The organism is Paucibacter sediminis (assembly GCF_030254645.1).
Lineage (GTDB): Bacteria > Pseudomonadota > Gammaproteobacteria > Burkholderiales > Burkholderiaceae_C > Paucibacter_B > Paucibacter_B sediminis.
The window spans coordinates 391862-616172 of sequence record NZ_CP116346.1; the positions used below are offsets into that span (position 1 = coordinate 391862).

The following is a 224311-nucleotide window of genomic DNA, read 5'->3' on the forward strand; positions in this document are numbered from 1 at the left end:
CTGCCGATGGCCTTCTTCGACCGCGCCATCACCGGCCAGCTGGTGAGCCGCGTCACCAACGACACCGAGGCCGTCAACACGCTCTACCGCCAGGTGCTCTATGTGATGCTCGATTCGAGCATCGTGGTGCTGGGCTCGATGGCGGCGATGGCCTGGCTGGACCTGCGCCTGATGCTGATCGTGGCGGCCCTGGTGCCGGCCAGCGTGGCCATTATCTGGCTCTACCAACGCTGGAGCGCGCCGGCGGTGCAGCGCACGCGCCAGCTGCGCAGCGACATCAATGCCCAGATGGCCGAGAGCATTGCCGGCATGGCGGTGCTGCAGGCGGCCGGCGCGGGCACGCGCTTCGCGCAACGCTTCGGCCGCATCAACGCGCAGCACCTGGGCTCGCGCGTGGCCGAGCTGCGCGCCAATGCCTGGCTGCTGCGCCCGGCGCTCGACCTGCTCAACGTGATGCTGCTGGTGACGGTGATCTACGGCTTCGGCCTGCGCGAGATGTCGGGCGTCGAGGTGGGCCTGCTGTACGCCTTCCTCAGCTATATCTCGCGCGTGGTGGAGCCGCTGATCCAGATCACCATGCAGTTCGGCCAGCTGCAGCAGTCCATGGTGGCGGCCTCGCGGGTGCGCAGCCTGCTGCAGGAGGGCGTGGCCGACGACGCCAGCCAGGCCGGCCTGCGCGTCACGCGCGGCGCCATCAGCGTGCAGGCCTTGAGCTTCGCCTATGCGCCCGGCCGCCCGGTGCTGCAGGACATCAGCCTGGAGATCCGGGCCGGCGAATTCATCGGCATCGTGGGCCACACCGGTTCGGGCAAGTCGACCCTGCTGTCGCTGCTGCTGCGCTTCTACGCCAGCGCGCCGGGCTGCATACGCATCGACGGCCTGGCGCTGCAGAGCCTGCCCGATGCGGCCTTCCGTGCCGCCGTGGGCCTGGTGCCGCAGGAGCCCTATCTGATGGCGGCCAGCGCGCGCGAGAACATCGCCATGGGGCGCGACATCAGCGAGGCCGCCATCGTCGAGGCCGCCAAGGCCGCACGCATCCACGACTTTCTGTGCACGCTGCCGCAGGGCTATGACACCCTGCTGGGCGAGGGTGGCGCACGCGTCTCCACCGGCCAGAAGCAGCTGATCGCGATGGCGCGCGCGCTGGCGGCGGCGCCGCGCATCCTGTTCCTGGACGAGGCCACCTCCAACATCGACAGCGCCACCGAGGCGCTCATCAGCGAGGCGCTGCTGGCGCTGCGCGGCCGCGTCACCATCGTGGCGATCGCGCACCGCCTTTCCACCATCCGCGAGGCCGACCAGATCGTGGTGCTGAACCATGGCCGCTTGCAGGAACGCGGCCGGCACGAGGACTTGATGGCGATCGAGGGCGGGCTCTACCAGCGCCTGGTGCAGCTGCAATCGCTGGAAGAGCTGGGCTAGAGGAGCAGAGCCAGACGCTCCAGCACCAGCACGGCGAAGAAGCCGAGGCCGGCGATCACCGTCCATTTGATGATGAGCACGCCGCGGCGGCGCCAGATGTCCTGGCGCGTGCCGATGTACATCGCGAAGCAGAGAATGCTGGCGGCCATCAGCAGGCCGATGAGGAGGCGGAAGATCATTGTTTACCAGGCCGGCGCCAGCTCGGCGAAGCCGCGCGGGGCCGCGGCCTCGTCCTCGAAGGTGACGATGTCGTAGGCGCTCTCGTCCGCCAGCAGGGCGCGCAGCAGCTTGTTGTTGAGCGCATGCCCGCCCTTGAAGGAGGTGTAGGCCGCCAGCAGCGGATAACCGGCCACCTGCATGTCGCCGATGGCGTCGAGGATCTTGTGCTTGACGAACTCGTCGTCGTAGCGCAGGCCGTCGGCATTCAGCACGCGGTAGTCGTCCACCACGATGGCGTTGTCCATCGCACCGCCCAGGGTGAGGCCGCGCGAGCGCATCAGCTCGATGTCCTTGGTCATGCCGAAGGTGCGGGCGCGCGCGATCTCCTTCTTGTACTGGCCGCTGCCCATGTCGAACACATAGTGCTGGCCGGTGGCGGAGACCGCCGGGTTGTCGAACTCGATCTGGAAGGAGAGCGTGTAGCCATGGTGTGGCTCCAGCCTGGCCCACATCAGGCGCTTGCCCTCGCCCTGGCGCACTTCCACGGCCTTCTTCACACGCAGAAAGCGCTTGGGCACGTTCTGCAGCTCGATGCCCGCGCTCTGCAGCAGGAACACGAAGCTGGCAGCCGAGCCGTCCAGCACCGGCACCTCGTCGGCATTGATGTCGACGTAGAGATTGTCCAGACCCAGGCCGGCGCAGGCCGACAGCAGGTGCTCGATGGTCTGCACCTTGGGCGCGCCGGGGTCGCCGCCGGGGCTGATGGTGGTGGCCATGCGGGTGTCGCAGACGGTGTCGGCGCGCACCGGGATGTCCACCGGCGTGGCCAGATCGACGCGGCGGAACACGATGCCGGTATTGGGCGCGGCGGGCCGCAGCGTGATCTCGACCTTCTGGCCGCTGTGGATGCCCACGCCGACGGCACGGGTCAGCGACTTGAGGGTTCTTTGCTTCAGCATGATGGCCGGGATTCTCCCCGATTCGGGTTTTTCATGCGGATGGCGGGTCATCGAGCGGCTCGCGGGAATCGCGGTTCACCGGCAGGCGCAGCGTCATCACCGTGCCATGGCCGGGGCTGCTTTCCACCCGCAGGCTGCCGCCCAGATGCTTGGCGCGCTTCTGCAGGCCGCGCAGGCCGCGGCCGCGCTGCACCGTCTCGATGTCGAAGCCCTCGCCATCGTCCTCCACGCGGATCTCGATCTTGCTGCCCAGATCGCGCGTGACGATGCGCACGCGCGTGGCGCGCGCATGCTTGAGCGCATTGTTGAGCGCCTCCTGCATCAGGCGCAGCACATGCAGGGCGTCGGGCGGCTCCAGCCAGTCGAGCTGGGGCAGGTCGTGCACATCCCATTCGAGCTTGAGGCCGCCGGCCTGCAGGCGCTTGCCGAGGCGGTAGCGCATGGTGGCCAGCAGCGATACCAGGTCGTGGCCCACCGGCTCCAGCGAATCGATCACCAGGCGCAGATCGTCCACGCATTCGCGCAGCACCTCCACCACCTGGTCCTGCTCCATCGTGCCCTGCCCCACCGCCACCATGGCCGAGAGCAGGGACGAGCCCAGGCCGTCGTGCATATCCTGCATGAGGCGCTGGCGCTCCACCAGCAGGGCCTGCTGGCGCTCGGATTCGCGCAGCCGGTCGTGCTGGCTCTGCAGCGCCGTGCCCTGCGCCACCAGGCGCTGCGCGAGCTGCTCGTTGGCAAACTCGTTCTGGCGCAACGCGCCGACGTAGCGGCACTGCACCGCATAGAGAAAGCTGGCCAGCACGATCAGCGTGGAGAAGGGCATCAGATAGATATGCTCTGCGCCCCACCAACCCGCCAGCATGCCCAGGTCGTGCAGGCCCAGCACCAGGCCGGCCATCAGGCTCAACGAGATCCAGCGCAGCTCCGCGCTGCCCTCGCGCCAGGCCACCCGCACCACGAAGGCCGTGCCCAGCACGCCCACCACCGCGTTCGCCAGGTGCAGCACCACCACGCTGTCATAGAGCCGCCCCATCACCGGCACCGAGAGCAGGCTGCTGGCCAGCACAAAAGCACCCAGGCCCAGCTCGAAGCGCGCAAAGCGTCGATGCGCAAAACGCAGCGCGAACATGAAGATCAGCAGCATCACCCAGGCCATCGAGGCATGGGTGGCCCACCAGAACCAGTCCAGCGCCAGCTTGGTGCTGGGCATGTCCAGCGAGTAGTGCAGATTGCGGAACAGCCAGGCCAGGCAGGCCAGCGCGAACAGCAGGTAGGCGGGCTCGTCGCGGCGCTTGAGCCAGAGGCTGAGGGCAAAAGCGCCCAGCACGACCAGCGTCATGCCGGTGGCCAGCGGCACGCCGATCTGCAGGCCCCAGCGCCAGTTGTAGGCGGGCTCGAGCTCGTCGCGCGGGCCCAGCCTGACGCTGGAGACGGCGAACAGGCTGCCGGTATAGACCGGCGCCGCCACCACCAGCTCAATCGCCTTGCCCTTGTGCAGATCGCTCAGCGCCGCGGGCAGCACCACCCACAGCGGCCGCACCCATTGCTCGCGCGCGCCGTTCTGGTTGTCGAACACCGGGCGCCAGCCCTGGTCGGTGCGCACCAGCACCGCCGCCGCCAGCGTGACCAGGCGCGGCATATAGAGCGCCAGGCTGGTGGGCCAGCGCTCGTGCTCGGGTTCGTAACGCAGCCGGTACCAGCGCATCTGGTAGGCGGGCTGCTCCTCGGTGCCGGCGCGCGGCGTCTCCTGCACATCGGGCAGGCGCACCGGCTTCCAGGCCTTGGGATCGCTGGGCGGTTGCAGATGGGCGGGCAGATCGCCCTGCGCGCCGTCGATGGCGCGCAGGCCGGCCCACCAGGCCTTGAGGTCCTGGCGGGACCAGTCGGAGACGGCCAGTTCGGCTTGACCGGCCTGAGCGGCCTGCTGCGCCTGCGCGGGTGCGGCCAAGCCCAGCAGGCAGAAAGCCAGCAGGCCAATGCAGGCGAGAAAGGACCTCACTGGGCCCTCACCCGGTCATCCATCAATCCGCTTGTTTACGCAGGAAGGCCGGGATCTCGATTTCGTCCATGCCATTGGACGACAGCGCTTCGACCTTGGCCGCGGCGGTGCGGCCATGGCGCCAGACGCTGGGCACGCTCATGCCGCCGAAGTCGTTGCCGTTGCCGCTCATGGCATTGCCCGCGGGCGTCGCCATGCCACCGGGGGCACCATGGCCCATCATCACCGGCTGGGTCAGCACCGGCATATTGTCGGTGCCGGTGCGCAGCGTGGCCTGCTGCTGCACCACTTGCAGCGGCGCCTGCTGGCGGGCGCGTTGCGAGCTCAGGCCAGTGGCGATGACGGTGACGCGCAGTGCGTCGCCCAGGCTTTCGTCGTAGGCGGTGCCGTAGATCACATGGGCATCATCGGCCGCATAGCGGCGGATCGTGTTCATCGCATTGCGCGACTCGCTCAGCTTGAAGTTGGCACGGCTGGCGGCGATCAGCACCAGCACGCCGCGCGCGCCGGAGAGGTCAATGCCTTCCAGCAGCGGGCAGGCCACGGCGGCGTCGGCCGCCTTGTTGGCGCGGTCCGGGCCGGTGGCTTGCGCCGTGCCCATCATGGCCTTGCCGGGCTCGCTCATCACCGTCTTGACGTCTTCGAAGTCGACGTTCACCAGGCCGGGGATGTGGATGATGTCGGAGATGCCGCCGACGGCGTTCTTCAGCACGTCGTTGGCATGCGCGAAGGCCTGGTCCTGCGTGACGTCTTCGCCCAGCACGTCCAGCAGCTTGTCGTTCAGCACCACGATCAGCGAGTCGACATTGGCTTCCAGCTCGGCCAGGCCGTTGTCGGCCGCCTTGGTGCGGCGCGTGCCCTCGAATTCGAAGGGCTTGGTCACCACACCGACGGTGAGGATGCCCATTTCCTTGGCCACGCGGGCGATCACCGGCGCGGCACCGGTGCCGGTGCCACCGCCCATGCCGGCGGTGATGAAGAGCATGTTGGCGCCCTGGATGGCCTCGCGGATGCGGGCCTCGGCCTCCTCGGCCGCCGCCTTGCCCATCTCGGGCTTGGCACCCGCGCCCAGGCCGGTGGAGCCGAGCTGGAGGAGCTGGTCGGCCTTGGAACGATTGAGAGCCTGGGCATCGGTGTTGGCGCAGATGAATTCCACGCCCTGAACGCCTTGGCTGATCATGTGCTCGACGGCATTGCCACCGCCGCCGCCGACACCAATCACCTTGATTTGCGTGCCCTGGTCAAACTCTTCAATCATTTCGATCGCCATAACATACCTCCTTCAGCAATTGTGCATTTGACAACAGTGAAAAACTACAGGGATGACCCTTTTTTTACACTCTTTGCCCCAGAAACTTGGGCATTTGAACCCTCGGCGCCACGGTCACCCGGGCCCGCCACCTGAAACTCTAGAAATTCCCCAGAAACCAATCCCTCGCGCGCCCGAACAGCGTCTTCACCGAGCCCGCCTGCTGCGCCGCTTTCAAACCCCGGGTGCGCGACAAACGCGCCTCTTCCAGCAGCCCCATCACGGTCGCCGAGCGTGGATTCGAAACCATGTCGAAGAGCGCGCCGTTATAGGTCGGGTTGCCGCGGCGCACGGGTTTGAGGAATATGTCCTCGGCCAGTTCCACCATACCCGGCATGACCGAGGCGCCGCCCGTCAGCACAATCCCCGAGGACAGCAGCTCCTCATACCCGGATTCACGTATGACCTGGTGCACCAGCGAGAATATTTCCTCGACTCGGGGTTCAATAACGCCGGCAAGTGCTTGTTTTGAAAGCATGCGCGGGGCGCGGTCGCCCAAACCCGGCACTTCCACCTGATCGGCGGGGTCGGCCAGCAGCTGCTTGGCCACGCCATGCTCGACCTTGATTTCCTCGGCATCCTTGGTGGGCGTGCGCAGCGCCATCGCGATATCGCTGGTGATCAGGTCGCCGGCGATCGGGATCACCGCGGTATGGCGGATCGAGCCGCCGGTGAAGATCGCCACGTCGGTGGTGCCGGCGCCGATATCGACCAGGGCCACGCCCAGATCGCGCTCGTCCGAGGTCAGGCCGGCCAGGCTGGAGGCGCTCGGGTTGAGCACCAGCTGGTCCACTTCCAGGCCGCAGCGGCGCACGCATTTGACGATGTTTTCGGCCGCGCTCTGCGCGCCGGTGACGATATGCACCTTCACTTCCAGGCGCCCGCCCGACATACCGATGGGCTCCTTCACCTCATGGCCGTCGATCACGAATTCCTGCGGTTCCACCAGCAGCAGGCGCTGGTCGTTGGGGATATTGATGGCCTTGGCGGTTTCCACCACGCGCGCCACGTCCACCGGCGTGACCTCCTTGTCGCGCACGATCACCATGCCGGTCGAGTTCTGGCCGCGGATATGGCTGCCGGTAATCCCCGTGAAAACCCTAGATATCTTGCAGTCGGCCATCATTTCGGCCTCTTTCAGGGCCTGCTGGATGGACTGCACGGTGGCGTCGATATTCACCACCACGCCGCGTTTCAAACCATGCGAGGGCGCCACGCCCAGGCCCGCGATGCGCAATTCGCCATTGCCCATGACCTCGGCCACCACCGCCATGATCTTGGCGGTGCCGATATCCAGTCCAACGACCAAATCCTTGTATTCCTTGGCCATGCTCGGTCCTTAGCTTTTCTTATTTCCGCCCTTGGGCGCGGGTGGGTTGGTTGATACTCCGCGCAGCCGCACCGCATAACCGTCGCCATGGCGCAGGTCGGCCGAGAGCAAGGGAGTTTGGTAGCGCGAGGTGATTTGGTTGATGCTGGCGACGAACTGGGCGTAGCGGGCCAGCACCTCGGCATCGCTGCCGCGGCCCAGCTCGATCACCGCACCCTTGTCCAGATGCACGCGCCAGGAGCCGCGGCCCGACAGGTCGAGGCGCTCGACGCCATCGTCCAGCCGCTTGCTGAGCTGCTGCAGCTGCCGCCACAGCGCCAGCATATGGGCCGAGCTGTTGGCCGGGCCGGACAGCACCGGCAGCTCCTCGTCCTCGACATCGCCCAGATTGGCCTGAAACAGCTCGCCGAAGCTGTTCACCAGCAGGCGCTCCACGGTCGCCTCGCTGTCGGCATCGGCACCCTCGGCCTTGGCTTCCCAGTAGGCCGCGGGCTGGTGCTCCTCCAGCTGCACGCGCAGCCGGCTGGGCCAGATGCGCTGCACGGTGGCGCTGCGCACCCAGGGCACCGCCTCGAAGGCATGGCGGGCGGTCTGCAGACTCATGCTCAGAAAGCTGCCGCTCATGCGCGGCAGGGCGTTGGCACGCAGCGAGGCGGCGCTGTTGCGCGCCACATCGCCCTCCACGGTGATGGCACGGATCGCGAACACCGGCTGGCGCACCAGCCATTGCAGCGCCAGCGCCAGCAGGGCCGCGGCCAGGCCCAGCAGCAACAGCGCCGCCACGCCGTTCATCAGACGGACGTCTGGCGGCGTGGTGACGATGTTGGGGCTCTGGGCGCGCATGGTGAGCGATGAGGGTCAGGTCTTGCTGCCGTGAATGTCGGGCACCCGGCCGTCCAGGCGCGCCTGGGCCAGCAGCCACAGGCACAGCTGCTCGTAGCTGATGCCGGCGGCCTTGGCCGACATCGGCACCAGCGAGTGCGAGGTCATGCCGGGCGAGGTGTTCATCTCCAGCAGAAACACCTGGCCATCGCTCTTGCGCAGCATCAGATCGGCACGGCCCCAGCCGCGGCAGCCCAGCGAGCGGTACGCCGCCAGCACGGTGGCGCGGATGGCGGCCTCCTGCTCGGCCGGCAGGGTGCCGATGTGGTACTGGGTGGTGTCGGTGAAGTACTTGTTCTGGTAGTCGTAGTTGCCGGCCACCGCCTCGATGCGTATCACCGGCAGCGCCACGGCCGTATCGCCCTCGCCCAGCACCGGGCAGGTCAGCTCCCAGCCCACGATGCATTCCTCGCAGAGGATCTCGTCGTCGTACTGGGCGGCGAGCTGCACCGCATCCATCATGTCCGAGTAGCCCACCGCCTTGGAGATGCCGATCGACGAACCCTCGTGCGGCGGCTTCACGAACACCGGCAGGCCCAGCTCGTCGGGCACGCTGCGCACGCGCTCGCGGCTCAGCTCATCGCGGCGCAGCTTCAGGTAGCGCGGCGTCGGCAGGCCGTCGGCGATCCACAGGCGCTTGGTGGTGATCTTGTCCACCGCGATGCTGGAGGCCATCACGCCCGAGCCAGTGTAGGGAATGCCCAGCAACTCCAAGGCGCCCTGCACCGTGCCGTCCTCGCCATGGCGGCCATGCAGGGCGATGAAGACGCGCGCAAAGCCTTCGCTCTTAAGTTCGTGCAGGCCGCGCTCGGCGGGGTCGAAGGCGTGGGCATCCACGCCCTGCGAGCGCAGCGCCTGCAGCACGCCCGCGCCCGACATCAGCGAGACCTCGCGCTCCGCGGATTCGCCGCCCGTCAGCACGGCCACCTTGCCGAGCGCCTTGGGGTCGATATTCAGATCCAAGCTCATGGCCGGACCTCCTTCGTGGTCAACAGTTCAACCGTGCGTGCCGGCACGGACCCGATCGTGCCCGCCCCCATCACGATCACCACATCGCCGTCGCGGGTAGCGTCGGCAATTGCTTGCGGCAGCGCCGCGATGTCTGGAACCAAGGTCGCCAGCGGCAGCGCAGCCTGCAATGCCGCTGCGTCTGCGCCTTGAATCGGCGCCTCGCCGGCCGCATACACCTCGGTCAGCAGCACCGCATCAAAACCGCCCATCACGCGCACGAAGTCCGCAAAGCAGTCGCGCGTGCGGGTGTAGCGGTGCGGCTGGAAGGCCAGCAGCAGGCGCTGACCGGGGAAGGCACCGCGCGCGGCCGAGAGCACCGCCGCCATCTCCACCGGGTGGTGGCCGTAGTCGTCGATCAGGCTGAAACGGCCGCCATCGGCGGCGGGCAGCTCTCCATAACGCTGGAAGCGCCGGCCCACGCCGCCGAACTTGGCCAGCGCCGTCAGCATCGCCGCATCCGGCAGCTCCAGCTCGGTGGCCACCGCGATCGCGGCCAGCGCGTTCAGCACATTGTGCTGGCCGGCCAGGTTCAGGGTGACGTCCAGCGCCGGCATCTCCCCCTTCTCATCCCGGCGCAGCACCGTGAAGCGCATCTGCCCACCGGCCAGGGCCTGCACATTCACCGCGCGCACCTGGTTGTGCTCGCCCAGGCCGTAGCTGACGATAGGCCGCGAGACCATCGGCATGATGGAGCGCACGCCCTCGTCGTCGCCGCACAGCACCGCCGCGCCATAGAAGGGCATGCGGTGCAGGAAGTCGACAAAGGCCTGCTTGAGGCGGCCGAGGTCATGGCCATAGGTGTCCATGTGGTCGGCGTCGATATTGGTGACGACGGCCAGCACCGGCAGCAGGTTCAGGAAGGAGGCGTCGGACTCGTCCGCCTCCACCACGATGTAGTCGCCCTGGCCCAGCGCCGAGTTGGCGCCGGCGCTGTTGAGCTTGCCGCCGATCACGAAGGTGGGGTCCACGCCGGCCTCGGCCAGCACCGTGGTGACCAGCGAGGTGGTGGTCGTCTTGCCATGCGTGCCGGCGATCGCGATGCCCTGCTTCAGCCGCATCAGTTCGGCCAGCATGACGGCGCGCTGTACCACCGGGATGCGCGCGGCGCGCGCGGCGATCACCTCGGGGTTGTCGGCCTTCACCGCGGTGGAGGTCACCACCGCCTGTGCGCCGGCGATATGCGCGGCGGCATGGCCGATATGGATCTGCAGGCCCAGCTGTGCCAGGCGCTGCGTGGTGGCGCTCGCGCTCTGGTCCGAGCCCGACACGGTGTAGCCGAGGTTGTGCAGGATCTCGGCAATGCCGCTCATACCGGCGCCACCGATGCCCACGAAGTGAATGTGCTTGACGGCGTGCTTCATGAGGGCTTCACCAGGGATTCGAGTTCGTCGGCCACACGCGAGGCCGCACGCGGGCGGGCCAGCGCGCGCGCGCGCTGCGCCATCGCCAGCAAGCCCTCGCGGCTCAGGCCGCTCAGCAATTCATGCAGCTTGGCCGGCGTCAGCTCCTGCTGCGGCAGATGCAGGGCCGCCTCGTGCTGGGCCATGAAGCGGGCGTTGTCGCGCTGGTGCGAGGTGGTCGACACCACCAGCGGCACCAGCAGCGCCGGCACGCCGGCGGCGCAGAGTTCGCTCACCGTGACCGCGCCGGCGCGGCCGATGATGAGGTCGCAGTCCGCCAGCCGCGTGGCCATGTCGTCGATGAAGGGCAGCAGCTCCGCCCTTTCATCCAAGGCAATGCCAGCGGCCTGGTAGGCCGCCTGCACGCTGGAGAAATTGGCGGCGCCGGTCTGGTGCGTGACGCTGGGGCGTTGCTCGGCGGGCCACAGTGCCAGCGCCTTGGGCAGCACCTCGTTGATGGCGCGCGCGCCCAGCGAGCCGCCCACCACCAGCACGCGCAAGGGGCCGGTGCGGCCGGCAAAGCGCTGGGCCGGATCGGCGATCGCCTCGATCTCGGCGCGCACCGGATTGCCGGTGACCACCGCCTTGGGCGTGGAGGCCGCGGCGGCGCCGTCAAAACCGAAGGCGATGCGGCGCGCAAAGGCCTTGAGCCCGCGGTTGGAGAGCAGCATGGCCGCGTCGGCATTCACCAGCATCAGCGGCTTGCGCATCAGCCAGGCCATCAGGCCGCCGGGCAGGCAGACATAGCCGCCCATGCCCAGCACCGCGTCGGCGCTGCGCGTGCCGAACACGGTGCGCGCCTGCACAAAGGCGCGCGCGAACTTGAACAGGCCCGTGAGGGCATGCGCGAAGCCCTTGCCGCGCATGCCGGCGAAGGCCAGGCGGTCCAGCGGCAGGCCGGCGGCCGGCACCAGCTTGTTCTCCATGCCGGTCTCGGTGCCCATCCAGCTCACGCTCCAGCCGCGGCGCTTCATCTCCTCGGCCACCGCCAGGCCCGGGATGATGTGGCCGCCGGTGCCGGCCGCCATGATGACGAGGTGGCGCGTGCTCATGCCCGGCCTCCGCGCATCAGCTGTCTGTTCTCGATGTCGATGCGCAGCACGATGGCGATCGACACACAGTTCATCAGGATCGCCGAGCCGCCAAAGCTCAAGAGCGGCAGCGTCAGGCCCTTGGTGGGCAGCGCGCCCAGGTTCACGCCCATATTGATGAAGCCCTGGGCCGCCATCCAGATGCCGATGCCCTGGGCATAGAGGCCGGCGAACACGCGGTCCAGCGCGATCGCCTGGCGGCCGATGTGAAAGAGCCGGCGCGAGAGCCAGAAGAAACCGATGATGACCAGGGCCACGCCCACGAAGCCCAGCTCCTCGCCGATCACCGCCAGCAGGAAGTCGGTATGCGCCTCGGGCAGGTAATGCAGCTTCTCCAGGCTGGAGCCCAGGCCCTGGCCGAAGAACTCGCCGCGGCCGAAGGCGATCAGCGAATGCGTCAGCTGGTAGGCCTTGCCCTGCGCGTACTTCTCGTCCCAGGGGTTGAGGTAGGCAAAGATGCGTTCGCGGCGGAATTCGCTGAAGGTGATCATCAGCACGAAGGCCCCCACCAGCACCGCCACGATGAGGAAGAACATGCGGCCGTTCACGCCGCCCAGGAACAGGATGCCCATCGCGATCGCCGCGATCACCATGAAGGCGCCCATGTCCGGCTCGGCCAGCAAGAGCACCCCCACCACGCCCAGCGCCACCACCATGGGCCAGACGGCCTGGAAGAAGTTCTCCTTCACATCCATCTTGCGCACCATATAGCTGGCCGCGTACATCGCGATCGCCAGCTTGGTGAGCTCGGAGGGCTGGAAGTTCATCACGCCCAGCGGGATCCAGCGCCGCGCGCCATAGACCACCTTGCCCAGGCCGGGGATCAGCACCGCGATCAGCATCACCAGCGAGATCACGAAGATCCAGGGCGCCCAGCGCTCCCAGCTCGCCACCGGCACCTGCACGGTGATCAGCGCGGCCACCAGGCCGAAGCCGATCGCCACCATATGGCGGGTGAGGAAATGCGTCGGCAGGTATTTGGCGAAGCGCGGGTTGTCCGGCATCGCGATCGAGGCCGAATAGACCATCAGCAGGCCCAGGGCCATCAGCGCCAGCACCACCCACACCAGGGTGACGTCAAAGCCCTGGATGCGGGTGGGCTGGCCGGCCGAGGTCGACACCCAGTCGCGCACCGGCACATCGGCGGCACTCGCCTCGCTCTTGGCGAACAGGCCGCGCAGGCGCTCCGCCAGGTTCTTCAGGCCCAGGGTCTCGCTCATCAGCTGAGCCCCCCGTCGTTGGCCAGCTCATGCACCTGGGCCACGAACACCTCGGCACGGTGGCCGTAGTTGCGGAACATGTCCAGGCTGGCGCAGGCCGGGCTCAGCAGCACGCTGTCGCCGCTGTGCGCCTGCTGCAGGCACCAGCTGGTGGCGGCCTCCAGCGTGGCGTGGCGCTGCATCGGTAGCTGGCTGTCTTGCAAGGCAGCCTCGATCTGCGCCGCGTCGCGGCCGATCAGGGCCACCGCGCGTCCATGGCGCGCCACGCCCTCGCGCAGCGGGGAAAAATCCTGGCCCTTGCCGTCGCCGCCCAGGATCAGCACCAGCTTGGCGGGTGCGCGGTCGGCGCCCAGGCCGTTGATGGCCGCCACCGTGGCGCCGACATTGGTGCCCTTGGAATCGTCATAGAAATCCACGCCGCGGATGCTGGCCACGTACTCGACGCGGTGCGGCTCGCCGCGGTAGTCGCGCAAGCCATGCAGCATCGGCGCCAGCTCGCAGCCGGCCGCGCTGGCCAGGGCCAGGGCCGCCAGCGCATTGGCGGCGTTGTGGCGGCCGCGCACGCGCAGCGCGTCGGCGGGCATCAGGCGCTGCAGGATGATCTCCTCCGCGTCCTCATCCTTGCGGCGCTTGAGGGTCTCGTCGACCTCGCGCGCGCGCACCAGCCAGGCCATGCCGCCCTCGCTGACCAGGCCATAGTCGCCCGGATGATCGGGCGCGTTCAGGCCGAAGCGCAGCACGGTGCGCGACTGCAGCTTGGCGGCGCGGCCGCGCCCTTGCTTGACCAGCACCGGCGCCGGCACCATCGCCTCCACCAGGGCGTCATCGCGGTTGATCACCATCAGCGTGTGCTCGCCAAAGACACGCGCCTTGGCGCGCGCATAGGCGGCCATGTCGCCATGCCAGTCGAGATGGTCCTGGGTGATGTTGAGCACCGCCGCGGCGGTGGGCTCGAAGCCCTGCACGCTGTCGAGCTGGAAGCTGGAGAGCTCCAGCACCCAGACCTCGGGCAGGTGCTCGAACACCGGACCCTTGGGCGGCGGCTTGATCGGCAGGGGCTGCTCGTCCAGCAGCGCATCCACCTCGTCCAGGGTGGACAACTCCACTATGGGCTCGGGCTGAGCCTCCGGGGTTTCATCGGCCACCGGGGTCAGGTCTTGCGCCTCTACGGGCGCCTCCACCAGCTCTGCAGGCAACTCGGCCGGTTCCAGGTCCAGCGCCTGCGCCAGCGTGGTCAGCATGCTGGGGCCGATATTGCCGGCCACCGCCACGCGCTTGCCGGCGCGCTCGGCCAGCAAGGCCGTCATGCAGGTGGTGGTGGTCTTGCCATTGGTGCCGGTGATGGCCAGCACCGCGGGCGCGTAACGGCGCTCGGCCTTGAGATCGGCGAGGGCGCGGGCAAACAGGTCCAGCTCGCCCTGCACCGGGATGCCGGTGGCGCGTGCCAGGTTCAAGAGCGGCTGCAGGCGCGCATCCAGCGGCGACAGGCCCGGGCTCTTCAGCACCAGTTGCACACCCGCCAGCGCCGACTCCGGCAGCTCGCCGTGGAAGAACTCGACGGCCGGCAGCTGCTCGCGCAGCGTCGCCAGTTGCGGCGGCTGCGCGCGCGAGTCCCACACCGCGGCCGTGGCGCCGTAGCGCAGGGCCCAGGCGGCCATGGCCAGGCCGGAGTCGCCCAGCCCCAGCACCAGCACCTTGAGTCCCATCAGCTGCTTCATCGTGCCATCCTCAGCGCAGCTTCAGGCTGGCCAGGCCGATCAGGCACAGCAGCATGGTGATGATCCAGAAGCGCACCACCACCTGGGTCTCTTTCCAGCCCGACTTTTCGAAATGGTGGTGCAGCGGCGCCATCTTGAAGATGCGCCGACCGGTGCCGGTCTTCTTCTTGGTGTATTTGAACCAGCTCACCTGGATCATCACCGACAGCACCTCGGCGACGAACACGCCGCCCATGATGCCCAGCACGATTTCCTGGCGCGTGATGACCGCCAGCGTGCCCAGCGCGCCGCCCAGCGAGAGCGCGCCCACATCGCCCATGAAGACCTGGGCCGGATGGGTGTTGAACCAGAGGAAGGCAAGACCTGCCCCCGCCATCGCCGCGCAGAAGATCATCAGCTCGCCGGCGCCGGGGATGTAGGGAAAGATCAGGTACTTGCTGTAGACCGAGGAGCCGGTGACGTAGGCGAACACGCCCAGCGCCGAGCCCACCATCACCACCGGCATGATGGCCAGGCCGTCCAGGCCGTCGGTGAAGTTCACCGCATTGCTGGTGCCGACGATGACGAAGAAGGACAGCGCGATGAAGCCGAACACGCCCAGCGGGTAGCTGACCGTCTTGAAGAAGGGCAGCATCAGGTCGGCCTTGGGCGGCAGCTCGGTGGAGAAGCCGCTCGTGACCCAGCGGAAGAACAGCTCCACCACGCCCAGGAAGGAGGTCTCGGACACGCTGAAGGCCAGGTAGAGCGCCGCCACCAGGCCGATCAGCGATTGCCAGAAGAACTTCTCGCGGCTGCTCATGCCCTCGGGGTTCTTGTCGACGACCTTGCGCCAGTCATCCACCCAGCCGATCGCGCCAAAGCCCATCGTCACCAGCATCACCACCCAGACGAAGCGGTTGCTCCAGTCGAACCACAGGAGCGTGGACACGCCGATGCCGATCAGGATCAGCACCCCGCCCATGGTGGGCGTGCCGCTCTTGGCCAGATGTTGTTGCACGCCGTATTCGCGGATCGGCTGGCCGATCTTCATTTCGGTCAGGCGGCGTATCACCCAGGGGCCGAAGGCCAGGCCGATCAGCAGCGAGGTCATCGCCGCCATCACCGCACGGAAGGTGATGTACTGGAACACGCGCAGAAAGCCGAGGTCCGGATACAGGCCTTGCAACCATTGGGCCAGACTAAGCAGCATGGGCGCCCCCATCCTTTTGCAGCGCCGCGACCACGCGTTCCATCTTCATGAATCTCGATCCTTTGACGAGCACGTTCTGAACCTGGGGCGCCTGCTCAAGGGCCGCCACCAACTCGTCCACTGACTTGAAATGTCTGGCGGCGACGCCATAGGCGCGCGCCGTGTCGGCCGCCGCCTCGCCCACGGTCCACAGCGCCGCGATGCCGCGCTCGGCCGCGTAGGCGCCCACCTCGCCGTGGAAGGCCGGGCCCTCGTTGCCCACCTCGCCCATATCGCCCAGCACCAGCCAGGACAGGCCCGGCAGATCGGCCAGCACGTCGATGGCGGCGCGCACGCTGTCGGGGTTGGCGTTGTAGCTGTCGTCGATCAGGGTCAGGCGCCGGCCCTGGCGCTCCAGCTGCTGCAGCTGCGAGCGGCCCTTGACGGGGCGGAAGTCTTCCAGGCCGCGCACCACCGCGGCCAGCGGCGCACCGGCGGCCAGCGCGCAGGCGGCCGCCGCCAGGGCGTTGCGCACGTTGTGCAGACCGGCCACCGAGAGCGCCACCGGCGCATCGCCGGCCGGCGTGTGCAGCTCCAGCGCCCAATGCCCGGCATCCACCCAGGCGGCGCGCCCCATCACATCGGCCTGGCCCTGCAGCGCAAAGCTGAGGTGGCCGCGCGTGCCGGCGAGCCGATGCCAGATCGGTGCGCAGGCGTCCTCGGCCGGGAACACTGCCACACCGGCGGCGCCCAGGGCCTCGATGACGGCGCCGTTCTCGCGCGCCGCCGCCTCCACCGTCTGCAGAAACTCCTGGTGCTCGCGCTGCGCGTTGTTGACCAGGGCCACGGTGGGCTGGGTCATCGCGGCCAGCGGCGCGATCTCGCCCGGGTGGTTCATGCCCAGCTCGATCACCGCGGCGCGGTGCCAATGGGCCAGGTCCTGGCGCAGGCGCAAAAGCGTCAGCGGCACGCCGATCTCGTTGTTGTAGTTGCCCTCGGTGGCGAGCGCCGCCGTGCCCAGCCAGGCGCGCAGGATGCTCGCAATCATCTGGGTCACGGTGGTCTTGCCATTGCTGCCGGTGACGGCGATCACCGGCAGATGGCATTGCGCGCGCCAGGCACTGGCCAGCGCACCCAGCGCCTTGAGGCTGTCGGGCACCTCGATGCCGGGCAGGCCGGCGGCCTGATCGGCATCGAGGCCGCGCTCCGCCAGGGCCGCGACGGCGCCCGCCGCCCTGGCCTGGGCCAGGAAGTCGTGCGCATCGAAGCGCTCGCCGCGCAGCGCCACGAAGAAGTCGCCCGCCTGCAGGCTGCGCGTGTCGCTGTGCACGCGCAGGATGGCCAGCTCCGGGTCGCCCAGCAGGCGCGCCGCTGGCACGGCGGGCAGCAGCAGCGCGTGCAGCTGGCCGAGCGTGAAGTTGTTGTGGCTCACAGTCCGGCCCTCCGGATCAGGGCGGCACGGCCTTCGTCCACATCGGAGAAGGGCAGGCGCTGGCCCATGATTTCCTGATAGTCCTCGTGGCCCTTGCCGGCCACCAGCAGCACGTCGCGGCTGCCGGCCTCCAGCACCGCGCGCTGGATGGCTTCGCGGCGGTCGGCCAGCACCAGGCGCGGCGCGGCCGCATCCAGGCCCGCCTCGATGTCGGCCAGCACCTGCTCGGGCGCCTCGCCGCGCGGGTTGTCGCTGGTGATGACGACGCGCTGGGCCAGCCTGGCGGCGATCGCGCCCATCAGCGGGCGCTTGCTGCGGTCGCGGTCGCCGCCGCAGCCGAACACGCAGTGCAGCTGGCCGCCGCGCGCCGCGGCCAGCGGGGCGAGCGCTTCCAGCGCCTTCTGCAGCGCATCGGGCGTGTGGGCATAGTCCACCACCAGCTCGGGCAGCTCGCGGCCATTGCCGACGCGCTGCATGCGGCCGGGCACGGGGGTGACGAGGGCCGCCACGCGGGCCACATCGGCCAGGCCGTGACCGAGTGCGCGCAGGCCACCGATCACCGACAGCAGGTTGGAGATGTTGTACTCGCCGATCAGGCCGGTCTCGACCAGCAGCTCTTCGGTCCCTTCCTTCAGGGTGAAGGCCAGGCCAGCGGCGCGGTAGTGCAGCGCATGGGCCGAGAGGCGCGCATCGCTGCGGTTCAGGCCATAGCTCCAGACGTCCAGCTTGCCGGTCAGCTCCTTGGCCAGTTCGGCACCCTTGGCATCGTCGAGGTTCAGCACCGCGGCCTGCAGGCCCGGCCAGTCGAACAGCTCGCGCTTGGCGGCCCAGTAGGCGTCCATGCTGCCGTGGTAGTCCAGATGGTCCTGGGTGAAGTTGGTGAACAGGGCCACGCGCAGCTGGGTGCCGGCGAGGCGGTGCTCCTTGATGCCGATCGAGGAGGCCTCGATCGCGCAGGCCGCATAGCCCTGCCCCGCCATGCGCTTGAAGGCCGCCTGCAGCAGCACGGGGTCAGGTGTTGTCAGGCCGGTGTAGCTGATGTCGGCGGGCTTGCCGCTGCCCGCGCTGCCCGGGATGGGCGGCTCGCCCACCCCCAGCGTGCCCACCACGCCGCAGCGCTGGCCCAGCAGGCTCAGGGCCTGGGCCGTCCACCAGGCTGTGGAGGTCTTGCCATTCGTGCCGGTGGTGGCAATCACCGCCAGCTGCTTGCTGGGCTCGCCGTAGTAGGCGGCGGCGATCAGGCCGGTCTTGGCCTTCAGCCCGGCCAGCGAGGCCACGCGCGCATCGGTGAAGCCGTAGGCGTCGACGCCCTCCTCCTCCACCAGGCAGGTGGCGGCGCCGGCGGCGATGGCAGCGGCCACATAGCCGCGGCCGTCCTTGGCATAGCCAGGCCAGGCGATGAAGGCATCGCCGGCCGCCACCGCGCGGCTGTCGGTGCGCAGCGCGCCGGTGGTCCATTCCTGCAGCCAGCGGGCCGCGGCTTCGGGTGATTTGAGTCGGGTCAGCATGTCTTGTGGTCCTTGTTGCCGAGGCCGCAGGCCAGCAGTTCGGGCTTGGCGGGCGGCACATGCATCAGGCGCAGGCTTTGCGCCACCAGCTCGCTGAACACCGGCGCGGCCACATGGCCGCCGGCATGGCCGGCGATGCTGGGCTCGTCCACCATCACCGCGACGACGATGCGCGGCTGCTGGATCGGCGCCAGGCCCACGAACCAGGCGCGGTACTTGCTCTTGTCGTAGCCGCGGCCGACCTGCTTGTAGGCGGTGCCGGACTTGCCGCCCACCGCATAGCCGGCCACCTGGGCCTCGCGCGCGGTGCCGCCGGGCTCGGTGACGCTCTGCAGCATCTGGCGCAGCGTCTCGGCGGTCTGCGCCGAGAACACGCGCCGGCCCTGCACCGGGGCGCCGGCGGGCAGCTTCTGGATGCTCAGCGGCAGCAGCTCGCCGTCGTGCGCGAACACCGTGTAGGCATGGGCCAGCTGCAAGAGCGAGGCCGAGAGGCCGTAGCCATAGCTCATGGTGGCCTGCTCGACCGGCCGCCACTTCTGGTAGGGCCGCAGGCTGCCGGTGACGGCGCCGGGGAACTGGATCTGCGGGCGCTGGCCCAGGCCGATGGCGCTGTACAGCTCGTGCATCTCGCGCGGCGGCATTTGCAGCGCCATCTTGAGGGTGCCGATATTGCTGGAGTTCTTGATCACCTCGGCCACCGTCATCACGTCGGCCGGGTGCGCATCGCTGATGCGATGGCCGGCCATGGTGATGAAACCGGGCGCGGTGACGATGCGGGTGGCGGGCGTGACGCGGCCCGACTCGATCGCCTGCGCGGCGATGAAGGGCTTCATGGTCGAGCCGGGCTCGAACACATCGGTGAGCGCGCGGTTGCGCAGCTGCTCGCCGCCGCGCTGCTTGCGCTCGTCCGGCTTGAAGCTGGGGTAGTTGGCCAGCGCCAGCACCTCGCCGCTGCGCGCATCCAGCACCACCGCGCTGCCCGCCTTGGCGCCATGCTTGGCCACCGCGTCGCGCAGGCGCTGGTAGGCGTAGTACTGGATCTTGGCGTCGATGGCCAGCTCGATGTCCTGGCCGTTGACCGCGTCGACATGGGCGCCCTGATCCTCCACGACGCGGCCCAGGCGGTCGCGCAGCACGGCGCGCAGGCCGTCCCGGCCCTGCAGCGCGGATTCGAAGGCCAGCTCCAGGCCCTCCTGGCCGCGCTCGTCGGCATTCGTGAAGCCCACCACATGGGCGGCGGCCTCGCCCTCGGGATAGCGGCGCTGGTACTCGCGCTCCTGGAACACGCCCTTGAGCTTGAGGGCGCGCACCTGCTCGGCCATGCCGTCGTCGACCATGCGGCGCAGCCACACGAAGCGGTGCGCGGGGTCCAGCTTGGCGTGCAGATCCGCGTCGCTCATGCCCAGCGCGCGGGCCAGCGCGGCGCGCTGGGCGGCGTCGCCGTCCAGCTCCGACGGGATGGCCCAGAACGAGGGCATGGCCACGCTGCTGGCCAGCACCTGGCCGCTGCGGTCGATCAGGCGGCCGCGGCTGGCGGGCAGCTCCTGCTTGTGCAGATAGCGCGCCTCGCCCTGCTGCTGGAAGAAGGCATGGTCCACCGCCTGCACATAGGCGGCGCGCGCCAGCAGGCCGGTGAAGCCCAGGCCCACCAGCACGAGCAGAAAGCGCGAACGCCACAGCGGCGTGCGTGTGGCGAGCAGGGGGCTGTGGATGCGCGGCGGGCGGGCCATCAGAAGCTCTCCTCCACCGCCTGCAGCTTGCCGCTGGCAACGATCTGCGGCTTCACCTCCAGATCGGGCGGCACGCCCAGCAGGCGCAGGCTCTGCGCCACCACCTGGCTGAACACCGGGCCGGCCACCGCGCCGCCGTAGTAGACGCCGTTGCTGGGCTCGTCCACCATCACCGCCACCACGATGCGCGGCTTGCTGATCGGCGCGATGCCGACGAACCAGGAGCGGTACTTGTGACCGGCGTAGCTCTTGCCTTCCTGCTTGTGCGCGGTGCCGGACTTGCCGCCCACGCTGTAGCCGCTCACCATCGCCTGCGGCGCGGTGCCGCCGGGGCCGGCGGCCATCTGCAGCATCTCGCGCACCTGGGCCGCGGTCTTCTCGCTGAACACGCGGATGCCATGCACCGGCTCCTTGGCGGTCTGGTGCATCATCGAAATCGGGATCACCTCGCCGTCGCGCGCGAACACGGTGTAGGCGCGCGCCAGCTGCAGCAGCGAGGCCGAGAGCCCGTAGCCATAGCTCATGGTCGCCTGCTCGATCGGGCGCCAGCTCTTGTAGGGCCGCAGCTTGCCGGTCACCGTGCCGGGGAAGTTGATCTGCGGACGCTGACCCAGGCCGATGGCGGTGAACATCTCGTGCATCTCGCGCGCCTGCATCTGCAGGGCCAGCTTGGTGATGCCGACGTTGGAGGATTTCTGGATCACCTCGGCGGCGGTGAGCACGCCATGCGGGTGGGCGTCGGTGATCACCGAGCCGGTCACCGTCATGCGGCCGGGCGCGGTGTCGATCGGGGTCTGGGGCGTGACGCGGCCGGTCTCCAGCGCCAGCGCCATCACCAGCGGCTTCATGGTCGAGCCGGGCTCGAACACATCGGTGAGCGCGCGGTTGCGCAGCTGCTCGCCGCTGAGGTTCTTGCGCTCGCCGGGGTTGTAGCTGGGGAAGTTGGCGAGCGCCAGCACCTCGCCGGTCTGCACGTCCAACACCACCACCGAGCCAGCCTTGGCCTTGTGCTCGGCCACCGCATCGCGCACGCGCTGGTAGGCGAAGAACTGCACCTTGGCGTCGATGGAGAGATCGATGTCGCGGCCGTTGGCGGGCGGCACGCGCTCGCCCATGTCCTCGACCACGCGGCCGAGGCGGTCGCGCACCACGGCGCGCGAGCCGTCGCGGCCCTGCAGGTCCTTCTGGAAGGCCAGCTCGATGCCCTCCTGGCCCTTCTCTTCCAGATTGGTGAAGCCCACCACATGGGCGGCCGCCTCGCCCTCGGGATACTGGCGCTTGTACTCGCGATCCTGGAACACGCCCTTGAGATTGAGCGCCTTGATGCGGGCGGCGGTGTCGTCGTCGGCCTGGCGGCGCAGGAACACGAAGCGCGTGGCCGGGTCCAGCTGCTTTTCCAGCTGCTGCTGGCTGATGCCGAGGATCTTGGCAAGCTCGCGGCGCTTGGCCGGATCGCTGTCGACCTCCTTGGGGAAGGCCCAGATCGAGGGCACGGCCACGCTGCTGGCCAGCACCTGGCCGCTGCGGTCATTGATGCGGCCGCGGCTGGCGGGCAGCTCCACGGTATGGGCGTAGCGCGCCTCGCCCTGGCGCTGGAAGAACTCCTCGCCGATCACCTGGATGTAGGCGGCGCGCGCCAGCAGGCCGGCAAAGGCCAGGCCCACCAGGGCGACCAGAAAGCGCGAGCGCCAGGGCGGGGTCTTGGAGGCCAGCAGCGGGCTGGTGGAATAGCTCACGCTGCGCGTGTTGTGGGCGCGCGCGCCGCTGGTGGCGGCGGAGTTGCGCCTGAACTTCATCACTGCGTGCCTCCGGCAATGGCTGCCGAGGCGGCGCGCGCCGTGCCACCGTCCAGCGCCTGGCCCGTGGTTTGCGTAGCGGTTTGCGTAATGGCCGGCGTGATCGCGCGCATGCGCAGGCGCTCGCGCGCCACCTGCTCGACGCGCAGATTGGTGGCCTGGGCATGGCGCTCGGCCTGCAGGCGCTGGTAATCGGCATCGAGGCGGCGTGCCTCGGTCTGGGCGCGGTCCAGCTCGGTGAACAGGCGGCGCGCCTCATAGGCGTTGCGCACCATGTAGAGGCCCGACAGCAGCACCGCCAGCAGCAGCAGGAAGTTGATGCGGCTCACCGCTTCGCTCCCTTGCGCCTGGCGGCCTTGGCGTCCCGCGCCGGTGCGGGCTCGAGCGGCGCATCGGTGCGTTCGGCCACGCGCAGGATGGCCGAGCGCGAACGCGGGTTGGCGCGCACCTCGGTCTCGCTGGGCTTGATGCGGCCCAGCGCCGTCAGTGCCAACGCCTTGGGTGCGGCGAACATGGCGCGCCGATCCACCACTTCCTTGCTATGCGAAGCGATGAAGGTCTTGACGATGCGGTCTTCCAGCGAGTGGAAGCTGATCACGCTGAGCCGCCCGCCGGGCAGCAGCATCTGCAGGGCCGCGTTCAGCCCCTGCTCGAGCTCTTCAAGCTCGGCGTTGACGTAAATCCGTAACGCTTGAAATGTGCGCGTTGCAGGGTCCTGGCCCGGTTCGCGGGTTTTGACTGCACCAGCCACGACTTGGGAAAGCTCGGCAGTGCTTCGAACAGCACTCCCGCTCTCCCGGCGAGCAACAAGCGCCTTTGCAATCTGTGCAGCAAACCGTTCTTCCCCATAGTCGCGTATGACCTCGGCAATTTGGCGCTCGTCGGCACGCGCCAGGAAATCGGCGGCACTCTCGCCGCGCGTGGTGTCCATGCGCATGTCCAGCGGCCCCTCGAAGCGGAAGCTGAACCCGCGCGCGGGGTTGTCAATCTGCGGGCTCGACACGCCCAGGTCCAGCAGCACGCCGTGCACCCGCTGGATGCCCAGGGCCTCGAGCTGGGCGCGCATGTCGGCAAAAGGGGCGTGGCAGATAGAAAAACGCGGGTCCGTGACCCGCGTCTCGCCGGTGGTGGCCGCTGCGATGGCCTCGGGGTCGCGATCGATCGCGATCAACCTCCCCTGCGGCCCGAGCTTCTCCAGCAGCAGGCGCGAATGGCCGCCGCGGCCGAAGGTGCCGTCTACATAGATGCCGTTGGGATCGTTCAGCACCCCGTCCACGGTCTCGTGCAGCAGCACGGTGGTGTGCGAAAAGCCGGGCGTCGCGGGCGTCGTCATCTCGCTCATCAGAAGCTGAAATCCTTGAGTGCGTCCGGCAGTTCGGACTGCATCACCTGGGCCTCGTGCGCCGCATAGGCGGCCGCGTCCCAGAGTTCGAAGTGGCTGCCCATGCCCAGCAGCATCACGTCCTTCTGCAGCGCGGCACTGGCGCGCAGCTCGGGCGCGATCAGGATGCGCGCCGCGCTGTCGATCTCGACGTCCTGGGCATTGCCCAGGAACACACGCTTCCAGCCCGAGGCCGACATCGGCAAGGCGGCGATGCGATCGCGGAAGTTTTCCCAGGCCGGCCGTGGGAACACCATCAGGCAACCCTCGGGGTGCTTGGTGAGGGTGAGCTGGCCGGCGCACAGCGCCTGCAGCACCTCGCGGTGGCGTGTAGGGACGGACAAACGCCCCTTGGCGTCCATCGCCAAGGCACTCGCCCCTTGAAACACAAAATTCGCCACAGCGACCCACCAAATGACAGTTTTTCCCACTTTACTTACGCAACCGCCGCAGGTCAAGGCAAATCGCGTTTTTTCCCAATGAAATCAACTACTTAGAAACGATAGCTGCGAGAGCCCGCAAATAAAAGTTGTTCAAAAAGAAGGACTTGCAAACCTGTCTGCAAGTGGTGGATGAAGAAAACAGGCCTCCCGGCCGGCCAGCGGCGCCACCCAGGCGCGCCAAACCTCGATTGTCGCGGCCCAGCCGCCCGCTGCGGCGGCCGGGCGCTGCTTTAGGCAGCGCTCCCGGGGCGAAACAGCCCCTCGGCGGGAACAGCGAGCCCGCTCAGTGACGTTGCAACAGCTCGCTGGGGCTGCAGGCAAACCAGCGCTGGCAGCTGCGCGACAGGGCGGCCTGCTCCGAGTAGCCCAGCATCAGCGCAATTTGCGCCAGGCTGGGTCGCGCGGACTGGCGCAGCAGCTCCACGAAATAGTCACGGCGCGCCTCGTCCAGCAGCTGCGGAAACGGGCAACCCTCCCTGGCCAGCCGGCGCTGCAGGCTTTTCTCGTGTAGGGACAACTCCGCGGCGATATCGGCCTGCTTCACCCGCCCCATGCCAAGGCGCTGGCGCAGCAGGCGGCGCACGCCTTCCGATACCAGCTCGCCCGATTTCGGGAAACGGCTGTCGATATAGCTGGTTGCCATCTTGATGCGCAATTCGTTCCGCCCCGGCAGCGGGCGCTTCAGCTCCGCCTCGGCAATACGAATGGCCGCAAACGGCGCATTGAATCTGCACTCGCATGAGAAATAGGCCTGATACTTGTCCGCAGCGCTCAGCGCCTCGTGCGGAAACATCACGAGCAAATCATCACCGCGATTTTCGCGCACAAATCTCAGGGCCCGCACCAAGGACACCAGAATGTATTCGGTGACCTGTTTGAAACTCGCCGGCCGGCCATCGTTCACCGTCAGGATCAAATCCACCATCCCGGCCTGCCCCCGCACCGGCGCGAGCGTGGGCTGAAACACCGTGCTGTAGACATGCCCATATTGGGTAATCAGCGCCAGCGCCTCGCTGAGGGTATTGGCATGCCGCATCAGCACCACCACGGGCCCTTCGAAATATTCATCCGGCCCCTGCCCCATGCGTAAACCGAAATCGGGGCAGCGCCCCGCCTCGGCGGTATTTTCAAGCAGTTGCACGAACAGCTGATACGGGATGAATTCATCACCCGAGATCGGCTGCTCCAATACCAGACCGAGGCGCTTCATCTGCGCATATGGATCGACCGCCACGGCCTGGGCCGCCCATTCGTAATCCTGCAGGGCAACGGAGCGAATCAGCGCTGGCATGAATCTAGGCGTTGAGCGGAATTCGGTGAATACCCGCATGTCCGCGGGAGTTAAATGAATGTCTGCCGGGGTCAATTCTTTGCAGACGCAATCATGCACCATCCTCGTGCCAGTTTTGACATTTGCTAATGCGCGCGCCCGTTTCGGGCTGAGCCCAGCGCGCCGCGGCGGCGTCTTCTAGACACAGGAAATCACCCATGCCCTTGCATCGCGACCCCAAATTCGCGCTTTTGTTTTCCATGCTCACCGCCGCGGCGCTGGCGGGCTGCGGCGGCGGAAGCGACCCTGCACCGCAGGCTCAAACCATCAGCTTCGCCGCACCGGCGACCCAGACCATGGGCACGGCCGCGGCCGCGCTGAGCGCCACGGCCAGCTCCGGCCTGCCGGTCAGCCTGGCGTCCAAGACCGCCGCGGTCTGCACGCTGAGCGGCAGCACACTGGTGCTGGTGTCCGCCGGCACCTGCTCGGTGGAGGCCACGCAGGCGGGCAACGCGGCCTGGCTGGCCGCCACGCCGGTAACGGTGAGCTTCAGCGTCAACGTGGCCGGCACCATCGTCACGGCGGCCAAGATGAACGACCTGGACCTGAACGCGATCCTGCTCGCCGCCAAGGACGGTGACACCATCACCATGCCGGCCGGCCGGTTCGCCATGCTGGGCCCCTTGCAGCTCTCGGGCAAGAAGAACATCACCATGCTGGGTGCCGGCAACGGCAAGGACCCAAGCAAGGACACCATCCTCTCGTTCAAGACAGCGCTGACGCAGAACGGCCTGTCGGCCAGCAGCCTGGACACGGTGAGCTTCAAGAAGTTCGCCATCGAGGATGCGTCGGGCAATGCGCTGTTCATCACCAACTCCAAGAACATCGTGATGGACACGATGCGCGCCGAATGGGTGACCGATCCGCAGCAGACCTCGACCATGGCCTACGGCCTCTACCCGGTGAAGAGCGACAACATCCTGGTGACCAACAGCATCGTGGTCGGCAGCCGCGATGCCGGCGTCTATGTGGGCCAGTCGACCAATATCCGCGTGACCAACAACGACGTGTACTACAACGTCGCCGGCGTGGAGATCGAGAACTCGCACAACGCCATCGTCGAAGGCAACAACGTGCATGAGAACACCGGGGGCATCCTGGTCTTCGCCCTGCCCGGCCCGACGCGCTTCCTCAACACCAGCGGCGTGGTGGTGCGCAACAACACCATCGTGAACAACAACCTGCCGCCGGCCGCCAATGCGCAGGGCCTGGTGCTGACGATCCCCCCCGGCACCGGCGTGATGGTGCTGGCCTCGCAGAACACCGAGGTCCATGGCAACACCATCACCAAGCACCAAACCACCGGTGTGCTGATCACCTCGGCGATAGCGGCACAGATCCCCTTCAACCCGGCCACCAAGGACGACCAGGGCAAGGTCTACGACCCCTACGAGCGCGGCATCTATGTGCACAACAACAAGATCAGCGATTTCGGTGCCACGCCGGGCGGCGCGTTTGCCGATCCGGCCGGCCTGGGCCAGTTCACGCAGGGCTTCTTCGCCACGCTGAAGGCCTTCCCGCAGCCGCAGAACTTCCCCGCCGTCATGTGGGACGGCATCGTCGATCCCGCCACCGGCAGCGGCGTGCAGGTCAATGGCAGCGGCGGCAGCTATGCCGGCAATCTGCAGGTCTGCTCCAAGAGCAACGACATCAGCGCGCCCGCCGGCGCCGTGATTTCGTACGAGAACATCGACCTGAACCTGCTGGCATTGCTGGCCGGCGGCAACCCGGACTTCCCGAGCCCCGCCCGCATGAACTGCGTCATCACGCTGCCCGCCGTGACCGGGCTGCCCTGAGCGCCCGCGCCCGCCCATCCACAAGGGGTGCTCATCGAGCCCCCTTTTCCTGTTTCAAAAGACCCGTCATGACCAACACCAGCAAACCCAACTCCGCCCCCTGGGCCGCCGTGGCTCTACTGAGCTCGGCCCTGCTGCTGTCCGCCTGCGGCGGCGGTGGCGGCAGCAGCCCTGCGCCTGCGCCTGCGCCTGCGCCTGCGCCTGCGCCTGCGCCTGCGCCTGCGCCGGCCCCCGCCCCCGCACCGGCCACGCCAACGATCTACGAGCCCGGCGCCGCGCCGGCCAAGCTCTCGGCATGGAAGCTCGCCAACATCGAGGGCACGCGGCTGACGCTCAACAGCGCGCTGCTGCCCTACGACCTGAACGCGGCCCTGTTCTCCGACTACTCGTTCAAGCTGCGCGCCATCTACCTGCCGCCCGGCAAGAAGATCAACTACGGCGCGGACGCCCTCGACTTCCCGGTCGGCACGGCCCTGGTCAAGACCTTCTACTACCCGAAGGCGAGCGGCACCGACGCCAGCTTGCTGGCCGTCGGCCAGAAGACGCAGACCGCGCAGGGCACCAGCATCGACCTGAGCAGCCACCGCCTGATCGAGACCCGCATCCTGGTGCGCCAGGCAGATGGCAACTGGGCGGGCCTGCCCTATGTCTGGGATGAGGACCAGAAGGACGCGACCCTCACCACGGCGGGCAAGTACATCTCGATGGAGCTGGTGCCGGACAGCGGCGCCACCCAGAAGTTCATCTATGCGGTGCCGAATTCGCAGACCTGCCAGCAATGCCATGCCTCCGCCAGCAATGGCAGCGGCTCGACCCTGCCGATCGGGCCCAAACCACGCAACCTCAACAAGAGCTACGACTACGGCGCCGGCGTCGTCAAGAACCAGCTGCTGCAGTTGGACGAGCTGAAGCTGCTGGCCGGCTTCAGCGGCCTTGCCGATGCACCCGCAGGAGTCGACTGGAAGGACGCCGGCAAGGCGCTGGACCTGCGTGCCAAGGCCTATCTGGACATCAATTGCGCGCACTGCCACAACAACCGCGGCTATGCCTCGCAGTCCGGCCTGCTGCTGGGCTTCGACAACGTGGGCTCGCCGGCCTCCGCCGATACCTGGGGCGTCTGCAAGATGCCGCTGGCCTATGTGGGCACCGGCGAGGCGGGCTACAAGTACGACATCAATCCGCGCAGCCCCGAGACCTCGATCCTGCTCTACCGCATGAGCCATGTCGGCGCGGGGCAGACCATGCCGGTGGTCGGGCGGCAGACCAACCACAGCGAGGCCAACGCCATGGTGAGCGACTGGATCCGGCAGCTGACGCAAGCGGCCTGCGCGCCTTAAGGGACGGACAGGCGTTGCTTGCATGCCCCAGCGCCATGGCGGAGGGCCGGTAGCTGAGTGATACTGCGGGCGGGGCCGGTTGGCTTGTGGGGCTTCAAGCCGGCACGGCCCGGCAGTCAACCCCAACCGGTCGAGGTCCGATTGAGCCGCAAAGCATCAAGCTCGCTCTTCTTCGCCATTGCCACCGGTGCCAGCATCGGCCTGCTCTTGCCAGCCCTGATCGTGGGCGGCTTGCTGATCGGCCTGCGCGAGCCGCAGGTGACGCAGCAGACTCAGGAACGCGAACTCCAGTCCAAGCTGGACGTGCTGGCCAGCAGCCTGCCCGAGCTGCTGTGGAATCTCGACGCCGTGGCGGCACGCGAGGTGGTGGCCGCCATCACCAAGGCCCCCGAGGTCGTGCAGGTGCGGGTCAGCGATGCCTCCCAGGGCCTGCCCTTCATCGAAGCCAAGTTTCCCGAGCGCCAGCTCGGCCACACCATCCGGGGCGAGCGCGAGATCTTCCGCGGCAATGCCAAGATCGGCCTGATCCAGGTCGAGATTGACGACCATCTGGCCGCCGCGGCGCTGCAGCGCCAGCGCTGGCTCTATGGCGCCACCGTGGGCGGGCAGCTGCTGGTCTCGCTGGCGCTGATACTGGCGCTGCTGAATTCGCGCCTGATGCGGCCGCTGCGCGAGCTGGGCATTTTTGCCAACGACCTGGCGCAGGGTCGCTTCTCGGCCGAGCTGCGCACCGAGCGCCACGACGAGATCGGCCTGCTGGGCCAGCATCTGGAACATATGCGCGACGCGCTGCAGGCGCAGTTCGACGCGCAGAAATCGCTCATCGCACGCCTGCGCGGCATGGCCGAGACGGTGCCCGGCGTGGTCTACCAGCTGCGCCTGCAGACCGATGGCAGCTTTGCCTTCGCCTATGTGAGCGAAGCGGTGCGTGACTATTTCCGCCTCAACGCCGCCGAGTTCAGCAAGGACGCCGAGCTCCTGTTCGACCAGATCCAGGAGGTCGACCGGCAGGCGGTGCGCGATTCGCTGATGGCCTCGGCGCGCCACCTCAGCCCCTGGCAGCAGGAGTTCCGCATCCGCAACCAGGACGGCAGCGAGCGCTGGCTCTACGGCAATGCGATCGCCCAGCTGGAAGAAGGCGGCACGGTGCTGTGGCATGGCTTCCTGACCGATATCTCGCGCCAGCGCCGCGATGCCCTGGAGCTGGAGCGCTACCGCCACCATCTGGAGGAGCTGGTGGAGGCGCGCACGCGCGAACTGGCCGCCGCCACCAAGGCCGCCGAGGCCGCCAGCCTGGCCAAGAGCGCCTTCCTGGCGAATATGAGCCACGAGATCCGCACGCCCATGAACGCCATCATCGGCCTGACCTATCTGGCGCGGCGCGACAACTGCACGCCCGAGCAGGAGGACCGCCTGAAGAAGGTGGGCGACGCCGCCGAGCACCTGCTGAGCGTGATCAACAACGTACTGGACTTCTCCAAGATCGAGGCCGGCAAGCTGCAGCTGGAGCAGCGCGAGTTCACCGTGCCCCAGGTGCTGGACAACATCCGCAGCATGCTGGCGCAGCGCGCCGCCGAGAAGGATCTGCAGGTGCAGGTGCAGATCGAGCCGGCGCTGGAACGCCGCGTGCTGCATGGCGATGCCCAGCGCATCGCCGAGGTGCTGCTGAATTTCGCCGGCAACGCCATCAAGTTCACCGACCACGGCGTGGTGACGCTGCGGGCCGCAGTGGGCGAGCAGCTCGGCAACCAGCTGCAGCTGCGCTTCGAGGTGGAGGACAGCGGCATCGGCATCGCCCCCGAGGCGCAGGCGCGCCTGTTCAAGGACTTCGAGCAGGCCGACTCGTCGACCACGCGCCGCTATGGCGGCACCGGCCTGGGGCTGGCGATCTGCCGGCGCCTGGCCGAGCTGATGCATGGCGAGGTGGGCGTGCGCAGCCGGCCCGGCGAGGGCAGCCTGTTCTGGTTCCGCGTACCGGTGGGCCTGAGCGCCAGCAAGCCGGGCGAGGCACTGCGCGATGTCGGCCAGAGCGCGCGCGAGCTGCTGGCCCCTTACCGCGGCAGCCGGCTGCTGCTGGCCGAGGACAACGCCGTCAACCAGGAGGTGGCCGTGGCCCTGCTGCAGAGCGCCGGCCTCGAGGTGGACGTCGCCGAGGACGGGCACAAGGCCTGGCAGATGGTGGAGCAGCGCGACTATGCCCTGGTGCTGATGGACGTGCAGATGCCGGTGATGGACGGGCTGGATGCCACCCGCGCGATCCGCGGCACGGCGCGCGGCCAGCACCTGCCCATTCTGGCGATGACGGCCAACGCATTCGCCGAGGAGCGCCAGCGTTGCCTGGACGCCGGCATGAACGACCATGTGGCCAAGCCGGTGGTGGCGGATCAATTGTTCAGGACTTTGGCGCGCTGGCTGGGCCCGCAGGCGTAAAGTCGGCAGTGAAGGCCGGGCCCGGCATGGGCCGCGGCCATGAGGAGGTAGCCATGCAAAACCTGCAGCATCCGGCCCTTCATGCGCAGCACCGCGCCATCATGGTGGTCGTCTGCGCCATCGCCTGCACCAGCGTCTGCGCGGCCGAACGCCTGGTGCTGGCGACCGAGGAATACCCGCCCTACAACATGAGCGACACGCGCGGCCATGTGGTCGGGCTGTCGACCGACATCGTGAAGGCGCTGCTCGATGCCGCCGGCTACGAGTACGACATCACCGTCTACCCCTGGGCGCGCGCCATCGGCATGGCACGCACTCAGGTCAACACCTGCGTCTACTCGATGTCACGCACGCCCGAGCGCGAGGCGCTCTACAAATGGATAGGCCCGCTGGTGTCGAACGACTGGGCCCTGTTCGCCCCCGCCAAGTCCAGCCGCCCGGCCAGCCTGGACGAGACCGCGAACATGCGCATCGGCAGCTACCAGGGCGATGCCATCGTCAGCTATCTGCAGACGCGCGGCCACATCGTCGACGCCGCACCCAACGACGATGTGAACCCCAAGAAGCTGCTGGCGGGGCGCATCGACTACTGGGCCACCGGCCGCCTGATCGGCCAGTACCGGCTGGCGCAGCAGGGCATCAGCGGCATCGAGCCGGTGCTGGTGTTCAACCGCACCGAGATGTACCTGGCCTGCCAGAAGCAGCTGCCCGACGAGCAGGTCAAGCTGCTCAACAGCACGCTGGCGGGGCTGCAAAAGAGCGGCGCGATCCGCAAGATCTACGCCACGCATGGCTACACGCCCTGAGCTCTGTTCAGTTGTTGCTCAGTTCGATTCCTTGATCATGCGGCCCGCGCCGGCCTGCAGCGGCCGCGCATTCATCGGGTACAGACGCGCAAAGATGCCGATCTGCTGGGCCGAGAGCTGCACCGGCTGGCGCATCACCATCCACAGCACGCCCTCGGTGCAGGGCGGCGTGGTGAGCGAGCCCATATAGGTGTAGTAGGCCTTGTCGTCGGGCAGCAGCTGGCCGACATCGATCGCGCCCGGCGCGGTGAGCGCCTCCATCTTCTCCAGCGGCAGGTTGTTCCAGATCGTCTGCACCAGCGGGTGATCGCCGCCACGCTCGATCAGCACCGCCACCACCGCCAGGCGCCCCTCGGCATCCTTGTGCACCAGGTGCGCCACCATCTCGAACTGCCGGCCGTTGATGCGCTCCTCGCTGGGCCGGTGGAAATGGAACTGCTGCAGCTCGAAGCGCCGCCCCATCACCTGCAGGCTGTTGCCCGCCGCGATGTTCACCTGGATGGTGTGGCCGTTGTCGAGCACCGCAAAGCCGCTGGGCCGGTAGTCGAACTGGATCTTCTCCAGGTCCACCCTGAAGCCGTCACGGATGTCGATCGGGCTCTGGCGCGTGCCGACCGCGCAAAGCTTGAATTCCGGCTTGAGCTCGGCCCAATGCTCGGGCGCGCCCTCGCCGGCATAGGCCCAGTGGATGTCCTTGCGCGCCTCGGGCTTGGCCGCCTTGGCGGCGCCGCGCGCGCCACGGCCGCTCTCCGCCTTGCTCTCCACTTTGGCCTGCTCGCCCTTGCTGCTGAGCCGCTCGGCCAGGCGCTTGCGCAGCAGCTCCACCGGCTCCTCGCCCGCCGCGGGCTCCTCGGCGCGCAGCGGCGCCAGCGGCAGCGCGAGCAAGCTGGCAAGGGCAAGGCGAAGCAAGAAAGACATGAGGCACTCCTGCCCGACGGGGCGTGTCGCCTCCTTCTTCGGCCGTTTGCGCGCCGTTCTTGAGCTCAGCCGAGCTCGCGCTTGACCCACAGCCACGAGACCAGGCCGATGCTCATCATGCCGATCGAGGCCAACGCCAGGCTCAGCGTCGAATGCATCACCAGCGGCACCACCACGCCGGCCACCAGGCCGTTGGCGGCGCTACCTATGCAGGCCTGCAGCGAGGAGGCCATGCCGCGCCGCTCGGGCGCCTGGTCCAACACCATCAGCGTCACCACCGGCACCATCAGGGCCCAGCCAAAGGCAAAGGCCGAGATCACCGGAAAGGCCCAGAAGGGGCTGGGCGGGGCCCACAGGTTCAGGCCCACATTGAGCAGCGAGGTCAGCGCCATGATGACGAAACCGCGCCGTATCTGGTGCTTGGGCCGGATCTTGCCGGCCAGCCGGCCGCTCAGCCAGGCGCCGCCCATGATGCCGCCGATGCTGAAGCAGAAGAACCAGAAGAACTGCTGCGGCGCCAGCTGCAGGTGCTCGCCCAGAAACACCGGCGCCGCCAGCACGTAGAGGAACATGCCGTTGAAGGGAATGCCGCTGGCCAGGGCCAGCAGGATGAAACGCTTGCTGGTGCACAAGCGCCAGTAGTCGCGCATCAGCGGCCGCACATGGAAGGGCTGCACCATGTCCTTGTGCAGGGTCTCGGGCAGCAGCCGCCAGTTCGCCAGCCACAGCGCCACCCCCACCAGCACCAGGAACCAGAAGATCGAATGCCAGTCGGCGTGCACGAACAGAAAGCCGCCCACCATGGGCGCGACGGCCGGTGCCACGCCGAAGTAGATCGTCACCTGCGACATCACGCGCTGCGCCTCGGAGGGCGGGAACATGTCGCGGATGATGGCGCGCGAGACCACGATGCCGGCGCCGGCGGACATGCCCTGCAGGGTGCGGAAGAAGATCAGCTGACCGATGTCCGCCGCCAGCGCACAGCCCAGCGAGGCGAGCGTGAACACCGCCACGCCGACCAGCACCACCGGGCGGCGGCCGAAGCTGTCGGAGAGCGCGCCATGGAACAGATTCATCACCGCAAAGCCGAGCAGATAGCTCGACAGCGTCTGCTGCATCTGCACCGGCGTGGCGTGCAGGGCGGCCGCGATGCCCGAGAAGGCCGGCAGATAGGTGTCGATCGAGAACGGGCCCACCATGCCCAGGCAGGCCAGCAATACGGCCAGCGCCCAGCGTGGTGCGCGCCAGATCGTGCTGGCATCAGGATTCATCTTGGTGCGGTATGCGCCCTCGCGGGGGCATGGGCTGAGGGGTGTGGAAGCAGTGTAGCGGCCACCCCCTACACTGCGCGCCATTGAGGGATATCAACGGGGCGAGGGGCGGCATGCCAGAGATCTTGAACATCGGCATCATTGGCCTGGGCGTGATGGGGCAGCGCATGCTGAGCCGCATGCAAGGCCATGCGCGGCTGCGCCCCGTCCTGGTCTGGGACGCCGACCCCGCGCGCCTGGCCGCCTGCCTGCAGCAACATCCCGAGCTGCGCGCCGCCTACAGCGCCGAGGCGCTGATCGCCAGCCCCGGGCTGCATGGTCTCTACATCGCGACCCCGCCGGCCGCCCACCTGCACCTGAGCCATCTGGGTTTCGACGCCGGCCTGGCGGTGCTGTGCGAGAAGCCGCTGAGCGTGGATTTCGAGGCCACGCGCGCCTGCATCGCCCGCATCCAGCGCGAGAAGCTGCGTGCCGCGGTGAATTTCTCGCTCGCCTCCTCGGCGGGGCTGTCGGCCCTGCAGCTCGCCTTCGGCGCCGCCGCCCACATGCCGCTGGGCGCCTTGCAGGAGGTGCAGATCTCGCTGGCCTTTGCGGCCTGGCCGCGGCCCTGGCAGGCCCAGGCGGGTAGCTGGCTGGCCGAACGCGCGGAAGGCGGCTTCACGCGCGAGGTGCTGTCGCATTTCATCTTTGCCCTGCAGCGCGTACTGGGCCCGGCCCAGGTGCTGGCCGCGGCGGCGCAATACCCGGCCGACGGCCTGAGCGCCGAAACCGGCTTGCGCGCCGAGCTGCGCGCCGCCGGCGTGCCGGTGCGCATCGCCGCCCAGGTGGGCGGCAGCGTGGCCGACGACAACCGCATGCTCTGGCGCGCCAGCGAGGCCGAGCTGGAACTGCGCGACTGGTTCACCAACGTGACCCAGACCCGCCACGGCGAACTGCCGCAACCGGCCCTGCTGCAAGGCGCCGGCCCGCTGGCCCAGCTGGATCAATGGGCGGCGCTGCTGGATGGCCACTCGCACGCCCTGCCCAGCTATGCCGAGGCGCTGGCGGTGCAGGAAACCATCGAGGCGCTGCTGTCAACGCCCCAGGCCTAGTTGATCGGGCGCGGCTGGCCAGTCGCCATCTTGAACTGGGCAATCACCTGCAGCAGGCCTGCGGCCTGCTGCCTCAGACTCTCGGCCGCGGCGGCACTCTGCTCGACCAGGGCGGCGTTCTGCTGAGTGCCCTGATCGATCGAGGCCACCGCCTCATTGACCTGGCCGATGCCGGTGCTCTGCTCGTTGGCTGAGGCATTGATCTCGGCCATCAGATCGGTCATGCGGCGCACCTGGGTGACGATGTCGGCCATGGTCGTACCCGCCTCCCCGACCAACTGGCTGCCGGCCTCGACCCTCTCGACACTGGTGCCGATCAGTCCCTTGATCTCGCGCGCAGCCTGCGCCGAACGCTGGGCCAGGGCCCGCACCTCGCCGGCCACGACGGCAAAGCCGCGTCCCTGGTCGCCGGCACGCGCGGCCTCGACCGCGGCATTCAAGGCCAGGATATTGGTCTGGAAGGCAATCGTGTCGATGACGCCGATGATGTCGCCGATCTTGCGGCTCGAGTCGCTGATCTCGCCCATGGTGCTGACCACGCGCTCGACCACCGCGCCGCCACGCCCGGCCACCTCGGCCGCGGCATTGGCCAGCTGATTGGCCTGACGTGAACTCTCGGCGGTCTGCTGTACGGTGGAGGTCATCTGCTGCATGGAGGCCGCCGTCTGCTGCAGGGCACTGGCCTGTTGCTCCGTGCGGCTGGACAGATCCTGGTTGCCGGTGGCGATCTCCTGCGAGGCCGTGGCGATGCCATCGGCCGACTCGCGCACCCGGCCGACCATGCCGACCAGGCTTTCGTTCATCTTCTTGAGGGCGGCCAGCAGCTGACCCATCTCATCGCGACGGTCGACCACGATGTCGGAGCTGAGATCGCCGGCAGCGACGGCCTCGGCCAGATACACCGCGCGCATCAGCGGACGCGTCACCGCATTGCTGAGCAGCCAGCCCATCGCCACGGCGCCCAGCACGGCCAGCACGCAGACCACGAACATCATCACGCGATCGCTGGCATAGGCACTGCTTGCCGTGGCGACGCGCTGAACCGCCTGTTCCTGCTCATAAGCCACATAGTCGCCGGTGGCCTTCAGCAAGGCAGCCAGCAGCGGCCGACATTCGGCATTCATCTTGGCGATCGCCTCGTCGCGCCGGCCGTTCAGGGCCATGCCGACGATGGCCTGCGCCACCGGGCCGTACTGGGCCTCGACGCGATCGATCTCGGCCACCAGGGCCTTGTCGCGCGCACCGACATCCGCGGCCTCGGTCAAGACCTTCTTGAGCTTGGCGACGCTGGCCGCCATGTCCTCATGCGCGCGGCCGACCGCGGCCTTCTCGACCTCGCGATCGGCCGCCTGCGTCACCAGCACCAGATTGCGCGCCGCGATGGCCCGGCGTGTCGCGGCGCCGCGAATGTCGATGGCCAGGCGCTCGCGCTGACCCACGCTCTCCAGATAATCGGAAAAACGCTCATTGGAACGGCCCAGCGAACTCAGCGCCAGCCCGGAGACCAGCAAGACCACGGCCGCCAGCAAGGAAAAACCCAGCATCAGCTTGGCCTTGACGCGCAGATGGTTGAGATTCATATCGCTACCCCCTCGCGCCGACAGGCGCGTTGCCCGGACAGATGCCGATGCGCTTCGGGCAAGGCGCACCGACTTATGGGCGCAACAATAGTCGCTCGAAGGCACGCGGTCTAGGCGTTAGGGTCGAGATTGGCGAGTATTTCTCGTTTACTGCGAGAAATGCTGCGCGCTCGCCGCCATGAAATAAAGTGTGAAGCAAGCCGATAGGCCGGATTCTGTGCAAGACCTGACCCTTGCGGGCCAGACCCTGTGACCGCCATTCCTCTGGGCCGGACATCACTGCCCGGCTCGGTGCCACCTACCCGCCAGCTCTGCGAGCCGCATCAACGCTGGCCTACTTGGTGTTGCTGCGCGTAGAGATTGCCCGTTTCACCCGAGGCGGGCCTAGACCCACCTCGACTCGTCTCTGTTGCTCTAATCCTCGGCTTACGCCGGGCAGCCGTTAGCTGCTACGCTGCTCTATGCAGTCCGGACCTTCCTCCAGTGCCGTGTTTCCACGCTTGCACCAGCGGCGGTCTGGCTTGCTTCACAGAGAGATTATCCTCGAAGCAACAGCAACGGAGCCGAAATGAAAGCCGACAACGTCCTCGCCACCATTGGCAACACCCCGCATATCCGCACCCAGCGTCTGTTCGGCGCCGGTGCCCAGGTCTGGATCAAGTCCGAACGCAGCAACCCGGGCGGCTCGATCAAGGACCGCATCGCGCTCTCCATGGTCGAGGACGCCGAGGCCCGCGGCGTCCTCAAGCCCGGTGCCACCATCATCGAGCCCACCTCCGGCAACACCGGCGTGGGCCTGGCCATGGTGGCCGCGGTGAAGGGCTACAAGCTGATCCTGGTGATGCCCGACAGCATGTCGGTGGAGCGCCGCCGCCTGATGCTGGCCTATGGCGCCAGCTTTGACCTGACCCCGCGCGAGAAGGGCATGAAGGGCGCGATCGCACGTGCCGAGGAACTGGCCGCGCAGACACCCGGCGCCTGGATTCCGCAGCAGTTCCAGAACCCCGCCAACATCGCCGTGCATGTGCGCACCACCGCCGAGGAGATCCTGCGCGATTTCCCCGAGGGTCTGGACGCCCTCATCACCGGCGTGGGCACCGGCGGCCACATCACCGGCTGCGCCCAGGTGCTGAAGAAGGCCTGGCCGCAACTCAAGGTGTTCGCCGTCGAACCCGCCGCCTCGCCGGTGATCAGCGGCGGCGCGCCCAGCCCGCACCCGATCCAGGGCATCGGCGCCGGCTTCATTCCGGACAATCTGCACACCCAGCTGCTGGATGGCGTGATCCAGGTGGAGGCCGAAGAGTCGCGCGAGTACGCGCGCCGCTGCGCCCGCGAGGAGGGCCTGCTGGTGGGCATCTCCAGCGGCGCCACGCTGGCCGCCATCGCCAAGAAGCTGCCCGAGCTGCCCGCCGGCGCACGCGTGCTGGGCTTCAACTACGACACCGGCGAGCGCTACCTCTCGATCGAGGGCTTCCTGCCCACCTGAGCGGCCGCGCTCACTCGTTGCCCTGATCGGCGCTCGGCAGGTCGTTGTCCTTGCTGGCCTGGCGTGCCAGCTGGGCCTGCAGCGGCCGCAGTTCGTCGATCAGCGCCTCGGGCGTCTTGGGCTCCACCAGGCGCAGCGCCGGCGGCGGCAGGGCGGCCAGGTAGGGCGGGCCCAGCCAATACTGCTGTTCGATGCGCTTGCCCACCATCAGCGTGAAGCCCAGCGCCAGCGCGGCACCCAGACCCAGCGCCACCCAGCGCCTGGCACGCGGCCAGACCACGCTGGCCTGCCACCACAGCACGCCGGCCAGGCCGAGCGGGAACAGCAGGCTGTCCAGCGCCATCAGGCGCGGCGCCGAGAAGGCATAGGCCAGCGCCGGCAGCAGGATGCCCAGCAGATGCAGGCCCAGCGCGCCGGCCAGCACGCGCTTGAAATGCGGTGCGAAGGCGAACCAATGCTGGAACAGCTGTGTGATCAACGCCCACAGCGCCGCCCAGGCGGTCACCACGCCCAGCGGCCCAAGCACGGCGCTGGCGTAATCCACCCAGGGCGCGCCCGGATCCATGCCGGCCCATTGGTCGTACCAGAGCAGCAAGGCCCAGCTCAGCGCAAGACCTGGCACCCAGAGATGGCGCCAGCGGCTGCGCGCGGAGGCCGGCCGCGCCAGCGGGCGCTCGGGGGCCAGCACGTCGCGGCTGCTGCGCAGGCGCAGCCGGGTGGCGCCCAGCTGCAGCGGCGCCAGCCCCGCCAGCGGCAGCCGGTCGCCCGCGCGCAGTCGCCGCTGACCCTGCCAGCCGCCATTGAGGCTGTCCAGCATCAGCAGCTCGGCACCCGCCTCGCCCCAGCTCAGCTCGGCATGCTCGCCGGCCAGATGCGGGTCGTTCAGCACCACATCGCAAACCGGTGAGCGCCCGATGCGCAGCGGCCAGGCCAGCACCTTGTGCACCGCGCGAACCTGGCCATCGCGGTCCAGGATCTCGATTACCGCGGCGTGGTCCATGCAAAGCCCTTGAGGTAATGCGCCGACAGCTTGAGCGCGTTGTCGAAGGAGATGCCCTTGGCATCGAAACGGCCCAACGCCCCCTCGGTGCTGGCGTCAACGGTGGTCACGATCACGCTCAGGTCGTGCAGGCCCGCCAGCTTGCGGTAGGCGCGCAGGCAGACCACCGCGCGCAGCGGCAGGCCGTCGCGCTGCACGAACTCCTCCTTGCAGAACGGCGCGGTGCGGTCGCGGTCATCGCGCCCCAGGCGCTCGTTGCGGAAGCTGTTGCTGTACTGGCGCGAGAAGCGCAAGGCGCCGAGCTTGGCGCCGTCATAGGCCTCGTGCGACATGTCGAGATAGCCGGTCTGCATGCCGCCGTTGATGAAGATCGCATGGTCCTGCCGGCATTGCGAGCGCTGGAATTCCAGACCCTTGGTGTCGGCCGAGGTGCCGCGGCCCCAGCAGCGCATGAATTTCTCCTGCGGCACCGGCAGCTGGTAGCGCTGGTGGCCGGCATCGCGCCAGGGCTGGGCCATGAAGCCCTGCACCAGCTCGTCCTGGTAGGCCATCAGTTGCTCGCGCAGGCGCGGCCACACCGGGCTGCTGATGGGCTTGGCGGCGCGGCTGCGCTCCAGCAACTTGAGCGCGTACTCGCCCGGCACCAGAAAGCTCATTTGCTGCGCGAAGAACATGGCCGAGACGTTGATGCCGACGACGCGCCCCTCCTCGTCCACCACCGGCCCGCCGCTCATGCCCGAGTTGATGCTGCCGGCGTAGTAGATCAGCGGGTCGAAGCTGCGCTCCACCAGGCCGTTGTAATTGCCCTCGACGACGGCAAACGCCACGTCGTGCGGATTGCCCATCGAATAGATGCGGTCGCCCTTGGAGAGCGGCGCCTCGACGGCGCGGAACTTCATGAAGCCCTGGGGCTTGCGGTCCACCACGCGCAGCAGCGCCAGGTCGCGCCGCACATCGATGTCCAGCAGCTCCAGATTGCCGCCCTCGCCATCGGTGCTGCCATAGCGCAGGCGATAGCGCTCCGGCTCCAGCGCGAACTGGCTCACCACGTGGTAGTTGGTGATGACATGCCCTTCCTCGCTGACCACGAAGCCCGAGCCCACCGAGGCCTGGCTGTCCTGGTTCTTCAGCAGGGTGCGGATCTGCAGCAGGTGGGCCCTTGCGCGCTCATAGACGCGGCGCGCGGTGGCCGAGACCTCGGCCGCCGGCGCGGCGGCGCTGGCGGCGGGGCGCACGGCCGCAGCTGCCTGGGCCTGCGCGTTCTGGGCCCAGGCCAGGGCGGCGATCAGCGCGGCCAGCAGCCGGATCTGCATCAACAGGGGCCGCATCTCAGACCAGGCGCCAGGCCAGCGCTTCGCCGCCACGCAGGGGCTTGAGCTGCGCGTCGCCAAAGGCCACGCTGTCGGGCAGGGTCCAGGCCTCCTTGCGCAAGGTGATGCGCCCGGTGTTGCGCGGCAGGCCGTAGAAGTCGGCGCCGTTGAAGCTGGCGAAGGCCTCGAACTTGTCCAGCGCACCCATCGCCTCGAAGGCCTCGGCATAGAGTTCCAGCGCCGACAGCGCGGTGAAGCAGCCCGCGCCGCAGACCGAGTTCTCCTTCATCACCGCCGCATGCGGGGCGCTGTCGGTGCCGAGGAAGAACTTGCTGCTGCCCGAGGTGGCGGCGGCCAGCAGGGCCTGGCGATGCAGCTCGCGCTTGAGCACCGGCAGGCAGTAGTAATGCGGGCGCAGGCCACCGGTGAAGATGGCATTGCGGTTGTAGAGCAGATGCTGGGGCGTCAGGCTGGCGGCCGTGTGCGCATCGGCCGCCGCGACATACTCGGCCGCCTCCTTGGTGGTGATGTGCTCGAACACCACCTTCAACTCCGGCAGATCGCGGCGCAGCGGCTGCATCACGCGATCGATGAAGACGGCCTCGCGGTCGAACACGTCGACCTCCGGGTCGGTGACCTCGCCGTGCACCAGCAGCAGCAGGCCTTCGCGCTGCATCGCCTCCAGCACCGCATAGGTCTTGCGGATGTCGGTCACGCCGGCATCGCTGTTGGTGGTGGCACCGGCCGGGTAGAGCTTCAGCGCCACCACGCCGGCTTCCTTGGCACGCTTGATCTCGTCCACCGGCGTGTTGTCGGTGAGGTAGAGCGTCATGAGCGGCTGGAAGCTCGTGCCCGCGGGCACGGCGGCCAGGATGCGCTCGCGGTAGGCGCTGGCCTGCGCGGCAGTGGTGACCGGCGGGCGCAGATTGGGCATCACGATGGCGCGGCCGAACTGGCGCGCGGTATAGGGCACGACGCTCTGCATCGCCGCGCCATCGCGCAGGTGCAGATGCCAGTCGTCCGGGCGGGTGATGGTGAGTTCGGTTGGGGTCGCTGCTTCGCTCATGCCCCGATTGTCCCAAACATTGCGGCCACCCCGCCGCTTCAGTGCTGGAGGATCTTGGCCAGGAAGTCCTTGGCACGCGGCGAGCGCGCCTCCGGGTTGCCGAAGAACTCGTCGCGCGTGCAGTCCTCGACGATTCTGCCAGCGTCCATGAAGATCACCCGGTGGCTGACCTTCTTGGCAAACCCCATCTCGTGCGTCACGCACATCATGGTCATGCCCTCGTGCGCCAGCTGCACCATCACGTCCAGCACCTCGCCCACCATCTCCGGGTCCAGCGCCGAGGTCGGCTCGTCGAACAGCATCACGATCGGGTCCATCGAGAGCGCGCGCGCAATCGCCACGCGCTGCTGCTGCCCGCCCGAGAGCTGGCCGGGGAATTTGTCCTTGTGCGCCATCAGCCCCACGCGGTCCAGCATCTTGAGGCCGCGCGCCTTGGCGTCATCCAGGCTGCGCCCCAGCACCTTGACCTGCGCGATGGTGAGGTTCTCGGTCACCGAGAGGTGGGGAAAAAGCTCGAAGTGCTGGAACACCATGCCCACGCGCGAGCGCAGCTTGGGCAGGTTGGTCTTGGGGTCGGCGATCGAGATGCCGTCCACCACGATGTCGCCCTTCTGGAAGGGCTCCAGCGCGTTGACGGTCTTGATCAGCGTGGACTTGCCCGAGCCCGAGGGCCCGCACACCACCACCACCTCGCCCTTGGCAATGGTGGTGGAACAATCGGTCAGCACCTGGAAGGGGCCGTACCACTTGGAGACGTTCTGGATATCGATCATGGCCATCTGCCTTAGCGAATGATTTGGATCTTCTGCTGCAGGCGGCGCACCGTCATCGACAGGCTGAAGCAGATCACGAAGTAGACGACGGTGGCCACCAGATAGGTCTCCACCGGGCGGTTGAAGTTCTTGCCCGCGACCTCGAAGCCCTTGAGCAGGTCGTAGGCGCCGATCGCATAGACCAGCGAGGTGTCCTGGAACAGGATGATGGTCTGGGTCAGCAGCACCGGCAGCATGTTGCGGAAGGCCTGCGGCAGCACCACCAGCTGCATGGTCTGGCCATAGCTCATGCCCACCGCGTAGCCGGCATAGACCTGGCCCTTGGGCACGCTCTGGATGCCCGCGCGCATGATCTCGGAGTAGTAGGCCGCCTCGAACACCGTGAAGGTGATGATGGCCGAGAGCTCGGCGCCCATGGGCCGGCCGATCAGGAGCGGGATCAAGAGGAAGAACCACAGGATCACCATCACCAGCGGGATGGAGCGCAGGGTGTTGACGTAGAAGGCCGCCGGCATGACGAGCCAGCGCTTGCCCGAGAGCCGCATCAGCGCCAGCACCGTGCCCAGCGCGATGCCGCCCAGCATCGCGATGAGGGTGAGCTGGATCGAGAAGATCAGGCCCTTGGCGATGAAGCTGGACGCCACCGCCCAGCTGAAGAAGGAGAAGTCCAAGTTCACTTGCTGCCTCCGATCATGCCGGGCACCTGCACGCGCTGCTCGATGAAGAGCGCGATGCGGTTGATGCTGAAGGCGGAGATGAAGTACAGGCCCGAGACCGCCAGGTAGATCTCGATGCCGCGCGAGGTCTCCTCCTGCGCCTGCATCGCGAACATGGTCAGCTCGGCGATGCTCACCGCAAACGCCACCGAGGAGTTCTTGATGATGTTCATGCTCTCGCTGGTGAGCGGCGGGATGACGATGCGAAACGCCATCGGCAGGATCACATAGCGGTAGGTCTGCGGCAGCGTGAAGCCCATCGCCAGGCCGGCATAGCGCTGGCCCTTGGGCAGGCTCTGGATGCCGGCCTTGACCTGCTCGGCAATGCGCGCCGAGGTGAAGAAGCCCAAGGCGAACACCACCAGCACGAAGCTGGGCACGCCCTTGAGCACGGGCACGAGCGCCGGCAGCACGTGGTACCAGAGGAACACCTGCACCAGCAGCGGGATGTTGCGGAACAGCTCGGTCCAGGCATTGCCCAGGAACACCAGGCCCTTGTGCGGCACGGTGCGCAGAATGCCCATCAGCGAGCCCAGCAGCAGCGCCACGACGAGGGCCAGCAACGCCACGCTCAGCGTCCAGCCCCAGGCCGAGAGCATCCAGTCCAGGTAGGTGATGTCACCGCCGCTGCCCAGGCAGCGCGGTATCACCTCGCCATCGATGGTGTTCTTGCAGAACACCTGCCAGTCCCAGTTCGCCATGCCCACTCCTGTCAAAACGCGGGGCCGCGCAAAGGCGGCCCCAATATCCAGTCCAAGCAGGAGCCGACTTACTTCTTGGCGTAGTCTTCCATCGGCTTGTCGTTGGGGTTGGCCCAGGCCGCCTTGGTGTTGTCATTGGGCGGCATGCCCACCTTGGTATTGGCCGGCGGGATCGGCTGCTCGAACCACTTGTGCCAGGTCTTGGCGATCTCGCCCGACTTCATCATCGCCTTGATGCTGTCGTCCACCGCCTTCTTGAAGGCCGGATCGTCCTTGCGCATCATGATGGCGATCGGCTCCACCGACAGCACCTCGCCCACCAGCTTGTAGTCGGCCGGGCTCTTGCTCTTGGCGATATTGCCGGCCAGGATGGCGCCGTCCATCACGAAGGCATCGGCACGGCCCGATTCCAGCAGCAGGAAGCTGTCGGCATGGTCCTTGCCGAACACCTCCTTGAAGTCCACGCCGGTGGCACGCTCATGCTTGCGCAGGGTCTGCACCGAGGTCGTGCCGGTGGTGGTGGCGACGTTCTTGCCGTTGAGCTGGCCGATCGAGGTGATGCCCGAGTTGGCCTTCACCGCGATGCGCACTTCCTCGACGAAGGTGGTGACGGCAAAGGCCACATCCTTCTGGCGCGTCAGGTTGTTGGTGGTGGAGCCGCACTCGATGTCCACGGTGCCGTTCTGCACCAGCGGGATGCGGTTCTGCGAGGTCACCGGCTGGTACTTGATCTCCAGCTTGGCCAGGCCCAGCTGCTTCTGCACATCGGCCAGCACATGCTGGCAGATCTCAACGTGGTAGCCCACGTACTTGCCGTCACCCAGGGTGTAGGAGAGTGCACCCGAGGACTCGCGCACCCCCATGGTGACGCTGCCACTGTCCTTGATCTTCTTCAGCGTGTCTTCCGCGTGCGCCGCGCCGGTGGCGGCTGCGAGGGCCAAGGCCAGCGCAAAAGTCTTGTTCATAAAAGCTCCTCGTTCAGGGTTCTCGGGGATGGGGCCGGGCAGACCATGGCTGGGTCGCCGGCACAGGGGGGAGTTTTACGCCATTGCGGCCCGCTGCGGCAGCCGGCTGCCCCCGGGCAAACCCGATCCATCAAGGCTTGCTGGTCAGAAAATCCCAGAGCGCCAGCGCCGCAGGCTTGGCACGGCGCGCGGTGTCGGGGCGCTCGCGGTAGATGCGCAGCTCCATATTGAGCTCGAACTCACCCTCCGCCGAGGCCAGCATCAGGCGCTTGGACTTGAGCTCCTTCTTGACCGAGCTGGCCGGCAGAAAGGCCAGGCCATGCCCCTCCAGCGCCATCGCCTTCAGGCCCTCGGCCATGTCGGTCTCGTAGATGGAGTCCAGGTTCAGCGGCGCGGGCGAGGCCTTCACGATCAACTCCACCAGGCGGCCCAGATAGGCGCCCGAGGCATAGCTGAGGAAGGGGATCTTCTGGCCCGGATGGCCGGGCAGGCGAAACAGCGGCCGGCCCTGGGCATCGGCCTTGGCATAGGCGGCCAGGGTCTCATGGCCCAGCGAGACCATCTGGTAGCGCTCGGGGTCCAGCTGCAGCGGCTGGCTGGGGTGGTGGTAGACCAGCAGCAGGTCGCAATTGCCCTCGCTCAACTGCAGGGTCGCGTCGTGCACATTGAGCGCATTCAGCCGGCACTTCACGGCGCCAAAGCGCTGGCGCAGGTCCATCAGCCAATGCGGGAAGAAGCTGAAGGCAAGCGAGTGCGGCACGGCAAATTCGATCATGTCCTGCCCCACCGACTGGTGGCTGCGCAGCATATTGCGCGCCGACTGCAAGCCGCCCAGCACCTCCATGGCCTGGGCCAGCAGGGTCTCGCCGGCGGCGGTCAGGCGGGTCGGGTAGGAGGATCGGTCCACCAGATCCACGCCGGCCCAGGCCTCGAGTGCCTGGATGCGCCGCGAGAATGCCGGTTGCGTCACATGCCTGAGTTGCGCCGAACGCGAAAAGCTGCGCGTCTCGGCCAGGCTGACGAAGTCTTCAAGCCATTTGGTTTCCACCTGAGCAGTGTAGCCGGCGGCTTTCTCCCCCTTATCTGCGGCAGCCTCCCCCCTAGATGGAGGGGGCTCGCCACGCGCAACAGCGTTGCCCTTGGTTACATTGAACGCGAGCGAGTAGTTGTCCATGCGTCGCTTGCCCACCAACCATCAAGAAGCGGAGCTCCCCATGCGGCTCACCAAAACATTGATCGCCAGCGCACTGGCCTTGCTCGCTGCACAGTCGCAAGCCGCCCCTACCCTGACGTTCGAGGTCGTGGAGCCGGACGCTTCGCAAGTTGACAACTTCTACAGCGGTTTTCAGTTCAGCGGCACGGGCTGGTTTGTCAACAGCCAGGCAGCGGGAGGCTTTGGTGATTTCAACGCCCCCGATCCCGATTTGCCCGGCATTGGCATCGGCGCCCTGCTGATTGCCAAGAACCCGCTGGAGCCTTCCACCGGCCAGAGCCAGGTCTTGGAGATCGCGGTGGATGGGGGCTTCGCGTCGGCGCTGGACTTCTGGTGGACCGGTGGCCGCGCCAGCTTCACGGTGACGCTCTACAAGAACAACGAACTCATCAAGTCCTTCGATGGATTCGGCCCGCAGACGACTTGCGACGCCGGCGTCAGCTGCAAATGGGCGCACAGCGATGCGCTGACCTTTGAAGGTACGGCAAATCGCGTCGTGTTCACCGCCGCGGGCGACGCCACGACCCTGCTGGACAACATCACCTTCGGCAGCCGCGATCCGGGCGGCAATGTGCCGGAGCCCGCCAGCCTCGGGCTGACCCTGGCGGCCCTGAGCGCACTGGCGCTGATGCGCCGCCGCAAGGCCTGAGACCGGTCGTCAAACGGCCGCACCGTGCGGCTCGTCGGCCGCGGCCCCGCCGCTCTGCTGCACCCGCCACATCTGCGCATACCGGCCACCCTGCTCAATCAGCTGAGCATGGTGGCCGCGCTCCATGATGCGGCCCTTTTCCATCACCAGGATCTCGTGCGCATCGACGATGGTGGAGAGCCGGTGCGCGATCACCAGCACGGTCTTGTTCTGCGCCGCCGCCTCCAGCTCGGCCTGGATGGCGCGCTCATTGCCTGAGTCGAGCGCCGAGGTGGCCTCGTCGAAGATCAGGATGGGCGGGTTCTTCAAGAGCGTGCGGGCAATCGCCACGCGCTGCTTCTCGCCACCGCTGAGCTTGAGCCCGCGCTCGCCCACCATGGTGGCGTAGCCCTTGGGCGTGCTGGCGATGAAGCTGTGGATATGCGCGGCCCGGGCCGCCGCCTCCACCTCCTGCTGCGTGGCGCCGGGCTGGCCGTAGGCGATGTTGTAGGCCACGGTGTCGTTGAACAGCACCGTGTCCTGCGGCACGATGCCGATGGCGCGGCGCACGCTGCCCTGGGTGAGGCCGCGCAGATCCTGGCCATCGATGCTGATGCTGCCGGCGTCCACGTCATAGAAACGGTAGAGCAGGCGCGCCAGAGTGCTCTTGCCCGAGCCGCTGGGGCCCACCACCGCCACCTTCTTGCCGGCCGGGATCTCGAAGCTGATGTCGTGCAGGATCGGCCGCGCCGCGTCGTAGGCGAAGCTCACATGCTCGAAGCGCACCGCGGCGCCCTGCACCGCCAGCGGCTTGGCATCGGGCGCATCGGCGATCTCGCGCTCGCGCTCCAGCAGGGTGAACATCTTGTCCAGGTCGGTGAGGCTTTGCTTGATCTCGCGGTAGATCACGCCCAGGAAGTTGAGCGGGATGTAGAGCTGGATCATGAAGGCATTGATCATCACCAGATCGCCCAGGCTCATATGGCCGGCCACCACGCCCTCGGTGGCACGCCACAGCATCACCACCAGGGCAGCCGCGATGATGAGTTGCTGGCCGGTGTTGAGCAGCGACAGGGTGGACTGCGATTTCAGCTGGGCGCGGCGCAGCTTCTCCAGGCTTTCGTCGTAGCGCCTGGCCTCGAAGTCCTCGTTGTTGAAGTACTTCACCGTCTCGTAGTTCAGGAGCGAATCGATCGCCTTGGTATGCGCCACCGAGTCCAGTTCGTTGAGCAGCTTGCGGAACTTGGTGCGCCATTCGGTCACCACCACGGTGAAGCTGATGTAGAACACCAGGGCCGCCAGCGTGATCCAGGCAAACCAGATGTCGAACTTGATCGACAGCAGGCTCAGCACCAGCACCACCTCGATCAGGGTGGGCACGATGCTGTAGAGCGAGTAGGAGATCAGCGAATGCACCGCACGCGTGCCGCGCTCGATGTCGCGCGTCATGCCGCCGGTCTGGCGCTCCAGGTGAAAGCGCAGGCTGAGGTCGTGCAGGTGGCGGAACACCTGCAGCGAGATGCTGCGCGCCGTGCCCTCGGTGGCCTTGGCGAAGATCAGCTCACGCAGCTCGGTGAACAGTGAGGTGCACAGGCGCAGCGCGCCATAGGCCACCAGCAGGCCCAGCGGCACCACCAGCATGGCCTGGGTGCTGCCCGGCTTGATGGAGAGGCTGTCGATCAGGGTCTTGAGCAGCAGCGGCACGCCCACATTGGCCAGCTTGGCGCAGACCATGAAGCCCAGCGCCAGGCCGACGCGCCAGCGGTAGCGCCACAGATAGGGCAGCAGCTTGGCGATGGTGCCCCAGTCGCTGCGCGCGCGTGCGCCGGTGGACGAAGACTGTGCGGGGGCCGGCTCGGGACTGCGTCGCATGAATGCCTGTGGAGGTGTGACTGGAGGAGAATGCCTCGAAGATTGTCACAGGTATGCCTCATGAGCGAAGTTTCAAGCCCTTCCACCGCCCCTGACTGGCCTCGCGAGCTGGTGCTGCGCGTCATGCCCATGCCGGCCGACGCCAACCACAACGGCGATGTGTTCGGCGGCTGGATCATGGCCCAGGTGGACATCGCCGGCTCGGTGCTGCCGGCGCGCCTCTCGCGCGGCCGCGTGGCCACCGTGGCGGTGAAGGAGTTCCTCTTCAAGCAGCCGGTCTCGATCGGCGACCTGCTGTCCTTCTACGCCCAGATCACCCGCGTGGGCCGCACCTCCATCACCGTCAATGTGGAAGTGATCGCCGAACGCAACCCGGCCAACCCCCATGTGGTGAAGGTCACCGAGGCGCAGCTGACCTTTGTGGCGATCGACCACGAGGGCAAGCCCAGGCCTTTCGTGCACCAGCCGTGAGCGTGCTCATCATCGGTGGCGGCGCGATCGGCAGCGCCGTCGCCGCCTACCTCTCGGCCGCGCCGGCGTGGCGGGGACAGATCACGGTGCTGGAGCGCGACCCGAGCTACGCGCGCGCCTCCTCGGCGCTTTCCGCCGCCTCGATACGCCAGCAGTTCAGCACGCCGCTGAACATTGCTCTCTCCCAGTACGGGCTGGAGGTGATACGCGGCCTGGGCGCGCAGGCCGGCCTGGTCGAGCAGGGCTATCTATACCTCGCCACCGCGGCGGGGGCAGACTCGCTGCGGCAGCTCAACGCCTTGCAGCGCGGCATGGGCGCCGACATTGTGCTGATGGAGCCGGCCCAGCTGCAGGCGCGCTGGCCCTGGCTGGCCACGCAAGACCTGACCCTGGGTAGCTGGGGCCGCAGCGGCGAAGGCTGGTTCGACGGCTGGGGTCTGCTGCAGCACTTCAAGCAGCGCGCCCAGGCGCAGGGCGTGCAATACCTGCGCGACGAGGCCCTGGCCCTGGAGCGCGATGCCGGCGGCGCGATGCGCGGCGTGCGCACGGCCAGCGGCCTGCTGCAGGCCGATCGCTATGTGCTCGCCTGCGGCGCCTGGTCGGGCGGGCTCGCCGCCAGCGCCGGCTTGACGGTACCGGTCAGCGCCAAACGCCGCAGCGTCTATGGTTTCCGCAGCCCCGCGCAAGCGCCGCAATGCCCGCTGGTGATCGACCCCAGCGGACTCTGGTTCCGCCCCGAGGGCGAGGGGCAGTTCATCTGCGGCGGCACGCCGCTGGACGATGGCGACGACCTGCCCCTGGACCCCGAGGCCGATCTCTTCGAGGAGCGGCTCTGGCCCGCGCTGGCGCAGCGCGTGCCGGGCTTCGAGTCGCTGCGGCCCGAGCGCGCCTGGGCCGGCTATTACGAGATGAACAGCTTCGACCACAACGGCCTGGTTGGTGCGCTGGCGGAATGTCCTGATCTGCTGCTCGCCTGCGGCTTCTCGGGCCATGGGCTGCAGCATGCCCCCGGCGTGGGCCGCGGCGTCGCCGAACTGCTGGCGCATGGTCGCTACGAGAGCCTGGATCTGGGCCCGCTATCGCCCCAGCGCATCGCCGCCGGCCGGCCCTATCTGGAACTGAATGTGATCTGAGACCACTCGCGCACGATGCGCTCGGCCAGCGCATCGGCCCAGAGCTGGTAGCCGGCGGGCCCGGGGTGAAAACCGTCCGGCGCCATCAGTTCGGCTGCTGCGGCGCCGTGCAGATGCGGCGGCAGCGCCTGCAGGCCGCGCCGCGCATCGCCAAGCAGGCTGCGCGCCAGCATGCGATTCATGCGCAGGGCATGGGCGCCCAGCAGCCAGCGCAGCGGCTGCGGCAGCAAGGGAAAGGCATGCATGGGTGGCACGGCGCTGTGCAGGCTGTAGCGCACGCCGGCGCGTTGCACCGCCAGTTCATGCAGCAGTCGCAGCTGATGCGCCCAGCGGCGCGGCGAGACCTGCGACACCACATCGTTGACGCCCAGCGCCGTCACCAGCACATCGGCGGCCTGCGTTGCGCTGGCTTCGAACTCCGCCAGGGCATCGGCGGTGGTATGGCCGGTTTTGGCGATCAGCTGCCAATGCACGCTGCCGCCAAGCCGCTGCGCCAGCGCGGCGGAGAGCTGCCCGGCCAGGGCCTCGGCCTGCGTGGCGGCACCGACGCCGGCGCCCGAGGAGTCGCCCACGATCAGCAGGCGCAGTTGGAGCGCGCCGCCGCCCGCCATGCCGCTGCGCGGGCCCACCGCCTCGGGCAGGCGCAGGGCCTTGCGGCGGACCTGCAGGCCCTGCCACAGCAGCAGCGGCGCCAGCGCGATCTTGGCAAGCAGCAGCTTCAAGCCGCGGCGCTCATTCGAACTTGGAAAAGTCCGGAGCGCGCTTCTGGAAGAAGGCCTGGAAGGCTTCAGACGCTTCGGGCGAACGCAGGCGCGCGCCAAAGATCTCGGCCTCGACCTTGATGGTCTCGAGCACCTGGGCGCTGCTGTGGCTGCGCATCAGGCGCTTGCTCTCACGCACCGCGCTGGGTGCCAGATTGTTGAAGCGCTCGGCGACACGGCGCGCCTGGTTCACCACCTCGCCGGCCGGCAGCACGGCGTTGGCAATGCAGCATTCCACCGCATCGGCGCCGGTGAAGGGGTCGCCCAGCAACAGCTTCTCGGCCGCCTTCACATGGCCCATCAGGCGCGGCACGACCAGGCTGGAGGCGAACTCGGGCACCAAGCCCAGGCCCACGAAGGGCATGGCCAGGCGGGCGTCGTCGGCCACGTAGACGAAATCGCAGTGCAAGAGCATGGTCGTGCCGATGCCGATGGCGGCACCGTTCACCGCCGCGATCACCGGCTTCTCGCAGGCCACCAGCGCACGCATGAACTGGAACACCGGCGCTTCTTCATCGCGCGGCGGGCTGCCCATGAAGTCTTCGATGTCGTTGCCCGAGGTGAAGATGCCGGGCTGGCCCTGGATCAGCACCGCGCGCACGCTCTTGTCGCCATTCGCCGCCACCAGGGCATCGGCCATGGCCTGGTACATGGCGCGGGTCAGTGCGTTCTTCTTCTCGGGACGGGCGATTTCAATCGTCGCCACGCCGTTCACGATGGCGGTCTTGATGCTCATGGGTCTTGTCTCCTGCCTGGAAAATCAGGCGCTCAGTTGCTGCCAGTGGTTGGCCAGGTGCATCAGGTGCGCACGCTGGTACTGGTTTCGGTCGAGTTTGCCATAGGCGAAATGGGGCTTGAACTCGCCCTTGAAAGCGGCGAAGGCATCCATCGCATCGAGCAGGCGTTGCACCGCGGACTTGAGGCTGCGCTCGGCGTCCAGCGCCGGCGCGCCGGGGATGGGCTCGTCCAGCGTATGGCTCATCTGGCCGCGCGCATCGAAGAAGGCGAACGCCGTGCTGCCCAGCGTGGCCTGGAACCAGGCCGGCTTGGGCTCGGGGAAGCCCTGCATCGAGTACTCGATGCTCTGCGCCGCGTGCTGCAGCATCTGCGCCAGATTCCAGTGGCTGCCTTGCAGCCTCGGCTCCTTGAAGCGCAGCTCCAGCACCGCTTCCTGGGCAGCACGCCAGCTTTCGAACTGCTTGGGCAGCTCGCCCTGGCAGGCGGTCAATGACAGGCTGGCGGGCGCCGCCAGCAGCGTTCCGGATCGGAGAAGCTGACGGCGGCGCATGGCACTCGCCTCAGAGGCGTTCGATGATGCCGGCGGCGCCTTGGCCGGCGCCCACGCACATCGTCACCATGCCGTACTTGCCGCCGGTGCGGCGCAGGCCATGGATCACCGAGGCCGCACGGATCGCGCCGGTGGCGCCCAGCGGGTGGCCGAGTGCGATCGCGCCGCCGTTGGGGTTGACCTTGCTGCGGTCCAGCACGATGCCCTTGCTGTCGAGGTCGTTCAGCACCGCCAGCGATTGCGCGGCGAAGGCTTCGTTCAGCTCCACCCAGTCCAGGTCGGCGGCGGTGATGCCGGCCAGCTTCAGGGCCGCGGGGATGGCTTCGATCGGGCCGATGCCCATGATCTCGGGCGGCACGCCGCGCACGGCGAAGGAAACGAAGCGGGCCAGCGGCGTGAGGCCGAAACGCTTCACCGCGGCTTCCGAGGCCACGATCAGGGCACCGGCGCCGTCCGAGGTCTGCGAGCTGTTGCCGGCGGTGACGCTGCCCTTGGCGGCGAACACCGGCTTGAGCTTGCCCAGGCCTTCGATCGAGGTGTCCTTGCGCGGGCCCTCGTCCAGGCTCACCACGCGGCGGCGTTCACTGATCGAGCCGTCCGCCAGATTGGGCGAGCGCTCGATGATCTCGAAGGGCGTCATCTCGGCGGCGAAATGGCCGGCTTCCATGGCGGCCAGGGCGCGGCGATGCGATTCCAGCGCGAAGGCGTCCTGCGCCTCGCGGCTGACCTTCCATTGCTGGGCCACCTTCTCGGCCGTCAGGCCCATGCCGTAGGCGATGCCGATGTTCTCGTCACGCTCGAAGATCAGCGGCGAGAGCGAGGGCTTGTTGCCGCCCATCGGCACCATGCTCATCGATTCGACGCCACCGGCGATCATGACCTCGGCCTCGCCGACGCGGATGCGGTCGGCCGCCATCTGCAGCGCGGTGATGCCGGACGCGCAGTAACGGTTCACCGTCACGCCGCCCACGGTATTGGGCAGGCCCGAGAGCACCGCCGCCACGCGGGCGATGTTCATGCCCTGTTCGCCTTCGGGGAAGGAGCAGCCGACGATGGCGTCTTCGATGGCGGCGGGGTCAAGACCTGGCACCTGGGCCAGCGCGGCCTGGATGGCACGCACCAGCATCTCGTCGGGGCGGGTGTTCTTGTAGTAACCGCGGCCCGACTTGCCGATGGGCAAACGGGTGGCGGCGCAGATATAGGCTTCTTGCACTTGCTTTGCCATGATGTTCAACCAACCTTTCAGTTCTTGGGGGTCTTGGGTATCCAAGCCCAAACAAATTCACATTCGACCGGATTCACGCCGGCCTCATCGGTCACCACCACCGTCACCGTGACCTCGCCCTTGGGCTCGGCCCGCATGCTGGCGCGCTGCTGCTCGCTGAGGCTGGCCTCGGCGCGCATCGCGCCGGTGGCCCGCTTCTTGAAGTCCACATGCATGGACTTGCACAGCGGCAGGCAGTCGTCGCGCACATTCATGCCCACCACCATGCCGGTGGCCGTCTCGGCCAGCAGCGCCATGGCGGCGGCATGCACGCCCTGGATGTGGTTCTGCACCGGGCGGCGGTTGCGCACCGCGATCTCGGTGCGCGCGGGCGTCAGCGCCACGAAGTCCAGGCCGGCAGTGCCGGTAAAGGGCACGGCGCGGCGCAGGGCCAGGTTGCGCGCCGGCTGGCGCAGCAGGGCCGGCAGCGCCTCGATGCGCTGCAGGGTGCGGGCCAGTCGGTTCGGGGTGGCGCTCATGAGGCTCTTGCCGATCTCAGTTGCGCACCGGCTTGCCGGTCTGCAGCATGCCCATGATGCGCTCCTGCGTCTTGGGATGCTCCAGCAGCGCGCAGAAGTGCTGGCGTTCCAGCGACATCAGGTACTCCTCGCTGACCAGCGAGCCCGCCTCCACCGCACCGCCGCACACCACATCGGCGATCAGGCTGGCGAGATGGAAGTCGTGCTGGCTGATGAAGCCGCCGTCGCGCATATTGGCCAGCTGGCCCTTGATGGTGGCGATGCCCGAACGGCCGGCCACCGGGAACAGCGCCTTGAGCGGCGGGCGGTAGCCCGACTCGAACATGGCCTTGGCCTGGGCCGAGGCCACGTGCAGCAGCTCGTCCTTGTTGGGCACGATCACGTCGCTGTCCAGCAGGAAGCCGTTCTTCCTGGCTTCCAGTGCCGAGGTGGCGACCTTGGCGGTGGCCGCCGTGGTGAAGCCATCCTTGAGGAACATGAAGATGTCGGCGTTGGCATTGCCGGCGGCGGCCATCTCGGCGGCGCGGCGTGCGATATAGGTCAGGCCGCCACCGCCGGGGATCAGGCCGACGCCCACTTCCACCAGGCCGACATAGCTTTCCATGTGCGCGACACGGCGTGCGCAATGCACCGCCAGCTCGGCGCCACCGCCCAGGGCCAGGCCGCGCATCGCGGCGATCACCGGCACATTGGCGTAACGCAGGCGCAGCATCATGTCCTGCAGCTTCTTCTCTTCCGGCGCGATGCCCTTGGCGCCCTTGGTCATGAAGACCGGCATCAGCGCTTCCAGGTTGGCGCCGGCCGAGAACACGTCATCGGGCGACCAGATCACCAGGCCCTTGTACTGGGCTTCGGCAATCTCCACAGCCTTCAGCAGGCCTTCGGTGACGGTCGGGCTGATGAGGTGCAGCTTGGCGGTGATCGACGCGATCACGACCTCGTTGTCCAGCGTCCAGACGCGCACTTCCTCGTTCTTGAAGAGCTCGGTGCCGGCCTTCAGCGGCTCGGCCGCGCCCTCGCCCACCAGGGCCTCGGGGAAGGCCTGGCGCTCGTACACCGGCAGCTTGGCGCGCGGCTTGAACTTGCCCTCCGCGGCGCTCCAGGAACCGTTCACGCTGTGCACGCCGCCGTTCTCGGCCACCGGGCCTTCGCTCACCCAGGCGGGCAGCGGGGCGTTGCTGAGGGTCTTGCCCTCGGCGATGTCGGCGGAGATCCACTCGGCCACCTGCTTCCAGCCGGCCGCCTGCCAGAGCTCGAACGGACCCTGTTGCGAGCCAAAGCCCCAGCGCATCGCGAAGTCGATCTCGCGCGCGGTGTCGGCCACGCTGGCCAGATGCACGGCCACGTAGTGGAAGCTGTCGCGCAGGATGGACCAGAGGAACTGGGCCTGCGGATTGCTCGATTCACGCAGCAGCTTGATGCGATCGGCCGCCGGCTTCTTCAGCATGCGGGCCACGATCTCGTCGGCCTTCTTGCCGCCGGCCACGTATTCGCCGGTGGCGAAGTCCAGGCGCTGGATGTCCTTGCCCACCTTCTTGTAGAAACCGCCGCCGGCCTTCTGGCCCAGCGCGCCCTTCTCGATCAGGCCGGCCAGCACCTTGGGCGTGGCGTAGATCGAGTAGAAGGGATCGTCCTGCAGGTTGTCCTGCATGGTCTTCACCACATGAGCCATGGTGTCCAGGCCCACCACGTCGGCGGTGCGGAAGGTGCCGCTGGAGGCGCGACCCAGCTTCTTGCCCGTCAGGTCGTCCACCACGTCCACCGAGAGACCGAACTTCTCGGCCTCGATCATGGTGGCCATCATGCCGGCGATGCCGACGCGGTTGGCGACGAAGTTGGGCGTGTCGTTGGCACGCACCACGCCCTTGCCGACCGCGGTGGTGACAAAGCTTTCCAGCTGGTCAATCACTTCCGGACGCGTGGTCGGGGTGTTGATCAGCTCCACCAGGTACATATAGCGCGGCGGGTTGAAGAAGTGGATGCCGCAGAAGCGCGGCTTGATTTCTTCCGGCAGCACTTCGCTGAGCTTGGTGATCGAGAGACCCGAGGTGTTCGAGGCCACGATCGCGTGCGGGGCGATGAAGGGGGCGATCTTCTTGTAGAGATCCAGCTTCCAGTCCATGCGCTCGGCGATGGCCTCGATGATGAGGTCGCAATCGCGCAGCTGCTCGAGGTGTTCCTCGTAATTGGCCTGGCCGATCAGGGCCGCGTCGGCCGCGTCACCCAGGGGTGAGGGCTTGAGCTTCTTCAGGCCGTCCACCGCCTTGCTGACGATGCCGTTCTTGGGGCCTTCCTTGGCCGGCAGATCGAACAGCACCACGGGCACCTTGACGTTGACCAGGTGTGCAGCGATCTGCGCACCCATCACGCCAGCGCCGAGCACGGCGACTTTGCGAACTTGGAATCGACTCACGGACTTCTCCTAAAAATCTGTACGGATTGGTGGCGGCTACGCCTAACGCTTACTCGACGCGCACCCAGGTCTGGGTGCGGTAGAAGAAGCCGATATAGCCGCGCATCTCCAGCTTCTTGCCACCATCGATGGGCTTGAGCCGGGTCTTGTAGGACTTGCCGTTGTTGGGGTCGAGGATCTCGCCCCCCACCCAATGCAGCTTGTCGTCGTTGTCTTGCTTGACCCCACGGATGATCTGCAGGCCCACCACGGGCTTGTCCTTGCGGTCATCGCTGCACTTGTCGCACTTCGAATCGGCCTTGCTGGCATCGAAGATCTTCTCGATGGTGCCGGTCAGCACGCCGCCGGTCTCGCTGATGCGCACCAGCGACTTCTCGGTCTTGCCATCGTCGTCGATGGTCTTCCACAGGCCCACCGGGCTGGACTGCTGTGCCTGCGCCAGGCCGGCGGCAAGACTCAGGGCGGCGGCAGCGACGGTCAACAAGGCTTTCTTCATGGGGTCGGTCTCCTGAATGTTGTGAGGCCCGCCTCTGACGGGCGGGCCTGGGGGCGGGATGCTTAGAACAGCGCTTCTTCCATCTCCATCAGCGGCTGCAGACCGGCACGCGCGGTACGGATCAGCGAGGCGGTCTCAGGCAGCAGCTTCGCAAAATAGAAGCGCGCCGTCGAGAGCTTGGCGGTGTAGAAGGGATCGCCGCCGTCCTTCTTCTCCAGCGCCAGCTTGGCCATGCGGGCCCAGAAGTAGGCAAAGGTCAGGTGACCCACCACGCGCAGGTAGTCCACCGCGGCGGCGCCCACCTCGTCGGGGTTCTGGAAGGCCTTAATGCCGATCTCGGTGGTCAGCTTGGTGACCTTGTCGCCGATGTCGGCCAGCGGATTGATGAACTCCTGCATCGCCTCGTTGGTGCCCTCTTCCTCGACGAAGGCGGCGATCTTCTTGCCGAAGGCCTTGAGCTTCTTGCCGTTGTCGCCCAGCACCTTGCGGCCCAGCAGATCCAGCGACTGGATGGTGTTGGTGCCCTCGTAAATCATGTTGATGCGGGCATCGCGCACGAACTGCTCCATGCCCCACTCATGGATGAAGCCATGGCCGCCGAAGACCTGCATGCAATGCGAGGTGGCGATCCAGCCGTTGTCGGTCAGGAAGGCCTTGATGATGGGCGTCAGCAGCGCCACTTCGTCTTCGCATTCCTTGCGCTCGTCCTCGTCGTCCGAGGACAGCGCCTTGTCCAGCTGCAGCGCCACATAGGTGGCGAGCGCACGGCCGCCCTCGGCATAGGCGCGGGCCGTCAGCAGCATCTTGCGCACGTCGGGGTGCACGATGATGGGGTCGGCGGCCTTGTCGAGCGCCTTGGGGCCGGACAGGGCGCGCATCTGGATGCGGTCCTTGGCATAGGCCACGGCGTTCTGGTAGGCCACCTCGGTCAGGCCCAGGGACTGGTTGCCCACGCCCAGGCGCGCCGCATTCATCATCACGAACATCGCGGCCAGGCCCTTGTTGGGCTGGCCCACCATGGTGCCCACGGCGCCGTCCAGCACGATCTGCGCGGTGGCATTGCCATGGATGCCCATCTTGTGCTCCAGGCCGCCGCAGTACACGCCGTTGCGCGAGCCCAGCGAGCCGTCGGCGTTCACATTGAACTTGGGCACGATGAAGAGCGAGATGCCCTTGGAGCCCTGCGGTGCGTCCGGCAGACGGGCCAGCACCAGGTGCACGATGTTGGCGGCCAGGTCATGCTCGCCGGCCGAGATGAAGATCTTCTGGCCGGTGATCTTGTACGTGCCGTCGGCCTGCGGTTCGGCCTTGGAGCGCAGCAGGCCCAGGTCGGTGCCGCAATGCGGCTCGGTCAGGCACATGGTGCCGGTCCACTCGCCGCTGGTCAGCTTGGGCAGGTAGATGCTCTTCTGCTCGGGCGTGCCATGGGCGTGCAGGGCCTCGTAGGCGCCGTGGCTCAGGCCGGGATACATGGTCCAGGCCTGGTTGGCCGAGTTCATCATCTCGTACATGCACTGGTTGATCATCACCGGCAGGCCCTGACCGCCGTACTCGGGGTCGCAAGAGAGAGCCGGCCAGCCGCCTTCCACGTACTTGGCGTAGGCTTCCTTGAAGCCCTTGGGTGCGGTGACCTCGTGGGTGGTCTTGTCGAGCACACAGCCCTCGGCGTCGCCGCTCAGGTTGATCGGCGTGATGACCTCGGAGCAGAACTTGCCGCCCTCTTCCAGCACCGCGTTGATGGTGTCTTCGTCGATGTCGGCATGCTTGGGGCAAAGCTTCAACTCGTCGACGACGTGCAGCAGTTCGTGCATCACGAACTTCATGTCGCGCAGGGGCGGGTTGTACTGAGGCATGTGGAGCTCCTGAGGTGGGCTTGTAGTAATGAGAGATCAGGGCCGCTTCTTGATGGCTGCGGCGGCTGACTTGGGGCTGTGCTCGCGATCGGCCTTGAGGCCGGCCGGCGTGGCATAGGACTGGATGGCGCGCTCGAAGCCCGCCTCGGCGCGCCCGATGGCGCCCGGGCTGCGCATGAAGCGCGCGTCGTGATGCAGGGAGAGGATCAGGCCGTGCAACTCGAACAGGATCTGCTCGACATCGGCATCCGGCTTCAGGTGGCCGACCTCCTTGGCCAGCACGATGGCGCGGTGCAGGGCGGCATGCCAGGCCTTCACCATCGAGACCAGGGCGTCGCGCACCGGGCCAGGCCGGTCGTCGAACTCGACCGCGCCGCTGATATAGATGCAGCCCGAATCGATCTCCACCGACACGCGCCGCACCCAGCGCTCGTAGAGCGCGCGCAGGCGCGGCAGGCCGCGGGCCTCGCGGATCGCGGTGAAGAAGACCTCTTCCTCGAACTTGGCGTGATACTCGCGCACCACCGCGATCTGCAGTTCCTCGCGCGAGCCGAAATGGGCGAACACGCCCGACTTGCTCATCTTGGTGACGTCGGCCAAGGCGCCGATCGACAGGCCTTCCAGGCCCATGTGCGAGGCCAGGCCTAATGCGGCTTCAAGAATCGCGGCGCGCGTCTGCTGGCCTTTTTGCAGCGAACGCACGGCACGGCGCGGCGCCACTGCTTTCGCAGCGGTCCGGGCGCTGGGGTCTGGCGTAGCGGTCAAGGCAGGTCCTGGGAGTTTTGGGGCGTCCGCATAATAAAACGAACGATCGTTCTATTTTTGCCCAAAAGCCAAGTCTGACAAGCCGGGTTTTGCCGCAACTTCTAGGGGAAGCCGCCTAGAACCGCACGCTTGCCTAGGACCTGTTAACACTACGCCGATGGGCCGCGAAGGCTCGCCTCAGCGGGCCAAGCTAGGCGCAGCGCTGGCCCGCACTCGCGTGCGGGCCAGCGTTGCAACGACGCGTGGCCCGCCGAGACGAGCCTTCCCGCAGGGTTGGGGCCAGAAAGGCCGCAGGCCGCGTTGCAAATCCTCGCCGGGTGTCCAACCCGGCTGCGGTTTGCGCCTTGCCTGAGGCCTTTCTGGCCGACAACGCGACCCATTGGCGTAGTGTTAACAGGCCCTAGGCCGCCATGGCGCGTCGCGGCCCGGGCACAAAGCGCCCACCCCCGCGCGCCAGGCTTGAGTTAGCGCGCACTAATGCAGTACGCTGCGGGCAGGAGGTCAACGCTGTGGATGTTCTGCAACTTGATATCTCGGGCAGACCGCAAGCCTGGATCACGACCAAGGAAGCCGCCGTGATCTATGCCAGCGACGGTGTGGCCTGGACGCTTGGCGACCCCTGCCATGTCTTGCGCGGCGGCCTGCAGCGCCGCACCGGCATGCAATCGCGCATCGAAGTGCACCCCATCATCGCGGTACGCGGTGCCGTGCCCTCGCGGGCCTGGCGCCAGGCGCCGGCCCTCTCCAACCCCAAGCTGTTCGCGCGCGACCGCTATGTCTGCGCCTACTGCGGCCACAGCCACCATCCCGACGACCTGACCCGCGAGCACATCATCCCCAGTTCGCGCGGCGGGCACGACACCTGGATGAATTGCATCACCGCCTGCAAGAGCTGCAACGGCCGCAAGGGCAACCGCATGCCCGAAGAGGCCCACATGAGCCTGCTATACCTGCCCTATGTGCCGAGCCTGCACGAGGACATGATTCTGCGCGGGCGCCGCATCCTGGCCGACCAGATGGAGTTCCTGCTCGCCAGCGTGCCCAGGTCCAGCCGCCTGCATGCCTGAGCTCAGTTCGGGCATGACCGAGGTCATGGCCGCCGGTAAAGACTTGTAATCCGGTCAACGCCGAAGCCCACGGCGACGTTGGTCTTCCACGACTTATCCGGAGGAACCATGCCCATCAAGAAACTGATCGTCGCCGCCACCGTGGCAGCCCTGGCCGCCTGCTCGACCACCAGCCCCGACGTGGTGCAACGCGGCGACGCCCAGCGCATGTCCCAGGTGCAGGACGCGACCATTCTCTCGATCCGCCCGGTCACCGTGGACGGCAGCCAGAGCGGCGCCGGTGCCGTCACCGGCGGTGTGATCGGTGCCGTGGCCGGCTCCAGCGTCGGCGGCCGCCGCGAGGGCCAGATCGTCGGCGTGCTGGGCGCCGTGGCCGGTGCCGTGATCGGCAACGCCGTGGAACGCAACGCCACCCGCGAAGAAGCGGTGGAGATCCTGCTGCAGCTGCGCAATGGCGAGCGCCGCTCGGTGGTGCAAGCCAAGGCCGGCGAAACCCTGCTGCCCGGCGACGCCGTGGTACTGGTGACCACCGGCGGCAAGACGCGCGTGACGCGGGCGCCGGCACCGGCGCCAGCGCGCTGATCGCCCGATTGATCGATCGCTCTCAAGCAAGAAGGGCTTGGCAAATTCGCCAAGCCCTTTTTTTTGGTCCTGTGCAAATCGCTCGCGCATGGCTCACCTGGTGAGCCATCTGCTGGCGATATTGGCTGGCATGGCCTCGACGACTGGGGCGTGAATGTCCAACTCGTGGAGCAAAAAAGTTGAATGACTCAGCTACGCCGAAGCAAATCGGCAGATACGAAGACCTTTGTGAAACCTTGTTGCGGCATACCGATGCGGTCGCCTGCATCGTCATCGTGACCGACGGCAACAAGGGCAGCGGCACGTCGTTCTCTATGCGAGACGGCGCTGACAGGAGAGCCCTGCTCTTGAATCACGCGGATCAAATGGAATTCATTGCGGCCGAGATGCGCAGACGGGCTGGCACGATTCTTGTGAACTAAGGCGGCGGCTGTGGTCATGCCAGCTCCTTCGCGTTGCGGTTGCCGGTGAGGCAATTGCAACTTCGTCGACAGGCCGCCGTCTATCCAAAGCCCTCGGCGTTCGCGGGACTCTGAACCCACACACCCGCCAGCCTGACAACCCACGCCGCTTCGCATGTATCAAGTGGTAGGCCGTGCAGGACTTGAACCTGCGACCAAAGGATTCCGGTTTGTGCCCATTTCTGGACTCCCTGGACTATGCCTTCGCCATGAGCCTTGCAGCCTGTAGGCGGGCGCCGTCTAGTCTCTACACCTTCCCCTTTCAGGGCTTGGCTCGGCATTGCCTTGCACCCTTGCGGGCCGTCAGGTTTCACCGACTTTGACGCCATTCACTCGGGCGCTTTCGCCTCCCGGTGCACAACTTTCGCTATGAGTCCTCTGCTCTAACCAACTGAGCTAACGGCCCACTGATACAACATCTTCTGTTTCCACTCAGGGCGCCCTCTCACCAACTGAGTTGACTGCCCTGCGCATCCCGGCCGGCGCCAGGAGCGCGGATTGTATAGGGCAGTTGGCTGCGCCCTACTTCTGCGACAGCGCGTTGCTGACCATGCGCGAGGTGATGTCGACGATCTGGATCATGCGGTCGTAGGCCATGCGGGTGGGGCCGATCACGCCCAGGGTGCCCACCACCTGGCCATCCACCTCGTAGGGCGCGGAGACGATGGAGAGCTCCTCGAAGGGCACGACCTGGCTCTCGCCGCCGATATAGATGCGCACGCCCTCGGCGCGGCTGGAGACGTCGAGCAGGCGCATCAGCTGGGTCTTCTGCTCGAACATCTCGAACAGGCGCCGCAGGCTGCCCATGTCGTTGTTGAAGTCCTGCACGGTGAGCAGATTGCGCTCGCCGGAGATCACCACGCGCTCTTCCTCATGCTCCAGCGCCTCGGTGCCGACCTGCACGGCGGTATTCATCAGCAGGCCGATCTCGCCCTTCAGCGCATCCACTTCGCTCCTCAGGCGCTCGCGCACCGCCTCCAGGGTGAGGCCGGCGTAATGGGCGTTGAGGCGGTTGCTGGCCTCGGCCAGCTCGGCCTGGCTGAGGTCCTGCGCGGTGAAGATCACGCGGTTCTGCACATCGCCGTCGGGCGAGACCATGATCACCAGCACGCGCCGCTCGCCCAGGCGCAGGAACTCGATGTGGTGGAACACGCTGGGCTTGCGCGGCGCGGTGACCACGCCGACAAAGCTCGACAGGCTGGACAGCAGATGCGCGGCGCTGGCGATCACGCGCTGCGGCTGGTCGGGCTGCAACTGCGTCTCGATGGGCCGCGCGTCCGCGCCCAGCAGGGCCGGCTGCGCCGTCAGCATGGTGTCGACGAAGAGGCGATAGCCGCGCGCGGTGGGAATGCGGCCGGCACTGGTGTGCGGGCTGGCGATCAGGCCCAGTTCCTCCAGATCAGCCATCACATTGCGTATGGTCGCGGGCGAGAGCTCCAGGCCCGAGGCCTTGGACAGCGTGCGCGAACCCACGGGCTGACCGTCCGCGATATAGCGTTCGACCAGGGTTTTCAGCAGTGATTTGGAGCGCTCGTCGAGCATGGTTTTCATTGTACGGACAGGCCCGCCATGTTCCGCAAGTCGTCGCAACCCTGTGGTGTAATTCTGCGCATGGCCAAGCGATTCCGTCATGTGGCGTTAGTGGGCAAGCACCAGGCCAGGGGCATACGCCCTGTGCTTGAGGAGATTGCCGAGTTCGTGGCCGGCCTCGGCCTGGAAGTCTCGCTGGAGCGCGAGACCGCCCTGAACACCGGCATCACCGCCTTCGATGCCCTCTCCAACGACGAATTAGGCCGCGAGTGCGATCTGGCCATCGTCGTCGGTGGCGACGGCACCATGCTGGGCTTTGCCCGCGAGATGGCAAGACATGGCACCCCGCTGGTGGGCATCAACCAGGGCCGGCTCGGGTTCATCACCGACATCTCGATCGAGCGCTTTCGCGAGGCGCTCGAGCCCATCCTGGCCGGCACCTACGAAAAAGAGCAGCGCGCCATGCTGGAGGGCGCGGTCTGGCGCGATGAGCGCATCATCTTCGAGGGCCTGGCCCTCAACGACGTGGTGGTGAGCCGCGGCGCCACCGCCTCGATGGTGGAACTGCGCGTGGACGTGGGCGACGAGTTCGTGGCCAATCTGCGCGCCGACGGCGTGATCGTCGCCTCGCCCACCGGCTCCACCGCCTATTCGCTGTCGGCCGGCGGGCCCATCCTGCACCCCAGCATCGGCGGCTGGGTGCTGGTGCCGATCGCCTCGCACACGCTCTCCAACCGCCCCATCGTGCTGCCCGACCTGGGCGAGATCCGGCTGGAGATCGTGGCCGGCCGCGATGCCAGCGTGAATTTCGACATGCAGAGCCTGGCCAGCCTGTTGCACGGCGACCGCATCACCGTGCGGCGCTCCAAGCACAAGGTCTGCTTCCTGCATCCGACCGGCTGGAGTTATTACGCCACGCTGCGCCGCAAGCTGCGCTGGTACGAAGGGGTGAGTTGAATGCTGCGGCGCCTGAACCTGCGCGATTTCGTGATCGTGCCCGAACTTGAACTCGACTTCAGCAACGGCTTTGCGGTGCTCACCGGCGAGACCGGCGCCGGCAAGTCCATCCTGATCGACGCCCTGCAGCTCGCGCTGGGCAGCCGCGGCGATGCCGGCGTGGTGCGCGAGGGCGCGGCGCGGGCCGAGATCACGGCCGAGTTCGACCGCCCCGCCTCGCTGCACGACTGGCTCACCGAGGCCGGCTTTGACGGCGACGACGATTGCCTGCTGCTGCGCCGCGTCATCGACGCGCAGGGCAAGAGCCGCGCCTGGATCAATGGCAGCGCCGCCACGGTGGCGCAGCTGCGCGAGCTGGCCGACAGCCTGCTCGACATCCATGGCCAGCATGCCTGGCAAGGCCTGACCCGCGCGCCCGCGGTGCGCGCCCTGCTGGACGGTTATGCCGGCATAGAAACCGCGCTGGTCACCAAGACATACGCCGACTGGAAGCAGGCGAGCGAAGGCCTGGAGGCGGCGCAGGCGCGCCAGGGCGAGCTGGCGCGCGAGCATGAACGCCTGAGCTGGCAGATCGGCGAGCTCGATCGCCTGGCGCCCGGCGCCGATGAATGGGATGAGCTGAACGGTGAACACCAGCGGCTCTCGCATGCGCAGTCGCTGATGGATGCCGCGCGCAAGGCGCTCGAAGCCCTCAGCGAGGCCGAGCTCAATGCCGAGGGCCTGACGCAGCGCGCGCTGGACGATCTGCAGGACGTGCTGGCCTACGACGCCCGCCTGCAACCCGCCGTCGAGGCCTTGCAGGGCGTGCAGACGCAGCTGCAGGATGCCACGCACACGCTCAGCGCCTATCTGCACGGTGCCGACATGGAGCCCGAGCGCTTGCAGGAGCTGGACGAACGCCTCTCCGCCTGGGTGGCGCTGGCGCGCCGCTACCGGCGCCAGCCGGCCGAGCTGCCGGCCCTGCTGCGGGAATGGAAGCAGGAGCTTGCGGCGCTGGACGCTGCCAGCGATCTGGCCGCCCTGCAGGCCGCGCTGGAGCGGACGCGCCAGGCCTATGAACAGGAAGCGCGGCGCCTCAGCACCGCACGCGCCAAGGCGGCGCCGCAGCTCGCGGCCGCCGTCACCCAGGCCATGCAGCTGCTGGGCATGGCCGGCGGCAGTTTCGAGATCGCCCTGCTCAAGCAGGAACAACCGCAGAGCTTCGGCCTGGAGTCGGCCGAATTCCTGGTGGCCGGACACGCCGGCAGCACGCCGCGGCCGCTGGCCAAGGTGGCCTCGGGCGGCGAACTCTCGCGCATCGCGCTGGCGATCGCCGTCACCACCTGCCAGCAGCAGGACAGCGGCGCCGGCACCCTGATCTTTGATGAGATCGATGCCGGCGTGGGCGGCGCCGTGGCCGAGACCGTGGGCCGGCTGATGAAGCAGCTGGGGCGCGAGCGCCAGGTGCTGGCCGTCACCCACCTGCCCCAGGTGGCCGCCTGCGCCGACCAGCATTTCGTCGTCTCCAAGGCCCTGCGCGCCGGCGTCACCTGCAGCGATGTGCAGCCGGTGCATGGTGAAGCGCGCGTGGCGGAGATCGCCCGCATGCTGGGCGGCGAGCGCCTCTCGTCCACCAGCATTGCCCATGCGCAGGAGATGCTGGATCTCTCCAACTCCGGCGCGGCAGCGCGCAGCAAAAAGGCCAGGTCATGAGCAGCAATAGCAAGCGGGGGGCCGAGGCCAAGCCAGCGCCGCAAAGCGATGTGGTGCTGGTCACGGGCGTGTCGGGCGGCGGCAAGTCCATCGCCATGCATGCGCTGGAGGACGCCGGTTTCTTCTGCGTGGACAACCTGCCGCCCGAGCTGCTGCTGGAATTCCTGACGCTGGAAAAGCAGCGCGGCAAGCGCCGCGTCGCGATCGCGGTGGACGTGCGCAGCGCCGGCTCGCTGCCGCATCTGCTGCCTCTCATCAAGCAGCTGCGCACCGAGGGCGTGGGCCTGCGCTCGATCTTCCTGGACGCCAATACCGACACCCTGATGCGGCGCTTCTCCGAAACGCGCCGCCCGCATCCGCTGCGCCAGGCCCAGCAGGACGGCGAGGATGCGCACCGCATCCTGCTGGACGCGATCGAGCTGGAGCGCGAGCTGCTGGCGGCGCTGCGCGTGGAGTCAACGGTGATCGACACCAGCCAGCTGCGGCCCGCGCAATTGCGCGCCTGGGTGCGCGATCTGGTGGTGGTGAGCGGCACCTCGCTGACCCTGGTGTTCGAATCCTTCGCCTTCAAGCATGGCGTGCCCAGCGATGCCGATTTCGTCTTCGACGTGCGCGTGCTGCCCAACCCCTATTACGACCGCGAGCTGCGTCCGCTGACCGGCCGCGATGCGCCGGTGGCCGAGTATCTGGAGGCCCAGCCCGAGGTGCGCCTGATGCTGGGCCAGATCGGCGCCTTCATCTCGCAATGGCTGCCCAATTTCGCGGCCGACCAGCGCAGCTACCTGACCGTGGCGATCGGCTGCACCGGCGGCCAGCACCGCTCGGTCTATCTGGTGGAGACGCTGTCCAAGCAGTTCGCCTATCACGGCCAGGTGCTCAAGCGGCACCGCGAGCTGGACGCGAAGTAATCAGCCCGCCTGCTCGTCCTGCAGCAGCAGGACCATGGCCACCACCGAGACCACCGGAAACAGGATCACCATGCCCAGCAGCCAGGGCAGCACGCGGCGGCCGGCATGCTTGAGGGCCACGCCCACGAAGCTGATATGGGCGATCACGCAAACCGCCAGACCCAGGCCCCACAGGGTAGCCTTGGCACCGTCGACCTCGTCCATATTGGCCGCCGAGATCAGAAACCACAGGCAGGTGGCGCCCGCGAGGGCCGCCACCACGGCCGATTCGATCGCGCTCTTGACGGCGGGCTTGGCAGTGCTGTGCATGGTGTGGGGTCGGCTGTCGAGGGGGGCAAGCATACGCCATCCATCCGCCATCAATCCAGCAGGCGCTTGAGCGGCGCCGGCAACGCATAACTGGCCAGGCGCTCGCGCGCCACCCAGACGCCGCCGCTCAACTCGGGCGCAGGCCCCGCCACCTCAGCGCGGCGCGGATGCAGCACCCAATCCAGATGCGTCAGCGCGTGCTGGATCACCGGCAGCACCTCGGCGCTGGCGCCCAGGCCGGCAAGTCCGTCCAACTGCCGCTGCAGCGCGGCCTCGTCGTCGAACAGCGGCAGGGTCCACAGCCCCGCCCAGACACCCGTGGCCGGGCGCTGCTCGAGCCAGATGCGGCCCTCATGCTCCAGCCACAACCACCAGTTCTCGCGCCGGCTGCGCTTGAGCTTGCGCGTCTTGATGGGCAGGCGCTGCGGCTCGCCCTGGGCGCGCGCCAGGCACAGCTCGCTCACCGGGCACAGCAGGCATTGCGGCGTGCGCACGCTGCACAGGCTGGCGCCCAGATCCATCAGGCCCTGGGTATAGCTGGGCATGTCGGCACTGGCGGGCAGCAGCTCGCCGGCCCGCTGCCACAGCAGCTTTTCCTGCGCCGCGCTGGCCAGGTCGCCGTCGAAGGCCAGCAGCCTGGACAGCACGCGCTTGACGTTGCCGTCCAGGATGGCGACGCGCTCGCCAAAGCAGAACGAGGCCACCGCGGCGGCGGTGGAGCGGCCGATGCCGGGCAGGGTCTGCAGGAGTTCGGCGCTGCGCGGAAACTCGCCGCCATGCATCTCGCAGACGGCCTGGGCGCAGCGGTGCAGATTGCGTGCGCGGCTGTAATAGCCCAGGCCCGCCCACAAGGTCAGCACCTCGTCCAGCGGCGCCGCGGCCAGCTCGCGCACGCTCGGGAAGCTGGCGAGAAAGCGCTGGTAATAGCCCAGCACCGTGCCCACCTGGGTCTGCTGCAACATGATCTCGGACAGCCAGACGCGGTAGGGATCGCGTGTGTTCTGCCAGGGCAGCGCGTTGCGCCCATGGCTGCGCTGCCAGGCCACCAGGGTGGGGGCGAACAGGGCTTGGATCTCGGCGGGGCTGGGCTCTTCTTCTCTCATGCGCGGCGCATGCTAACGCGTGAATCAGCGGTTGAATCAGCGTTTTTGGCAGGACGGGCAGTAATAGGTCGAGCGCTGCCCCTGCACGATGCGGCGTATCGGCGTGCCGCAGACCAGGCAGGGCTCGCCCTCGCGGCCGTAGACCTGGGCCTGCATCTGGAAGCTGCCGGCCACGCCATGCGCGTCCTTGAAGTCGCGCAACGTCGTGCCCCCGGCCTCCACCGCCTGCGCCAGGATCTCGCGCACCGCCAGGGCCAGGCGGCCGGCACGCGGCCGGCTCAGGCGCTGCGCCTGCAGGCGCGGATCGATACCGGCGCGGAACAGGGCCTCGCAGGCGTAGATATTGCCGGCGCCCACCACGATGTCGCCCGCCAGCAGGGCCTGCTTGATGGCCACGCGCCGGCCGCTCAGGCCGGCATGCAGATGCGCGCCATCGAAGCGCGCGTCGAAGGGCTCCAGCCCCAGGCCGGCAAGCAGCTTGGCGGCCGGGTCGGCATCCAGGGCATCCGACCAGACCACCGCACCGAAGCGGCGCGGATCCGTCAGGCGCAGGCTGCCGCGGTCGGTGAGCAATTCAAAATGGTCATGCGGCCCGGCCGGCGGCGCATGCTCCCGGAAGGCCAGCGAGCCCGACATGCCCAGATGCAGCAGCAAGCCGCCCGGCTCCAGCGGCAGCCAGAGGTATTTGCCGCGCCGCCGCACCTCGCCCACGCGGCGCCCCACCAGACTTTGCGGCGTAACGCCCAGCGGCCAGCGCAGCGGCTTGCCCAGCCTGAGTTCGAGCACGCGGGCTCCGGCAATGGCGTCGGCAAAGCTGCGGCGCGTGACTTCGACTTCGGGCAATTCAGGCATGACTCATGATACGAGCGACGCCTTGCCTAGAATGACTGCAGGGCCAGCTCGCACGGGCTGGCCCATTCGTTCTCCAGGAGCCCCGCATGCCCGCCTCGAATCGCCGCCCGCCCGCCAAACCGCTGTGGGCGCCGGCCATCCTGTCCGTCCTGATGGGCTGCGCCGCTCCGGCCTGGGCCGCCAGCGAGGCCGACTCCGCACCGGCCGTGATCAGCAATTCGGCGATGGATGCGCCGCTGTTCTACCAGCTGCTGATCGGCGAGCTGGAGCTCAATGCCGGACAGGCCGGCACCGCCTACCAGGTGCTGCTGGACGCGGCGCGCCGCACCCAGGACCAGGCCCTGTTCAAGCGCGTGGTGAGCATTGCCCTGCAGGCACGCGCCGGCGAACAGGCACTGATCGCCGCCAAGGCATGGCGCGATGCCTCGCCCGATTCCATCGACGCCCATCAATCGCTGCTGCAGCTGCTGGCCCTGCTCAACAAGCCGGCGGAGGCTGCCGCGCCGCTGAAATCGCTGCTGGCCCTGACGCCGGCCGCGCAGCGCGGCGCGGTGCTGGCATCGCTGCCCCAGCTGTTCCAGCGCGCGCCCGAGCCCAAGCAGGTGCTGGCAGGCCTCAAGCCGACGCTGCAGGAGGCGGCCCAACAGCCCGACACCCGCATGATGGGCATGCTGGTGCTGGCCAAGCTGGAGCAGGTGGCCGATGAGGTCGACGGTGCGATGGCGCTGACCCGCAGCGCCGCCAGTGAATTCCCCGACGCCGAGGAGCCGCTGATCCTGGCCCTGGACCTGATGGGGCAGCGCGCCGAGGCCGAGACGCTGATCAGGTCGGCCCTGCAGGCCAAGCCCGACAACCACGGCCTGCGCCAGGCCTACGGCCGCGCCCTGGCGCGCGCCCAGCGCCCGGCCGATGCCGCACGCGAGTTCCGCCTGCTGACCGAGCAGATGCCCGACAACCCCTCGTCCTGGCTGGCGCTGGGTTCGCTGGAGCTGGAGCTGGGCCATGCCGAGGCGGCCGACGGCGCGCTGCGCAGCTTTCTGAAACGGCTGGAGGGCGACAAGGCGGCCGAGCCCGAGCTCAGCGATGCCGGCAAGGATGCGCGCCAGCAGGCCTGGCTGCTGCTGGCCCACGCGGCCGAGATGCGTGGCGAGCTGAAGGCGGCCGAGGCCTGGCTGCTGCGCGTGGATGCGCCGCAGCGCCAGATGGAAACCCAGCTGCGCCGCGCCTCGCTGCTGGCGCGGCAGGGCAAGCTGGCGCAGGCGCGCCAGCTCATCCAGGCCCTGCCCGGCGAACGCGAACAAGATCTGCGCGCCAAGCTGCTGGCCGAGGCCCAACTGCTGCGCGATGCGCGTGAATGGGCGCCGGCGCTGGACGTGCTGAGCAAGGCCAGCGAGCGCTTCCCGGACGATGCCGATCTGATCTACGAGCGCTCGATGATGGCCGAGAAGCTGGGGCGCACCGCGGAGATGGAAGCGCTGCTGCGCAAGGTGATCGAACTGCGCCCCAGCCACTACCACGCCTACAACGCGCTGGGCTATTCGCTCGCCGATCGCAAGGAGCGCCTGCCCGAGGCACGCGAGCTGATCGCCAAGGCGCTCAGCTTCGCGCCGCAGGAGCCCTTCATCGTCGACAGCATGGGCTGGGTGGAGTACCGCATGGGCAAGCTCGACGAGGCCGAGCGTCTGCTGCGCCAGGCCTATGGCTCGCGCCCCGACGCCGAGATTGCCGCCCACCTGGGTGAGGTGCTGTGGGCGGCAGGCCAGCGCGACGAAGCCAAGCGCATCTGGGCCGAGGGCAGCAAGCGCGACCCCAAGAACGAAGCCCTGCGCGAGACCATGCAGCGCCTCAAAGCCAAGCCATGAGGCGTGCACTCGCGCTTTGCGCCTGCATGGCCCTGGCGGCCTGCGTCAGCGTGCCGCCGCAACCGCAGCCCTATCAGGCCCAGGCCGAGGATCTGCGCCTGAGCGGCCGCCTGAGCGTGCAGGTGGCGGCACTCAACGGCGCCCGCGCCCAGGGCGGTAATGCCGGCTTCGAGCTGCAGGGCTCGGCCAAGGCCGGGCAACTGGAACTCAGCACCCCGCTGGGCAGCCTGCTGGCGCGCGCGCGCTGGAGCGGCAGCGAGGTGCTGCTGCAGACCCCCAGCGATGAACGCCGCTTCGACGATCTCGACGCCCTCACCCGCGAGCTGCTGGGCGAGGCCATTCCCATCGCCGCCATGTTCGACTGGCTGATGGGCCGCCCCTGGCCGCAGGCCGCGCACCTGCGCAGGCCCGGCGACGAGGCCGGCTTTCGGCAACTGGGCTGGGAGGTGGACCTGAGCCGCTACGAGGAGGGCCTGATCCTGGCCAGGCGCAGCACCGAACCCGAGGCCACGCTGCGCGTGCGCCTCGACCCCAAACCCTGACACGCTGCCATGCAAGCGCTCTACGACGTCCCGGCCCCGGCCAAGCTCAATCTCTTTCTGCATGTGGTGGGCAAGCGGCCCGACGGCTATCACCTGCTCGAATCGGTCTTCGCGCTGATCGACTGGGCCGACACCCTGCACTTCGAGAAGCGCAGCGATGGCCAGCTGCTGCGCCATGACCGGGGCGACGCCCTGCCCGCCGACGACCTCTGCCTGCGCGCCGCGCGCGCCCTGCAGCGCGAGAGCGGCTGCGCGCTGGGCGCCGACATCCATATCGAGAAGCGCCTACCCGCCGGTGCCGGCATGGGCGGCGGCTCCTCGGATGCCGCCTCCACCCTGCTGGCGCTGAACCGGCTCTGGGGCCTGCACTGGCCGCGCGCGCGCCTGCTTCCGCTCGGTCTCAGCCTGGGTGCCGATGTGCCCTTCTTCCTGGGCGGCAGCAACGCCTTTGTCGAGGGCGTGGGCGAAATCCTGCACCCCATCGCACTGCCCGCCCAGACCCTGGCGGTGCTGAAACCGGCCACGAGCATAGGCACCAAGGAAATATTTTCGTCGCCGCTCTTGCAGAGATCAAAAAGCGTGGCTATAGTAGCGGGCTTTCCTGCACACAATAGCAGCGAAGACAAAACGAGGTCCGACTGGCTTGCCAGCGTGATTCAAGGTTGGGGTCGCAACGATTTGCAAGCCGCCGCCGAGCATCACAGTACCGAAGTGAGTCAGGCGCTGCGACTGCTGCAAGACCGCTTCGGCAACAGCCGGATGACGGGCTCGGGCAGTGCGGTGTTTGCCAGAGTGTCAGGGGAGAAAGCATCACAAGATGCAGGCATGTCGAACCAGGCCATGGCGACAAATCTGGAGGATCTTCCTCCGGGATGGCTCGGAAAAATATGCCGCAGTTTGGATGTTCATCCGCTTCGCGAATGGACTGAAGACTGAGTAAAGTTATGGGGTGCTGCAGCTCTGCAGTGTCCTGTGTAGGGGAGTCGCCAAGTTGGTTAAGGCATCGGATTTTGATTCCGACATGCGAAGGTTCGAATCCTTCTTCCCCTGCCAAATTTCTTTTCCACCTCCGGGGCCTTGGCGCCCCGCTCGGCTGGCCAAAGGCCACTGACTCAAAGGATGGCCTGTGCTGCTCAATACCGTCCTCTTCACCGGTAACGCGAACCCGGTCCTCTCCCAAGAAATTGCCACCCATCTGGGCGTGGACCTCGGCAAGGCCGTGGTCGGTCGCTTCTCCGATGGCGAGGTGACGGTCGAGATCCAGCAGAACGTGCGTGCCCGCGACGTGTTCGTGATCCAGCCGACCTGCGCGCCGACCAACGAGAACCTGATGGAACTGCTCATCATGGTCGATGCCTTGAAGCGTGCCAGCGCACGCCGCATCACCGCGGTGATCCCCTACTTCGGCTACGCCCGCCAAGACCGCCGCCCGCGCTCCACGCGCGTGCCGATCTCGGCCAAGGTGGTGGCCAATCTGCTGGAGACCGTGGGCGTCGAGCGCGTGCTCACCATGGACCTGCACGCCGACCAGATCCAGGGCTTCTTCGACATCCCGGTCGACAACATCTACGCCTCGCCGGTGCTGCTGTCGGACCTGAAGGCCCGCAACTATTCCAACCTGGTGGTGGTGAGCCCCGACGTCGGCGGCGTGGTGCGCGCCCGCGCCCTGGCCAAGCAGCTGGGCTGCGACCTGGCCATCATCGACAAGCGCCGCCCCGCGGCCAATGTCTCCGAAGTGATGCATGTGATCGGCGAAATCGACGGCCGCAACTGCGTCATCATGGACGACATGATCGACACCGCCGGCACGCTGGTGAAGGCTGCCGAGGTGCTGAAGGACCGCGGCGCCAAGAGCGTGTTTGCCTATTGCACCCACCCCATCCTGTCCGGCCCGGCGATCGAGCGCATTTCCGGTTCGCACCTGGACGAGGTGGTGATCAGCAACACCATTCCCCTATCCGACGCGGCCAAGGCCTGCGGCAAGATCCGCCAGCTGTCGGTGGCCTTCCTGTTCGCCGAGACCATCCGCCGCATTTCGGACGGTGAGTCGGTGACCTCCTTGTTCTCGGAGCAGAACAACAACTTCTAAGACATTGGCGCCAGGCCCTCACGGGCGCGGCGTGATGAGCCGTGATCGCAAGATCACATTCCTTGAGCACCTGGTCGCGGGTGCTCTATCCATTTTGGAGAACCATATGAAATTCACCGCTTTCGAGCGCAAGCTGCAGGGGACCGGAGCGAGCCGCCGCCTGCGTATCTCGGGCAAGGTGCCTGCCATTGTGTACGGCGCTGGCGAACCCGCCACCATCGAGCTGGACCACAACGCGCTGTTCCACGCCATGAAGAAGGAAGCCTTCCACAGCTCCATCCTCGAGATGGAACTGAACGGCGCCGTCTCGCAAGTGCTGCTGCGTGATTACCAGATGCACCCCTACAAGCCGCAAGTCCTGCACGTGGACTTCCAGCGCGTGGACAGCACCACCAAGATCACCAAGAAGGTGCCCCTGCACTTCGTGGGCGAAGAGAACTCGCCGGCCGTCAAGCTGGACCACTGCACCGTCAACCACGTTGTGACGCAGCTGGAAATCACCTGCCTGGCCCAGCAGCTGCCCGAGTTCATCGAAGTGGACCTGAGCGGCCTGACCAAGGGTCATTCGGTGCACGTGAACGACATCAAGCTGGCCGACCACATCAAGGTCAAGGTCCACGGCAAGCCCAACCCCGTGATCGCCACGCCGGTTGAGCCGGTAGCCGAAGAGGTCATCGTGGTCGCCGCCGCTCCTGCCGACGACGGCAAGGGCAAGAAGAAGGGCAAGAAGTAATTCCTGCTTCAGCCTCATCCAAAGGCACGAAGGCCCTGCTCTGCAGGGCCTTTTTTCTTGGCCTCTGCCATCGATAATCCCCGCCATGATTCGACTCTTTGTGGGCCTGGGCAATCCCGGGCCAGAATACGAGGACACGCGCCACAACGCCGGCTTCTGGTGGATAGACGGCCTGGCGCGCGGCCTGGGTGCCCACCTGCAGGTGGAGCGCAGCTATTACGGCCTGGTGGCGCGCGTCAACAACGCGCCCGGCGCACCCGGCCCGATCTGGCTGCTGCAGCCCATGACCTTCATGAACCTCAGCGGCAAATCGGTGGCGGCGCTGGCGCGCTTCTTCAAGATCGCGCCCGAGGAGATCCTCGCCATCCATGACGAACTCGACATCGCGCCCGGCGAGATGAAGATGAAGCTGGGCGGCGGCAATGGCGGCCACAACGGGCTCAAGGACATGCAGGCCCAGCTCGGCTCGGCCAATTTCTGGCGCCTGCGCCTGGGTATCGGCCATCCCGGCATCAAGGCCGAGGTGGCCAACTATGTGCTGCGCAAGCCGCCGTTGGCGGAGCGCCAGGCGGTGGAGGATTGCATTGGCAAGTCCTACCAGGCGGTGGAGCTGATGCTCAAGGGCGAGATGGACAAGGCGCTGGCCAAGATCCACGCCAAGCCGCCAAGGCCCAAGCCACCCAAGCCGCCAGCGCCGGTGGGCACCGAAGTCGCATCATGAGCAAGGCGATCCGCCTGTTTAGCACCGCGCTGCTGCTGGCAGCCTGCGGCAGTGACGGATCGTCGGCGCAGACCCAGCCGCAGAGCGCCACGATTTACCGCTGCGGCCCCGATGGACGCGAGCTGCGCGGCAGCCCCTGCCCGCTGGATGCCAAGGCCAGCGCGCAGACCCTGCAATACGACCAGCCCAGTAGTGCCCAGAGCGCCGAGGCCAGGCAGCGCGCCGCGCAGGAGGCCAAACAGGCCAACGCGATGGAGCAGGCCCGCCTCAAGCAGGAGGCCGAACAGCAGCGCCACGCGGCGCCGGCCACCGGCATCCATGGCCATCGCGGCGAAGCGTCGGCACGCGCCGCCAGCGCCGCCGCAGCGCAGCAGCCGTCCAAGCCCAAGCCGCCCAAGAAACCCAAAGCACCCAAGCTGCCCAAGGCGCCCGAGCCGAGCAACTGAGTTGGCTCAAATGCCGCGCTGCACAAGCCCGGCTAGAATGCCGCTCGTTGGTGCTCGCCCAGCCATTCATGTCTGGGCAGTTAAACGGGAATCAGAAGGGCGCGTCTCGCCGAGGCAAACCCAACCTGAGCTGTCCCCGCAACGGTAAGTGGATGGAGCCCTCAGTGCTCCAAGGCCCGTACAGCAATCCACTGGCGCAATCGCGCTGGGAAGGATGCGGCGCTTGAATCCACCAGCCCGGATACCGGCCAACAGGTGATGCATCGCGACGCGATGCGTCGATTCACAGGGGCCTGCGGGGAAGCTGGCACCTGGCTGTTTGCTGTCTGGATTCCATGAGCTTTTCCTTCGCACGCGCGGCTTCCCTGCCTGCGCCTACCCACGCCCGTACCCTGCTGGCCCTGGCCGCTGCCACGCTGGCCATCCTCCCCCACGCCGCGCTCGCCCAAGGCGGCGCCGGCCCCAACAAGCTGGGCACCGTGGTGGTCACCGCCACCCGCTCGCCGATGAAGCTCAGCGAGGTGCTGGCCGATTTCACCGTCATCACGCGTGAAGACATCGAGCGCCAGGCCTTTGGCGGCATCGGCGACCTGCTGCGCAACGCCGGTTGCGTGGAGATGGTGCGCAACGGCGGCCCGGCGCTGAACACCTCGCTGTTCCTGCGCGGCGCCGATACCCGCCACACCGTGGTGCTGATCGACGGCGTGCGCGTCGACTCGCAGGCCAGCAGCGGCACCAGCTGGCTGGCGATCCCGATCTCGCAGGTCGAGCGCGTGGAAGTCCTGAAGGGCCCGGCCAGCGCGATCTACGGCTCCGATGCCGTCGGCGGCGTGGTGCAGATCATCACCCGCAAGGGCGGAAGCAAGACCCAGGCCGATCTGGGTCTGGGCTTCGGCAGCCTCGGCACGCGCAAGGCCGATGCCGGCATCACCGGCACGGCCGGCATCATCGACTACGCGCTCAGCGGTGCCGTCGAGCGCAGCGATGGCTTCAACGCCACCCTGGATCTGCCCGGCAGCTTCAGCTATGTGCCCGACCGCGACGGCTGGCGCAGCCACAACGTGAAGTTCCGCGTCGGCGCGCAGCTGAACGCCGAGCATCGCCTCGAAGCCATCGCCCTGAAGAGTCATGCCGATGCGCAGTACGACAGCTCCAAGTCCAAGCCCCTCAACGACGACCACAGCATCCAGGACACCGAGGCCAAGCAGCTGAGCTGGAGCGCGCAATGGCTGCCGGCTCTGCAGACCCAGACCAGCCTGGGCGAATCGAGCGAGCGCTACGAGACCAAGCCCTCGCCCTACCTGACCAAGACGCGCATCCGCAATCTGGCGCTGAACGGCAGCTACGAGTTCGCCAAGAACCGCCAGCTCAACTTCATCCTCGAGCGTCGCGAAGACCGGCTTGAAAACACCGGCCTGGTGGCCAGCCTGCACGGCGAGGATCAGCGTCATCAGAACGCCGCGGCGCTGGGCTGGCTGATGAGCGAAGGCGCGTTCAGCCTGCAAGCCCATGCCCGCCACGACCAGGACAGCCAGTTCGGCGGCGTCAACACCGGCACGCTGGCGCTGGGCTGGCTGCTCGCGCCCACGCTGCGCGTCGTCGGCTCGGCCGGCACGGCCTTCCGCGCGCCCTCGCTGTACCAGCGCGGCAGCGTCTACGGCCCCGACCTCGGCAAGCCCGGCGTCAAGCCGCTGGAGGCCGAGCATGGCCGCAATATCGAGTTCGGCCTCAAGTACAACGAAAGCCTGAACGAGGCCTCGATCACCGCCTACCGCAACCACGTCAAGGACCTGATCGTGTTCGGCGCCGCCGGCAGCTGCCAGAGCGCCTTCGGCTGCTATGCCAACGTCAGCAAGGCGCGCCTGCAGGGCGTCAGCCTGGCGGCGGGCACGCAGCTGGGGCCAGTGCGCCTCTCCGGCACGCTGGACCTCCAGGCGCCCAAGGACAAGAGCACCGACAAGCTGCTGGCACGCCGGGCCCGCGAATACGGCACCCTGCGCGCCGATACGACGCTGGGCGCCTGGGCGCTGGGCGCGGCCCTGCAAGCCTCGGGCAAGCGTTACGACGACGCCGCCAACACCAAGCCGCTGGCGGGCTATGGCCTGATCAATCTGGACGCGCAATACAAGCTCAGCAACGAGCTGCGCCTGCAGCTGAATCTGGACAACGCCTTCAACCGCGCCTACCAGACCGCGGGTGGCTTTGCCCAGGCGCCGCGCACCCTGTTCGTGGGCCTGCGCTACAGCCCCACGCTGTAAGCAGCGACGATGGCCGCGCACCAGCTCATCGTCGGCGGCCAGCGCAGTGGCAAATCGCGCCACGCCGAGGCCCTGGCGCTGCGCTGGCTGCGCGCCGCGGCCACGCACCGCGTCAGCGTGCTCGCCACCGCCGCCGCGCATGACGAGGAGATGCGCTCACGCATCGCCCGCCACCGCGCGGATCGGCCGGCCGGCTTCGCCACGCTGGAGGAGCAGCGCCACCTCAGCCGGGCGCTGGCCGCGGCCGACGCGCCCGGCCATCTGGTGGTGGTGGACTGCCTGACGCTGTGGCTCACCAACTGGCTGATGCCCTTCGAGGCCGAGCCCGACCTGCCGGGCTGGCAGCGCGAGCAGGCCGCCCTGCTGGCCCTGCTGCCGCGCCTGCAGGGGCCGGTGCTGTTCGTCTCCAACGAGGTCGGCTGGGGCGTCAGCCCGCTGTCCAGCGCGGTGCGCCACTATGTGGACGAGCTGGGGCGGCTGAACCAGGCCATTGCCGCGCGCTGCGCGGACCTCACCCTGATGGTGGCCGGCCAGGCCTGGAGCCGGCCGGTCGAAGCGGAGTTGCCCTGATGATCAAGAAGATGAAGCCCTGGCTCCATGTCTGGCTGTTCGCGCTGGCCGCCCAGGCCGGCGCCGCACCGGTGAGCGTGAAGGACGATCGCGGCCTGCTGCAGCAATGGCCCGCGCCGCCGCAGCGCATCGTCAGCCTGCTGCCCTCGCTGACCGAGACCGTCTGCGCGCTGGGTGCCTGTGAGCGCCTGGTGGGCGTGGACCGCTATTCCAACTACCCCGCCGCGGTGGACAAGCTGCCCAAGCTCGGCGGCCTGGACGACACCCAGGTGGAGAGCATCGTGGCGCTGCGGCCCGATGTGGTGCTGGTGGCGCCCAGCTCGCGCGTGCAGGACCGCCTGGCCGCGCTGGGCCTCAAGGTGGTGGTGCTGGAAACGCGCAGCCATGCCGACGTGAAGCGCGTGCTGCAAAGCGTCGGGCAGCTGCTCGCGGTACCCGAGCCCCTGAAGGTCTGGCAGCAGATCGAGGCCCAGATGGCCGAGGCAGCCGCCGGCGTGCCGGCCAGCGCGCGCGGCCTGACGGTTTACTACGAGGTCGACAGCTCGCCCTTTGCCGCCGGCGAGAGCTCCTTCATCGGCGAGACCCTGGCGCGCCTGGGGCCGCGCAACATCGTCGGCAAGGAGCTCGGGCCCTTCCCCAAGCTCAACCCCGAATTCGTAGTGCGCGCCGATCCGCAGCTCATCATGGTGGCGCAGCGCAATGCGGTGAAGCTGGCTGAGCGCCCGGGCTGGAACCAGATCCGCGCGCTGAAGGACAAGCGCCTGTGCGTGTTCCCGCCGCAGGAGTCCGAGCTGATGGCAAGACCTGGCCCCCGGATGGGCGAGGCCGCCAAGTTCATGGCGCGCTGCCTACGCGAGGTCGCGCCGAAATGAACGCCACCAAGCCGCTGCACCTGCTGCTGGGCCTGCTGCTGCTGAGCTGCGCACTGAGCCTGCTGGGCGTGGCGGTGGGCAGCACGGGTTTTTCGCTGGAGATGCTGCAGGGCGGCGACGCGGTGCAGCAGCAGATACTCTGGCAGATCCGCTTTCCGCGCTCGGCCGGCGCCTGGGCCGCGGGCGCCCTGCTGGGCCTGGCCGGCGCGGTGGCGCAGGGCCTGTTCCGCAACCCGCTGGCCGACCCCTATCTGCTCGGCGCCTCCGCGGGCGCCGGACTGGGCGTGGCGGTGCTGCTGGTGCTGCTGGGCCTCTCGCCGGCGACGGCGGCCTGGTCGATGAAGCTGGGCCTCACCGGCGCGGCCTTTCTGGGCGCCGTGGCCGCCGTGCTGCTGACGCTGACGCTGGCGCGCGGCGTGCAGCAGACCATGCGCCTGTTGCTGGCCGGCGTGATCGTCGGCGTGGTGCTGGGCTCGGCCACCGCCCTGCTCACCATCATGACGCCCGACATCATGCGGCCCATGCAGGCCTTCATGCTGGGCACCACCGGCTTCCTCAGCTGGGCCTCGGTGTGGATCCTGCTGCCGGTGCTGCTCGGCTGCCTGCTGGTGGCGCTGGGCGCCAGCCGCGCGCTCGACGCACTGACCCTGGGCGAGGCCACCGCGCGCTCGCTGGGCGTGCGCCTGCCGTTGGTGCGACTGAGCCTGATCGCCACCCTGGCGCTGGCCACCGGCGCAGCCGTGGCGCAGGCCGGGCTGATCGCCTTCGTGGGCCTAGTGGCGCCGCACCTGGTGCGCAGCCGCACCCACAGCACGCATGGCTGGCTGCTGCTGCTGTCGGCCCTCACCGGCGGCGCCCTGCTGCTGGCCGCCGACATCGCCGCGCGCTGGCTGATCGCGCCGCAGGAGTTGCCGGTGGGCGTGGTCACCTCCATGCTGGGCGGTGCCTATCTGCTGCTGCTGATGCATCGCGGCAAGGTCGGGGAGCTGAAATGACAACGAATATGGCCCTGAGCGCCGCCTTGCAGAGCCTGCGCCTGCAGGACGCCGAGATCCTGCGCGACATCGAGCTGGCCCTGCCCGCGGCCTGCTGGATGGCCGTGGTGGGGCCCAACGGCGCCGGCAAGTCGACCCTGCTGCGCGCGCTCGCCGGCCTGCTGCCGGCCCGTGCCCGCATCGATCTGCTGGGCCGCGAACTGCAGCGCTGGGAGCCCCGGGCGAGCGCGCGCGCGCTCGCCTGGCTGGGCCAGAACGAGGCCAGCGCCGACGAACTCAGCGCCTACGAGGTGGTGATGCTGGGCCGCCTGCCGCACCAGGCCTGGCTGGCCCCGCCCAGCGCGCAGGATCACGAGGCCGTGGCCCGCGCCATGCACCGCACGCAGTGCTGGGATTGGCGCGAGCGCCCGCTGGCGCGCCTCTCGGGCGGCGAGCGCCAGCGCGTGCTGCTGGCGCGCGCGCTCGCCGTCGAGGCCCAGGTGCTGCTGATGGACGAGCCGCTGGCGCATCTGGACCCGCCGCACCAGGCCGACTGGCTGCAGATCGTGCGCGAGCTGGCGCGCCAGGGCGTGGCGGTGCTGAGTGTGCTGCACGAGCTCAATATGGCGCTGCAGGCCGATCAACTGGCGGTGATGCAGGGCGGGCGCCTGCGCCACCTGGGCCCGCCCGGCACGCCCGCCTGCCACCAGGCCCTGCAGGCCGCCTTCGAGCAACGCCTGCACCTGGTGCAGCTGGACGGCCATTGGCTGGCCCTGCCCTTCGATCCCGCGCCCAGGCCGCCGGCCGAGGGCGGCGCGCAGATCCTGCCGCTGCGCGGGTCTCAGAGGGCAACGCGATGAGCCGCAGCTGCGCCGCGCTGATGGTCAGCGCCCCGGCCTCGGGATCAGGCAAGACCAGCGTCAGCGCCGCGATCGCGCGCGCCCATGCCCGGCGCGGCCTCAAGGTGCGCGTCTTCAAGACCGGCCCCGACTACCTGGACCCGATGGTGCTGGCGCGCGCCAGCGGCCATGCCGTCTACCAGCTCGATCTCTTCATGGGCGGGCTGGCGCATTGCCGGCAGCTGCTGGCCGAGGCCGCCGAGGAGGCCGACCTGATCCTGGTCGAGGGCGTGATGGGCCTGTTCGACGGCAAGCCCAGCAGCGCCGACCTGGCGGCCGCCTTCGGCCTGCCGGTGCTGGCGGTGCTGGATGCCAGCGCCATGGCCCAGACCTTCGCGGCCCTGGCGCTGGGCCTGCAGGGCTTTCGCAGCGATATCCGGCTCTGCGGCGTGGTGGCCAACCGCGTCGGCAGCGCCGCCCATGGCGCCATGGTGGCCGAGGGCCTGCCGCCCACCCTGCCCCTGGTGGCCGCGATCGCGCGCCAGCAAGACCTGACCCTGCCGGAACGCCATCTGGGCCTGGTGCAGGCGCTGGAGCTGCCCGGGCTGGATGCGCAGCTCGATGCCTGGGCCGACGCCTGGGAGGCCGGCCTGGTGGGCGGTTTCGAGTTCCCTCGCGTCGAGTTTGCGGGTCGGTCCGCTGAGCCATTGCCGCCCCTGCTGGCCGGCCGCCGCATCGCGCTGGCACAGGACGCCTGCTTCTCCTTCATCTACCCGGCCAACCTCGATTGCCTGCGCGCGCTCGGCGCCGAGCTCCGGCCCTTCTCGCCGCTGGCCGGCGAGGCCCTGCCGGATTGCGATGCGCTCTGGCTGCCGGGCGGCTACCCCGAGCTGCACGCCGCCGCGCTGCGCGCCCAACCCGGTTTCTTTGCCAGCCTGGCGCAACACCTGACCCTCGGCAAGCCGCTGCTGGCCGAATGCGGCGGCATGCTGTGCCTGCTGGACGAGCTGTGCGATGCCGAGGGCCGGGCCCAGCCCATGGCCGGCCTGCTGCCGGGCCGGGCGCAGATGCAGACCCGCCTGGCCGCACTGGGCCTGCAGACGCTGGACTGGCCCGAAGGCACGCTGCGCGGCCACAGCTTCCATTACTCGACGCTGGACACGCCGCTGCTGCCGCTGGCGCGCGCCAGCAATCCCAATGGCGGCCGCACGGCCGAGGCGCTGTATGCCCAAGGCAGCCTGCGCGCCAGCTATGTGCACCATTACTTCCCATCCAACCCGGAGGCGCTCGCGCGCTTCTTTATCTCCGCCGGCCATCATGCAGATTGAAACCCCACCCGTCGATTACCAGCGCGTCCAGCCCAGCGCGGAGCGCCGCGGCCTCGTCATCGTCCACACCGGCGACGGCAAGGGCAAGAGCACGGCCGCCTTCGGCCTGGCGCTGCGCGCCCATGGCCGCGGCAAGGCGGTGAAGATCTACCAGTTCATGAAGGTGCCCAGCGCGCGCTTCGGCGAGCACCGCATGTTCGAGCAACTGGGCCTGCCCATCGAGGGCCTGGGCGACGGCTTCAGCTGGAAGAGCAAGGATCTCGAGCATTCGGCCCAACTCGCGCGCGACGGCTGGACGCGCGCCGAAAGCACGATACGCGCGGGCGAGCATTTCCTCGTCGTGCTGGACGAGATCATGTACCCGCTGCGCTATGGCTGGCTGCCGCTGGAGCCGGTGCTGCAAGCCCTGCGCGAGCGCCCCGCCCATGTGCATGTGCTGCTGACCGGGCGCAACGCACCCGAGGAACTGATCGCCCTGGCCGACACCGTCACCGAGATGGCCCTGGTCAAGCATCACTTCAAGGCCGGCGTGCCGGCGCAGCGCGGCATCGAAGACTGATTGTTCGATGCAGATGGCCCTGCTCCTGCCGCTCGCGATGCTGCTCGCCCTGCTGGTCGATCGCCTGTTCGGCGAGCCGCCCGCCTGGGCCCATCCGGTGGTCGGCATGGGCCGTTATCTGGGCCTCTTTTCGCAGCACCTGCCGGCCCTGCGGCCCGCGCCCGCCTTCATCGGGGCTGCGCTGGCCTGGTGCCTGGGCGCGCTGGTGGTCGGCCTGCTGGCGGCCGCGCTGGAGGGCTGGCTGATCGGCCTGCTGCAGCCCTGGCGCTCGCCGCTGGCCCTGCTGGGCTGCGCCGGCGCGCTGGCGCTGCTGCTCAAGCCCCTGCTGGCCTGGTCCATGCTGAGCCAGGAGGTCGACGCGGTGGAGGCGGCGCTGCAGCGCTCGCTGCCCGAGGGGCGCGCGCGCCTGGCCCGGCTGGTGAGCCGCGACACGCTAGCACTCAGCGCCGCCGAGGTTCGTGAAGCGGCCCTTGAATCCCTGGCCGAGAACCTCAACGACTCGGTGGTCGCGCCGCTGTTCTGGTTTGCCATCGCCGGCCTGCCGGGCGCCGCGGTCTACCGCTTCGCCAATACCGCCGATGCCATGTGGGGCTATCGCGGCCGCTGGGAATGGGCCGGCAAATGGGCGGCACGCGCCGACGACGCGCTCTCCTGGCTGCCGGCCCGCCTCAGCGCGCTGGCCATGCTGGCCTGGCACTGGCGCCTGCTGCCCAGGCTGACGCGCGAGGCCGCGCGCACGCCCTCGCCCAACAGCGGCTGGCCGATGGCGGCGCTGGCGCTGCGATTGAACCTGCGCCTGGCCAAGCCGGGTGTCTATGCCCTGAACGCAGGCGGTGCCACGCCCGTGGCCGCCGACATGGCGCGCGGGCAAGACCTGACCCTGCGCGGCATGCTGCGATCCGCCCTGCTGTTGATGCTGGGCGCCGCCGCCCTGCGCGGAGGTCTTATCCACTGATGCAAGAAAAAACCATGCATGGCGGCAGCGACTCCGGCCCGCCCATCCCGCACGATTTCTCCAGCAATGCCAGCCCGCTGGGCCCGCCGCCGGCCCTGCTGGACGCGCTGCTGGGCGCCGAGCGCGGCCGCTATCCCGACCCGCATTACCTGGCGCTGCGCGAGACCCTGGCGGCCGCCCATGGCCTCGCGCCCGAGCGCGTGCTGCCCAGCGCCGGCGGCAGCGAGGCGATACGCCGGCTCAGCCTGGCGGCGCAGCTGGCCGGCCTGCGCCAGGTCTGGGTGCCGCAGCCCGGCTATGGCGACTATGCCGCCGCCGCCCTGGCCCTGGGCCTGCAGGTGCGCGGCTATGCCTCGGTGGCCGAGCTGGCGGCGGGCCTGAGCGGGCCGGCGCTGGTCTGGGTCTGCGAGCCCTGCAACCCCACCGGCGCCAGCCTGGACACGCATGACTGGACCCAGCTGGGCGCCGCCCTGCGGGCCTCGGCCGCGCAGCTGGCCGTCGACCAGGCCTACGAGCCGCTGCGCCTGGAGGGGCAGACGAGCCTGCCGCCGGCGCTGGCCGAGCAGGCCTGGCGCCTGCAGGGCCCCAACAAGGCCCTGGGCCTGACGGGGGTGCGCGCGGGCTATCTGCTGGCACCGGCCAGCGGCCGCTGGTTATCAGCGATGCAAGACCTGGCCCCCAGCTGGGTGCTCTCCGGCGAGGGCTGCGCCCTCCTGAGCCATTGGCACAGCCCCGCCACGCAGGCCTATCTGCGCGACGCCAGGGCGCACCTGCTGGCATGGCGGGCCGTGCAGCGCGAGCTGCTGGCCGAGCTGGGCTGGCGGCAACGCCCCAGCTGCAGCAATTTCTGGCTCACCCTGCCACCCACCGAGCTGCCCCTGCCAGCGCTGCGCGCGCGCGGCATCAAGCTGCGCGATGCCGGCAGCTTCGGCCTGACCGGCTGGCTGCGCGTCTCCACCCAATCCCCCGCGGCGCAGCAGGCGCTGCGCCTCGCCCTGAAGGAGTTGATGCCATGACCGCCAAGGCCGTGATGGTGCTGGGCACCACCAGCAATGCCGGCAAGAGCTGGCTCGCCACCGCGCTATGCCGCTGGTATGCGCGCCAGGGGCTCAGGGTCGCGCCCTACAAGGCGCAGAACATGAGCAACAACGCCCGCGTCGTGCCCGGCCTGAACGGGGCGATGGGCGAGATCGGCAGCGCCCAGTACTTCCAGGCCCTGGCCGCGCGCTGCCTGCCCGAGGTGCGCATGAACCCGGTGCTGCTGAAGCCCGAGAAGGACACCGCCTCGCAGGTGATCGTGCTGGGCGAGGTGGACCGGCAGCTCACCGACATGCCCTGGCGCGAACGCAGCGAGCAACTCTGGCTGCGCGCCCGACCGCCCCTGCACGAGCTGATGGCCGAGAACGATGTGGTGGTGATCGAGGGCGCGGGTTCGCCGGCCGAGATCAATCTGCACAGCAGCGATTACGTCAATATGCGCACCGCGCTGGAGGTGAACGCCGCCTGCCTGCTGGTGACCGACATCGACCGCGGCGGCGCCTTTGCCCATCTCTACGGCACGCACCAGCTGCTGCCCGCGCATGAACGCGCGCTGATACGCGGCTTTGTGCTGAACCGTTTCCGCGGCGATGCCAGCCTGCTGGCGCCCGGCCCGGCGCAGCTGCAGGCCCTCACCGGCGTGCCCACGGTGGCGGTGCTGCCGATGTGGCGCGGCCATGGTCTGCCCGAGGAAGACGGCGTGTTCGATGACGTCGCCAGCGGCAGCGGGCTGAAGATCGCCGTGGTGGCCTATCCGCGCCTGTCCAACCTCGACGAGTTCCAGCCCCTGCGCAGCCTGCCCGGCGTGCGCCTGAGCTGGGCGCGCGAGCCGGCGCAGCTGGAGGCGGCGGACTGGATCATCCTGCCCGGCTCCAAGGCGGTGGCGGCCGACCTGGCTTGGTTGCGCGCGCAACAGCTCGACCAGGCGATCGCCCGCCATGCCGCCGCCGGCAAACCCCTGCTGGGCATTTGCGGCGGCCTGCAGATGCTGGGCGAAAGCCTCTTGGACCCCTACCAGATCGACGGCAACGCGCCCGGCCTGGGCCTCTTGCCCCTGGTGACCCAGTTCGAGCGCGAGAAGCTGCTGCGCCCGGCCCAGCTGCAGTTCGCCGCCGATCTGCAGGGCCCCTGGGCGGCGCTGCACGGCGTGGCGGTGCAAGGCTACGAGATCCACCATGGCCGCACCGCGCAGCACCCCAGCATGGCGCCGGCCCAGGTGGCGCTACGCGATGACGCTGGCGCGGCGGTGGGCTGGCAGCAGGGCAGCGTGCTGGGCCTGTACGCCCATGGCCTGTTCGAGCAGCCGGCCCTGCTGCGCGCGCTGTTCGGCACCGAGGTGCAGACGCTGGACGCGGTGTTCGAGGGCCTGGCCGATTTCATCGACCGGCATTTCCAGCCCGACTATCTGATGCAGCTGCTGCAGCCCCCACCCGCATGACCATCCCCCAACGCATCGCCTGCCTCTCCACCGAAGCGGTGGACACGCTTTACCGCCTGGGCGCGCAGGACCACATCGCCGGCATCTCGGGCTATACCGTCTACCCGCCCGAGGCGCGCGCGCAAAAGCCCAAGATCAGCGGCTTTTCCAGCATGAAGATCGAGAAGATCCTGGCGGTGCGGCCCGATCTGGTGATCGGCTTCTCGGACCTGCAGAAACCCCTGCTGGATGAATGCGCGGCGGCCGGCCTGGCCACGCTGTGCTTCGACCAGCGCGACCTGGCCGGCATCCACGCCATGGTGCTTAGCCTGGGCGCGCTGGTGCGGCGCGAGGCGCAGGCCGAGCAGCTGGTGGCGGCGCTGCAGCAGGCGCAGGCGCGCATCGCCGCGGCCGCCGCCGCCCTGCCCTGGCAGCCACGCGTGTTCTTCGAGGAATGGGACGAGCCGCTCATCTGCGGCATTGGCTGGGTGAGCGAGATCATCCAGCTGGCCGGCGGCGTCGACGTGTTTGCCGAGCGCGCCAAGGCCGGTTTCGCCCGGCAGCGCATCGTCACGCACGCGGAGGTGCTGGCGCAAGCGCCTCAGCTCATCCTCGGTTCCTGGTGCGGCAAGCGCTTCGCGCCCGACCGCGTGCTGGCCCGCCCCGGCTTTGCCGCGCTCAACGCGCGGCTCATCGAAATCAAATCGGCCGACATCCTCAGCCCCGGGCCCACCGCCATCGAGCGCGGCGCGGCCCAGCTGCTGGCGGCTATTCAAACCACTGTTGGAGTCCCATCCGCATGAGCGACCTGATCCCGCAACTTCCCAGCCTCGCCGACGCCGCGCTGGCCCTGCGCCTGCAGATCCGCATCGATCAAAAGACCAAGCCGCTGGGCGCTCTGGGCCGGCTGGAAGCGCTAATGCTGAGGCTGGGCCTGATCCTGGGCAGCGAGACGCCCGCGCTGCTGGAGCCGCAGCTGATGGTGTTCGCCGCCGACCATGGCCTGGCGGCGCGCGGGGTCTCGGCCTATCCCTCCGACGTGACCTGGCAGATGGTGGAGAACTTCCTCGCCGGCGGCGCGGCGGTGAGCGTGCTGGCGCGCCAGCACGGCCTGGCGCTGACGGTGGTGGACGCCGGCGTGCGCCATGAGTTCGCGCCCCGCCCGGGCCTGGTGGTCGCCAAGATCGCCGCCGGCACGGCCGATGCGCTGGTGGGGCCGGCGATGAGCGCGGACCAATGCGCCACCGCCATCGCCGCCGGCAAGAACCTCTTGCGTCAGCGCCCCGGCAATGCGCTGCTGCTGGGCGAGATGGGCATCGGCAACACCTCGGCCGCGGCCCTGCTGCTGGCGCGCCTGGCCGGCCAGCCGATCGGCGCCTGCGTGGGCCGGGGGACAGGTCTTGACGATGGCCAGCTGGCGCACAAGACCGCCCTGCTGGGCCAGGTGCTGGAGCGCCACGCGCAGGCCAGCGAGCCACTCGCCGCCCTCGCCGCCTTCGGCGGCTTCGAGATCGCCATGATGGTGGGCGCGGTGCTGCAGGCGGCACTGGAGCGCCGCGTCATCGTCGTGGATGGCTTCATCGCCAGCGCCGCGGTGCTGGTGGCGGCGCGCCTGGCGCCCGCCGTGCTGGAGCGCTGCGTGTTCTCGCACTGCTCCAACGAGAGCGGCCATCGGCTGATGCTGCAGGCCCTGCAGGCCGAACCGCTGCTGGACCTGGGCCTGCGCCTGGGCGAGGGCTCCGGCGCCGCGCTGGCCTGGCCCCTGCTGGTGTCGGCCTGTCAGCTGCTGGCCAAGATGGCCAGCTTTGCCTCGGCCGGGGTCAGCCAGGCCTGAAAACCGGGCCGGCGCGAGCGCCAAACTGGGCCGCGCCTACCTGTCAGTTCTTGCTGTTTACTTCGGCCGGTCCCTGGCCATAATCGGGCCTGGCTCTGCAAAGTGAGGCACGTAATGACCGACTTGGTGTTTGCCGATGAACTGCCCGAAGAGGCGACCACCGGCAGAGTCAAGCCCATCGATCCCTGGGTGGTGATGATCGTCGACGACGATCCCGCCGTGCACCAGGTCACGCAGCTGGTGATGGCGGATTTCGAGTTCTCGGGCCGCCGCCTGCAGTTCCTCGATGCCTACAGCGCCGCCGAGGGCCGCGAGATCCTGCAGTCGCGCGGCGACATCGCGCTGATCCTGCTGGATGTGGTGATGGAGTCCGAGCATGCCGGCCTGGACCTGGCGCGCTATATCCGCGAAGAGCTGGGCAACAGCTTTGTGCGCATCGTCCTGCGCACCGGCCAGCCCGGCCAGGCGCCGGAAGAGCATGTCATCAAGACCTATGACATCAACGACTACAAGGAAAAGACCGAGCTCACCAAGCGCAAGCTGATCACCGTCTTCTATTCGGCGCTGCGCTCCTACCGCGACATCATGATCATCGAGCAGTCGCGCCAGTCGCTGCGCCGCTCCATCGATGCGATCACGCGCGTCTACGATTCGCACAATCTGCGCCGCTTCGCCTCGGCCGTGCTGGAGCAGGTGGCGCATCTGCTGGGCTACGAGGCCCAGGGCCTGTGCGCCAGCCGCATCTCGGCCTATGCGGCCTCGCACATGGACGGCCGCCTCAAGGTGCTGGCCGCCACCTCCGAGTATTCGCGCCTGCTGGTGGACCAGGAGGTCGAGAGCCTGCCGGCCCAGGTGCGCGAGGCGCTCGACAAGGCCTTGATCGAGCAGCAGAGCTACTTCGAGGAGCTTTGCTACGTCGGCTACTACCGCACCAGCTCGGGCAACGAGAGCCTGCTCTATATGGTGTTCTCCGAGCCGGTGGACGAGCAGGCGCGCGAGTTGCTGGAGATCTTCTGCGCCAATGTGGCGATCACCTACGAAAGCCTGCTGCTGCGCGAGGAGATCCAGGACACCCAGCGCTCCACCGTCTACATCATCGGCGAGGCGGTGGAAAAGCGCTCCAAGGAAACCGGCGCCCATGTGCGGCGCGTCGGCGAGCTCTCGGCCCTGCTGGCCGAGGCGGTTGGCATGACGGCGGGCGATGTCGAATTCATGCGCCAGGCCTCGCCGCTGCACGACGTGGGCAAGATCGGCATCCCCGACCGCGTGCTCAACAAGCCCGGCAAGCTCGACGCCGAGGAATGGGAGGTCATGCAGACCCATGCCCGCATCGGCTTCGAGCTGCTCAGCAAGTCCGACAAGCGCATCCTGCAGCTGGGCGCCACCATCGCTTACGAGCACCACGAGCGCTGGGACGGCCTGGGCTATCCGCGCGGCCTGGCGGGCGAACAGATCAATGTGGCGGGCCGCATCGTCGCGCTGGCGGATGTGCTGGACGCGCTGGTCAGCAAGCGCTGCTACAAGGAGGCCTGGAATTTCGACGAGGCCCTGGCCTATGTGCGCGAGCAGGCCGGCAAGCAGTTCGATCCCAAGCTGGTGCAGATGCTGCTGGACCGGCTGGATCTGGTGCGCAGCATCTACGAGCGCTACCCCGACAACTGAGTGGCCCCATGAGCGCAGCGCAAGCCGACCGCCCCGAACTTGCACGCATGCTGCAGGAGCGCGGCGAGGAGGTATTGCTGCTGCAGGCGCGCCTGATCGAGCAGGAGCGCCTGGCCCGTCTGGGCGGCCTGGTGGCGGGCTTTGCCCATGAAGTCAGCACGCCGGTGGGCGTGGCGGTGACGGCGGCCTCCGGCCTGGAGGAATTCGCGCGGGAATTGCAGGGCAAGCTGAACAGCGAGCGGCCGACGCGCCAGGAACTGCAGGCCCTGGCCGGCAAGCTGCTGCAGGCGGCGCAGTTCGCCAACACCCATCTGCAGCGCGCCTCGGATCTGCTTTGCAACTTCCGCACCCTGGCCGAAGACTGCAGCCATCTGCAGGTGCAGGCGGTGGACCTGCCGGATTACCTGCGCAGGTTGGTGCGCGCCCATGCGCCCGCGCTCAAGAACGCGCAGGTGCAGGTCGACATCAGCGGCCCGGAGCATGTGCCCGCGGTGATGGCGGTGGGCCTGCTGGCGCAGCTGGTCTCGATCCTGCTGCTGAACGCGGTCAGCCATGCCTTCGAGGGTCGGCGCGAGCGCCGCATCGCGATCCATCTGCAGGCCGAGGGCGAGCGTCTGTGCCTGCAGCTGCGCGACAACGGGCGCGGCCTTGCGCCGGCGCAGCGCGCGCATGTGTTCGAGCCCTTCTACACCGGCCAGCGCGGCTCGGGCGGGCGCGGCCTGGGCCTCAACATCGTGATGAATCTGTGCCAGCGCCTGGGCGGTTCGGTGCGGCTGGACGAGGCGCCCGGGCCCGGCCTGGGCTTTATCATCGACCTCCCTCTGAACTCCCCCGCGCTGAGCTGAACAAGGCCTTTGCAGCGCCCGACGATGCCGCATCAATTGCGCCTGTTCCTGATCGCCCTGCAGTTCTTCACACGCGTGCCGATCCCGCGCTGGGTGGGCTTCGAGCCCCAGTGGCTGCAGCAATGCGCACGCTACTTCCCCCTCGTCGGCCTGGTGGTGGGCGGCTTTGCCGCGCTGGTGCTCTACGCCGCGCAATGGATCTGGCCCAGCAGCGTGGCCGTGGGCCTGAGCATGGCCGCGAGCGTCTGGCTGACCGGCGGTTTCCACGAGGACGGCTGGGCCGATAGCTGCGACGGCCTGGGCGGTGCGGTGAGCCGCGAGCGCGCGCTGCAAATCATGAAGGACTCGCGCATCGGCAGCTACGGCGCGCTCGGGCTGATCCTGATGCTGGGCCTGAAGGCGGCCTGCCTGATCGCGCTGGCCGATGCCTCGCCCGACGGCGTGCTGATCGTGCTGGTGTGGGCGCATATCGCCTCGCGCGCCGCGCCGGTGTGGCTGATGCATGCCCTGCCCTATGCCGGCGACGCCGAGCATGCCAAGGCCAAGCCCCTGGCCACCCAGATCACCGGGCCGGGTCTTGCCACCTGCCTGGCCTGGGTGCTGCTGGCCAGCCTGGGCGCGGCCTGGCTCAGCCCCGAGCTGGTGCCGGTGCTGGCCGGGGTCTGCCTGGCAGCGGTGGCCGCCTGCCTGTGGATGCAGAGCTGGCTGGAGCGGCGCCTGGGCGGCTACACCGGCGACAACCTCGGCGCCACCCAGCAGCTGGTGGAGCTGGTGAGCCTGCTGGCCTTCCTGGCGCTCTGGAATGTGTTCTAAGCGCCCCCAGGCCGACGACGTACGTCGTTCGCCCCCCGAGGGGGTCAAGGAAGCTTGGGGCGGCCCGGCGCTTCCTTGTGACATGCACGTCTGGCGCCATCCCAGGCCGGAGGGCGCGGCCGGCCTGTGCGTGGGCGCGGGCAGCGATCTGCCGGTGCATTGGCGCCGCAGCAAACGCCTGGCGCGCCGCATCCAGGCGCTCGCCAGACGCGAGCGCCTGCCGCATCGGGTCTGGACCTCGCCGCTGCAGCGCTGCGCCGACGTGGGGCGCTGGTTGCGCCGCTGGGGCTGGCAGCACCGGCTCGACACCGCCCTGCTGGAGCTGGACTTCGGCAGCTGGGAGGGGCGGCGCTGGGACGAGATCGGCGCCGCGGCGCTGGATGCCTGGATCGCCGACTTCGCCGCGCACGCGCCGGGCGGCGGCGAAGCGCTGCAGGCCCTGCTGACGCGCGCCGCCGGCTGGCAGCCCGCCGAGGCCCGCCTGGTGGTGAGCCATGGTGGCTGGATGCTGGCGCGGCGCTGGCGGCAGCAGCGGGGTCAGGTCTTGCCCGAGGCCGCCACATGGCCGGCGGCGCCCGGCTATGGCCGCTGCTGGCGGCTCTAGCCAGCGGCCGGCAAGGGCTTGGCGCCCAGGCTCAGCAGCAGCTCGAACGCGGCCTTGTTGGCATCGCCGCGGCTCCAGGCCAGCGGCGTGGCGCCCTCGCTGTCCTTGGCCTCCAGCGGCGCGCCCTGCGCGGCCAGCCAACGGATCAGCTCCAGATGGCCGCCGGCGGCCGCCAGGTGCAGGGCGCTCATCGCCAGGCCGCGCGGCTTGGCCTGGTGGTCGAGCCTGGCACCGCGCGCATGCAGGGCCTGGGCGATCGCGAGATGGCCCTCGCGCGTGGCTTCCATCAGCGCCGAGAAGCCGATGCCGTCCAGCGCCTCCACCGCGGCGCCGGCATCCAGCAGGGCCGCCAGCGCCCGCCCACGCCCTTCGCGCGCAGCGCGCGCCAGCACGGGCCGGCGGGTCTCGTCCAGGCCGTTCGCGTCCGCCCCCGCGGCCAGCGCCTTGCGCACCGCCGCGGCATCGTCGTCCTGCAGCGCGCGCAGCAGGGCCTGCATGGCCGGGCTTGGGGCCAGGCGCTCGCCGCGATGCTCCAGCAGGCGCAGCAGCACGGCCTGGTGGCCGCGCCGCATCGCCACCTCGACGGCATTGCCATGCCCCACCAGATCGGTGCGCGCGCCATGTGCCAGCAGCAGGTTCACCAGCGGCAGATCGCCGTAGAAGATCGCCCAGTTCAGCGCCGGGTCGCCAAAGCTGTCGAGCAGATTGACCTCGGCACCGCCCTTGAGCAGCAGCTCGGCCATGCGCAGGTCGCGGTTGTTGACGGCCAGCATCAGCGCGCTGGCGTTGTAGTAGGCCGCATAACGCGGATCGGGCGCGGCACCATGCGCGAGCAGCTGTGCGGCAATCTCATGCTTGCCGCGCGAGGCCGCGATCAGCAGCGGCGCCGACTGGGCCGGCTGGTCGGTGGCCTGGGCCGAGACCCCGCTGGCCAGCAGCTCGGCCACCCGGCCCGCTTCGCCGGCGCGGATCGCGGCCGTGAGTTCCTCGTAAGGGCTGGCATGGCTGGCCGCGGCGGCGGTCAGGGCAAGGGCAAGCAGCAGGGCACGCATCGGGGCACTCCAGGAAGCCGGCCAGGGCGGCCGGCCTGCCATCATGCCGAGGCGCCCGCGGCGCGCGCAGTGCCGGAAGTTCAGTCGAGCTCGACGAGGGGCGTCGGCACTCGCTTGCTGCCGGCCTGCTCGGCCAGCGCGTCGCGCACATTGGCCGCCGCCAGGCCCTTGAAATAGGCCCAGTCGCCAAAGCGCTCGGCCAGGGCCTTGAGCACCTGGGCCTGGGCCTCCTCGCCGCGCAGGCCCTGGGCCCAGGCCTGCCCGGCCAGTTCGCGCAGGGTCGTCAGATAGGCGCGGAAGGCCTGCACATCGGCACTGTCGCCCACCTCGCCATGGCCGGGCACGAAGCGCGCCTGGGCGCGGCCGCGCGTGAGGCGCTCGAGGGTGGCGATCCAGTCGCCGCTGCGCGCATCGATCAGATTGGGGATCGAGCGCCGCCAGAACAGGTCGCCAGTGAACAGCAGCTGTGCATCCGGCACGGCCACCACGGTATCGCCACCGGTGTGGCCCGGGTAATGGCGCAGCAGCAGCTTGCGGCCGCCCAGTTCCAGCTCCAGGGCCTGCTGGTAGCTCAGCTGCGGCTGGGGCAGCGTGGCGAGCAACTCACGCGCCGCGGCGCCGGCCTTCTCCTCGCCGCCCAGCAGGCGCAGGTTCTCGCCGTGCTGCCAGGCCTGCACATTGCGATGCGCGATGACGAGGGCACCGGCGGCCACCAGCTGGGCATTGCCGGCCACATGGTCGATATGGTGATGGGTGTTGATCAGGTAGCGCAGCGGCAAGGGGCTGAGCTTGCGCACCTCGGCTAGCAGCGCCCGCGTGGCCTCGGGGCGGTAGAAGCTGTCGACGATGGCGATCGCCTCGCTGCCGATGATGACGCCGGCATTCGCGCCCGCGCGCCCACCCTGGTCGATGGCGGCATAGACGCCCGGAGCGAGTGGCTCCAGCTTGAAAGGAAGGGCCGCCGGCGGCTCCTGCGCGTGAGCCAGCATGCCCACCCACGCCAGGCCCAGCAGCCAGCTTGCCTTCATGCGCTGACGGCCGTCAGCCGCAGGTACTTCTGCATCAGGGTCTCGCGGCTCTCCACATGGGCCGGGTTCACCGGGATGCAGGCCACCGGGCAGAGCTGCACGCATTGCGGCTCATCGAAATGGCCCACGCATTCGGTGCACTTGTCGGGGGCGATCTGGTAGAACTCCTCGCCCATGGAGATCGCATGGTTGGGGCATTCCGGCTCGCAGACATCGCAGTTGATGCACTCGTCGGTAATCATCAAAGCCATGGTGCTACTCCGGTCGGCCCTTGCTGATGCGCTCCTGCAGGCGCTCGCGCACCGAGGGTGACACGAACTGGGAGACATCACCGCCCAAGGTGGCAATCTCGCGCACAAAGGTGCCGGAGATGAACTGGTACTGGTCGCTGGGCGTGAGGAAGACGGTCTCGACCTCGGGCATGAGCTTGCGGTTCATGCCGGCCATCTGGAATTCGTATTCGAAGTCGCTCACCGCGCGCAGGCCGCGCACCACCACCTTGCCGCCATGCTGGACCACGAAGTCGCGCAGCAGGCCGCGGAAGGGGATCACCTCCACATTCGGGTACTTGGCCGCCAGCTCCTTGGCGATCTCCAGGCGCTCCTCGATGGTGAACATGGTGCGCTTGTGATGGCCGGCCGCCACCGCAATGATGAGCCGCTCGAACAACCGGCTGGCGCGGCGCATCAAGTCCTCATGGCCCAGGGTCATGGGATCGAAGGTGCCGGGATAGACGGCGGTGAGGACGGTCACGGAGGTCATGGCGCCGATTATCCCTTGCGACGCCAGAGCGCGTAGTGCACCGCGCCGGCACGCCCCTCGCGCCAGGGCTCCAGCTCCAGCTCGGGCGGCGCGACGACGGCCTCGGCCGACTCGACATAGACAAAACCGCCTGCCACCAGCAGCGGTGCGGCAGCGCGCAGCGCCGGCTCGCCAAGGCCCTGCTGGAAGGGCGGGTCCAGCAGCACCAGCTCGAAGCGGCCGGGGGCCGAGCGCCCCATCCAGCTCAGCGCATCGCTGCATTCCACGCGCAGGCGCGCCTCGGCCTTGAGGCGGGCGCGGCTGGCGTTGAGGCTCTTGGCCAGCTCGGCATCGCGCTCCAGCAGCAGCACATCGGCGGCGCCGCGCGAGGCGGCCTCGAAGCCCAAGGCGCCGCTGCCGGCAAAGGCATCCAGCACGCGCCAGCCACTCATGTCCTGGCCCAGCCAGTTGAACAGGGTCTCGCGCACGCGGTCGGGCGTGGGGCGCAGGCCGGGCTTGTCGGCCACCGGCAGCTTGGAGCGCTTCCAGTCGCCGCCGATGATGCGCACCTCACGTGGGGCATTGCGCGGCGCGCCGGGTGTGATGGGCTTGGCCGGCTTGCGGCGGGGCTCTTCGGCGTGGGGGGAATCAAAAATGCGTTGGTGCTTGGCTCTCACAGCCGGACCTCGATGCCGCGTGACGCCATCAAGGCCTTGGCCTCGCCGACGGTGTGCTGGCCGTAATGAAAAATGCTGGCCGCCAGCACCGCATCGGCACCGCCGATCTTGATGCCGTCCACCAGATGCTCCAGCGTGCCTACGCCGCCCGAGGCGATCACCGGCACGCTCACCGCATCGCTGACGGCGCGGGTGAGTTCGAGGTCGAAGCCGATCTTGGTGCCGTCGCGGTCCATGCTGGTGAGCAGGATCTCGCCGGCGCCGTACTCGGCCATCTGGCGCGCCCAGGCCACCGCGTCCAGGCCCATGTTCTTGCGCCCGCCATGGGTGTAGACATCCCAGCCCTCGCCGCGCGCAGCGATCTCGTCGCCCTGGCGGCGCTTGGCGTCGATGGCCACGACGATGCACTGCGCGCCGTATTTCTCGCTCGCCTCGCGTATCACCGCCGGCCGCGCCACCGCCGCCGAATTGAAGCTGACCTTGTCGGCGCCGGCATTCAGCAGGCGCCGCACATCGGCCACCTCGCGCACGCCACCGCCCACCGTCAGCGGGATGAAGACCTGGGAGGCCACCGCCTCGATGATGTGCAGGATCAGGTCGCGCCCGTCGCTGGTGGCGGTGATGTCGAGAAAGGTGAGCTCGTCGGCGCCCTGCTCGTTGTAGCGCGCGGCGATTTCCACCGGATCGCCGGCGTCACGCAGTTCCAGGAAGTTGACGCCCTTGACGACGCGGCCGCCGGTGACGTCCAGGCAGGGAATGATGCGTTTGGCCAGCATCACTGTGCGGCCAGCGCGTCGGCACGAGCCTGGGCGGCCGCAAGGTCCAGATCGCCGGTGTAGATGGCGCGTCCGCAGATCACGCCCTCGACGCCGAAGCTCTCCACCGCGCAGAGCGCCTCGATGTCCTGCATATTGGAGAGCCCGCCCGAGGCGATCACCGGGATGCTGAGCGCCTGCGCGAGCTTCACGGTGGCGTCGATATTGATGCCGCTGAGCATGCCGTCGCGGCCGATGTCGGTATAGATCACGCCCTCGACACCGTAGTCCTCGAACTTCTTGGCCAGGTCCACCACCTCGTGGCCGGTCAGCTTGCTCCAGCCATCGGTGGCCACCTTGCCGTCCTTGGCGTCCAGGCCCACGATGATGTGGCCGCCGAAGGCCGAGCAGGCGTCCTTCAGAAAGCCCGGGCTCTTCACCGCGGCGGTGCCGATGATGATGTAGGAGATGCCCGCGTCCAGGTAGCGCTCGATGGTGTCGAGGTCGCGGATGCCGCCACCCAGCTGCACGGGGATCTCGTCGCCCACCTCGCGCAGGATGGACTTGATGGCCGCTTCATTGACCGGTTTGCCCGCGAAGGCCCCGTTCAGGTCCACCAGATGCAGGCGGCGGGCGCCGGCGTCCAGCCAGCGGCGCGCCATCGCGGCGGGGTCTTCACCAAAGGTGGTGGAGGCATTCATGTCGCCCTGTTGGAGGCGGACACAGCGACCGTCTTTCAGGTCAATCGCAGGAATCAGCAGCATGGCCGAGTTGCAGGTGGTGGTGGGAGATTGGGGAGAAGAGAAAACGGGCCGCCGAGGACGAGGCTGTCCTCAAGGCTTCCAGTGCAGGAAGTTGCGATACAGGGCGAGCCCCAGCGCGGCACTTTTCTCGGGATGGAATTGGGTGGCAAAAATATTATCCCGGGCCACCGCGCAGGTAAAGCGCAAGCCGTAATCGGTCTCGCCGGCGCTGTGGCGGGCATCCGACGGTTGCGCGTAGTAGCTGTGCACGAAGTAGTACCAGGACTCGTCGGGCACACCGGCCCAGATCGGATGCGGCAGGCTCTGGCGCACGCGGTTCCAGCCCATCTGCGGCACCTTGTAGCGGCTGCCGTCGGGCTGCAGGCGGCCCTCCAGCTGGAAGCGCTTCACCTGCCCCGGGATCAGGCCCAGGCCCGGCGTGTCCTGCTCCTCGCTGTGGTCCAGCAGCATCTGCATGCCCACGCACACGCCCATCAGCGGCTTGTTGGCGGCGGCATGCAGCACCGCCTCCTTGAGGCCGGAGTCCTGCAGCTCGCGCATGCAGTCGCGCATCGCGCCCTGGCCCGGCAGCACCACGCGCTCGGCGGCATAGACCTCGTCGGGATTGGCGGTGATCAGCACGGCCAGGCCGGAGTCCTGCGCCACATGCTGCACGGCCTGCGAGACCGAGCGCAGATTGCCCATGCCGTAATCGACGACGGCCACAGTGCGTGTCATCTCAGAGGCTTCCCTTGGTGGACGGAATCACGCCGGCCGAACGGGAGTCCAGCGTGGCGGCCATGCGCAGCGCGCGGCCGAAGGCCTTGAACATGGTTTCGCATTGGTGATGCGCATTGTGGCCCTTGAGGTTGTCCACATGCAGGCTCACCAGCGCGTGATTCACAAAGCCCTGGAAGAATTCATGGGTCAGCTGGGTGTCGAAGGCGCCGATCGCGCCGGCCGTGAACTTGACGTCCATCACCAGGCCGGGCCGGCCGGAGAAATCGATCACCACGCGCGAGAGTGCCTCGTCCAGCGGCACATAGCTGTGGCCGTAGCGGGTGATGCCCGTCTTGTCGCCGATCGCCTGGGCGACGGCCAGGCCCAGGGTGATACCCACGTCTTCCACCGTGTGGTGGCCGTCGATGTGCAGATCGCCCTTGGCGTCGACCTCCAGATCGATGAGGCCGTGGCGGGCGATCTGGTCCAGCATATGGTCGAAGAAGCCGATGCCGGTGGAGAGCTTGGCCTCGCCCGTGCCGTCCAGGTTGACGCGCACGCGGATCTGGGTTTCCTTGGTGTTGCGGGTGACTTCAGCGACGCGAGTCATGACAGGCTCTCTTTCAGGGCGGCCAGCATGGCCGCATTTTCATCCGGGGTACCGATGGTGATGCGCAGGCAGTTGGCCAGCAAGGGGTGCATGGCCGAAACGTTCTTGATCAGCACGCCGCGCGCCTTCATGGCCTCGAAGGTCTTGGCCGCATCGGCCACGCGCGCCAGCACCATATTGCCCTGGCTGGGAAAGGGCTGCACGCCCGGCAGCGCCTGCAGGGCCGCCAGCACGCGCTCGCGCTCGGCGCGCAAGGCCCGCGCCTGCTCGGCATAGACCTCGGCATGCTCCAGCGCGAACAGCCCGGCCTCGGCGTTAAGCACGCTCACATTGAAGGGCGGGCGCAGCTTCTCGATCTCGTTCACCAGCGCCGCGGCGCCGATCAGGTAGCCGATGCGCACGCCGGCCAGGCCGAACTTGCTCATGGTGCGCATCACCAGCACCTTTGGACATTCGCGCAGCAGGGCCATGCCGTCGCGCTGGGCGAAGGGCTGGTAGGCCTCGTCCAGCACCACCAGGCCGGGCGCGGCGGCGATGATGCGGCGGATCGCGCCCTCGTCCCATTGGTTGCCGGTGGGGTTGTTGGGATAGGCCAGGTAGATCAGCGCCGGCCGGTGCTCGGCAATGGCGGCCAGCATCGCGGCCTCGTCGAGTTCGAAGTCGGCGTGCAGCGGCACGCCGACGAACTTCAGGCCCTGATAGCGCGCCGAGATCTCGTACATCACGAAGCTGGGCAGGGGCGCGAGCACCACCGCGCCGGGGCGGCTCACCGCCATGCTGAGCAGGCCGATCAGCTCGTCAGAGCCATTGCCCAGCGTGATGGCGCAGCCCGCGGGCATGCCGGCATGGGCCGCCAGCGCGGCGGCCAGGTCGCGCGTGCGCTCGGCAGGGTAGCGGTTGATGGCCACCGCGCCCAGGCGCCGGCCCAGCTCGGCCTGCAAGGCCTCGGACAGGCGGTAGGGGTTCTCCATCACGTCCAGCTTCACCAGGCCGGCGGCGCTCTGCACCGGGTAGGCCTTGGTGGCGCGCAGGTCCTCGCGCAGGCAGTTCAGGGCAGTGTCGAGTTCGTCCATGGGGTTCAGGCCGTGAGCAGCTCGGGGCCGCATTGCAGGGGGTTGATGACGCGCACGCTGTCGAACTGCGCCTCGTGCGGCAGCTCCAGGCTCAGCAGCCACTCGCAGCCCTGGGCCTTGGCGGCGGCCACGACCAGGGCGTCCAGATAGGCCAGGCCGAAGCGGCTTTCGATCGACCAGGCGCTTTCCACCGTCGCATGGTCCACCGCCCAGGGATGCCAGCGCTGGTAGCGGCGCACCTCGGCACGCGCGTCGCCGTTGGGCATGGGCGGCTCGATGCGGGTGGTGACGAGGCGGTAGAAATCGTTCAACACCTGGGTCGACACACGCCCCAGGCGCTGCTGCCACAGCAGCTTGAGCCAGGCCATGACCTGCTCGCGCTTGGCCTCGTGGGCGCCGTCCTCGCTCAGGATCAGCACCGAGGTGTCCACGAATACCGGGCTCACTTCGCGCCCCGCTTGGGATAGGCCTTGCCCGCCGAGGTCCAGCTGCGCTCGCGGTGCAGCCAGTCCTGCATGGCGCGCTCGTAGGCGTCGTCGTGCCGCATCTTCTCGGCCAGCAGCTCACCCACCAGGCGCGACACGCTGGTATTGCGCCGCGCGGCTTCGAGCCGGGCCCATTCGGCCACGCTGTCTTCCATGGTGACGGTGACGTTCTTCATGAGCGCGATGGTACACGAAGTTCGTGTAGCACGAACTTCGTGTGATTTCATGCTTAGCGCTTCAATCGCATTTCAGCGGCCCGGGCATGGCCTTGCAGACCCTCGCCATAGGCCAGCTCGGCCGCGATGGGCCCAAGCTTCTGCGCCCCGGCCTCACTCACCTCGATCAGGCTCGAACGTTTTTGGAAGTCGTAGACGCCCAGCGGCGAGGAGAAGCGCGCCGTGCCCGAGGTGGGCAGCACGTGATTCGGGCCGGCGCAGTAGTCGCCCAGGCTTTCGCTGGTGTAGGCACCCAGGAAGATCGCGCCGGCGTGGCGCAGCAGCGGCTCCCAGCGATGCGGCTCGGCGCTGCTGACCTCCAAGTGTTCGGGTGCGATGCGGTTTGATAAAGAGCAGGCCTCGTCCATCGAGCGGGTCTGTATCAGCGCGCCGCGGCCTTCCAGCGAGGCGCGGATCACGGCCGCGCGCGGCATGGTCGGCAGGAGTCGTTCGATCGATGCCCTCACCTGCTCGATATAAGCCGCGTCGGGGCAGAGCAGGATGCTCTGCGCCAGCTCGTCATGCTCGGCCTGGCTGAACAGGTCCATCGCCACCCAGTCGGGCGGGGTCGTGCCGTCGGCCAGCACCAGGATCTCGCTGGGGCCGGCGATCATGTCGATACCGACCTGGCCGAACACATGCTTCTTGGCGCTGGCCACATAGGCGTTGCCGGGGCCGGTGATCTTGTCCACGCGCGGCACCGTGGCCGTGCCATAGGCCAGCGCCGCCACCGCCTGCGCGCCGCCGATGGTGAAGGCGCGGTGCACGCCGGCCACATAGGCGGCGGCCAGCACCAGCGGGTTCTTCTCGCCCCTGGGCGTGGGCACCACCATGACGATCTCGGGCACGCCCGCCACCTGGGCGGGGATGGCATTCATCAGCACGCTGCTCGGGTAGGCGGCCTTGCCGCCGGGCACATAGATGCCCACGCGATCCAGCGGGGTCACTTTTTGCCCCAGCAGGGTGCCGTCCTCATCGCGGTAGCTCCAGCTGCGGCCACAGGCCTCCAGCTGGCGCTCGTGGTAGCTGCGCACCCGGGCGGCGGCGGCCGTCAGGGCCGCGCGCTGGGCCGGGCTGATGGCATCAAAGGCGGCCTTCAGTTCTTCGCGTGTGAGCTCCAGCGCGTTCAGGCTGTCGGCGCTCAGCTGGTCGAAGCGGGCGGTGTAGTCCAGCACCGCGGCATCGCCACGGCCACGCACATCGGCCAGGATCTCGGCCACGCGGGTCTCGATGGCGGCATCGGTCTCGGCCGACCAGTGCAGCACGCGCTGGAACTCGGCCTCGAAGTCGGCGGCCGCGGTGTTGAGTTGGCGAAGCTTGAGCGTCATGATGATCAGGCCGGGATGGCGGAGGCAAAGGCGTCGATCATCTGGCGCAGCGGCTCGCGCTTGAGCTTGAGCGCCGCCTGGTTCACCACCAGGCGCGAGGAGATGTCCATGATGTGCTCGACCTCCACCAGGCGGTTCGCCTTCAGGGTGTTGCCGGTGGAGACCAGGTCGACGATGGCATCGGCCAGGCCGGTCAGCGGTGCCAGCTCCATCGAACCATAGAGCTTGATCAGGTCCACGTGCACGCCCTTGTCGGCGAAGTGCTGGCGCGCGATCTCGGTGTACTTGGTGGCCACGCGGATGCGCGAGCCCTGCTTCACCGCGGCGGCGTAGTCGAAATCGTCACGCGTGGCCACGCTCATGCGGCAGCGCGCGATGTTCAGGTCCAGCGGCTGGTACATGCCCGCGCCGCCATGCTCGATCAGCACGTCGCGCCCGGCCACGCCGATATCGGCGCCGCCGTACTGCACATAGGTGGGCACGTCGGTGGCACGCACCAGCACCACGCGCACGTCGGGGCGGTTGGTGCTGAGGATGAGCTTGCGCGAGGTTTCCGGGTCTTCCAGCACCTCGATACCGGCCGCCTTCAGCAGCGGCAAGGTCTCTTCGAAGATGCGGCCCTTGGAGAGTGCCAGCGTGATCATGATGCGTCGTCCTTTGAATCTGAATTCGGTTCAGCGGACGGCAGCGGGTTCACAGACGTGGCACCAACAGCCACCCGCCCTCAACAGCGGATGGGGTGTTCAGTGATGGTGATGCTGCGGCTCGGCGGCCGCAGCCGCATGCTCGGCGGGCGTGAGCGTCTTCATCGACAGCGCATGGATCTGCTCGCGCATGCGCTCGCCCAGCGCCTGGTAGACGCGCTGGTGGCGGCGCACCCGGTTCAGCCCCTCGAACTCGGTGGAGACGATGGTGGCAAAGAAATGGCGGCCATCGCCCTCGACTTGCAGCACTTGGCAGTCAAGTCCGTTGGCGATGTATTGCTGAACTTCGGCGGGGGTGGGATCGGCCATGGTGGGAGGATTCTAAGGGCCCTGGGTTAACCCCTGATTTTGTAGCCCCGGCGCAGCAGCTCCAGGGCAATACCTGACACCACCACAAAGCTGGTGGCCACGATGGCCAGCGAGATCCAGGGCGAGACATCGCTGACGCCGAAAAAGCCGCGCCGGAAGCCGTCGATCATGTAGAAGAAGGGATTCAGGTGGCTGATGCCCTGCCAGAAGGCCGGCAGGCTGTGCACCGAATAGAACACGCCCGAGAGAAAGGTCATGGGCATGATGATGAAGTTCTGGAAGCCCGCCATCTGGTCGAACTTCTCGGCCCAGAGCCCGGCGATCAGGCCCAGCGCGCCCAGCATGCCCGCGCCCAGCGCCGCGAACACCAGGATCCACCAGGGTTCGGCAAAGCTGGGCGGGCCGAACCACACCGTCACCATGAACACGCCCGTGCCCACCGTCAGGCCGCGCACCACCGAGGCACCGACATAGGCCACGAACCAAGCCCAGTGCGACAGCGGCGTGACCAGGAGGAACACCAGATTGCCGGTGATCTTGCTCTGTATCAGGCTGGAGCTGCTGTTGGCAAAGCTGTTCTGCAACACGCTCATCATCACCAGGCCGGGGATCAGAAAGCTGGTGTAGCCCACCGAGCCGTAGACCTTGACATGGTTCTCCAGCACATGGCCGAAGATCAGCAGGTACAGCACGGCGGTGAGCACCGGCGCCGCCACGGTCTGGAAGCTGACCTTCCAGAAGCGCAGGATCTCCTTGTAGAACAGCGTGCGAGCGCCTTGCAGTCGAATCGCGCTCATGCCTGAGCTCCTTGCATGATTTCCAGGAACACGTCTTCCAGATCGGCCCGGCCGATCTCCAGGTCTTCCACCGGGCAGTTCGCGGCGCGCAGGGTGGCCAGGATGGTCTCGACCTCGGCCGCGTCGTGCGCCTTGATCTGGGCGATGCGCCCGGTCACACGCGCCTGGGCAGCCAGTTGCGGCGGCAGGGCCGCGTCGGTCTTGAAGCGCAACATGGTGGAGGCGCGGCCGGCCAGCAGGTCGGAGGTGCGGTCCAGCGCCACGATGCGGCCCAGCTTGAGCATGGCGATGCGCTGGCACAGCGCCTCGGCCTCTTCCAGATAGTGGGTGGTGAGCAGCACCGTATGGCCCTCGCGGTTCAGGCGCGCGATGAACTGCCAGAGGGTCTGGCGCAGTTCCACGTCCACGCCGGCGGTGGGCTCGTCCAGCACGATCACCGGCGGGCGGTGCACCAGGGCCTGGGCCACCAGCACGCGGCGCTTCATGCCGCCCGAGAGCTGGCGCATATTGGCTTTTGCCTTGTCGGCCAGGCCCAGGCACTCCAGCAGTTCGGTGATCCAGGCGCCGTTGTTGCGCACGCCGAAGTAGCCGCTCTGGATCTCGAGCGCCTCGCGCACCGAGAAGAAGGGGTCGAACACCAGCTCCTGCGGCACGATGCCCAGCGACATGCGCGCCTCGGCGTAGTTGCGCACCACGTCGTGGCCATGCACCGAGACGCTGCCGCCGCTGGCCTGCGAGAGCCCGGCCAGGATGCTGATCAGGCTGGTCTTGCCGGCGCCGTTCGGGCCCAGCAGGCCGAAGAACTCGCCCTGCTGGATGTCGAAGGAGACGCTGTCCAGGGCGCGGACCTGGCCCCCTCGGTAGGTCTTGCTGACCTGGTCAAAACGGATCGCGGGAATGCCCGCGGGCAGGGCTGGGGGGCTGGCATGCATGGGCGGCGATTGTAGGGAGGCCGCTCTTTTCCTGCTGGGCCTTGGCCAAATCCCTGGAGAGCGCGGCTGAACTGATGCCAGAATCGGCGCAGGAGATCACCCGCCCATGGCCACCAAGAAGCCGCGCCGCACCGCGGAACGCATCCTCGAAGTCACGCTGGACCTGTTCAACCGCTTCGGTGAACCCAATGTATCCACCACGCTGATCTCGGCCGAGCTCAACATCAGCCCGGGCAATCTCTACTACCACTACCCGGCAAAGGACGAGCTCATCAATGCGCTCTTCATGCGCTACGAGCGCGAACTGGAGGAGTTGCTGAGCGCCGCCGACAACGTGCGCAATGTGGAAGACGCCTGGCTGTTCTTCCACATGTTGATCGAGCTGATCTGGAAGCACCGCTTCCTCTACCGCGACCTCAACGACCTGCTCTCCAAGAACCGCAAGCTGGAGACGCATTTCCAGAGCGTGCTGCAGCACAAGGGTCAGGCCATGCGCACCGTGCTGGCCGGCCTGCAGCATGGCGGCGCGCTGCGCATGGATGCGCGCGAGGCCGGCCCCGCCGCCAACTCCATGGTGGTGCTGCTGAGCTACTGGCTCAGCTACGAATATGTGCGCGACCCGCGCCATGCGCTGGAACCCGAACGTGCCGGCGCGGCGCTGATGCGCGGCGCCTTCCATGTGCTGAGCCTGCTGCTGCCCTATCTGGAGCCGGCCTCACGCGAGCATCTGTTTGCACTCGCCGACTCATACCAACAATCCTGAAGGAGACGACCCATGGCCAAGTGGACTGCATTTCCCTACGACAACGCCGCCTTCATCTACGACGCGGCGTCGCTGAAGAAGCATTGGGCACGCCTGCATGCCGGCGATGCCGAGCCCTGGCCCAAGGACGCGGCCGTGGTGCAGGCCTGGATCCACTTCCACGCGGGCGAGTTCCAGAAGGCCTATGAGGCCGGCATTGCTGCGGAAGGTGCCGGCATCACCGTGGCCAACAAGGCCCAGGCCATCTATGCCAACTATCTGGAGAAGAAGGAAAAGACCAAGCTCGAGATGTTCCTGGAAGTGGCCGAGCGCGCCGACATCCAGCAGGGCACCGAGCCCAAGAACCCGAATGCCTATTACTGGCAGGCCTATGCCATCGGCCGCTATGGCCAGGGCATCAGCGTGGCCAAGGCGCTGGCGCAGGGCCTGGGCAGCAAGGTCAAGAACGCGCTGGAGAAGGCCATCGAGCTGCAACCCAAGCACGCCGACGCGCACATCGCCCTCGGCGCCTTCCATGCCGAGGTGATCGACAAGGTGGGCAAGCTGCTGGGTAGGACCCAGGGCGCCGATACCGCCACCGGCCTGAAGATGTTCGAGCAGGCCCTCAAGCTCAACCCGAGCAGCGCGATTGCGATGATCGAGCGCGCCAACGGCCTCATCATGCTGGAGGGCGACAAGCGCATGAAGCAGGCCGAGGCCCTCTATGCCGACGCCGCCGCCTGCACCCCCATGGATGCGATGGAATGCCTGGATGTGGAACTGGCGCGCGAGGAACTGGAGGACTGAGCGAGGGCCAGTCCCTAGTCTGAAGACCTCGGACGAGGGCAGCCCCGTAGCAATTGGCCGGGCGCGGCGCTAACCTTGATCACCCTCAAGCGCTTGTAACGCCATGCGACCCCTACCCGGGGCTGCTGGCCCACAGGGCACGCACAGCTCGATCGAGCCAGGCAGCAATCCCTGAGCCCCCTCGCTCTTTGCCGGCGCCCTGAGCGGCGCTTGCGGACCCACCCTCCAGCAGTATGGGGAGCCGCAAATGAAGCCCATCGTTCTCATGATCTTGCTGGCCGGCAGCGCCATGGCACAGACCGGCACAGGCAGCAGCACCAGTTCCGACGCCGCCATCGAGGCCAGGCAACGAGTCGATTGCGCGATCAGCAAGCACGCCGGCACCCGGCCCGATGCCCCCAGGCCGCGCGGCTATATGAATACCGAAGCCACCGACTACGACAACCCGAACTACGAATACTCGCCCTGCAGCGATGCCGAGTACAGCGAGTACAAGAGCATGTTCGACCCGGCCCGCATGTTGCGCGAAGCGCCGTCGGCCGCGGGCCGCAGCAGCCCCGCCCAGGAGCGCGCCCTGGTGATCCGCGAACTGCAGCGCGCGCGCCAGGCCGGCGAACTGAATTGGGCGGACCTGGAAATGGGCCTGCCCATGAAGACGCCGCTCTGAACTGCCGCAAGCAGGCGTTTGACGCAAGCGCATTAATTCACGTTTTCACCAGACTGATCTCGCGATCCACCCCCGCAGTCACGGATGGCAATCCGCTGGCTGCGGGGCTAAGCTACGCGCCATGTGCCGGGCCTCAATGCAACGGCATCCCGTTCACTCACCGCGAGACAAGGTTGAATATGAAGCGCACCCTGATTGCCCTGATCCTGGCTCCCCTGGCCGCTGCCTCCTGGGCCAGCAACCAGGAAGCCAACGCCCTGCGCGCCGAGTGCGCCGCCAAGTACAGCCCGGTGGCCGAGGCCACGGCGTCGAACGAGTACCAGTTCGTCTACAAGAAGGGTGACTATCGCGGCGAGAAGCACAACGGCAAGGTCGTGGGCTGCTCGGACTCGCAGTACAACACCTACCTGGCCAGCGCGGACCCGGCGCGCGTGATGTCGGCCAACCCGACCGCCGCCGGCCGCCCGAATATCAAGCCCAATATCAAGCCCAACCTGGCCGCCGAAGCGGCCAAGAACGGCAAGTAAGAAGCTCAGCCCTCCTCGCCCCAGGGCAGCATCAGGGCGAGGAGTAGCAGCTTGTTGAACTCGGGCGCAAAGCGCTCGATGATGGCCTCGGGATCGGGGCAGAGCTTGCTGTCGGTGATGAGGCCGAACTGCACATGGCCGGCATAGGTGAGGATGCTGACGCCCATGCCGATGTCGCCCGACTGCGGCACCCAGAACATCACCCGCTCCACCGTCGAGCCGCAGAACTTCAGCGCCTCGGCCGGGCCGGGCACATTGGTCATCACCGCGGTGGCCTTCTTGGCAAAGATGTTCAGCATCGCGTGCTGCACCGGCTTGATCAGCAGGCCGGCCACACTCAAGAGGCCGAAGGCCATGATGGGCTGGAAGCTGCCCTTCAGCTCCTGCATGCGCGTGCGCACCGCGTAGAGCCGCTCCACCGGATTCTCGATGCCGATCGGCAGCACCAGCGGCACCAGGCCGAAGCGGTTGCCCAGCTGATAGGCCTTCTCCAGCGGCCGCAGATTCACCGGCACCATGGCGCGGATCTCCTGCCCCGTCACATCGTCGCCCTTGTCGATCAGGTAGCGGCCGATCGCGCCCGCCACGCAGGACAAGAGCACATCGTTGATCGAGCAATTGAGCGCCTTGCCCACCGCCTTCACCGCGTCCAGCGGCAGGGCGTCGTCCCAGGCCACGCGCTTGTGCGTGCCGGGCTTGCCCTTGAGACGGGTGTGCGAGTCGTCGCTCATGAGCGCAAAGGCCGCCACATCGCTGACCGCCTGGTAGCCCATGCGGGCCGCATGCAGCGAGCTGTCGAGCGGATGCTCCTGCTGCATCACCATGTCCACCGACTTGGCCATGCCAGCGCCGGCCACGCCGATGGCCTTGATGGTCAGGTCGCTGATGGGCTTGAGCAGGGCGTCGGTGAGCCAGTCCTGGTCGTCGCGCGGCTGCTGCTTGCGCTTGGGCGGCGGCTTGCCGCCATCCGTGATCGAGAGCATGACGGCAATCAAGGCGATGCCGTCGGCGATGCAATGGTGGATGCGCGCGATCAGGGCGCTGCCGCCGTCCATGTCCTCGACCAGCTGGAACTGCCACAGCGGCCGGCGGTGATCCAGCGGCTCGGCCGCCAGCTCGCCCACGCGCTCCTGCAGCGCCGCCTGCCGTGTCTGCCCCTTGGCGGGCGTGAGGGTGGTGGTCAGCACATGCTGGCGGATGTCGAAGTCTTCGTCGTCCACCCATTGGGCGCCGAGCGTGTCTTCCACCACCTTCTGGCGGAAGCGGGTGTACTGCAGCAGGCGCTCCTCCACGCGCTGGCGCAGGGCTTCCAGCGTGATGCCGGGGCGGATGAACCACACGCCGACGATCATCATCAGATTCGCCTCGGTGTCCATGCGCAACCAGGCGGTGTCCACCTTGGACATGCGTTGTGCGGCCAGTGCCAATTTGTTCTCCTGTTGCTTCTTGCTTCTAGAGTTTGCGCACCAGACCATGCTGGTTAACATCCGCTGCGTCCATACCGATTGTCACCAGTACTGAGGAGCCATGATGAGCCTGAATGAGCAATTCGAAGCCGCTGTTGCAGCATCCAAACAACTGCCCGAGCGCCCCGACAACATGACCCTGCTGAAGCTCTACGCGCTCTACAAGCAAGGCAGCAGCGGCGACGTGGAGGGCTCCCGCCCCGGCTTCACCGACATGGTGGGCCGCGCCAAGTACGACGCCTGGGCCGCCCTCAAGGGCACCGCGGCCGACGAGGCCAAGCAGCAGTACATCGACCTGATCGAATCGCTGCAGTAAAGCCCCGCCGTGCGCGCCAGGCCGGCCTGCTCAGGCCGGCTTTTTCTTGCCCGCCGCCTTCTTGGCAGCGGCACTGGCCAGCAACTGGTCCAGCTCCTTCTGGATCTCGCCCTCGATGGTGGACTTGAAGGCGCCCAGCAGCAGGCCCAGCCTGGCATGCAGATCGAAATGATCGGCCGCCACGATCAGCTCGCCCTTCACGCCCGAGCGCGTGAACTCCACCGTGTCGCTGGTCTCGCCCTCCAGCACCGTGCATTCCATGTCGAACTTGTCCTCCACCTGCTCGGCCCAGGCCCAGGCAATTTCGCGCGCCTTCTTCAGGCCCAGGGCATGTTCACGGTGAATGCGGATGTCGGCCATCGGTGGCTCCTTGTTCTGACAATGCCTGCAACTCTAAGCGACGCTGCGGCTTGGGCAGCGCCGCCAGGCGTCGCACCTCGGCATAGAAGCGCGACCAGTCGCCGTCCAGCCGGGCATGCAGGCGCTCGAACTGCGGCGTGAGCTCGTTGTAGGCGCCCAGCACCGCCAGGCTGGCGTTGTTGGCGCGCGCATACCAGCCGTCGTAGCCCGCATAGCCGCCCCAGGCCTCGCGCTTGAGCTGCTCGTAGTCGGCGCGCAGCGCGGCGAACAGGGCCTGCTTGGCGGCGCGCTTGGCCGCGTCATCCTGCGCGCCGGCATAGAGCTGGGCCAGCCGCTCGCGGTAGCGCAGGTTCAGCGCCAGAAAGTCGCGCCGCCTTGCATCGCCCTGGCGATAGATCTGCAATGCCGCCGCCGAGCCCTGCTGGCGCAGCCAGGCCTCGGCGCCCAGGCGCTCCACCGCGCCGGCAAAGCTCTCGTTGAAGACCGTGTCGTCCTTGGCATAGGCCACCTGGTGCGCCAGCTCATGGAAGATCATGCGCGCCAGCTCGCCCTCGGCATAGGCGATGAAGGTGTTCAGCAGGGGGTCGCCGCCCAGCCAGCTGCTCCAGCCCAGGGTCGAATAGGCCGGCACGCCGTACACGCTGACCTCCAGGCCCTGCGCGCGCAGCGGCGCCGCAAAGGCCTCGGCCTCGGCCTGCTCGAAATAGCCGCGATAGCCCACGCAGCCCATGAGGGGAAAGCACCAGGTCTGCAGGTTGAGGCTGAACTCGGGCGTGGCCACCACGTTCCAGACCGCGGCGCTGCGGCCCAGCTCCGCATAGCGGCGGTAGCTGTTGTTGTCGGGCAGCTTGAGCTCGCGCACCGAGAACTCGCGCATGCGCTGGCTCAAGCGCAGGCGCTCGCGCAACGCGGGCTGGAGCTCGGGCTGGGCCAGCCATTCGTCCACCGGCCTGGCGGCATTGACCAGGCGCAGATGGCCCGCCACCGAATGGCTCAGATAGCCCAGCTCGGCGCAGCCGCTCAGCAGCGCCATCGCGGCCGCGGCGGCCAGCGCCAGCAGCCCCCGCCTCACGCGGCGGCCACCTCGACCAGGCAGTCGTAGAACACCGGGGCATGGCCCATATCGGTCAGGCCCTGGTGCGTCACCTCGTTGACATTGCTGCCGCCCGCACCCAGCTTGCGCCACCACACGCCCAGGCCGTTGACCACGCCGGGGCGTGCGCGCGCGCTCACCGCCAGCCGGCACAGATAGCTGCCGCGGTCGTTGAAGGCACGCACCATGGTGCCATCGGCCAGGCCGCGCGCCGCCGCGTCGTCGGCATGCATCTCCAGCAGCGGCTCGCCCTCGATGTCGCGCAGGCTCTTCACGTTCACGAAGCTGGAATTGAGGAAGTTGCGCGCCGGCGGCGAGATCATCGCCAGCGGATAGCGCGCCGCCAGCGCCGGTGCCGAGCGCGCACTCTCGTAGTTGGGCACGAAATCCGCCCCGCCGGCCTGGGCCCGGCCGTTGGGGGTCAAGAACTGACCCTCGGCGAAAGGCGCCTCGGCCAGCGGCAGGCTCCACCAGCCCTGGCTGCGCAAGGCCTCGAAGTCGACGCTGTCGCGGAAGGCCTGGCGCGCCAGCTGCTCATCGGTGTCGGCAAAGCAGGCGTCGCTGAAGCCCATGGCGGCGGCCAGCTCGCGGAAGATCTGGGTGTTGGACTTGGCCTCGCCCACCGGCGCGATCGCCGGCTCGTTGATCAGCACATCGGTATGGCCATAGCTGGTGTGCAGGTCCAGGTGCTCCAGCTGGGTGGTGGCGGGCAGCACATAGTCGGCCAGGTCGGCCGTATCGGTCATGAAATGCTCCAGCACCACGGTGAACAGGTCGGCGCGCTGGAAGCCCTGCACGACCTTGGGCGACTCGGGCGCCACCGCCACCGGGTTGCTGTTGTAGACGATCAGCGCCTCGACCTTGGGGCCGAACTCCGGCCCGGCCTCGCGCAGCAGCGCGTCGCCGATGGTGCTCATATTGATCAGCCGCGACGGCCGGCCGGCGCGCAGCTGGGGCAGCTCCAGCGCATCGACGTTCTTGTGCGGCGCGAACCAACCCGAGCTGGAGAGCAGCAGGCCGCCGGCGCGCTGGCGCCAGGCGCCGGTCAGGCAGGGCAGCAGCGCGATCAAGCGCACCGCATTGCCGCCGCCGCGCACGCGCTGCATGCCGTAGTTGAGGCGGATCGCGGCCGGCGCGATGGTGCCGTAGTCGCGCGCCAGCCCGCGCACCTCCGCGGCCGTGATGCCGCAGACCTCGGCCACCCGCTCGGGCGGCCATTGCAGGGCGCGCTCGCGCAACTCCTGCCAGCCGTCCACATGGCGGGCCAGGTAGTCGTGGTCCAGCCAGTCATGCGCGATCAGCTCGTGCATCAGGCCCAGCGCCAGCGCCCCGTCGGTGCCCGGCAGCAGGGCGATGTGCTGATGGCATTTGTCGGCCGTCTCGGTCTTGCGCGGATCGATGCAGATCAGCTTGGCGCCGGCGCGCTTGGCCTGGTTGGCAAAGGTCCAGAAGTGCAGATTGGAGGCGATCGAATTGCTGCCCCAGATCAGGATCAGCCGGCTCTCGGCGAAGAAGCGCAGATGCATGCCCACCTTGTGCCCATAGGTGGCCGCCAGCGCCGCGCCGCCGGCGGAGGCGCAGATGGTGCGCTCCAGCTGCGAGGCGCCCAGCTTGTTGAAGAAACGCGCCGCGATGCTTTCGCCCTGCAACAGGCCCATGGTGCCGGCATAGCTGTAGGGCAGGATGGCCTGCGGATCCGCGATGGCCTTGAGCCGCGCGGCGATGTCGCCCAGCGCCTCGGCCCAGCCGACGCGCACGAACCGCGGCGCCTCCTGCTTGCCGCTGACGCGCTTGAGCGGGTGCAGCACGCGCTCGGGGTGGTAGCTGCGCTCCGCGTAGCGCGAGACCTTGGTGCACAGCGCGCCATGGGTGGAGCCATGCTCGGCCTGGCCCTGCACCTTGGTGACGCGGCCGTCTTCCACGGTGATGCGCAAGGCACAGGTATCGGGGCAATCGTGCGGGCAGGCGCCCTTGACGACGCCGCTCTGTGGCAAGGGGGTGACAGCGATGACGGAATTCATCCGCGAACTATTGCACAGTGCCGGCCCGCATGCCTTGCGACACCCCAACAGCCGGGCGCGCCCCAGGGATCTGCGGCTACCCTTGCCCGCTCCAAGCACCCACCCGGAGCACTTCTTGCATCGACGCCATTGCCTCACCGGTCTGGCCGCCCTGGCCGTATTGGGCAGCCCTGCCTGCTTACGCGCGCAAGAGCGCCGCCGCATCGTGCTGGGCCAGTCGGCCCCGCTGACGGGCGCCGCCGCCCAGTTGGGCCTGCAGATGCAGGCCGGCGCCAGGCTGCAGTTCGACGCCATCAACGCGGCGGGCGGCATCAACGGCATGGCCGTCGAGCTCAAGACCCTGGACGATGGCTACGAGCCCGAGCGCTGCAAGGCCAATACCGAGAAGTTCATCGAGGAGGAGGTGTTTGCGCTGTTCGGCTATGTGGGCACGCCCACCGCGCTGGCGGCCCTGCCGCTGGTGAACCAGCACAAGATCCCGTTCTTCGCCCCGCTCTCCGGCGCCGAGGCCCTGCGCGAGCCGGCCAGCCGCTGGGTGTTCCATTTGCGCGCCTCCTACTTCGACGAGACCGCGCTGATCGTCAGGCAGTTCATCCAGCTGGGCATGAACAAGCTGGCGGTGTTCCACCAGAACGACGCCTATGGCCGCGCCGGGCTGGAGGGGGTGCAGCGTGCGCTCAAGGGTCATGCCTTGTTGCCGGTGGGCATCGCCACGGTGGAACGCAACAGCGTGGACGTGGCCAAGGCAGCGCGCGAGCTGGCCGCCACCGAGCCCGAGGCCATCGTGCTGGTGAGCGCCTACAAGAGCTGCGCCGCCTTCATCCGCGAGGCCCGCAGGGCCGGCTTCGGCGGCCTGTTCTACAACGTCTCCTTCGTCGGCACCCAAGCGCTCTCGGATGAGCTGGGCAAGGACGCCGCCGGCGTGGTGGTGAGCCAGGTCGTGCCCTACCCCTTCGGCCCGGCCACCGGCCTGGTGGCCGAGTACCAGGCCGCGGTGCAGCGCGCCGGCGGCGGCCTGCGCCCCAACTACACCGGCATGGAGGGCTACCTGGCCGCGAAGGTGATGTGCGAGGGCCTGCGCCGCATGGGCCGGCTGAGCCGCGACAGCCTGGTGGCGGCGCTGGAGGGCCTGCAAAATTACAACCCGGGCGGCTTCACGCTGAAGTTCGCGCCGGGCAAGCATGTGGCCTCGAATTTCGTCGAGCTCTCCATGCTCACCGGCGACGGCAAGGTCAAGCGCTGAGCGGTAAACTCGTTCGCACCAGGCGCGCCCAGCCCATGCAAGCATGGCTGGCGCGCCGACCCATTTGGAGTGCCCGCCATGAAGCTCATCGACCCCATCCTGGCTGACGCGCCGGCCATCGTCAAACTGCGACGAGACATCCATGCCCATCCCGAACTCTGCTTCAAGGAAGAGCGCACCTCGGACCTGATCGCCAACACGCTCACCGCGTGGGGCATCCCGGTGCATCGCGGCCTGGGCAAGACCGGCGTGGTGGGCATCGTCAAGAACGGCACGAGCACACGCGCCGTGGGCCTGCGCGCCGACATCGACGCCCTGCCCATGACCGAGCACAACCAGTTCGAGCATGCCAGCGTCTACCACGGCAAGATGCACGCCTGCGGCCATGACGGCCATACCGCGATGCTGCTGGCCGCCGCCAAGCACCTGGCCAGCCACCGCAACTTCGACGGCACCGTCTACCTGGTGTTCCAGCCCGCCGAGGAAGGCGGCGGCGGTGCGCGCGAGATGATCAAGGACGGCCTGTTTGAGAAGTTCCCGATGGAGGCCATGTTCGGCGCGCACAACTGGCCGGGCATGGCGGCCGGCCAGTTCGCCATCAAGTCGGGCCCGGTGTTCGCCTCCAGCAACGAGTTCAAGATCACCATCCGCGGCAAGGGCGGCCATGGCGCGATGCCGCACCTGGGCGTGGACCCGGTGCCGGTGGCCTGCCAGATGGTGCAGGGCTTCCAGACCATCATCACGCGCAACAAGCGGCCCATCGATGCGGGCGTGATCTCGGTGACCATGATCCATGCCGGCGAGGCCACAAATGTGATCCCCGACAGCTGCGAGATCCAGGGCACGGTGCGCACCTTCACGCTGGAGGTGCTGGACCTGATCGAGCAGCGCATGCAGCAGGTGGCGCGCGCCATCGGCGAGGCCTTCGAGACCCAGGTGGAGTTCGAGTTCAAGCGCAACTACCCGCCCACCATCAACCACCCCAAGGAAACCGCCTTCGCCCGCGGCGTGCTGGAAGATCTTGTGGGCGCTGAGAATGTGCAGGAGTTCGAGCCCACCATGGGCGCCGAGGACTTCAGCTACTACCTGCTGGAAAAGCCCGGCTGCTATTTCCTGATCGGCAACGGCGACGGCAAGCACCGCATCGGCGGCCATGGCCTGGGCCCCTGCATGCTGCACAACCCCAGCTACGACTTCAATGACGAGCTGATCCCGCTGGGCGGCAGCCTGTGGGTGCGCATGGCCGAGGCCTGGCTCAACAGCCCGAGGCCATGAGCGCCGCCGCCCGCTCTTCTTCCTCGTGCTTCGCGCAGAGCTACGCCGAGGCGCGCGACAAGTTCCTGGCCGCCGTCGACGCCGCGGGGCTCGACAACGAGGCCCATCTGCACCCCCTGCTGGGCCGCGATGGCGAACGCCTGGCGATGGACGTGGTGCTGCAGGGCCCGGCCGACGCAGCCGGCCTGTTGATCATCAGCAGCGCCTGCCATGGCGTGGAGGGCTTTTGCGGCTCCGGCGTGCAAGTGGCCCTGCTGCAGGATGATGGCTGGCGCGCCGCGGTGGCGGCCAGCGGCCTGGCGGTGCTCTACATCCACGCGCTCAACCCGCATGGCTTCTCCTGGTGGCGCCGCGTCACCCAGGAGGGCGTGGACCTGAACCGCAATTTCCACGATTTCCACGCCCCCCTGCCGGCCAACCCCGGCTATGACGAGCTGGCCGGCTTCCTGGTGCCGCCGCATTGGCCGCCCACCGCCGAGGACGAGCGCCATCTGAGGGCCTATGCCGAGCGCCACGGCGAGCGCGCCCTGCAGGCCGCCATCACCGGCGGCCAGTACGCGCATGAGCTGGGCCTGTTCTATGGCGGCCGCGCGCCCACCTGGAGCCACCAGACCCTGCGCCATGTGCTGCAGGCCCATGGCCAGCGCTGCGCGCGCCTGGCCTGGATCGATCTGCACACCGGCCTGGGCCCCAGCGGCCATGGCGAGCGCATCTTTGCTGGCCACGACGACCCGGCCGCCTTGGCGCGCGCGCGCGCCTGGTGGGGCCCCGAGGTCACCGCCATCACCGAGGGCAGCTCCAGTTCGGCGCCGCTGCAGGGTCTGATGTGGAATGCCGCCCTCGAGGAATGCCCGCAGGCCAGCTACACCGGCATCGCGCTGGAATACGGCACCCTGCCGCTGGAGGCGATGATCTTGGCGCTGCGCGCCGATCATTGGCTGGAGGCCCATCCGGAGGCCGCGCCGGCCCAGGCGCAGGCCATCAAGCGCCAGATCCGCGACGCCTTCTATGTCGACGAGGAGGGTTGGAAGGCCAGCATCCTCGCCCAGGCCTTCGATGCCGCACACCAGGCCCTGCAAGGGCTGGCCAACACCTCGGCCCTGCAAGGCCGCAGCAAGACATGACCCCAGACGAACTCCAGACCATCCAGCAAGAGACCCAGTACTGGCTGGAGAAGGCCGTGATCGGCCTCAACCTCTGCCCCTTCGCCAAGAGCGTGCATGTCAACCAGCGGCTGCGCTATGTGGTGAGCGAGGCGGCCACGCCCGAAGAGCTGCTCAAGGAGCTGGCGCGCGAACTGCTGGCGCTGCGCCGCGCCGATCCGGACGAGATCGAGACCACGCTGCTGATCCACCCCAAGGTGCTGACCGACTTCCTGGACTTCAACGACTTCCTGGGTGCCGCGGACGCGCTGGTGGAAGACCTGGAGCTGGACGGCGAACTGCAGATCGCCAGCTTCCATCCCGACTACCAGTTCGCCGGCACCGCGCCCGAGGACATCAGCAACTACAGCAACCGCTCGCCCTACCCGACCCTGCACCTCTTGCGCGAGAGCAGCATCGAGCGCGCCGTCGCCACCATGGCCGACACCGACGCGATCTACGAGGCCAACCTCGAGACCCTCGACAAGCTCGGCATCGAGGGCTGGAAGGCGCTCGGGCTGAAGACCCGGGAGTGATGTCCTGATTTGATCGATGCCGGTCCGCAAGCGGCGCGACGGCACGGCCCGCGCCGGGCACAGTGGAGGCCTCTTCAACACGAACCGAGGCCCACGCCATGAAAACCGCATTGCTCGTCATCGACGTCCAGGAATCCTTCCGCCTGCGCCCCTACTGGAGCGAGCAGGACCTGCCCGACTTCCTCGCCCGCAGCAATGCGCTGATCGCGGGCGCCGAGCAGCTCGGCCTGCCCATCGTGCGGGTGTTCCACAGCGAGGGCCCGGAAACGCCGGACAACCCCTTCTCGAAGGTGTCGGGCCAGGTGCGTCCGCTGGCCGGCCTGCGCGACTATGTGCCCGCCTTCGAGGTCGTGAAGCAGCGCCACAGCGCCCTGGCCGGCACCGGCCTGGGCATCTGGCTGCGCCAGCAGGGCATCCAGCGCCTCATCGTCAGCGGCATTCGCACCGAGCAATGCTGCGAGACCACCACCCGCAACGCCAGCGACGAAGGCTGGCTGGTGGACTACGTGACCGAGGCCACGCTGACCTTTGCCATGCGCCACGCCAGCGGTGTCACACTCTCGCCCGCCGAACTCAAGCTGCGCACCGAGACCGTGCTGCAGGACCGTTTCGCGCAGGTCTGCACGGTCGAGCAGGCGCTTGATCGGGCCGCCACCGCAAGGCTGTGAGCGCGCCCTTGGGGCGATACTCGGGCCATGTCTCAAATTGATGTCGTGATGCTGGTCGAGCCGCGCTCGCTGCTGCTGGACCTGGCCGGGCCGGCGGAAGCCTTCCGGCTCGCCAACCAGGCCCTGCAGCGGCGCGGCGAGGCGCCCGCCTTCCGGCTGCGCTTTGTCGCGGCGCAGCCGAGCTGCAGCAGCTCGGTGGGCCTGCAGCTGGGCGGCCTGGAGCCCCTGCCCGACACGCTGCCGCCCGATGCCTGGCTGATGCTGGTGGGCTGCCGCCATGCCCAGCCCGGCGAAGCGCCCCCCGGCAGCGCCGAGCTGGCCGACCAGCTGCGCACCCAGAACTGGCTGCATGCGCGCGGCCAGGCCTTGCTGAGCCGCCCCGCGGGCCGGCTGCTGAGCATCTGCTCGGGCGCCCTGCTGGCGGCGCGTGCGGGGCTGCTGGAGGGGCGCCGCTGCACCACCCATCACGAGCTGCTGGACGAGCTGCGCCGCCAGGCGCCGCGCAGCGAGGTGGTGGACAACCGCGTCTTCGTGATCGACGGCCAGGTGGCCTGCAGCGCCGGCATCACCGCCGGCATCGACCTCTGCCTGCACCTGATCGCCCAGCATTGCGGCGACGCCATCGGTGCCGCGGTGGCCCAGACCATGGTGGTCTATTTGCGCCGCAGCCCGCAGGACCCCGAGCTCTCGCCGCTGCTGGCGCACCGCAACCATCTGCACCCGGCCCTGCACCGCACCCAGGACGCCGTCTGCGCCGATCCGGCGCGCGACTGGAGCCTGGAGCGCATGGCCGAGGTGGCCCATGTGACCCCGCGCCACCTGAACCGGCTGTTCGCGGCCCACACCCACACCACGCCGCTGGCCTATCTGCAGGCGATCCGCATGGAACGCGCCCGGCGCGCCCAGGCGCGCGGCGCCTCGCTGCAGCAGGCGGCGCTGGAGGCCGGCTTCAGCTCCGACCAGCAGTTGCGGCGCACCCGCCGTAAGCTCGAATTGCGCTAACACAGAAGCCACTAACCTGTGGCAAGCGGAGTTCATGCACATCTGTTAACTTGCTCGCCCAGAACAACGAGACCTGCCCGAGGAGCACCGAGTGAACAATTGGCTGCAGCGCCTGGAAGCGCTAGACCCCGACCGACTGCAAGCCATGCGTCGCGGCGTGGAGAAGGAAAGCCTGCGTGCCAATGCGGACGGCTCGCTGGCCCTGACCCCGCACCCCGCGGCGCTGGGCTCTGCGCTCAAGCACCCGCACATCACCACCGACTTCAGCGAATCGCAGCTGGAGCTGATCACCGGCGTGCATGCCTCGGCCGAGCAATGCCTGGCCGAGCTGACCGAGATCCACCAGGCGGTGGTGCACAGCCTGGGCGGCGAGATGATGTGGGCGTCCAGCATGCCCTGCTACCTGCCGGCCGACGAGACCATCCCGATCGGCAACTACGGCTCCTCCAATATCGGCCGCGCCAAGAGCGTCTACCGCATGGGCCTGGGCCATCGCTACGGCCGGCGCATGCAGACGATCTCGGGCATCCATTACAACTGGTCGATGCCGGGCATCTCGAGCGAGCAGTATTTCGACCTGATCCGCAACTTCCGCCGCCACAGCTTCCTGCTGCTGGTGCTGTTCGGCGCCTCGCCGGCGCTGTGTTCGAGCTTTGTCGAGGGCCGGCCGCACGAGCTGCAGGAAATGGGCGCGGGCACGCTCTACCAGCCCCATGCCACCTCACTGCGCATGGGCCGGCTGGGCTACCAGAGCGACGCGCAATCGCAGCTGGCCGTCAGCTACAACAGCCTGGAGGGCTATGCGCACTCGCTGCAGGGCGCGCTGACCCAGGCCTATCCGGCCTACGAGGCGATCGGCGTGCGCAACCCGGGTGGCGAGTACAACCAGCTCTCCACCAGCCTGCTGCAGATCGAGAACGAGTTCTACGGCACCATCCGCCCCAAGCGCGTCATCCAGAGCGGCGAGCGCCCCCTGCATGCGCTGCGCGAGCGCGGCGTCGAGTATGTGGAAGTGCGCTGCATGGACCTCGACCCCTTCGAGCCGGTCGGCATCAATGCCGACACCATGCGCTTCATCGACATCTTCCTCTTGCACTGCCTGCTGGCCGACAGCCCGCCCGACACCCCCGCGGAGATCGCCGCGCTGGCCCGCAACCAGCAGCGCGTGGCCCATGCCGGCCGCGAACCCGGCCAGGCGCTGGAGCGCGGCGGCGAGCGCATCACGGTGCAGGCCTGGGGCCAGGAACTGCTGGAGGCCTTCGGCCCCATCGCCGCCAAGCTCGACCAGGCCCTGGGCGGCGAGGCCTACCGCGGCGCGCTCGACCGCGCCCGCGCCAGCTTCAGCGACTTCGACAGCCTGCCCTCGGCGCGCGTGCTGCAAAACATCCGCAGCGAGCATGAGTGCTCGCATGTGAGCTTTGTGCGCGAGCACTCGCTGCACATCAAGGCCGGCCTGCTGGCCCTGCCCATCAGCCAGCAACGCCTGGCCGACTATGCGCGCGTGGCCGAGGCCTCGCGCGCCGAGCAGCAGGCGCTGGAGCGTGCCGAGCACGAGCCCTTCGAGGCCTTCCGGCAGCGCTATCTGGCCTCGGATCAATTGCTGGCCTGAAGCGCCCGGCTGCGGGGCTGCTTCAGGGCTGCGTCCTGGCAGCGAGCCAGTCGAGATCGGCCGGGCCCAGCGCGCCGGCGCTGAGTTGCGCCAGCAGCGCGCCCATGAACTGGCGCTTGGCGGCCAGCGCCGGGTCCTGCTCGGCCCAGCGCCGTAGCCGCGAGGCATAGCCGGGTGTCATCATCCAGCCGAACACCTCGGCCTTGTCCTCCTCGGGGCCGTAGAGCGCATAGGCGCTGACCATGCCGGCCTGCGGATGTCCGAGGTTGGAGAACGCCTTGCCATAGGCGGTGCTCCCGCCCGCGCCGTAACGGATGCCGGCCGGGTTGAGCGCCAGCCATTGCGGATCGCGGTAGTAATAGTCCTTGAACAGCCGCGCCTCGATCAAATGGTAAAGCTCGTGATGCACGCGCGCCTCGATGCCGGCCGCGCAAGCGCCCAGCGGCCCGCCGATGTCGGCATAGGCCACGCTGTCGCGCTGCGCCGCCGGCATGGCGCGGCGCAGCTGCTCGCCGACGCGCAGGTTCTTGACGAACTCCAGCCGCCGCAGCTGGATGCGCGCCAGCAGCGCGGGCGGGTAGCGCTCATAGGCCGGCAGCACCACCGCCAGCAGGCCGCGCAGGCGCTCGCGATCCTCGGCGCCATCATCGAAGGCCTCGCCCTCGGGCGCCTGCCAGGCCGCTTCCAGCCCAAGCACCGCCAGGCGCGCGGATGCCATGGCGCGCAGCTGCGCCAGCGGCGTGCCGGGCATGCCGAAGGCGGCGTAATGCATGCCCACCGGGCATTCGGCGCTCATGCTGTCATGCGCGCCGGAGTTCTCCATGCCGGCACAGCCGGCCAGGGTGAGCGCACAGAGCGCGGCGGCCAGCTTGCGAAAGCTACTGAGGGTCATCGTTTGACAGGCTCCGTATGCGCGTGCAGCCATGCCAGCGCGGCGCCCTCGAGCAGCGGGCCGAGCCGCCGCCGCACGGTGGCATGGTAGTTGTCCAGCCAGGCAAGCTCGTCGGCATGCAGCAGCGAGGGCTCCAGGCACTGCGTATCGAAGGGGCACAGGCTGAGCGTTTCGAAGGCGAGGAACTCGCCGAACTCGGTGCTGCCGGCCGGCACGCACAGCACCAGGTTTTCGAGCCGGATGCCCCACTGGCCCTGGCGATAGAGCCCGGGTTCGACGCTGATCACCATGCCGGGCAGCAAGGCCGTCTCGGGCTGCGGCAGCGCCTGCGAGAACAGCTGCGGGCCCTCGTGGACGTTGAGGTAATGGCCCACGCCATGGCCCGTGCCATGGCCATAGTCCAGGCCCTCGGCCCACAGGGGCAGGCGCGCCACGGCATCCAGCATGGGTGCCAGGGTGCCGCGCGGAAAGCGTACCCGCGACAGCGCAATCATGCCCTTCAGCACCAGCGTGTAGTCGCGTCGCTGCGCTGGGCTTGGCGGGCCGCCCAGCGGCCAGACGCGCGTGATGTCGGTGGTGCCGCCGAGGTAATGCCCACCGGAGTCGATCAGCAACAGGCCGCGCCCCGTCAGCGGCAGGGCCTGGGCCGGCGTCGGCACGTAATGCGGCATGGCCGCATGCGGGCCGAAGCCGGCGATGGTGTCAAAGCTCGGCCCCCGAAAGCCCGGACGGCGCGCCCGGCATGCGCTGACGCGGGCATGGAGATCCAGTTCGCTGACAGCGCCGGCGGCCAGCGCCGGGCCCAGCTCGGCATAGAACTCGCAAAGCGCCACGCCGTCCTGCACCATGGCGGCGCGCAACTGCTCGGACTGCGCGGGCTCGCGCGGGCTCTTCATCAGCTGCAGCGGATTCGTAGCGTGAAGCTGTTGCACCCCCGCGCTCAGCCGCTCGATCAGGGCCAGGCTGACACGCGCCGGGTCCAGCAGCAGCTGCGTACCCGGCGCCAGCGCGGCCAGCGCGCCACCGATGGCCGCGTAGTCCTGCAGTTCGATGCCCTCGCTCGCCAGCTGCCCGCGCAGCGCCGCCGGCAGGCGCTGCGGCCCCACGAAGAGCCTGCAGCCATCGGCGTCGACCAGCAGGTGCGCAAGAAACACCGGATTGAAGGGCACGTCGGCGCCGCGCAGATTGAGCAGCCAGGCAATCTCGTCCAGCGCGGAGCTCAGGTGGCAGTGCGCACCCAGCGCGGCCATGCGTTGCCGCAGCGCCGCGAGCTTGTCGGCGCGCGCGGCGCCGGCTTCGGGCAGTGGGTGCTCATGCAGCGGCGTGCACGGCAGCGCCGGCCGCTCGGCCCACACCGCGTCCAGCAGGTCCTGCTGCCAGTGCAGCGTCATGCCCGCCTTGGCAAGCCCCTGCCACAGCTGCCGCGCCGCTGCCAGCGCCAGCACCTCGCCGTCGACGGCGACCGCGGCGCCGGCGGGAAGCTGCGCCAGCAACCAGTCCAGCGCCGCGGCATCGGTGGCGCGCGGGTTCGCGGTCGGCACGAGCTCGATGCCCGTGCCGGCAAGCTCGGCGCCGGCCTGCAACGCATAGCGGCCATCGACCAGCAAGGCGGCACGCTCCATGGCCACCAGCAGATGACCGACCGAGCCGGTGAACCCGCTGGCCCAGGCCCGGCCACGCCATCGCTCGGGCAGGTATTCCGACTGGTGCGGGTCGGACGACGGGATCCACAGCGCGGCCAGGCCGCGCGCCTGCAGATGAGCGCGCAGGCACGCGAGCCGCGCCCGGTAGACGGATGCACTGCTCACCATGCTCACCAGAACTTGTACTTCGCGCCGAGCTGGAAGTAGCGGCCGAGCTGGTTGTGATAGGCCGGGTTGAAGCCCTGCAGATAGGCGATGCGGTCGGCGTCGAAGGGCGCGGCCTGGTCATCAATATTGCGCACCGAGAGGCTCAGCTCCAGATCCTTGAAGCCGCGGTAGGCCAGATAGGCATCGGCGGTCAGCCAGGCCTTGATGCGGCAGTACTCGGGATGCGGCACGGTCTGGCTGGCATAGCCGCAGCTCACGGTGGCATCGGCGGCCTGCGCGTAGGCGCCGCTGTAATTCCAGCTGACATGGGCCTGCCAGGGGCCGCGGCTCCAGCCCAGCCCGAAGTGCATGCGCTCCTTGGGCTTGAGGTAGTAGCCGGCCGTGTCGCTCAGCTCGGCGCCGGGCGCATTGGCCTGCTCGTACCTGGACAGCTTGTTGTAGGTGCCGTTCAGCGTGACGCGGCCGAGCGCGTCTGGCATGTCGAACTGCAGGCGAGCGTCGATGTCGACGCCACGCACATGGGTTTCGGCCAGATTGGTCGCCGTCAGGAAGATCTGGTCGATCTGGCCGGACGCCGCGCCGCGCACGACCTTGCCCGGAAACTCGTTCTCATGCGCCAGCAGGTAGCTGGTGCTCATGGACGCCACCTCGCCCTTGCGCTTGATGTCATAGGCATCGACCGCCAGGCTGACATCGCGGCTGGGCTGAAACACGAAGCCCAGCGAACGGCTGGTCGAGGTTTCGGCGCGCAGGTCGCCCGCATTGCCGTAGACACCGACCACATAGCGATCGCAGTTGGGGTTATTGGTGTCAAACGTGGCGCAGAGCTTGGGGTCCTGCACCTTGACGTAGTAGGTCTGCGTGCCCATGTGCTGCTCGGGCAGGGTGGGCGCGCGGAAGCCCTCGGCATGGGTGCCGCGCAGCAGCAGCTGCGGCAGCGCCTGCCACTTGATGCCCAGCTTGGGCGTGTTGGAGCGGCCGAAGTCGCTGTTGTCGTCCATGCGCGTAGCCAGCGAGAGCTCCAGGCCCTTCAGCAGCGGCGCGGCCGCCTCGGCATAGACGGCGGTGACGCGGCGCGAGCCCGCCGCCCCCTGGACATTCCACAGCGAGATCGCGCCGGACGAGAGCAGTTCATCGGGCACGGATTCGACCTTCTCGCGCCGGTACTCCGCGCCGACCGAGACCCCCAGCTTGCCCCCGGGCAAGGCCCAGAGCTCGCGACTGGCGCGGATGTCGAGCGAATCGGTGGCGGTCCTGCCGGTGCTGCGCATCTGCGGGTACAGGCGCGCCATCAGCCCGGGGTCATTGGCCGCGGCGTTGCCGAGGATGAAGCCGGGGCGCACCTTGCCGTTGGCGTCCAGCACCTCGTTGAGGAAGACGGCATCCTGCAAAAAGCCGCGCAGCCCGGTGTCGGTCCGGGCGCGCGAGAGCATCAGCGCCGATTCCAGATCCCAACCGGCCAGCTCGCCACGCACGCCAACGGTATAGCGCTGGTTCAGCGTTGCGCTGTCCATGGTGCTGGCGACGTCGTTGAACAGATAGCGCACGCCCACCTCGGCATTGCTCAGGGGGTTCTGCGGATGCCCGGCCGGGAGGATCAGGTAGGACACTTGCGCGCCCGGCGCGTTGCCATACTGGCCGAGCTTGTCCACCTGGTTGTAGGTGTAGTAGCCATAGGAGTCGGTGCCGTAGCTGAAGCTGCGGGTGTTGTAGCGGCTGCGCGTCAGGGCGGCATCGGCGAACAGCTCGAAGCCCGCGGGCAGGGCCAGCACGCCCGCGCCATAGACGCTGTCGGTCTGCCAGCCGGCCACCAGATTGACCGCCGCGGTGTTGTCGTTCAGGCAGCGGCCATTGAGCGTCGCCGTCGTGTTGCTGGCCGGCACGCAAGGCGCGTCCAGGCCGGTGAGCGGGCCGATGAAGTTGGCGGCGCTGCTGTTGTAGTAGCCCGAACTGGGCGTCAACCGGTAGACATTGCGGTAGTAGCTGGAGCGCCGATCGGACAGGTCGAAGCGGCGGAAGTCGGCATCCCTGGTGCGCTCGCGGTCCGCGGCGCGCACCGGATCCTGCGCACGGTGCGAGAGTGTGAGGAAGACGTTGTAGCCATCCTGCTGCAGGGCGCCCTGCCCGTAGGTCAGCGAGGCGTTGTTGCTGGCGCCATCGCTGCGGCTCGACCGTCCATAGCCGGCACTGCCCACCAGGCCCTCGAAGCCCTTGCGCAAGATGATGTTGACCACGCCGCCGATCGCGTCGGCGCCATAGATCGCGGAGGCCCCATCCAGCAGCGTTTCGATGCGCTCGACCGCATCGACGGGAATCGAGTTGGTATCGACGAAGGAGGCGGTGCCGAAACCGAAGGGTGCGACGCGGCGGCCGTTGATCAGCACCAGCGTGGAGCCGACGCCCAGGCCGCGCAGCGAGATGCCGGCGCTGCCAAACGTGGCGTCCACCGGGCCGTCGGTCGCGATGCCGCCGGTGTTGCCGGCCGGGATGTCGCGCAGCACGTCGGACACCGAGAGCGCGCCCGAGCGGGCGATGTCGTCGCGGCTGATGACCTGGATCGCGGAGGCCGTCTCGGCCTCCAGGCGCTTGATGCGCGAGCCCGTCACTTCGACGCGTTCCAGGGTCTGTGCCTCGCCCTGCGCGAGCAGGGGCAGGCTGAGGCTGCCCGCGCAGGCCATGGCAAGGGCGCGAACAATCGGGCGGATTTTGGGCATAGTTTGGCTCGTCATGGATGGGGGGCAGCGCCGGACATGGCCGGGGCGTGGCAGGGTCACACGGGTCGAGTGACAGCGTGCGGCCGGGAAAGGCAAGGCCTGTAGACCTCCCACCCTGGCGTGCTGCGCTTGCGGCGCGATTCTGGTAGTGGGCCGGCGGCGGCGCGCCTCAAATCCTGCGCGACTTGCACAAGCCTGCTGCCGGAGCGCCGGCAGCAAGGGAAAGCCCCAAGCTCAGCCTTGCGCTCGATGCAACTGCCGGTAGCGCGCCGGCGGCATGCCATAGCGCCGCGCAAAGGCGCGCGAGAAATGGCTGGCGTTGCTGAATCCCAGATCCAAGGCGATGTCGACCATGCGGTCGCCGCTGCGGGTCAGCGCCTCGCAGGCGCGCTCCAAGCGCAGCTTCAGCGCGTACTGATGCGGCGGCAGCCCGGCGGCCGCATGAAATTCGCGTGAGAAGTGCGACTCGCTCATCGCGCACAGCGCGGCCATCTCCGCTATGGGGATCTCGCGGCTCACGTTGTCGGCGATGAGGGCCAGCACGCGCCGCAGCCTGGCGCCGCTCAAACCGTTTCTGCCCGCCCCAGCGGCGCCGGCACCGGCATGCCGCTCGAGCAGATAGCACAGCAGCGCAGTCGCGACGCCGTCGCAATAGCGGGGCGCCAGCGCTCCCGCGGACATTTCGGCGTCGAGCATCTTCCAGACCAGGTCCAGTACCTGCCGATCCGACACATAGGCGGTGCTGCTCAGGCCGTAACCTTCCGGCAAGCCCGCTTCCTGGCGCAGCCGGTCGACGGTGTGGACCGGAACAAAGAGATTGACGATGTCGCAGCCACTCAGCTGCCGCCAACTGCTGGGCGCCCCAGGCGCGCAGATGCGAAATCGGTTGGCGCCGATGACGCCGCCCCAGATGGGCCGCTCGCCGGTCCAGATCTGCGACTCCAGCGGCTCGAGCATGACGGCGATCCGGTAGCAGCCCGGGTGGGGCGAGACCGCCTGCACGCTGGTATCCGGCTGCCGGCGCGACCAGCGCGCCAGCGAAATGCCCGTGCCCGGCAAGGGCCCCACACAGGCGTCCAGCGGACCGGTCACGCCACTGCGGCGGAACCAATCCTGCAATGCTGCAGCGCTGTCGATGGTGGGGTAGCTCATATATCAGGGGTGGAAGGAAGGCACCGCGCCGAAATGGCGATCCTAGCCTCCCGCCACCCCGGGCTCTTGAAAGCCGCGCAAGCACCCATATAATCCTCCTGCTAGCACTCATACACACCGAGTGCTAACAGCCCCGGGAACCCTGGTTTGCGGGGCTCAAGCATGTGAAAAGGTGTTGCTCACCTTGACGCAGCACCTGCCATTCAAGCACCAAGACACTCTGAAGGAGATGTGATGAAACTGCGTCCTCTGCACGATCGCGTGATCGTTAAGCGCCTGGAACAAGAAACCAAGACCGCTTCGGGCATCGTCATCCCCGACGCCGCCGCCGAGAAGCCCGATCAGGGCGAAGTGCTGGCCGTGGGTCCTGGCAAGCGCAATGACAAGGGCGACTTCATTGCCCTGAACGTGGCCGTGGGCGACCGCGTGCTGTTCGGCAAGTATTCGGGCCAGGCCGTCAAGGTCGACGGCGACGAACTGCTGGTGATGCGCGAAGAAGATCTGTTTGCCGTGGTGCAGAAGTAAGCCTTCTGCGACCCGCAAGATCTGACCCCAATTAAGAATCCGGAGAAATACACATGGCAGCAAAAGACGTGATCTTTGGCGGCGAGGCCCGTGCCCGCATGGTTGAAGGCGTGAACATCCTGGCCAACGCGGTCAAGGTGACCCTGGGCCCCAAGGGCCGCAACGTGGTGCTGGAGCGCTCGTTCGGCGCCCCCACCGTGACCAAGGACGGCGTGTCCGTGGCCAAGGAAATCGAGCTGAAGGACAAGCTCCAGAACATGGGCGCGCAGATGGTCAAGGAAGTCGCTTCCAAGACCTCTGACAACGCCGGTGACGGCACCACCACCGCCACCGTGCTGGCCCAGGCCATCGTGCGCGAAGGCATGAAGTACGTGGCCGCCGGCATGAACCCGATGGACCTGAAGCGCGGCATCGACAAGGCTGTGACCGCCCTGGTCGCCCAGCTGAAGGCGGCCTCCAAGGCCACCACCACCTCCAAGGAAATCGCTCAGGTTGGCACCATCTCCGCCAACAGCGATGCCGACGTCGGCCAGATCATCGCCTCGGCGATGGACAAGGTGGGCAAGGAAGGCGTGATCACCGTTGAAGACGGCAAGAGCCTGAACAACGAGCTGGACGTGGTCGAAGGCATGCAATTCGACCGCGGCTACCTGTCGCCCTACTTCATCAACAACCCCGAGAAGCAAGCCGCGCTGCTGGACAACCCCTTCGTCCTGCTGTTCGACAAGAAGATCTCGAACATCCGCGACCTGCTGCCCACGCTGGAGCAAGTGGCCAAGGCCGGCCGTCCGCTGCTGATCATCGCTGAAGAAGTCGAAGGCGAAGCCCTGGCGACCCTGGTGGTCAACACCATCCGCGGCATCCTGAAGGTTGTCGCCGTCAAGGCGCCTGGCTTCGGTGACCGCCGCAAGGCCATGCTGGAAGACATCGCCATCCTGACCGGCGGCAAGGTCATCGCCGAAGAAGTCGGCCTGACCCTGGAGAAGGTCACGCTGGCCGATCTGGGCCAAGCCAAGCGTGTCGAAGTGGGCAAGGAAAACACCACCATCATCGATGGCGCCGGTGCTGCTGCCGACATCGAAGCCCGCGTCAAGCAAGTGCGCATCCAGATCGAAGAAGCGACCAGCGACTACGACCGTGAAAAGCTGCAAGAGCGCGTGGCCAAGCTGGCCGGCGGTGTTGCCGTGATCAAGGTCGGCGCTGCCACCGAAGTCGAAATGAAGGAAAAGAAGGCACGCGTGGAAGACGCGCTGCACGCCACCCGCGCTGCCGTTGAAGAAGGCATCGTGGCTGGTGGTGGCGTGGCCCTGCTGCGCGCCAAGCAAGCTGCTGGCGAGATCAAGGGCGACAACGCCGATCAAGACGCCGGCATCAAGCTGGTGCTGAAGGCCATCGAAGCCCCGCTGCGCGAGATCGTCTACAACGCCGGTGGCGAAGCCTCCGTCGTCGTGAACGCCGTGCTGGCCGGCAAGGGCAACTACGGCTTCAATGCCGCCAACGACACCTATGGCGACATGATCGAAATGGGCATCCTGGACCCGACCAAGGTGACCCGCACCGCGCTGCAGAACGCTGCTTCGGTCGCTTCGCTGATGCTGACCACCGAGTGCATGGTGGCCGAGTCCCCCAAGGACGAAGCTCCGGCCGGCGGCATGCCTGGTGGCATGGGCGGCATGGGTGGCATGGGCATGGACATGTAATCTCGGGAAACCGAGACTTTTGACGCGTGATCCGTCACGCTCAAACAAAGGGGGCCGCAACAGCGGCCCCCTTTTTCATGCTTGGCGCCGCCGATAATGGCGGCAAACGCCCATGAACATCATGCCCAACGCACCCACGCTTCAGTCACTCGTCGACGAGGTCGTCGCCCGGGTGCCGGCGCTGAGCCTTGCCGTGCTGAACGAGACGCACGACGAGCTGAAGGACAAGCCCCAGCACCATCAGCTGTTTGCCGGCTGGCTGCGCGAGCGCCCGCGCTTCGTCAACGACTTTGAGTCCTCGCTGCGCCCCTTGCTGGCGGCGGCCCGCGAGGGCAAGGACCCGCTGCAGCGCAGCGGCCCGGCGCGCCTGGACACCCTCAGCCTGGTGGACGAGAAGCAGGCCCTGCAGGACGTGGCCATTGCGCATGCGGTGTCGGTGATCGAAGACCGCAGCCGGCCCGAGGTGCATCAGCTGGGCAACTTCTTCGCCGCGCTGCGCGGCATTGCCCGCCCGTTGAAGAACGACAACCCGCTGCGCCCGGCGCTGTTTGCGCAGGCGCTGAACCGTGCCATGCAGGGCGTGGACCTGGACCCCGAGGCGCGCTATGCGCTGATGCGCGTGGCCGCCCAGCCCTTGGCCAATGGCGTGCATGCGATCTACAGCGCGCTGTGCCAGCAAATGCGCGAGGCCGACCTCATCAATATGGTGGCCAGCCATGGCGCCGGCATCAAGGCGTCGGAACTGCGCCAGCGCCAGTTCGCCAGTCATGCCGAGACCATACCGACCTCGCTGGACACCCTGGCGCGCCGCGTGGACGAATACAACTCGCGGCCGCAGAGCCTGGGCGCCGCGGCAGGTGCCAAGACGGCCGCCGCGGGCGGTGGCGATCTGCTGTCGCGCCTGTATGGCCAGATCCTGGCCGACCCGAATCTGCTGCCCGCCGTGAAGCAGCTGCTGGCGCGGCTGCAGGTGGCGGTGGCGCGGCTGGCGCAGACCGATGGCAGCCTGCTGCGCAGGCAGGACCATCCCACCTGGCAGCTGCTGAATCGCGTGTCGGCCCATGGCCAGGCCTTCGAGAACCCGAACGACGAGCGCCTGCGCGAATTCCTCAGCTTCATGGACGCGCAGGTGCAACAGCTGGTGGCCTCGCCCGTGCCCACCGCGCTGCAATTCCAGCAGGCCCTCAACGCGGTGGATCAGCAGATCCGCCAGCATGCCCACCAGCGCAGCGAACGCAGCGCCGTGGCCCTGGCGGCGCTGGAGCGCGAGCAGGAGCGCGGCGACTGGCTCAAGCTGCTGCGCGAGCAGCTCAAGGAGCAATTGGCCGATGCCCCGCTGACCGCCAGCCTGCGCAAGTTCCTGCTCAGCAGCTGGGTGGAAGTGATCGTGCAGGCGATGGTGCTGCATGGCCGCGATGCGCCCGAGGCCCAGTCCTATATCGAGCTGGTGGACGAGCTGCTGGCCAGCCTGCAGCTGCCCGCGACCGAGGCGCAGCGCCAGCAGTTCCGCGCCAGCCTGCCGGCCCTGATCACGCGCCTGGAACGCGGCATGGACTCGATTGCGATGGATGCGTCCAGGCGCCAGGACATCCTGGCCGAGCTGATGCAACAACACGGCCGCATCCTGCGCGGCCTGCCGGCGCTGGCCGAGGCGGTGGCGGCACGGCCGGCCAAGCCCGGCCAGGAGTACAGCCCCGAAGAGTTGCTGCAGCAGCTGCTCACCGAGCGCGAGTCGCAACTGCCCTCGCACTGGGCGCATTCGCGCGTCGACCGTGGCCACCTGCCCACCGTGCCGGTGGCGCTCTACTCGGGCCAGGACGCCGAAAAGGCGCGCGCCGCGCTGGAGGCCTGGATGGACCAGCTGCAGGTCGGCAACTGGTACCACCTGTTCCTGCAAAGCCAGTGGATGACGGCGCAGATCGCCTGGATCAGCGAAAGCCGCCAGTTCTTCCTGTTCGTCGGCCAGGACGCCGACGAGCGCCATTCGCTCACGCGCGGCGCCATCGAGCAACTGCTGGCCAACGGCCTGATCACCGCGCTGGAGGAAGAATCCCTGGTACAACGCGCGGTGACTTCGCTGATGCAGGACCTGGACGAGCATCCCTAGCCGCCCCGGGTCCGCGCCCAAGACCGCATGACCCGAGCCCATCGCTACCTCCTCACCGCACTGCTGCTGCTGCCTCCGCTGACCTGGGGGCAAGACCTGCCCCCGGCCGCCGGCGCGGCGCGCCCCAAGCTGGGCCTGGTGCTCTCGGGCGGTGGCGCGCGCGGCCTGGCCCATGTGGGCGTGCTCAAGGTGCTGGAGCGCGAGCGCATCCCGGTGGACCTGATCACCGGCACCTCGATGGGCGCCATCATCGGCGGCCTCTACGCCAGCGGCATGAGCGCCGCGCAGCTGGAGCGCGAGCTGACCCGGCTCTCCTGGGGCGATGTGTTCGCCAGCCGGGTGGAGCGGCAGGATCTTTCGCAGCGCCGCAAGGAGGAGGACTTCGAGTTCTCGGCGGTGCTGGAATTCGGCATGCGCGATGGCGAATTCCGCGCCCCGCAGGGCACGCTCTCCAGCCGCGGGCTGGAAGCGCTGCTGCGCCGCTTCACCCTGCCGGTGCGCAAGATACGCCGCTTCGACGAATTACCCACGCCCTTCCGCGCCGTTTCCACCGACATGGAGTCGGGCGAGCAGCAGGTGCTCAGCGAGGGCGACCTGGCGCTGGCGATCCGCTCCAGCATGAGCGTGCCGGGCGTGTTCGCGCCGGTGGAATGGGAGGACCGCATCCTCGGCGACGGTGGCCTGATCAACAACCTGCCGGTGGACATCGCCCGCAGCATGGGCGCCGAGCGGCTCATCGCCGTCAACGTCGGCACGCCGATCGGCGGGCGCGAATCGCTCGGCTCGCTGCTGGGCGTGACGGCGCAGATGATCAACATCCTCACCGAGCAGAACGTCAAGCGCAGTCTGGCCAGCCTGTGGGAAGGCGATGTGCTGATCAAGCCGCAGCTGGGCAAGCTCACATCCGGCGACTTCGAGCGCGGCGTCGACTTCATCAAGCTCGGCGAGCAGGCGGCCGAGGCAGCGCTGCCGGAGTTGCGCGCCTTCGCGGTCGACGAGCCCGGCTACCGGCACTGGCGCGAGGCGCGCGGCGGTGCGCAGCTCGACAAGCCGCTGCTGGCCGCGGTGCGCATGGAGGGTAGCGAGATCGCCAACCCCCAGCGCTTTGCTGACCAGCTCGAGTCCAAGCCCGGCGAACGCTTCGACCTCGCCAAGGCCGAGCGCGATACGCGCTTCCTCGCCTCCTCGGGCGACTACGAGCGCGTCGACTACCACGTCGAGGCGCGCGAGGCCGGCGACACCCTGGTGTTCAGCATGGAAGACAAGTCCTGGGGGCCTAACTACTTCCGTGTCGGCCTCGATCTCAGCACCGACCTGAGCGGCGACAGCTCCTTCAATCTGCGCATCTCGCACAACCGCCACTGGCTCACCCCCAATGGCACCGAATGGCGCAACCAGCTCACGCTCGGGCAGACGCCCAGGCTCTACTCCGAGCTCTACCATCCGCTGGGCCTGCGGCTGGGGGTATCGAACGACTGGTTCGTGTCCGGCTGGGGCGAGCTGGAGCGCAGGCAGATCACCATTTACGACCGCGACACGGGCCATGGCCTGGCGCGCTTCCAGCGCAGCGGCGCCAGCGTCGGCGCCGACCTCGGCCAGCCCTGGGGCCGCCTGGGCGAGATCCGCATCGGGCTGCTGCACGAGGCCTGGCGGCTCAGCCCCAGCCTGCTGACCATCGACGTGCCCGGCGTCGACTTCAACCGCCATGCCAACGAGACCGCGCTGCGCCTGAAGGCCGTGGTGGACCAGCTCGACTTCGCCAATTTCCCGCAGCGCGGCTATCGCTACACCTTCGAGGGCCTGTACGGCTACCAGGTCAATCGCGGCGAGAACAACGGCAATTTCGCGCGCGCCGAGCTGCAGGCCACGGGGGTGCAAAGCTGGGGCCGCCACACGCTCAATCTGCATCTGCGCGGCTTTGCTGCGCGCGAGCCCGAGAGCTCGGTGCAAGGGCCCTACAGCCTGGGCGGCTTCCAGCAACTGTCCGGCTACAAGCAGGGCCAGCTCACCGGCGCGGCCCTGCTGTTCGGGCGCGCCAGCTACTACATGCGGCTCAATGAGACGCCGGTGCTGACACGCGGCTTCTTCGTGGGCGGCTCGCTGGAGGCGGGCAACACCTGGGACAACCATCGCCAGATGAGCTTGAAGGGCCTGCGCTGGGCCAGCAGCCTGTTCCTGGGCACCGACACCACGGTGGGCCCGCTCTATGTGGGCCTGGGCTACGCGCCGCAGGGCGGTAGCGCGCTCTACCTCTTCATCGGCAGACCCTGAGGGATCAGCCCGGCGATCAGCTTGGCGATCAGCGCCGGCTGCTCATGCACGATCCAGTGCGTCGCGCCCGGCACGCGCTCGAGCCGCAGCTGCGGCACGAAATGCGCAAGGCCCTCCAGCATGCTGGGCGGCAGGGCGCGGTCGGCCTCGCCCCAGATCACCAGGGTGGGCAGCTTGACGGTGACGAACTCGGGCGCGAACTCCAGCGCCATCGCGCCCGGATCCTCGGGCGTGGGCGGCCGCATCGGCGAGGCCCGGTAGTAGTTCAGGGGGCCGGTGAGCCCGCGCGACCAGAGCTCGCGGTAGCGCGCACGCAAGGCCTCGTCGAGCCAGGGCGCGCCGCCCTCGGCAAAGTCGGTGAAGAAGGCGAACATGCCGGCAAAGTCGTGCTCGGCCAGGCGCTCCTCGGCATCCGGCCGGCACAGCATGTTCATGTAGGCGCTGGCGCGGCGCTGCGCCGGATTGAGCTGCAGCTCGCGCAAGAAGGTGCCCGGATGCGGTGAGTTGATGATCACCAGCTGCTGCATCTGCTGGGGCTTCTGCACCGCCAGATTCCAGGCCACCGCACCGCCCCAGTCATGCGCCACCAGGGCGGTCAGCGGGCCCTCGCCGGTGGCGGCCACCAGGGCCGCGACATCCGCCACCAGATGCTTGGCGCGGTAGGCCTCGACCTCGCGCGGCGCGCTGGAGCGCTCGTAGCCGCGCAGATTGGGCGCAATGCAGCGGTAGCGGTCCGCCAGCATCAGCATCAGCTCGTCCCAGATGAAGGCGGCCTCGGGAAAGCCATGCAGAAAGATCAGGCGCGGCGCCGCGGCCGGGCCGCAAGCGCGGCAGGACAGGGTGATGCCATGCGGCAGCACCTGGTCAAAGCATTCGATCATGGCCGAGGCCTCCCTGTGGAGCCTCAGTATCGAGAGCCGCCTCCCGGCAGCCCTGTCACTCCGGCGACAGCTCCGGGGGCGGAATTTCCCCCATGGTGGGCGCCACCACGGCGGACTGCATCCAGTCGTAGAGGATATGGGCGACGTCCGCCACGCCCTGCTTCTTCAGCGCCGAGAACAGCGTCACCGAGACATCCGACTCCTCCGTGGCCAGGCCGGCCAGGAAGGCCTGGCACTCGGCCAGCGCCGCGTTCGCTTCCTTGCGGTTGAGCTTGTCGGACTTGGTCAGCAGCACCAGCAGCTTGATCTCGCCGGTGCCCACGCGCGCCGCCACAAATTCGAGCAGCTGCTTGTCCAGATCGGTCAGGCCCAGGCGCGAGTCCACCATCAGCACCACGCCGGAGAGGCTGCGGCGCACCTCCAGATAGTCGGCCATCACCTTCTGCCAGCGCAGCTTGGCCGAGCGCGCCACCGCCGCATAGCCATAGCCCGGCAGGTCGGCGAAGAGCGCGTTGGGCGCGTCCTTGGGGCCGACCTCGAAGAGGTTGATGTGCTGAGTGCGCCCCGGCGTCTTCGAGGCAAAGGCCAGCCGCTTCTGCTGCGCCAGCGTGTTGATGGCGGTGGACTTGCCGGCATTCGAGCGCCCCACGAAGGCGATCTCGGGCAGTTCGTTGGCCGGCAGATGCACCAGCTGGCTGGCGGTGGTGAGGAAGCGGGCGGTGTGGGTCCAGCCCAACACCACCTTGTCCGACGCCGTTTCGGCGGCCCCGTCAGCAGGCACCGACGCCTCGGCAGGCAAGGCCTTTTGCAGGCCTGCGGCATCGTTTTTTGTGCCGCGCTTGGTGTTGGTAGTCATGAAGTTCCAGGTCTCGTTGGTTTGCCATTGTAAAATCCGCCGGTTGCGCTTACCGAACCCTAAATACTCATGAAGACTGCCGCTATCCTGTTGACCGGTCTGATGTTCGCCGCCGCAGCGGTGGCCAACGAGCCTGCCGCCGCCGCCAAACCCGATCTGGCCAAGGGCCAGGCCACTTCCACGCAAGTGTGCGCCGCCTGCCATACCGCCGACGGTTCGCGCGGCAGCCCGGCCAATCCCATCCTGCAGGGCCAGCACGCCGACTACCTGGCCAAGCAACTGGACGAATTCAAGTCCGGCAAGCGCAACAACCCCATCATGAAGGGCATGGCAGGCACGCTGTCGCCCGAAGACATGAAGAACGTCGCCGCCTTCTACGCCAGCAAGCAGGCCAAGCCCGGCTTCGCCAAGGACAAGGCCCTGGTGGCCCTGGGCGAGAAGATCTACCGCGGCGGCATCGCCGATCGCCAGATCCCGGCCTGCGCCGGCTGCCACAGCCCCAACGGCGCCGGCATCCCGGCCCAGTACCCGCGTCTGGCCGGCCAGCACAGCGACTACACCGAAGCCCAGCTGAATGCCTTCCGCAGCGGTCTGCGCACCAACAGTGCCCAGATGACCGGCATTGCCGCCAAGATGAACGACCGCGAAATCAAGGCCGTGGCCGATTACGTGGCCGGCCTGCGCTGAACTCCAGCGCTGTGCGGTGCCCGCAAGGCCCCGCCACAAGCTTTGACGCATAGCAAAGGCCGGTGTTCGCACCGGCCTTTTTTCATTGCCACCGGGTGAGCGCCCGCTCGCCGCGACAATTCCGCCATGTCCGAGACGTCTGAGACCACCGCCCTGCCCCGCCCCAGCCATGGCGCGGGGCGTGAATTGCTGGACCTGCTGGCCTCGATGCGCTTTGCCATCGCGCTGCTGACGGTGATCTGCATCGCCTCGGTGATCGGCACGGTGGTGAAGCAGCGCGAGCCGCTCAACAACTATGTGAACCAGTTCGGGCCCTTCTGGTCCGAGGTGTTCGGCAAGCTGGACCTCTACACCGTCTACGGCGCCTGGTGGTTCCTGCTGATCCTGGCCTTTCTGGTGATCTCCACCAGCCTGTGCATCGCCCGCAACACGCCCAAGATCATCCAGGACCTGAAGAGCTACAAGGAGCAGGTGCGCGAGCAGTCGCTGCAGCTCTTCAAGCATCGCGCCCTGGGCGAGCTGCCGCTGGCGCCCGAGGCCGCGCTCAAGCAGGTGTCGGCCTTCCTCGACCAGCAGGGCTGGAAGGCGCGCGCCCAGGTGCGCGCCAACGGCATCATGGTGGCGGCGCGCAAGGGTGCGGCCAACAAGATCGGCTACTTGTGCGCGCATTCGGCCATCGTGCTGGTCTGCCTGGGCGGCCTGTTCGACGGCGACCTGCTGGTGCGCGGCCTGATGTGGGCGCAGGGCAAGAGCGTCTACGAGGGCAGCGGCCTGATCTCCGAGGTGCCGGCGCAGCACCGCCTGTCGGCGCGCACGCCCAGCTTCCGCGGCAATCTGATGGTGCCCGAGGGGGCGCGCAACGGCACGGCGGTGCTGAGCATGCCCACCGGCGTGCTGCTGCAGGAGTTGCCCTTCGACATCGAGCTGAAGAAGTTCATCGTCGAGTACTACGCCACCGGCATGCCCAAGCTGTTCGCCAGCGACATCGTCATCCGCGACCATGAGACCGGCGCGGTGCGTGAGGCCAAGGTCAAGGTCAACGAGCCGGTCACGCACCGCGGCGTGGCGATCTACCAGAGCAGCTTCGACGATGGCGGCTCCACCCTGAAGCTGCGCGCCCTGCCGCTCGCCGGCAAGGGCGACGGCTTCACGCTGGAGGGCAAGGTCGGCGCCAGCACCCAGCTCGTCAATGGCGAGGCCAGGCTGGGGCTGGAGTTCACCGGCCTGCGCGTCATCAACGTCGAGAACATGGGCGACAGCACGGCCAGCGGCGCCGATGTGCGCAAGGTCGATCTGGTCGAGTCGCTGCAGGGCCGGCTGGGCAGCAGCGCCAAGGGCAAGGCCGACAAGGACCTGCACAACGTCGGCCCCAGCTTCAGCTACAAGCTGGTGGACGCGAGCGGCCAGAAGCGCGAGTACAACAACTACATGGCGCCGGTCGAGCTGGACGGGCAGCGCGTCTTCCTGATGGGCATGCGCGAGACCCCCAGCGAGCCCTTCCGCTATCTGCGCATCCCGGCCGACGAGCAGGGCGGCCTCAGCGGCTGGCTGCGCCTGCGCCAGGGCCTGGCCGACGCCGGCCTGCGCGAGCGCGCCGCCGGCCGCTATGCCGATGGCGCCACGCCCGCCGACAAGCCGCAGATGCGGCCGCAGCTGACGGCCACGGCGCGGCGCGCGCTGGACCTGTTTGCCGGCCTGGACGGCGGCAAGCCCGGACAGATTGGCGGCCTGGCCGCGCTCTCGCAGTTCATCGACCGCGAAGTGCCCGAGGCCGAGCGCGCGCGCGTCTCCGAGGTGCTGCTGCGCATTCTCAACGGCAGCCTGTTCGAGCTGCACAAGCTGCAGCGCGCCCAGGCCGGCCTGGCGGCGCCGGCCGCCGACGCCGCCACCCAGGCCTTCATGACCCAGGCCGTGCTCTCGCTGTCGGACTCGATGTTCTACCCGGCCCCAGTGCTGCTGCAGCTGGAGGACTTCCAGCAGCTGCAGGCCAGCGTGTTCCAGGTGGCGCGCGCGCCCGGTCAGAATCTGGTCTATCTGGGCGCGGTGCTGCTCATCATCGGCGTGTTCGCGATGCTCTACATCAAGGAGCGCCGCCTGTGGATCTGGCTCGAGCCGGCGCCCGGTGGCCAGGAGCACACGCGCGTGCGCATGGCGCTGTCCAGCACCCGCGAGTCGCCCGACACCCAGACCGAATTCGCCCAGCTCAGGCGGGCGCTGCTGAAGGAAGAGGAAGAAAGCCAAGCATGAACACCACCACCGCATCCCCCGCGCTGATCGTGGGCCGCCGCGGCCTGCTGGCCCGGCGCGATCTGTTCGACTGGGTGTTTGCCGCCCTCATCGTGGCCGGCGCCGGCTTCGCCTTCAGCCGCTACGGTGCCTCGATGGACGGCTACGAGAAGGGCATCCTCGTCTTCGCCGTGCCGGCGCTGATCGCGCTGGGCTGGTTCTGGAAGCCGGTGCGGGTGCTGAGCCTGGGCGTGGGCGCGGCCAGCCTGCTGGCGATCCAGCTCTATCTGCAGCACACCGACGGCTTCGGCGCCGACCTGGCCGCCGCCGACAAGGTCTTCCTGCTCAAGTACGCGCTTTCCAGCCAGAGCGCGATCCTGTGGATGAGCGTGCTGGTGTTCATGAGCACGCTGTTCTACGGCCTCGGCTTCCTTGCCAAAGCCGGCGGCGCGAGCGTGGCCGAGCACATCGGCACGCGCCTGGCCTGGGGCGCCGTTTTCATGGCGCTGCTGGGCACCATGGTGCGCTGGTTCGAGAGCCACCAGATCGCGCCGGACATCGGCCACATCCCGGTGAGCAATCTCTACGAGGTGTTCGTGCTGTTCAGCTGGATGACCACGCTGTTCTACCTGTACTACGAAGACCGCTTCAAGACCCGCGCCCTGGGCGCCTATGTGATGCTGGCCGTCAGCGGCGCGGTGAGCTTTCTGCTCTGGTACACGGTGGCGCGCGAGGCGCATGAGATCCAGCCCCTGGTGCCGGCCCTGCAGAGCTGGTGGATGAAGATCCATGTGCCGGCCAATTTCGTCGGCTACGGCACCTTCGCGCTATCGGCCATGGTGGCGCTGGCCTATCTGCTCAAGACCGCCTCGCAGCGCGCCCTCTATATCGGCCTGCTGGCGGTGCCGGCCGGCCTGGTGGCGCTGATCCTGGTGTTCCGCTTCGCCCTGCCCGAGCTGCCCGCCGACACCCTGGCCGGCATGGACGGCTGGGCGCGCAAGATGACCGGCGTGCTGGTCTTCTTCATCGCCGCCGTCGCCCTGCGCAAGCCACTCACCGCGCGCCTGCCGGCGCTCGAGCAGCTCGACGACCTGATGTACAAGGCCATCGCGCTGGGCTTTGCCTTCTTCACCATCGCCACCATCCTGGGCGCCTTCTGGGCCGCCGAGGCCTGGGGCGGCTACTGGAGCTGGGACCCCAAGGAGACCTGGGCCCTGATCGTCTGGCTCAACTACGCGGCCTGGCTGCACATGCGCCTGATGAAGGGCCTGCGCGGCGCCGTCTCGGCCTGGTGGGCCTTGGTGGGCCTGGTGGTGACGACCTTCGCCTTCCTGGGCGTCAATATGTTTCTTTCGGGCCTGCATTCCTACGGCACTCTCTGAGCCCGCCAGCAGAATTTGCGCGGCTGACGTAAGGTTGCGCCCATCAGCCCGACTGATGGGCATCACCTTCGTCAACGCCGTCCACCACCATGCATCTGCTGCGCCCACGCTCCGGTCTTGTCATCCCCTCGAGCGAAATCACGCCCCAGGCCGTCTATGAGGGCCGGCGCGACTGGCTGCGCCTGATGGCCTCGGGCGCCGCCGGGGCCGCGCTGGCGGGTTTTGCCGGCCGCGAGGCGATCGCGCAGAGCGGCAAGCTCGCCAAGCTGGCCGCCGGCAAGAGCGCCGTGCCGGGCGCGCTGACGATGGACAAGCCCACGGCCTACGCCGACGCCACCAGCTACAACAATTTCTACGAGTTCGGCACCGACAAGTCGGACCCCGCGCGCGCTGCCCACACGCTCAAGACCCGACCCTGGACGGTGACGGTGGAGGGCGAGGTCGGCAAGCCCGGCGTGTTCGATCTCGACAGCCTGCTCAAGCTCGCCCCCATGGAAGAGCGCATCTACAAGCTGCGCTGCGTGGAGGGCTGGAGCATGGTGATCCCCTGGGTGGGCTATTCGCTCGCCGAGCTGATCAAGAAGGTGGAGCCTACCGCCAAGGCCAAGTACGTCGAGTTCATCAGCCTCGCCGACAAGGCCCAGATGCCCGGCGTGCGCTCCGGCGTGCTGGACTGGCCCTATGTGGAAGGCCTGCGCCTGGACGAGGCCATGCACCCGCTGGCCCTGCTCACCTTCGGTATGTATGGCGAGGTGCTGCCCAACCAGAACGGCGCGCCGGTGCGCATGGTGCTGCCCTGGAAATACGGCTTCAAGTCGGCCAAGAGCATCGTCAAGATCCGTTTCGTCGAGAAGCAGCCCACCAGCAGCTGGACCAAGGCGGCGCAGCAGGAGTACGGCTTCTATTCGAACGTGAATCCGCAGGTGGACCACCCGCGCTGGAGCCAGGCGAGCGAACGCCGCATCGGCGAGGACGGCCTGTTCGCCAAGAAGCGCCCGACGCTGATGTTCAATGGCTATGAGGCCCAGGTTGGCCAGCTCTATGCCGGCATGGACCTGAAACGGAATTTCTGAGCCATGGCCAAGCGATCGCTGTGGCTGCACCCGGCCGCCAAACCGGCGCTGTTCGCGCTCTGCCTGCTGCCGCTGGGCTGGCTGGTGGGGGGCGCCTTCGCCGACCAGCTGGGGGCGAATCCGGCCGAGACCCTGATCCGTTCGCTGGGCGACTGGACCCTGCGCGGCCTGTGCCTGACCCTGGCCATCACGCCCTTGCGCGTCATCAGCGGCCAGCCCGCGCTGGCGCGCTTTCGCCGCATGCTGGGCCTGTTCAGCTTCTTCTATGCCAGCCTGCACCTGCTGGCCTATGGCTGGCTGGACATGGGGCTGGAGTTGGGAGAGATCGCCCATGACATCGCCAAGCGCCCCTTCATCCTGATGGGCTTCACGGCCTGGCTGCTGCTGGTGCCGCTCGCCGCTACCTCCTTCAACCGCGCCATCAAGGCGCTGGGCGCGCGGCGCTGGCAGGCCCTGCACAAGCTGGTCTACCTGCTGACCCTGGTGGGCCTGGCGCATTTCATCTGGATGCGGGCGGGCAAGCACAACTTTGCCGAACCGGCCGTCTATGGCCTGGTGCTGGCCGTGCTGCTGGGCTGGCGCCTGCTGAAACGCTGGCCCGCGCGCAGTCTGGCACGCGCCTGATGGCCGCCTGAAAGCCCCGGCCCGGGGCCTGGCGCGCGTCCCTGGGATAATCGCGGGCTTCGTTCCCGACACCCCGCACGCCGTTCATGCCCGATTCCCTGCTGCCCCAGTACGACGTTGCCATCATCGGCGGCGGCCCGGCCGGCTGCTCGGCGGCATCCTGGCTCGCGCAGCTGGGCCTCAGCGTCGCGCTGATCGAGCGCGCGCCCCAGCTCTGCGCCGGCCTGCAGGGCCTGCAATTCGGCCAGGACTGGGTGCTGGGTGCGCCCGGCCAGAATCTCGCCACGCTGGGCCAGCAATACGCCCGCCAGATCGAGGGCATGGCCGGCCTGCGCCTGCTGCTGGGCCAGAGCGTCGGCCATCTGGATTGGAGCGCCACTGAGCCCGGTGGGGGCTGGCGCCTGCAGCTGGAAGACGGGCGCGGTTTCGCGGCCCGTGCCCTGCTGCTGGCCACCGGACTGATACCGCTGCGCCCCGAGGCCTTCTTCCCCGGCCCGCTGCCGCAAGCGCGCGTGCTGGATGCGCTGAGCCTCACGGCCCAGCGCGAACATTTGCCCCCCGGCCGCCTGCTGCTGCTGGGCGGCGGCGACAACGCGGTGGAGAACGCGCTCTTTCTGCAGGCGCGCGGCCACCAGGTCACGCTCTGGTCGCGCAGCGACTGGCGCGCCCAGCAAGCCCTGGTGGAGCGCATCGAGGCGCTGGGCGGCGCCCTCCAGACACGCGCGCGCAGCCCCATGCCCAGCCGCTTGCTGGCGGACGAACAAGGCGTGACGGTCGTTTCCAAGGCGCATGGCGAGGAGCGCTTCGACCATGTGGCGGTGCTGCTGGGCTTCGAGGCCGAACCCAGCGCCTGGTTGCTGGTGGGCGATGCGCTGCAGCGCGCCGGCATCACCGCGCCCTCGCATCCCTTCCGCGACGAGCCGCGCTTTGCGCCGCTGGGCCTGTTCGTGGCCGGCGACGCCAGCGGCCGCCAGCACCCCTGCGTGCAGACCGCGCTGGGCGACGGCGTGGTGGCGGCCAAGGCGGTGGAAAGCTTTCTGCGCCCCTTGCGCGAGGGCCAGGTGCCGCTGGCCCTGCGCCGCAACAACCGTCAGGTCATCAATCTGCAGGGGCTGCGCTTCGGCGCCAACCTGGGCGTGCTGGACTTCGAGCGCGAAGGCCCCCAGCCCATCCAGGTGGACGCCGAGGTCAACCTGGGCGCCCAGATGATCGTCTCGCGCGACGCCGACATCGGCCATGTGCTGGACTACCGGCGCGTGCGCAGCATCATCATCGACGAGTGCACCGCCGAACACACCGACCTGCTCGAAGCCCTGCTGGGCAAGCTCTGCACCCGGCTGATGAAGCTGCCCGGCGTGGTGGGCGTGCGCATCAAGGTGACCAAGCTCGAAATCTTCCCCGACTGCCAAGTCGCAATCAGCGCCGAATGCGGCCAATGGTGAACCCCATGACGACGACCGACACCCTCAACCCCGAACTGGACGCCGCGGCCGCGGCCAAGCAAGCCGAAAAGAAGGCCGCGCTGGAGATCAACAAGCTCTCCAAGCGCCTGCATCGCCAGGTGGGCCAGGCCATCGGCGACTTCAACATGATCGAGGACGGCGACAAGGTGATGGTCTGCCTGTCCGGCGGCAAGGACAGCTATGCCCTGCTGGACATCCTCATCAACCTGAAGCAGCGCGCGCCGATCAAGTTCGACATCGTCGCCGTCAACCTCGACCAGAAGCAGCCCGGCTTCCCGGCTGATGTGCTGCCCACCTATCTGAAATCGCGCGGCGTGGACTTCCACATCGAGACGCAGGACACCTATGCCATCGTCAAGCGCCTGATCCCCGAGGGCAAGACCACCTGCAGCCTGTGCTCGCGCCTGCGCCGCGGCATCCTCTACCGCGTGGCCGGCGAGCTGGGCGCCACCAAGATCGCGCTGGGCCACCACCGCGACGACATCGTCGTGACCCTGCTGCTGAACATGTTCTTCGGCAGCCGCATGAAGGGCATGCCGCCCAAGCTGGTGAGCGACGACGGCAAGAACGTCGTGATCCGCCCGCTCGCCTATGTGGCCGAGGAAGACCTGGTGCGCTGGGCCGCGCACCGCGAGTTCCCCATCATTCCCTGCAACCTCTGCGGCAGCCAGGAGAACCTGCAGCGCGTGCAGGTCAAGGCGATGATCCGCGAGTGGGAGAAGAAGTACCCGGGCCGGGTCGACAATATGTTCACCGCGATGAGCAATATCGTCACCTCGCACATGATGGACCGCGAGCTCTTCCCCTTCCAGACCATCAAGGCCACCGGTGCGCCCATGCCCGATGGCGACATCGCCTTCGACGAGGACGAGGCCTGCGGCAGCGGCGCGCCGACCGCGCCCTCGGTGATCAAACTGCACCGCAACGACGACTGAGCGGCGCTTTACAAAGCGTCAACATGGAAGGGCCACAATGGCGCTGTTGAGAACAGCACAGGAGGCCTGCCATGACAACGACGCGACGTACCGCCCTCATCATCACTGCCGCCGCCCTGGGCCTCGCCACCCTGGCGGCCTGCTCCGGCATCTACACCCTTAGCGCCGATGTGCAGACCTTCGGCGCCTGGCCCGAGGGCCGCAAGCCCGGGCTCTATGCCTTCGAGCGCCTGCCTTCGCAGCAGGGCGACAAGCGCCAGGACGCGCTCGAGGACAGCGCCCGTCTGGCGCTTGAGAAGGCCGGCTTCCGACCCGCCACCGACGCCAAGAGCGCCGACATCCTGGTGACCCTGGGTGCGCGCGTCAGCGCGCTGGACCGCGCCCCCTGGGACGACCCGCTGTGGTGGCGCTGGCATATCGGTTATGCCAATTGGCGCCATGGCTTCGGGCGCGGCCGCGTGGGCGGCTTTGCCGGCCTGGACCTGACGGAGAAACGCTACGACCGCGAGGTGGCCCTGCTGCTGCGCGAGCGCGCCAGTGGCGAACCGCTGTATGAAGCGCGCGCCAGCAACGACGGCATCACCCAGGGCGATGCGGCCCTGGTGGGCGGGCTGATGCAGGCCGCCATGGGCGACTTCCCGCAAACCCGGCCGGAAGTGCATCGCATCACGGTGCAGGTCGGCGCGAAATAGCCGCCGTCAGCGGCGCCGCGATAATCGCGGCTTCAAAAATTGGAGTCGCGATGGCGCTGAATCTGGTGATCATGGCCGCGGGCAAGGGTACCCGCATGAAGTCCGCACTGCCCAAGGTGCTGCACAAGGTGGCCGGCCGCTCGCTGCTGGCCCATGTGCTGGGCACCACCGCGGGCCTCGACGCGCAGGCGCGCATCGTCATCACCGGCCATGGCGCGGACGAGGTTGAGCGCGCCGTGGCGGCGCCCGGCATCAGCTTCGTGCGCCAGCTGCCGCAGCTGGGCACCGGCCATGCGATCCAGCAGGTGGTGCCGGCGCTGCAGGGCGAGGGCACCACCCTGATCCTGAATGGCGACGTGCCCCTCATCAAGGCCGAGACCGCCAACCGCCTGGTGCAGGCCTGCGCCGGCGAGCGCCTCGCGCTGCTCACCATCGTGCTGGCCGATCCCGCCGGCTACGGCCGCATCGTGCGCGCCGGCGATACGACTGAGGGTAGCGCTGATGGCGCCGTGCAGGCCATCGTCGAGCACAAGGATGCAACGCCGGAGCAGCGCCAGATCCGCGAGGGCTATACCGGCATGATGGCCGCGCCCACCGGCGCGCTGAAGCGCTGGGTCGCGCAGCTGAACAACAACAACGCCCAGGGCGAGTACTACCTGACCGACATCGTCGCGATGGCCGTGGCCGAGGGCGTGCCGGTGGTGGGCATTGCCGCCCCCAACGAGACCGAGGTGCTGGGCGTCAACAGCCCTCTGCAACTGGCCGACCTGGAGCGCCGCCACCAGCGCGAGCAGGCCGAGGCGCTGATGGAACAAGCCGGCGTGCGCCTGGCCGACCCGGCCCGCTTCGACCTGCGCGGGTCCCTGAGCTGCGGCCAGGACGTGGAGATCGACGTCAACTGCGTGTTCGAGGGTCAGGTCTCGCTGGGCGACGGCGTGCGCATCGGCGCCAACTGCGTGATCCGCAACGCCAGCATCGCGGCCGGAGCACGCATCCACGAGTTCACCCATATCGATGGCGAGAGCGCCGGCGTGAAGATCGGCGCGGGCGCGCTGATCGGCCCCTTCGCGCGCCTGCGCCCGGGTGCGGAGCTGGGCGACGAGGTGCACATCGGCAACTTCGTCGAGGTCAAGAATTCCACCCTGGCCAAGGGCGCCAAGGCCAACCACCTGGCCTATCTGGGCGATGCCACCGTGGGCGAGCGCGTCAACTACGGCGCCGGCTCCATCACCGCCAACTACGACGGCGCCAACAAGCACCGCACCGTCATCGGTGCCGACGTGCACGTGGGCTCCAACTGCGTGCTGGTGGCCCCGGTCAGCATCGGCGCCGGCGCCACCATTGGCGGTGGCTCCACCATCACCAAGGATGTGGGCGAGGGCGAGCTGAGTGTGGCGCGCGGCAAACAGGTGGCCATCAGCGGCTGGCAGCGCCCGGCCAAGAAGCGCTGATCTGTAGCGTCTAGGGGCTTGCGCGCGTGACAAATTCCCGCCCTGCACCTAGCATGGGCCCGCCTGCCACCGGAACGGGGGGCAGCAAGCCGAGCGGCTTGGCCTAGCATTCAGGCTCAAGCAGTCGGACAGGAAGACCACCATGGCGCGAAAGAGCAGATCGACCCAACAGCAGCAGCTTCAAGCGCTGGCGGGTGAATGCGGCAATGCGCCCGAAGGCATCGTCATCGACAGCTTGAAAACAGGCCTGGACCAGGCCGCGGATCAGCGTGAACAGCAGGACCAGGCCGCGCGCAGCGAGACCCTGGAGCATCTGGCCCTCTATCACGCCCAATGCGATGACGCCGCCAAGGCCTGCTACTACCTCTGCCGCAGCCTCGGCCTGGCACGCCAGCAGGAGCCCGGCGAGCCCACGCTGGAGCTGCTGTTCGAGCTGCTGGGTGCGCTGGCCGATCTGCCCGCCGATCTGGGCGCCAGCGCCCAGGCCGAGCCGGTGGGTGAGGCCGACGGGCTGGGCGTGTTCGAACTCTGCCACCAGCTCGCCGCCGCGCGCGAACTCACGCAGGCCGCCTGGGATCAGGCCGAGCAAAGCGAACTCACCGACGCCGCCTGCCCCACCGCACCGGCGCACGCGCTGCACTAGGAGCCTGGCGGGCTCCTAGGAGCCTGGGCGGCAGAGGGCGTGGCCCGCGCCGGGGTGAGTTGCGGTGCCAGGCAAGGCGCCCGCGAGGCCGTGGGGCCGAGCCCCACAACGAGCGGGCAACGCCGCATGGCGTCGCAAATCGCCCCGGCCCTTCGGGTTGGGCCTGCAAGGGGGCGCATACGGCGTTGCGAATGCTCGCCGGGTGCCCAACCCGACTGCGCTTCGCGCCTTGCCTGCACCCCCTTGCAGGCCCAACGCGGGCCACGCCCTCTGCCGCCCAGACTCCTAGGGTCTTGCCCGCTTGCGTCGACAGACGCCGCTAACGCATGCTGCGCGCACCAACATTTCTGGGGTGCGGCATGAAGATCCTCAAGTGGCTGTTGATCGTCATCGTGGGCCTGATCGCCCTGCTCTACGCCGGCGGGCTGGCGCTGTCGTCCAAATTCACCGTCTCGCGCAGCCTGCAGATCCAGGCCCCACCCGACAAGGTCTATGCCCTGGTGGCCAACCCCAGGCATTGGAAGCAATGGTCGGTGTGGAACGCACGCGACCCGCAGATGCAGATCGACTACAGCGGCCCCGAGTCGGGCGTCGGCGCGGTCTGGGCCTGGAAGAGCAAGACCGAGGGTGACGGCCGCATGAGCTTCACCGCCGCCGAACCCGGCTTGCGCGTGGCCTACGACCTCTACTTCCCCGATTTCGGCACCACCTCGGGCGGCGAGCTGCGCTTCCAGGCCGCGAACGGTGGCACCCAGGTCAGCTGGGTGATGAACGGCGACATGGGCAAGAACCCCTTGTTCCACTGGATGGCGCTGTTCGCCGACGGCATGGTGGGCAAGGACTTCGAGGCCGGCCTCGCCAAGCTCAAGACGGTGGCCGAGACGCCCTGAACCTCAATCCAGGCCGAACAGGCGCGCGCCATTGCCCCAGGCAATCAGGCGCGCTGCCGGTGCGGGCAGATCGCCGAGCCAGAGCCGGGCCTCGTCCATCAGGCCCTCGTAATACTGCCAGCGCTGGTTGATCCAGGTGTCCGAGCCGATCAGGAAGCGCTCGGGCTGCTGGCTCAGCAGCTCCTGCCAGGCCGGGCTCAGATGGCCGCCCGCCTCGGTGAGCCCGGGCCGGTAGGACAGCTCGGCCAGCAGGCCCGGATAGCGCTGCAGCAGCTCGCGCACGCGCGCGATCGGCGCGCCGCCGATGCCAGTATGGGCCCAGATCAGGCGCGCCTTGGGCGCATGCGCCATCAGCTTGCCTATCGCCACCTCGTCCACATGGGCCAGCACCAGCAGGCCGCGCTGCTCGGCCAGGCGCATCAGCTTGATGGCCACCGGCCCGTCGGCGTTGGCGCTGTCGTAGAGATGGAACTCGCCCAGGCCGCGATAGGGCCCGGCCGGCGTGCCACGGGCCAGTTCGTCCAGCACCATCTGGTAGATGCTCTCGTCGGCAAACCAGCCGCCGTAGTCGGCGCGGTCGCGGTACAGGCGCACAAAGGGCACGACGTGCACGCCGGCCGCGCGCGTCGCGTCCAGTGCCGTCGCCAGGCTCAGGGTGCCGGCATTCGGCCGGCTGTTGGCGACGATGGCGCGCACCCCGCTGCGCTGCATGCGGCCCAGCACGTCGGCCAGCGGATGGGGCTGCTGGGCCTCGACGTTGTAGTGCAGATGGGCGTCGAACAAGGGGCCCTGATAGGGCTGGGCCGGCAGCGCGCCGGCCAGGCTCAGCAGGGCCAGCAGGGCCAGCAGGACCGACAGGCGCTCAATGCGCATGCAGGCTGCGCTCGTGCCCGGCGATCAGGCGGCTGACGCGCGAGACCGAGAGGCCCAGCTCATGCGCCAGCCCGGTCATCGACAGCCCGCCCTCGGTGTGGGCGCGGTACAGCGCCTCCTCGCGGCTGCCACATTCGCGTAGCCAATCCCGCCATGGGCGCCAGAGGCGCGCGCGCAGGCCCGCGGCGCGGCCACTGCCCGCCGACGCGCGCTTGGGCGCCGGCGCCAGCTGCTGCATGCGCGCCGCAAAGGCCTCGTCGCCCAGAAAGATCTGGTGGCGCAGCTGCTGCCAGACATCGGGGCCGGCGCCCTCGGCCAGCAGGCGCTCGTAGCGCTGGGCGGCGCGCTTGCGGTCGGCCGCGGCCTGGGCCGGCTTGCCGATCAGGTAGGACCACAGCCCCTGCACCTCCAGCCACTCGGGCGCCGCGGCGGCGCCGGCATGGGCGGCATAGCTGGACCAGGGCCAGCCCTGCGGTGTCTTGGCCAGACCGGCGCGCACAGCGGCCTGATCCACATGCCGGCAGACCTCCAGCAGCATGGCCTCGCGGTCCACCAGCACCGCCTTGAAGCGGCCCTGGAACAGATTGCCGGAGCCGCCGTGGCGGCGGTTGTAACCCTGGGTATAGACGCCGTTCAGGTGGCGCATCAGGCGCGAGAGATTGGCCTGGCGCGTGAACAGCAACAGCTCGTAACCGTCATGCCCGAAGTGATAGGCCAGCACCTGGGCGTCGAAGCGCTCCATGGCCTGGGCGATCACCGCCAGCAGGGCGCGGCGGTCCGCGTCGTCGTGGAACACCGCTGCGCCAGCATCGCCCTTGGAGGCGACATGGTAGACAGCGCCGGGAATTTCAATGCGTAGAGGTCTGGCCATGCTGGCAACTTAGGCCACCCATGCCCAAAAGGCAAGGCCTGACCCCCAAGCTTGCGAGTGGCCGGGGGTCAAGTCTGAACCCCGCCGAGTTCAATGCGTCTTGAGGCCGTCCAGCACCTTGAGCACGGCCTCGTCGCCCATGCTGCGCGCGTCGGCCAGCTCGCCGCCGCCGGTGGCGCTGAGCACCTGGCCGTCGGCGCCCAGCACCGCCACGGCCGGGATACCCTTCTTCAGCGGCACGCCCATCTGCGCGGCCAGGTCGGTGTTGCGGTCGAAGCGCCCGACATTGACCTTCAGCGTCACGAAGCGCCGGCTGCTTTCGGCCTGCAGCTTGCCCTCGGCCAGCTTGGCGTCCAGCGCCAGGCAGTCCTTGCACCAGTTGGCGCCGAACACCACCAGCACGTTCTTGCGCTGAGCATTCGCCTGGCTGAGCGCCAGGTTCAGCTCGGCGCGCGCATCGGCCTGCTCGTTGTAGACCGGCTTGGCGCTGCCCTGGGCGGCCGCGGTCAGGGGGCTCAGGCAGGCGGCCAGCATGAGACCGCAGGAGATCAGGGATTGGCGTAGCTTCATGCCGCCAGTGTGCCATCGTCATGAGGTACAACTGCGGCCTTGCCAGAATCCCCCCGAAAGCCCCGACACCATGGCCGGATCCAGCCTGCTGACCCTGATCGACGACATCGCCACCCTGCTCGACGATGTGGCCTTCCTCTCCAAGATGGCGGCGCAGAAGACCGCCGGCGTGCTGGGCGACGATCTGGCGCTGAACGCCCAGCAGGTCAGCGGCGTGGCGGCCGAGCGCGAGCTGCCGGTAGTCTGGGCGGTGGCCAAGGGCTCGCTCAGGAACAAGGCCATCCTGGTGCCGGCGGCGCTGGCGATCAGCGCCACCCTGCCCTGGGCGGTGACGCCGCTGCTGATGGTGGGAGGCGCCTACCTGTGCTTCGAGGGCTTCGAGAAGATCGCCCACCAATTCCTGCACGGCGAGGACGATGTGGCGCATGAGCGCGCGCTGGCCGAGGCCTTGATGGACCCGGCCGTCGACCTGCTGGCGCTGGAGCGCGAGCGCATCCAGGGCGCGATCCGCACCGATTTCATCCTCTCGGCCGAGATCATCGCCATCACCCTGGGCACCGTGGCCGCGGCCGGCCTGGGCACCCAGCTGCTGGTGCTGGCCGGGGTGGCGGCGCTGATGACGGTGGGCGTGTACGGCTTCGTGGCCGGCATCGTCAAGCTCGACGATCTGGGCCTGTACCTGCAGCGCCGCCGCGCCGCGCTGGCGCAGCAGCTTGGCCGCGCCATCCTGGCGGCAGCCCCCTGGCTGATGCGCGGCCTGTCGGTCGCCGGCACCGCGGCGATGTTCCTGGTGGGCGGCGGCATCCTGGCCCATGGCCTGCCGGTGCTGAGCCACCCCGCCGAGGCCCTGCTGGCGCGCCTGGCCGAGGCTTCGGGGTCAGGTTTTGCCGCCCTCACCCAGAGCCTCGGTGGCATGCTGCTGAACGGCCTCTTGGGCGTGCTCGCGGGCGCGCTGGTGCTGGGCGGCCTGAGCCTGGGCCAGGGTGTCTGGCGCCACTTGAGGCGCTGAGGCGCGGGTGGCATAGTGCAGCCACTCGGGAGGGCCCCAGATGCTGCACGCCAGGCGGATGACCGGATGGGCCAGTTTGCTGGCCTTGCTGCTGGCTGCCTGCGGTGGCGGCGGTGGCGGCGGTGGCGGCACGGCGGCGTCGGATGCGCCGCCCGGCGTCGAGGGCGGCCTGCTGAATGACCCGGTGCGCTATGCGCTGGACGCCAACGCCGCGCTGCCCAGCGCCACCGAAAGCTCGGTGCAGACCAGCCAGCAGCTGAGCCTGGACGGCACGCCGATCGATTACCAGACCGACACCGGCCACCTCACCGCCAGCGACCCGGTGAGCGGCGCCGCCAAGGCCAGCATGTTCTACGTGGCCTACACCCGCAAGGGCGTGGCCAGCGCGAGCCGGCCGCTGGTGTTCTTCTACAACGGCGGGCCGGGCTCGGCCTCGGTGTGGCTGCACCTGGGCTCCTACGCGCCCAAGCGCCTGGCCGCCCCCATGCCCGCCACCACGGTGCCCCAGCCCTACCGCATGGTGGACAACCCCCAGACCCTGCTGCGCGAGGCCGATCTGGTGTTCGTTGATGCGGTCGGCACCGGCTATTCGCAGGCCATCGCCCCCAACAGCAACCGCACGTTCTGGGGCGTGGATGCCGACGCCCTGCTGTTCCGCGACTTCGTGCTGCGCTACACCGCCAAGTTCCAGCGCCAGGCCTCGCCCCTGGTGCTGTTCGGCGAGTCCTATGGCGGCCTGCGTTCGCCCATCCTGGCCGCGGCCCTGCTCGCCGCCGGTGCGCCGCTGCAGGGCGTGGTGCTGCAATCGGCCATCCTCAACTACAACAGCAACTGCGCCGTGCTCGACCCCGGCCGGCTCAGCTGCAGCGCCTTCGTGCCCAGCTACGCGGCGGCGGCGGCCTGGTTCCAGCGCGCCCGGCCGATGCCCACCGAGCTGCCCAGCTTCGAGCAGCAGGTGATCGCCTATGCCGAGGCGCAATACGAGCCGGCCGCGCAGGCCTGGCTGACGCAGCGCCTGGCGCTGGCGGCACCGATCGCGCAGCAGCTGGGCGACTACAGCGGCCTGGCCGCCAGCACCTGGCAGGCCGAGCCCCTGCTCTATCCCGAGCGCTTCCGGCGCCTGCTGCTGCCCAGCCAGCTGATCGGCCGCTACGACGCCCGCGTGGCCGCCGGCGTCAACGACGCGCTCGCCAGCGAGGGCGACCCGTCCAGCACCGTGCTCACGGCCGCCTTCGTCAGCAGCATCGCCGAGCATCTGCGCGGCAACCTCAAGTACCAGGCGAGCGTGAACTACCGCCTCGTCAACAACGAGGTGATCGAGCAATGGCAATGGCGCCACGATGGCCATGAGCTGCCCGACGCCATCCCCGACCTGGCGCTCGCCTTCGGCCTCAGGCCCACGCTCAAGCTGCTGGTGATAGGCGGCTACCACGACCTCGCCACCCCCTTCCGGCTCACCGAGCAAGATCTGGCAAGGCTGGCGCCGCAGCCCGCCGGCCTCCAGCTCAGGCGCTATGTGGGCGGCCACATGACCTATCTGGACGACCAGGTGCGGCCCGCCCTGCGGGCCGATCTGGCCGGCTTCCTCACCAGCCTCGGGGGTGCCCCATGAGAAGCATGCTGCCGCTGGCGCTGGCCCTCGCGCAGGGCCTGAGCCTGGCCCAGGCCCCGACGCTGGCCGATCCCTGGCTGCCGCCGGCCGCACGCCAGGCGCCGCTGGCGCCGGCCACGTGCGGCCAGGCGCTGCGCGCCCAGGTGCAGGCCAAGCTGGCCACGCAATTCCAGCAGGCCGATGTGCGGCGCCGCGGCGCCCTCACGCTGGCCGAGGCGCGCGCGGCCGGATTCGGCTGGCTGGTGCAGCATTTCGCCCGCATCGACGGCAGCGGCCGCGGCGAGGTCAGCCTGGCCGAGGTGCAGGCCTATCTGCTGCGCCAGCAAAGCCTCTGATCAGAGCGCGTCGCGCTGGTAGGGGGGCAGCCTGGCGCCGCATTGGCGGCAGAAGTTCGCCTCGGGCAGATGGCCTTCGCTGAGGCATTCATGGCAGCTGCGCGTGGTACTGGGCCGGCCCTGGCGCTGCGCCGTCATCTCGGCGGTGACGATGCCGGTGGGCACGGCCAGCACGCCCCAGCCCAGCATCATCATCAGCGAGGCAATCAGCCGGCCCAGGTCGGTCTTGGGCGTGATGTCGCCAAAGCCCACCGTGGTCATGGTGGTGATGGCCCAGTAGACCCCGGTGGGAATGCTGGTGTAGCCATGCTCGGGGCCCTCCACCACATACATCAGCGTGCCCATGATGAGCACCACCATCAGCACCACCGACAGAAACACCATGATCTTGCGCGCGCTGGCGCGCAGGGCCAGCGCCAGCCCGCTGAACTCGGCCACATAGGCGTGCAGCTTGAAGATGCGGAACACGCGCAGCAGGCGCAGCACGCGCACGTCCACCAGCACGAACAGCTCGGGCACGATCAGGGCCAGATAGGTGGGCAGCACCGCCAGCAGGTCCACCATGCCGTAGAAGCTGCGCGCGTAGCGCCAGGGGTGGCGCACCGAGGCCAGGCGCAGCAGGTACTCGAGCGTGAACACGCCGGTGAAGAGCAGCTCGGCCGCGTTCAGCCAGGCGCCATGGCGGGCGCGGATGCCGGCCACGCTCTCGGCCACCACCAGGGCCACGCTGGCCAGCACCAGCAGCACCAGGGCGATGTCGAAGGCCCGGCCGGCACGGGTGTCGGCCTCGAAGATGATGGTGTAGCAGCGCAGCCGCCAGCCGCTGAGCGGCTTGCCGAGCTCGGCCGCCGCCTGATTTCTTTGATGTGCACGCATTCGCCAAGCCTAGCGCAGCTGATAACCTCGGGCTTTCCCGCAAGTGTTGCCGGCCCATGAAAACCCACACCGTCGAAATCCAGAAATTCAAGGCCGCGACCACCACCGGCCATGGCGAAGTCATCTTCAAGATCGACGCCATCATCAATCCGCGCCAACCGGTCGAGGGCATCGAGCCCAGCAGCGTGATCACCATGACCGAGGCCAACGCCCGCGTGCTGATGCTGCTGCTGAAGACGCAGATCGCCGAATTCGACGCCAAGAAGCCCAAGAGTCGGCATGGCCGACACGGTTGAGCAGAAAAAAGAATCCCAGCGAACACGCCCCATGGAATACCCCAGCTACAACCCCGCCTCCGACTACCTGCCGCTCAACGACGAGGAACTCTCGACGCTGGACGACATGCTGACCAAGCTGCCCAGCGAGGCGGCGATGAATATCGAGGCCATGGACGGCTACCTCACCGCCCTGCTGCTCAGCCCCAAGGCCCTGGCGGAGCTGCCCGGCGCCGACTGGCTGCCGCTGGTCTGGGGTGGCGACGGTGCCGATGGCACGGCCCCCTTTGTGAGCGGCAAGCAGAAGAAGCGCGTGATGATGCTGGTGCTGCGCCATCTGCGCAGCATCGCGGTGCAGCTCAGCGAACGCCCGGACGCCTGGGAGCCGATCTTCAGCATCGCCGTCACCGAGGACGAGCAGGAGCTCACCGACGCCGAGGACTGGTGCATCGGCTTCATGCTGGGCGTGGACCAGGCCGCCGATGCCTGGGCACCGCGCTTCCGGGACGCCGAGCTGGCCGCCGCGCTGGCACCGATCGCCCTGCTGGGCGGCGATGAATCGCAGCTCACGCCCGAAGACCAGGCGCGCCTGAACGACGAGGCCCTGCACGACGCGCTCAGCCGCGAGGTGCCGGAGGCGGTGCTTCAGCTCGCCGCTGCGCTCAAGGCTGACTGAAAAGCGGCATCCAGCGCCGCCTGCCAGCGGCGCTTCCGTTCGGGTGCCACGAAGCTGGCCTCGAAGCTGTTGCTCAGCAGCTGCCAGGCATGGCCGCCATGCAGGGCCGGCAGGGCCTCGAAGCATTGCTCGAGGTTGTCGTTCAGATAGCCGCCGAAGTAGGCCGGGTCGTCCGAATTGACCAGCGCGCACAGGCCGGCGTCCAGCAGGGCCGGCAGATTGTGCTCGGCCAGGCTCTTGAACACACAGAGCTTGATGTTGGAGAGCGGGCAGACGGTGAGCGGCATGCGCTCGGCGGCCAGGCGCGCCACCAGGGCGGCATCCTCCAGGCTGCGCACGCCATGGTCGATGCGCTGCACCTTCAGCACATCGAGCGCGCTCCACACATAGGCCGGCGGCCCCTCCTCGCCCGCATGCGCCACCAGGTGCAGGCCGAGCGCGCGGGCACGCGCAAACACGCGCGCGAACTTCTCGGGCGGATGGCCCAGCTCGCTGCTGTCCAGGCCCACGCCGATGAAGTCGGCGCGCCAGGGCAAGGCCGCCTCCAGCGTGGCCAGGGCCTCGTCTTCACTGAGGTGGCGCAGAAAGCACAGGATCAACACGGCGCTCAGGCCCAGTTCCGCCTCGGCCCGGCGGCAGGCGCGGCGCAGGCCCTGGATGAGCGTGCCCATGGGCACGCCGCGCGCCGTATGGGTCTGGGGGTCGAAGAAGATCTCGGCATGCACCACGCCATCGGCGGCGGCACGCTCGAGATAGGCCCAGGCCATGTCGAAGAAGTCCTGCTCCTGCAGCAGCACGCTGGCACCGGCGTAGTAGATGTCCAGAAAGGACTGCAGGTCGCTGAAGGCGTAGGCGGCGCGCAGCGCGTCCACGCTGGCATAGGGCAGGCTCAGGCCGTTGCGCTGCGCGAGCCGGAAGATCAGCTCGGGCTCCAGCGAACCCTCGATATGGATGTGCAGCTCGGCCTTGGGGGCCGCGCGCAAGAGCGCGGGCAAGGCCGAGCGGGGGATGGAGGCGAAGTCTGATGGGCCGGGCATGAGCCCAGCTTACTGCACCTGGCCCAGGTGCTGCAGCCAGAAGGCCTCGTACTTGCGATGCCAGCCCACCGTCTTGACCGCGCCACCCAGGCCATGCTCGCCGTCGGGGTCCAGGAACAGGTCGACCAGCGCCTCCTTGCCCGACTCCAGCAGGGCGCGGTAGACGTTCACCGTGTCCTGGTAGAGCACGTTCGGGTCCTGCATGCCATGCACCAGCAGCAGCGGCTTCTTCAGATTCCTGGCCAGCGGCAGCAGCGAGTATTTGCGCAGCACCGGCTTCGTGCGATCCACCTTGCCGATGGTGCGGCCGCTGTACCAGCTGTTGTAGTTCTCCCATTCGGTGGGGCCGGCACCGGCGATGCCGGCGGCGAACAGATCGGGCTTGGTATAGAGCGTGTGCTGGGTCTGGAAGCCGCCGAAGCTCCAGCCGTTCAGGCCCAGGCGCGCAGTGTCCACGCCCAGCTTGGCCTTCATATAGGCCACCAGGTCTTCCAGGTCTTCGCTCTGGGCCACGCCGGGTTGCTCGAAGTTGGCGTCGGCGAAACGCTTGCCATAGTTGGAATGGCCGCGCGGGTCCACCGTCACCATCACATAACCATGCTTGGCCGCCATATACATGGCGAACAGATAGCCGGTGGACTGGAAGCTGTCGGTCTCGACCGGATGGCGATCGTTCAGCGGGCCGCCGTAGGTATAGACCACGGCCGGGCGCCGGTCGCTGGCCTGCCAGCCCGCCGGCTTGAAGACATAGGCCGGGATGCTGTCGCCATGGCGGTTCAGGTAGCTGAAGCGCTCGGGCTGCAGCACGTCCACCTCGGCCCAGGCGGGGTCATGGCTTTGCGTCAGCACCCTGGGCTCGGCCGGCTTGCCCTGGCCCCGCAGCAGCTTGAGCTCGGGGCGCTGGGCCCAGTGGCCCGCATTGGCGGCCAGCCATTGGCCATCGTGCGAGACCACCCCGCCGCGGTGGTAATCGGGCGCCTGGCCCAGCGCCTGCATCGCGCCGCTCTTCAGCTCGACGCGGTAGAGGTTCATGGCCCCCAGGTCATCCTTGTTGGACTGCACGAACATCTGCTGGCTGTCGGGCGTGAAGCCCAGCACCTGGTGGGCCTCGAACTCGCCCTTCAGCAGCGGCTGCCATTGCCGCGTGGCCAGCTCGTAGGCATGGGGCTGGCGCCAGCCGTTCTCGGCCAGCACCAGCACCAGGCGCTTGCCGTCGGGCGTGAACTGCGGCTTGAGCACGCTCACCAGCTCATGGTGCACGTCGCCGCGGCGCTCCAGCACCAGCTCGGGCCTGGCGTTCTCGTCCGGCCCACCCAGGTAGACGCGCAACAGCTCCTTCTCGCGCTCCCAGGTGGCGAAGGCGTAGTGGCTGCCATCGCGCGCCCAGGCCAGCGGGCTGATCTCGAACCAGCCATCGCCGCCCTTGTGCGTGAACACCGGCTGCGGCTGCTTGGCGGGTGCGCTGTCAAGACCTGGCACCTTGCGGATGTAGAGCGCCAGCGGGCGCTCCATGCGCTTGTCGTCCGAGACCTCGCGGTCCACCTTCTTGGCGCTGGCGAAGCGCTCGCCGTAATTCATGATCTCGACCTGGCGGCCGGGCTTGGGCGGCGGGCTCTTGCCATCGGGCGCGGTCAGCGGCGCACGCGCCAGCAGGCTCATCCAGCGCCCGTCCTCGCTGATCACGGTCTCGTCGATGCGGTACTTCTTGTCCTCGTCATCGGGGTGGATCAGCTCGCGGTTGAGCACCTGCACGGCGGCGCTGGCGAAGCGGGCGCGCAGCACGCGCTTCTCGTCCATGAAGACAAAGCCCTGGTCGTCGGGCGTGTAGGCCACCACGCGCAGCTGGCGCTGCGTGCTCAGCAGGGGCTGCAGCTTCTCCTGCCCGGCCTGCCAGCGCAGCAGGCTGCCGCGGTATTGCAGGATCAACTCATCGCGCTGGTTCGCCCACACCAGCTGCGTCACGCCCGGATAGAGATCCTCGGGCTTGAGCTTGTCCTTGGCCCGCTTCTTCGCGAGCTCGTCGCGCAGCTCCCAGAGTTCCTTGTCGGCCGGCTTGGCGGGCGCCGACACGGCCGAGGCGGCCGAGGCCGGTGCTTCGGGCGCGGATGTCGGCGCAGGTTTGCCGGCGCGCCGGGCGGCCAGGACCTCGGCGGCGCGCTTCTCGGCCTCGGCCTCGGCCTTGTCGGCGGCCTTCTGGGCCTCGTCGCGCGTCTTCTTGTCGGCCAGCTCGATCTTGAGCCTGGCCAGGGCGGCATCGTCCCACTGGTTCAGGTCCACCGCCGCGCCGCGCAGATAGGCGGCCTGCGCCTCCTCGCGCGCCTGGCGCTCGGCCATTTCACTGCGCTTTTGCAGCAGCTTCTTGTCGAAGCGCGCCAGGTCCTCGGGCGCGTCAAAGGCCTGCATCAGGGCCGGCGAGCTCAGGCGCAGGGTCTTGCCGCTGCGCGTATCGACCACATGCAGATCGCTGCCCGGTTCGCCATAGGGGCTCCACAGATAGGCCAGGTAGCGGCCGCTGTGGCTGAACTCGGGCTGCTTGGCGGGCTCGCCGCGGTAGGGCTGCTCGCGGAACACCTGCTCCAGGCTGGGCGCCGGCTTGGGCTGCGCCCAGGCCCAGGGTGCAACACCGGCCATCAGGATGATCCAGGTCGATCCGGCCAGGATCGCCGCTTTCTTACTTCCGCTCACGCTTCGCTTTGCTCGCACGCTCGTCGACTCCACCGGCTGCAGTGCCGGGCGCGGGATTCTAGGTGGGACGTCACAAAACGCTACATGGCGAAAGGCAGGGGCGGGCAATCCCGGACGTATGCTCTAGGTCTGATCGAACCGGAGGAACATGATGATCATCAAGAAATCGTTGGGCGCCCTGGGCCTGGCCCTGCTGGCCGGCATGGCCTCGGCAGCCGATGTGGGCGTATCCGTCAGCATCGGCCAACCCGGCTTCTACGGCCGCATCGACATCGGCAACATGCCGCAGCCGCCGCAGGTGGTAGTGGCGCAGCCGGTCTGGGTGCAGCGCGCGCCCGGGCGCGTGGTGCAGCCCATTTATCTGCGCGTGCCGCCGGGCCACCAGAAGAACTGGGCCAAGCATTGCGGGCGCTATGACGCCTGCGGCGTGCCGGTCTACTTCGTGAAGGAAGACTGGTATGCGCGCCAATACGGTGGCGGCGGCGACGACTACCGCGGCGAGCCCGAACATGGCCGCAAGGATCATGGCAAGGGTCATGGCCACGGCAAACACCGCGACTAGGCCCGTCGACAAGCCCGAACCCGCGCACTAATACCGATGCGCCCCCCGGACGGGGGGCCTAGCATCGCGACTCAAGGCCACCCGCCGGTGGCACACTGCGTCCATCGAGCCCCGCGCCGGGGCTCGAGCCCGTGCGCACAGCCCATCCATGTTTGCCAAGCTCGTTGCCAGCGTCGGTCTGCTCATCTGCCTCGCACTGGCCTTGCACATGTGCCTGGGGCGGGCGCAGCAGCGGCGGCTCGAAGCCTGGCTGAGCGGCTACCGCGACCGCCTGTTCGCCTTGGGCTCACGCCGCTTCAATTCCCGCGAGCGCCGCCGTGCCGCCCATGAGGCCGCGATGGATGCGATCAACCGCGCCAAGCGCACCACCGACGACGATCTCTGGGACGGCAATGTCTACCGGCCCAAGGAATTCAACGGCAAGCCGCCCAGCAAGCCTCACTGAGCGCCGATGCGCGCAGCGATCAGGCGCAAGGCCTGCAGCGCGCCCATGCCCAGGCCCACATCGGCCGAACTCGGCACCCGCGACTCGCGCAGATTGATGCGCAGCAAACGCCCGCGCAGGCGCTGCAGCACATGCTGGCCGAACAGGCGCACCGAGGGCACCGCCGTGCCGGCGCCGAGCTCGATCACCAGCGGCTTCCTGGCCGCCGCCAGCCGGCGCGACACCTCGAGGGCCTGTGCCCGCTCGCGCGCATCGACCCAGGCCTCATCGCCAAACATCAGCACATTCGGCCGCGCCAGCGCACCGCAATGCGGGCACAGCGGCAGCTCGTTGAGCAGCTCGCAGCGCGCCTCGTCGAGCTCGGGCACAAAACCCTCGGCCGGCCAGATCGCCGCGCCGCAGGGCCGCGTGCATTGCAGCTGCAGCAGTGAGCCATGGCATTCCCAGATCTGGTCGGGCTCGAAACCGGCCTGCTGGAACTGCCCGTCCACATTGCTGGTGTAGACGATGGCGCCACGCTCGGTGCGCGCGCCCCAGTCGCGCAGGATCGCAAAGCCCTCGTGCGGCCGGGTGCGCCGGTACAGCGCCAGCCGGTGGCCGTAAAAGCCCCAGGCCAGGCGCGGCCGCGCGGCAAAGCTGGCCGGGTTGGCGATGCTGTAGAAATCGATGCTGGCCGCTGACAAGGCCGGGTAGGCCTGCCAGAAGCCCGCCGTGCCGCGGAAGTCCGGCAGGCCGGAATCCACGCCCATGCCGGCGCCGGCGGCGATCACCAGCAGATCGGCCTGCTCCACCAGCTCGGCCGCGTGGGCCAGCAAGGCCTCCTCAGGCATGCGCCACGCGCGCCAGCACCGGCTTGAGCGCCACGCCCGAATGGCTGCCGCTTCGCACCAGCGCCTCTGGCGTGCCGGCCAGCACCACCGCGCCGCCGGCCGTGCCGCCCTCGGGGCCCAGGTCGATGACCCAGTCGGCCTCGGCGATCACGTCCAGGTCATGCTCGATCACCACCACCGAATGCCCGCCCGCCACCAGGCGGTGCAGCACGCGGATGAGGCGCTCCACATCGGCCATGTGCAGGCCCACGGTGGGCTCGTCCAGCACGTACAGGGTGTGCGGCGCCTTCTGGCCGCGGCGCGCCACATCGTCGCGCACCTTGACCAGCTCGCTCACCAGCTTGATGCGCTGCGCCTCGCCGCCCGAGAGCGTGGGCGAGGGCTGGCCCAGGGTCAGATAGCCCAGGCCCACGTCCTTGAGCAGCTGCAGCGGATGGGCGATGGAGGGCATGGCGGCAAAGAACTCCACCGCCTCGTCCACCTCCATGGCCAGCACATCGCCGATGCTCTTGCCCTTCCAGCTGACGTTCAGCGTCTCGGGGTTGAAGCGCTGGCCATGGCATTGGTCGCACAGCACCTTCACATCCGGCAGGAAGCTCATCTCGATGGTCTTCATGCCCTGGCCCTCGCAGCCGGGGCAGCGGCCCTCGCCGGTGTTGAAGGAGAAGCGCCCGGCCGCATAGCCGCGCGCCTTGGACTCCAGGGTCTCGGCGAAGAGCTTGCGGATCGCGTCCCAGAAACCGATATAGGTGGCCGGGCAGGAACGCGGGGTCTTGCCGATGGGGGTCTGGTCCACTTCCAGCACGCGGTCCACCTGCGCATGGCCTTCAATGCCATCGCAACCGATCCAGGCATTGGGCGCACGCCGCAGCGGCACGGCCTGGGCCATATTGGCCAGCAGCACATCGCGCGCCAGCGTGCTCTTGCCCGAGCCCGACACGCCCGTCACCGCCACCAGCCGGTGCAGCGGCACATCCACGGTGACGCGGCGCAGATTGTGCAGGCTGGCATTCAGGATGCTGAGCTTGGGCGCTGCAGGGTCAATCTCGCGCCGTGCCTGCAGCGGATGGATCAACGGCCGCGCCAGGAAGCGGCCGGTGACCGAATCGGCCGCCGCCGAGAGCTGGGCCACCGACCCCTGCGCCACCACATGGCCACCGCGCTTGCCGGCGCCGGGGCCGATGTCGATGATGTGGTCGGCGCGGCGTATGGTGTCCTCGTCGTGCTCCACCACCACCAGGGTGTTGCCCTTGTCGCCCAGCGTGCCCAGGGCCTTGAGCAGGATCTGGTTGTCGCGCGGGTGCAGGCCGATGGTGGGCTCGTCCAGCACATAGCAGACGCCCTGCAGGTTCGAGCCCAGCTGCGCCGCCAGGCGGATGCGCTGCGCCTCGCCGCCCGAGAGCGTGGGCGCGGCGCGGTCCAGGGTCAGATAGCCCAGGCCCACTTCTTCCAGGAACTCCAGCCGGCCCTTGATCTCGCTCACCACGTCGCGGGCGATGTCGGCATCACGGCCATGAAGCCTGAGACCCTCAACCCACGCTCGCGCCTCGCCCACGCTCCAGGAGGCCACCGTGGAGATGGCCTGGGCTTCGAAGGTGACCGAGCGCGCGGTCGGGTTCAGGCGCGAGCCCTGGCAGTCCGGGCAGGGTTGGTCGGCCAGGCCCTCGATCTCGGCCTCCTCGGCCGGGAAGCTTTGCTCGCGGCCGCGGTTGTCCTTGTCCTGCAGCGATTCGTCCAAAGCGCGGCGCTGTTCGCGCGTGAGGGCAAGACCTGTCCCCACGCAGCTGCCGCACCAGCCATGCTTGCTGTTGTAGGAGAACAGGCGCGGGTCCAGCTCGGGATAGCTGGTGCCGCAGGCCGGGCAGGCGCGCTTGGTGGAAAACACCTTCACCTGGCCGATCGCCGCGGTGGAGCGGCCGCCGGCAATGGCCGCCTTCAGCTCGTCCAGCGGCGCCAGCACATGCAGCACGCCCTTGCCATGGTCCAGCGCCTTGGCGAGCAGCTCGCGCAACTCGGCCTCCCTGTCCACGCTGACGATCAGATCACCCACCGGCAGCTCCAGCGTGTGCTCCTTGAAGCGGTCCAGGCGCGGCCAGGGCGCCGTGGGCAAGAACTCGCCGTCCACGCGCAAATGGCTGTGGCCGCGCGCCTTGGCCCACTTGGCCAGGTCGGTGTAAAGGCCCTTGCGGTTCACCACCAGGGGTGCCAGCAGGCCGATGTGCTGGCCGCGGTAGTCACGCAGCAGCTGGGCGGCGATGGACTCCACGCTCTGCGGCTTCACCGGCATGCCGTCGTGCACGCAATGCTGCACGCCCAGCTTCACATAGAGCAGGCGTAAAAAATGCCAGACCTCGGTGGTGGTGGCCACCGTGCTCTTGCGGCCGCCGCGCGAGAGGCGCTGCTCGATCGCCACCGTGGGCGGGATGCCCCATACCGCATCGACCTCGGGCCGGCCGGCCGGCTGCACGATGGAGCGCGCATAGGCATTGAGCGACTCCAGGTAGCGGCGCTGGCCCTCGTTGAAGAGGATGTCGAAGGCCAGGGTCGACTTGCCCGAACCCGAGACCCCGGTGATGACGTTGAACTTGCCGCGCGGGATGCTCACGTCCAGCGACTTGAGGTTGTGCTCGCGCGCGTTGACGATGCGGATCGCTTCTTCGGTTGCCTTGCGCTTGGCGCGCACCAGGCTCTGCAGCGGGCGGCCCTCCTCGACCTTCATGGCCGGACGGTCCATGTGCAGGGCGTATTCGCGCAGGGCCTGGGCCGTGTGCGAATGCGGGTGCTCGCGCACCTCCTCGGGCGTGCCCTGGCAGACCAGCTCGCCGCCGTCCTCGCCGCCCTCGGGGCCGAGGTCGATCAGCCAGTCGGCCGCGCGTATCACGTCGAGGTTGTGCTCGATCAGGATCAGCGAGTGCCCGGCCGAGAGCAGCTTGCGCATCGCGCGCATGAGCTTGGCGATGTCGTCGAAATGCAGGCCGGTGGTGGGCTCGTCGAAGAGGAAGAGCGTGCCCTTCCTGGCGACCGCCTGGCGCGCCTTGCCGCTCGCCGCCTCGGCCAGGAAGCCGGCCAGCTTGAGGCGCTGCGCCTCGCCGCCCGAGAGCGTGGGCACGGGCTGGCCCAGCTTGATGTATTCCAGGCCCACGTCGACGATGGGCTGCAGCTTTACAAGCACCTCGCGGCTGTCCTTGAAGAGCTGCACCGCCTCGCTGACGGTGAGGTCCAGCACATCGGCGACGCTCAACTCGCGCTCGCCGAGCGACAGCTTCACATCCAGCATCTCGGCGCGGTAGCGGCGCCCGTCGCAATCGGGGCAGCGCAGGTAGACGTCGGAGAGGAACTGCATCTCCACATGCTCGAAGCCCGAGCCGCCGCAGGTGGCGCAGCGGCCGTCGCCGGCATTGAAGCTGAACATGCCGGCGCTGTAGCTGCGCTCGCGCGCCACCGGCGCATCGGCAAACAGCTTGCGGATCTCGTCGAAGGCGCCGACATAACTCGCCGGGTTGGAGCGCGCGGTCTTGCCAATGGGGGACTGGTCGACGAACACCGCGTCCGCGAGCCAGTCCGCGCCCAAGAGCCGGTCGTGCGCGCCGGGCGTCTCGGTGGCCTGGCCGAAATGGCGCGCCAGCGCCGGGTAGAGCACGTCCTGCATCAGCGAGCTCTTGCCCGAGCCCGACACGCCCGTCACCACCACCATGCGCTGCAGCGGGAACTCGACGCTGACGTTCTTCAGGTTGTGCTCGCGCACGCCTTCCAGGATCAGCCGCGGCGTGCTGGCCTCGACGATGCGCTTGAGCCCCATGCCCACCTGCTTGCGCGCACCCAGGTAGGCACCGGTGAGGGTGTCGGCCGAGCGGATCTGCTCGGGCGTGCCGTCGAACACGATGGCGCCGCCCTTCTCGCCCGGGCCCGGGCCCATGTCGATGAGGCGGTCGGCCGCCAGCATCACGGCCGGGTCATGCTCCACCACCACCAGGGTGTTGCCGGCATCGCGCAGGCGCTGCATGGCCTGCACGATGCGGTTCATGTCGCGCGGATGCAGGCCGATGCTGGGCTCGTCCAGCACGAAGAGCGTGTTCACCAGCGAGGTGCCCAGCGCGGTGGTGAGGTTGATGCGCTGCACCTCGCCGCCGGACAGCGTGCGGCTCTGGCGGTCCAGCGTCAGGTAGCCGATGCCCACATCGCAGAGGTATTTGAGGCGGTTGCGGATCTCGTCCAGCAGCAGCTTCAAGGCCTCGTCCAGCATGGTGCTGGGCAGCTGCAGCTCGTCCATGAAGCGGCGCAGGCGGTGGATGGGCAGCTGCATCAGGTCGTGCAGGCACAGGCCCTCCAGGGCCTCCAGCTGGCCGCGGTCCCAATCCACGCCCGCGGGCATCACGCGTTGCGCGGCCGGCAGGGCGGCATCGGCCAGCGCCTTGGAGCCGACGCGCCAGAGCAGCGATTCGGTCTTCAGGCGCGCGCCGCGGCAGGCCGGGCATTCGGTATAGCTGCGGTACTTGGACAAGAGCACGCGGATGTGCATCTTGTAGGCCTTGCTCTCCAGGTATTCGAAGAAGCGCTTGACGCCATACCACTGCTTGTTCCAGCTGCCCTTCCAGTTGGGCGTGCCGCCCACCACCCAATCGCGCTGCGCCTCGCTGAGCTGGCTCCAGGCGGTGTCGCGCGGGATGCCGGCCTCGCCGGCGTACTTGATCAGATCGTCCTGGCATTCCTTCCAGGCCGGCGTCTGCAGCGGCTTGATCGCGCCATTGCGCAGGGTCTTGCGCTCGTCGGGAATCACCAGGCCCATGTCCACGCCGATCACGCGGCCGAAGCCGCGGCAGGTTTCGCAGGCGCCCATGGCCGAGTTGAAGGAGAACAGCGGCGGCTGCGGCTCCTGGTAGCGCAGATCGCTGTCGGGGCAGTGCAGGCCGGTGGAGTAGCGCCAGAGCTCGGGCTCAGCGCCCTCCTCCGTCGGCATGACATATACATTCAGGCGCGCACCGCCGCGCTTGAGCGAAAGCTCGATCGCCTCCATCGCGCGCTGCTTGTCGGCGCCCTGGATGCGGAAGCGATCGGCCACCACGTCGAGGATCTTGCGATCGCCCACCTGGCGCTCGGCCTGGATGCGCGTGAAGCCGCTGGCCGCGAGCCATTGCTGCACCTGCTCGCTGCTGGTGTTGGCCGGCAGCTCAACCGGAAAGCTCAGCACCAGGCGGGGGTCAGATGTTGCCGTTCGGGCCATCAGCTCGGCGTAAATCGTCTGCGCCGTGTCGTGCCGCACCGGCAGCGCGGTCTTGCGGTCGTAAAGCGAGGCGGCGCGCGCGAACAGCAGCTTGAGGTGATCGTTCAGCTCCGTCATCGTGCCCACCGTGGAGCGCGAGGTGCGCACCGGGTTGGTCTGGTCGATCGCGATGGCGGGCGGCACGCCGTCCACCTTGTCCACCGCCGGGCGGTCCATGCGGTCGAGGAACTGGCGCGCATAGGCGGAGAAGGTCTCCACATAGCGGCGCTGGCCCTCGGCGTAGAGCGTGTCGAACACCAGGCTGGACTTGCCCGAGCCGCTGGGCCCGGTCACCACCGTCAGCTCGCCGGTGTGCAGATCCAGGTCGAGGTTCTTGAGGTTGTGCTGGCGGGCGCCGCGGATTCGGATCGTGCCTTCGGACATGCTGGAGCAGCCTGCTGGGGATGGGGACCGGACATTCTATGGAGGCAGGCGACACGAAAATGTCAGGAGGCCGAATACCCTTCAAAACACAATTTGCCGCTCGGCGGCCCTGCAAGACCGTCTGTCAAGACCCCTTCTTGAAGGCCTTCGGGCGCATTGCCAGCGAACCCGCGCGGGGGCAACAATGGCCCCGGCGGTTCTGGACGACAATCAAGGGTAAACACGGACCCTGCCTCCAGGCCTTCCGGGAAGCGTAGCAAGCAAAAAAACAAACAACGGCCAGCCCGACCGCTGGCATGCAGTAGGCCATCTGTCATGACATCAGCGATTCCCTCCCTGCCCGCTGAGCCCGCAACCATCCTGCTGATGCAGCAGGATGGGGGTGACGGCTTTGCCGACACGGAGCGCTCGGGGCTGGACGAGCCCGCGCCCGCGCGGACGGTGCCCACCATCCTGCTGGTGGAGGACAACCCGATCAACCAGGTGGTGGCGCTGGAGTTCCTGGCCCTGATGGGCTTGCAGACCCGGCTCGCCAACAACGGCCTGGAGGCGCTGCAGCTGTGCGCCGAGGCCGCGCCCGATCTGGTGCTGATGGACATCCAGATGCCCGGCATGGACGGCCTGGAATGCGCACGCCGCCTGCGCGCCCTGCAGGGCGCCGGCGAGCTGGCGCGCTTCCCCATCCTGGCGCTCACCGCCCATGCGCTGGACAGCGATGTGCAGGCCAGCCTGGCCGCCGGCATGGACGAGCATCTCACCAAGCCGCTGGACTTCGTGTCGCTGCGCCTGCGCCTGGGGCGCTGGGTCGCGATGCCGCAAAGCAGCTGAGTATCATCGCCGCTCCCGATGAGGAGTGGATGTGATCGAGCTGCCCAAGATTCCCAAACCGCCCGGCGCCGACCAGGGCCCACGCTGGTTCCAGATTGCCGTGGCCCTGAGCATGGTGCTGAGCGCCGGCGCCGCCCTGGTCTCGGCCTTCCGCACCAGTGCCACCATGAGCGCGCTGGTGGAGCAGAACGCCAAGCTGGTGCGGGCGGGGTCGACGCCGATCCTGCAATGGGGCACCAGCAACTCCGACGGCAAGGGCAATGCCACCCTCATCTACACGGTGGAGAACGCCGGCACCGGTCCGGCGCGAGTGGTCTGGATGGAGTTGCGCTACAAGGGCGAGCCGCTCAAGAGTGCGCGCGATGTCATCAAGGCGGCGGCCAAGGACATCGGAGTCGACTCGATCAACCTCAACAGCACCATGACCGGCTCGATTGCTGGCGACGTACTGGTGGCTGGGCGGGTGCGCGAGTTGTTTAACTGGGTGTTGCCCGACAAAAGCAACGCAGCGGGGCAGCGGCTCTGGGCTGCAACCGACGCAGCTCGCCAGCACCTCAGCGCCGAAGCCTGCTACTGCTCGGTGTTCGACGACTGCTGGCTCACCAAGTTCGATGGCCAGGTGCCGCAGCCAGTGGCGATGTGCCAGGCCGAGGGCAAGGTCAACGTCAACGGCAGCTGAGCTTTCTCAGGCCCCGGCGTCGAGAAAACGCTCCACCAGATCGAGCTGGGCCGGCACATTCAGCGCCGGCGCATGGCCGCAACCTGCGATGGTGGCCACCACCGCGCGCGGGCCGCGGCTGCGCATGGCCTCGGCGGTCTCGGCCAGCAGCAGATCGGAATCCGCGCCACGCAGGCACAGCACCGGCAGGTCCAGGCTGTCCCAGGCCTCCCAGAGTTCGTAGTCGTCGGGATGGTCGATGAACTGGCGCACCATCGCCGGGTCGTAATGCGGGGTCACGCGGCCATCGGGCAGGCGCCGCGTCGAGGTCTCGGTGAGGCGGCGCCATTGCGCATCGCTGAGCCAGCCATAGGGCTTGTAGACCGAGCGGAAATACTGCTCCAGCTCGCTCACCGTGGCAAAGGCCGCCGGATTGCCGGCATAGGATTTGATGCGCTCCAGCGCGGGCGCGGCCAGCGAGGGGCCGTTGTCGTTCAACACCAGGCGGCGGATGCGGCCGCGCAGCGGCCCCGCCGCGGCCAGCGTGCCGATGGCGCCTCCCATCGAGGTGCCGACCCAGTGGAACTGGCCCAGTCCGAGCTGATCAATGAGCTCCAGCGCGACGCGCACATAAAACGCCAGGCAGTACTCGCGCCCGGGCTCCGGGCTCCACTCCGAGAGGCCGCGGCCGATGGTGTCGGGGCAGATCACGCGGTAGCGGCGGCTCAGGTGGGCGGCCAGCTCGTCCATGTCGCGGCAGGTGCGCGCCAGGCCATGCCAGGCGATCACCACCTCCTGATGCTCGCTGCCCCATTCGGTGTAGTGGATCTCGCGGCCGGCGCAGCGCAGGTAGTTGGAACTGAAGCCACTCATGAGGACTCCTTGTTGACCGAGCCCCCAGGCGGCGGCAAAGGCCCGCCGCCGCCCCCCGGGGGGGTTGAGCCAACTCGGGGACGGCCCGTCGTTGGCTCATGCAGCATCGCGCGCAGGCGCAGCCGCCCGACGATGCCGCTGGGGAAGTGGTAGACCGAGAGCACGAACAGCAGGCCCAGCCAGAGCAGCCAGCGGTCCGGCGAGATCAGCTGCGAGAGCAGCGGCACGTCGACTAGCCGGTCGGCGCCCAGCTTCATCAGATCCTGCAGATAGCTCTGCGCCAGCACGAACAGCACGCTGCCGATCACCGCGCCGTAGATCGTGCCCATGCCGCCGATCACCACGATCAGCAGGATGTCCAGCATCAGCTCGAAGGCCAGCGAGGTGTCGGGCCCGTTGTAGCGCAGCCAGAGCGCCAGCAGCGCACCGGCGGCGCAGGCAAACAGGGCCGCCAGCACGTTCGAGAGCGTGCGGTAGACCACGCTGCGGTAGCCGATCGCCTCGGCGCGGAAATCGTTCTCGCGTATCGCCTGCAGCACGCGCCCGAAGGGCGAGTTGACGATGCGCAGCATCAGCAGCACCAGCGCCACGGTGGCGACGAAGAGCAGGTAGTAGCTGAGGAAGCGGCCGTCGATGCTGGCGCCGAGGAAGGGCTCTTCCAGGTACTCGGTGCCGGGCTGCAGGGCCTCGGGCACCTTGAAGCTCAGGCCGTCCTCGCCGCCGGTGAAATCGGACAGCTGCGAGGCCAGGGTCATGAAGGCCGAGGCCACCGCCAGCGTGATCATGGCGAAGAAGATCGCCTTCACGCGCAGCGAGAACAGGCCGATCACCAGCGAGAGCAGCAGCGAGGCCAGCAACGCGCCACCCAGGCCCAGGGCCACCGCCTCCCAGCCCGGCCCCATGCGGGTGCTGGCGATCGCCACCCCATAGGCGCCGATGCCGAAGAACATGGTGTGGGCGAAGCTGACGATGCCGGTGTAGCCTAAGAGCAGGTCGTAGCTGGCCACCAGCACGATGAAGACCATGATCTTGGCCGCCACATTGAGCGCCTTGGTGCCCGGGAAGATGAAGGGCGTGAACGCCAGGCCCAGCACCGCGATGGCCAGGGCCAGGGCCAGCAGCTTGCTGCGCGGCAGATCGTGAGACAGGAGGGCTTTGAACATGACGGCGGGCCTCAACGGTTGGTGACGGGATAGAGGCCCTGCGGCCGCCACAGCAGCACCGCCACCATCAGCGCGATATTGGAAAACAGCGCCACCTTGGGCGCCAGGAAGCCGCAGTAGTTGGCCATCAGGCCCACCGCCAGCGCGCCGACGAAGCAGCCCAGGGTGGAGCCCAGGCCGCCGATGATGATGACGATGAAGATCAGGGTGTTGACCTGGCCGCCGATCTGCGGCGTCACGCCCTGCTGGTAGAGGCCCCACATCACGCCGCCCAGCCCCGCCAGCGCCGAGCCGCCCACGAACACGCCCACGAACAGGCGCTTGATGCGGTAGCCCAGGCTCTCCACCATCTCGCGGTCCTGCACGCCGGCGCGTATCAGCAGCCCCAGCTTGGTCCGGTTGAGCACCAGCAGCAGGGCCATGAACACCAGCAGGCCCAGCACCACCGCGACGAGGCGGAACTTCTCGACCGCGACATCGCCAAACAGCAGCGAGCCGCGCAGGCCTTCCGGCAGCGGCATGGCGATCAGCTGCGGCCCCCAGACGGCCTTGATCAGCTCCTCGCCGATGATCATGCCGCCCATGGTGATGAGGATCTGCTTCAGGTGCATGCCGTAGACCGGCCGCACCATCACGCGCTCGAACACCAGGCCCAGCGCCGCGGCGGCCAGCATACCGGCCAGGCAGGCCGTGCCCACCGCCACCAGGTTCGCCAGCAGCGAGGGGTTGTCGGTCCAGGCCCCCATCGCACCCATCACCGTGGTGGCCACGAAGGCGCCCAGGGCGATGAAGACGCCGTGGCCGAAGTTCAGCACGTCCATCAGACCGAACACCAGGGTCAGGCCCGAGGCGATGATGAAGATGATCAGTCCCATGGCCAGGCCGGCCACGGTCAGCGTGGCCCAGCTGCTGGCGCTGCCGATCAACGGCAGGGCGGCCAGCATCAGGCCGGCCAGCAGCAGCAGGGGCAGCTTGTCGAAGCGCGCCTGCGGCACCGGTTCAGCGGCCTGAGCGGCCTGGGCAGGGGTGGTGGGCAAGGTACGGGTAGTCATGGCAAGCCCTTATTGGTGTGCGGCCAGCGAGAGGCCCAGCAGGCGCTGCTGCAGCGCCTCGTCGGCGGCCAGCTCGGCCATCGCGCCGGCATGCACGACGCGGCCGTTGTCCATCACCGCGACGCGGTCGCCCAGCGCCTTGGCGACCATGAAGTTCTGCTCCACCAGCAGCACCGTGGTGTCGGTGGCCTTGAGCTCCTTGAGCGCCGCGATCAGGTTCAGGATGATGGCCGGCGCCAGGCCCTTGGAGGGCTCATCGATCAACAGCAGGCGGCGTGGCTCGATCAGCGCGCGCGCGATCGCCAGCATCTGCTTCTGCCCGCCGCTCAGCTTGCCGGCCGGATAGAGCCAGAACTTCTTCAGCGCCGGGAAGAGGCTGAACAGCCAGTCCAGGCGCGTGGTGTCCAACTCCTTGAGCGAACGCGCGCGGCGCGCCGCCAGCAGCAGGTTCTCGCGCACCGTCAGGTCGCCGAAGATGCCCATGTTCTCGGGCACATAGGCGATGTCGCGCTGCGCGATCTCGGGCGTGGCCAGCGCCTGGATCGGCTGGCCATCGAACAGGACCTGACCCTGGCTGGCCTGCCACAGGCCCATGATGCTGCGCAGCGTGGTGGTCTTGCCCGCGCCATTGCGGCCCAAGAGCATGGTGAGCTGGCCGGCCGGCACTTCGAGATCGACGCCGTGCAGGATGTGATACGCGCCGATATGGGTATGGACGCCTTGCAGGCTCAGCAGAGAACTCATGCCGCCACCTCTTCCGGAGCGACGCCGAGATAGGCGTTCTGCACCACCGGCGAGGCGATCACCTCGGCGGGGTCGCCATCGGCCACCAGCTGGCCGTTGTGCAGCACGATGATGCGGTCCGCCAGCTCGCGCACCACGTCCATCTTGTGCTCCACCAGCAGGATGGTGTGCTGGCCCTGGGCCTTGAGTTCGCGTATCAGGTCCAGGATCACCGGCACCTCGTCCACGCTCATGCCGGCGGTGGGCTCGTCGAACATATAGACCTTGGGTTGCAGGGCGATCAGCATCGCCACCTCGAGCTTGCGCTGGTCGCCATGCGGCAGGGCCGCGGCGATAGCCGAAGACTTCTCGGCCAGCCGCACCTGGGCCAGGATGGCCATGGCCTCGTCGATGAGGTCGCGATGGTGCAGCCAGACCGACAGCATCTTCAGCCCGATGCCGCGCCGCGCCTGCACCGCCAGCCGCACGTTCTCCAGCACCGGCAGGTGCGGGAACAGCTGGGTGAGCTGGAAGGCCCGGCCCAGGCCGCGCCGGGTGCGCAGCGGCGCGCTCAGCGCGGTGAGGTCCTCGCCGTCCAGCAAGACCTGACCCTCGGTGGCGCGCAGCTGGCCCGAGATCAGATTGAAGTAGGTGGTCTTGCCGGCGCCATTCGGGCCGACGATGGCCGTCAGGCTGCCGGGCGCGAAGGCGCAGGACACATGGTCCACCGCCACATGGCCGCCGAAGCGGATGGTGAGGTTCTTGGTCTCAAGCACGATGATTCCGATGCAGTGGCACAACCCGAGGCGTAGCGAGCGGGTGCAGGGCTAGGCGGACGGAGCGCAGGAACCGGAACGTACTTCCTGTACGTGAGGATTCCGAGCACCGCCCAACGACGCCCTGCGCCCGCGCAGTAGCCGAGCAAACTCAGCGCTTGTTGCGGATCGGCACGTTCATCTCTTCCGGCTTGATCTCGCGCACCAGCTCGGGCACGCCCCAGGCAAAGGCCGGATCCACCTTGATCTTGAAGTGGTACATCGACTGCATGGCCTGGTGATCCTCGGCGCGGAAGCTCATCTTGCCCTTGGGCGTCTCGAAGCTCATGCCCTCCATGGTCTTGATGAGCTTGTTGGTGTTGGTGTCGCCGCCGGTCTTCTTCAGCGCTTCCACCGCCGCGATGGCGGCACTCATGCCGCCGGCGGTGAAGAAGTCGGGCGGCGCCTTGAACTGCTTGTAGTGATTCGCCACCAGCCATTCATTGACCGGGTTCTTGGGCATGCCGAAGTAGTAGTAGGCCGCGCCCTCCATGCCGGGGAACTGCTTGTAGGCCGTCATCGCCGGCAGGATGTTGCCGCCGGTGGCGATCTCGATGCCATAGCGCTTCAGGTCCAGGTCGGCGATCTTGAAGGGGTTGCCGCCGCCGGCCCAGATGATGAAGATGACCTTGCGGCCCGGCTTGTCCTTGAGCGCATCGATGAGGCGCTGCGCACCGGCGGTGAAGTCCGTGGTGCTGGTGGGCAGGTATTCCTCATGCGTGATCTTGGCGGTCTTGAGGGCCTCCTTGAAGGCCTTCACGCCGTCGCGGCCAAAGGCATAGTCCTGCGCCAGCGTCGCGATCGTCACGCCCGGCTTGTCCAGCGCCACCGCATTGGCGATCGCGTCCTGCGAGCTGTTGCGGCCGGTGCGGAAGATGTACTTGTTCCACTTCTCGCCGGTGATGGCGTCGGCCACGGCCGGCTCCACCAGCAGGATCTTCTTGTATTCCTCGGCCACCGGCAGCAGCGCCAGCGCCACGCCGGAGGAGCTGGGCCCGACGGCCAGGTCGGCCTTGTCGTCGCCATAGGCGGCGGCCAGCAGGCTCTTGCCCACATCGGGCTTGCCCTGGTCGTCCTTCTCGATCACCACGATCTTCTTGCCGGCCACCGTCATGGTGCCCTGGGTGGCGTAGTCCAGGCCCATCATGAAACCGATCTGGGTCTGCTTGCCATAGGCTTCCAGCGGCCCGGTCTTGCTGTAGACATGGGCGATGCGGATTTCCTTGCCGCCGCCCGCCTGTGCCCATACCGGGCTGGCCAGGCAAGCCAGACCCAGGGCCGAAAGGCCCAACACTCGTCGCGTGATCATCGGCATGCTGCTTGTCTCCTGTGCCCGCTGCGGGGCCTTGTTGATGGCTCGGTACCCGCTTGTATTGCAAGCCCCATGCCCATGGAAGCACGCCCCGGGCAAACACTTAGAAAGCAGGCGCAAAAAGCGCATCCGGCATCGGCCGGCAGCGGATATTGTGCGAACAGTGCACCGCCGGACCGGCCGCCGGGCCGGTTGACCGGAATATCGACAGCCGCCGGCGCGGTGTTTTGCCTCGAATCCAGACACTGCCTTACTTTCATACAACTGCCCATGAAAGCATTCCAAACCTGTCTGGCCGCCCTGCTGCTGGCTTGCAGTGCCACGATCCGCGCCCAGGAAGGCGGCGACTCGCTGGCCGACTACGCCTACCAGCCCACCCAGGGTCCGCGCAACCGCGTCGTGCATTACCTGAAGTCCAATCTCGACGGCAGCAAGCGCCTGCTGCTGTCCATCCACTTCGCCACACCGCTGAAGCTGGAGGTGCTGAAGGTCGAGGCCGATGGGCAATACCTGGCCCTGGTGGCGGCCGAGCTCGATGCGCGCACCCTCACCGAGACGCAAATGCGCTCCTACAACCGCCTCGAGCAGGGCGCGCCGCGCCTGCAGATGGCGCTCAAGGCCGAGGGCCCGCGGCGCCTGGTGGCCGGCGTGGCCAAGGCGCAGCTGCCGGTGCAGCTCAGCCACCTGCCGGCGCATCTCTACAACTTCGACCTGAGCGGCTTCAATGCGACGCTGCCGCATCTGAAGAATCCGCGTCGCGATTTCGAGGTCGGCATCATCGACCCCGATTTCGACTTCCTCAAGACCCGCTTCAAGCCCGAGGGCGGCGTACAGGAAGGCGGCTTCGTCGACAAGGGCAGCGCCAGCTTCCGCTACCTCGGGGAGGAGCGGCTCGACGAGGTGCCCTGCCTCAAGTACGAGGTCGGCGGCCCCGCCTTCCGCGGCATCCAGGGCTGGCTGTGGGTGAATGCCAAGGACCGCTTGATCGAGCGCTTCGAGCATGCGCTGCCCGACAACCCCGACTGGCAGAGCTTCCGGCTCAGCCGCATCGCCAGCCGTCCGATGGATGCGGCGGGCTGGGCCCGCTTCAAGGCCGCCACGGTGCGCCGCGCGATGGACTTGCGCGATCAGGAGTAGGCGGGCGCGATCTTGAACACCGACACCAGCTCGGTGAGCGAGGCCGCCTGCTGCTTGAGCGACTCGGCCGCGGCCGCGGTCTGCTCCACCAGCGCGGCGTTCTGCTGCGTCATGGTGTCGAGATTGGCCACCGCCTGATTCACCTGGGCAATGCCGTCGGCCTGGCCCAGGCTGGACTCGCTGATCTCGTTGACCGTGGTGCTGACGCGCTGCACCGCATGCAGGATGTCGTCCATGGACTGGCCGCCGCGCCCGACCTGCTGGGTGCCGGAGTTGACGCGCTCGACCGAATCCATGATCAGGCTCTTGATCTCCTTGGCCGCCTGCGCGGAGCGCTGCGCCAGGCTGCGCACCTCCGAGGCCACCACCGCGAAGCCACGCCCCTGGTCGCCGGCGCGCGCCGCCTCCACCGCGGCATTCAGCGCCAGGATATTGGTCTGGAAGGCCACGCCGTCGATCACCGCGATGATGTCGGAGATCTTGCGGCTGGCGCTGGAGATGCCGTCCATGGTGGACACCACCTCGCTCATCACCGCCGCGCCCTGGCGCGCCTGCCCGGCGGCCTGATCGGCCAGCGCATTGGTCTGCTGCGCCGCTTCGGTGGAATGCCGCACCTGCTGCACCAGCTCCTGCATCGAGGCCGCGGTCTGCTGCAGATTGGCGGCCGCCTGCTCGGTGCGGGTGGAGAGATCCTGGCTGCCCAGCGCCACCTCGCTGGAGGCGGTGCCGATCGAGGCGGTGGCCTCGCGTATGCCCTGCACCAGCTCGGTCAGGCGCCGCTGCATCGCCAGCACCTCGCCCAGCACCTGGCCGATCTCGTCGGCCTGGCCGGCGTCGATATGGCCGCTCAGGTCGCCGCCGGCCACCGCATGCATGAGGTCGCGCATCGCGCCCAACCGCCGCCGCAGGCTGCGCACGAACACCTCCACCCCCAGCAGCGCGGCCACGCCGGCCACCACCACCAGGCCCAGCGTGAAGATGGCGTCGCGGCGGCTCACCGCGGCCACGTCGTCCACATAGACGCCCGAGCCCAGCACCCAGCCCCAGGGCTCGAAACCCATCACATAGGAGCGCTTGGGCTCGGGCTCGCTGGCGCCCGGCTTGGGCCAGAGATAGTTGACATAGCCGGCGCCCTCGGCGCGCACCGTCTTGACGAACTCGACGAACAGCAGCTTGCCCTTGGGGTCCTTGTTGCTGCCGAGATCCTGGCCGTTCAGCTCGGGCTTGATGGGGTGCATGACCATGCGCGGCCCCATGTCGTTGATCCAGATGTACTCGTTGCCCGAGTAGCGGATCTTGCCGATCTCGGCCGCCGCGGCGGCCTTGGCCTCGGCCTCGCCGAGCGCGCCGGCCCGCGCCTTGTCGGCATAGCTGCGCGCGATCTTCTCGGCCGCCTTGACCTGCTCCACCGTGGTGGTCATCTTGACCGAGAGCAGGCTGTCCGCGGCACGCGAGCTGAGCAGCCCGATCACCAGCACGAAAGCCATCAGCACCAACACCACGGCCAGACGCAGACGCGTCGCCAACATCAGCTTGCCCATATCCGTCTCCTGCTTGTGGTTGGAGCTCGTCACGCCGCTTGAGCGACCAGACAACTATCGCTCCAACCGTGGCTGCGGAACAAGCACCCGAAGTGCAGGAATGCTTTAATCAGCGGGCGCTAATCTATTGGGCAATTGCGGTGTTTTTCCACGCCAACCCCAGCTCCGGCCAGCGCGTCAGGCGCTCGTAAAGAGAAGCCCGCGAGATCTGCAGCAGGCGGGCCGCGGCGAGGCGGTTGCCACCGGTGAGGCTCAGCGCCTGCGCGATGGCGTCGCGCTCCACCTGGGCGATCAGCTCGGGCAAGGGGCGCAGGGTCTCGCCGGCAGCGGCAGCGCGCGCTGCGGGCTCGGCGGCCGTCCGCGCCGCGGGCGCTGCCGGCGCGGATGGTGCCTGCGCCGGCCCGCCCAGCGGCAGGGGCCCGGGCTGGGCATAGGCGGCGAAGCTGGCCTCGTCCAGCACGCTCTCGTCGCTCATCAGGCTGGCCTGCTCCAGCACATTGCGCAGCTCGCGGATATTGCCGGGCCAGGGCCGCTGCTGCAGCCATTCCAGCGCGCCCGCGCTGAGCATCTTGTGCGCCATGCCGCTGCGGCGCGCGATGTCGTCCATCAAGGTGTCGACCAGGGCCTCCAGATCGCCCAGGCGCTCGCGCAGCGGCGGCACCAGGATGGGCAGCACATTGAGGCGGTAGTACAGGTCGGCGCGGAACTCGCCGCGCGCCACCATCGCCTGCAGGTCGCGGCTGGTGGCGGCAATCACGCGCGCATCCACCTTGATGACCTGGTTGCTGCCCAGCGGCTCGAACTCCTGCTCCTGCAGCACGCGCAGCAGCTTGCTCTGCAGCGGCAGCGGCATGTCGCCGATCTCGTCCAGGAACAGGGTGCCACCGTCGGCGAGGCGGAACTTGCCGTCGCGGCCCTTGCGGTCGGCGCCGGTGTAGGCGCCCGGCGCCACGCCGAAGAACTCGGCCTCCAGCAAGGTGTCGGGCACGGCGGCGATATTGATGCTCACCAGCGGCTTGTGGCTGCGCTGCGAGGCGGCATGGATGGCATGGGCCAGCAGCTCCTTGCCGGTGCCGGTCTCGCCCAGCAGCAGCACGGTGGCCTGGCTCTGCGCCGCGCGGCGCGCCTGGCGCTTGACCTCCAGCGCCGCCGGGCTGGCGCCGATGAAGCTGGCGATCGTGTGCTTGGGCCGGCGCGCCTTGCTTTGCTCGGCGGCCAGTTGGCGGCGCGTTTCCTCCAGCTCCGACTGCATGCGGCCGAACTTGCTCATGAGCGGCTGCATATTGGTCTCGGGATGGTCCAGCAGCACAAAGCCCAGGCCGCCGATGACGGCGCCGGCCTCGTCGCGCAGCGGCAGGCGGCTCACCAGGAAAGTGCCCGACTGGTTGCTGATCAGGTCGACGAGGATGGGCTTGCCACTGTCGATCACCTGGCCCATCAGGCTGTTGGGCACCACCTCCTCGACGCGGCGGCCGACGAACTCGGTCTCGCTGCCGAAACCCAGCGCGGGCAGAAAGCGCTTGTAGCCATCGCTGATCCAGACGATGCGGTGCTGGCGGTCCACCACCATCATGCCCTCGGTGGCGCCGGCCAGCACTTCGAACATGGACTGCGCGGCCAGCTTCAGCACGCCATCGGCATCCTGGGGAAACGTGGCGACGGGCGCGTTCAGGCTCATGGCGAAGAGGTGGATTTACAGCGGGTTTACAGCGGGCATTCAATGTAGCAGCCACATGGACAGCGCGGCCACCGTATCAGCCCGTAGCCGCCGCCGCGCACCTTCCTCTATAAATGCGCTCATGAGCGCATTGCCACCCGCCAGCCCGAGGGCGCAGCGCCAGGTGCTGATCCTGGCCCACAAACTGCTGAGCGAACGCGGCGAGGCCAACAGCCTGGCGCTGGCGCGCGAGCTGCTCGGCAAGATTGCGCGCCTGCCGCCCGATGCGCTGGCGCAGCTGTTCGAGCGCCTGGCGCAGGACTTCAACCCCGACCCGCAGGCCGTGCTGGCCGCCGCCCAGGCCTATGCGGCCACGCCCAACGCGCGCGCGCTGCTGCAGCTCACGCGCGTGAGCGAGCCGCCGCGCCAGGAGCTGTTCCGGCGCCTCAATCGCGCGCCCGGCGCCACCGGCCTGCTGGTGCGCCTGCGCCGCAGCCTGCTCGGGGGCTTGAGCAGCCACCCCGAGTGGCGCTGCGTCGAGGCCGACCTGCTGCATCTGTTCAGCTCCTGGTTCAACCCCGGCTTTCTGCAGATGCGCCAGGTGGACTGGAACTCGCCGGCCCAGCTGCTCGAGCAGATCATCCGCCACGAGGCCGTGCACGAGATCGACGGCTGGGACGATCTGCGCCGCCGCCTGCAGCCCGACCGCCGCCTGTTCGCCTTCTTCCATCCGCAGCTGCCCGAGGAGCCGCTGATCTTCGTCGAGGTGGCCCTGCTGCCCGACATGCCTGCCGGCATCGCGCCGCTGATCGACAAGGCCAGCGCCACCATGGAGCCCAGCAAGTTCAAGGTCGCGGTGTTCTATTCGATCAGCAATTGCGAGCCCGGCCTGCGCGGCGTCTCGCTGGGCAACTTCCTCATCAAGCGCGTCGCCGAGCATCTGCAGCGCGAGATCCCCAGGCTCAAGACCTTCTGCACGCTCTCGCCCATCCCCGGCCTGCTGGCCTGGCTGCGCACCGAGCCGGCGCTGGAGGCCTTCGCGCCGCTGCTGAAGAAGCCCCAGCTCGAACGGCTGCGCGCGGCGCGCGAGCTGCTGCGCCAGGCCTGCGGCGGCGAGTGGGCCCGGCTGAGCCAGCTGCAGCCCCTGGCCGCGCTGGACGGCGAGGCGCAAGCGGCCCTGCAACGCCTGTGCGCCGCCTACCTGCTGGCCTGCACCGCCCTGCCCGACGGCGACCCGGTGGCGCGCTTCCACCTCGACAACGGTGCGAGGCTCGAACGCATCAACTGGATGGGCAACCGCGCACCCAAGGGCCTGCAGCAATCCTGCGGCATGATGGTCAACTATCTCTACGACCTGGCCAAGATCGAGGGCCATCACGAGGCCTTCACCCAGGGCGAGATCGCGTATTCGCGCGCCGTCGCGGCGCTGCTCTGATTCCAACAAGACCGAGACAGGAGACAAGATGATCAGGATCACTTTCCTTGCACGCTTGCTGCAGGCGCTGGGGCTGGGCGCTGTTGGCGTTCTTGGCACGTTCGGCCCGGCGGCGCAGGCGCAGACCTGGCCCACCAAGCCGGTCACCATCGTCGTGCCCTTCCCCGCCGGCGGCGGCACCGACGCCTTCGCGCGCCCGCTGACGGCGCAGCTGACCAAGCAGACCGGCCGCCAATTCATCATCGACAACAAGGGCGGCGCCGGCGGCACCGTCGGGGCCACCCTGGCCGCCAAGGCCGCGCCCGATGGCTACACCTTCTTCATGGGCGCGGTGCACCATGCGATCGCGCCGGCCATGTACCCCAAGCTGGAATACCGGCTGGAGGAAGATTTCGTGCCGGTGGCCCTGGTCTCCAGCGTGCCCCAGGTGATCGTGGTGAATCCCAAGAACGTGCCCGCCACCGACCTCAAGAGCCTGCTGGAATTCATCCGCAAGAACCCCGCCAAGCTCAACTACGCCAGCGCCGGCAACGGCACCTCGCACCATCTGGCCGGCGAGCTGTTCAAGCTGCAGACCAAGACCTTCATCACCCACATCCCCTACCGCGGCGCCGGCCCGGCCCTGCAGGACCTGATCGCCGGCCAGGTGGACCTGATGTTCGACGGCCTCGGCAGCTCCGCGGCCCATATCAAGAACGGCCGCGTGAAGGCGCTGGCGGTGGCCTCGGCCAAGCGCGCGCCCGGCTTCCCCGACGTGCCCACCGCGGCCGAGGGCGGCGTGCCGACCTACCAGGTGGCCACCTGGTACGGCCTGTGGGCCCCCAAGGGCACGCCCAAGGAGGTGGTGGCCAGCCTGCAGGCCGAGCTGAAGAAGGCCTATGCGGCGGACGAGATCAAGGCCACCTGGACCGGCCTCGGCGCCGAACTGCCCACCCTCTACGGCGACGCCTTCGGCAAGTTCGTGCACAGCGAAACCCTGCGCTGGGCGGAGGTGGTGAAGTCCTCTGGAGCGAAACTGGATTGAAGCGGACATGAAGACCAAGAACGCGAACCTTTTTGCCGCCCTGCGCGCGGCCTTCCCCGCCGATCTCGACGCGGTGGCGATCGAATGTGCCGATGGCGAGGGGCTCAGCTACAGCTGGCGCGATCTCGAGCGCGGCACCGCCATGCTGGCGAATCTGCTCGGCTCGCTGGAGCTGCCGCCGGGCAGCCGCGTCGCGGTGCAGACCGAAAAGAGCGTCGAGGCGCTGATGCTCTACCTGGCCGTGCTGCGTGCGGGTTATGTCTATCTGCCGCTCAACACCGCCTACCAGGCCGCCGAGCTCGAGTACTTCATCGCCAACGCCGAGCCGGCGGTGGTGGTGTGCACCGGCAAGCAGTTCGGCTGGGTCAGCAAGCTGGCCTTCCAGGCCGGCGTCAGCTATGTGTTCTCGCTCAACGAGGATCGCACGGGCACCCTGCTGGACCGCGCCAGTCAGATGAGCGACAAGCACGAGCCCGCGGCCAAGCGCGCCAACGAGCTGGCCGCCATCCTCTACACCAGCGGCACCACCGGGCGCAGCAAGGGCGCCATGCTCTCGCACGGCAATATGCTCAGCAACGCGCTGACGCTGAAGGATTACTGGGGCTGGCAGGCCGACGACGTGCTGATCCATGCCCTGCCGATCTTCCATGTGCACGGCCTGTTCGTGGCCTCGCATGGCGCACTGCTGAACGGCAGCAAGATGCTGTGGTTCAACGGCAAGTTCGAGCCCAAGGCGGTGATCGCGCGCTTTGCCGAGGCCACCGTCTTCATGGGCGTGCCCACGCTCTATGTGCGCATGCTGGCCGAAGCGGCACTCGATCGAGAGGCCTGCCGGCACATGCGGCTCTTCATCAGCGGCTCGGCGCCGCTGCTGCTGGAGACCTTCCGCGACTGGCAGACCCGCACGGGCCACACCATCCTGGAGCGCTACGGCATGAGCGAGACCATCATGCTGACGTCCAATCCCTATTTCCCCGACGAGGGCGAACGCGTCGGCGGCACCGTGGGCCAGGCGCTGCCGGGCGTGGGCGTGCGCGTGCACAGCGACGCGGGTGAACTCTGCGCGGTGGACGAGATCGGCAATATCGAGGTGAAGGGCCCGAACGTGTTCGCAGGTTACTGGCGCATGCCGGAGAAGACCAAGGAGGAGTTCACCGCCGACGGCTGGTTCAAGACCGGCGACGTGGGCAAGCAGGACTCGCGCGGCTATCTGCACATCGTCGGCCGCAGCAAGGACCTCATCATCAGCGGCGGCTACAACGTCTACCCGGCCGAGATCGAGGGCTATCTGAATGACATGCCCGGCGTGGCCGAATCCGCCGTGGTGGGCGTGCCGCATCCCGACTTCGGCGAGGGCGTGATCGCCGTCGTCGTGCCCAAGCCCGGCGCGCAGCTGGAGCCGGCGGCGCTGATCGGCGAGCTTAAGCGCATGATCGCCAACTTCAAGGTGCCCAAGCAACTCTATCTGGTGAACGAACTGCCGCGCAACACCATGGGCAAGGTGCAGAAGAACCTGCTGCGCGAGCAGCACAAGGGGCTGTTCGCGTGAGCGCAGCGACACCGCCCCCCGCGCTGGACGATCGCTGCCCGCGCTGCGGCCAGCCCTTTCACTGCGGTGCGCAGGAGGCGCACTGCGACTGCTTCGAGCTCAAGCTCGGCGAGGCGCTGCGCCAGCAGCTGGCGCAGCAGTACAGCCGCTGCCTGTGCATCGCCTGCCTGAGGCAGCTGCAGGCCGAGCAGGGCCACGCGGCGGGCTGAGGGGCGCCGGGCCTTCCTCACCTCACTGGTGGCTGGCCAGGCTCACATCGAAATCCATCAGCACCGCCGCCAGCTCCAGCGCCCGCCACAGATGCGCCGGCATCTGCATGATGCGTTCGGGCGAGCGGGCGTGGCGGGTCCAGGCGTGGATCTCGGCATGCTGGTCGGGCGTGAGCAGGCTCAGCGCGAGCATTTCGTCCAGGGTCTGCATGATGAATGGGACCTCCATGGGCTGTGCGCCCATGATCTCATGGCGCGGCCTCAGCCGCCGTCGTAGGCGCGCTGCAAGTCTGCCAGATCCAGCTTGATCATGGGCATCATGGCCTGGAACACGCGTGCCGCCCTGGCCGGGTCGGGGTCGTCCATCAGGGCCATGGCCTGCCGGGGCACGATCTGCCAGGAGACGCCGAAGTGGTCGGTGATCCAGCCGCATTGCACCGGCTGGCCACCGGCCGCCACCAGCTTGCCCCAGACCTCGTCCACCTCGGCCTGGTCGTCGCAGTTGACGAACAGCGAGATGGCGGGCGTGAACTGGTATTGCGGCCCGCCGTTCAGCGCGCTGAAGGTCTGGCCCTCCAGCTCGAAGGTGGCCAGCAGCACCGAGCCCGGCACGCCGTGCCCGCCCTCGCCCCAGCGCAGGATGTTGGTGCAGCGGCTGCGCTTGAACACCGAGAGATAGAAGTTCATCGCGGCTTCGGCCTCGCCGTTGAACCAGAGGCAGGGGGAGATCTTGTCCATGGGAGATCCTTTCGGGCTATGGTCTCAAGACGACGATCCAGGCCTGCCGCTTTCGACAACAGCCGCCGCGCGCGCTCAGCCGCGCCGCAGCCTCATCATCTGCCCCGCCACCATCTCCGCCATGGTGGCGGCCACCGCCTGCGGGTCCAGGCTGGGGTCGTCGAACAACAGCTCCTGCGCCGCGTAGAGCGCGTCGATGGCCAGGCGAATCGTCAGGCGCGCCTGGGCCCGGTTGGCGCGCGGGTGCGCGTCCATGAAGGGCAAGAGCAGCATGTCGGTGACGAAGTCGTGCGAGCGGTTGCGTACATGCTGGAGCGAGGGCACGGCGCGCAGCGCGCGCGTCACCCACACGCCGGCCGGCATATGGGCGGTGAGCTCCATGGTCTGCAGGAACAGCTCGGCCACGCTGCCGGCAAAGGCCGGCTCCGGCAGCATGAAGGTCGCCGGCACCGCCCAGGGCGTGAGCAGCTCGTTCTGCACCGTCATCAGGCGCATGCCCAGCTCGTGGAGGATGGCGTACTTGTTGGGGAAATACTGATACAGCGCCGGCGGCGAGATGCCGGCGCGCTGGCACACCAGATTGGTGGAAAGCCGCTCGATGCCCACCTCGCCCAGCAGCTCCGCACAGGCGGCCAGGATGCGCTCATAGGTCTCGACGGCACGCTGCTGCGAGGGCGCCTTCTTGAGCTCGAGATCGGGCAGGGCAGCGCCAACGCTGGCTTCTTGGGCCGGCTTGGCACGCCGCTTGGACAGGGTGTCGGCGGTGGACATGGCGGGAGTCTAGCCTCCTCCTATGACAGGGATTCCCCGCATCTGCGGGTCGCGTCGAATGAATATAGTCATCGCTATATTAAATGACAACAGGAGACCTTCGATGCGCACAGCCGGAATCCATCGCCCCAGTCACATCGCCCTGGCCGTACTCGGCCTGCTGAGCCTGACCCAGGTCCGCGCCCAGCAGGCCGGCGACGCCGCACCCGCCCAGCTGGAGCAGGTGGTGGTGTCGGGCCAGGGGCGCGTGCAGCAGTTGCAGAGCGTGCCCATCGCCATCCAGGTGATGGGCGGCGACCAGCTCAAGAAGCTGGGCGCGGCCAATCTCGGCGACGTGGCCAGCCATGTGCCGGGTCTTGCCATCGACGCCACGCAAGCCACCCAGCCGCGCATCTCGCTGCGCGGCATCGGCACCGAGGACTTCGGCATCGGCACCGACTCGCCGGTGGGCATCTATGTGGACGGGGTCTACACCGGCAAGACCGGCGGCGCGCTCTTGAACTTCAACGATGTGAAGCGCATCGAGGTGCTGAAGGGCCCGCAGGGCACGCTGTTCGGCCGCAACAGCGCCGGCGGCGCGATCTCCATCGTCACCAACGATCCCGAATTCGCCACCCGCGCCAAGGCGGCGCTGCGCCTGGGCGAGCATGGCCTGCGCCACGCCGAGCTGCTGGGCAATACCGCGCTCGGGCAAGACCTGGCCCTGCGCGTGAACCTGGTGTCGCAGCGCGGCGATGGCGCCTGGCGCGATGCCGGCACGGGCGAGCGCGCTGGCGGCGAGAACGCCTGGGGCCTGCGCGCCGCCCTGCTCTGGCGCGCCAGCGAGGACACCAAGGCCCAGCTGAGCCTGGAGCACGAGAAGCTGGACCAGCGCGCCCGCCCGGCCTTTGGCGTCGTGCAAAGCCAGGCCGGCACGGTGCCCGCCTTCCCGGCCGACCCGGCCGGCTTCATCGACCCGCGACGGGCGGCGCTGCGCAACGACGTGGCCGGCGACCGCGAGGCGCGCGACTTCAACGGCGCCACCCTGCGCATCGAGCATTCGCTGCCCTGGGCCGAGTTCAGCTCCACCACCGCCTACCGCCACTTCACGTCGCGCAACCGGCAGGACAACGACGGCACGGCCAACCCCCTGCTCTACCTCAGCACCACCAACGAGGAGGCCAACAGCAGCTGGCAGCAGGAGTTCCGCCTCAGCGGCAAGCGCGGCATGGCCGACTGGCTGGCCGGCCTGAGCCTGTACAGCGAGCGCGCGCGCCAGACCGCCTTCGTCGACGCCAGCACCAGCTCTCTCGATACGCTGTTCGGCAACGTCGCCGGCCTGCCGCTGTTCCAGACCGTCAATGCCCTGGCCGAGGCCGCCGGCATCCCCGGCGTCGATGTGCTGGGCAAGCCCTGGGGCGAGGCCATGACCAACGAGGGCCGCTTCAAGGCCATCGCCCTCTATGGCGACGTGATCTGGCAGCTGAGCCCGCAGACCCGCCTCACCACCGGTGCGCGCCTGACGCGCGACGACAAGCGCTTCAGCTGGTTCAACCCCTTGCGCAGCGCCGCCGCCCTCGACGAACAGCTCGCCCTGCTCGATGCCACCCAGCTGTTCCCGGCCATGGTGGCCGCCGGCGCCCTCAGCCAGGAGCAGGCCGACCTGATGCAGTTCGCGCTGCGCAACAACGCGCTGGTGGCCACCAGCGGCGCCAGCGCCGCGGCACTGACGCGCAAGAAGGCCTGGACCGACGCCAGCCCGCGCCTGGTGCTGGACCACCGCGTCGACCGCGACCTGCTGCTCTACGGCTCGCTCACGCGCGGCTACCAGGCCGGCGGCTTCAACACCTTGCAGGTCAACTCGCTCTATGCGCCCGAGAAGGTCACCAGCCTGGAGCTGGGCGCCAAGGGCAACTGGCCGGCGGCCGGGCTGAGCTACAGCGCCTCGCTGTTCAAGTACCGCTACAACAATCTGCAGACCCTGCAGCTGGTGCCCGACGCCGGCGGCGGCATCCCGGCCTACCAGGTCAGCATCAGCGACCAGCAGGCCCATGGCCTGGACCTCGACCTGCGCTGGCAGGCGACGCGCGCGCTCAAGCTCTACGGCAACCTCGAATGGCTGGACCAGACCTACCGGCGCGGCAGCAGCAGCGCCGGCCACGACCTGGCCGGCCAGCCCGCGGGCGCGCCGCGGCTGCAGGCCACGCTGGGCGCCGAACTGCTGTGGAACGCCTTCAGCGGCCAGGCCCACGCCAGCCTGCAGGCCAGCCATGTGGGCGCCACGCGCTGCAACGAGGAATCGGTGATCCAGGGCCTGTGCCTGCAGACGCCCAGCTTCCGCGTCGGCGGCGCGCGCCAGCGCCTGGACGGCCGCGTCGGCTGGGATGCCGCCGACCAGCGCTGGGGCTTGAGCCTGCTGGGCACCAACCTGCTCGACAAGCAGTACATCAACCGCCTCTGGTACGAGTCCGCACCGCTGGGCTCCGCCTACGCCACGCTGGCCAAGCCGCGCACCTTGTCTGTGGAACTGCGCCTGGCCTACTGATCCCATGCGAACCTGCCTGCTGATCCTCCCTCTGCTGTTGGCCGCCTGCGGTGCCGAGGCGCCGCCGCCCACGGCGGCGCAGCTGGAGCACCACCGCCCCGCCGATGCGCGCCTGGCCGGGCTCTACGAGCGCGCCTGCTTCAACTGCCACAGCCGCGCCGAGAGCACGGCGCCACTCACCGGCCACCAAGCCGCCTGGGCGCCGCGCCTCAGGCGCGGCATGCCGGCGCTCGTCGCCAGCGTCAAGAACGGCCTGGCCAGCATGCCACCGATGGGCTTGTGCCCGGACTGCAGCGATGCCGAACTCGAACAACTGACCCGCTTCATGAGCGCCCCGCTATGAACAGCAAAAAAAACCAGGCCCGCCGCAAGGTACTGAAACAAGGCGCCGCCCTGGGTGCCGGCCTGGGTGCGGGCCTGCTAATGGCCGCCCAGGCAAGACCTGGCCCCGCGCCGGCCCCCGCCGCCGTGCGCCCCTGGCAGAACTGGTCCGGCCTGCAGCGCTGCGAACCCAAGGCCTGGCTGATACCCGAGAGCGAGGCGCAATTGCAGGCCCTGCTGCCCGGCAGCCAGGGCAAGCTGCGCTGCGTCGGCGCCGGCCATTCCTTCACCGCCCTGGTGCCCACCGATGCCAATCTGGTCTCGCTGGACAAGCTCAGCGGCATCGTCGCCGTCGACAAGGCGGCCGCCACCGTGAAGGTGCGCGCCGGCACCCGGCTGGCCCAGCTGGCGCGCGAACTGGACGCCCATGGCCTGGCCCTGCACAACCAGCCCGACATCGATGTGCAGACCCTGGCCGGCGCGCTCGCCACCGGTACCCATGGCACCGGACTCACCCTGCCGGCCCTGCATGCCGAGGTGCAGGCGCTGCGCCTCGTCACGCCCCAGGGCGAGCTGCGCGAATGCAGCGCCACCCAGAACGCCGAGCTGTTCGACGCCGCGCGCGTCTCGCTGGGGGCGCTGGGCGTGATCACCGAATACACCTTGCGGGTGCGGCCGCGCTACATGCTGCGCCGCAAGGTCTGGCTGGAGCGCACCGAGGCCTTGCTGGAGAAGGCGCCCGAGCTGGCGCGCCAGCATCGCCACTTCGAGCTCTATGTGCTGCCCTTCACCGGCTACAGCGCCGGCATCCTGCACGACGAGGTGGCCGGCAGCACACCCGAGCGCCCGCACAGTGCCGACGAGGACGTGCTGCGCGACCTGCGGCGCCTGCGCGACTGGCTGGGCCGCTGGCCCGAGATGCGGCGCTGGGCCGCCGCCAAGCTGATCGACCCGGCCCAGGTGGAGCATGCGCAGGACTGGTCGCACCGCCTGCTCAGCACGGTGCGCCCGACGCGCTTCAACGAGAGCGAATACCACCTGCCGCGCGAGGCCGGCATCGCCTGCCTGAAGGACGTGCTGCGCACGCTGGAGCAGCGCAACGAGGTGTTCTTCCCGATCGAATTCCGCTTCATCCGCGCCGACTCCGCCTGGCTGAGCCCCTTCTTCGAGCGCGACAGCTGCTCGGTGGCCGCCCATGCCGCCGCCGGCGAGGCGCATGAGTACCTCATCAAGGAGCTGGGTCCGGTGTTCCGCCGCCATGGCGGCCGGCCGCACTGGGGCAAGCTGCACGATCTGGACGCCAGGCAGGTGGCGGCGCTGTACCCGCGCTTCGCCGATTTCCAGCGCCTGCGTCAGGCCATCGATCCGCAGGGCCGCATGCTCAACGCCCACCTCGCGCAACTCTTTGGAGTCAAGCATGGCAGCAAATAAGCGCAGGCTGCTGCTCGGCGCCGCCGCCGCCCTGCCCCTGGCTGGCTGGCTGGCACGCCCGGCCGAGCAGGGCGGGCCGCACGATGCCTATTTCCAGAAGCTCTCGGCCGCGCTGAGGGCGGCCGGCGTGGCCCAGGCCAGCCTGGTGATCGACCTGCCGCGCCTGCGCGCCAACCTTTCAGCCATCGGCAGCCACCGTGCCAAGACCGGCATGGCGCTGCGCGCGGTGCTCAAGTCCCTGCCCTGCCTGGCGCTGATGGACGAGGTGGCCAAGGCCTGGCAGAGCCAGCGCGTGATGGCCTTCAACGCCGCCCAGACCCTGCAGCTGCTGCAGGCGCGCCCGCAGGCCAACGTGCTGCTGGGCAAACCGCTGCCGGCGGCCGCGGCGGCGCAGCTGCTGCAGGCCCTGCCGGCCGAGATCGGCGCCGGCATCGAATGGCTGATCGACACGCCCGAGCGCCTGGCGCAATACCGCGAGGTGGCGCGCCAGCGGGGCCAGGTCTTGCGCGTGAACTTCGAGATCGACGTGGGCCTGCACCGCGGCGGCTTCGAGGATCAGGCCCAGCTGGGCCAGGCCCTGGCCAGCCTCAAGAGCGACCCATCCCTGCGCTGGAGCGGCCTGATGGGCTACGACGCCCATGTGGCCGCCCTGCCGGATGCCCTGGGCATGCGCGAAACGGCCTGGGCCACGGCGCAGGCACGCTACCAGCAGGCCTGGCAGATCGCGGGCGAGGCCCTGGGCCCACAGCCGCGTGAGGCCCTCACCCTCAACACCGCCGGCTCGCCCACCTTCCGCCTGCATGAGGGGAAAAGCGTGCCCAACGAGGTCTCGGTGGGCTCGGCCGCGCTGCTGCCGCTGGACTTCGAGAAGCCGCTGCTGGCCGATCTGCGGGCCGCCGCCTTCATCGCCACCCCGGTGCTGAAGCGCTTCGAGACCTTCCGCCTGCCCGAGGGCGCCACCTGGCTGAGCCGCCTGGCCCAGGGCTGGGACCGCAACCAGGCGCGCGGCTATGCCATCCACGGCGGCCATTGGCTGGCCGAGCCGGCCTCGCCGGCCGGCCTGGCCGCGAGCGGCCTGTATGGCAGCTCGTCCAACCAGCAGGTGATGGTGAGCTCGGCGCGCGTGGACCTGCGGCCCGACGATCTGGTGTTCCTGCGCCCGCGCCAGAGCGAGGCCCTGCTGCTGCAGTTCGGCGATCTGCTGGTGTTCGACGGCGAGCAGATCGCGGCGCGCTGGCCGGTGCTACCCGCTTCCGCCTGAACACCTGTACCCCTCCAAAGGGTGTGGCGAGGCTGCCTACATGGCTTGCAGCATGAGCGGCCGCGGCCGCTATGCTCGCGGCCGCGCTCGGCACCAGTCCGGGCGCCTACAACACCATACAGAGGGATCCCCTATGAAGAAACTCATGGCACTCGCCATCGCCGCCGCCTGCGCGGCTCCCGCCTTCGCCGGCGACTTCTACATCGGCGCCGATGTGGGCCGCACCCGCATCTCCGACGACGACATGAAGTGGAGCGGCACCGGCGCGTCGATCTTCGGCGGCTACCAGCTGAACGAGAACCTGGGCCTGGAGCTGGGCTATCGCCGGCTCGGCAGCGACAGCGTGACCGTGGCCAACACCAAGGTCGACGTGAAGGCCGACGCCCTGCAGGCTTCGCTGCTGGCGACGCTGCCTCTGTCCAAGGAATTCGGCGTGTACGGCCGCCTGGGCGTGAACCGCATCGAGGCCAAGGCCACGGCCGGCGGCAACTCGGCCAAGGACAGCACCACCAAGGCGCTGTTCGGCATCGGCTTGCGCTACGCCGTCAGCAAGGAATTCGGCCTGCGCGCCGAGTTCCAGAAGCCCGAGAGCAGCACCAATGTGCTGACCGTCGGCGCCGACATCCGCTTCTAAACAAGCACGTCCCGATTCGCGATCAGGCCAAGGGCCGGCGGCGCAAGCTGCCGGCCTTTTCTTTCATGCGCCGCGCTCACTTCACCACGAACACCGGCACCTTGGCCAGGGTCAGCACCTTGTGCGCCACGCTGCCCAGCAGCACCGCATCAAGGCCGCGCCGGCCGTGCGAACCCATCACGATCAGGTCGGCGCCGTAGGCCTTGGCATGCTCGACGATGCTTTGCGCCGGCCCATGCTCGCGCAGCACATGCGAGGCCCAGGCCACGCCGGCCGCCTTGGCTGCCGCCTCGGCCGCGGCGATGCCCTGCTTGGCACCTTCCTCGGCCGCATCCAGGTAATAGGCCAACGCCTCGCCGCCGCCCTCGGGAAAGCTCACGAAGGGCACCGGATCGATCACGCTGACGATCTCCAGCGCCGCGCCATAGCGCTTGGCCAGGTCGCAGGCCACCGCGGCGGCGCGCGCCGCATGCTCGGAACCGTCGGTGGGGAGCAGGATGCGTTTGAACATGGAATCCTCCTTGGCGATGATGTCTTTACCATCATGCCACCGCACTTGCGGCCCCGGCGGCGCTGGGCACAATGAAGCGCAAATCCCGGGAGTCTCATGAGCGAGGAATTGAAGCCGCCGCCCGAGCCCGAACAACGCCTGCTCGCGCGCATTGCGACGGTCAGCCCCTACGTGGCCCTGCTGCTGGCACTGGGCATCGTCTGGGCCGCCTGGGGCTGGTTTGCGCTGGTCTACCCGCGCCAGCAGCTCGAGGCCTGGGAGCAGACCATGCACGACGCAGTGCTGGTGACCAGCCAGAACATGGAAAGCTCGCTGCGCCAGGCCGAAAGCGCGCTGCGCTCCATCGATCTGCTGCTGCTGACCCGCGCCAAGGACAGCCCGGCCAACGACGCCACCGTGGCCCTGATGGCCGATGGCCTGAAGGAAAGCTCGGCCGGGCTGATGGAGCTGATGCTGGTGACGCGCGATGGCCGCGTGTTCCGCATTCCCACCACCAGCAGCCATGCCTCGGCCGACCTGGCCCACCATGCGCTGATGCGCGAGCTGGCGGCGCAGCCGCCGGGTGGCAGCCTGCTGATCGGCAGCCCGGTGCGGCTGAAGCCGAATGGCCGCGAGCTGATGCCGATGGCGCTGCGGCTGAGCGCGCCGATCGGCGCATTCAGCCATCTGCTCGCAATGATCGATCTGGAGCTGCTGGCCGAGCAGCAGCGCCCCGACCTCGGCCACCCCGACCTGAACCCGCGCGACACTGCCGTCGGCCTGCTGCGCGACGACGGCCTGCTGATGCTGCGCCTGCCGCGCCTCGACGACGAGCGCGCCCAGCCCGGCAGCAATGTGCTGGACGAGCGCCCGGCGCTGCGCGCGCGCCTGGCCGAGCGCAAGGGCAGCTTCCGCCAGCTGGGCTGGGACGGCCACGAACGCCTGTTCTCGTTCCGCGCCTTCGAGAACTATGCGCTGCGGCTGGTGCTCTCGCAGTCGGTGGACGCCAGCCTCGCCGAGTTCCACGCGCAACGCCTGGCCCTGCTGACGGTGGCGCTGGCGGTGAGCCTGGGCGCCACCCTGCTGACGGTGCTGCTGCAGCGCGCGCGGGCGCGCAGCAATCTCTACGACGCCGAGCTGCGCGCCACCAGCGACGCCCTGCCGCTGGGCCTGTTCCGCTGCGATATGCAGGGCCGGGTGGTGTATGCCAACCAGACCTATCGCGAGCTGATCGGCGTGTCCGAAAGCGAGCAGGATTTCGGCTGGCTGAAGCTGGTGCCGGAAGCCGAGCGCGCCGCCGCGCTGCAGCGCTGGCGCGGCGGCATCGAGCGCGGCGAGCCGCAGGAGCTGATCCGCTCGCTGCCGCTGCGCGAGGGCCAGCAGCATCTGGTCTCGATCCGCACCGCGCCGCTGCGCGTGGGCAAGCGCGTGGTCGGGCAGGTCGGCACCTTCACCGACATCACCCGCGCGGCGCAGCAGCAGCAGGCCGCCCAGACGCTCACCGCGATCTTCGACCTGACGCCCAACTACGTGCTGCAAAGCGATGCCGAGGGGCGGCTGATCTACCTGAACCCCGCCGTGCGCCGCCTGCTGGGGCTGGCGCCCGAGGCGCCGCTGCAGGGCCTGCACATCGCCCAGTACCTGCCGCCGCAAAGCCGTGCCCGCTACGAGCAAGAGGTGCTGCCGGCGCTGCAGGGCGAGGGCTACTGGTTCGGCCGCGGCGAACTGCTGGACGGCGCCGGCCAGGTGGTGCCGGTGGAGACCACCGTGCTGATGCACCGCAACAGCGCCGGCGAGGCCGAGACCATCTCGATGATTCTGCGCAATATCAGCGCCGAGCTGCAGACGCAGCGCGAGCGCAGCCGCAGCGAGGCGATCCTGCAGGCGGTGGCGCAGAACTCGCAGGCGCTGATTTCGGTCATCGACCCCGACTACAAGGTGCGCTTCTTCAACGACGCCTTCGCCAGCACCCATGGCGTGCGGCTGGCCGATTGCCTGGGCCGGCCGGTGGCCGAGGTGATCGGCGCGGCCGCCTTCCAGCACACCCTGCCCTATATCCGCGCCGCCCTGCAGGGCCAGCGCGGCCAGTTCGAGCGCAGCCATGGCGAGCCGGGCGAGGCGCAGTACCTGCAGATCCAGTACGCGCCGCTGCGCAACGCGGATGGCGAGATCGAGGGCGTGATCGGCATCTCGCACGACATCAGCGAGATCAAGCGCGAGGAGCAGCGCCTGCGCGATGCCTCGCGCACCGACCCGCTGACCCAGCTGCTCAACCGCAGCGGCTTTGCCGCCCAGGTGCAGGAGCGCCTCGCCCAGGCGCATGAGCAGGACGACTGGGTGGCCCTGCTCTACCTGGACCTGGACCGCTTCAAGCCCGTCAACGACAGCCATGGCCACCCGATCGGCGATGCGCTGCTGAAGGCGGTGGCCGGGCGCCTGCGCCATGCCCTGCGCGGCGAGGACATCGTGGCGCGCCTGGGCGGCGACGAGTTCGCGGTGTTCCTGCCGCACCTGGCCCATACCGGCGACGCCCAGCTGATCGCCGACAAGCTCGTGCATGCGATCGGCCAGCTCTTCACGCTGGGCCATCTGCAGCTGCAGATCGGCGCCAGCGTGGGCTTTTGCGTGGTGCCGGCGGTGCAGGCCGAGATGGACGGCCTGGTGGCGCGCGCCGATGCGGCGCTCTACCAGGCCAAGCGCGAGGGGCGCGGACGCGCGCGCGGCGAAGTCCTCAGTGCGCCGCCACCTGCCTGACGCGCAAGAGTGCCAGCTGCAGCACGCGCGCGTCGCTGCTGGCACGGTGGCGGCTGATCTGCAGCTCGGCGCGCACCTCGTCCAGCACGCGCTGCCAGCAGGCCGTCTCGGCCTCGGAAAGCAGGCTGCGCAGATCGGCGAGGCGGAAGCTGGGCACCAGGTCCACCACATCGAAGAGCCGCGCCAGCCAGGGATAGTCGTGCGCCCAGGCATCGCAGTAGACGGTCTGGCCGGCCAGGCGCTCGTTGGCCTCGCGCGCCACCCAGGCCGCCGGCCGGCCATGCTGCAGCAGCAGCTCGCGGCTGATGCCGTGCAGGGCCTCGGCGCGCTCGTCCCAGTGCAGCCAGTCGGGGTCGGGCCGTATCAGGGTGCAAAAGCAGCTGCCGTCCGGCGCCACGAAGCCCAGCTCGATCGGGTAGCTGCCGCGGCCGAAACCCGAAGCTTCAAGATCCAGGATCGCAGGAGGCCACGGCATGGTCGCGCGCTCGCTGATGGGGGGAGCCCTCAGTGTAGCGGGCGATCGCCGTGCCCATGCGCAAGACTTGACCCTCGCGCAGGCCCGGCAGCAGCGCCAGCCCCGGCGGCAGGAACAGGATGATGGTGGAGCCATGCTGGAACCAGCCCAGCTCCTCGCCCTTGGCCGCGCTGGCGCTGCAGGGCAGCTCGTTCGCGCCGCGCCAGCCGCGGTGCAGCAGCAGGTCCAGGCAATGCAGGCGCAGGCTGGCCACCAGGATGGCGGCCACCGGCACGATGGCAATGGGAAGCTCGGGCAGCGCGCTGCCGCGCAGTCGCGCATGGATGGCGGCACGCTCGTTGCGGCAGAACAGGCGCTCGACGCGCTTGAGCGCGATCGGGTTCACGTTCCAGGTATCGCCGGCGATGTGCGTCACATGCTCGATGCGCAGATCCGCCGGCGCATGGAAGCGGTGGTACATGGCCGAGGTCAGGCGCAGCGTCAGATAGCTGCCATCCATGAAGGGCGTGGCGCGCGCCGCGCTGCCGAACAGCTCCTCGATGCGATAGGGATAGCCCTTGGCCTGGAACAGCCGGCCGGCCTGCACCCGGCCATGCGCGCCGACGATGCCGTCGCAGGGGCTGGTGAGGCACAGCGGGTCGGCATCCAGCGGGCGCGCGCCGGCTTGCAGCTCGCGGATGAAGCAGTCGTGCAGGCTGCGGTAGCCGCCCGGGGGCTGCTTGGCATCGCTGAGATCCAGCTCGGTGAAGAGCCGCCACACGCGGATCGACAGCCGCGCCAGCAGCGGGCTGCGGAGCTGGCTGAACCAGCCCATCGCGCGGGTCAGCGCAATGCGCGGCACCCGGTTGGTGAGCAGGAAGTTCAGATCCTCCTGCTGCAGCAGGGCATTGCGCCAAGGGCTTTTTGCTTGCTTTTTCATCAGAGCGTCAACTGATTGCGGTTCCATGCAGTCTGCCCACTGCATGTGACATATGGACGAGACCCTGCCCCTCTACCTCTTCGGCGCGCTGGCCCTGGGCGCGCTGGCCCGCAAGGCCTGGCGCCGCCTGCAGCTCTCGCGCGCCAAGCACCGCTCGCTGGCCGGCCACGCGCGCATGGCCAAGCGCGTGGCGGCGTGGCTGCCCGGCTATGCCTACGGTGAGGCGCAGTTCTTCGCCGCTGACGGCGCGCCGCCCGAGGTCGCGGCGCAGCGCCGCGCCGGCTTCATGGCGCTGGCGCAATGGCTGCAGACCCAGCATCCGCGCTCGATCGCACTCACCGACGAGGCCCGCGAGGGCCTCTCGGACCTGCAGTTCACCGGCGCCTACCGCGTGCCCTTCCAGTTCAGCCCCTTCCTGCGCCGGCACCTGAAGCTGGGCGCCTTCTACGCCGCCAGCGACGGCGTGCTGCTGCGCGACCTGGACGGCCAGGCCTTCTACGACCTCAGCGGCTCCTATGGCGTGAACGTGTTCGGCGTCGAGCGCTACAAGCGCTGCATCGCCGAGGGCAGCGCGCGCGTGGCGGCGCTGGGCCCGGTGCTGGGCGGCCTGCATCCGGTGGTGGCGGAGAACGTGGCGCGGCTGCGCCGCATCTCCGGCCTGGACGAGGTGAGCTTCCATATGTCGGGCACCGAGGCGGTGATGCAGGCCGTGCGGCTGGCGCGTTATCACACGCGCCGCAGCCATCTGGTGCGCTTCTGCGGCGCCTACCATGGCTGGTGGGAGGATGTGCAGCCGGGCCCCGGCAACCCGCAACCGCCGCGCGACACCTACACGCTGGCCGACCTGGACCCGCGCGCGCTGGCGGTGCTGCGCACGCGCACCGACATCGCCTGCGTGCTGGTGAACCCGCTGCAGGCCCTGCACCCCAACCGCGGCGCGCCGGGCGACAGCTCGCTGCTGGACAGCTCGCGCCGCGCCGGCGCAGATCCTGCCCAGCGCGCCGCCTACACGGCCTGGCTCAAGCAGCTGCGCCAGGTCTGCAGCGAGCGCAGCATCGTGCTGATCTTCGACGAGATCTTCGTCGGCTTCCGGCTGGCGCGCGGCGGCGCGCAGGAGTACTTCGGCGTGCGTGCCGACATGGTCACCTATGGCAAGACTCTGGGCGGCGGCCTGCCGGTGGGCGTGCTGTGCGGCCGCGCCGCACTGATGAAGCGATTTCGCGAGGAGCGCCCGGCCGACATCTGCTTTGCGCGCGGCACCTTCAACGCCCACCCCTATGTGACGGGCGCGATGGCGAGCTTTCTCGACTATCTGGAAACGCCCGAGGCCGACGCGATCTACGAGGGGTTGGACGCACGCCAGGATGCGCGCACCGCCCGCATGAACGCGGCCCTGCAGCAGGCCGGCCTGCCGCTGCGCGTGGCCAACCTCTCCTCGATCTGGACCGTCGTCTACACGGCGCCCTCGCGCTACAACTGGATGCTGCAGTTCTATCTGCGCGCCCAAGGCCTGGCGCTGAGCTGGGTCGGCACCGGCCGGCTGATCTTCAGCCTCGACTACAGCGAGGCCCAGTTCGACGCGGTGCTGCAGCGCTTCGTCGCCGCCGCTCAATCCATGCAGGCCGATGGCTGGTGGTGGGCGCCGCCCGGCCAGACCGACAAGCGCATCAAGCGCCAGCTGCTCAGGGAGGTGCTGGCGCGCATGTTCTGATCGCAGCGCTGCCACGCTGCCAGAATGTTGTGCAGTACGACATCGAACGCCGCCGCATCGGGAGCAGAGCATGACGCAGGTCCGTCCCATCGTTCACCACATCCCCATCTGCCCCTTCAGCCAGCGGCTGGAGATCCTGCTCAGGCTGAAGGGCGCGGCCGACGCAGTCGAATTCCGCGTCGTCGACATCACCAAGCCGCGTGATCCGGGCCTGCTCGCCAAGACGCGCAAGGTCACGGCGCTGCCGGTGCTGGAACTCGCCGACGGCCGCATCCTGAAGGAGAGCCTGGTGATCCTGCGCTACCTCGAGGACACGCTGGGCGGCCCGCCCGTCGCGCAGCGTGATCCATGGAAGCACGCGATCGAGCACCAGCTCGTGCGCCTGGAAGGCGACTTCGTGGCGGCGGGGTATCGGCTGCTGATGGCGCAGGACGAGACGCAACGCGCGGCCATGCGCGAGGTCATGCTCGAGCAATACGCGAAGCTGAACGGAGCCCTGCTCGAGCACGCGCCGGAGGGCCCCTTCCTGTTCGACTCGTTCGGCTGGGCGGAGACGGTCTACACGCCATTCTTCTGGCGCTTCGAGTTCCTGCCCTACTACGAAGGCTTCGAACTGCCATCGGACGCTCGCTTCGAGCGCGTGCGCGCCTGGCGCGAAGCCTGTCAGGCACACCCGGCCGCCCAGCAAGTCACTGCCGAGCAGATTGTGAAGCTCTACTACGACTATTCGCTCGGCGTGGGCAATGGCGCGCTGCCGGCGGGGCGGCAGCATTCCTCGTTCGTGTTCCAGCCCGACTGGCGCAACCGGCCCTGGCCGCCGCGCGGCAAGCCGCGCCCTGCAGCGACGGACGCGGATCTCGGGCTCGCCTGACCATCAGGCGAGCCGCCCGTCAAGGACCTTCGGGCCAGGCTGGCGACGGCGGAGCGGCATGTCGGCATCGAGGTCGACGGGGCCCTCGAGATCATCGAGCGGGCAGAGCGCTGGCCATGAGAACGGGCGGGTGCCGCTGCTTGAAGGTCGTGGCGGAGGTAGTCGCTAGCTGCAGATTTCTGGTCTGGGACGGGATGGGCGCTTGCGGCCGGGAGCGGAAGTTCGCTCATCCGGCGCAGGAGACAGTTCTAGGCTGAGGGCAGGCGTTCAATGATGACCGCTTTCAGGCCGACAAAGCGGCATAGATCGTGCCGCGGCAGCCCATTCGATCAAGAGTACCAACCGAGTGCGGGGCGATTCAAATGGAGCTGACCGCGTGCCGGTTTCGTCGGTCTGTTCATGCAGTTCGAATTGACGGCCCATTGGTCATAATCCAAAAATGGCGCGGCATGCAGGCCGGGGAGGCGTCCGATGTTATGCAGACAGGTTCGGGTGTTATGCAGCAAATCTGTCGCCCTACAACCTAGTTAGGTCTCACAGTGCCGTCAGTTCTCCATTCAGAGGTTGTCTTGACCGACGAGTTGGCCGCAGTCGACTGGGCTGAGTTGAAACGCGCAGTGGCTGAAGACAACTTCGACAACGGGCGCACACCGGGCGAGTTGGAAACGTCATTCGCAGCCACACCAGTCAGGGTGTTTGCTGTGCGCGAGGGGAAAGTCATCGGCACGGCACGTGCGCTCGCTGATGGGGTGTGCAATGCGTTTGTCGTTGATGTCTGGACGAACAGCGCGTTTCGGCGGCAAGGACTGGCCCGGCGAATGATGGGCTTCCTTGAAGAGCGGCTTGAGGGCCATCACGTCGCGCTCTTCACTGAGCACGCTGTAGGCTTCTACGGCGTGCTCGGTTATTCGGAGGAGCGTGTGGGAATGAGCAAAGTCGTTGGCACGTGGCTTCGCCGAAAGGGCGGGCAAAGAGGCCGCGAGTGAGACCTAACCCCTCCATCAAGCGGACGTCCAAAAGGCTGCTTCGCAGCCTTTGTGCAGACGCCCATGTCTAACGTTAGCCATCAAGCCACATCGCCATGCCCATTGTTCGATTGATTGAAGGGCCCGTAGGGGCTGGAAAGTCGACGTTCTCAGCGTCGCTTGCTACGCGCACCGGCGGCTTGCACATCGCTCTTGACGCCTGGTTTGCAAAGCTGTTCAGCCCAGATCGGCCAACCGGTGATTTCATCCCCTGGTACATGGCGCGAAAAGATCGCCTTCTCGATCTCATCTGGACTCACAGCCAAGCGGTACTAGCCTCTGGATCCGACGTCATCCTTGAGCTTGGCCTTATCCAGCGCCAGCCGCGAATGGACTTTTGTCGCAAGGTGATCGGCGAAGGGTTCGGCCTCATGATCTATGAACTTGATGCGCCAAGAGAAGTGCGCTGGGATCGAGTTCAGCGGCGAAACATCGATAGAGGATCGACGTTTTCCATGATTGTCTCGGAGCAAGTATTCGAACTTGCGAGCAGCATGTGGGAGCCTTCGGATGAGCTTGATCGTGAAGAGTGCGAGATTGAGTATGTATCTACTATTTCCGACAAAGAGAGAGATGGCTAACCAGTCGCTCGAGCCGACTCGCGTCGGCAGGCCGCCGCTCGCGGCTCAGCTTCAACGTTGAGTGTCGGCATTTGGGCTGCGAACTCGGCAATGTGACTGACTGCAACCGCTGCGAAGCAGTCGTCGAGCTTGCCAGCCCAGCCGACTGGATTGCGTCGACAACGCCAACTCCGCGTTTCCCGCCGCAGAGATTCGGCCCCAGCTGACCGGCCAATCCACAGCATGGCGGGCTGGATGGCAGCGCCGCGCTGGGCACCGCTACGTGAAGCCGGCTCCCGGCCGCAAAGGGCCATAGCAGCGCAGGCTTGTCCGACGCCTGCGCATCGCACCCGCCTGTCTTTACTGCCCCTGCCGTGCATGCCCCATCGGGTCGATCAGCTCGCCCTTCAGCAGATGGAGCGGCGCCCTGCGGTAGAGCCAGATGTCGTGGAAGGGGTCGCTGAGGATCTTGCACATCCACACCAGGCCGGTCTGCACATCCTTGAGGATGAAGAGATGCAGGGTGCGGAACAGCAGGCCGCCCGCACCCAGCCACAGCCACAACCAGCCCAGCTGGTGCAGCCATTCGTTGGCATTGGTGGCCGGTGCAAACAGGCCGAACAGGCCCGGCTGCAGATAGAGCGCCAGCGGTGCCGCCACCCACAGCGCCATCAGCACCACCTTGCGCTGCAGGTTGTAGCCCACCTTGATCTCTTCCTTGTACTCATGCGTGGCCTGGTTGACCTCGTCGTAGCCGCGCGGCTCGAAGAAGAAATGGCCGGCCTGGCGCGAGCTCATCGAGACCAGCCAGGCCAGCAGCGCGGCCACCGCGGGGTCGACCAGCAGCAGGCCATAGGCGGCCACAAAGCTCAACGCGCTGAGCAGATGCAGGCTCTGGTTGATGCGGCTGTGGTGGTAGTAGCGGTGGTCGTCCCAGCGCTGGGTGGCCAGCGCCTGTTTGAATGAAGGAGTCTTGTGCGTCACCTGGTGTCCTCTGCATGTCGTGACGCGATGGTGACCAGGGCCGGTGAAATTTCGGTGACGCCACGGTGCGGCGTTCGGCTCAGCCCGTACGTCACGCTGCTGTTGCAATCGCCGCCCATGATGGCCTCATGATGATGCCGATCAAGCCCGCCGCCGATGCCGAGATCGAGGTCGATGAACTGCCGCCGCAGCAGCGCTGCCTGCGCGTGGCCATCGTCACCGAGACCTACCCACCCGAGGTGAACGGCGTGGCGCGCACCGTCGCCTGCGTGGTGGAGGGCCTGCGTGCGCGCAACCATGGCGTGCAGCTGATACGCCCGCGCCAGGCCAAGCCCGACGCGGGCGAGGCGCCGGGCGGCGGCGGCGACGAAGAGCGCTTTCACGAGGTGCTGATGCGCGGCCTGCCGATCCCGCGCTACCCGCATCTGCGCATGGGCATGGTGTCCAAGAAGACGCTGGTGAAGCTCTGGACGCTGCGCCGGCCCGACCTCGTGCACATCGCCACCGAGGGGCCGATGGGCTGGTCGGCGCTGCAGGCGGCGCGCTATCTGAAGCTGCCGGTCTGCTCCGACTTCCGCACCAACTTCCATGCCTACAGCAAGCATTACGGCATCGGTTGGCTGCACAAGCCCATCATGGGCTATCTGCGCAAGTTCCATAACCACACCCAATGCACCATGGTGCCGGACGCGGGCCTGCGCCGCGAGCTGCAGGCGCTGGGCTTCCAGGGCGTGAACGTAGTGGCGCGCGGGGTCGACACCGCCCTCTTCAACCCGGCACGGCGCAGCGAGGCCTTGCGCGCCGCATGGGGCGTGGCCCCGCATGATCCGGTGGTCGTGCATGTGGGCCGGCTCGCGCCCGAGAAGAATCTGGGCACGCTGGTGGAGGCCTTCGAGGCCTTCCAGCGCCTGCAGCCGCGCGCCCGCCTGGTGCTGGTGGGCGACGGGCCGGCGCGCCGCGAGCTGCAGGCGCGCCTGCCCGGCGCCATCTTCGCCGGCATGCGCCATGGCGAGGACCTGGCCGCCCATTACGCCAGCGGCGATCTCTTCATCTTCCCCAGCATCACCGAGACCTTCGGCAACGTCACGCCCGAGGCCATGGCCAGCGGCCTGGCCGTGCTGGCCTATGACTACGCCGCCGCCTCGCAGCTGGTGCAGCCGGGCCTGAACGGCCAGCTCGCCCCGTTCGGCCACAGCCCCGAGTTCCTGCGCCAGGCGGTGGTGCTGGCCGAAAAAGACCCGGCCGCGCTGCGCCGCATGGGTGAAGCCGCGCGCCATTGCGCCGAAGCCCTGAGCTGGGACAGCATCATCGGCAACATCGAGTCGATCTACGGCTCGCTCATCGACGGCCGGCCGCTGCCCTCAGCGCTGCCCCTGCGGGGCCAGGTCTTGCCGGCCTGAGTGGCGGCGACGGCGCAGCAGCGCCAGCATCGCCAGCGCGATCAGGCTGCCGAACACCGTCATCAGCGGCAGCAGCGGCGTGTCCAGCGCCAGCGCGCCGGCATAGGCGGCCAGCATCACGAGGATGCTGAGGTTCTCGTTGTAGCCCTGCACGGCGATCGAGCGGCCCGCCGTCAGCAGCTGGTAGCCGCGCTGCTGCAGCAGTGCATTCATCGGCACCACCAGCAGCCCGCCCACCGCGCCCACCCCCATCAGCATCGGCCAGGCCAGCGCCAGGCTGTCCACCCAGGTCATCGCCACCAGCAGCAGGCCCAGCAGCACGCCCAGCGGCAGCACGCGCGCGGCCCGGCTCATGGGTACCAGGCGGCCGGCCAGGGCGGCACCGGCCACCACGCCCACCGCCACCACCGCCTGCAGATAGGCGCCCTGGTCCAGGCGCAGGTGCAACACCTGTTCCGCCCAGCGCAGCACCGCGAACTGCAGGGTCGCGCCCACGCCCCAGAACAGGGTGGTGACGGCCAGCGAGAGCCCGCCCTCGGCATCGCGCCAGAGCTTGCGGTTGGCGGCCATGAACTCGCGCAGCAGCAGGCGCGGCCGGCGCGAACAGGCCGGGTAGCGCGCGCCGCTGTCGCCCAGGCCCAGCTGCAGCAGCGCCGCCAGGCCATAGGTCAGCAGCAGCAAGGCCAGTGCGGCATGCAGCGGCTGGGCAAGACCTGACACCAGCGCGCCGAACCAGGCGCTCACCAGCGCCCCGCCCAGCACCGTGCCCAACAGGGCCGCACTCACCACCGAGACCTCGATCCAGCCGTTCGCCGCCACCAGCTGGCGCGCCGGCACCAGCTCGGTGATGAGGCCGTACTTGGCCGGCGCATAGGCCGCTGCGCCCAGGCCCACCAGCGCGAACGCGGCGACCGGATGCAGGCCGGCGAACAGGGCCAGCACGCCCAGGGTCTTGAGGCCGTTCATCCAGGCCATCAGCCTGGCCTTGGGCATGGCATCGGCGAGCGGCCCGACAAAGGGCGCCAGCAGCACATAGGAGATCGTGAAGGAGAACTTCAGGAGCGGCGCCCACCAGCCGGGCTGGCCCTGGGCCTGCAGCAGGGCAATGGTGACGATCAGCAGGGCGTTGTCGGCCAGCGCCGACGCGAACTGGGCCGCGATCAGCAGGTGGAAACCGGGCGGCAGTTGTGACGGGCAGCGGGCGGCAGGCATGGGCCGATTGAGCCAGCCCCGCATGCCAGGCTGATGACAGTCACACAAGCTGCATAGACTGCGCGCGATGAACACGACCCCTGCCAGCTACGGCGCCAGCCCCGACGGCCTGATCTGCGGTTACCGCTTCGAGCCCGGCCAGCCCGGCACGGCGATCGACACCGACGCGGCGCTGCAATGGCTGCGCCGGAGCGAGCCCGCCGCCGGCTTTGTGTGGCTGCACTTCAATCTCGCCCATGGCGCCAGCCTGGCCTGGCTGCAGGCCCATACCGGCCTGCCCGAGGACTTCTACCAGGGCCTGCGCGAGGGTTCGCGCTCCACCCGCATCGCCCGCCATGGCGAGCATCTGCTGGGCGTGATCAACGACGTCACCTTCGACTTCAGCTTCGACCCCGAGGACGTGGCCACGCTGTGGCTGAGCCTGGAGGCCGGCCTGGTGATCACGGCGCGCAAGCATCCGCTGCGTTCGGTGGACCGGCTGCGCGCCGCCGCCAAGGCCGGCGAGGCGCTGGCCACGCCGCTGGCCCTGCTGGAGCATCTGCTCTCCGACCAGGCCGACGAGCTGCAGCACATCGTGCGCACCGCCAGCGATCGGGTCGACGACATCGAGGACGAGCTGCTGGCGCGCCGCCGCCTGCAGGGCAGCGATGAACTGCCGCGCCTGCGTCGCCTCTCGGTGCGCCTGCAGCGCCTGCTGGCGCCCGAGCCGGGCGCGCTCCTGCGCGTGGTGGCGAATCCGCCGCGCTGGGTGAATGCGGCCGATCACGACAGCCTGCGGCGCGTCAACGACGAGTTTGCGGTGGTGCTGCGCGACATCGCCTCGCTGCACGAACGCGTCAAGCTGCTGCAGGACGAGGCGGCGGCGCGCGTGGCCGAGGAGAACAACCGCAGCCTCTTCACCCTCACCATGGTGACCGTGCTGGCCCTGCCCATCAACCTGATCGCCGGCCTGATGGGCATGAATGTGGGCGGCATCCCGCTGGGCGAGCACCCGCACGGCTTCTGGCTGGTGCTGGGCCTGATTCTGGGTTTCACCGCCCTGCTGGGCTGGGTGGTGGTGCGGCGGCTGCGCGCCGGCCAGGGCTGAGGCGGGCCCCGGTTCAGCCCGGCGCCGGCCAGGCCCGCATGGCCGCGGCCGCGGTGGCCATCAGGGTCTCGCGGCTGGCGCCGTCGGCGGCCTGCATGGACATGCCGCGCAGCACCGCGACGTAGAAATTGCTCAGCGCCACCGCGTCGGTGCCGGCCGGCAGCTCGCCGCTCGTGATGCCCTGCTCGATGCGGCAGCGCATGCCCTCGTCGGCCTCGGCGCGGCGCTTGGACAGGGCCGCCTGGATATGGGCCGAGGCCTCGGTGCAGTTGGTGGCCGCCATCGTCATCATGCAGCCCTTGGGATGGCAGGGCCGGGTCAGTTCCTCGGCCGATTCCTCCAGGCAGCGCTGGATCGCCAGGAAGGCGCTGGGCTCCTCGCGCAGGGCCCGCATATAGCCGCCACCGGGGCCGCTGGCATAGCGCTCGATGGCCTCCAGGAACAGGCGCTCCTTGTCGCCAAAGGCGGTGTAGAGGCTGGGGGCGGTGATGCCCATGGCGGCGGTCAGTTCGCTGATGGAAGCGGCTTCGTAACCACGCCGCCAGAACACGTGCATGGCCTGCTCCAGCGCCTGCTCGCGGTCGAATGACAAAGGCCGGCCACGGGGCTTGCAGGCCTTGGCGCAGGGGTCTTTGTTGATTTCCATAGCGATCGATAATAAATGTCTTGACGCCTAAAAACAAGGCGACTACATTCCAGCCCATAAACCGTAATGGTCGTTACGGAATCATGAACGGGGAGTTTGCATGTTCGCCATTGTCGTCCCTGCGCGCGGTCGTTGTTGACCCTGCGGCCCGCCGTGCCCTGAAGCCCATTTCGCCGGCACGCTGAACCCTTTCGCACCCTTTGTTCGCCGGAGTCGCGTGACCCCGGTGCAGCCGCCGCTTTGTCCAAAAAAATCCCTGCCCTGGAGTCAGTCACCATGTCTTCACAACACCACGCCACCCAAAGCAAGCGCCGCCTCTGGCTGGCCGGCTCGGCCTTCACCGCGCTGACCGCCCTCACCGCCATCTCGGCCGCCATCGTCGGCCTGAGCCCCGCCGAGGCCGAAGCACCGCCGGCCGCGCCGCCCGCCACCCCGGTCTCGGTGGCCACGGTGCAGGCCTCGGAAGTCGCCACCTGGGACGAGTTCTCCGGCCGCCTGGAGGCGGTGGAGCGCGTCGAGCTGCGTCCGCGCGTGCCGGGCACGGTGCAGACGGTGCATTTCCGCGAGGGCGCGCTGGTGCGCCAGGGCGATCTGCTCATCAGCCTGGACCCGGCGCCCTATGCCGCCGAGGTGGAGCGCGCCGAGGCCCAGGTGGCCGCCGCCAAGGCGCGCGCGCTCTACACCGCCAGCGATGTGGCGCGCGCCAGGGCGCTGTGGGCCGAACAGGCGATTGCCCAGCGCGAGTTGGACGAGCGCAGCAATGCGCAGCGCGAGGCCGATGCCAATCTGCGCGCCGCCCAGGCCGGCCTGCAGGCCGCCAGGCTCAACCTCGGCTACACGCAGCTGCGGGCGCCGGTGGCCGGGCGCGTCGGCCGCCTGGAGATCACGGTGGGCAACCAGGTCGCCGCCGGCCCCAGCGCGCCCCTGCTCACCACCCTGGTGTCGGTGAGCCCGATCTACGCCAGCTTCGACGCCGACGAGCAGGTCATCGCCAAGGCGCTGGGCCAGCGCAAGCAGCTGGAGCGCATCCCCGTGCAGATGGGCACCATGGGCGCCGAGGGCACGCCGCTGGAGGGCCGGCTGCAGCTGATCGACAACCAGGTCAATGCCAGGAGCGGCACGGTGCGCGTGCGCGCCCTGTTCGACAACCAGGACGGCAGCCTGATGCCCGGCCAGTTCGCGCGCCTGCGCATGGGCCAGGCCGGCAAGACCTCGGCCCTGCTCGTCAACGAGCGCGCCGTCGGCACCGACCAGAGCAAGCGCTTCGTCTTCGTGGTGGGGGCCGACAACAAGGCCGAGTACCGCGAGGTCAAGCTGGGCGCGGCGGTGGATACGAAGAGCGGGCTGCGCATCGTCAGCGCCGGGCTGAAGGCGCAGGAGCGCATCGTCGTGAACGGCTTGCAGCGCGTGCGCCCCGGCGCGGCGCTGGCCCCCACCCTGGTGGCGATGGATGCCAAGCCCGAGCTGCAGGCCAAGACCAAGCCGGCTGCGCCCGCAGCCGGCGAGAAGAGCTGAGCCGCAGGAGCACATCCACATGAATCTCTCCAAATTCTTCATCGACCGGCCGATCTTTGCCGGCGTGCTCTCGGTGCTGATGCTGCTGGCCGGCCTGATCGCCGTGCGCGGCCTGCCGATCTCCGAGTATCCCGAGGTGGTGCCGCCCTCGGTGGTGGTGCGCGCCCAGTACCCGGGCGCCAACCCCAAGGTGATTGCCGAGACCGTGGCCACACCGCTGGAGGAGGCGCTCAACGGCGTGGAAGGCATGCTCTATATGGGCAGCCAGGCCACCACCGACGGGCTGATGACGCTCACCGTCACCTTCAAGCTCGGCACCGACCCCGACAAGGCCCAGCAGCTGGTGCAGAACCGCGTCTCGCAGGCCGAGCCGCGCCTGCCCGAGGAGGTCAAGCGCCTGGGCGTCACCACCATCAAGAGCTCGCCCGACCTGACCATGGTGGTGCACCTGCTCTCGCCCAGCGGCCGCTACGACATGACCTATCTGCGCAATTACGCGCTCCTTAACGTCAAGGACCGGCTGGCACGCCTGCAGGGCGTGGGTGATGTGCAGCTGTTCGGCTCGGGCGACTACGCGATGCGCGTCTGGCTCGATCCGCAGAAGGTGGCCCAGCATGGGCTCTCGGCCGGCGATGTGGTGGCCGCGATCCGCAGCCAGAACATCCAGGCCGCCGCCGGCGTCGTCGGCGCCTCGCCCGGCCTGGCGGGCGTGGACACGCAGCTCTCCATCAACGCGCAAGGCCGCCTGCAGAACGAGGAGGAGTTCGGCGACATCATCGTCAAGACCGAGGCCGCAAATGGGTCCACGGCAATCACCCGCCTGCGCGAACTCGGCCGCATCGAGCTGGGCGCCTCGGGCTATGCGCTGCGCTCGCTGCTCGACAACAAGGACGCGGTGGCCGTGCCGATCTTTGCCGCGCCCGGCTCCAACGCGATCCAGATCTCCGACCAGGTGCGCGCCACCATGGCCGAGATCAAGACCCATATGCCCGAGGGCGTCGAGTACTCGATCGTCTACGACCCCACCCAGTTCGTGCGCGCCTCCATCGAGTCGGTGGTGCACACCCTGCTGGAGGCCGTGGCCCTGGTGGTGCTGGTGGTGATCCTGTTCCTGCAGACCTGGCGCGCCTCCATCATCCCGCTGCTGGCGGTGCCGGTGTCGGTGGTGGGCACTTTTGCCGTCATGCATCTGTTCGGCTTCTCGATCAATGCGCTGAGCCTGTTCGGCCTGGTGCTGGCAATCGGCATCGTGGTGGACGACGCCATCGTGGTGGTGGAGAACGTCGAGCGCAATATCGAGGCGGGCCTCTCCCCGCGCGACGCCACCTACCGCGCCATGCGCGAAGTGTCCGGCCCCATCATCGCGATCGCGCTGGTGCTGGTGGCGGTGTTCGTGCCGCTGGCCTTCATCAGCGGCCTCACCGGCCAGTTCTACCGCCAGTTCGCACTGACGATCGCGATCTCGACGGTGATCTCGGCGATCAACTCGCTGACGCTCTCGCCCGCCCTCGCCGCCCTGCTGCTGCGCGGCCACGACGCGCCCAAGGATGCGCTGACGCGCGCCATGGACCGCCTGCTGGGCCGCTTCTTCGCCGGCTTCAACCGCCTCTTCAAGCGCGGCTCCGAGGCCTATGGCGGCGGCGTGCAGCGCGCCATCGCGCGCAAGGGCGCGATGCTGGCCCTCTATGCCGGCCTGGCCCTGCTGACCGTGGGCCTGTTCAAGGCCGTGCCCGGCGGCTTCGTGCCGGCGCAGGACAAGCAGTACCTGATCGGCTTTGCCCAGCTGCCCGATGGCGCCACGCTGGACCGCACCGAGGACGTGGTGCGCCGCATGAACGACATCACGCTCAAGACGCCTGGCGTCGAGCATGCGGTGGCCTTCCCGGGCCTGTCGATCAACGGCTTCACCAACAGCTCCAACTCCGGCATCGTGTTCGCCACCCTGAAGCCGTTTGAAGAGCGCAAGGGCAAGGGCCTCAGCGCCGGCGAGATCGCCGGCGCGCTGAATGCGCAGTACGGCCAGATCCAGGACGCCTTCATCGTCATGTTCCCGCCCCCACCGGTGCAGGGCCTGGGCACCACCGGCGGCTTCAAGCTGCAGCTGGAAGACCGCGGCGGCCTCGGCTACGAGGCGCTGGACCAGGCCGTCAAGGCCTTCATGGCCAAGGCCTACCAGAGCAAGGAGCTGGCCGGCATGTTCTCCAGCTACCAGGTCAATGTGCCCCAGCTCTATGCCGACATCGACCGCAGCAAGGCGCGCCAGCTGGGCGTGGCGGTGACCGACATCTTCGACACCATGCAGATCTACCTCGGCAGCCTGTATGTGAACGACTTCAACAAGTTCGGCCGTACCTATTCGGTGCGCGTGCAGGCCGATGCGGCCTACCGCGCGCGCGCCGAGGACGTGGGCCAGCTGAAGGTGCGCTCGGCCAGCGGCGAGATGGTGCCGCTGGCGGCGCTGATGAAGGTGCAGCATGCGGTGGGCCCGGAGCGCGCGATGCGCTACAACGGCTTCCTCTCGGCCGACATCAACGGCGGCCCGGCCGCGGGCTTCAGCTCGGGCCAGGCCCAGGACGCCATCAAGCGCATCGCCGCCGAGACCCTGCCACCCGGCATCAGCTATGAGTGGACCGAGCTGACCTACCAGGAGATCCTGGCCGGCAACTCGGCGCTGTGGGTGTTCCCGCTCGCCATCCTCTTGGTGTTCCTGGTGCTGGCCGCGCAGTACGAGAGCCTGACCCTGCCGCTCGCCATCCTGCTGATCGTGCCGATGGGCCTGCTGGCCGCGATGACCGGGGTCTGGCTCACCAAGGGCGACAACAATGTCTTCACCCAGATCGGCCTGATGGTGCTGGTGGGGCTGTCGGCCAAGAACGCGATCCTGATCGTCGAGTTCGCGCGCGAGCTCGAGTTCGCCGGCCACACGCCGCTGGCCGCGGCCATCGAGGCGGCGCGCCTGCGCCTGCGCCCCATCCTGATGACCTCGATGGCCTTCGTGATGGGCGTGCTGCCGCTGGTGCTGGCCAGCGGTGCGGGCTCGGAGATGCGCTCGGCGATGGGGGTGGCGGTGTTCGCCGGCATGATTGGCGTGACCGCCTTCGGCCTCTTCCTCACGCCGGTGTTCTATGTGACGCTGCGCCGCCTCACGGGCAACCGCCCGCTCAAGCTGCATGGCGAGGTGCCGCATCTGGAGGCCTTTGCCGGCACGCCGGAGCTGCATCTCAGCGCTGGCGATGCCCGGCCCCTGCCGGCCGCACCGCGCCACCCAATCGACTGAGGAGCCCATCATGAGAAACAGACTAACGCCCTTGTTGTCGGCCCTGCTGCTGGCCGGCTGCGCCAACCTCGCCGTGCTCGAGCCCCATGCCATGCCGGCCACGCCGGCCGCCTTCGCGCATGCCGGCGCGGCCGGCCAGCCCAGCGCTGCGGCAGACGCCTGGTGGCAGGCCTTTGGCGACCCGCGGCTCGACGCCCTGACCGAACGCGCGCTGGCCCACAACACCAGCATCCAGCAGGCGGCCGCGCGCCTGGCCCAGGCCCGCGCACTCCTGCGCAACAGCGATGCGGCGCGTGCGCCGCAGCTCAATGTGAACGCGGGCGCCGCGCGCCAGGGTGGCGATGCCGCACGCGCCACCGGCACCGCCGGCACCCAGCTCACCGCCGGTGTGAGCCTGGCCTACGAGATCGATGTGATGGGCCGGCTCAGCCAGGCCAGCCAGGCCGCCAGCCTGGACGCGCAGGCGCGCGAGGCCCTGCTGCAGGCCACCCGGCTGCTGGTGCAGAGCGATGTGGCGCAGGCCTATTTCGCGCTGCGCGCGCTCGACGCCGAACGCGCGCTGATGCGCGACACCGTGGCCGCCTACCAAGCCACGCTGCTGCTCACCGAGAAGCGCCACGCCGCCGGCGACATCGCTGAGCTGGACGTGGTGCGGGTGCGCACCGAGGTGGCGGCCACCCAGGCACAGGCGGTCGCGCTGGAACGCCGCCGCGCCGAGCTGCTGCATGCGCTGGCGCTGCTGGCCGGCGAGCTGCCTGGCAGCCTGGAACTCGCCGAAGCCACCTGGCCCGAGGCCCTGCCGCAAATCCCCGCCGGCCTGCCCAGCACGGTGCTGGCGCGCCGCCCCGATGTGCAGGCGGCGCAAGCCAGCCTGCGGGCCGCGCAGGCGCGCCTGGGCGTGGCGCAGAAGGCCTGGTTCCCCAGCCTGGCGCTCACCGCCTCGGCGGGCGGCGCCTCGCCCGAGCTCTCTGATCTGTTCAAGTCATCGGCCGGGCTGTGGGGCCTCAACGCGCTGCTGAACCTGCCGCTGCTGGACGGTGGCCGGCGCGCGGCCGGCGTGGAGAGCGCGGCGGCCCAGGCCGATGCCGCCGCGGCCAGCTACCGCGAGCAGGTCCTGCAGGCCTTCAAGGAGGTGGAGGACCAGCTCGTCGCGCTGCAGACCCTGGCCGAGCAGGCGCAGCTGCAGGCGCGGGCGGTGAGCTCGGCCACGCGCGCGCTGCAGCTCTCGGACGCGCGCTACCGCAACGGCCTGGTGAGCCAGCTGGAGCTGCTGGACGCGCGCCGCAGCGAGCTGAGCCTGCGCCGCCAGGCCCTGCAGCTGCGCGCCGCGCAGTACCAGGCCACGGTGGGCCTGGTGAAGGCGCTGGGCGGCGGCTGGGGCTGAGCCCAGCCTCAGTCGCGCGCCTGCGTCAGCCACCAGGCCGCGGCCTGGCCACGGCTGGCCAGGCCCAGCTTGGTGAGGATGTTGGCGACATGGCGCTTGACGGTGTGCGGGCTCAGGTCCAGCTCGCGCGCGATCAGCTTGTTGGCCGTGCCACGGGCCATCAGGGCCAGCACCTCCTGCTCGCGCGCGCTGAGGCCCTCGGTCGCGGCCGGCATGGCCGCGGCCGCCGGCGCCGGGCTGGCGGGCTCGCCCCAGGCGCGCAGCTGCGCCAGCGCCGCGGCGGGCAGCGCATCGCCCCAGGCCAGCGCGGCCAGCTCGCGCAGGGCCGCCAGCGCGAACAGCGCGCCGCCGGGCTGGGCCTCCGCCAGGCAGGGCAGCAGCAGGCTGGCGGCCGCCGCCAGCTGCTGGCGCCGCGCCAGCAGCAGGGCCAGGCGCACACGCACCTCGGCCACCTGGCCATACAGGTCGAGCGCGTTCTCGTCGCCGAGCGCCTCGCGCCAGCAGGCCTCGGCCTCGGCAAAGCGGCCCTGCAGCCAGGCCAGGCTGCCGCGCAGGCCCCAGAGCGGATGCAGGCGCTGCGGCGTGGTGTCGCTCAACACGGGGCTCAGCGCATCCAGGCGCTGCAGGCGTTCGGCCAGGCCGGCCGCATCCGCGCAGCTGGCCGAGATGCGCGCCGCCAGGAACAGGCTGTGCCACATGCCCCAGTCGCCATAGCCGCGCGGGTGCTCCTGCAGGCGCTGCCGCATCTGCGCCAGCGCCTGCTCATGCTCGCCCTGCAGCAGCGCCAGCACGGCGCGCAGGGCCAGGCCATGGTGGCGCGCGATCGCCTGCTCGCCGGTCCATTGCGCATCGGCCTCGGCGCGCGCCAGCAGTTGGCGGGCATCGTCCAGCCGGCCCTGCCAGGTCTGCAACCAGGCCTGCGTCAACAGCGCCAGGCCGCGCAACGGCAGCGGCTGGTCGCCCACCACCGCCAGCGCGCCCTCGGCCCAGCGCGCCAGCCAGGGCGAGATGCCGCGGCACAGGGTCTGGCGCGGCGGCGGCACGGTGGCAAACCACAGGCCCGGTTCGAGCTGGCGCTCCAGCTGCTTCACCAGCTCGGCAAAGGCCGGCGCCACCGCGTTGAAGTGGCAGGATTCCAGCGCCAGCCAGGTGCGCGCCAGCGCCAGCGCGGCCTGGGTCTCGAGATCGTCGCGGCCCGCCGCCTCGATATCGGCCTCCGGCTCGGCCACCAGCTCGCCGGCCTGCGCCAGGCGCCCCAGCGCCACCAGGGTGATGGCGCGATGGGCGCGGGCACGGCCGGCCTGCAGCGTCGCGCCGCGCGCGCTGAACAGGCGCTCGGCCAGGGCCAGATGGTGCTCGGCCTGGCGGCTTTCCCAGCTGGCCCAGTCCACCATGCCCTGCACGCGCTGCAGCTCGGCGCTGCTGGCGGCCAGGTCGGCCGGGAACTGCTGGCACAGGCGCCGCAGGATCTCGACGCCGCCGCGCTGCGGCGCGATGCCGGGGGCGGCCTCCAGCAGGGCAGCGGCCGCCTGCTGGTGAGCGCCGGCGGCCAGCATCAGGCCCTGGCGGCGCACCGCATCGGTCTCCACCGCGGCGGCGCGCAGCAGCAGCGCCGCCTCGTCCTGCGGGCGCTCCTGGCGCAGGCGGTGGCGCAGCGCATCGCGGAACAGGTCGTGCAGGCGCAGCGTCGGCTGCGCCTCGTCGATCAGCACCGCGAACAGGCCCTGGCGCTGGATCGCCTCCAGCCAGCGCGCCGGCCGCACCTCGCCGCTGACGGCGGCACAGCGCGCCGGGTCCAGCTCCTGCAGCACCGAGGTGTCGAGCAGGAAGCGGCGCAGCTGCGGGTCCAGGCCCTCCAGCACCTCGCTGGTGAGCAGCTCGAAGGCGGCGCGGTCGATGCTGGCCTCGCTGCGCGGCTCGCCGCTGAGGGCGCCGCTGAGCGCCAGCCGCAAGCCGGCCGGCCAGCCGGCGCTGCGCGCATGCAGCTGGCGCGCCGCCGCCTCGCCGAGGCCCGCGGCGCACAGCAGCTCGCAGCTCTCGGCCTCGCTGAAACGCAGCTGGGCCTCGCCAAACTCCACCAGCGCGCCGCTGCCGCGCAGCCGCGCCAAGCGCAGCGCCGGCGCCTGGCGCGCCGTCATCGCGAGGCTCCAGCGCGGGCTCAGGTATTGCAGCAGCAGATCCAGAAAGCGCAGCACCGGCTCGCTGGCCAGGTGCTGCACATCGTCCAGCGCGATCACGCCATGCGGCGCCTCGCAGGCATCCAGCGCATTCGCCAGCGCCGCCACCAGCTCGGGCAGGGCCTCGCCGCGGCCGGCCAGGTCCAGCAGATGCTCGGGCGCGACGCGCCAGGGCGGGTCGTAGGGTTCCAGCGCGCTGAGCAGGCATTCGATCAGCTGGCGCAGCTCGTCGCCCGCTTCCAGCGATACCCAGACGCGCGCCCAGTCGGCCGGCTGCTGCTCCAGCACGCGCGCCAGCAAGGCGGTCTTGCCAAAGCCGGCGGGCGCGCTGAGCAGCACCGCCTGCGCTTCGCCCAGGGCCTGGGCCAGCATTTGCTCCAGGGCCGGGCGGGCCAGCAGGGTGGCGCCACGCAGGCGCGGGGGGCGGATCTTGGAAGCCGGGATCACCATGCCCGGATCTTAAGAGCCCCCGCGATGCCGCCTCAGTTCGCCGCCAGCCCCGCCGAGCCCATCGGCAGTCCGCCCACCGCACCCAGCGGCATCAGCGCGCCGTCGTGGCCGATCTTGAACGAGACGATCTGCAGGGCGCGCGAGGCCAGCACATGCAGTTGCTGGCCGTCCGGCGTGGCCGCGGCGTCGAGCGCGCCGGCGTTGGTGCCGGTGAGGCCGGCCTGCGCCGCCATCAGGCTGATCGCGCCCTGGGGGCCGATGGCATAGCTGCTGATGCTGCTGCTGCCGGCGTTGGAGACATAGGCATAACGCCCATTGGGCGTGACCGCCACCCAGCAAGCCGCGGTCTGGGTGGTGGGCACGGGGCCACTCACCAGCTGCGGGCCCTTGAAGGGATGCTCGCCGAGGCGGTAGGACGAGACCGAGCTGGCGCCGGCGGCGCCGCCCTGGGCCTCGCTGACGATCAGCTGGTCGCGCTGCGTGACGGCGAAGCCGAAGGGCGTCTGGCCGGCCGAGGGGGTGAGCAGGCGTGCGCCCAGGCTGCCATCGCGGCGCACCGGGTAGGAGCTGAGCACATTGGTGGCGCGCTCGCTCACCACCAGCACATCGCCGTCATGGTCGAAGCCCAGTTGGCCGGGTGCGGTGCCGCCCGCGGCCGAGAGGCCGCGCACGCCATCGGCCAGCGGGCTGAGCATGCCGCGCTGGTTGCGGAAGCCCGCCACATTGCCGCTGCCGCCGGCGTTCAGCACATAGACCAGGCCGTCGTTCTCGGCCACGCTGGTGGGATTGAGGCCGCCCGAATCGACCACCGAGCGCAGCACCAGGCCGGCATGGCCCAGCTCGAAGGTCGAGAGCGTGTTGGAACGCGCGTTCACCACGAACAGGTAGCGGCCGCTGCTGCTGAGCGTGACCGCGCCCTGCGAACCCAGGCCGGCACCGCTGCCCAGGCCCTGGGTGGGCACGCGGCTCATCAGGGTGGCCGGGCCGGCGGCGGCGCGGGCATAGACCAGCACCTCGTTGCCACTGGCGGCATTGGTGCTGGTGAAGATCTTGCCGTGGCGCAGGCCACCATCGCCATCGGCGTCATGGTGGGCCAGGGCGGGTGCGGCCAGGCCGGCGGCGGCCATGCCCAGACTCAGCAGGCGGACGAAACGGCGGCGCTGAAGAAGAGCAGTGATTTGCATAGGGGTCTCCGATGGGTGGGGCTGCAGGGCAGGCTGCCGTGCATGCATGCTTGCCGGTAGCAAGCGCCCCGGCCACCGTCGGTCGCCCCGGGTCATCGGATCCTTACGAGTGCACGCGCCACGCAAACCGGTGACAGCGCAGGCGTAATGAAAACGCCGCCGTCACGACTAAGGCGCGGGGATCAGGCGCGCAGCGCGGCGTTCAGCTGGTCCACCACCTCGGCCCAATCGGCATCGCCGGCCAGCTCTTCGCGCAGCAGTGTGGCCTGGGCGGGGCTCCAGAACGGCGCATCGGCCAGCAGCATGGCGGGCGGCAGCGGCGCATGCGTGCGCACGAAGCCGGCGATCGCGGCCGCGTCATTGGGCAGGCCCAGCTGTGCAAACAGTTCGGAAAAACGGTGGAAGGACTTATCCATGATGAGTGCACTCCTCTCAGGCCACCACAGCCGCCAGGTAGATATCGCAGAACGCCTCGGGCATGCGCCTTGCGCGCCCGCTGCTCAGCTCGATGCACACCAGCTCCCAGCGGCCGCGCAGCACGGTGGCGCCATCGTGGTCGCGCCGCAGCTGGAAGCGGCGCTCCATCGTCAGCTTGCCGTCGCTGGCCGTCAACCAGGTGGCGAGGGTCAGGTCTTCACCCAGCAGGGTGGGCAGCAGATAGTCGTAGCTGCCCTGGCGTATCGCCATCGCGCGGTCCAGCCGCCGGTAGTCGTCCAGGCTCAGGCCCAGCGCCTCCGAATGGGCCCAGGCCACCTGCTCGCACCATTGCACATAGACGGCGTTGTTGGTGTGGTTCAGGCCGTCGATATGTCCGGGCTGCGGGCGCAGCGCCTGGGTGAAGGGCTGCGGAAGGTCCCAGTCCATGGTGTGCTCGAGCTGTCTCACAGGCCTCCATTGGAACCGATTGCGCGCGCGCCATGTGGCGGGGCGGCCCACCCCTAGTTTGTCGAGCGCCCGGGGGGCCTGCCGGGCCATGGGGCCATGCGAGACTGGCCGCCATGACCGAACAAGACTGGAAGCGGCTGCTGCGCCAGGTGCGTGAGGGCTTGGTGGTCCCGGTGGTGGGCTCGGAACTGCTGCGGGACGAGGCCGGCCACAACCTGCTCAGCCTGGCCGCGCAGCGCCTGCTGCAGGGTTACGGGCTGCAGGCCGCCGAGCCCGAGCTGGCGCCCTTTCTGGCGCTGCCGCGCGCGGTGGCCCAGGTCCATCTGATGTGCCAGACCGATCTGCAGGACCTGTATGCCGAGGCGCACGACGCGCTGGAGGCGGTGCTGAGCGAGCACCAGTACCAGGCGCCCGTCGCCCTGCAGCAGCTGGCCGAGATCAGCGACTTCAAGCTCTGGGTCAGCGCCACCCCGGATGATCTGCTGGCGCGCTGCCTGCGCCAGCGCGGCGCGCTCACCGAGGTGGTGCATGCGCCCAAGCTGCCCACCAATGAATGGCAGGACCTGCCGCCGGATTGGTCCAGCCGCGGCGGTGCCCACCTGCTCTATCTGTTCGGCCGCGCGCGCGCCGCGCCGCTGTTTGCCGCGCATGAAGAGGACGTGCTGGAGTACGCGCACAACATCCTGACGCGCGGCAGCCAGGTGCCCACCGCCTTTCTGGGCGCGCTGCAGGAACGCAGCCTGCTGCTGCTGGGCTGCAGCTTCCCCGACTGGCTGGGCCGCTTCCTGCTGCGCGTCACCAACAAGAGCCGGCTGTCGGAGAAGACCAAGCGCGAATGGCTGGTCGACCGCCCCGACGCCGAGCAGGGCGGGCTGACGCATTTCCTGCGCGCCTACAGCCGCGACACCGAGCTGTTCAGCGATCTCGAGCCCAGCGCCTTCGTGGCCGAGCTGCACCGCCGCTGGAAGCTGGAGCAGGCCGCGCCCAAGCCCGCCAGCCTGCCCAACCCTGCCGAACCGCCACCGGCCGCGGTGTTCTTCGTCAGCTACTCGCGCGGCAGCGACCAGGCCGCCGCCCAGGCCCTGGTGCAGACCCTGCGCGACCTGGGCGCCAGCGGCCCCGCGGATGTCTGGTTCGACATCAGCACGCTGGAGCCGGGCGACAATTTCGCGCAGCGCATCTTCGACGGCATCGCCGGTTGCCGCTACTTCGTGCCGTTGATCTCGCGCGGCGCCGAGGCGCGCGACGAGGCCTTTGTGTTCCGCGAGTGGCGGCGCGCCAACGAACGCGCCGAGGGCATGAACCGCGACTTCATCCTGCCGCTGATCGTCGACGCGGAGTTCCAGCCCGAGCGGCTCTCGCACGTGATCAGCCGCGGCTGGCGCGAGCACCTCGATCTCGGCCATGCGCCCGGCGGCCTGCCCAATGAGCGCACCCGCCAGCGCCTGGAGCGCCTGTTGCGCGAATCGCGCCGCCCGCTGGTCTGATATGCAGAACCCCGCCCTCGACGCCCAGCACCCCTGGCCCGGCCTGGCCGCCTACGACGAGGCCGGCGCGCCCTTCTTCAAGGGCCGCGACCCGGAGGCGCTGCAGCTGCTGCAGCTGGTCAAGCTGGCGCCGGTGGTGGCGCTGTATGGGCGCTCGGGCCTGGGCAAGAGCTCGCTGCTGCGCGCCGGCCTGTTCCCGCGCCTGCGCGAGGCCGGCTACCTGCCGGTCTATATCCGCCTCGACCACCGCGCCGATGCCGCCAGCGTGCTGGAGCAGATCGCCCTGTGCCTGGAAGCGGAAATCAGCGCCCGCCAGCTGCATGCGCCGCCGCGCGCACCGGGTGAATCGCTGTGGCACTGGCTGCACCGCAAGGATTTCGAACTCTGGACCGCCGACAACTGGCCGCGCATACCGGTGCTGGTGCTGGACCAGTTCGAGGAGCTGTTCGCCCATGCCAGCGGCGCGCGCCTGCAGGGCGTGCTGGCGGCGCTGGCCGACCTGGTGGAGAACCGCCTGAGCGCCGAGGTGGCCGGCCAGCGCGATGCCCTGCAGGGGCTGGACAGCCTGAGCCAGCGCTACCGCCTGCTGTTCTCCTTCCGCGAGGACTATCTGCCCGAGCTGCGCGCCTGGGCCCAGCATGTGCCCTCGCTGCTGCGCCACGAACTGCGCCTGGAGCCGATGCGCGCCGAACGCGCCGAGCAGGCGGTGGCCGAGGCCGGCGGCGCGCTGCTGGCGCCCGGGGCCGCCGCGGCGATCGCGCGCTTCGTCGGCGAGCAGAGCGCCGGCCAGGGCCATGATGCGGTGGAGCCGGTGCTGCTGAGCCTGACCTGCGCGCAGCTGGCGGCACGGCGCCAGGGCGCACTGGTGGACCAGGCCCTGCTCGACAGCATCGGCCACGACATCCTGGAAGGCTATTACCGCGACGCGCTCGCCGGTCAGCCCGAGTCCCTGCACCGCTTCATCGAGGACCATCTGCTGCAGGGCAGCCGCACGCGCGGCAGCTATGCCAAGGCCGAGGCGCTGGCCCAGGGCTTCATCACCGAGGCCCAGCTGGAGGCGCTGACTTCGCAATGGCGGCTGCTGCGCGTGGAAAGCCTGGGCCATGTGGACCGCATCGAGCTGATCCACGACCGCCTGGTGGACGTGGTGCGGCTGGCGCGCGACCGCCGCGTGGCGCAGCAGGCGGCCGAGCAGGCGCGCGCGGAGCAGCTGCGCCTGGCCGAGCTGGAGAACGCACAGCGCCTGCGCCGGCGCAGCCAGCTGGCGCTGCTGATGGCGGCGCTGGCCGGCGGCACGGCGATCTGGGCCGTCAGCAAGAAGGAGGCGCTGGAGACCAGCATCGCCAACGAGGCGAAGGCCAAGCGCGAGGCCGAGGCCGCCGAGGCACAACGTCAGAGCCTGCAGGCCGAGGCCGAACGCAAGCGCCTGGCCGAGCAGCAGGCGCGGCGCGCCGAGTACGGCTGGATCGCCGAGCCCGCCGACGCCGGCGAGCAGGCGCGGCTGCAGCGCGTCAGCGACCAGGCCCACCAGGCCATCAAGCGCATCGACCAGTCGACCACGCCCGCCGATGTCGAGCGCCGCCGCGCCACCACGGTGGAAGTCTGGACCAAGGAGCTGGACGAGACGCGCGTCAAGGTGGGGCTGTTCACGCTGGGCTTCCAGGTCGTCAGCCGCGCCGGCAGGGTCACCGACATCGCCACCAACATCGTCTGGTACGGCCAGGCCGCGGCCCGCGAGGATGTGCAGCTGGTGGCACTGGCGTTGCTGCGCTCGGGCGTGCAGCTGCGCGCGGTGCGGCCGATGCCGGTGGAGCTGGCGCGCAGCCGCTCGGCCTGGATACAGGTGGGCGCCGACCATGGCGTGCAGGAGCGCGCGCCGCTGGCCGTCGAGGCCGTGGCCTCAGGCAGCGGCATCGAGACCTGAGCCGGGGCCCTCAGCCCTCCACCACCATCTCGCGCTCGAACAGTTCCAGCGCCGCCTTGCCGACCTGCTGGGTGTCGTACCAGGCATAGGCGCTCACGCCGGCCGCGCCGACCAACGGCATCCAACGCGCCACGCTCTTGCCGAGCGCGCGTTCGCTGAGCTTGAGGCCGATGCTGGTGGCGATCTGCTTGAGCACGGCCGTGGTGGCGGGCCGCACCAGCACGCGCTCGCCCACGCGCACGATCAGGTCGCGCAGGCCCTGGGCCGCGGTATGGCGGAACAGGCAATAAAGCATCTGCGCCTGGCCCAGCTCGGCGCTACGGCCATACAGCGCCGCGATGTCCGCCACCAGCTGCGCCTGGATGCGCCACACCGCCATCATCTCGGGCAGGATGGTCAGCCAGCCCAGCGGGCCGGGCGGCAGGGCCAGCGCACCGGCGGCCGCGGCGGCCTTGGCGGCCGCCTGCTGGCCCAGCTTGCGCGCCGCCACGGCAGGATGGGCGCTGGCGGGCTGGGTGGAGTCGGGGCGCTGTGCCACCAGGGCGAGCACGGCGGTGGCAAGGCGGCTATCGGGCTGGGACATGGGGGCGGTGGGCTGGCCGAGGCGGCGGAACCCTCAGTGTGCCAGCAGCCAATCCAGCAGCTCGGCCCCCAGCACGCGCCGCCGCGCGCTCTCCACCTGGCGGCGCTTGTAGGCCTCGTGACTGGCCGCGCCCTGCTGGCTCTTCTCGAAGCTGGCGCCATCCAGCAGCTGGATCTCATAGGCGAAGAAGAAGCTGGTGCCGCCGCCGTTGGCGATCGGGCCTTCGGTGCCCTCCTCCGCGGCGCTGGCGCTCTCCGGCGGCAGGCCCAGCGCCGCCGCCGGCAGGTGGATCATCTTGCGCACCGTCAGCTGGATGCTCTGGAAGTCCGCCGCGCTGTGCGGGTTGTCGCGCTGGGTCTGCTGCTGCGAGATGCGCGCCAGCTCGCGGTCCATCTGCTGCAGCACCTGCTGCGGATAGCCCTGGCAGCGGTCGATCTCGGCGCGGTGGCAGTTGAACACCTCCTTGGCGGCGCACAGATCGACCAGGGTGTTGCGCACGCGGCTGATCTCCAGATTGGTCAGCGTCACCAGATGCGCGCGGCGCAGCAGGTCCAGCGCCAGCAGGCATTCGATGCGCGTGTTGAGCGTCAGACGCACGCCCAGGTGGTCGTGGATGTCGGCGGCCACGTACTCGGGCTTTTGCAGCAGCTTGACCAGGATGCTGTGGCGCCCCTTGTTGCGCTTGCGGTCCACATGCAGCAGGGGCAGGCAGATCAGGCCATCGGTCAGGTACTGCTGTTCGCCCTCGACCTGCAGCACCGCGTCCAGGCCGGCGAACACCTGCTGGCGGATCGCGTTGAAGTGGCGCAGCTTGAGGTTGTTGTCGATGTAGAACAGGCCGTGCATGACCTTGAGCAGGGCGCAGGCCCACAGCCGCGTCGGCTCGAAGCGATGCGCGCGCTGCGAGGCCAGCACCAGCAGGCGCAGCGGGTCGGCGTCGTCCTCCAGCTCGGCGGGCAGCAGCCCCTGCTGATCGGGGCCGAGGAACTGCGCCCGCACAAAGGCGATCGCCTCGCGCTGGATGCCGCGCAGATAGTCCAGCACGCCGGGCTGGTCGATGTCGTAGCCGTACTCGCGCGCGAACTGGCGCGCGTCGCCCAGATTGCGCAGCGCCAGGGCCCCCATATCGATCACCGACACGCCGCGCGTGATCGCATCCAGATAGGTCCAGTTCAGCGAGAAGCGCTGCTGCGTCTTCAGCGTGGCCTGCAACTCGTCCATGGGGCTTGGTGGTAGCGCTGTGCCGAGCATACGCCTGCGGCACAGCGCCCGCCACGCCCCCGGAACTCAGCCCGCCGGCTCGAAGCCGAAGGCCCGCTCGTGCGCATAGACGAGCTTGCAGTCCTCCAGGTAGCGGGCGTCATGGATGCGGCCGGCCGCCACATAGCCGGTCTGGCCGGCCTGCAGCGTGACCGGCTCGCCATCCGGCCGCAGCGCTCCGCCCTCGCGGCGGTAGAACTGGATGCGCATGCGGCCCTCCACCACCACGGTCATGTCGTGGCCGGGGTGGCTGTGCGGCGGCTCGCTGCTGCCGGCCTGCCAGCGCTCCAGCATCACCTCCACGCCGTCGGGGTTGGCGGGCACGCAGGTGCGCAGGGTGAAGCCCGGCGGCGTGCCGGGCGCGCTGACGTGGTGGTCCCAGATAGGACTTTGCTGCGACATCGTCAATCTCCTCAGAAGCTGTAGGTGGCCGAGATCTGGGCGTTGCGGCCCAGGATGGGGCGCGCGTAGTAATAGTCGCTGCCCGCCGGCGCCTGCACAAAGCCCGAGCGTGGGTTGCCCTCGGTCAGGCCGATGGTGTTGGTGAGGTTGCGCACCGCAGCGTTCAGCGTGAGCTGCGGCGTGATCTCGTAGCGCAGGCTGAGGTTGATGGTCTTGTAGGCCGGCAGCTTCACCGAGTTGGAGACATCGGCATAGCGCATGCCGATGTAATGCCAGGCCAGGCTCAGCTCGCCCTTGTTGTCGTTGAAGTAGACGCTGGGCGCGATGGTGTAGTTCAGATTGGGCGTGCGCTCGGGGCGGTTGCCGTTCCAGCCGGTGGCCTCCTTCAGCAGCGCGTCGAGATCGGCGCCCGAGCCGCGCACCACGCGCAGGTTGTTGACCGTGAACTTGGATCGCTGCACCACGCCGGTGGCGTTGAACTCGAACCAGTTGATCGGCCGCCAGCTCAGCTCGAACTCCAGGCCCTTGGCATTCACGCCCTGCAGCATCTCGATCTGGGCGTTGTCCACCTCGGCGCCGTTGGGATCGCCCTTGAAGTCGGCCTTGTAGAAGGTCAGCGTGCCCGAGTAGTTCCGGCCCTGCATGCGCATGCCCAGTTCGGCAAACTGGATCTTGGTCACCGGCAGCTCGCCGGTGGACTGATAACTCTTGGCAAAGCGGCCGTAGAGCGCGATGTTGTCGTTCAGCAGGTAGTTGCCGCCGATGGTCCAGGAGGGTTCGTTCCAGTCGTTGCGCACGGCGGTGTACTGCCCGTTGGTGGGATAGGCGAAGTAGTTGTTGGCAATGATGTTGTCCACATCGCAGGCCGCATCGCCCAGCGCGGCGCGGTCGCAGCCGGGCTTGAAGGCGCCGGGGATGGGCGTGAACTCGTCATAGCCGGCCTGCTGGCCGCGGTAGCGGAAGCTCTCCAGGCGCACGCCCGCATCCAGGCGCAGCTTGGAGCTGAGCTTGAACTCGTCGTTCAGGTAGTAGGAGAGCGAGCGGGTGCGCGCGTTGCTCAGGCCATCGCCCCAGGTCGAGTACTCGCGTACGCCGTTCTCGGTGTAGGAGCCCACCACCTTGCCGCTGGGGTCCAGCGCCACCAGATCGACGCGGCGCGCGTGGTTGCGCACATCGCTGACGAAGCGCGCCGTGGCCGGGCTGCCGCCCTCGCTCTTCACATTGAAGGCCAAGAGGCCCAGGGCCAGGCTGTTGTCGGGCGTGTTCCAGCTCAGGCGCATATCGTTCACCACCTCACGATTGAGCTGCTTGTCGGCCTGCAGCACGTTGTCGGAGAGCAGGCCGTTGCCGTTGAGCGCATTCAGCTGCGCGGGCGTGGAGAGCACCTCGCCGGTGGAGACGATGCGGATGGCCGGCGTGCAGGCGCCGCCGCAGGCCGGGCCGAAGCGGTCCAGCATCTCCTGCACATAGCCGAACTTGGCCGGGTTGAGGCGGTCCACCGCGGGGCGCAGGCTGTTGTTGCTGGACGAGAACACCACGCTGGCGGTCACGTCGGCATCGGTGTAGCGGCCCTTGGACGAGAACTTCCAATCCGGCGCGAGGTTCTTCTCGAAGCTGTAGCCAATGGCCGTGGCCTTGACGTGGTAGCCGTCGCGCGAGTCTTCGAGCTGGCTGAAGCTGCCGGGCACGAGCGAGGTGCGCACGTTCTGCACGCCGCTGTCCAGGCCGATCATGGTGCCGTAGTTGGCGTCCAGGCCCGGCAGGCTGCGCGGCTTGTCCTTGCCCACCACCGGGATGGGCAGGTAGAAGGTGTTGTGGTCGTTCACCGCCTTCAGGTTGACGCTCCACTCGCCGCCGTCGATCTGCTTGCCGAGATGGGCGCGCACCGTGCCGCCGAAGTTGGCGGTGAACTCGGGGTTGCGCACGCCATCGTCGCGGCGGTAGAAGCCCGAGACGCCGCCGAACCAGCCGTCGCCCAGCCCGCCGGCGTAGCGCAGGTCGACGCGGCGCTGGTTGTAGTCCGACAGGGTGAGGCGCGCCGCGCCCTCGGGCGCGCCCTTGTTGCGGTAGGTCAGGAAGTTGATGGTGGCGCCGGCGCCATTGGTGGTGAGGATGGCCGAGGTGCCGCCGCGCACCGCCTCCATGCGGTCCAGCCCCAGTTCCTGGTGCAAGAGGCCATCGGCCGTCCAGCTCGGGTAGTAGAAGACCGGCAGGCCGTCTTCCTGCAGCTGCACCCAACGCTGGTTGCCGCCCGACATGCCGCGCACCGAGTAGTTGTTGGACATCTCGCCGCCCGAGGCCTCCACATACATGCCGGGGATCAGCTCCATCGCCTCGGCGGTGGAATGCGGCGCCTTGCGGTCCAGCGCCTCGCGGTCGGCCAAGGTCACCGCCACCGAGGATTCGCGCACCGTGCGGATGCCGGTGCTGCCGGTCACCACCACGCGATCCAGCTGGTTGGCGGCTTCCTCTTTGCTTTTCTTGTCTGCGGCCGGCTCGCCTTGCGCCATCGCTGACAGCATGGTCAGCTGCAGCAGCGCTCCGGCCAGGCAGGTGGCGCGCAGCTTGAAACGATTCAATTCCTGGCCGCGTTGCGGCCGCACGTTGCTCTTCTTCGTCATGCTCTTGTCTCCGTTGTTGTAGCGATCAGATGGCGGGCAAAGCGAAGCCCCTGCAGGGCCGAAAAAACCGACCTCGCATGCATGCTTCGGGTGGGGACGGCCGCGCCCAGCCCCGGGCGCGCCGTTGTCGGGTTATGGCGGCGGGCTTCGGCTTCTCATAGCGCGCGACTCGCTCCGAGCAGGGCCGGCGGCTCCTGGCTCGCAATCACATAGGAGGGCACCTCGTGCATATAGCCGGCCAGGCGCCCCTTGGCCTCGAAACGGGCACGGAAGTCCGAGCGCATGAAGCGCTCGGCACCCAGGCGCGGCACGATGCCGCCGCCGATATAGACACCGCCGCGCGCGCCCAGCGAGAGCACCAGGTCGCCCGCCACATCGCCCAGCAGGGCGCAGAACAGCGCCAGCGCCTCGGCGCTGCCGGGCTCGCCGGCGAGGGCCTGCTGCAAGACCGCGGCCGGCTCGCAAGGCGCGGGCAGGGCCTGACCGTCCAGCTCGGCAATGGCCTGGCGCAGATTGGCAAGACCTGGCCCCGAGAGCACGCGCTCGGCCGAGACGCGCCCGAAGCGCTGGTGCAGCCGCGCCAGCAAGGCTGCCTCGCGCTCGTTTTGCGGCGCCAGGCCGACATGGCCGCCCTCGGTCTGCAGGGCGATCCACTGCCGGTCTCCCTGGGGCACCAGGCCCGACACGCCCAGGCCCGTGCCCGGCCCGATCACCGCCAGCGGCCCGGGTGCGCCGGCGGCCGGCCCGCCCACATGCCAGAAATCCGGCTCGGGCAGGGCCGGGATCGCCAGCGCCAGCGCGGTGAAGTCGTTCAGCACCACCAGGCGCTGCAGCTCCAGCTGCCGGTGCAGGGCCTGGGCCGAGAAGGCCCAGTCGCGGTTGGTGAGGCGGATCTGGTCGTCCAGCACCGCGGTGGCAACGCCCAGCGCCGCCTGCGTGGGGCGGGCCGCGCCGGCCTCGTCCAGGTGCTGCAGATAGCGCTGCAGGGCGTGCCCCAGGTCGCGGTGGGCATCGCAGGCCAGGGTCTGCACATGCTCGATGGCCGCGCCAGCGCCGCCCTGCCAGCCCAGGCGCACATTGGTGCCGCCCACATCGGCGAGCAGGCGTGCGCCCGCGGCCGCACGTTTTCCGATCTCGATCATGCTGCTTCCCCTCCTGATTGTTGTTGTCCTTGCTGCAGCGGCGTCCAGGCGCTGCCGGCCCGGTGGCTCGCGAGCACAGCCTCCACAAAGGCCAGGCCCGCCACGCCATCGGCGGCCGTGGTGAGCCAGCGGCTGCTCTCGGCCGGCAAGCGGCCCTCGCGGCGCGCGCGGATGTGCTCGGCGGCCTCGCGGTAGAGCTGGGCAAAGGCCTCCAGATAACCTTCCGGATGGCCGGCCGGGATGCGCGTGGCGGCCTGTGCCTGGGCGGCAGTGCCGGCACGTCCGCGCGTGAGGCGCTGGCCGGCGCCGCCCAGCGGTGTGACGATCAGCTCGTTGGGCCGCTCCTGGGCGAACTCCAGGCTGGCGCGGCTGCCGTAGACACGCAGGCGCAGCGCGTTCTCGCAACCGGTGGCCACCTGGCTGGCCCAGAGCATGCCGCGCACGCCGCCCGGGAAACGCAGCATCGCCTGCACATGGTCGTCCAGCTGCCGGCCCGTCACCAGGCTGCTGAGCTCGGCGCACACGGCCTCGGCCTGCAGGCCGCTCACAAACGAGGCCAGGTGGTAGGCATGGGTGCCGATATCGCCCAGCGCACCGGCCGGGCCGGCCTGCGCCGGGTCGCAGCGCCAGCTTGCCTGCTTCTGCCCTTGCTGCTCGACCGGCTCGGCCAGCCAGTCCTGCGCGTACTCGACCTGGATCAGGCGCAGCGCGCCCAGCTCGCCGGCCTCCACCAGGGCCCGTGCCTGCCGCACCATCGGGTAGCCGCTGTAGCTGTGGGTGAGACAGAGCAGGCGCTCGCGGCACTGGGCCAGGGCCTGCAGGGCGCGCGCGTCGGCCAGCGAGGTGGCCAGGGGTTTGTCGCAGATGACATCGATGCCGACCTCCAGAAAGGCGCTGGCCACCGGGGCGTGCAGATGGTTCGGCGTGACGATGGCCACGGCATCGATGCCATCGGGCCGCGCCGCCTCGCGCCGCGCCATTTCCTGCCAGCTGGCATAGCTGCGCGCCGGCTCCAGGCCCAGCTCCTGGGCGCTGGCGGCGGCGCGCTCCGGGTCGCTGGACAGCGCCCCGGCCACCAGCGTCCATTGCCCATCCAGACGCGCGGCCATGCGGTGCACGCCACCGATGAAGGCGCCCTGCCCGCCGCCCACCATGCCGAGTTTCAAGGGAGCACTCATGCGTCGCCTCCCAAGCCAAGCAGATGGCGCAACTCGGCACGCGGCGTCTGCCCATCCGCGAAATCGTCAAAAGCTCGATCGGCCACACGGATGACGTGGCGCTTGATGAAGTCCGCCCCTTCGCGTGCGCCGGCCTCGGGGTGCTTGAGGCAGCACTCCCATTCGAGCACCGCCCAGCCGGGGTACTCGTATTGCGCGAGCTTGGAGAAGATGGCCTTGAAATCGATCTGCCCGTCGCCCAGCGAACGGAAACGCCCGGCGCGCTCCAGCCAGGGCGCGTAGCCGCCGTACACGCCCTGCCGGCCATTCGGGCGGAACTCGGCATCCTTCACATGGAAGGCGCGGATGCGGGCGTGATAGATGTCGATGAAGGCCAGGTAGTCGAGCTGCTGCAAGAGGAAATGGCTGGGGTCATAGAGGATGTTGGCGCGCGGATGCTGGCCCACCCCATCGAGAAAGCGCTCGAACGTCAGGCCGTCGAACAGGTCTTCGCCCGGGTGCAGCTCGTAGCAGACGTCCACCCCGGCCGCATCGAAGGC

General features: G+C 68.7%; 205 protein-coding genes, 1 tRNA gene, 1 other RNA gene, 1 pseudogene and 1 riboswitch (2 of these 209 cut by a window edge). Of the genes and pseudogenes, 98 read left to right on the top strand and 110 right to left on the bottom strand.

Features of this window, described 5'->3' with window-relative positions; genetic code table 11:
* Window positions 1–1422, top strand: the 3' portion of a protein-coding gene (locus PFX98_RS01840) for an ABC transporter ATP-binding protein (protein ID WP_285233472.1). 345 nt of this gene lie to the left of the window's left edge; the window shows 1422 of its 1767 coding nt (coding positions 346–1767); its start codon lies beyond the left edge, outside the window; the stop codon is at window positions 1420–1422.
* Here the strand turns inward: PFX98_RS01840 and PFX98_RS01845 are convergent.
* The 20 genes from PFX98_RS01845 to PFX98_RS01940 all read right to left on the bottom strand — a co-directional run bounded on the left by PFX98_RS01845 (window position 1419) and on the right by PFX98_RS01940 (window position 25252).
* Window positions 1419–1601: a hypothetical protein gene (locus tag PFX98_RS01845; RefSeq protein ID WP_285233473.1), complete on the bottom strand. Its 183-nt coding sequence runs from the start codon at window positions 1599–1601 to the stop codon at window positions 1419–1421. The genes PFX98_RS01840 and PFX98_RS01845 overlap by 4 nt on opposite strands.
* Before the next feature lie 3 nt (window positions 1602–1604).
* On the bottom strand, window positions 1605–2540 hold the full coding sequence (lpxC, locus tag PFX98_RS01850; RefSeq protein ID WP_285233474.1) for a UDP-3-O-acyl-N-acetylglucosamine deacetylase: 936 nt from the start codon (window positions 2538–2540) through the stop codon (window positions 1605–1607).
* A gap of 31 nt (window positions 2541–2571) precedes the next feature.
* Window positions 2572–4542: a sensor histidine kinase gene (locus tag PFX98_RS01855; protein ID WP_285233475.1), complete on the bottom strand. Its 1971-nt coding sequence runs from the start codon at window positions 4540–4542 to the stop codon at window positions 2572–2574.
* Between the two features lie 22 nt (window positions 4543–4564).
* Window positions 4565–5812, bottom strand: coding sequence for a cell division protein FtsZ (gene ftsZ / locus PFX98_RS01860; protein ID WP_285233476.1), 1248 nt, complete (start codon window positions 5810–5812; stop codon window positions 4565–4567).
* Between the two features lie 139 nt (window positions 5813–5951).
* Complete coding sequence (gene ftsA, locus PFX98_RS01865; RefSeq protein ID WP_285233477.1) at window positions 5952–7181, bottom strand: cell division protein FtsA; 1230 nt, start codon at window positions 7179–7181, stop codon at window positions 5952–5954.
* A 9-nt stretch (window positions 7182–7190) separates the two neighbouring features.
* A complete protein-coding gene (locus PFX98_RS01870) occupies window positions 7191–8024 on the bottom strand; it encodes a cell division protein FtsQ/DivIB (protein WP_285233478.1) in 834 nt (277 codons plus the stop codon).
* A 15-nt stretch (window positions 8025–8039) separates the two neighbouring features.
* On the bottom strand, window positions 8040–9032 hold the full coding sequence (locus PFX98_RS01875; RefSeq protein WP_285233479.1) for a D-alanine--D-alanine ligase: 993 nt from the start codon (window positions 9030–9032) through the stop codon (window positions 8040–8042).
* Complete coding sequence (gene murC / locus PFX98_RS01880) at window positions 9029–10435, bottom strand: UDP-N-acetylmuramate--L-alanine ligase (RefSeq protein WP_285233480.1); 1407 nt, start codon at window positions 10433–10435, stop codon at window positions 9029–9031. The genes PFX98_RS01875 and murC overlap by 4 nt, the downstream gene beginning before the upstream one ends.
* Window positions 10432–11526, bottom strand: a complete 1095-nt coding sequence (gene murG, locus PFX98_RS01885) for an undecaprenyldiphospho-muramoylpentapeptide beta-N-acetylglucosaminyltransferase (protein ID WP_285233481.1) — start codon at window positions 11524–11526, stop codon at window positions 10432–10434. The genes murC and murG overlap by 4 nt, the downstream gene beginning before the upstream one ends.
* Window positions 11523–12785 carry a putative lipid II flippase FtsW gene (gene ftsW, locus PFX98_RS01890; protein WP_285233482.1) on the bottom strand — a complete coding sequence of 421 codons (1263 nt, stop codon included), beginning with the start codon at window positions 12783–12785 and terminating at the stop codon, window positions 11523–11525. The genes murG and ftsW overlap by 4 nt, the downstream gene beginning before the upstream one ends.
* Complete coding sequence (gene murD, locus PFX98_RS01895) at window positions 12785–14503, bottom strand: UDP-N-acetylmuramoyl-L-alanine--D-glutamate ligase (protein WP_285233483.1); 1719 nt, start codon at window positions 14501–14503, stop codon at window positions 12785–12787. The genes ftsW and murD overlap by 1 nt, the downstream gene beginning before the upstream one ends.
* 10 nt (window positions 14504–14513) lie before the next feature.
* Entirely contained in the window at window positions 14514–15692 is a 1179-nt protein-coding gene (gene mraY, locus PFX98_RS01900; protein WP_285233484.1) for a phospho-N-acetylmuramoyl-pentapeptide-transferase, read from the bottom strand.
* Window positions 15682–17103 (bottom strand): UDP-N-acetylmuramoyl-tripeptide--D-alanyl-D-alanine ligase, encoded by a 1422-nt coding sequence (locus PFX98_RS01905; protein ID WP_285233485.1) that lies wholly within the window; start codon window positions 17101–17103, stop codon window positions 15682–15684. The genes mraY and PFX98_RS01905 overlap by 11 nt, the downstream gene beginning before the upstream one ends.
* Window positions 17100–18611, bottom strand: a complete 1512-nt coding sequence (locus PFX98_RS01910) for a UDP-N-acetylmuramoyl-L-alanyl-D-glutamate--2,6-diaminopimelate ligase (protein ID WP_285233486.1) — start codon at window positions 18609–18611, stop codon at window positions 17100–17102. The genes PFX98_RS01905 and PFX98_RS01910 overlap by 4 nt, the downstream gene beginning before the upstream one ends.
* Window positions 18605–20341 (bottom strand): peptidoglycan D,D-transpeptidase FtsI family protein, encoded by a 1737-nt coding sequence (locus PFX98_RS01915; RefSeq protein WP_285233487.1) that lies wholly within the window; start codon window positions 20339–20341, stop codon window positions 18605–18607. The genes PFX98_RS01910 and PFX98_RS01915 overlap by 7 nt, the downstream gene beginning before the upstream one ends.
* On the bottom strand, window positions 20341–22137 hold the full coding sequence (locus PFX98_RS01920; RefSeq protein ID WP_285235515.1) for a peptidoglycan D,D-transpeptidase FtsI family protein: 1797 nt from the start codon (window positions 22135–22137) through the stop codon (window positions 20341–20343). Before PFX98_RS01920 ends, PFX98_RS01915 begins: the two co-directional genes overlap by 1 nt.
* Window positions 22137–22466, bottom strand: coding sequence for a cell division protein FtsL (gene ftsL, locus PFX98_RS01925; protein WP_285233488.1), 330 nt, complete (start codon window positions 22464–22466; stop codon window positions 22137–22139). The genes PFX98_RS01920 and ftsL overlap by 1 nt, the downstream gene beginning before the upstream one ends.
* Window positions 22463–23470 carry a 16S rRNA (cytosine(1402)-N(4))-methyltransferase RsmH gene (rsmH, locus tag PFX98_RS01930; protein WP_285235516.1) on the bottom strand — a complete coding sequence of 336 codons (1008 nt, stop codon included), beginning with the start codon at window positions 23468–23470 and terminating at the stop codon, window positions 22463–22465. Before rsmH ends, ftsL begins: the two co-directional genes overlap by 4 nt.
* 8 nt (window positions 23471–23478) lie before the next feature.
* The gene (gene mraZ / locus PFX98_RS01935; protein ID WP_285233489.1) at window positions 23479–23907 is read right to left on the bottom strand and encodes a division/cell wall cluster transcriptional repressor MraZ; all 429 of its coding nucleotides are present in this window, start codon (window positions 23905–23907) and stop codon (window positions 23479–23481) included.
* 337 nt (window positions 23908–24244) lie between these two features.
* A complete protein-coding gene (locus PFX98_RS01940) occupies window positions 24245–25252 on the bottom strand; it encodes an AraC family transcriptional regulator (RefSeq protein ID WP_285233490.1) in 1008 nt (335 codons plus the stop codon).
* A 197-nt stretch (window positions 25253–25449) separates the two neighbouring features.
* On the opposite strand from PFX98_RS01940, the gene PFX98_RS01945 reads away from it, so the two are divergent.
* The 4 genes from PFX98_RS01945 (at window position 25450) to PFX98_RS01960 (ending at window position 31660) form a co-directional block, all read left to right on the top strand.
* Complete coding sequence (locus PFX98_RS01945; protein WP_285233491.1) at window positions 25450–27087, top strand: parallel beta-helix domain-containing protein; 1638 nt, start codon at window positions 25450–25452, stop codon at window positions 27085–27087.
* 68 nt (window positions 27088–27155) lie between these two features.
* The gene (locus PFX98_RS01950) at window positions 27156–28424 is read left to right on the top strand and encodes an SO2930 family diheme c-type cytochrome (RefSeq protein ID WP_285233492.1); all 1269 of its coding nucleotides are present in this window, start codon (window positions 27156–27158) and stop codon (window positions 28422–28424) included.
* Window positions 28425–28565: 141 nt separating this feature from the next.
* Window positions 28566–30854, top strand: coding sequence for an ATP-binding protein (locus tag PFX98_RS01955; protein ID WP_285233493.1), 2289 nt, complete (start codon window positions 28566–28568; stop codon window positions 30852–30854).
* Window positions 30855–30907: 53 nt separating this feature from the next.
* Entirely contained in the window at window positions 30908–31660 is a 753-nt protein-coding gene (locus PFX98_RS01960; RefSeq protein WP_285233494.1) for a substrate-binding periplasmic protein, read from the top strand.
* 18 nt (window positions 31661–31678) lie between these two features.
* On the opposite strand, the gene PFX98_RS01965 is transcribed toward PFX98_RS01960, so the two are convergent.
* Entirely contained in the window at window positions 31679–32578 is a 900-nt protein-coding gene (locus tag PFX98_RS01965; protein WP_285233495.1) for a carbonic anhydrase, read from the bottom strand.
* 65 nt (window positions 32579–32643) lie between these two features.
* Window positions 32644–33849 carry a multidrug effflux MFS transporter gene (locus PFX98_RS01970; RefSeq protein ID WP_285233496.1) on the bottom strand — a complete coding sequence of 402 codons (1206 nt, stop codon included), beginning with the start codon at window positions 33847–33849 and terminating at the stop codon, window positions 32644–32646.
* A 113-nt stretch (window positions 33850–33962) separates the two neighbouring features.
* Here PFX98_RS01970 and PFX98_RS01975 point away from each other — a divergent pair, with 113 nt between their 5' ends.
* Window positions 33963–34940 carry a Gfo/Idh/MocA family protein gene (locus PFX98_RS01975; protein ID WP_285233497.1) on the top strand — a complete coding sequence of 326 codons (978 nt, stop codon included), beginning with the start codon at window positions 33963–33965 and terminating at the stop codon, window positions 34938–34940.
* Here the strand turns inward: PFX98_RS01975 and PFX98_RS01980 are convergent.
* Window positions 34937–36520 (bottom strand): methyl-accepting chemotaxis protein, encoded by a 1584-nt coding sequence (locus tag PFX98_RS01980; protein ID WP_285233498.1) that lies wholly within the window; start codon window positions 36518–36520, stop codon window positions 34937–34939. The two genes, PFX98_RS01975 and PFX98_RS01980, sit on opposite strands and share 4 nt — an antisense overlap.
* 188 nt (window positions 36521–36708) lie before the next feature.
* Window positions 36709–37048, bottom strand: an RNA gene (gene rnpB, locus PFX98_RS01985) — RNase P RNA component class A.
* Between the two features lie 40 nt (window positions 37049–37088).
* Here rnpB and cysK point away from each other — a divergent pair.
* Window positions 37089–38006 (top strand): cysteine synthase A, encoded by a 918-nt coding sequence (gene cysK, locus PFX98_RS01990; RefSeq protein WP_285233499.1) that lies wholly within the window; start codon window positions 37089–37091, stop codon window positions 38004–38006.
* 10 nt (window positions 38007–38016) lie between these two features.
* Here cysK and PFX98_RS01995 read toward each other — a convergent pair whose 3' ends face one another.
* The 8 genes from PFX98_RS01995 to PFX98_RS02030 form a co-directional block, all read right to left on the bottom strand.
* Complete coding sequence (locus tag PFX98_RS01995) at window positions 38017–39006, bottom strand: FHA domain-containing protein (RefSeq protein WP_285233500.1); 990 nt, start codon at window positions 39004–39006, stop codon at window positions 38017–38019.
* Complete coding sequence (locus tag PFX98_RS02000) at window positions 38988–40334, bottom strand: S1 family peptidase (protein ID WP_285233501.1); 1347 nt, start codon at window positions 40332–40334, stop codon at window positions 38988–38990. The genes PFX98_RS01995 and PFX98_RS02000 overlap by 19 nt, the downstream gene beginning before the upstream one ends.
* Window position 40335: 1 nt before the next feature.
* Entirely contained in the window at window positions 40336–41382 is a 1047-nt protein-coding gene (gene pyrC, locus PFX98_RS02005; protein ID WP_285233502.1) for a dihydroorotase, read from the bottom strand.
* A gap of 38 nt (window positions 41383–41420) precedes the next feature.
* The gene (locus tag PFX98_RS02010) at window positions 41421–42155 is read right to left on the bottom strand and encodes an amino acid ABC transporter ATP-binding protein (protein WP_285233503.1); all 735 of its coding nucleotides are present in this window, start codon (window positions 42153–42155) and stop codon (window positions 41421–41423) included.
* Between the two features lie 11 nt (window positions 42156–42166).
* Complete coding sequence (locus tag PFX98_RS02015) at window positions 42167–42832, bottom strand: amino acid ABC transporter permease (RefSeq protein ID WP_285233504.1); 666 nt, start codon at window positions 42830–42832, stop codon at window positions 42167–42169.
* Window positions 42829–43572, bottom strand: a complete 744-nt coding sequence (locus PFX98_RS02020) for an amino acid ABC transporter permease (protein WP_285233505.1) — start codon at window positions 43570–43572, stop codon at window positions 42829–42831. Before PFX98_RS02020 ends, PFX98_RS02015 begins: the two co-directional genes overlap by 4 nt.
* Before the next feature lie 68 nt (window positions 43573–43640).
* A complete protein-coding gene (locus tag PFX98_RS02025) occupies window positions 43641–44537 on the bottom strand; it encodes an amino acid ABC transporter substrate-binding protein (protein ID WP_285233506.1) in 897 nt (298 codons plus the stop codon).
* 130 nt (window positions 44538–44667) lie between these two features.
* Window positions 44668–45585, bottom strand: a complete 918-nt coding sequence (locus PFX98_RS02030; RefSeq protein WP_285233507.1) for a LysR substrate-binding domain-containing protein — start codon at window positions 45583–45585, stop codon at window positions 44668–44670.
* A gap of 166 nt (window positions 45586–45751) precedes the next feature.
* On the opposite strand from PFX98_RS02030, the gene PFX98_RS02035 reads away from it, so the two are divergent.
* Entirely contained in the window at window positions 45752–46399 is a 648-nt protein-coding gene (locus PFX98_RS02035; protein ID WP_285233508.1) for a PEP-CTERM sorting domain-containing protein, read from the top strand.
* Between the two features lie 9 nt (window positions 46400–46408).
* Here the strand turns inward: PFX98_RS02035 and PFX98_RS02040 are convergent, their stop codons facing one another.
* The gene (locus PFX98_RS02040) at window positions 46409–48250 is read right to left on the bottom strand and encodes an ABCB family ABC transporter ATP-binding protein/permease (protein WP_285233509.1); all 1842 of its coding nucleotides are present in this window, start codon (window positions 48248–48250) and stop codon (window positions 46409–46411) included.
* Window positions 48251–48310: 60 nt separating this feature from the next.
* On the opposite strand from PFX98_RS02040, the gene PFX98_RS02045 reads away from it, so the two are divergent.
* Both PFX98_RS02045 and PFX98_RS02050 read left to right on the top strand, forming a co-directional pair.
* Complete coding sequence (locus PFX98_RS02045; RefSeq protein ID WP_285233510.1) at window positions 48311–48721, top strand: acyl-CoA thioesterase; 411 nt, start codon at window positions 48311–48313, stop codon at window positions 48719–48721.
* Complete coding sequence (locus tag PFX98_RS02050) at window positions 48718–49854, top strand: NAD(P)/FAD-dependent oxidoreductase (protein WP_285233511.1); 1137 nt, start codon at window positions 48718–48720, stop codon at window positions 49852–49854. The genes PFX98_RS02045 and PFX98_RS02050 overlap by 4 nt, the downstream gene beginning before the upstream one ends.
* Here the strand turns inward: PFX98_RS02050 and PFX98_RS02055 are convergent.
* The 9 genes from PFX98_RS02055 to PFX98_RS02095 all read right to left on the bottom strand — a co-directional run bounded on the left by PFX98_RS02055 (window position 49830) and on the right by PFX98_RS02095 (window position 59173).
* Window positions 49830–50576, bottom strand: coding sequence for an SGNH/GDSL hydrolase family protein (locus PFX98_RS02055; RefSeq protein WP_285233512.1), 747 nt, complete (start codon window positions 50574–50576; stop codon window positions 49830–49832). The genes PFX98_RS02050 and PFX98_RS02055 overlap by 25 nt on opposite strands.
* A 10-nt stretch (window positions 50577–50586) precedes the next feature.
* A complete protein-coding gene (locus tag PFX98_RS02060) occupies window positions 50587–51351 on the bottom strand; it encodes an enoyl-CoA hydratase (RefSeq protein ID WP_285233513.1) in 765 nt (254 codons plus the stop codon).
* Between the two features lie 24 nt (window positions 51352–51375).
* A complete protein-coding gene (locus tag PFX98_RS02065; RefSeq protein ID WP_285233514.1) occupies window positions 51376–51903 on the bottom strand; it encodes a DUF1569 domain-containing protein in 528 nt (175 codons plus the stop codon).
* Between the two features lie 10 nt (window positions 51904–51913).
* The gene (locus PFX98_RS02070; RefSeq protein ID WP_285233515.1) at window positions 51914–53128 is read right to left on the bottom strand and encodes an acetyl-CoA C-acyltransferase; all 1215 of its coding nucleotides are present in this window, start codon (window positions 53126–53128) and stop codon (window positions 51914–51916) included.
* A gap of 17 nt (window positions 53129–53145) precedes the next feature.
* On the bottom strand, window positions 53146–53646 hold the full coding sequence (locus tag PFX98_RS02075) for a DUF4442 domain-containing protein (protein WP_285233516.1): 501 nt from the start codon (window positions 53644–53646) through the stop codon (window positions 53146–53148).
* Window positions 53647–53662: 16 nt separating this feature from the next.
* Window positions 53663–56059 (bottom strand): 3-hydroxyacyl-CoA dehydrogenase/enoyl-CoA hydratase family protein, encoded by a 2397-nt coding sequence (locus PFX98_RS02080; RefSeq protein ID WP_285233517.1) that lies wholly within the window; start codon window positions 56057–56059, stop codon window positions 53663–53665.
* Between the two features lie 49 nt (window positions 56060–56108).
* Entirely contained in the window at window positions 56109–56555 is a 447-nt protein-coding gene (locus tag PFX98_RS02085) for a DUF2147 domain-containing protein (protein ID WP_285233518.1), read from the bottom strand.
* A 62-nt stretch (window positions 56556–56617) separates the two neighbouring features.
* The gene (locus PFX98_RS02090; protein ID WP_285233519.1) at window positions 56618–58408 is read right to left on the bottom strand and encodes an acyl-CoA dehydrogenase C-terminal domain-containing protein; all 1791 of its coding nucleotides are present in this window, start codon (window positions 58406–58408) and stop codon (window positions 56618–56620) included.
* A gap of 36 nt (window positions 58409–58444) precedes the next feature.
* Window positions 58445–59173: a TetR/AcrR family transcriptional regulator gene (locus PFX98_RS02095; RefSeq protein WP_425334653.1), complete on the bottom strand. Its 729-nt coding sequence runs from the start codon at window positions 59171–59173 to the stop codon at window positions 58445–58447.
* A gap of 509 nt (window positions 59174–59682) precedes the next feature.
* Between PFX98_RS02095 and PFX98_RS02100 the strand changes: the two genes are divergently transcribed.
* Together PFX98_RS02100 and PFX98_RS02105 are read left to right on the top strand one after the other, a co-directional pair.
* The gene (locus tag PFX98_RS02100) at window positions 59683–60240 is read left to right on the top strand and encodes an HNH endonuclease (protein ID WP_285233520.1); all 558 of its coding nucleotides are present in this window, start codon (window positions 59683–59685) and stop codon (window positions 60238–60240) included.
* A 108-nt stretch (window positions 60241–60348) separates the two neighbouring features.
* On the top strand, window positions 60349–60822 hold the full coding sequence (locus tag PFX98_RS02105) for an outer membrane lipoprotein (RefSeq protein WP_285233521.1): 474 nt from the start codon (window positions 60349–60351) through the stop codon (window positions 60820–60822).
* A 188-nt stretch (window positions 60823–61010) separates the two neighbouring features.
* Here the strand turns inward: PFX98_RS02105 and PFX98_RS02110 are convergent, their stop codons facing one another.
* Complete coding sequence (locus PFX98_RS02110; protein ID WP_285233522.1) at window positions 61011–61262, bottom strand: hypothetical protein; 252 nt, start codon at window positions 61260–61262, stop codon at window positions 61011–61013.
* 543 nt (window positions 61263–61805) lie between these two features.
* A complete protein-coding gene (hrcA, locus tag PFX98_RS02115; RefSeq protein WP_285233523.1) occupies window positions 61806–62825 on the bottom strand; it encodes a heat-inducible transcriptional repressor HrcA in 1020 nt (339 codons plus the stop codon).
* Window positions 62826–62894: 69 nt separating this feature from the next.
* Between hrcA and PFX98_RS02120 the strand changes: the two genes are divergently transcribed.
* The 3 genes from PFX98_RS02120 to rapZ are packed head-to-tail and all read left to right on the top strand — an operon-like array spanning window position 62895 to window position 66370.
* Window positions 62895–63770, top strand: coding sequence for an NAD kinase (locus tag PFX98_RS02120; RefSeq protein WP_285233524.1), 876 nt, complete (start codon window positions 62895–62897; stop codon window positions 63768–63770).
* Window positions 63771–65462 (top strand): DNA repair protein RecN, encoded by a 1692-nt coding sequence (gene recN, locus PFX98_RS02125; protein ID WP_285233525.1) that lies wholly within the window; start codon window positions 63771–63773, stop codon window positions 65460–65462. It begins immediately after the preceding gene.
* Window positions 65459–66370 carry an RNase adapter RapZ gene (gene rapZ, locus PFX98_RS02130; RefSeq protein ID WP_285233526.1) on the top strand — a complete coding sequence of 304 codons (912 nt, stop codon included), beginning with the start codon at window positions 65459–65461 and terminating at the stop codon, window positions 66368–66370. Before recN ends, rapZ begins: the two co-directional genes overlap by 4 nt.
* Here rapZ and PFX98_RS02135 read toward each other — a convergent pair whose 3' ends face one another.
* The 3 genes from PFX98_RS02135 to mutM are packed head-to-tail and all read right to left on the bottom strand — an operon-like array spanning window position 66371 to window position 68634.
* Entirely contained in the window at window positions 66371–66679 is a 309-nt protein-coding gene (locus PFX98_RS02135) for a hypothetical protein (RefSeq protein WP_285233527.1), read from the bottom strand.
* Window positions 66680–66729: 50 nt separating this feature from the next.
* Window positions 66730–67782, bottom strand: a complete 1053-nt coding sequence (mutY, locus tag PFX98_RS02140; protein WP_285233528.1) for an A/G-specific adenine glycosylase — start codon at window positions 67780–67782, stop codon at window positions 66730–66732.
* A 36-nt stretch (window positions 67783–67818) separates the two neighbouring features.
* On the bottom strand, window positions 67819–68634 hold the full coding sequence (mutM, locus tag PFX98_RS02145; protein WP_285233529.1) for a bifunctional DNA-formamidopyrimidine glycosylase/DNA-(apurinic or apyrimidinic site) lyase: 816 nt from the start codon (window positions 68632–68634) through the stop codon (window positions 67819–67821).
* 86 nt (window positions 68635–68720) lie between these two features.
* On the opposite strand from mutM, the gene PFX98_RS02150 reads away from it, so the two are divergent.
* The 24 genes from PFX98_RS02150 (at window position 68721) to PFX98_RS02265 (ending at window position 91595) form a co-directional block, all read left to right on the top strand.
* A complete protein-coding gene (locus PFX98_RS02150) occupies window positions 68721–70496 on the top strand; it encodes a tetratricopeptide repeat protein (protein WP_285233530.1) in 1776 nt (591 codons plus the stop codon).
* Window positions 70493–71038, top strand: a complete 546-nt coding sequence (locus tag PFX98_RS02155; protein ID WP_285233531.1) for an outer membrane lipoprotein LolB — start codon at window positions 70493–70495, stop codon at window positions 71036–71038. Before PFX98_RS02150 ends, PFX98_RS02155 begins: the two co-directional genes overlap by 4 nt.
* Window positions 71039–71047: 9 nt before the next feature.
* On the top strand, window positions 71048–71974 hold the full coding sequence (gene ispE / locus PFX98_RS02160) for a 4-(cytidine 5'-diphospho)-2-C-methyl-D-erythritol kinase (protein ID WP_285233532.1): 927 nt from the start codon (window positions 71048–71050) through the stop codon (window positions 71972–71974).
* 40 nt (window positions 71975–72014) lie between these two features.
* Window positions 72015–72091 (top strand) — tRNA-Gln (locus PFX98_RS02165).
* Window positions 72092–72164: 73 nt separating this feature from the next.
* Window positions 72165–73127, top strand: a complete 963-nt coding sequence (locus PFX98_RS02170) for a ribose-phosphate pyrophosphokinase (protein ID WP_285233533.1) — start codon at window positions 72165–72167, stop codon at window positions 73125–73127.
* Window positions 73128–73233: 106 nt separating this feature from the next.
* The gene (locus PFX98_RS02175) at window positions 73234–73860 is read left to right on the top strand and encodes a 50S ribosomal protein L25/general stress protein Ctc (protein WP_285233534.1); all 627 of its coding nucleotides are present in this window, start codon (window positions 73234–73236) and stop codon (window positions 73858–73860) included.
* A gap of 85 nt (window positions 73861–73945) precedes the next feature.
* On the top strand, window positions 73946–74581 hold the full coding sequence (gene pth, locus PFX98_RS02180; RefSeq protein ID WP_285233535.1) for an aminoacyl-tRNA hydrolase: 636 nt from the start codon (window positions 73946–73948) through the stop codon (window positions 74579–74581).
* Window positions 74578–75027, top strand: a complete 450-nt coding sequence (locus tag PFX98_RS02185) for a hypothetical protein (RefSeq protein ID WP_285233536.1) — start codon at window positions 74578–74580, stop codon at window positions 75025–75027. Before pth ends, PFX98_RS02185 begins: the two co-directional genes overlap by 4 nt.
* Window positions 75028–75058: 31 nt before the next feature.
* Window positions 75059–75294: riboswitch (cobalamin riboswitch) on the top strand.
* A 68-nt stretch (window positions 75295–75362) separates the two neighbouring features.
* On the top strand, window positions 75363–77285 hold the full coding sequence (locus PFX98_RS02190) for a TonB-dependent receptor plug domain-containing protein (RefSeq protein WP_285233537.1): 1923 nt from the start codon (window positions 75363–75365) through the stop codon (window positions 77283–77285).
* Between the two features lie 9 nt (window positions 77286–77294).
* Entirely contained in the window at window positions 77295–77855 is a 561-nt protein-coding gene (cobU, locus tag PFX98_RS02195) for a bifunctional adenosylcobinamide kinase/adenosylcobinamide-phosphate guanylyltransferase (protein WP_285233538.1), read from the top strand.
* The gene (locus tag PFX98_RS02200; RefSeq protein ID WP_285233539.1) at window positions 77855–78727 is read left to right on the top strand and encodes an ABC transporter substrate-binding protein; all 873 of its coding nucleotides are present in this window, start codon (window positions 77855–77857) and stop codon (window positions 78725–78727) included. Before cobU ends, PFX98_RS02200 begins: the two co-directional genes overlap by 1 nt.
* Entirely contained in the window at window positions 78724–79722 is a 999-nt protein-coding gene (locus tag PFX98_RS02205; RefSeq protein WP_285233540.1) for a FecCD family ABC transporter permease, read from the top strand. The genes PFX98_RS02200 and PFX98_RS02205 overlap by 4 nt, the downstream gene beginning before the upstream one ends.
* Window positions 79719–80561 (top strand): ABC transporter ATP-binding protein, encoded by an 843-nt coding sequence (locus PFX98_RS02210; RefSeq protein ID WP_285233541.1) that lies wholly within the window; start codon window positions 79719–79721, stop codon window positions 80559–80561. Before PFX98_RS02205 ends, PFX98_RS02210 begins: the two co-directional genes overlap by 4 nt.
* A complete protein-coding gene (locus PFX98_RS02215; RefSeq protein ID WP_285233542.1) occupies window positions 80558–81868 on the top strand; it encodes a cobyrinic acid a,c-diamide synthase CobB in 1311 nt (436 codons plus the stop codon). Before PFX98_RS02210 ends, PFX98_RS02215 begins: the two co-directional genes overlap by 4 nt.
* The gene (cobO, locus tag PFX98_RS02220) at window positions 81858–82427 is read left to right on the top strand and encodes a cob(I)yrinic acid a,c-diamide adenosyltransferase (RefSeq protein WP_285233543.1); all 570 of its coding nucleotides are present in this window, start codon (window positions 81858–81860) and stop codon (window positions 82425–82427) included. The genes PFX98_RS02215 and cobO overlap by 11 nt, the downstream gene beginning before the upstream one ends.
* Window positions 82428–82434: 7 nt before the next feature.
* Window positions 82435–83382: an adenosylcobinamide-phosphate synthase CbiB gene (gene cbiB, locus PFX98_RS02225; RefSeq protein ID WP_285233544.1), complete on the top strand. Its 948-nt coding sequence runs from the start codon at window positions 82435–82437 to the stop codon at window positions 83380–83382.
* Complete coding sequence (locus tag PFX98_RS02230; RefSeq protein ID WP_285233545.1) at window positions 83382–84398, top strand: pyridoxal phosphate-dependent aminotransferase; 1017 nt, start codon at window positions 83382–83384, stop codon at window positions 84396–84398. Before cbiB ends, PFX98_RS02230 begins: the two co-directional genes overlap by 1 nt.
* Window positions 84395–85858, top strand: a complete 1464-nt coding sequence (locus PFX98_RS02235; RefSeq protein ID WP_285233546.1) for a cobyric acid synthase — start codon at window positions 84395–84397, stop codon at window positions 85856–85858. Before PFX98_RS02230 ends, PFX98_RS02235 begins: the two co-directional genes overlap by 4 nt.
* Window positions 85855–86640, top strand: a complete 786-nt coding sequence (locus PFX98_RS02240; RefSeq protein ID WP_285233547.1) for an ABC transporter substrate-binding protein — start codon at window positions 85855–85857, stop codon at window positions 86638–86640. The genes PFX98_RS02235 and PFX98_RS02240 overlap by 4 nt, the downstream gene beginning before the upstream one ends.
* A complete protein-coding gene (cobT, locus tag PFX98_RS02245) occupies window positions 86637–87671 on the top strand; it encodes a nicotinate-nucleotide--dimethylbenzimidazole phosphoribosyltransferase (RefSeq protein WP_285233548.1) in 1035 nt (344 codons plus the stop codon). The genes PFX98_RS02240 and cobT overlap by 4 nt, the downstream gene beginning before the upstream one ends.
* 114 nt (window positions 87672–87785) lie before the next feature.
* The gene (locus PFX98_RS02250; protein ID WP_285233549.1) at window positions 87786–89333 is read left to right on the top strand and encodes a DUF3369 domain-containing protein; all 1548 of its coding nucleotides are present in this window, start codon (window positions 87786–87788) and stop codon (window positions 89331–89333) included.
* Between the two features lie 8 nt (window positions 89334–89341).
* Complete coding sequence (locus PFX98_RS02255) at window positions 89342–90178, top strand: sensor histidine kinase (protein WP_285233550.1); 837 nt, start codon at window positions 89342–89344, stop codon at window positions 90176–90178.
* Window positions 90179–90202: 24 nt separating this feature from the next.
* The gene (locus PFX98_RS02260; RefSeq protein ID WP_285233551.1) at window positions 90203–90991 is read left to right on the top strand and encodes an adenosylcobinamide-GDP ribazoletransferase; all 789 of its coding nucleotides are present in this window, start codon (window positions 90203–90205) and stop codon (window positions 90989–90991) included.
* A gap of 82 nt (window positions 90992–91073) precedes the next feature.
* On the top strand, window positions 91074–91595 hold the full coding sequence (locus PFX98_RS02265) for a histidine phosphatase family protein (RefSeq protein WP_285233552.1): 522 nt from the start codon (window positions 91074–91076) through the stop codon (window positions 91593–91595).
* On the opposite strand, the gene PFX98_RS02270 is transcribed toward PFX98_RS02265, so the two are convergent.
* The 17 genes from PFX98_RS02270 to PFX98_RS02350 all read right to left on the bottom strand — a co-directional run bounded on the left by PFX98_RS02270 (window position 91592) and on the right by PFX98_RS02350 (window position 103731).
* Window positions 91592–92647: an ankyrin repeat domain-containing protein gene (locus tag PFX98_RS02270; protein WP_285233553.1), complete on the bottom strand. Its 1056-nt coding sequence runs from the start codon at window positions 92645–92647 to the stop codon at window positions 91592–91594. The genes PFX98_RS02265 and PFX98_RS02270 overlap by 4 nt on opposite strands.
* An 80-nt stretch (window positions 92648–92727) precedes the next feature.
* The gene (locus tag PFX98_RS02275; protein WP_285233554.1) at window positions 92728–93675 is read right to left on the bottom strand and encodes an MBL fold metallo-hydrolase; all 948 of its coding nucleotides are present in this window, start codon (window positions 93673–93675) and stop codon (window positions 92728–92730) included.
* Window positions 93672–93926: a YfhL family 4Fe-4S dicluster ferredoxin gene (locus PFX98_RS02280; protein WP_285233555.1), complete on the bottom strand. Its 255-nt coding sequence runs from the start codon at window positions 93924–93926 to the stop codon at window positions 93672–93674. The genes PFX98_RS02275 and PFX98_RS02280 overlap by 4 nt, the downstream gene beginning before the upstream one ends.
* Before the next feature lie 4 nt (window positions 93927–93930).
* Window positions 93931–94437, bottom strand: coding sequence for a pantetheine-phosphate adenylyltransferase (gene coaD / locus PFX98_RS02285; RefSeq protein ID WP_285233556.1), 507 nt, complete (start codon window positions 94435–94437; stop codon window positions 93931–93933).
* A gap of 8 nt (window positions 94438–94445) precedes the next feature.
* Window positions 94446–95093, bottom strand: a complete 648-nt coding sequence (gene rsmD / locus PFX98_RS02290; protein ID WP_425334654.1) for a 16S rRNA (guanine(966)-N(2))-methyltransferase RsmD — start codon at window positions 95091–95093, stop codon at window positions 94446–94448.
* Window positions 95090–95869, bottom strand: coding sequence for an imidazole glycerol phosphate synthase subunit HisF (hisF, locus tag PFX98_RS02295; RefSeq protein ID WP_285233557.1), 780 nt, complete (start codon window positions 95867–95869; stop codon window positions 95090–95092). Before hisF ends, rsmD begins: the two co-directional genes overlap by 4 nt.
* The gene (gene hisA, locus PFX98_RS02300; protein WP_285233558.1) at window positions 95869–96612 is read right to left on the bottom strand and encodes a 1-(5-phosphoribosyl)-5-[(5-phosphoribosylamino)methylideneamino]imidazole-4-carboxamide isomerase; all 744 of its coding nucleotides are present in this window, start codon (window positions 96610–96612) and stop codon (window positions 95869–95871) included. Before hisA ends, hisF begins: the two co-directional genes overlap by 1 nt.
* Before the next feature lie 69 nt (window positions 96613–96681).
* Entirely contained in the window at window positions 96682–97329 is a 648-nt protein-coding gene (gene hisH / locus PFX98_RS02305; RefSeq protein ID WP_285233559.1) for an imidazole glycerol phosphate synthase subunit HisH, read from the bottom strand.
* 1 nt (window position 97330) lies between these two features.
* Window positions 97331–97921, bottom strand: coding sequence for an imidazoleglycerol-phosphate dehydratase HisB (gene hisB, locus PFX98_RS02310; RefSeq protein ID WP_285233560.1), 591 nt, complete (start codon window positions 97919–97921; stop codon window positions 97331–97333).
* On the bottom strand, window positions 97918–98994 hold the full coding sequence (gene hisC / locus PFX98_RS02315; protein WP_285233561.1) for a histidinol-phosphate transaminase: 1077 nt from the start codon (window positions 98992–98994) through the stop codon (window positions 97918–97920). The genes hisB and hisC overlap by 4 nt, the downstream gene beginning before the upstream one ends.
* A gap of 5 nt (window positions 98995–98999) precedes the next feature.
* Window positions 99000–99440, bottom strand: coding sequence for a PIN domain-containing protein (locus PFX98_RS02320; protein WP_285233562.1), 441 nt, complete (start codon window positions 99438–99440; stop codon window positions 99000–99002).
* Window positions 99437–99655 carry a CopG family transcriptional regulator gene (locus PFX98_RS02325; RefSeq protein ID WP_285233563.1) on the bottom strand — a complete coding sequence of 73 codons (219 nt, stop codon included), beginning with the start codon at window positions 99653–99655 and terminating at the stop codon, window positions 99437–99439. The genes PFX98_RS02320 and PFX98_RS02325 overlap by 4 nt, the downstream gene beginning before the upstream one ends.
* A 53-nt stretch (window positions 99656–99708) precedes the next feature.
* The gene (hisD, locus tag PFX98_RS02330; protein ID WP_285233564.1) at window positions 99709–101022 is read right to left on the bottom strand and encodes a histidinol dehydrogenase; all 1314 of its coding nucleotides are present in this window, start codon (window positions 101020–101022) and stop codon (window positions 99709–99711) included.
* A gap of 5 nt (window positions 101023–101027) precedes the next feature.
* On the bottom strand, window positions 101028–101666 hold the full coding sequence (hisG, locus tag PFX98_RS02335; RefSeq protein ID WP_285233565.1) for an ATP phosphoribosyltransferase: 639 nt from the start codon (window positions 101664–101666) through the stop codon (window positions 101028–101030).
* 99 nt (window positions 101667–101765) lie between these two features.
* A complete protein-coding gene (locus PFX98_RS02340; protein ID WP_285233566.1) occupies window positions 101766–102035 on the bottom strand; it encodes a BolA family protein in 270 nt (89 codons plus the stop codon).
* A 26-nt stretch (window positions 102036–102061) separates the two neighbouring features.
* Window positions 102062–102832 (bottom strand): ABC transporter permease, encoded by a 771-nt coding sequence (locus tag PFX98_RS02345; RefSeq protein ID WP_285233567.1) that lies wholly within the window; start codon window positions 102830–102832, stop codon window positions 102062–102064.
* Window positions 102829–103731 (bottom strand): ABC transporter ATP-binding protein, encoded by a 903-nt coding sequence (locus tag PFX98_RS02350; protein WP_285235519.1) that lies wholly within the window; start codon window positions 103729–103731, stop codon window positions 102829–102831. Before PFX98_RS02350 ends, PFX98_RS02345 begins: the two co-directional genes overlap by 4 nt.
* A gap of 139 nt (window positions 103732–103870) precedes the next feature.
* Between PFX98_RS02350 and PFX98_RS02355 the strand changes: the two genes are divergently transcribed.
* The 4 genes from PFX98_RS02355 to PFX98_RS02370 all read left to right on the top strand — a co-directional run bounded on the left by PFX98_RS02355 (window position 103871) and on the right by PFX98_RS02370 (window position 106507).
* Window positions 103871–104527 (top strand): TetR/AcrR family transcriptional regulator, encoded by a 657-nt coding sequence (locus PFX98_RS02355; protein ID WP_285233568.1) that lies wholly within the window; start codon window positions 103871–103873, stop codon window positions 104525–104527.
* A 12-nt stretch (window positions 104528–104539) separates the two neighbouring features.
* Entirely contained in the window at window positions 104540–105313 is a 774-nt protein-coding gene (locus tag PFX98_RS02360) for a tetratricopeptide repeat protein (protein WP_285233569.1), read from the top strand.
* A 247-nt stretch (window positions 105314–105560) separates the two neighbouring features.
* A complete protein-coding gene (locus PFX98_RS02365; protein ID WP_285233570.1) occupies window positions 105561–105980 on the top strand; it encodes a hypothetical protein in 420 nt (139 codons plus the stop codon).
* A gap of 179 nt (window positions 105981–106159) precedes the next feature.
* A complete protein-coding gene (locus PFX98_RS02370; RefSeq protein ID WP_285233571.1) occupies window positions 106160–106507 on the top strand; it encodes a hypothetical protein in 348 nt (115 codons plus the stop codon).
* 5 nt (window positions 106508–106512) lie between these two features.
* On the opposite strand, the gene PFX98_RS02375 is transcribed toward PFX98_RS02370, so the two are convergent.
* Complete coding sequence (locus PFX98_RS02375) at window positions 106513–107982, bottom strand: wax ester/triacylglycerol synthase family O-acyltransferase (RefSeq protein WP_425334687.1); 1470 nt, start codon at window positions 107980–107982, stop codon at window positions 106513–106515.
* Between the two features lie 55 nt (window positions 107983–108037).
* Here PFX98_RS02375 and PFX98_RS02380 point away from each other — a divergent pair, with 55 nt between their 5' ends.
* Window positions 108038–108289 (top strand): acyl-CoA-binding protein, encoded by a 252-nt coding sequence (locus tag PFX98_RS02380; RefSeq protein WP_285235520.1) that lies wholly within the window; start codon window positions 108038–108040, stop codon window positions 108287–108289.
* Window positions 108290–108319: 30 nt separating this feature from the next.
* Here PFX98_RS02380 and PFX98_RS02385 read toward each other — a convergent pair whose 3' ends face one another.
* The 3 genes from PFX98_RS02385 to PFX98_RS02395 are packed head-to-tail and all read right to left on the bottom strand — an operon-like array spanning window position 108320 to window position 111763.
* On the bottom strand, window positions 108320–108649 hold the full coding sequence (locus tag PFX98_RS02385; protein ID WP_285233573.1) for a polyhydroxyalkanoic acid system family protein: 330 nt from the start codon (window positions 108647–108649) through the stop codon (window positions 108320–108322).
* Entirely contained in the window at window positions 108624–109721 is a 1098-nt protein-coding gene (locus PFX98_RS02390; protein ID WP_425334655.1) for an aminopeptidase, read from the bottom strand. Before PFX98_RS02390 ends, PFX98_RS02385 begins: the two co-directional genes overlap by 26 nt.
* The gene (locus PFX98_RS02395; protein WP_285233574.1) at window positions 109718–111763 is read right to left on the bottom strand and encodes a molybdopterin-containing oxidoreductase family protein; all 2046 of its coding nucleotides are present in this window, start codon (window positions 111761–111763) and stop codon (window positions 109718–109720) included. The genes PFX98_RS02390 and PFX98_RS02395 overlap by 4 nt, the downstream gene beginning before the upstream one ends.
* A 115-nt stretch (window positions 111764–111878) precedes the next feature.
* On the opposite strand from PFX98_RS02395, the gene PFX98_RS02400 reads away from it, so the two are divergent.
* From PFX98_RS02400 to gshA, 7 genes are all read left to right on the top strand, one after another.
* Window positions 111879–113006, top strand: a complete 1128-nt coding sequence (locus PFX98_RS02400; RefSeq protein ID WP_285233575.1) for an ABC transporter substrate-binding protein — start codon at window positions 111879–111881, stop codon at window positions 113004–113006.
* Between the two features lie 78 nt (window positions 113007–113084).
* A complete protein-coding gene (locus PFX98_RS02405) occupies window positions 113085–114281 on the top strand; it encodes a M20 aminoacylase family protein (RefSeq protein WP_285233576.1) in 1197 nt (398 codons plus the stop codon).
* Complete coding sequence (locus tag PFX98_RS02410) at window positions 114278–115405, top strand: M14 family metallopeptidase (RefSeq protein ID WP_285233577.1); 1128 nt, start codon at window positions 114278–114280, stop codon at window positions 115403–115405. Before PFX98_RS02405 ends, PFX98_RS02410 begins: the two co-directional genes overlap by 4 nt.
* Window positions 115402–115959, top strand: coding sequence for a DUF1415 domain-containing protein (locus PFX98_RS02415; protein WP_285233578.1), 558 nt, complete (start codon window positions 115402–115404; stop codon window positions 115957–115959). Before PFX98_RS02410 ends, PFX98_RS02415 begins: the two co-directional genes overlap by 4 nt.
* A gap of 98 nt (window positions 115960–116057) precedes the next feature.
* Window positions 116058–116627: an isochorismatase family protein gene (locus PFX98_RS02420; protein WP_285233579.1), complete on the top strand. Its 570-nt coding sequence runs from the start codon at window positions 116058–116060 to the stop codon at window positions 116625–116627.
* Window positions 116628–116654: 27 nt separating this feature from the next.
* Window positions 116655–117629 (top strand): GlxA family transcriptional regulator, encoded by a 975-nt coding sequence (locus PFX98_RS02425; RefSeq protein WP_285233580.1) that lies wholly within the window; start codon window positions 116655–116657, stop codon window positions 117627–117629.
* Window positions 117630–117774: 145 nt separating this feature from the next.
* Entirely contained in the window at window positions 117775–119238 is a 1464-nt protein-coding gene (gene gshA / locus PFX98_RS02430; RefSeq protein WP_285235522.1) for a glutamate--cysteine ligase, read from the top strand.
* Between the two features lie 22 nt (window positions 119239–119260).
* On the opposite strand, the gene PFX98_RS02435 is transcribed toward gshA, so the two are convergent.
* The 4 genes from PFX98_RS02435 to PFX98_RS02450 all read right to left on the bottom strand — a co-directional run bounded on the left by PFX98_RS02435 (window position 119261) and on the right by PFX98_RS02450 (window position 125807).
* Window positions 119261–120130 carry a hypothetical protein gene (locus PFX98_RS02435; RefSeq protein WP_285233581.1) on the bottom strand — a complete coding sequence of 290 codons (870 nt, stop codon included), beginning with the start codon at window positions 120128–120130 and terminating at the stop codon, window positions 119261–119263.
* Window positions 120127–121941, bottom strand: a complete 1815-nt coding sequence (locus PFX98_RS02440; RefSeq protein ID WP_285233582.1) for an aminopeptidase P family protein — start codon at window positions 121939–121941, stop codon at window positions 120127–120129. Before PFX98_RS02440 ends, PFX98_RS02435 begins: the two co-directional genes overlap by 4 nt.
* Window positions 121942–121943: 2 nt before the next feature.
* A complete protein-coding gene (locus tag PFX98_RS02445; RefSeq protein ID WP_285233583.1) occupies window positions 121944–124655 on the bottom strand; it encodes a TonB-dependent receptor plug domain-containing protein in 2712 nt (903 codons plus the stop codon).
* Between the two features lie 234 nt (window positions 124656–124889).
* Entirely contained in the window at window positions 124890–125807 is a 918-nt protein-coding gene (locus PFX98_RS02450) for a helix-turn-helix domain-containing protein (RefSeq protein WP_285233584.1), read from the bottom strand.
* Between the two features lie 234 nt (window positions 125808–126041).
* Here PFX98_RS02450 and PFX98_RS02455 point away from each other — a divergent pair, with 234 nt between their 5' ends.
* The 4 genes from PFX98_RS02455 to PFX98_RS02470 all read left to right on the top strand — a co-directional run bounded on the left by PFX98_RS02455 (window position 126042) and on the right by PFX98_RS02470 (window position 132410).
* The gene (locus PFX98_RS02455) at window positions 126042–126332 is read left to right on the top strand and encodes a co-chaperone GroES (RefSeq protein ID WP_285233585.1); all 291 of its coding nucleotides are present in this window, start codon (window positions 126042–126044) and stop codon (window positions 126330–126332) included.
* Window positions 126333–126385: 53 nt separating this feature from the next.
* Entirely contained in the window at window positions 126386–128032 is a 1647-nt protein-coding gene (groL, locus tag PFX98_RS02460; RefSeq protein ID WP_285233586.1) for a chaperonin GroEL, read from the top strand.
* A gap of 121 nt (window positions 128033–128153) precedes the next feature.
* A complete protein-coding gene (locus tag PFX98_RS02465) occupies window positions 128154–130139 on the top strand; it encodes a DUF1631 family protein (RefSeq protein ID WP_285233587.1) in 1986 nt (661 codons plus the stop codon).
* A 27-nt stretch (window positions 130140–130166) separates the two neighbouring features.
* A complete protein-coding gene (locus PFX98_RS02470; RefSeq protein WP_285233588.1) occupies window positions 130167–132410 on the top strand; it encodes a patatin-like phospholipase family protein in 2244 nt (747 codons plus the stop codon).
* Here the strand turns inward: PFX98_RS02470 and PFX98_RS02475 are convergent.
* Window positions 132386–133291, bottom strand: coding sequence for an alpha/beta fold hydrolase (locus tag PFX98_RS02475; protein WP_285233589.1), 906 nt, complete (start codon window positions 133289–133291; stop codon window positions 132386–132388). The two genes, PFX98_RS02470 and PFX98_RS02475, sit on opposite strands and share 25 nt — an antisense overlap.
* 55 nt (window positions 133292–133346) lie before the next feature.
* Window positions 133347–134147 carry a ribosome biogenesis GTP-binding protein YihA/YsxC gene (gene yihA, locus PFX98_RS02480; RefSeq protein WP_285233590.1) on the bottom strand — a complete coding sequence of 267 codons (801 nt, stop codon included), beginning with the start codon at window positions 134145–134147 and terminating at the stop codon, window positions 133347–133349.
* Between the two features lie 69 nt (window positions 134148–134216).
* Between yihA and PFX98_RS02485 the strand changes: the two genes are divergently transcribed.
* The 12 genes and pseudogenes from PFX98_RS02485 (at window position 134217) to PFX98_RS02540 (ending at window position 146213) form a co-directional block, all read left to right on the top strand.
* Window positions 134217–134834 (top strand): c-type cytochrome, encoded by a 618-nt coding sequence (locus tag PFX98_RS02485; protein WP_285233591.1) that lies wholly within the window; start codon window positions 134217–134219, stop codon window positions 134832–134834.
* Between the two features lie 126 nt (window positions 134835–134960).
* Window positions 134961–137081 (top strand): cytochrome c biogenesis protein ResB, encoded by a 2121-nt coding sequence (locus tag PFX98_RS02490; protein ID WP_425334656.1) that lies wholly within the window; start codon window positions 134961–134963, stop codon window positions 137079–137081.
* Window positions 137078–138442, top strand: a complete 1365-nt coding sequence (ccsB, locus tag PFX98_RS02495; protein ID WP_285233592.1) for a c-type cytochrome biogenesis protein CcsB — start codon at window positions 137078–137080, stop codon at window positions 138440–138442. The genes PFX98_RS02490 and ccsB overlap by 4 nt, the downstream gene beginning before the upstream one ends.
* An 89-nt stretch (window positions 138443–138531) precedes the next feature.
* A complete protein-coding gene (msrP, locus tag PFX98_RS02500) occupies window positions 138532–139515 on the top strand; it encodes a protein-methionine-sulfoxide reductase catalytic subunit MsrP (protein WP_285233593.1) in 984 nt (327 codons plus the stop codon).
* A gap of 3 nt (window positions 139516–139518) precedes the next feature.
* Window positions 139519–140139: a protein-methionine-sulfoxide reductase heme-binding subunit MsrQ gene (locus PFX98_RS02505; protein ID WP_285233594.1), complete on the top strand. Its 621-nt coding sequence runs from the start codon at window positions 139519–139521 to the stop codon at window positions 140137–140139.
* Window positions 140140–140225: 86 nt separating this feature from the next.
* Window positions 140226–140933: pseudogene (locus PFX98_RS02510) on the top strand (FAD-dependent oxidoreductase); the annotation flags it as partial.
* A gap of 279 nt (window positions 140934–141212) precedes the next feature.
* Complete coding sequence (locus PFX98_RS02515; RefSeq protein ID WP_285235524.1) at window positions 141213–141581, top strand: dihydroneopterin aldolase; 369 nt, start codon at window positions 141213–141215, stop codon at window positions 141579–141581.
* Window positions 141582–141586: 5 nt separating this feature from the next.
* Window positions 141587–142537, top strand: a complete 951-nt coding sequence (gene ttcA / locus PFX98_RS02520) for a tRNA 2-thiocytidine(32) synthetase TtcA (protein ID WP_285233595.1) — start codon at window positions 141587–141589, stop codon at window positions 142535–142537.
* Between the two features lie 71 nt (window positions 142538–142608).
* Entirely contained in the window at window positions 142609–143229 is a 621-nt protein-coding gene (locus tag PFX98_RS02525; RefSeq protein ID WP_285233596.1) for a DUF4136 domain-containing protein, read from the top strand.
* A 50-nt stretch (window positions 143230–143279) separates the two neighbouring features.
* A complete protein-coding gene (glmU, locus tag PFX98_RS02530) occupies window positions 143280–144680 on the top strand; it encodes a bifunctional UDP-N-acetylglucosamine diphosphorylase/glucosamine-1-phosphate N-acetyltransferase GlmU (protein ID WP_285233597.1) in 1401 nt (466 codons plus the stop codon).
* Window positions 144681–144822: 142 nt separating this feature from the next.
* The gene (locus PFX98_RS02535) at window positions 144823–145323 is read left to right on the top strand and encodes a hypothetical protein (protein ID WP_285233598.1); all 501 of its coding nucleotides are present in this window, start codon (window positions 144823–144825) and stop codon (window positions 145321–145323) included.
* Window positions 145324–145682: 359 nt separating this feature from the next.
* Entirely contained in the window at window positions 145683–146213 is a 531-nt protein-coding gene (locus tag PFX98_RS02540) for an SRPBCC family protein (RefSeq protein WP_285233599.1), read from the top strand.
* Between the two features lie 3 nt (window positions 146214–146216).
* On the opposite strand, the gene PFX98_RS02545 is transcribed toward PFX98_RS02540, so the two are convergent.
* The 3 genes from PFX98_RS02545 to PFX98_RS02555 form a co-directional block, all read right to left on the bottom strand.
* Window positions 146217–147086 carry an amidohydrolase family protein gene (locus PFX98_RS02545; protein ID WP_285233600.1) on the bottom strand — a complete coding sequence of 290 codons (870 nt, stop codon included), beginning with the start codon at window positions 147084–147086 and terminating at the stop codon, window positions 146217–146219.
* Window positions 147076–147957 (bottom strand): transposase, encoded by an 882-nt coding sequence (locus PFX98_RS02550; protein ID WP_285233601.1) that lies wholly within the window; start codon window positions 147955–147957, stop codon window positions 147076–147078. Before PFX98_RS02550 ends, PFX98_RS02545 begins: the two co-directional genes overlap by 11 nt.
* A 90-nt stretch (window positions 147958–148047) precedes the next feature.
* The gene (locus PFX98_RS02555; protein ID WP_285233602.1) at window positions 148048–148527 is read right to left on the bottom strand and encodes a thioredoxin family protein; all 480 of its coding nucleotides are present in this window, start codon (window positions 148525–148527) and stop codon (window positions 148048–148050) included.
* A 70-nt stretch (window positions 148528–148597) separates the two neighbouring features.
* On the opposite strand from PFX98_RS02555, the gene PFX98_RS02560 reads away from it, so the two are divergent.
* The 3 genes from PFX98_RS02560 to PFX98_RS02570 are packed head-to-tail and all read left to right on the top strand — an operon-like array spanning window position 148598 to window position 151483.
* Window positions 148598–149536 (top strand): DUF808 domain-containing protein, encoded by a 939-nt coding sequence (locus PFX98_RS02560; protein WP_285233603.1) that lies wholly within the window; start codon window positions 148598–148600, stop codon window positions 149534–149536.
* Between the two features lie 40 nt (window positions 149537–149576).
* Window positions 149577–151148 carry a S10 family serine carboxypeptidase-like protein gene (locus PFX98_RS02565; protein ID WP_285233604.1) on the top strand — a complete coding sequence of 524 codons (1572 nt, stop codon included), beginning with the start codon at window positions 149577–149579 and terminating at the stop codon, window positions 151146–151148.
* On the top strand, window positions 151145–151483 hold the full coding sequence (locus PFX98_RS02570) for an EF-hand domain-containing protein (RefSeq protein WP_285233605.1): 339 nt from the start codon (window positions 151145–151147) through the stop codon (window positions 151481–151483). The genes PFX98_RS02565 and PFX98_RS02570 overlap by 4 nt, the downstream gene beginning before the upstream one ends.
* Here the strand turns inward: PFX98_RS02570 and PFX98_RS02575 are convergent, their stop codons facing one another.
* Complete coding sequence (locus tag PFX98_RS02575) at window positions 151484–152359, bottom strand: ion transporter (protein ID WP_285233606.1); 876 nt, start codon at window positions 152357–152359, stop codon at window positions 151484–151486.
* Between the two features lie 56 nt (window positions 152360–152415).
* Here PFX98_RS02575 and PFX98_RS02580 point away from each other — a divergent pair, with 56 nt between their 5' ends.
* On the top strand, window positions 152416–152655 hold the full coding sequence (locus PFX98_RS02580; protein ID WP_285233607.1) for a hypothetical protein: 240 nt from the start codon (window positions 152416–152418) through the stop codon (window positions 152653–152655).
* A gap of 31 nt (window positions 152656–152686) precedes the next feature.
* On the top strand, window positions 152687–153310 hold the full coding sequence (locus tag PFX98_RS02585; protein WP_285233608.1) for a UPF0149 family protein: 624 nt from the start codon (window positions 152687–152689) through the stop codon (window positions 153308–153310).
* Here PFX98_RS02585 and PFX98_RS02590 read toward each other — a convergent pair.
* Both PFX98_RS02590 and PFX98_RS02595 read right to left on the bottom strand, forming a co-directional pair.
* The gene (locus tag PFX98_RS02590) at window positions 153280–154347 is read right to left on the bottom strand and encodes an adenosine deaminase (protein ID WP_285233609.1); all 1068 of its coding nucleotides are present in this window, start codon (window positions 154345–154347) and stop codon (window positions 153280–153282) included. The two genes, PFX98_RS02585 and PFX98_RS02590, sit on opposite strands and share 31 nt — an antisense overlap.
* Before the next feature lie 9 nt (window positions 154348–154356).
* Window positions 154357–157032 carry a S9 family peptidase gene (locus tag PFX98_RS02595; protein ID WP_285233610.1) on the bottom strand — a complete coding sequence of 892 codons (2676 nt, stop codon included), beginning with the start codon at window positions 157030–157032 and terminating at the stop codon, window positions 154357–154359.
* 151 nt (window positions 157033–157183) lie between these two features.
* On the opposite strand from PFX98_RS02595, the gene PFX98_RS02600 reads away from it, so the two are divergent.
* Entirely contained in the window at window positions 157184–157594 is a 411-nt protein-coding gene (locus PFX98_RS02600) for a hypothetical protein (protein ID WP_285233611.1), read from the top strand.
* A 148-nt stretch (window positions 157595–157742) separates the two neighbouring features.
* A complete protein-coding gene (locus PFX98_RS02605; protein WP_285233612.1) occupies window positions 157743–158039 on the top strand; it encodes a hypothetical protein in 297 nt (98 codons plus the stop codon).
* Here the strand turns inward: PFX98_RS02605 and PFX98_RS02610 are convergent.
* Window positions 158033–158869 carry an SIR2 family NAD-dependent protein deacylase gene (locus tag PFX98_RS02610; RefSeq protein WP_285233613.1) on the bottom strand — a complete coding sequence of 279 codons (837 nt, stop codon included), beginning with the start codon at window positions 158867–158869 and terminating at the stop codon, window positions 158033–158035. The two genes, PFX98_RS02605 and PFX98_RS02610, sit on opposite strands and share 7 nt — an antisense overlap.
* Window positions 158862–164513, bottom strand: coding sequence for an excinuclease ABC subunit UvrA (gene uvrA, locus PFX98_RS02615; protein ID WP_285233614.1), 5652 nt, complete (start codon window positions 164511–164513; stop codon window positions 158862–158864). Before uvrA ends, PFX98_RS02610 begins: the two co-directional genes overlap by 8 nt.
* 315 nt (window positions 164514–164828) lie before the next feature.
* Here uvrA and PFX98_RS02620 point away from each other — a divergent pair, with 315 nt between their 5' ends.
* Entirely contained in the window at window positions 164829–165341 is a 513-nt protein-coding gene (locus PFX98_RS02620) for a response regulator (protein WP_285233615.1), read from the top strand.
* Window positions 165342–165372: 31 nt separating this feature from the next.
* Window positions 165373–166020 (top strand): calponin homology domain-containing protein, encoded by a 648-nt coding sequence (locus PFX98_RS02625; RefSeq protein WP_285233616.1) that lies wholly within the window; start codon window positions 165373–165375, stop codon window positions 166018–166020.
* 6 nt (window positions 166021–166026) lie between these two features.
* Here the strand turns inward: PFX98_RS02625 and PFX98_RS02630 are convergent, their stop codons facing one another.
* The 6 genes from PFX98_RS02630 to PFX98_RS02655 all read right to left on the bottom strand — a co-directional run bounded on the left by PFX98_RS02630 (window position 166027) and on the right by PFX98_RS02655 (window position 171934).
* The gene (locus tag PFX98_RS02630) at window positions 166027–166872 is read right to left on the bottom strand and encodes an alpha/beta fold hydrolase (protein ID WP_285233617.1); all 846 of its coding nucleotides are present in this window, start codon (window positions 166870–166872) and stop codon (window positions 166027–166029) included.
* On the bottom strand, window positions 166869–168035 hold the full coding sequence (locus PFX98_RS02635) for a branched-chain amino acid ABC transporter permease (protein ID WP_285233618.1): 1167 nt from the start codon (window positions 168033–168035) through the stop codon (window positions 166869–166871). The genes PFX98_RS02630 and PFX98_RS02635 overlap by 4 nt, the downstream gene beginning before the upstream one ends.
* 11 nt (window positions 168036–168046) lie before the next feature.
* Window positions 168047–169087, bottom strand: a complete 1041-nt coding sequence (locus PFX98_RS02640; protein WP_285233619.1) for a branched-chain amino acid ABC transporter permease — start codon at window positions 169085–169087, stop codon at window positions 168047–168049.
* 9 nt (window positions 169088–169096) lie between these two features.
* Window positions 169097–169831, bottom strand: a complete 735-nt coding sequence (locus PFX98_RS02645) for an ABC transporter ATP-binding protein (RefSeq protein WP_285233620.1) — start codon at window positions 169829–169831, stop codon at window positions 169097–169099.
* Window positions 169828–170586 (bottom strand): ABC transporter ATP-binding protein, encoded by a 759-nt coding sequence (locus PFX98_RS02650; RefSeq protein WP_285233621.1) that lies wholly within the window; start codon window positions 170584–170586, stop codon window positions 169828–169830. Before PFX98_RS02650 ends, PFX98_RS02645 begins: the two co-directional genes overlap by 4 nt.
* Window positions 170587–170737: 151 nt before the next feature.
* Window positions 170738–171934 carry a substrate-binding domain-containing protein gene (locus PFX98_RS02655; protein WP_285233622.1) on the bottom strand — a complete coding sequence of 399 codons (1197 nt, stop codon included), beginning with the start codon at window positions 171932–171934 and terminating at the stop codon, window positions 170738–170740.
* A 273-nt stretch (window positions 171935–172207) separates the two neighbouring features.
* Between PFX98_RS02655 and PFX98_RS02660 the strand changes: the two genes are divergently transcribed.
* A complete protein-coding gene (locus PFX98_RS02660; protein ID WP_285233623.1) occupies window positions 172208–173074 on the top strand; it encodes a hypothetical protein in 867 nt (288 codons plus the stop codon).
* Here PFX98_RS02660 and PFX98_RS02665 read toward each other — a convergent pair.
* Window positions 173065–174615, bottom strand: a complete 1551-nt coding sequence (locus PFX98_RS02665; protein ID WP_285233624.1) for a methyl-accepting chemotaxis protein — start codon at window positions 174613–174615, stop codon at window positions 173065–173067. The two genes, PFX98_RS02660 and PFX98_RS02665, sit on opposite strands and share 10 nt — an antisense overlap.
* Before the next feature lie 124 nt (window positions 174616–174739).
* Window positions 174740–176293 (bottom strand): sigma-54 interaction domain-containing protein, encoded by a 1554-nt coding sequence (locus PFX98_RS02670; protein WP_285233625.1) that lies wholly within the window; start codon window positions 176291–176293, stop codon window positions 174740–174742.
* A 121-nt stretch (window positions 176294–176414) separates the two neighbouring features.
* On the opposite strand from PFX98_RS02670, the gene PFX98_RS02675 reads away from it, so the two are divergent.
* From PFX98_RS02675 to PFX98_RS02690, 4 genes are read left to right on the top strand one after another with little or no spacing between them, the layout of a single operon-like run.
* On the top strand, window positions 176415–177707 hold the full coding sequence (locus tag PFX98_RS02675; protein ID WP_285233626.1) for a malonyl-CoA decarboxylase domain-containing protein: 1293 nt from the start codon (window positions 176415–176417) through the stop codon (window positions 177705–177707).
* A 28-nt stretch (window positions 177708–177735) separates the two neighbouring features.
* Window positions 177736–178731, top strand: a complete 996-nt coding sequence (locus PFX98_RS02680; RefSeq protein WP_285233627.1) for a Bug family tripartite tricarboxylate transporter substrate binding protein — start codon at window positions 177736–177738, stop codon at window positions 178729–178731.
* A gap of 7 nt (window positions 178732–178738) precedes the next feature.
* Window positions 178739–180280 carry a malonate--CoA ligase gene (locus PFX98_RS02685; RefSeq protein ID WP_285233628.1) on the top strand — a complete coding sequence of 514 codons (1542 nt, stop codon included), beginning with the start codon at window positions 178739–178741 and terminating at the stop codon, window positions 180278–180280.
* Complete coding sequence (locus tag PFX98_RS02690) at window positions 180277–180489, top strand: cysteine-rich CWC family protein (protein ID WP_285233629.1); 213 nt, start codon at window positions 180277–180279, stop codon at window positions 180487–180489. The genes PFX98_RS02685 and PFX98_RS02690 overlap by 4 nt, the downstream gene beginning before the upstream one ends.
* 22 nt (window positions 180490–180511) lie before the next feature.
* Here the strand turns inward: PFX98_RS02690 and PFX98_RS02695 are convergent, their stop codons facing one another.
* The 3 genes from PFX98_RS02695 to PFX98_RS02705 all read right to left on the bottom strand — a co-directional run bounded on the left by PFX98_RS02695 (window position 180512) and on the right by PFX98_RS02705 (window position 181998).
* A complete protein-coding gene (locus PFX98_RS02695; RefSeq protein ID WP_285233630.1) occupies window positions 180512–180718 on the bottom strand; it encodes a hypothetical protein in 207 nt (68 codons plus the stop codon).
* Between the two features lie 32 nt (window positions 180719–180750).
* Window positions 180751–181227, bottom strand: a complete 477-nt coding sequence (locus tag PFX98_RS02700; protein ID WP_285233631.1) for a VOC family protein — start codon at window positions 181225–181227, stop codon at window positions 180751–180753.
* A gap of 75 nt (window positions 181228–181302) precedes the next feature.
* Window positions 181303–181998 carry a TetR/AcrR family transcriptional regulator gene (locus PFX98_RS02705; protein WP_285233632.1) on the bottom strand — a complete coding sequence of 232 codons (696 nt, stop codon included), beginning with the start codon at window positions 181996–181998 and terminating at the stop codon, window positions 181303–181305.
* A 103-nt stretch (window positions 181999–182101) separates the two neighbouring features.
* On the opposite strand from PFX98_RS02705, the gene PFX98_RS02710 reads away from it, so the two are divergent.
* The 5 genes from PFX98_RS02710 to PFX98_RS02730 all read left to right on the top strand — a co-directional run bounded on the left by PFX98_RS02710 (window position 182102) and on the right by PFX98_RS02730 (window position 188169).
* Entirely contained in the window at window positions 182102–184522 is a 2421-nt protein-coding gene (locus PFX98_RS02710; protein WP_285233633.1) for a TonB-dependent receptor, read from the top strand.
* 4 nt (window positions 184523–184526) lie between these two features.
* The gene (locus PFX98_RS02715) at window positions 184527–184865 is read left to right on the top strand and encodes a c-type cytochrome (RefSeq protein WP_285233634.1); all 339 of its coding nucleotides are present in this window, start codon (window positions 184527–184529) and stop codon (window positions 184863–184865) included.
* Complete coding sequence (locus tag PFX98_RS02720; RefSeq protein WP_285233635.1) at window positions 184862–186274, top strand: D-arabinono-1,4-lactone oxidase; 1413 nt, start codon at window positions 184862–184864, stop codon at window positions 186272–186274. The genes PFX98_RS02715 and PFX98_RS02720 overlap by 4 nt, the downstream gene beginning before the upstream one ends.
* Complete coding sequence (locus PFX98_RS02725) at window positions 186261–187535, top strand: alanine racemase (RefSeq protein ID WP_285233636.1); 1275 nt, start codon at window positions 186261–186263, stop codon at window positions 187533–187535. The genes PFX98_RS02720 and PFX98_RS02725 overlap by 14 nt, the downstream gene beginning before the upstream one ends.
* 133 nt (window positions 187536–187668) lie before the next feature.
* A complete protein-coding gene (locus PFX98_RS02730; protein WP_285233637.1) occupies window positions 187669–188169 on the top strand; it encodes an outer membrane beta-barrel protein in 501 nt (166 codons plus the stop codon).
* Window positions 188170–188245: 76 nt separating this feature from the next.
* Here the strand turns inward: PFX98_RS02730 and PFX98_RS02735 are convergent, their stop codons facing one another.
* The gene (locus PFX98_RS02735; RefSeq protein WP_285233638.1) at window positions 188246–188680 is read right to left on the bottom strand and encodes a universal stress protein; all 435 of its coding nucleotides are present in this window, start codon (window positions 188678–188680) and stop codon (window positions 188246–188248) included.
* Window positions 188681–188776: 96 nt separating this feature from the next.
* Between PFX98_RS02735 and PFX98_RS02740 the strand changes: the two genes are divergently transcribed.
* On the top strand, window positions 188777–191413 hold the full coding sequence (locus tag PFX98_RS02740; protein WP_285233639.1) for a PAS domain-containing protein: 2637 nt from the start codon (window positions 188777–188779) through the stop codon (window positions 191411–191413).
* On the opposite strand, the gene PFX98_RS02745 is transcribed toward PFX98_RS02740, so the two are convergent.
* Together PFX98_RS02745 and asd are read right to left on the bottom strand one after the other, a co-directional pair.
* Entirely contained in the window at window positions 191391–191888 is a 498-nt protein-coding gene (locus tag PFX98_RS02745; protein ID WP_285233640.1) for a 3'-5' exonuclease, read from the bottom strand. The two genes, PFX98_RS02740 and PFX98_RS02745, sit on opposite strands and share 23 nt — an antisense overlap.
* On the bottom strand, window positions 191857–192807 hold the full coding sequence (gene asd / locus PFX98_RS02750; protein ID WP_285233641.1) for an archaetidylserine decarboxylase: 951 nt from the start codon (window positions 192805–192807) through the stop codon (window positions 191857–191859). The genes PFX98_RS02745 and asd overlap by 32 nt, the downstream gene beginning before the upstream one ends.
* A 52-nt stretch (window positions 192808–192859) precedes the next feature.
* Between asd and PFX98_RS02755 the strand changes: the two genes are divergently transcribed.
* The 4 genes from PFX98_RS02755 (at window position 192860) to PFX98_RS02770 (ending at window position 196995) form a co-directional block, all read left to right on the top strand.
* Window positions 192860–194518, top strand: coding sequence for an aminotransferase class III-fold pyridoxal phosphate-dependent enzyme (locus PFX98_RS02755; RefSeq protein ID WP_285233642.1), 1659 nt, complete (start codon window positions 192860–192862; stop codon window positions 194516–194518).
* 70 nt (window positions 194519–194588) lie between these two features.
* Window positions 194589–195389, top strand: a complete 801-nt coding sequence (locus PFX98_RS02760; RefSeq protein WP_285233643.1) for a glutathione S-transferase family protein — start codon at window positions 194589–194591, stop codon at window positions 195387–195389.
* A gap of 569 nt (window positions 195390–195958) precedes the next feature.
* Window positions 195959–196375 (top strand): GNAT family N-acetyltransferase, encoded by a 417-nt coding sequence (locus PFX98_RS02765; RefSeq protein ID WP_285233644.1) that lies wholly within the window; start codon window positions 195959–195961, stop codon window positions 196373–196375.
* A gap of 95 nt (window positions 196376–196470) precedes the next feature.
* Window positions 196471–196995: a P-loop nucleotide/nucleoside kinase family protein gene (locus PFX98_RS02770; RefSeq protein WP_285233645.1), complete on the top strand. Its 525-nt coding sequence runs from the start codon at window positions 196471–196473 to the stop codon at window positions 196993–196995.
* A 339-nt stretch (window positions 196996–197334) separates the two neighbouring features.
* Here the strand turns inward: PFX98_RS02770 and PFX98_RS02775 are convergent, their stop codons facing one another.
* On the bottom strand, window positions 197335–197958 hold the full coding sequence (locus PFX98_RS02775) for a hypothetical protein (RefSeq protein WP_285233646.1): 624 nt from the start codon (window positions 197956–197958) through the stop codon (window positions 197335–197337).
* Window positions 197959–198086: 128 nt separating this feature from the next.
* On the opposite strand from PFX98_RS02775, the gene PFX98_RS02780 reads away from it, so the two are divergent.
* Window positions 198087–199358, top strand: a complete 1272-nt coding sequence (locus PFX98_RS02780; RefSeq protein WP_285233647.1) for a glycosyltransferase family 4 protein — start codon at window positions 198087–198089, stop codon at window positions 199356–199358.
* Here PFX98_RS02780 and lplT read toward each other — a convergent pair.
* Window positions 199320–200570: a lysophospholipid transporter LplT gene (gene lplT, locus PFX98_RS02785; protein WP_285233648.1), complete on the bottom strand. Its 1251-nt coding sequence runs from the start codon at window positions 200568–200570 to the stop codon at window positions 199320–199322. The two genes, PFX98_RS02780 and lplT, sit on opposite strands and share 39 nt — an antisense overlap.
* Before the next feature lie 67 nt (window positions 200571–200637).
* Here lplT and PFX98_RS02790 point away from each other — a divergent pair, with 67 nt between their 5' ends.
* Complete coding sequence (locus PFX98_RS02790; protein WP_285233649.1) at window positions 200638–201657, top strand: transporter; 1020 nt, start codon at window positions 200638–200640, stop codon at window positions 201655–201657.
* A gap of 13 nt (window positions 201658–201670) precedes the next feature.
* On the opposite strand, the gene PFX98_RS02795 is transcribed toward PFX98_RS02790, so the two are convergent.
* Entirely contained in the window at window positions 201671–202303 is a 633-nt protein-coding gene (locus PFX98_RS02795) for a TetR/AcrR family transcriptional regulator (RefSeq protein WP_285233650.1), read from the bottom strand.
* A gap of 276 nt (window positions 202304–202579) precedes the next feature.
* On the opposite strand from PFX98_RS02795, the gene PFX98_RS02800 reads away from it, so the two are divergent.
* Genes PFX98_RS02800 through PFX98_RS02810 form a run of 3 tightly spaced genes read left to right on the top strand, consistent with a single transcriptional unit; the run spans window position 202580 to window position 208479 of the window.
* Window positions 202580–203818: an efflux RND transporter periplasmic adaptor subunit gene (locus PFX98_RS02800; protein WP_285233651.1), complete on the top strand. Its 1239-nt coding sequence runs from the start codon at window positions 202580–202582 to the stop codon at window positions 203816–203818.
* A gap of 19 nt (window positions 203819–203837) precedes the next feature.
* A complete protein-coding gene (locus tag PFX98_RS02805; protein ID WP_285233652.1) occupies window positions 203838–207095 on the top strand; it encodes an efflux RND transporter permease subunit in 3258 nt (1085 codons plus the stop codon).
* Between the two features lie 10 nt (window positions 207096–207105).
* The gene (locus tag PFX98_RS02810; RefSeq protein ID WP_285233653.1) at window positions 207106–208479 is read left to right on the top strand and encodes an efflux transporter outer membrane subunit; all 1374 of its coding nucleotides are present in this window, start codon (window positions 207106–207108) and stop codon (window positions 208477–208479) included.
* A gap of 8 nt (window positions 208480–208487) precedes the next feature.
* On the opposite strand, the gene PFX98_RS02815 is transcribed toward PFX98_RS02810, so the two are convergent.
* From PFX98_RS02815 to PFX98_RS02830, 4 genes are all read right to left on the bottom strand, one after another.
* The gene (locus tag PFX98_RS02815) at window positions 208488–211106 is read right to left on the bottom strand and encodes a helix-turn-helix transcriptional regulator (protein ID WP_285233654.1); all 2619 of its coding nucleotides are present in this window, start codon (window positions 211104–211106) and stop codon (window positions 208488–208490) included.
* A 32-nt stretch (window positions 211107–211138) separates the two neighbouring features.
* Window positions 211139–212290, bottom strand: a complete 1152-nt coding sequence (locus PFX98_RS02820) for a lactonase family protein (protein WP_285233655.1) — start codon at window positions 212288–212290, stop codon at window positions 211139–211141.
* A 182-nt stretch (window positions 212291–212472) separates the two neighbouring features.
* The gene (locus tag PFX98_RS02825; RefSeq protein WP_285233656.1) at window positions 212473–212706 is read right to left on the bottom strand and encodes a DUF2789 domain-containing protein; all 234 of its coding nucleotides are present in this window, start codon (window positions 212704–212706) and stop codon (window positions 212473–212475) included.
* Between the two features lie 16 nt (window positions 212707–212722).
* The gene (locus tag PFX98_RS02830; protein WP_285233657.1) at window positions 212723–213154 is read right to left on the bottom strand and encodes an acyl-CoA thioesterase; all 432 of its coding nucleotides are present in this window, start codon (window positions 213152–213154) and stop codon (window positions 212723–212725) included.
* Between the two features lie 134 nt (window positions 213155–213288).
* Here PFX98_RS02830 and PFX98_RS02835 point away from each other — a divergent pair, with 134 nt between their 5' ends.
* Together PFX98_RS02835 and PFX98_RS02840 are read left to right on the top strand one after the other, a co-directional pair.
* The gene (locus PFX98_RS02835) at window positions 213289–214662 is read left to right on the top strand and encodes a toll/interleukin-1 receptor domain-containing protein (protein ID WP_285233658.1); all 1374 of its coding nucleotides are present in this window, start codon (window positions 213289–213291) and stop codon (window positions 214660–214662) included.
* A 1-nt stretch (window position 214663) separates the two neighbouring features.
* A complete protein-coding gene (locus tag PFX98_RS02840) occupies window positions 214664–216586 on the top strand; it encodes an nSTAND1 domain-containing NTPase (protein ID WP_285233659.1) in 1923 nt (640 codons plus the stop codon).
* 10 nt (window positions 216587–216596) lie between these two features.
* Here PFX98_RS02840 and PFX98_RS02845 read toward each other — a convergent pair whose 3' ends face one another.
* The 7 genes from PFX98_RS02845 to PFX98_RS02875 form a co-directional block, all read right to left on the bottom strand.
* On the bottom strand, window positions 216597–217169 hold the full coding sequence (locus PFX98_RS02845; protein ID WP_285233660.1) for a hypothetical protein: 573 nt from the start codon (window positions 217167–217169) through the stop codon (window positions 216597–216599).
* 33 nt (window positions 217170–217202) lie between these two features.
* The gene (locus PFX98_RS02850) at window positions 217203–218390 is read right to left on the bottom strand and encodes a TIGR04552 family protein (RefSeq protein WP_285233661.1); all 1188 of its coding nucleotides are present in this window, start codon (window positions 218388–218390) and stop codon (window positions 217203–217205) included.
* A gap of 66 nt (window positions 218391–218456) precedes the next feature.
* Window positions 218457–218831 carry a cupin domain-containing protein gene (locus PFX98_RS02855; protein ID WP_285233662.1) on the bottom strand — a complete coding sequence of 125 codons (375 nt, stop codon included), beginning with the start codon at window positions 218829–218831 and terminating at the stop codon, window positions 218457–218459.
* Window positions 218832–218842: 11 nt separating this feature from the next.
* Window positions 218843–221452: a TonB-dependent receptor domain-containing protein gene (locus PFX98_RS02860; RefSeq protein WP_285233663.1), complete on the bottom strand. Its 2610-nt coding sequence runs from the start codon at window positions 221450–221452 to the stop codon at window positions 218843–218845.
* Between the two features lie 155 nt (window positions 221453–221607).
* Complete coding sequence (glk, locus tag PFX98_RS02865; protein ID WP_285233664.1) at window positions 221608–222594, bottom strand: glucokinase; 987 nt, start codon at window positions 222592–222594, stop codon at window positions 221608–221610.
* On the bottom strand, window positions 222591–223772 hold the full coding sequence (locus PFX98_RS02870; RefSeq protein ID WP_285233665.1) for a Gfo/Idh/MocA family protein: 1182 nt from the start codon (window positions 223770–223772) through the stop codon (window positions 222591–222593). Before PFX98_RS02870 ends, glk begins: the two co-directional genes overlap by 4 nt.
* Window positions 223769–224311 carry the 3' portion of a sugar phosphate isomerase/epimerase family protein gene (locus PFX98_RS02875; RefSeq protein WP_425334657.1) on the bottom strand. It continues 528 nt past the right edge of the window, so only the last 543 of its 1071 coding nucleotides appear in the window; its start codon lies off the right edge, out of view; it ends in the stop codon at window positions 223769–223771. The genes PFX98_RS02870 and PFX98_RS02875 overlap by 4 nt, the downstream gene beginning before the upstream one ends.

What these genes read in the sequence shown, in the direction of transcription:
- PFX98_RS02675 (WP_285233626.1), top strand. Translation starts at nt 176,415, where the DNA reads ATGAGCGCATTGCCACCCGCCAGCCCGAGGGCGCAGCGCCAGGTGCTG.
- PFX98_RS02585 (WP_285233608.1), top strand. Translation starts at nt 152,687, where the DNA reads ATGGAATACCCCAGCTACAACCCCGCCTCCGACTACCTGCCGCTCAAC.
- PFX98_RS01980 (WP_285233498.1), bottom strand. Translation starts at nt 36,520, where the DNA reads ATGAATCTCAACCATCTGCGCGTCAAGGCCAAGCTGATGCTGGGTTTT.
- ftsZ (WP_285233476.1), bottom strand. Translation starts at nt 5,812, where the DNA reads ATGGCGATCGAAATGATTGAAGAGTTTGACCAGGGCACGCAAATCAAG.
- PFX98_RS02455 (WP_285233585.1), top strand. Translation starts at nt 126,042, where the DNA reads ATGAAACTGCGTCCTCTGCACGATCGCGTGATCGTTAAGCGCCTGGAA.
- ftsA (WP_285233477.1), bottom strand. Translation starts at nt 7,181, where the DNA reads ATGGCCAAGGAATACAAGGATTTGGTCGTTGGACTGGATATCGGCACC.
- PFX98_RS02395 (WP_285233574.1), bottom strand. Translation starts at nt 111,763, where the DNA reads ATGAATTCCGTCATCGCTGTCACCCCCTTGCCACAGAGCGGCGTCGTC.
- cysK (WP_285233499.1), top strand. Translation starts at nt 37,089, where the DNA reads ATGAAAGCCGACAACGTCCTCGCCACCATTGGCAACACCCCGCATATC.
- PFX98_RS02270 (WP_285233553.1), bottom strand. Translation starts at nt 92,647, where the DNA reads ATGCGTGCCCTGCTGCTTGCCCTTGCCCTGACCGCCGCCGCGGCCAGC.
- PFX98_RS02620 (WP_285233615.1), top strand. Translation starts at nt 164,829, where the DNA reads ATGACATCAGCGATTCCCTCCCTGCCCGCTGAGCCCGCAACCATCCTG.
- hisB (WP_285233560.1), bottom strand. Translation starts at nt 97,921, where the DNA reads ATGACTCGCGTCGCTGAAGTCACCCGCAACACCAAGGAAACCCAGATC.
- coaD (WP_285233556.1), bottom strand. Translation starts at nt 94,437, where the DNA reads ATGACCTCCGTGACCGTCCTCACCGCCGTCTATCCCGGCACCTTCGAT.
- PFX98_RS02035 (WP_285233508.1), top strand. Translation starts at nt 45,752, where the DNA reads ATGCGGCTCACCAAAACATTGATCGCCAGCGCACTGGCCTTGCTCGCT.
- PFX98_RS02540 (WP_285233599.1), top strand. Translation starts at nt 145,683, where the DNA reads ATGAAGATCCTCAAGTGGCTGTTGATCGTCATCGTGGGCCTGATCGCC.
- PFX98_RS02000 (WP_285233501.1), bottom strand. Translation starts at nt 40,334, where the DNA reads ATGCGGCCCCTGTTGATGCAGATCCGGCTGCTGGCCGCGCTGATCGCC.
- PFX98_RS02280 (WP_285233555.1), bottom strand. Translation starts at nt 93,926, where the DNA reads ATGGCTTTGATGATTACCGACGAGTGCATCAACTGCGATGTCTGCGAG.
- PFX98_RS02830 (WP_285233657.1), bottom strand. Translation starts at nt 213,154, where the DNA reads ATGGACTGGGACCTTCCGCAGCCCTTCACCCAGGCGCTGCGCCCGCAG.
- PFX98_RS02110 (WP_285233522.1), bottom strand. Translation starts at nt 61,262, where the DNA reads ATGACCACAGCCGCCGCCTTAGTTCACAAGAATCGTGCCAGCCCGTCT.
- ttcA (WP_285233595.1), top strand. Translation starts at nt 141,587, where the DNA reads ATGACGACGACCGACACCCTCAACCCCGAACTGGACGCCGCGGCCGCG.
- hisF (WP_285233557.1), bottom strand. Translation starts at nt 95,869, where the DNA reads ATGCTGGCCAAACGCATCATTCCCTGCCTGGACGTCACCGGCGGCCGC.
- PFX98_RS02070 (WP_285233515.1), bottom strand. Translation starts at nt 53,128, where the DNA reads ATGGCAAAGCAAGTGCAAGAAGCCTATATCTGCGCCGCCACCCGTTTG.
- PFX98_RS02630 (WP_285233617.1), bottom strand. Translation starts at nt 166,872, where the DNA reads ATGAGTGGCTTCAGTTCCAACTACCTGCGCTGCGCCGGCCGCGAGATC.
- PFX98_RS02045 (WP_285233510.1), top strand. Translation starts at nt 48,311, where the DNA reads ATGAGCGAAGTTTCAAGCCCTTCCACCGCCCCTGACTGGCCTCGCGAG.
- gshA (WP_285235522.1), top strand. Translation starts at nt 117,775, where the DNA reads ATGCGTCGCGGCGTGGAGAAGGAAAGCCTGCGTGCCAATGCGGACGGC.
- PFX98_RS02665 (WP_285233624.1), bottom strand. Translation starts at nt 174,615, where the DNA reads ATGGGCAAGCTGATGTTGGCGACGCGTCTGCGTCTGGCCGTGGTGTTG.
- PFX98_RS02255 (WP_285233550.1), top strand. Translation starts at nt 89,342, where the DNA reads ATGAGCGCAGCGCAAGCCGACCGCCCCGAACTTGCACGCATGCTGCAG.
- PFX98_RS02635 (WP_285233618.1), bottom strand. Translation starts at nt 168,035, where the DNA reads ATGTTCAAAGCCCTCCTGTCTCACGATCTGCCGCGCAGCAAGCTGCTG.
- PFX98_RS01870 (WP_285233478.1), bottom strand. Translation starts at nt 8,024, where the DNA reads ATGCGCGCCCAGAGCCCCAACATCGTCACCACGCCGCCAGACGTCCGT.
- PFX98_RS01915 (WP_285233487.1), bottom strand. Translation starts at nt 20,341, where the DNA reads ATGGCCCGCCCGCCGCGCATCCACAGCCCCCTGCTCGCCACACGCACG.
- PFX98_RS02020 (WP_285233505.1), bottom strand. Translation starts at nt 43,572, where the DNA reads ATGGCGAACTGGGACTGGCAGGTGTTCTGCAAGAACACCATCGATGGC.
- PFX98_RS02810 (WP_285233653.1), top strand. Translation starts at nt 207,106, where the DNA reads ATGAGAAACAGACTAACGCCCTTGTTGTCGGCCCTGCTGCTGGCCGGC.
- yihA (WP_285233590.1), bottom strand. Translation starts at nt 134,147, where the DNA reads ATGACTACCAACACCAAGCGCGGCACAAAAAACGATGCCGCAGGCCTG.
- PFX98_RS02845 (WP_285233660.1), bottom strand. Translation starts at nt 217,169, where the DNA reads ATGTCCCAGCCCGATAGCCGCCTTGCCACCGCCGTGCTCGCCCTGGTG.
- PFX98_RS02190 (WP_285233537.1), top strand. Translation starts at nt 75,363, where the DNA reads ATGAGCTTTTCCTTCGCACGCGCGGCTTCCCTGCCTGCGCCTACCCAC.
- PFX98_RS02105 (WP_285233521.1), top strand. Translation starts at nt 60,349, where the DNA reads ATGCCCATCAAGAAACTGATCGTCGCCGCCACCGTGGCAGCCCTGGCC.
- PFX98_RS02580 (WP_285233607.1), top strand. Translation starts at nt 152,416, where the DNA reads ATGAAAACCCACACCGTCGAAATCCAGAAATTCAAGGCCGCGACCACC.
- PFX98_RS02780 (WP_285233647.1), top strand. Translation starts at nt 198,087, where the DNA reads ATGATGATGCCGATCAAGCCCGCCGCCGATGCCGAGATCGAGGTCGAT.
- PFX98_RS02120 (WP_285233524.1), top strand. Translation starts at nt 62,895, where the DNA reads ATGGCCAAGCGATTCCGTCATGTGGCGTTAGTGGGCAAGCACCAGGCC.
- PFX98_RS01875 (WP_285233479.1), bottom strand. Translation starts at nt 9,032, where the DNA reads ATGAGCTTGGATCTGAATATCGACCCCAAGGCGCTCGGCAAGGTGGCC.
- murG (WP_285233481.1), bottom strand. Translation starts at nt 11,526, where the DNA reads ATGAGCACGCGCCACCTCGTCATCATGGCGGCCGGCACCGGCGGCCAC.
- PFX98_RS02440 (WP_285233582.1), bottom strand. Translation starts at nt 121,941, where the DNA reads ATGGTGAGCAGTGCATCCGTCTACCGGGCGCGGCTCGCGTGCCTGCGC.
- hisG (WP_285233565.1), bottom strand. Translation starts at nt 101,666, where the DNA reads ATGATCACGCTGGCACTCTCCAAGGGCCGCATCTTCGAAGAGACCTTG.
- rapZ (WP_285233526.1), top strand. Translation starts at nt 65,459, where the DNA reads ATGAGCAGCAATAGCAAGCGGGGGGCCGAGGCCAAGCCAGCGCCGCAA.
- PFX98_RS02470 (WP_285233588.1), top strand. Translation starts at nt 130,167, where the DNA reads ATGACCCGAGCCCATCGCTACCTCCTCACCGCACTGCTGCTGCTGCCT.
- PFX98_RS02435 (WP_285233581.1), bottom strand. Translation starts at nt 120,130, where the DNA reads ATGACCCTCAGTAGCTTTCGCAAGCTGGCCGCCGCGCTCTGTGCGCTC.
- PFX98_RS02405 (WP_285233576.1), top strand. Translation starts at nt 113,085, where the DNA reads ATGAAGCTCATCGACCCCATCCTGGCTGACGCGCCGGCCATCGTCAAA.
- PFX98_RS02325 (WP_285233563.1), bottom strand. Translation starts at nt 99,655, where the DNA reads ATGAAGAACGTCACCGTCACCATGGAAGACAGCGTGGCCGAATGGGCC.
- PFX98_RS02645 (WP_285233620.1), bottom strand. Translation starts at nt 169,831, where the DNA reads ATGAGTTCTCTGCTGAGCCTGCAAGGCGTCCATACCCATATCGGCGCG.
- PFX98_RS02060 (WP_285233513.1), bottom strand. Translation starts at nt 51,351, where the DNA reads ATGAGCATCAAGACCGCCATCGTGAACGGCGTGGCGACGATTGAAATC.
- mutM (WP_285233529.1), bottom strand. Translation starts at nt 68,634, where the DNA reads ATGCCTGAATTGCCCGAAGTCGAAGTCACGCGCCGCAGCTTTGCCGAC.
- PFX98_RS01965 (WP_285233495.1), bottom strand. Translation starts at nt 32,578, where the DNA reads ATGTCTTTCTTGCTTCGCCTTGCCCTTGCCAGCTTGCTCGCGCTGCCG.
- PFX98_RS02465 (WP_285233587.1), top strand. Translation starts at nt 128,154, where the DNA reads ATGCCCAACGCACCCACGCTTCAGTCACTCGTCGACGAGGTCGTCGCC.
- pyrC (WP_285233502.1), bottom strand. Translation starts at nt 41,382, where the DNA reads ATGAGCGAAGCAGCGACCCCAACCGAACTCACCATCACCCGCCCGGAC.
- ispE (WP_285233532.1), top strand. Translation starts at nt 71,048, where the DNA reads ATGCAAGCGCTCTACGACGTCCCGGCCCCGGCCAAGCTCAATCTCTTT.
- groL (WP_285233586.1), top strand. Translation starts at nt 126,386, where the DNA reads ATGGCAGCAAAAGACGTGATCTTTGGCGGCGAGGCCCGTGCCCGCATG.
- PFX98_RS02755 (WP_285233642.1), top strand. Translation starts at nt 192,860, where the DNA reads ATGGACGAGACCCTGCCCCTCTACCTCTTCGGCGCGCTGGCCCTGGGC.
- PFX98_RS02825 (WP_285233656.1), bottom strand. Translation starts at nt 212,706, where the DNA reads ATGGATAAGTCCTTCCACCGTTTTTCCGAACTGTTTGCACAGCTGGGC.
- hisH (WP_285233559.1), bottom strand. Translation starts at nt 97,329, where the DNA reads ATGACACGCACTGTGGCCGTCGTCGATTACGGCATGGGCAATCTGCGC.
- lpxC (WP_285233474.1), bottom strand. Translation starts at nt 2,540, where the DNA reads ATGCTGAAGCAAAGAACCCTCAAGTCGCTGACCCGTGCCGTCGGCGTG.
- PFX98_RS02360 (WP_285233569.1), top strand. Translation starts at nt 104,540, where the DNA reads ATGGCCAAGTGGACTGCATTTCCCTACGACAACGCCGCCTTCATCTAC.
- PFX98_RS02250 (WP_285233549.1), top strand. Translation starts at nt 87,786, where the DNA reads ATGACCGACTTGGTGTTTGCCGATGAACTGCCCGAAGAGGCGACCACC.
- PFX98_RS02870 (WP_285233665.1), bottom strand. Translation starts at nt 223,772, where the DNA reads ATGAGTGCTCCCTTGAAACTCGGCATGGTGGGCGGCGGGCAGGGCGCC.
- PFX98_RS02265 (WP_285233552.1), top strand. Translation starts at nt 91,074, where the DNA reads ATGCACGTCTGGCGCCATCCCAGGCCGGAGGGCGCGGCCGGCCTGTGC.
- PFX98_RS02730 (WP_285233637.1), top strand. Translation starts at nt 187,669, where the DNA reads ATGAAGAAACTCATGGCACTCGCCATCGCCGCCGCCTGCGCGGCTCCC.
- uvrA (WP_285233614.1), bottom strand. Translation starts at nt 164,513, where the DNA reads ATGTCCGAAGGCACGATCCGAATCCGCGGCGCCCGCCAGCACAACCTC.
- lplT (WP_285233648.1), bottom strand. Translation starts at nt 200,570, where the DNA reads ATGCCTGCCGCCCGCTGCCCGTCACAACTGCCGCCCGGTTTCCACCTG.
- PFX98_RS02770 (WP_285233645.1), top strand. Translation starts at nt 196,471, where the DNA reads ATGCCCATTGTTCGATTGATTGAAGGGCCCGTAGGGGCTGGAAAGTCG.
- recN (WP_285233525.1), top strand. Translation starts at nt 63,771, where the DNA reads ATGCTGCGGCGCCTGAACCTGCGCGATTTCGTGATCGTGCCCGAACTT.
- PFX98_RS01920 (WP_285235515.1), bottom strand. Translation starts at nt 22,137, where the DNA reads ATGAAGTTCAGGCGCAACTCCGCCGCCACCAGCGGCGCGCGCGCCCAC.
- PFX98_RS02800 (WP_285233651.1), top strand. Translation starts at nt 202,580, where the DNA reads ATGTCTTCACAACACCACGCCACCCAAAGCAAGCGCCGCCTCTGGCTG.
- PFX98_RS02715 (WP_285233634.1), top strand. Translation starts at nt 184,527, where the DNA reads ATGCGAACCTGCCTGCTGATCCTCCCTCTGCTGTTGGCCGCCTGCGGT.
- murD (WP_285233483.1), bottom strand. Translation starts at nt 14,503, where the DNA reads ATGAAGCAGCTGATGGGACTCAAGGTGCTGGTGCTGGGGCTGGGCGAC.
- asd (WP_285233641.1), bottom strand. Translation starts at nt 192,807, where the DNA reads ATGAAAAAGCAAGCAAAAAGCCCTTGGCGCAATGCCCTGCTGCAGCAG.
- PFX98_RS02010 (WP_285233503.1), bottom strand. Translation starts at nt 42,155, where the DNA reads ATGATCGATATCCAGAACGTCTCCAAGTGGTACGGCCCCTTCCAGGTG.
- PFX98_RS02535 (WP_285233598.1), top strand. Translation starts at nt 144,823, where the DNA reads ATGGCGCGAAAGAGCAGATCGACCCAACAGCAGCAGCTTCAAGCGCTG.
- hisD (WP_285233564.1), bottom strand. Translation starts at nt 101,022, where the DNA reads ATGACGCTCAAGCTTCGCCAACTCAACACCGCGGCCGCCGACTTCGAG.
- PFX98_RS02260 (WP_285233551.1), top strand. Translation starts at nt 90,203, where the DNA reads ATGCCGCATCAATTGCGCCTGTTCCTGATCGCCCTGCAGTTCTTCACA.
- PFX98_RS02590 (WP_285233609.1), bottom strand. Translation starts at nt 154,347, where the DNA reads ATGCCCGGCCCATCAGACTTCGCCTCCATCCCCCGCTCGGCCTTGCCC.
- PFX98_RS02660 (WP_285233623.1), top strand. Translation starts at nt 172,208, where the DNA reads ATGAAAGCATTCCAAACCTGTCTGGCCGCCCTGCTGCTGGCTTGCAGT.
- PFX98_RS02855 (WP_285233662.1), bottom strand. Translation starts at nt 218,831, where the DNA reads ATGTCGCAGCAAAGTCCTATCTGGGACCACCACGTCAGCGCGCCCGGC.
- PFX98_RS02420 (WP_285233579.1), top strand. Translation starts at nt 116,058, where the DNA reads ATGAAAACCGCATTGCTCGTCATCGACGTCCAGGAATCCTTCCGCCTG.
- PFX98_RS02205 (WP_285233540.1), top strand. Translation starts at nt 78,724, where the DNA reads ATGAACGCCACCAAGCCGCTGCACCTGCTGCTGGGCCTGCTGCTGCTG.
- PFX98_RS02075 (WP_285233516.1), bottom strand. Translation starts at nt 53,646, where the DNA reads ATGAGCGCCACCCCGAACCGACTGGCCCGCACCCTGCAGCGCATCGAG.
- PFX98_RS02670 (WP_285233625.1), bottom strand. Translation starts at nt 176,293, where the DNA reads ATGAGCCTGAACGCGCCCGTCGCCACGTTTCCCCAGGATGCCGATGGC.
- PFX98_RS02230 (WP_285233545.1), top strand. Translation starts at nt 83,382, where the DNA reads ATGCAAGAAAAAACCATGCATGGCGGCAGCGACTCCGGCCCGCCCATC.
- PFX98_RS01950 (WP_285233492.1), top strand. Translation starts at nt 27,156, where the DNA reads ATGACCAACACCAGCAAACCCAACTCCGCCCCCTGGGCCGCCGTGGCT.
- PFX98_RS02065 (WP_285233514.1), bottom strand. Translation starts at nt 51,903, where the DNA reads ATGCGCCGCCGTCAGCTTCTCCGATCCGGAACGCTGCTGGCGGCGCCC.
- PFX98_RS02725 (WP_285233636.1), top strand. Translation starts at nt 186,261, where the DNA reads ATGGCAGCAAATAAGCGCAGGCTGCTGCTCGGCGCCGCCGCCGCCCTG.
- PFX98_RS02735 (WP_285233638.1), bottom strand. Translation starts at nt 188,680, where the DNA reads ATGTTCAAACGCATCCTGCTCCCCACCGACGGTTCCGAGCATGCGGCG.
- PFX98_RS02685 (WP_285233628.1), top strand. Translation starts at nt 178,739, where the DNA reads ATGAAGACCAAGAACGCGAACCTTTTTGCCGCCCTGCGCGCGGCCTTC.
- PFX98_RS02505 (WP_285233594.1), top strand. Translation starts at nt 139,519, where the DNA reads ATGGCCAAGCGATCGCTGTGGCTGCACCCGGCCGCCAAACCGGCGCTG.
- PFX98_RS02375 (WP_425334687.1), bottom strand. Translation starts at nt 107,982, where the DNA reads ATGGTCTGGTGCGCAAACTCTAGAAGCAAGAAGCAACAGGAGAACAAA.
- PFX98_RS02740 (WP_285233639.1), top strand. Translation starts at nt 188,777, where the DNA reads ATGAGCGAGGAATTGAAGCCGCCGCCCGAGCCCGAACAACGCCTGCTC.
- cobT (WP_285233548.1), top strand. Translation starts at nt 86,637, where the DNA reads ATGAGCGACCTGATCCCGCAACTTCCCAGCCTCGCCGACGCCGCGCTG.
- PFX98_RS02695 (WP_285233630.1), bottom strand. Translation starts at nt 180,718, where the DNA reads ATGGAGGTCCCATTCATCATGCAGACCCTGGACGAAATGCTCGCGCTG.
- rsmH (WP_285235516.1), bottom strand. Translation starts at nt 23,470, where the DNA reads ATGACGACGCCCGCGACGCCCGGCTTTTCGCACACCACCGTGCTGCTG.
- hisA (WP_285233558.1), bottom strand. Translation starts at nt 96,612, where the DNA reads ATGCTGCTGATTCCTGCGATTGACCTGAAAGACGGTCGCTGTGTCCGC.
- PFX98_RS02705 (WP_285233632.1), bottom strand. Translation starts at nt 181,998, where the DNA reads ATGTCCACCGCCGACACCCTGTCCAAGCGGCGTGCCAAGCCGGCCCAA.
- PFX98_RS02525 (WP_285233596.1), top strand. Translation starts at nt 142,609, where the DNA reads ATGACAACGACGCGACGTACCGCCCTCATCATCACTGCCGCCGCCCTG.
- PFX98_RS02745 (WP_285233640.1), bottom strand. Translation starts at nt 191,888, where the DNA reads ATGCCGTGGCCTCCTGCGATCCTGGATCTTGAAGCTTCGGGTTTCGGC.
- PFX98_RS02815 (WP_285233654.1), bottom strand. Translation starts at nt 211,106, where the DNA reads ATGGTGATCCCGGCTTCCAAGATCCGCCCCCCGCGCCTGCGTGGCGCC.
- PFX98_RS02840 (WP_285233659.1), top strand. Translation starts at nt 214,664, where the DNA reads ATGCAGAACCCCGCCCTCGACGCCCAGCACCCCTGGCCCGGCCTGGCC.
- PFX98_RS02185 (WP_285233536.1), top strand. Translation starts at nt 74,578, where the DNA reads ATGAGCAAGGCGATCCGCCTGTTTAGCACCGCGCTGCTGCTGGCAGCC.
- PFX98_RS02565 (WP_285233604.1), top strand. Translation starts at nt 149,577, where the DNA reads ATGCTGCACGCCAGGCGGATGACCGGATGGGCCAGTTTGCTGGCCTTG.
- glk (WP_285233664.1), bottom strand. Translation starts at nt 222,594, where the DNA reads ATGATCGAGATCGGAAAACGTGCGGCCGCGGGCGCACGCCTGCTCGCC.
- PFX98_RS02555 (WP_285233602.1), bottom strand. Translation starts at nt 148,527, where the DNA reads ATGAAGCTACGCCAATCCCTGATCTCCTGCGGTCTCATGCTGGCCGCC.
- glmU (WP_285233597.1), top strand. Translation starts at nt 143,280, where the DNA reads ATGGCGCTGAATCTGGTGATCATGGCCGCGGGCAAGGGTACCCGCATG.
- PFX98_RS02385 (WP_285233573.1), bottom strand. Translation starts at nt 108,649, where the DNA reads ATGGCCGACATCCGCATTCACCGTGAACATGCCCTGGGCCTGAAGAAG.
- pth (WP_285233535.1), top strand. Translation starts at nt 73,946, where the DNA reads ATGATTCGACTCTTTGTGGGCCTGGGCAATCCCGGGCCAGAATACGAG.
- PFX98_RS02370 (WP_285233571.1), top strand. Translation starts at nt 106,160, where the DNA reads ATGAAGCGCACCCTGATTGCCCTGATCCTGGCTCCCCTGGCCGCTGCC.
- PFX98_RS02560 (WP_285233603.1), top strand. Translation starts at nt 148,598, where the DNA reads ATGGCCGGATCCAGCCTGCTGACCCTGATCGACGACATCGCCACCCTG.
- PFX98_RS02345 (WP_285233567.1), bottom strand. Translation starts at nt 102,832, where the DNA reads ATGAGCGCGATTCGACTGCAAGGCGCTCGCACGCTGTTCTACAAGGAG.
- PFX98_RS02240 (WP_285233547.1), top strand. Translation starts at nt 85,855, where the DNA reads ATGACCATCCCCCAACGCATCGCCTGCCTCTCCACCGAAGCGGTGGAC.
- PFX98_RS01945 (WP_285233491.1), top strand. Translation starts at nt 25,450, where the DNA reads ATGCCCTTGCATCGCGACCCCAAATTCGCGCTTTTGTTTTCCATGCTC.
- hrcA (WP_285233523.1), bottom strand. Translation starts at nt 62,825, where the DNA reads ATGCTCGACGAGCGCTCCAAATCACTGCTGAAAACCCTGGTCGAACGC.
- PFX98_RS02155 (WP_285233531.1), top strand. Translation starts at nt 70,493, where the DNA reads ATGAGGCGTGCACTCGCGCTTTGCGCCTGCATGGCCCTGGCGGCCTGC.
- PFX98_RS02210 (WP_285233541.1), top strand. Translation starts at nt 79,719, where the DNA reads ATGACAACGAATATGGCCCTGAGCGCCGCCTTGCAGAGCCTGCGCCTG.
- PFX98_RS02550 (WP_285233601.1), bottom strand. Translation starts at nt 147,957, where the DNA reads ATGGCCAGACCTCTACGCATTGAAATTCCCGGCGCTGTCTACCATGTC.
- PFX98_RS02860 (WP_285233663.1), bottom strand. Translation starts at nt 221,452, where the DNA reads ATGACGAAGAAGAGCAACGTGCGGCCGCAACGCGGCCAGGAATTGAAT.
- cbiB (WP_285233544.1), top strand. Translation starts at nt 82,435, where the DNA reads ATGCAGATGGCCCTGCTCCTGCCGCTCGCGATGCTGCTCGCCCTGCTG.
- PFX98_RS02085 (WP_285233518.1), bottom strand. Translation starts at nt 56,555, where the DNA reads ATGAAGAAAGCCTTGTTGACCGTCGCTGCCGCCGCCCTGAGTCTTGCC.
- PFX98_RS01940 (WP_285233490.1), bottom strand. Translation starts at nt 25,252, where the DNA reads ATGCCAGCGCTGATTCGCTCCGTTGCCCTGCAGGATTACGAATGGGCG.
- PFX98_RS02380 (WP_285235520.1), top strand. Translation starts at nt 108,038, where the DNA reads ATGAGCCTGAATGAGCAATTCGAAGCCGCTGTTGCAGCATCCAAACAA.
- PFX98_RS02850 (WP_285233661.1), bottom strand. Translation starts at nt 218,390, where the DNA reads ATGGACGAGTTGCAGGCCACGCTGAAGACGCAGCAGCGCTTCTCGCTG.
- mraY (WP_285233484.1), bottom strand. Translation starts at nt 15,692, where the DNA reads ATGCTGCTTAGTCTGGCCCAATGGTTGCAAGGCCTGTATCCGGACCTC.
- PFX98_RS02090 (WP_285233519.1), bottom strand. Translation starts at nt 58,408, where the DNA reads ATGCCTCAGTACAACCCGCCCCTGCGCGACATGAAGTTCGTGATGCAC.
- hisC (WP_285233561.1), bottom strand. Translation starts at nt 98,994, where the DNA reads ATGGACGAACTCGACACTGCCCTGAACTGCCTGCGCGAGGACCTGCGC.
- PFX98_RS02720 (WP_285233635.1), top strand. Translation starts at nt 184,862, where the DNA reads ATGAACAGCAAAAAAAACCAGGCCCGCCGCAAGGTACTGAAACAAGGC.
- cobO (WP_285233543.1), top strand. Translation starts at nt 81,858, where the DNA reads ATGCAGATTGAAACCCCACCCGTCGATTACCAGCGCGTCCAGCCCAGC.
- msrP (WP_285233593.1), top strand. Translation starts at nt 138,532, where the DNA reads ATGCATCTGCTGCGCCCACGCTCCGGTCTTGTCATCCCCTCGAGCGAA.
- PFX98_RS02680 (WP_285233627.1), top strand. Translation starts at nt 177,736, where the DNA reads ATGATCAGGATCACTTTCCTTGCACGCTTGCTGCAGGCGCTGGGGCTG.
- PFX98_RS02175 (WP_285233534.1), top strand. Translation starts at nt 73,234, where the DNA reads ATGAAATTCACCGCTTTCGAGCGCAAGCTGCAGGGGACCGGAGCGAGC.
- PFX98_RS02355 (WP_285233568.1), top strand. Translation starts at nt 103,871, where the DNA reads ATGGCCACCAAGAAGCCGCGCCGCACCGCGGAACGCATCCTCGAAGTC.
- PFX98_RS02215 (WP_285233542.1), top strand. Translation starts at nt 80,558, where the DNA reads ATGAGCCGCAGCTGCGCCGCGCTGATGGTCAGCGCCCCGGCCTCGGGA.
- PFX98_RS02410 (WP_285233577.1), top strand. Translation starts at nt 114,278, where the DNA reads ATGAGCGCCGCCGCCCGCTCTTCTTCCTCGTGCTTCGCGCAGAGCTAC.
- PFX98_RS01960 (WP_285233494.1), top strand. Translation starts at nt 30,908, where the DNA reads ATGCAAAACCTGCAGCATCCGGCCCTTCATGCGCAGCACCGCGCCATC.
- ftsW (WP_285233482.1), bottom strand. Translation starts at nt 12,785, where the DNA reads ATGAGCGAGACCCTGGGCCTGAAGAACCTGGCGGAGCGCCTGCGCGGC.
- PFX98_RS02490 (WP_425334656.1), top strand. Translation starts at nt 134,961, where the DNA reads ATGTCCGAGACGTCTGAGACCACCGCCCTGCCCCGCCCCAGCCATGGC.
- PFX98_RS02605 (WP_285233612.1), top strand. Translation starts at nt 157,743, where the DNA reads ATGTTTGCCAAGCTCGTTGCCAGCGTCGGTCTGCTCATCTGCCTCGCA.
- PFX98_RS01970 (WP_285233496.1), bottom strand. Translation starts at nt 33,849, where the DNA reads ATGAATCCTGATGCCAGCACGATCTGGCGCGCACCACGCTGGGCGCTG.
- PFX98_RS02820 (WP_285233655.1), bottom strand. Translation starts at nt 212,290, where the DNA reads ATGCAAATCACTGCTCTTCTTCAGCGCCGCCGTTTCGTCCGCCTGCTG.
- PFX98_RS02365 (WP_285233570.1), top strand. Translation starts at nt 105,561, where the DNA reads ATGAAGCCCATCGTTCTCATGATCTTGCTGGCCGGCAGCGCCATGGCA.
- PFX98_RS02655 (WP_285233622.1), bottom strand. Translation starts at nt 171,934, where the DNA reads ATGATCACGCGACGAGTGTTGGGCCTTTCGGCCCTGGGTCTGGCTTGC.
- PFX98_RS02805 (WP_285233652.1), top strand. Translation starts at nt 203,838, where the DNA reads ATGAATCTCTCCAAATTCTTCATCGACCGGCCGATCTTTGCCGGCGTG.
- PFX98_RS01910 (WP_285233486.1), bottom strand. Translation starts at nt 18,611, where the DNA reads ATGCTGACCCGACTCAAATCACCCGAAGCCGCGGCCCGCTGGCTGCAG.
- PFX98_RS02710 (WP_285233633.1), top strand. Translation starts at nt 182,102, where the DNA reads ATGCGCACAGCCGGAATCCATCGCCCCAGTCACATCGCCCTGGCCGTA.
- PFX98_RS02450 (WP_285233584.1), bottom strand. Translation starts at nt 125,807, where the DNA reads ATGAGCTACCCCACCATCGACAGCGCTGCAGCATTGCAGGATTGGTTC.
- mutY (WP_285233528.1), bottom strand. Translation starts at nt 67,782, where the DNA reads ATGAGAGAAGAAGAGCCCAGCCCCGCCGAGATCCAAGCCCTGTTCGCC.
- PFX98_RS02025 (WP_285233506.1), bottom strand. Translation starts at nt 44,537, where the DNA reads ATGAACAAGACTTTTGCGCTGGCCTTGGCCCTCGCAGCCGCCACCGGC.
- PFX98_RS02150 (WP_285233530.1), top strand. Translation starts at nt 68,721, where the DNA reads ATGCCCGCCTCGAATCGCCGCCCGCCCGCCAAACCGCTGTGGGCGCCG.
- PFX98_RS02425 (WP_285233580.1), top strand. Translation starts at nt 116,655, where the DNA reads ATGTCTCAAATTGATGTCGTGATGCTGGTCGAGCCGCGCTCGCTGCTG.
- PFX98_RS02275 (WP_285233554.1), bottom strand. Translation starts at nt 93,675, where the DNA reads ATGAAGGCAAGCTGGCTGCTGGGCCTGGCGTGGGTGGGCATGCTGGCT.
- PFX98_RS02570 (WP_285233605.1), top strand. Translation starts at nt 151,145, where the DNA reads ATGAGAAGCATGCTGCCGCTGGCGCTGGCCCTCGCGCAGGGCCTGAGC.
- PFX98_RS02700 (WP_285233631.1), bottom strand. Translation starts at nt 181,227, where the DNA reads ATGGACAAGATCTCCCCCTGCCTCTGGTTCAACGGCGAGGCCGAAGCC.
- PFX98_RS01845 (WP_285233473.1), bottom strand. Translation starts at nt 1,601, where the DNA reads ATGATCTTCCGCCTCCTCATCGGCCTGCTGATGGCCGCCAGCATTCTC.
- PFX98_RS02575 (WP_285233606.1), bottom strand. Translation starts at nt 152,359, where the DNA reads ATGCGTGCACATCAAAGAAATCAGGCGGCGGCCGAGCTCGGCAAGCCG.
- PFX98_RS02235 (WP_285233546.1), top strand. Translation starts at nt 84,395, where the DNA reads ATGACCGCCAAGGCCGTGATGGTGCTGGGCACCACCAGCAATGCCGGC.
- PFX98_RS02040 (WP_285233509.1), bottom strand. Translation starts at nt 48,250, where the DNA reads ATGCGACGCAGTCCCGAGCCGGCCCCCGCACAGTCTTCGTCCACCGGC.
- PFX98_RS02485 (WP_285233591.1), top strand. Translation starts at nt 134,217, where the DNA reads ATGAAGACTGCCGCTATCCTGTTGACCGGTCTGATGTTCGCCGCCGCA.
- PFX98_RS02760 (WP_285233643.1), top strand. Translation starts at nt 194,589, where the DNA reads ATGACGCAGGTCCGTCCCATCGTTCACCACATCCCCATCTGCCCCTTC.
- cobU (WP_285233538.1), top strand. Translation starts at nt 77,295, where the DNA reads ATGGCCGCGCACCAGCTCATCGTCGGCGGCCAGCGCAGTGGCAAATCG.
- PFX98_RS02640 (WP_285233619.1), bottom strand. Translation starts at nt 169,087, where the DNA reads ATGACTACCCGTACCTTGCCCACCACCCCTGCCCAGGCCGCTCAGGCC.
- murC (WP_285233480.1), bottom strand. Translation starts at nt 10,435, where the DNA reads ATGAAGCACGCCGTCAAGCACATTCACTTCGTGGGCATCGGTGGCGCC.
- PFX98_RS01995 (WP_285233500.1), bottom strand. Translation starts at nt 39,006, where the DNA reads ATGGACCACGCCGCGGTAATCGAGATCCTGGACCGCGATGGCCAGGTT.
- PFX98_RS02610 (WP_285233613.1), bottom strand. Translation starts at nt 158,869, where the DNA reads ATGCCTGAGGAGGCCTTGCTGGCCCACGCGGCCGAGCTGGTGGAGCAG.
- PFX98_RS01975 (WP_285233497.1), top strand. Translation starts at nt 33,963, where the DNA reads ATGCCAGAGATCTTGAACATCGGCATCATTGGCCTGGGCGTGATGGGG.
- PFX98_RS02445 (WP_285233583.1), bottom strand. Translation starts at nt 124,655, where the DNA reads ATGCCCAAAATCCGCCCGATTGTTCGCGCCCTTGCCATGGCCTGCGCG.
- ccsB (WP_285233592.1), top strand. Translation starts at nt 137,078, where the DNA reads ATGAACACCACCACCGCATCCCCCGCGCTGATCGTGGGCCGCCGCGGC.
- PFX98_RS02835 (WP_285233658.1), top strand. Translation starts at nt 213,289, where the DNA reads ATGACCGAACAAGACTGGAAGCGGCTGCTGCGCCAGGTGCGTGAGGGC.
- PFX98_RS02790 (WP_285233649.1), top strand. Translation starts at nt 200,638, where the DNA reads ATGAACACGACCCCTGCCAGCTACGGCGCCAGCCCCGACGGCCTGATC.
- PFX98_RS02600 (WP_285233611.1), top strand. Translation starts at nt 157,184, where the DNA reads ATGATCATCAAGAAATCGTTGGGCGCCCTGGGCCTGGCCCTGCTGGCC.
- PFX98_RS02200 (WP_285233539.1), top strand. Translation starts at nt 77,855, where the DNA reads ATGATCAAGAAGATGAAGCCCTGGCTCCATGTCTGGCTGTTCGCGCTG.
- PFX98_RS02475 (WP_285233589.1), bottom strand. Translation starts at nt 133,291, where the DNA reads ATGATCGAATGCTTTGACCAGGTGCTGCCGCATGGCATCACCCTGTCC.
- PFX98_RS02135 (WP_285233527.1), bottom strand. Translation starts at nt 66,679, where the DNA reads ATGCACAGCACTGCCAAGCCCGCCGTCAAGAGCGCGATCGAATCGGCC.
- PFX98_RS02795 (WP_285233650.1), bottom strand. Translation starts at nt 202,303, where the DNA reads ATGGAAATCAACAAAGACCCCTGCGCCAAGGCCTGCAAGCCCCGTGGC.
- PFX98_RS02340 (WP_285233566.1), bottom strand. Translation starts at nt 102,035, where the DNA reads ATGGCCGATCCCACCCCCGCCGAAGTTCAGCAATACATCGCCAACGGA.
- PFX98_RS02545 (WP_285233600.1), bottom strand. Translation starts at nt 147,086, where the DNA reads ATGCGCATTGAGCGCCTGTCGGTCCTGCTGGCCCTGCTGGCCCTGCTG.
- PFX98_RS02415 (WP_285233578.1), top strand. Translation starts at nt 115,402, where the DNA reads ATGACCCCAGACGAACTCCAGACCATCCAGCAAGAGACCCAGTACTGG.